The organism is Terriglobus roseus (assembly GCF_900102185.1).
GTDB classification, from domain to species: Bacteria; Acidobacteriota; Terriglobia; order Terriglobales; family Acidobacteriaceae; genus Terriglobus; species Terriglobus roseus_A.
The window spans coordinates 3,051,004-3,281,689 of record NZ_LT629690.1; the positions used below are offsets into that span (position 1 = coordinate 3,051,004).

Annotated in this window: 201 protein-coding genes and 2 tRNA genes (1 of these 203 cut by a window edge); 89 read left to right on the forward strand and 114 right to left on the reverse strand. The window is 56.7% G+C overall.

What is annotated here, in order from left to right; all coding sequences use genetic code 11:
• Positions 1–159 precede the first annotated feature (159 nt).
• A complete protein-coding gene (gene rpmE / locus BLT38_RS12725; protein WP_083345517.1) occupies positions 160–387 on the forward strand; it encodes a 50S ribosomal protein L31 in 228 nt (75 codons plus the stop codon).
• 64 nt (positions 388–451) lie between these two features.
• Positions 452–1,753 (forward strand): tRNA dihydrouridine synthase, encoded by a 1,302-nt coding sequence (locus BLT38_RS12730; protein WP_083345518.1) that lies wholly within the window; start codon positions 452–454, stop codon positions 1,751–1,753.
• A gap of 37 nt (positions 1,754–1,790) precedes the next feature.
• On the opposite strand, the gene BLT38_RS12735 is transcribed toward BLT38_RS12730, so the two are convergent.
• Both BLT38_RS12735 and BLT38_RS12740 read right to left on the reverse strand, forming a co-directional pair.
• Positions 1,791–2,546 carry a lysozyme inhibitor LprI family protein gene (locus tag BLT38_RS12735; protein WP_083345519.1) on the reverse strand — a complete coding sequence of 252 codons (756 nt, stop codon included), beginning with the start codon at positions 2,544–2,546 and terminating at the stop codon, positions 1,791–1,793.
• A 92-nt stretch (positions 2,547–2,638) separates the two neighbouring features.
• Positions 2,639–3,217, reverse strand: coding sequence for a YceI family protein (locus tag BLT38_RS12740; protein WP_172838268.1), 579 nt, complete (start codon positions 3,215–3,217; stop codon positions 2,639–2,641).
• A 176-nt stretch (positions 3,218–3,393) separates the two neighbouring features.
• Here BLT38_RS12740 and BLT38_RS12745 point away from each other — a divergent pair, with 176 nt between their 5' ends.
• The gene (locus tag BLT38_RS12745; RefSeq protein ID WP_083347080.1) at positions 3,394–4,854 is read left to right on the forward strand and encodes a protein adenylyltransferase SelO; all 1,461 of its coding nucleotides are present in this window, start codon (positions 3,394–3,396) and stop codon (positions 4,852–4,854) included.
• A gap of 7 nt (positions 4,855–4,861) precedes the next feature.
• Here BLT38_RS12745 and BLT38_RS12750 read toward each other — a convergent pair whose 3' ends face one another.
• The 6 genes from BLT38_RS12750 to nadC are packed head-to-tail and all read right to left on the reverse strand — an operon-like array spanning position 4,862 to position 12,117.
• Positions 4,862–7,651: a ComEC/Rec2 family competence protein gene (locus BLT38_RS12750; RefSeq protein WP_231966473.1), complete on the reverse strand. Its 2,790-nt coding sequence runs from the start codon at positions 7,649–7,651 to the stop codon at positions 4,862–4,864.
• Positions 7,648–8,853, reverse strand: a complete 1,206-nt coding sequence (gene rlmD, locus BLT38_RS12755) for a 23S rRNA (uracil(1939)-C(5))-methyltransferase RlmD (protein WP_083345522.1) — start codon at positions 8,851–8,853, stop codon at positions 7,648–7,650. The genes BLT38_RS12750 and rlmD overlap by 4 nt, the downstream gene beginning before the upstream one ends.
• 3 nt (positions 8,854–8,856) lie before the next feature.
• Positions 8,857–9,555, reverse strand: a complete 699-nt coding sequence (locus tag BLT38_RS12760; RefSeq protein WP_083345523.1) for a hypothetical protein — start codon at positions 9,553–9,555, stop codon at positions 8,857–8,859.
• A gap of 7 nt (positions 9,556–9,562) precedes the next feature.
• Positions 9,563–10,390: a type III pantothenate kinase gene (locus tag BLT38_RS12765; RefSeq protein ID WP_083345524.1), complete on the reverse strand. Its 828-nt coding sequence runs from the start codon at positions 10,388–10,390 to the stop codon at positions 9,563–9,565.
• Positions 10,391–10,420: 30 nt separating this feature from the next.
• Positions 10,421–11,215, reverse strand: a complete 795-nt coding sequence (locus tag BLT38_RS12770) for a biotin--[acetyl-CoA-carboxylase] ligase (protein ID WP_083345525.1) — start codon at positions 11,213–11,215, stop codon at positions 10,421–10,423.
• Between the two features lie 5 nt (positions 11,216–11,220).
• Positions 11,221–12,117, reverse strand: coding sequence for a carboxylating nicotinate-nucleotide diphosphorylase (gene nadC / locus BLT38_RS12775; protein ID WP_083345526.1), 897 nt, complete (start codon positions 12,115–12,117; stop codon positions 11,221–11,223).
• 79 nt (positions 12,118–12,196) lie between these two features.
• Between nadC and BLT38_RS12780 the strand changes: the two genes are divergently transcribed.
• Positions 12,197–12,601, forward strand: coding sequence for a hypothetical protein (locus BLT38_RS12780; RefSeq protein WP_083345527.1), 405 nt, complete (start codon positions 12,197–12,199; stop codon positions 12,599–12,601).
• A gap of 6 nt (positions 12,602–12,607) precedes the next feature.
• Here BLT38_RS12780 and BLT38_RS12785 read toward each other — a convergent pair whose 3' ends face one another.
• Entirely contained in the window at positions 12,608–13,900 is a 1,293-nt protein-coding gene (locus tag BLT38_RS12785) for a homoserine dehydrogenase (RefSeq protein ID WP_083345528.1), read from the reverse strand.
• A gap of 5 nt (positions 13,901–13,905) precedes the next feature.
• The gene (locus BLT38_RS12790) at positions 13,906–14,391 is read right to left on the reverse strand and encodes a nucleoside deaminase (protein ID WP_083345529.1); all 486 of its coding nucleotides are present in this window, start codon (positions 14,389–14,391) and stop codon (positions 13,906–13,908) included.
• Between the two features lie 96 nt (positions 14,392–14,487).
• On the opposite strand from BLT38_RS12790, the gene BLT38_RS20530 reads away from it, so the two are divergent.
• Both BLT38_RS20530 and BLT38_RS12795 read left to right on the forward strand, forming a co-directional pair.
• Positions 14,488–14,643, forward strand: a complete 156-nt coding sequence (locus BLT38_RS20530) for a hypothetical protein (protein WP_156785119.1) — start codon at positions 14,488–14,490, stop codon at positions 14,641–14,643.
• Positions 14,624–15,976, forward strand: a complete 1,353-nt coding sequence (locus BLT38_RS12795) for an aldehyde dehydrogenase family protein (RefSeq protein ID WP_083345530.1) — start codon at positions 14,624–14,626, stop codon at positions 15,974–15,976. Before BLT38_RS20530 ends, BLT38_RS12795 begins: the two co-directional genes overlap by 20 nt.
• Before the next feature lie 63 nt (positions 15,977–16,039).
• Here BLT38_RS12795 and BLT38_RS12800 read toward each other — a convergent pair whose 3' ends face one another.
• The 5 genes from BLT38_RS12800 to BLT38_RS12820 form a co-directional block, all read right to left on the reverse strand.
• A complete protein-coding gene (locus BLT38_RS12800; RefSeq protein ID WP_231966475.1) occupies positions 16,040–19,039 on the reverse strand; it encodes a carboxypeptidase-like regulatory domain-containing protein in 3,000 nt (999 codons plus the stop codon).
• 90 nt (positions 19,040–19,129) lie between these two features.
• On the reverse strand, positions 19,130–20,383 hold the full coding sequence (locus tag BLT38_RS12805; protein WP_231966477.1) for a DUF5666 domain-containing protein: 1,254 nt from the start codon (positions 20,381–20,383) through the stop codon (positions 19,130–19,132).
• Positions 20,384–20,530: 147 nt separating this feature from the next.
• Positions 20,531–22,294: a malto-oligosyltrehalose trehalohydrolase gene (gene treZ, locus BLT38_RS12810; RefSeq protein ID WP_083345532.1), complete on the reverse strand. Its 1,764-nt coding sequence runs from the start codon at positions 22,292–22,294 to the stop codon at positions 20,531–20,533.
• Between the two features lie 61 nt (positions 22,295–22,355).
• Positions 22,356–25,076, reverse strand: coding sequence for a malto-oligosyltrehalose synthase (gene treY, locus BLT38_RS12815; protein WP_083347082.1), 2,721 nt, complete (start codon positions 25,074–25,076; stop codon positions 22,356–22,358).
• 156 nt (positions 25,077–25,232) lie between these two features.
• Positions 25,233–27,095: a glycoside hydrolase family 15 protein gene (locus BLT38_RS12820; protein WP_083345533.1), complete on the reverse strand. Its 1,863-nt coding sequence runs from the start codon at positions 27,093–27,095 to the stop codon at positions 25,233–25,235.
• A gap of 164 nt (positions 27,096–27,259) precedes the next feature.
• Between BLT38_RS12820 and BLT38_RS12825 the strand changes: the two genes are divergently transcribed.
• Genes BLT38_RS12825 through BLT38_RS12840 form a run of 4 tightly spaced genes read left to right on the forward strand, consistent with a single transcriptional unit; the run spans position 27,260 to position 34,619 of the window.
• Positions 27,260–29,392 carry an alpha-1,4-glucan--maltose-1-phosphate maltosyltransferase gene (locus BLT38_RS12825; protein ID WP_083345534.1) on the forward strand — a complete coding sequence of 711 codons (2,133 nt, stop codon included), beginning with the start codon at positions 27,260–27,262 and terminating at the stop codon, positions 29,390–29,392.
• Positions 29,389–32,625 (forward strand): maltose alpha-D-glucosyltransferase, encoded by a 3,237-nt coding sequence (gene treS, locus BLT38_RS12830; protein WP_083345535.1) that lies wholly within the window; start codon positions 29,389–29,391, stop codon positions 32,623–32,625. Before BLT38_RS12825 ends, treS begins: the two co-directional genes overlap by 4 nt.
• Positions 32,622–33,863 carry a hypothetical protein gene (locus tag BLT38_RS12835; protein ID WP_083345536.1) on the forward strand — a complete coding sequence of 414 codons (1,242 nt, stop codon included), beginning with the start codon at positions 32,622–32,624 and terminating at the stop codon, positions 33,861–33,863. The genes treS and BLT38_RS12835 overlap by 4 nt, the downstream gene beginning before the upstream one ends.
• Before the next feature lie 30 nt (positions 33,864–33,893).
• The gene (locus BLT38_RS12840; RefSeq protein ID WP_083345537.1) at positions 33,894–34,619 is read left to right on the forward strand and encodes a hypothetical protein; all 726 of its coding nucleotides are present in this window, start codon (positions 33,894–33,896) and stop codon (positions 34,617–34,619) included.
• A 33-nt stretch (positions 34,620–34,652) separates the two neighbouring features.
• On the opposite strand, the gene BLT38_RS12845 is transcribed toward BLT38_RS12840, so the two are convergent.
• The 4 genes from BLT38_RS12845 to BLT38_RS12860 all read right to left on the reverse strand — a co-directional run bounded on the left by BLT38_RS12845 (position 34,653) and on the right by BLT38_RS12860 (position 37,571).
• A complete protein-coding gene (locus tag BLT38_RS12845) occupies positions 34,653–35,708 on the reverse strand; it encodes an alkene reductase (protein WP_083345538.1) in 1,056 nt (351 codons plus the stop codon).
• A gap of 70 nt (positions 35,709–35,778) precedes the next feature.
• The gene (locus BLT38_RS12850) at positions 35,779–36,336 is read right to left on the reverse strand and encodes a TIGR00730 family Rossman fold protein (protein ID WP_083345539.1); all 558 of its coding nucleotides are present in this window, start codon (positions 36,334–36,336) and stop codon (positions 35,779–35,781) included.
• A gap of 197 nt (positions 36,337–36,533) precedes the next feature.
• Positions 36,534–36,848, reverse strand: coding sequence for a hypothetical protein (locus BLT38_RS12855; RefSeq protein ID WP_083345540.1), 315 nt, complete (start codon positions 36,846–36,848; stop codon positions 36,534–36,536).
• A gap of 411 nt (positions 36,849–37,259) precedes the next feature.
• Complete coding sequence (locus BLT38_RS12860; protein WP_156785120.1) at positions 37,260–37,571, reverse strand: hypothetical protein; 312 nt, start codon at positions 37,569–37,571, stop codon at positions 37,260–37,262.
• A gap of 126 nt (positions 37,572–37,697) precedes the next feature.
• Between BLT38_RS12860 and BLT38_RS12865 the strand changes: the two genes are divergently transcribed.
• The 3 genes from BLT38_RS12865 to BLT38_RS20700 all read left to right on the forward strand — a co-directional run bounded on the left by BLT38_RS12865 (position 37,698) and on the right by BLT38_RS20700 (position 41,734).
• Positions 37,698–38,510, forward strand: a complete 813-nt coding sequence (locus BLT38_RS12865) for a ribonuclease T2 family protein (protein WP_231966481.1) — start codon at positions 37,698–37,700, stop codon at positions 38,508–38,510.
• Positions 38,511–38,570: 60 nt separating this feature from the next.
• Complete coding sequence (locus BLT38_RS12870; protein ID WP_156785121.1) at positions 38,571–41,501, forward strand: ATP-dependent helicase; 2,931 nt, start codon at positions 38,571–38,573, stop codon at positions 41,499–41,501.
• Between the two features lie 80 nt (positions 41,502–41,581).
• Entirely contained in the window at positions 41,582–41,734 is a 153-nt protein-coding gene (locus BLT38_RS20700) for a hypothetical protein (RefSeq protein ID WP_172838269.1), read from the forward strand.
• 70 nt (positions 41,735–41,804) lie between these two features.
• Here BLT38_RS20700 and BLT38_RS12875 read toward each other — a convergent pair whose 3' ends face one another.
• Entirely contained in the window at positions 41,805–42,911 is a 1,107-nt protein-coding gene (locus tag BLT38_RS12875; protein WP_083345543.1) for a glycoside hydrolase family 130 protein, read from the reverse strand.
• Between the two features lie 137 nt (positions 42,912–43,048).
• Here BLT38_RS12875 and BLT38_RS12880 point away from each other — a divergent pair, with 137 nt between their 5' ends.
• The 3 genes from BLT38_RS12880 to add are packed head-to-tail and all read left to right on the forward strand — an operon-like array spanning position 43,049 to position 46,740.
• Positions 43,049–44,560 carry an amino acid permease gene (locus BLT38_RS12880; protein WP_231966887.1) on the forward strand — a complete coding sequence of 504 codons (1,512 nt, stop codon included), beginning with the start codon at positions 43,049–43,051 and terminating at the stop codon, positions 44,558–44,560.
• Between the two features lie 2 nt (positions 44,561–44,562).
• A complete protein-coding gene (locus BLT38_RS12885; protein WP_172838270.1) occupies positions 44,563–45,711 on the forward strand; it encodes an acyltransferase family protein in 1,149 nt (382 codons plus the stop codon).
• Positions 45,712–45,723: 12 nt separating this feature from the next.
• Complete coding sequence (gene add, locus BLT38_RS12890; RefSeq protein ID WP_083345546.1) at positions 45,724–46,740, forward strand: adenosine deaminase; 1,017 nt, start codon at positions 45,724–45,726, stop codon at positions 46,738–46,740.
• On the opposite strand, the gene BLT38_RS12895 is transcribed toward add, so the two are convergent.
• The 3 genes from BLT38_RS12895 to BLT38_RS12905 are packed head-to-tail and all read right to left on the reverse strand — an operon-like array spanning position 46,737 to position 49,702.
• Complete coding sequence (locus tag BLT38_RS12895) at positions 46,737–47,702, reverse strand: KpsF/GutQ family sugar-phosphate isomerase (RefSeq protein ID WP_083345547.1); 966 nt, start codon at positions 47,700–47,702, stop codon at positions 46,737–46,739. The two genes, add and BLT38_RS12895, sit on opposite strands and share 4 nt — an antisense overlap.
• Positions 47,699–48,532 (reverse strand): 3-deoxy-8-phosphooctulonate synthase, encoded by an 834-nt coding sequence (gene kdsA, locus BLT38_RS12900; RefSeq protein WP_083345548.1) that lies wholly within the window; start codon positions 48,530–48,532, stop codon positions 47,699–47,701. The genes BLT38_RS12895 and kdsA overlap by 4 nt, the downstream gene beginning before the upstream one ends.
• Positions 48,533–48,565: 33 nt before the next feature.
• The gene (locus BLT38_RS12905) at positions 48,566–49,702 is read right to left on the reverse strand and encodes a DegT/DnrJ/EryC1/StrS family aminotransferase (protein WP_331711379.1); all 1,137 of its coding nucleotides are present in this window, start codon (positions 49,700–49,702) and stop codon (positions 48,566–48,568) included.
• Between the two features lie 346 nt (positions 49,703–50,048).
• On the opposite strand from BLT38_RS12905, the gene hfq reads away from it, so the two are divergent.
• The 5 genes from hfq (at position 50,049) to BLT38_RS12930 (ending at position 54,683) form a co-directional block, all read left to right on the forward strand.
• On the forward strand, positions 50,049–50,360 hold the full coding sequence (hfq, locus tag BLT38_RS12910) for an RNA chaperone Hfq (RefSeq protein ID WP_047489503.1): 312 nt from the start codon (positions 50,049–50,051) through the stop codon (positions 50,358–50,360).
• A 193-nt stretch (positions 50,361–50,553) separates the two neighbouring features.
• A complete protein-coding gene (gene hflX, locus BLT38_RS12915; RefSeq protein ID WP_231966888.1) occupies positions 50,554–51,912 on the forward strand; it encodes a GTPase HflX in 1,359 nt (452 codons plus the stop codon).
• Positions 51,913–52,259: 347 nt separating this feature from the next.
• Positions 52,260–52,658, forward strand: coding sequence for a VOC family protein (locus tag BLT38_RS12920; RefSeq protein ID WP_083345551.1), 399 nt, complete (start codon positions 52,260–52,262; stop codon positions 52,656–52,658).
• Positions 52,659–52,978: 320 nt separating this feature from the next.
• On the forward strand, positions 52,979–53,947 hold the full coding sequence (locus BLT38_RS12925; RefSeq protein WP_172838271.1) for a serine hydrolase domain-containing protein: 969 nt from the start codon (positions 52,979–52,981) through the stop codon (positions 53,945–53,947).
• 127 nt (positions 53,948–54,074) lie between these two features.
• Entirely contained in the window at positions 54,075–54,683 is a 609-nt protein-coding gene (locus BLT38_RS12930) for a class I SAM-dependent methyltransferase (RefSeq protein ID WP_083347084.1), read from the forward strand.
• 300 nt (positions 54,684–54,983) lie between these two features.
• On the opposite strand, the gene BLT38_RS12935 is transcribed toward BLT38_RS12930, so the two are convergent.
• On the reverse strand, positions 54,984–55,931 hold the full coding sequence (locus BLT38_RS12935; protein ID WP_083345553.1) for a GlxA family transcriptional regulator: 948 nt from the start codon (positions 55,929–55,931) through the stop codon (positions 54,984–54,986).
• Positions 55,932–56,027: 96 nt separating this feature from the next.
• On the opposite strand from BLT38_RS12935, the gene BLT38_RS12940 reads away from it, so the two are divergent.
• The 10 genes from BLT38_RS12940 (at position 56,028) to BLT38_RS12985 (ending at position 65,489) form a co-directional block, all read left to right on the forward strand.
• On the forward strand, positions 56,028–56,816 hold the full coding sequence (locus tag BLT38_RS12940; RefSeq protein ID WP_083345554.1) for an HD domain-containing protein: 789 nt from the start codon (positions 56,028–56,030) through the stop codon (positions 56,814–56,816).
• Between the two features lie 203 nt (positions 56,817–57,019).
• The gene (locus tag BLT38_RS12945; protein ID WP_231966483.1) at positions 57,020–58,129 is read left to right on the forward strand and encodes a N(4)-(beta-N-acetylglucosaminyl)-L-asparaginase; all 1,110 of its coding nucleotides are present in this window, start codon (positions 57,020–57,022) and stop codon (positions 58,127–58,129) included.
• A gap of 33 nt (positions 58,130–58,162) precedes the next feature.
• Entirely contained in the window at positions 58,163–58,678 is a 516-nt protein-coding gene (locus BLT38_RS12950; protein ID WP_083345556.1) for an asparaginase domain-containing protein, read from the forward strand.
• Positions 58,679–58,813: 135 nt separating this feature from the next.
• Positions 58,814–58,898 (forward strand) — tRNA-Leu (locus tag BLT38_RS12955).
• Between the two features lie 25 nt (positions 58,899–58,923).
• A complete protein-coding gene (locus BLT38_RS12960; RefSeq protein WP_083345557.1) occupies positions 58,924–59,223 on the forward strand; it encodes a DUF3467 domain-containing protein in 300 nt (99 codons plus the stop codon).
• A gap of 48 nt (positions 59,224–59,271) precedes the next feature.
• A complete protein-coding gene (locus BLT38_RS12965) occupies positions 59,272–60,954 on the forward strand; it encodes an ArnT family glycosyltransferase (RefSeq protein WP_083345558.1) in 1,683 nt (560 codons plus the stop codon).
• 8 nt (positions 60,955–60,962) lie between these two features.
• The gene (locus BLT38_RS12970; protein WP_083345559.1) at positions 60,963–62,537 is read left to right on the forward strand and encodes a tetratricopeptide repeat protein; all 1,575 of its coding nucleotides are present in this window, start codon (positions 60,963–60,965) and stop codon (positions 62,535–62,537) included.
• Complete coding sequence (locus BLT38_RS12975) at positions 62,534–63,880, forward strand: NfeD family protein (RefSeq protein WP_083345560.1); 1,347 nt, start codon at positions 62,534–62,536, stop codon at positions 63,878–63,880. The genes BLT38_RS12970 and BLT38_RS12975 overlap by 4 nt, the downstream gene beginning before the upstream one ends.
• Positions 63,881–63,992: 112 nt before the next feature.
• Positions 63,993–64,685: a hypothetical protein gene (locus BLT38_RS12980; protein ID WP_083345561.1), complete on the forward strand. Its 693-nt coding sequence runs from the start codon at positions 63,993–63,995 to the stop codon at positions 64,683–64,685.
• A 33-nt stretch (positions 64,686–64,718) separates the two neighbouring features.
• The gene (locus tag BLT38_RS12985) at positions 64,719–65,489 is read left to right on the forward strand and encodes an SPOR domain-containing protein (RefSeq protein ID WP_083345562.1); all 771 of its coding nucleotides are present in this window, start codon (positions 64,719–64,721) and stop codon (positions 65,487–65,489) included.
• Positions 65,490–65,586: 97 nt separating this feature from the next.
• Here the strand turns inward: BLT38_RS12985 and BLT38_RS12990 are convergent, their stop codons facing one another.
• The 8 genes from BLT38_RS12990 to BLT38_RS13025 form a co-directional block, all read right to left on the reverse strand.
• Positions 65,587–66,288 carry a lysophospholipid acyltransferase family protein gene (locus BLT38_RS12990; RefSeq protein ID WP_231966485.1) on the reverse strand — a complete coding sequence of 234 codons (702 nt, stop codon included), beginning with the start codon at positions 66,286–66,288 and terminating at the stop codon, positions 65,587–65,589.
• 21 nt (positions 66,289–66,309) lie between these two features.
• The gene (gene mpl / locus BLT38_RS12995; protein WP_083345564.1) at positions 66,310–67,728 is read right to left on the reverse strand and encodes a UDP-N-acetylmuramate:L-alanyl-gamma-D-glutamyl-meso-diaminopimelate ligase; all 1,419 of its coding nucleotides are present in this window, start codon (positions 67,726–67,728) and stop codon (positions 66,310–66,312) included.
• 4 nt (positions 67,729–67,732) lie between these two features.
• Complete coding sequence (locus BLT38_RS13000; RefSeq protein ID WP_083345565.1) at positions 67,733–68,677, reverse strand: S66 peptidase family protein; 945 nt, start codon at positions 68,675–68,677, stop codon at positions 67,733–67,735.
• On the reverse strand, positions 68,674–69,486 hold the full coding sequence (dapF, locus tag BLT38_RS13005) for a diaminopimelate epimerase (RefSeq protein ID WP_083345566.1): 813 nt from the start codon (positions 69,484–69,486) through the stop codon (positions 68,674–68,676). Before dapF ends, BLT38_RS13000 begins: the two co-directional genes overlap by 4 nt.
• The gene (locus tag BLT38_RS13010) at positions 69,483–71,240 is read right to left on the reverse strand and encodes a hypothetical protein (RefSeq protein ID WP_083345567.1); all 1,758 of its coding nucleotides are present in this window, start codon (positions 71,238–71,240) and stop codon (positions 69,483–69,485) included. Before BLT38_RS13010 ends, dapF begins: the two co-directional genes overlap by 4 nt.
• Positions 71,230–72,171 (reverse strand): PfkB family carbohydrate kinase, encoded by a 942-nt coding sequence (locus BLT38_RS13015; RefSeq protein ID WP_083345568.1) that lies wholly within the window; start codon positions 72,169–72,171, stop codon positions 71,230–71,232. The genes BLT38_RS13010 and BLT38_RS13015 overlap by 11 nt, the downstream gene beginning before the upstream one ends.
• A gap of 112 nt (positions 72,172–72,283) precedes the next feature.
• Positions 72,284–73,150: an S-methyl-5'-thioadenosine phosphorylase gene (gene mtnP / locus BLT38_RS13020; RefSeq protein WP_083345569.1), complete on the reverse strand. Its 867-nt coding sequence runs from the start codon at positions 73,148–73,150 to the stop codon at positions 72,284–72,286.
• Between the two features lie 33 nt (positions 73,151–73,183).
• Positions 73,184–74,752 carry a hypothetical protein gene (locus BLT38_RS13025; protein WP_197674888.1) on the reverse strand — a complete coding sequence of 523 codons (1,569 nt, stop codon included), beginning with the start codon at positions 74,750–74,752 and terminating at the stop codon, positions 73,184–73,186.
• A 123-nt stretch (positions 74,753–74,875) separates the two neighbouring features.
• Here BLT38_RS13025 and BLT38_RS13030 point away from each other — a divergent pair, with 123 nt between their 5' ends.
• From BLT38_RS13030 to ribF, 4 genes are all read left to right on the forward strand, one after another.
• The gene (locus BLT38_RS13030; RefSeq protein ID WP_231966487.1) at positions 74,876–75,856 is read left to right on the forward strand and encodes a YgfZ/GcvT domain-containing protein; all 981 of its coding nucleotides are present in this window, start codon (positions 74,876–74,878) and stop codon (positions 75,854–75,856) included.
• Between the two features lie 33 nt (positions 75,857–75,889).
• Positions 75,890–76,681: a DUF1844 domain-containing protein gene (locus BLT38_RS13035; RefSeq protein ID WP_083345570.1), complete on the forward strand. Its 792-nt coding sequence runs from the start codon at positions 75,890–75,892 to the stop codon at positions 76,679–76,681.
• Between the two features lie 206 nt (positions 76,682–76,887).
• Positions 76,888–77,586, forward strand: coding sequence for an MBL fold metallo-hydrolase (locus tag BLT38_RS13040; protein WP_331711380.1), 699 nt, complete (start codon positions 76,888–76,890; stop codon positions 77,584–77,586).
• Positions 77,583–78,551 carry a riboflavin biosynthesis protein RibF gene (gene ribF / locus BLT38_RS13045; RefSeq protein ID WP_083345572.1) on the forward strand — a complete coding sequence of 323 codons (969 nt, stop codon included), beginning with the start codon at positions 77,583–77,585 and terminating at the stop codon, positions 78,549–78,551. Before BLT38_RS13040 ends, ribF begins: the two co-directional genes overlap by 4 nt.
• On the opposite strand, the gene BLT38_RS13050 is transcribed toward ribF, so the two are convergent.
• From BLT38_RS13050 to mutL, 6 genes are all read right to left on the reverse strand, one after another.
• Entirely contained in the window at positions 78,548–79,429 is an 882-nt protein-coding gene (locus BLT38_RS13050; protein ID WP_083345573.1) for a sugar phosphate isomerase/epimerase family protein, read from the reverse strand. The genes ribF and BLT38_RS13050 overlap by 4 nt on opposite strands.
• A 104-nt stretch (positions 79,430–79,533) precedes the next feature.
• The gene (locus BLT38_RS13055) at positions 79,534–82,173 is read right to left on the reverse strand and encodes a penicillin-binding protein 1A (protein ID WP_083345574.1); all 2,640 of its coding nucleotides are present in this window, start codon (positions 82,171–82,173) and stop codon (positions 79,534–79,536) included.
• A gap of 159 nt (positions 82,174–82,332) precedes the next feature.
• Positions 82,333–83,607: a S41 family peptidase gene (locus BLT38_RS13060; RefSeq protein ID WP_083345575.1), complete on the reverse strand. Its 1,275-nt coding sequence runs from the start codon at positions 83,605–83,607 to the stop codon at positions 82,333–82,335.
• Between the two features lie 137 nt (positions 83,608–83,744).
• Positions 83,745–84,497, reverse strand: coding sequence for a TIGR03435 family protein (locus BLT38_RS13065; protein WP_172838272.1), 753 nt, complete (start codon positions 84,495–84,497; stop codon positions 83,745–83,747).
• Between the two features lie 203 nt (positions 84,498–84,700).
• Positions 84,701–87,490 carry a hypothetical protein gene (locus tag BLT38_RS13070; RefSeq protein WP_156785122.1) on the reverse strand — a complete coding sequence of 930 codons (2,790 nt, stop codon included), beginning with the start codon at positions 87,488–87,490 and terminating at the stop codon, positions 84,701–84,703.
• 246 nt (positions 87,491–87,736) lie between these two features.
• Positions 87,737–89,842 (reverse strand): DNA mismatch repair endonuclease MutL, encoded by a 2,106-nt coding sequence (mutL, locus tag BLT38_RS13075; protein WP_083345578.1) that lies wholly within the window; start codon positions 89,840–89,842, stop codon positions 87,737–87,739.
• Positions 89,843–89,951: 109 nt separating this feature from the next.
• On the opposite strand from mutL, the gene BLT38_RS20535 reads away from it, so the two are divergent.
• Both BLT38_RS20535 and BLT38_RS13085 read left to right on the forward strand, forming a co-directional pair.
• Positions 89,952–90,098, forward strand: a complete 147-nt coding sequence (locus tag BLT38_RS20535; protein WP_156785123.1) for a hypothetical protein — start codon at positions 89,952–89,954, stop codon at positions 90,096–90,098.
• 54 nt (positions 90,099–90,152) lie between these two features.
• On the forward strand, positions 90,153–91,148 hold the full coding sequence (locus BLT38_RS13085; protein ID WP_083347087.1) for an aldo/keto reductase: 996 nt from the start codon (positions 90,153–90,155) through the stop codon (positions 91,146–91,148).
• A 69-nt stretch (positions 91,149–91,217) separates the two neighbouring features.
• Here BLT38_RS13085 and BLT38_RS13090 read toward each other — a convergent pair whose 3' ends face one another.
• The 3 genes from BLT38_RS13090 to BLT38_RS13100 all read right to left on the reverse strand — a co-directional run bounded on the left by BLT38_RS13090 (position 91,218) and on the right by BLT38_RS13100 (position 96,328).
• A complete protein-coding gene (locus BLT38_RS13090; protein WP_083345580.1) occupies positions 91,218–92,819 on the reverse strand; it encodes an alpha/beta hydrolase-fold protein in 1,602 nt (533 codons plus the stop codon).
• A gap of 81 nt (positions 92,820–92,900) precedes the next feature.
• Entirely contained in the window at positions 92,901–93,575 is a 675-nt protein-coding gene (locus tag BLT38_RS13095) for a YceI family protein (RefSeq protein ID WP_083345581.1), read from the reverse strand.
• Between the two features lie 119 nt (positions 93,576–93,694).
• A complete protein-coding gene (locus BLT38_RS13100) occupies positions 93,695–96,328 on the reverse strand; it encodes a patatin-like phospholipase family protein (protein ID WP_083345582.1) in 2,634 nt (877 codons plus the stop codon).
• Positions 96,329–96,392: 64 nt separating this feature from the next.
• Between BLT38_RS13100 and BLT38_RS13105 the strand changes: the two genes are divergently transcribed.
• Positions 96,393–96,851 (forward strand): YraN family protein, encoded by a 459-nt coding sequence (locus tag BLT38_RS13105; RefSeq protein WP_083345583.1) that lies wholly within the window; start codon positions 96,393–96,395, stop codon positions 96,849–96,851.
• 90 nt (positions 96,852–96,941) lie between these two features.
• The gene (locus tag BLT38_RS13110; RefSeq protein WP_083345584.1) at positions 96,942–97,436 is read left to right on the forward strand and encodes a hypothetical protein; all 495 of its coding nucleotides are present in this window, start codon (positions 96,942–96,944) and stop codon (positions 97,434–97,436) included.
• A 12-nt stretch (positions 97,437–97,448) separates the two neighbouring features.
• Here the strand turns inward: BLT38_RS13110 and BLT38_RS13115 are convergent, their stop codons facing one another.
• The 5 genes from BLT38_RS13115 to BLT38_RS13135 all read right to left on the reverse strand — a co-directional run bounded on the left by BLT38_RS13115 (position 97,449) and on the right by BLT38_RS13135 (position 102,803).
• Positions 97,449–97,934, reverse strand: coding sequence for a hypothetical protein (locus BLT38_RS13115; RefSeq protein WP_083345585.1), 486 nt, complete (start codon positions 97,932–97,934; stop codon positions 97,449–97,451).
• Positions 97,935–97,986: 52 nt separating this feature from the next.
• Positions 97,987–101,862 carry an alpha-amylase family glycosyl hydrolase gene (locus tag BLT38_RS13120; RefSeq protein WP_083345586.1) on the reverse strand — a complete coding sequence of 1,292 codons (3,876 nt, stop codon included), beginning with the start codon at positions 101,860–101,862 and terminating at the stop codon, positions 97,987–97,989.
• Between the two features lie 193 nt (positions 101,863–102,055).
• Positions 102,056–102,131 (reverse strand) — tRNA-Ile (locus BLT38_RS13125).
• Positions 102,132–102,227: 96 nt separating this feature from the next.
• Positions 102,228–102,587: a hypothetical protein gene (locus BLT38_RS13130; protein WP_156785124.1), complete on the reverse strand. Its 360-nt coding sequence runs from the start codon at positions 102,585–102,587 to the stop codon at positions 102,228–102,230.
• A 27-nt stretch (positions 102,588–102,614) separates the two neighbouring features.
• The gene (locus BLT38_RS13135; RefSeq protein WP_083345588.1) at positions 102,615–102,803 is read right to left on the reverse strand and encodes a hypothetical protein; all 189 of its coding nucleotides are present in this window, start codon (positions 102,801–102,803) and stop codon (positions 102,615–102,617) included.
• Between the two features lie 153 nt (positions 102,804–102,956).
• On the opposite strand from BLT38_RS13135, the gene BLT38_RS13140 reads away from it, so the two are divergent.
• From BLT38_RS13140 to BLT38_RS13155, 4 genes are all read left to right on the forward strand, one after another.
• Positions 102,957–103,559 (forward strand): HAD family hydrolase, encoded by a 603-nt coding sequence (locus BLT38_RS13140; protein ID WP_331711425.1) that lies wholly within the window; start codon positions 102,957–102,959, stop codon positions 103,557–103,559.
• A 47-nt stretch (positions 103,560–103,606) separates the two neighbouring features.
• Entirely contained in the window at positions 103,607–104,356 is a 750-nt protein-coding gene (fabG, locus tag BLT38_RS13145; RefSeq protein WP_047489620.1) for a 3-oxoacyl-[acyl-carrier-protein] reductase, read from the forward strand.
• On the forward strand, positions 104,353–104,868 hold the full coding sequence (locus tag BLT38_RS13150; RefSeq protein WP_083345590.1) for a GNAT family N-acetyltransferase: 516 nt from the start codon (positions 104,353–104,355) through the stop codon (positions 104,866–104,868). The genes fabG and BLT38_RS13150 overlap by 4 nt, the downstream gene beginning before the upstream one ends.
• A gap of 236 nt (positions 104,869–105,104) precedes the next feature.
• On the forward strand, positions 105,105–105,485 hold the full coding sequence (locus tag BLT38_RS13155; RefSeq protein ID WP_231966489.1) for a helix-turn-helix domain-containing protein: 381 nt from the start codon (positions 105,105–105,107) through the stop codon (positions 105,483–105,485).
• Positions 105,486–105,555: 70 nt separating this feature from the next.
• Here BLT38_RS13155 and BLT38_RS13160 read toward each other — a convergent pair whose 3' ends face one another.
• The 4 genes from BLT38_RS13160 to BLT38_RS13175 all read right to left on the reverse strand — a co-directional run bounded on the left by BLT38_RS13160 (position 105,556) and on the right by BLT38_RS13175 (position 108,598).
• Entirely contained in the window at positions 105,556–106,434 is an 879-nt protein-coding gene (locus BLT38_RS13160; RefSeq protein ID WP_231966491.1) for a rhomboid family intramembrane serine protease, read from the reverse strand.
• A gap of 36 nt (positions 106,435–106,470) precedes the next feature.
• Positions 106,471–106,962 (reverse strand): hypothetical protein, encoded by a 492-nt coding sequence (locus BLT38_RS13165; RefSeq protein ID WP_047489628.1) that lies wholly within the window; start codon positions 106,960–106,962, stop codon positions 106,471–106,473.
• Positions 106,963–107,032: 70 nt separating this feature from the next.
• Complete coding sequence (locus BLT38_RS13170; protein WP_083345592.1) at positions 107,033–108,079, reverse strand: MBL fold metallo-hydrolase; 1,047 nt, start codon at positions 108,077–108,079, stop codon at positions 107,033–107,035.
• Positions 108,080–108,145: 66 nt separating this feature from the next.
• On the reverse strand, positions 108,146–108,598 hold the full coding sequence (locus BLT38_RS13175; protein WP_083345593.1) for a MaoC family dehydratase: 453 nt from the start codon (positions 108,596–108,598) through the stop codon (positions 108,146–108,148).
• Positions 108,599–108,764: 166 nt separating this feature from the next.
• Between BLT38_RS13175 and BLT38_RS13180 the strand changes: the two genes are divergently transcribed.
• Positions 108,765–109,616: a purine-nucleoside phosphorylase gene (locus BLT38_RS13180; RefSeq protein ID WP_083345594.1), complete on the forward strand. Its 852-nt coding sequence runs from the start codon at positions 108,765–108,767 to the stop codon at positions 109,614–109,616.
• A complete protein-coding gene (gene udk / locus BLT38_RS13185; protein ID WP_083345595.1) occupies positions 109,613–110,257 on the forward strand; it encodes a uridine kinase in 645 nt (214 codons plus the stop codon). The genes BLT38_RS13180 and udk overlap by 4 nt, the downstream gene beginning before the upstream one ends.
• On the opposite strand, the gene BLT38_RS13190 is transcribed toward udk, so the two are convergent.
• The gene (locus BLT38_RS13190) at positions 110,225–110,932 is read right to left on the reverse strand and encodes a lysophospholipid acyltransferase family protein (protein WP_156785125.1); all 708 of its coding nucleotides are present in this window, start codon (positions 110,930–110,932) and stop codon (positions 110,225–110,227) included. The two genes, udk and BLT38_RS13190, sit on opposite strands and share 33 nt — an antisense overlap.
• Before the next feature lie 56 nt (positions 110,933–110,988).
• On the reverse strand, positions 110,989–111,780 hold the full coding sequence (locus tag BLT38_RS13195; protein ID WP_083345597.1) for a GNAT family N-acetyltransferase: 792 nt from the start codon (positions 111,778–111,780) through the stop codon (positions 110,989–110,991).
• Between the two features lie 153 nt (positions 111,781–111,933).
• Between BLT38_RS13195 and BLT38_RS13200 the strand changes: the two genes are divergently transcribed.
• Positions 111,934–112,431, forward strand: a complete 498-nt coding sequence (locus BLT38_RS13200) for a DUF2062 domain-containing protein (RefSeq protein ID WP_083345598.1) — start codon at positions 111,934–111,936, stop codon at positions 112,429–112,431.
• Positions 112,432–112,437: 6 nt separating this feature from the next.
• On the opposite strand, the gene BLT38_RS13205 is transcribed toward BLT38_RS13200, so the two are convergent.
• Positions 112,438–113,823 carry a nicotinate phosphoribosyltransferase gene (locus tag BLT38_RS13205; protein WP_083345599.1) on the reverse strand — a complete coding sequence of 462 codons (1,386 nt, stop codon included), beginning with the start codon at positions 113,821–113,823 and terminating at the stop codon, positions 112,438–112,440.
• A 156-nt stretch (positions 113,824–113,979) separates the two neighbouring features.
• Between BLT38_RS13205 and BLT38_RS13210 the strand changes: the two genes are divergently transcribed.
• The 3 genes from BLT38_RS13210 to BLT38_RS13220 all read left to right on the forward strand — a co-directional run bounded on the left by BLT38_RS13210 (position 113,980) and on the right by BLT38_RS13220 (position 116,390).
• Positions 113,980–114,405, forward strand: a complete 426-nt coding sequence (locus BLT38_RS13210) for a hypothetical protein (RefSeq protein ID WP_083345600.1) — start codon at positions 113,980–113,982, stop codon at positions 114,403–114,405.
• A complete protein-coding gene (locus BLT38_RS13215; protein ID WP_083345601.1) occupies positions 114,398–114,589 on the forward strand; it encodes a helix-turn-helix transcriptional regulator in 192 nt (63 codons plus the stop codon). The genes BLT38_RS13210 and BLT38_RS13215 overlap by 8 nt, the downstream gene beginning before the upstream one ends.
• A gap of 343 nt (positions 114,590–114,932) precedes the next feature.
• Complete coding sequence (locus tag BLT38_RS13220; protein ID WP_083345602.1) at positions 114,933–116,390, forward strand: GH1 family beta-glucosidase; 1,458 nt, start codon at positions 114,933–114,935, stop codon at positions 116,388–116,390.
• 1 nt (position 116,391) lies between these two features.
• Here BLT38_RS13220 and BLT38_RS13225 read toward each other — a convergent pair whose 3' ends face one another.
• Positions 116,392–117,639 (reverse strand): DUF2264 domain-containing protein, encoded by a 1,248-nt coding sequence (locus BLT38_RS13225; protein WP_083345603.1) that lies wholly within the window; start codon positions 117,637–117,639, stop codon positions 116,392–116,394.
• A gap of 242 nt (positions 117,640–117,881) precedes the next feature.
• On the opposite strand from BLT38_RS13225, the gene BLT38_RS13230 reads away from it, so the two are divergent.
• The 7 genes from BLT38_RS13230 (at position 117,882) to BLT38_RS13260 (ending at position 122,992) form a co-directional block, all read left to right on the forward strand.
• Positions 117,882–118,943 (forward strand): 1,9-bis(guanidino)-5-aza-nonane synthase, encoded by a 1,062-nt coding sequence (locus BLT38_RS13230; protein ID WP_083345604.1) that lies wholly within the window; start codon positions 117,882–117,884, stop codon positions 118,941–118,943.
• Positions 118,944–119,099: 156 nt separating this feature from the next.
• On the forward strand, positions 119,100–119,483 hold the full coding sequence (locus tag BLT38_RS13235) for a response regulator (protein WP_083345605.1): 384 nt from the start codon (positions 119,100–119,102) through the stop codon (positions 119,481–119,483).
• 2 nt (positions 119,484–119,485) lie between these two features.
• Complete coding sequence (locus BLT38_RS13240; RefSeq protein ID WP_083345606.1) at positions 119,486–119,809, forward strand: Hpt domain-containing protein; 324 nt, start codon at positions 119,486–119,488, stop codon at positions 119,807–119,809.
• Positions 119,810–119,866: 57 nt separating this feature from the next.
• Positions 119,867–120,205 carry a phage holin family protein gene (locus BLT38_RS13245; RefSeq protein ID WP_083345607.1) on the forward strand — a complete coding sequence of 113 codons (339 nt, stop codon included), beginning with the start codon at positions 119,867–119,869 and terminating at the stop codon, positions 120,203–120,205.
• A 31-nt stretch (positions 120,206–120,236) separates the two neighbouring features.
• The gene (locus BLT38_RS13250; protein WP_083345608.1) at positions 120,237–121,271 is read left to right on the forward strand and encodes a zinc-binding alcohol dehydrogenase family protein; all 1,035 of its coding nucleotides are present in this window, start codon (positions 120,237–120,239) and stop codon (positions 121,269–121,271) included.
• Entirely contained in the window at positions 121,271–121,768 is a 498-nt protein-coding gene (locus BLT38_RS13255; protein ID WP_083345609.1) for a hypothetical protein, read from the forward strand. Before BLT38_RS13250 ends, BLT38_RS13255 begins: the two co-directional genes overlap by 1 nt.
• A 6-nt stretch (positions 121,769–121,774) precedes the next feature.
• Positions 121,775–122,992 (forward strand): cation:proton antiporter, encoded by a 1,218-nt coding sequence (locus BLT38_RS13260; protein WP_083345610.1) that lies wholly within the window; start codon positions 121,775–121,777, stop codon positions 122,990–122,992.
• Here BLT38_RS13260 and BLT38_RS13265 read toward each other — a convergent pair.
• From BLT38_RS13265 to BLT38_RS13280, 4 genes are all read right to left on the reverse strand, one after another.
• Positions 122,989–124,695, reverse strand: coding sequence for an MFS transporter (locus BLT38_RS13265; protein ID WP_083345611.1), 1,707 nt, complete (start codon positions 124,693–124,695; stop codon positions 122,989–122,991). The genes BLT38_RS13260 and BLT38_RS13265 overlap by 4 nt on opposite strands.
• 81 nt (positions 124,696–124,776) lie before the next feature.
• Positions 124,777–125,775 carry a hypothetical protein gene (locus BLT38_RS13270; RefSeq protein WP_083345612.1) on the reverse strand — a complete coding sequence of 333 codons (999 nt, stop codon included), beginning with the start codon at positions 125,773–125,775 and terminating at the stop codon, positions 124,777–124,779.
• An 88-nt stretch (positions 125,776–125,863) separates the two neighbouring features.
• Positions 125,864–128,389, reverse strand: coding sequence for a 2-oxoglutarate dehydrogenase E1 component (locus BLT38_RS13275; protein ID WP_083345613.1), 2,526 nt, complete (start codon positions 128,387–128,389; stop codon positions 125,864–125,866).
• 193 nt (positions 128,390–128,582) lie between these two features.
• Positions 128,583–129,500, reverse strand: a complete 918-nt coding sequence (locus tag BLT38_RS13280) for a metallophosphoesterase family protein (RefSeq protein ID WP_083345614.1) — start codon at positions 129,498–129,500, stop codon at positions 128,583–128,585.
• Positions 129,501–129,817: 317 nt separating this feature from the next.
• Between BLT38_RS13280 and BLT38_RS13285 the strand changes: the two genes are divergently transcribed.
• From BLT38_RS13285 to BLT38_RS13295, 3 genes are all read left to right on the forward strand, one after another.
• Positions 129,818–133,066: a TonB-dependent receptor gene (locus tag BLT38_RS13285; RefSeq protein WP_083345615.1), complete on the forward strand. Its 3,249-nt coding sequence runs from the start codon at positions 129,818–129,820 to the stop codon at positions 133,064–133,066.
• A 365-nt stretch (positions 133,067–133,431) separates the two neighbouring features.
• Positions 133,432–134,643, forward strand: a complete 1,212-nt coding sequence (locus tag BLT38_RS13290; RefSeq protein WP_172838273.1) for a GDSL-type esterase/lipase family protein — start codon at positions 133,432–133,434, stop codon at positions 134,641–134,643.
• Between the two features lie 187 nt (positions 134,644–134,830).
• Positions 134,831–136,099 (forward strand): GDSL-type esterase/lipase family protein, encoded by a 1,269-nt coding sequence (locus tag BLT38_RS13295; RefSeq protein ID WP_231966493.1) that lies wholly within the window; start codon positions 134,831–134,833, stop codon positions 136,097–136,099.
• Positions 136,100–136,149: 50 nt separating this feature from the next.
• Here BLT38_RS13295 and atpC read toward each other — a convergent pair whose 3' ends face one another.
• The 8 genes from atpC to BLT38_RS13335 form a co-directional block, all read right to left on the reverse strand.
• Positions 136,150–136,578, reverse strand: coding sequence for an ATP synthase F1 subunit epsilon (gene atpC, locus BLT38_RS13300; RefSeq protein ID WP_047489690.1), 429 nt, complete (start codon positions 136,576–136,578; stop codon positions 136,150–136,152).
• Between the two features lie 78 nt (positions 136,579–136,656).
• Positions 136,657–138,099 carry a F0F1 ATP synthase subunit beta gene (gene atpD / locus BLT38_RS13305; protein WP_083345618.1) on the reverse strand — a complete coding sequence of 481 codons (1,443 nt, stop codon included), beginning with the start codon at positions 138,097–138,099 and terminating at the stop codon, positions 136,657–136,659.
• A gap of 24 nt (positions 138,100–138,123) precedes the next feature.
• Positions 138,124–139,257, reverse strand: coding sequence for a F0F1 ATP synthase subunit gamma (locus BLT38_RS13310; RefSeq protein ID WP_083345619.1), 1,134 nt, complete (start codon positions 139,255–139,257; stop codon positions 138,124–138,126).
• Between the two features lie 4 nt (positions 139,258–139,261).
• Positions 139,262–139,501: a hypothetical protein gene (locus tag BLT38_RS13315; protein ID WP_083345620.1), complete on the reverse strand. Its 240-nt coding sequence runs from the start codon at positions 139,499–139,501 to the stop codon at positions 139,262–139,264.
• Positions 139,502–139,560: 59 nt separating this feature from the next.
• On the reverse strand, positions 139,561–141,108 hold the full coding sequence (gene atpA / locus BLT38_RS13320) for a F0F1 ATP synthase subunit alpha (RefSeq protein WP_083345621.1): 1,548 nt from the start codon (positions 141,106–141,108) through the stop codon (positions 139,561–139,563).
• A 79-nt stretch (positions 141,109–141,187) separates the two neighbouring features.
• The gene (atpH, locus tag BLT38_RS13325) at positions 141,188–141,727 is read right to left on the reverse strand and encodes an ATP synthase F1 subunit delta (protein WP_083345622.1); all 540 of its coding nucleotides are present in this window, start codon (positions 141,725–141,727) and stop codon (positions 141,188–141,190) included.
• Entirely contained in the window at positions 141,727–142,455 is a 729-nt protein-coding gene (locus tag BLT38_RS13330) for an ATP synthase F0 subunit B (protein ID WP_083345623.1), read from the reverse strand. The genes atpH and BLT38_RS13330 overlap by 1 nt, the downstream gene beginning before the upstream one ends.
• A gap of 11 nt (positions 142,456–142,466) precedes the next feature.
• Positions 142,467–142,925 (reverse strand): hypothetical protein, encoded by a 459-nt coding sequence (locus BLT38_RS13335; RefSeq protein WP_083345624.1) that lies wholly within the window; start codon positions 142,923–142,925, stop codon positions 142,467–142,469.
• Between the two features lie 173 nt (positions 142,926–143,098).
• Between BLT38_RS13335 and BLT38_RS13340 the strand changes: the two genes are divergently transcribed.
• The gene (locus BLT38_RS13340; RefSeq protein ID WP_083345625.1) at positions 143,099–144,427 is read left to right on the forward strand and encodes a glycosyltransferase; all 1,329 of its coding nucleotides are present in this window, start codon (positions 143,099–143,101) and stop codon (positions 144,425–144,427) included.
• Positions 144,428–144,488: 61 nt separating this feature from the next.
• On the opposite strand, the gene dnaJ is transcribed toward BLT38_RS13340, so the two are convergent.
• From dnaJ to BLT38_RS13405, 14 genes are all read right to left on the reverse strand, one after another.
• Positions 144,489–145,700: a molecular chaperone DnaJ gene (gene dnaJ / locus BLT38_RS13345; RefSeq protein WP_083345626.1), complete on the reverse strand. Its 1,212-nt coding sequence runs from the start codon at positions 145,698–145,700 to the stop codon at positions 144,489–144,491.
• Between the two features lie 75 nt (positions 145,701–145,775).
• A complete protein-coding gene (locus tag BLT38_RS13350) occupies positions 145,776–146,759 on the reverse strand; it encodes an Fpg/Nei family DNA glycosylase (protein ID WP_083345627.1) in 984 nt (327 codons plus the stop codon).
• A gap of 156 nt (positions 146,760–146,915) precedes the next feature.
• Positions 146,916–147,086 (reverse strand): hypothetical protein, encoded by a 171-nt coding sequence (locus BLT38_RS20705; RefSeq protein ID WP_172838274.1) that lies wholly within the window; start codon positions 147,084–147,086, stop codon positions 146,916–146,918.
• Positions 147,087–147,461: 375 nt separating this feature from the next.
• Positions 147,462–149,372 (reverse strand): molecular chaperone DnaK, encoded by a 1,911-nt coding sequence (gene dnaK / locus BLT38_RS13355; RefSeq protein WP_083345628.1) that lies wholly within the window; start codon positions 149,370–149,372, stop codon positions 147,462–147,464.
• Between the two features lie 267 nt (positions 149,373–149,639).
• The gene (locus tag BLT38_RS13360) at positions 149,640–150,626 is read right to left on the reverse strand and encodes a hypothetical protein (RefSeq protein WP_083345629.1); all 987 of its coding nucleotides are present in this window, start codon (positions 150,624–150,626) and stop codon (positions 149,640–149,642) included.
• Entirely contained in the window at positions 150,623–151,243 is a 621-nt protein-coding gene (locus BLT38_RS13365) for a hypothetical protein (protein WP_083345630.1), read from the reverse strand. The genes BLT38_RS13360 and BLT38_RS13365 overlap by 4 nt, the downstream gene beginning before the upstream one ends.
• Positions 151,240–151,881: a hypothetical protein gene (locus tag BLT38_RS13370; protein WP_083345631.1), complete on the reverse strand. Its 642-nt coding sequence runs from the start codon at positions 151,879–151,881 to the stop codon at positions 151,240–151,242. The genes BLT38_RS13365 and BLT38_RS13370 overlap by 4 nt, the downstream gene beginning before the upstream one ends.
• Positions 151,878–152,609, reverse strand: a complete 732-nt coding sequence (locus BLT38_RS13375; protein ID WP_083345632.1) for a fimbrial assembly protein — start codon at positions 152,607–152,609, stop codon at positions 151,878–151,880. Before BLT38_RS13375 ends, BLT38_RS13370 begins: the two co-directional genes overlap by 4 nt.
• Before the next feature lies 1 nt (position 152,610).
• A complete protein-coding gene (locus BLT38_RS13380) occupies positions 152,611–153,669 on the reverse strand; it encodes a hypothetical protein (RefSeq protein ID WP_083345633.1) in 1,059 nt (352 codons plus the stop codon).
• A 97-nt stretch (positions 153,670–153,766) separates the two neighbouring features.
• The gene (locus tag BLT38_RS13385) at positions 153,767–154,699 is read right to left on the reverse strand and encodes a VOC family protein (protein WP_172838275.1); all 933 of its coding nucleotides are present in this window, start codon (positions 154,697–154,699) and stop codon (positions 153,767–153,769) included.
• A gap of 82 nt (positions 154,700–154,781) precedes the next feature.
• Positions 154,782–156,413 (reverse strand): GspE/PulE family protein, encoded by a 1,632-nt coding sequence (locus tag BLT38_RS13390; RefSeq protein WP_083345635.1) that lies wholly within the window; start codon positions 156,411–156,413, stop codon positions 154,782–154,784.
• Between the two features lie 50 nt (positions 156,414–156,463).
• Complete coding sequence (locus BLT38_RS13395; protein WP_083345636.1) at positions 156,464–157,681, reverse strand: type II secretion system F family protein; 1,218 nt, start codon at positions 157,679–157,681, stop codon at positions 156,464–156,466.
• Positions 157,682–157,826: 145 nt separating this feature from the next.
• Positions 157,827–158,207: a HesB/IscA family protein gene (locus BLT38_RS13400; RefSeq protein WP_047489742.1), complete on the reverse strand. Its 381-nt coding sequence runs from the start codon at positions 158,205–158,207 to the stop codon at positions 157,827–157,829.
• A 191-nt stretch (positions 158,208–158,398) separates the two neighbouring features.
• Positions 158,399–161,926 (reverse strand): TonB-dependent receptor, encoded by a 3,528-nt coding sequence (locus tag BLT38_RS13405; RefSeq protein ID WP_083345637.1) that lies wholly within the window; start codon positions 161,924–161,926, stop codon positions 158,399–158,401.
• A 118-nt stretch (positions 161,927–162,044) separates the two neighbouring features.
• Between BLT38_RS13405 and BLT38_RS20540 the strand changes: the two genes are divergently transcribed.
• Positions 162,045–162,275, forward strand: coding sequence for a hypothetical protein (locus tag BLT38_RS20540; protein ID WP_156785126.1), 231 nt, complete (start codon positions 162,045–162,047; stop codon positions 162,273–162,275).
• A gap of 349 nt (positions 162,276–162,624) precedes the next feature.
• Here the strand turns inward: BLT38_RS20540 and BLT38_RS13410 are convergent, their stop codons facing one another.
• From BLT38_RS13410 to BLT38_RS13475, 14 genes are all read right to left on the reverse strand, one after another.
• Positions 162,625–163,113, reverse strand: a complete 489-nt coding sequence (locus BLT38_RS13410) for a Rid family hydrolase (protein ID WP_047489748.1) — start codon at positions 163,111–163,113, stop codon at positions 162,625–162,627.
• A 74-nt stretch (positions 163,114–163,187) separates the two neighbouring features.
• Positions 163,188–164,783, reverse strand: a complete 1,596-nt coding sequence (locus tag BLT38_RS13415; RefSeq protein ID WP_083345638.1) for a flavin monoamine oxidase family protein — start codon at positions 164,781–164,783, stop codon at positions 163,188–163,190.
• Positions 164,784–165,024: 241 nt separating this feature from the next.
• Positions 165,025–166,176, reverse strand: coding sequence for an acyltransferase family protein (locus BLT38_RS13420; RefSeq protein WP_083345639.1), 1,152 nt, complete (start codon positions 166,174–166,176; stop codon positions 165,025–165,027).
• Positions 166,176–166,880 carry a UMP kinase gene (pyrH, locus tag BLT38_RS13425; RefSeq protein ID WP_083345640.1) on the reverse strand — a complete coding sequence of 235 codons (705 nt, stop codon included), beginning with the start codon at positions 166,878–166,880 and terminating at the stop codon, positions 166,176–166,178. The genes BLT38_RS13420 and pyrH overlap by 1 nt, the downstream gene beginning before the upstream one ends.
• Before the next feature lie 128 nt (positions 166,881–167,008).
• Entirely contained in the window at positions 167,009–168,730 is a 1,722-nt protein-coding gene (locus BLT38_RS13430; RefSeq protein ID WP_083345641.1) for a RecQ family ATP-dependent DNA helicase, read from the reverse strand.
• A gap of 101 nt (positions 168,731–168,831) precedes the next feature.
• Entirely contained in the window at positions 168,832–170,031 is a 1,200-nt protein-coding gene (locus tag BLT38_RS13435; RefSeq protein ID WP_083345642.1) for an RtcB family protein, read from the reverse strand.
• A gap of 154 nt (positions 170,032–170,185) precedes the next feature.
• Positions 170,186–170,848, reverse strand: a complete 663-nt coding sequence (gene tsf, locus BLT38_RS13440) for a translation elongation factor Ts (RefSeq protein ID WP_083345643.1) — start codon at positions 170,846–170,848, stop codon at positions 170,186–170,188.
• A 102-nt stretch (positions 170,849–170,950) separates the two neighbouring features.
• On the reverse strand, positions 170,951–171,871 hold the full coding sequence (rpsB, locus tag BLT38_RS13445) for a 30S ribosomal protein S2 (RefSeq protein WP_083345644.1): 921 nt from the start codon (positions 171,869–171,871) through the stop codon (positions 170,951–170,953).
• A 147-nt stretch (positions 171,872–172,018) separates the two neighbouring features.
• Positions 172,019–172,414, reverse strand: coding sequence for a 30S ribosomal protein S9 (rpsI, locus tag BLT38_RS13450; protein WP_047489768.1), 396 nt, complete (start codon positions 172,412–172,414; stop codon positions 172,019–172,021).
• A gap of 27 nt (positions 172,415–172,441) precedes the next feature.
• Complete coding sequence (gene rplM, locus BLT38_RS13455; RefSeq protein WP_083345645.1) at positions 172,442–172,873, reverse strand: 50S ribosomal protein L13; 432 nt, start codon at positions 172,871–172,873, stop codon at positions 172,442–172,444.
• Between the two features lie 345 nt (positions 172,874–173,218).
• Positions 173,219–174,694, reverse strand: a complete 1,476-nt coding sequence (locus BLT38_RS13460) for a glycosyl transferase (protein ID WP_156785127.1) — start codon at positions 174,692–174,694, stop codon at positions 173,219–173,221.
• An 857-nt stretch (positions 174,695–175,551) separates the two neighbouring features.
• Positions 175,552–176,694 (reverse strand): acyltransferase family protein, encoded by a 1,143-nt coding sequence (locus BLT38_RS13465; protein ID WP_083345647.1) that lies wholly within the window; start codon positions 176,692–176,694, stop codon positions 175,552–175,554.
• A 93-nt stretch (positions 176,695–176,787) separates the two neighbouring features.
• Entirely contained in the window at positions 176,788–177,894 is a 1,107-nt protein-coding gene (locus tag BLT38_RS13470) for an ABC transporter permease (RefSeq protein ID WP_083345648.1), read from the reverse strand.
• A complete protein-coding gene (locus tag BLT38_RS13475; protein WP_172838276.1) occupies positions 177,891–179,393 on the reverse strand; it encodes a hypothetical protein in 1,503 nt (500 codons plus the stop codon). Before BLT38_RS13475 ends, BLT38_RS13470 begins: the two co-directional genes overlap by 4 nt.
• Before the next feature lie 265 nt (positions 179,394–179,658).
• On the opposite strand from BLT38_RS13475, the gene BLT38_RS13485 reads away from it, so the two are divergent.
• The 3 genes from BLT38_RS13485 (at position 179,659) to BLT38_RS13495 (ending at position 181,946) form a co-directional block, all read left to right on the forward strand.
• Positions 179,659–180,387, forward strand: coding sequence for a DUF4397 domain-containing protein (locus BLT38_RS13485; RefSeq protein WP_231966494.1), 729 nt, complete (start codon positions 179,659–179,661; stop codon positions 180,385–180,387).
• A gap of 147 nt (positions 180,388–180,534) precedes the next feature.
• A complete protein-coding gene (locus BLT38_RS13490) occupies positions 180,535–180,843 on the forward strand; it encodes a hypothetical protein (RefSeq protein WP_231966495.1) in 309 nt (102 codons plus the stop codon).
• A gap of 113 nt (positions 180,844–180,956) precedes the next feature.
• Positions 180,957–181,946, forward strand: a complete 990-nt coding sequence (locus BLT38_RS13495; protein WP_083345652.1) for a hypothetical protein — start codon at positions 180,957–180,959, stop codon at positions 181,944–181,946.
• An 11-nt stretch (positions 181,947–181,957) separates the two neighbouring features.
• Here BLT38_RS13495 and BLT38_RS13500 read toward each other — a convergent pair whose 3' ends face one another.
• Positions 181,958–183,010 carry a cytochrome P460 family protein gene (locus BLT38_RS13500; RefSeq protein WP_156785129.1) on the reverse strand — a complete coding sequence of 351 codons (1,053 nt, stop codon included), beginning with the start codon at positions 183,008–183,010 and terminating at the stop codon, positions 181,958–181,960.
• 172 nt (positions 183,011–183,182) lie between these two features.
• On the opposite strand from BLT38_RS13500, the gene BLT38_RS13505 reads away from it, so the two are divergent.
• The 4 genes from BLT38_RS13505 (at position 183,183) to BLT38_RS13520 (ending at position 186,810) form a co-directional block, all read left to right on the forward strand.
• Positions 183,183–183,593: an OsmC family protein gene (locus tag BLT38_RS13505; protein WP_083345653.1), complete on the forward strand. Its 411-nt coding sequence runs from the start codon at positions 183,183–183,185 to the stop codon at positions 183,591–183,593.
• Positions 183,594–183,678: 85 nt separating this feature from the next.
• Positions 183,679–184,959, forward strand: coding sequence for an amidohydrolase family protein (locus tag BLT38_RS13510; RefSeq protein ID WP_083345654.1), 1,281 nt, complete (start codon positions 183,679–183,681; stop codon positions 184,957–184,959).
• 127 nt (positions 184,960–185,086) lie between these two features.
• Entirely contained in the window at positions 185,087–185,968 is an 882-nt protein-coding gene (locus BLT38_RS13515; RefSeq protein WP_172838277.1) for an AraC family transcriptional regulator, read from the forward strand.
• Positions 185,969–186,111: 143 nt separating this feature from the next.
• Positions 186,112–186,810 carry an alpha/beta fold hydrolase gene (locus BLT38_RS13520; protein WP_231966496.1) on the forward strand — a complete coding sequence of 233 codons (699 nt, stop codon included), beginning with the start codon at positions 186,112–186,114 and terminating at the stop codon, positions 186,808–186,810.
• A 339-nt stretch (positions 186,811–187,149) separates the two neighbouring features.
• Here BLT38_RS13520 and BLT38_RS13525 read toward each other — a convergent pair whose 3' ends face one another.
• From BLT38_RS13525 to BLT38_RS13535, 3 genes are all read right to left on the reverse strand, one after another.
• Positions 187,150–188,223 carry a radical SAM protein gene (locus BLT38_RS13525; protein ID WP_083345656.1) on the reverse strand — a complete coding sequence of 358 codons (1,074 nt, stop codon included), beginning with the start codon at positions 188,221–188,223 and terminating at the stop codon, positions 187,150–187,152.
• Positions 188,224–188,333: 110 nt separating this feature from the next.
• Positions 188,334–189,575: an acyltransferase family protein gene (locus BLT38_RS13530; RefSeq protein ID WP_156785131.1), complete on the reverse strand. Its 1,242-nt coding sequence runs from the start codon at positions 189,573–189,575 to the stop codon at positions 188,334–188,336.
• 71 nt (positions 189,576–189,646) lie between these two features.
• Positions 189,647–191,338 carry an esterase gene (locus tag BLT38_RS13535; protein WP_083345658.1) on the reverse strand — a complete coding sequence of 564 codons (1,692 nt, stop codon included), beginning with the start codon at positions 191,336–191,338 and terminating at the stop codon, positions 189,647–189,649.
• 121 nt (positions 191,339–191,459) lie between these two features.
• Here BLT38_RS13535 and BLT38_RS13540 point away from each other — a divergent pair, with 121 nt between their 5' ends.
• The 4 genes from BLT38_RS13540 (at position 191,460) to BLT38_RS13555 (ending at position 196,072) form a co-directional block, all read left to right on the forward strand.
• Positions 191,460–192,239 carry a TIGR03435 family protein gene (locus BLT38_RS13540; RefSeq protein WP_172838278.1) on the forward strand — a complete coding sequence of 260 codons (780 nt, stop codon included), beginning with the start codon at positions 191,460–191,462 and terminating at the stop codon, positions 192,237–192,239.
• A 219-nt stretch (positions 192,240–192,458) separates the two neighbouring features.
• On the forward strand, positions 192,459–193,859 hold the full coding sequence (locus BLT38_RS13545) for an NADP-dependent isocitrate dehydrogenase (protein ID WP_083345660.1): 1,401 nt from the start codon (positions 192,459–192,461) through the stop codon (positions 193,857–193,859).
• Positions 193,860–194,058: 199 nt separating this feature from the next.
• On the forward strand, positions 194,059–195,459 hold the full coding sequence (locus BLT38_RS13550; protein ID WP_083345661.1) for an NADP-dependent isocitrate dehydrogenase: 1,401 nt from the start codon (positions 194,059–194,061) through the stop codon (positions 195,457–195,459).
• An 88-nt stretch (positions 195,460–195,547) separates the two neighbouring features.
• Positions 195,548–196,072: a DinB family protein gene (locus BLT38_RS13555; RefSeq protein WP_083345662.1), complete on the forward strand. Its 525-nt coding sequence runs from the start codon at positions 195,548–195,550 to the stop codon at positions 196,070–196,072.
• 68 nt (positions 196,073–196,140) lie between these two features.
• Here the strand turns inward: BLT38_RS13555 and BLT38_RS13560 are convergent, their stop codons facing one another.
• Together BLT38_RS13560 and BLT38_RS13565 are read right to left on the reverse strand one after the other, a co-directional pair.
• On the reverse strand, positions 196,141–196,677 hold the full coding sequence (locus BLT38_RS13560) for a carboxymuconolactone decarboxylase family protein (RefSeq protein WP_083345663.1): 537 nt from the start codon (positions 196,675–196,677) through the stop codon (positions 196,141–196,143).
• 102 nt (positions 196,678–196,779) lie between these two features.
• Entirely contained in the window at positions 196,780–197,316 is a 537-nt protein-coding gene (locus BLT38_RS13565; RefSeq protein WP_047489808.1) for a peroxiredoxin, read from the reverse strand.
• Positions 197,317–197,538: 222 nt separating this feature from the next.
• On the opposite strand from BLT38_RS13565, the gene BLT38_RS13570 reads away from it, so the two are divergent.
• The gene (locus BLT38_RS13570; protein WP_083345664.1) at positions 197,539–198,561 is read left to right on the forward strand and encodes a pectinesterase family protein; all 1,023 of its coding nucleotides are present in this window, start codon (positions 197,539–197,541) and stop codon (positions 198,559–198,561) included.
• Positions 198,562–198,609: 48 nt separating this feature from the next.
• On the opposite strand, the gene BLT38_RS13575 is transcribed toward BLT38_RS13570, so the two are convergent.
• Positions 198,610–199,470: an oxidoreductase gene (locus BLT38_RS13575; protein ID WP_083345665.1), complete on the reverse strand. Its 861-nt coding sequence runs from the start codon at positions 199,468–199,470 to the stop codon at positions 198,610–198,612.
• A gap of 71 nt (positions 199,471–199,541) precedes the next feature.
• On the opposite strand from BLT38_RS13575, the gene BLT38_RS13580 reads away from it, so the two are divergent.
• The 3 genes from BLT38_RS13580 (at position 199,542) to BLT38_RS13590 (ending at position 204,434) form a co-directional block, all read left to right on the forward strand.
• A complete protein-coding gene (locus BLT38_RS13580) occupies positions 199,542–200,171 on the forward strand; it encodes a TetR/AcrR family transcriptional regulator (RefSeq protein ID WP_083345666.1) in 630 nt (209 codons plus the stop codon).
• Between the two features lie 129 nt (positions 200,172–200,300).
• A complete protein-coding gene (locus BLT38_RS13585; protein WP_083345667.1) occupies positions 200,301–202,475 on the forward strand; it encodes a GH92 family glycosyl hydrolase in 2,175 nt (724 codons plus the stop codon).
• Between the two features lie 237 nt (positions 202,476–202,712).
• On the forward strand, positions 202,713–204,434 hold the full coding sequence (locus BLT38_RS13590) for an FAD-dependent thymidylate synthase (protein ID WP_083345668.1): 1,722 nt from the start codon (positions 202,713–202,715) through the stop codon (positions 204,432–204,434).
• Positions 204,435–204,508: 74 nt separating this feature from the next.
• Here BLT38_RS13590 and BLT38_RS13595 read toward each other — a convergent pair whose 3' ends face one another.
• Entirely contained in the window at positions 204,509–205,489 is a 981-nt protein-coding gene (locus BLT38_RS13595) for a c-type cytochrome (RefSeq protein ID WP_172838279.1), read from the reverse strand.
• 68 nt (positions 205,490–205,557) lie between these two features.
• Here BLT38_RS13595 and BLT38_RS13600 point away from each other — a divergent pair, with 68 nt between their 5' ends.
• Positions 205,558–206,037: a GAF domain-containing protein gene (locus tag BLT38_RS13600; protein WP_083345670.1), complete on the forward strand. Its 480-nt coding sequence runs from the start codon at positions 205,558–205,560 to the stop codon at positions 206,035–206,037.
• Here BLT38_RS13600 and BLT38_RS13605 read toward each other — a convergent pair.
• From BLT38_RS13605 to BLT38_RS13615, 3 genes are read right to left on the reverse strand one after another with little or no spacing between them, the layout of a single operon-like run.
• Positions 206,022–206,387 (reverse strand): CHY zinc finger protein, encoded by a 366-nt coding sequence (locus tag BLT38_RS13605; RefSeq protein WP_083345671.1) that lies wholly within the window; start codon positions 206,385–206,387, stop codon positions 206,022–206,024. The two genes, BLT38_RS13600 and BLT38_RS13605, sit on opposite strands and share 16 nt — an antisense overlap.
• 14 nt (positions 206,388–206,401) lie before the next feature.
• Positions 206,402–209,053 carry an ABC transporter permease gene (locus tag BLT38_RS13610; protein WP_083345672.1) on the reverse strand — a complete coding sequence of 884 codons (2,652 nt, stop codon included), beginning with the start codon at positions 209,051–209,053 and terminating at the stop codon, positions 206,402–206,404.
• The gene (locus BLT38_RS13615) at positions 209,050–209,403 is read right to left on the reverse strand and encodes a PadR family transcriptional regulator (protein ID WP_047489840.1); all 354 of its coding nucleotides are present in this window, start codon (positions 209,401–209,403) and stop codon (positions 209,050–209,052) included. Before BLT38_RS13615 ends, BLT38_RS13610 begins: the two co-directional genes overlap by 4 nt.
• 197 nt (positions 209,404–209,600) lie before the next feature.
• Here BLT38_RS13615 and BLT38_RS13620 point away from each other — a divergent pair, with 197 nt between their 5' ends.
• The 4 genes from BLT38_RS13620 (at position 209,601) to BLT38_RS13635 (ending at position 214,161) form a co-directional block, all read left to right on the forward strand.
• Entirely contained in the window at positions 209,601–211,247 is a 1,647-nt protein-coding gene (locus tag BLT38_RS13620; RefSeq protein WP_083345673.1) for a sensor histidine kinase, read from the forward strand.
• Positions 211,244–211,924, forward strand: a complete 681-nt coding sequence (locus tag BLT38_RS13625) for a response regulator transcription factor (protein WP_083345674.1) — start codon at positions 211,244–211,246, stop codon at positions 211,922–211,924. Before BLT38_RS13620 ends, BLT38_RS13625 begins: the two co-directional genes overlap by 4 nt.
• Before the next feature lie 72 nt (positions 211,925–211,996).
• Positions 211,997–212,833, forward strand: a complete 837-nt coding sequence (locus BLT38_RS13630; RefSeq protein ID WP_083345675.1) for a TIGR03435 family protein — start codon at positions 211,997–211,999, stop codon at positions 212,831–212,833.
• A 383-nt stretch (positions 212,834–213,216) separates the two neighbouring features.
• Entirely contained in the window at positions 213,217–214,161 is a 945-nt protein-coding gene (locus BLT38_RS13635; protein ID WP_083345676.1) for a VWA domain-containing protein, read from the forward strand.
• Between the two features lie 90 nt (positions 214,162–214,251).
• On the opposite strand, the gene BLT38_RS13640 is transcribed toward BLT38_RS13635, so the two are convergent.
• Positions 214,252–214,980 carry a hypothetical protein gene (locus BLT38_RS13640; RefSeq protein ID WP_083345677.1) on the reverse strand — a complete coding sequence of 243 codons (729 nt, stop codon included), beginning with the start codon at positions 214,978–214,980 and terminating at the stop codon, positions 214,252–214,254.
• A gap of 302 nt (positions 214,981–215,282) precedes the next feature.
• Here BLT38_RS13640 and BLT38_RS13645 point away from each other — a divergent pair, with 302 nt between their 5' ends.
• The 3 genes from BLT38_RS13645 (at position 215,283) to BLT38_RS13655 (ending at position 217,687) form a co-directional block, all read left to right on the forward strand.
• Positions 215,283–216,026 (forward strand): 3-oxoacyl-ACP reductase family protein, encoded by a 744-nt coding sequence (locus BLT38_RS13645; RefSeq protein ID WP_083345678.1) that lies wholly within the window; start codon positions 215,283–215,285, stop codon positions 216,024–216,026.
• Positions 216,027–216,093: 67 nt separating this feature from the next.
• Entirely contained in the window at positions 216,094–216,855 is a 762-nt protein-coding gene (locus BLT38_RS13650) for an SDR family NAD(P)-dependent oxidoreductase (protein ID WP_083345679.1), read from the forward strand.
• A gap of 91 nt (positions 216,856–216,946) precedes the next feature.
• Positions 216,947–217,687 (forward strand): 3-oxoacyl-ACP reductase family protein, encoded by a 741-nt coding sequence (locus BLT38_RS13655; RefSeq protein ID WP_083345680.1) that lies wholly within the window; start codon positions 216,947–216,949, stop codon positions 217,685–217,687.
• 57 nt (positions 217,688–217,744) lie between these two features.
• Here BLT38_RS13655 and BLT38_RS13660 read toward each other — a convergent pair whose 3' ends face one another.
• Positions 217,745–218,836, reverse strand: coding sequence for a hypothetical protein (locus BLT38_RS13660; protein WP_083347091.1), 1,092 nt, complete (start codon positions 218,834–218,836; stop codon positions 217,745–217,747).
• Positions 218,837–219,261: 425 nt separating this feature from the next.
• Between BLT38_RS13660 and BLT38_RS13665 the strand changes: the two genes are divergently transcribed.
• The gene (locus tag BLT38_RS13665; protein WP_231966497.1) at positions 219,262–220,599 is read left to right on the forward strand and encodes a glycoside hydrolase family 27 protein; all 1,338 of its coding nucleotides are present in this window, start codon (positions 219,262–219,264) and stop codon (positions 220,597–220,599) included.
• Positions 220,600–220,656: 57 nt separating this feature from the next.
• Here the strand turns inward: BLT38_RS13665 and BLT38_RS13670 are convergent, their stop codons facing one another.
• The 3 genes from BLT38_RS13670 to BLT38_RS13680 all read right to left on the reverse strand — a co-directional run bounded on the left by BLT38_RS13670 (position 220,657) and on the right by BLT38_RS13680 (position 222,560).
• Positions 220,657–220,938: a hypothetical protein gene (locus BLT38_RS13670; protein ID WP_083345681.1), complete on the reverse strand. Its 282-nt coding sequence runs from the start codon at positions 220,936–220,938 to the stop codon at positions 220,657–220,659.
• Between the two features lie 188 nt (positions 220,939–221,126).
• Positions 221,127–221,546: a DoxX family protein gene (locus tag BLT38_RS13675; protein ID WP_172838280.1), complete on the reverse strand. Its 420-nt coding sequence runs from the start codon at positions 221,544–221,546 to the stop codon at positions 221,127–221,129.
• A 141-nt stretch (positions 221,547–221,687) separates the two neighbouring features.
• Positions 221,688–222,560, reverse strand: a complete 873-nt coding sequence (locus tag BLT38_RS13680; protein ID WP_083345683.1) for an NmrA family NAD(P)-binding protein — start codon at positions 222,558–222,560, stop codon at positions 221,688–221,690.
• Positions 222,561–222,726: 166 nt separating this feature from the next.
• Here BLT38_RS13680 and BLT38_RS13685 point away from each other — a divergent pair, with 166 nt between their 5' ends.
• Complete coding sequence (locus tag BLT38_RS13685) at positions 222,727–223,407, forward strand: TetR/AcrR family transcriptional regulator (protein WP_269456819.1); 681 nt, start codon at positions 222,727–222,729, stop codon at positions 223,405–223,407.
• A gap of 518 nt (positions 223,408–223,925) precedes the next feature.
• On the opposite strand, the gene BLT38_RS13690 is transcribed toward BLT38_RS13685, so the two are convergent.
• From BLT38_RS13690 to recA, 4 genes are all read right to left on the reverse strand, one after another.
• Positions 223,926–225,071: a mannose-1-phosphate guanylyltransferase gene (locus BLT38_RS13690; protein ID WP_083345685.1), complete on the reverse strand. Its 1,146-nt coding sequence runs from the start codon at positions 225,069–225,071 to the stop codon at positions 223,926–223,928.
• Between the two features lie 4 nt (positions 225,072–225,075).
• A complete protein-coding gene (locus BLT38_RS13695; RefSeq protein WP_083345686.1) occupies positions 225,076–226,287 on the reverse strand; it encodes a pyridoxal phosphate-dependent aminotransferase in 1,212 nt (403 codons plus the stop codon).
• 50 nt (positions 226,288–226,337) lie between these two features.
• A complete protein-coding gene (gene coaD / locus BLT38_RS13700) occupies positions 226,338–226,865 on the reverse strand; it encodes a pantetheine-phosphate adenylyltransferase (RefSeq protein ID WP_083347093.1) in 528 nt (175 codons plus the stop codon).
• Positions 226,866–226,960: 95 nt separating this feature from the next.
• Complete coding sequence (recA, locus tag BLT38_RS13705) at positions 226,961–228,037, reverse strand: recombinase RecA (protein WP_331711382.1); 1,077 nt, start codon at positions 228,035–228,037, stop codon at positions 226,961–226,963.
• 127 nt (positions 228,038–228,164) lie between these two features.
• Between recA and BLT38_RS13710 the strand changes: the two genes are divergently transcribed.
• The 3 genes in view from BLT38_RS13710 to BLT38_RS13720 are tightly spaced (at most 1 nt apart) and all read left to right on the forward strand, a layout consistent with a single transcriptional unit that may run on beyond the window.
• Positions 228,165–229,616: a phosphoglucomutase/phosphomannomutase family protein gene (locus BLT38_RS13710; protein WP_083345688.1), complete on the forward strand. Its 1,452-nt coding sequence runs from the start codon at positions 228,165–228,167 to the stop codon at positions 229,614–229,616.
• Between the two features lies 1 nt (position 229,617).
• Positions 229,618–230,064, forward strand: coding sequence for a GyrI-like domain-containing protein (locus tag BLT38_RS13715; protein WP_172838281.1), 447 nt, complete (start codon positions 229,618–229,620; stop codon positions 230,062–230,064).
• On the forward strand, positions 230,061–230,686 hold the 5' portion of the coding sequence (locus BLT38_RS13720) for an HAD-IA family hydrolase (RefSeq protein WP_083345690.1). The gene runs 43 nt beyond the window's last position; the window shows 626 of its 669 coding nt (coding positions 1–626); it begins with the start codon at positions 230,061–230,063; its stop codon lies beyond the right edge, outside the window. Before BLT38_RS13715 ends, BLT38_RS13720 begins: the two co-directional genes overlap by 4 nt.

Genomic DNA, 230,686 nt, shown 5'->3' on the forward strand with positions numbered 1-230,686 from the left:
CGCTACACCCGGCCATTGCTCAAGTGCGGGAACCACGGTAAAATAGTCAAAGCGCCCGTTTTTAACAGGTCAGCGCATGGAACCTCGATGCCGCGTGAACACACCGCAGGCAAGCGAACCGCGACTGGGCGACCATCTTCAGAGAGTTGAGTATTCGCAATGCCGAAGCAGGGAATTCACCCGAACTACGTCGCGACCACCGTTAAGTGCGCCTGCGGCAACAGCTTTGAGACGAAGTCCACCCACAAGGGCGACATCTTCCTCGAAATCTGCAACGTCTGCCACCCGTTCTACACAGGCAAGAACAAGGTCATCGACACGGCCGGCCGTATCGAGCGCTTCAAGCGCAAGTTCGCCAAGAGCGACGCCGCTACCGCTGCCAAGTAAACCCGCAGTAAGCACCAACCTGGGGAGCCTCCGGTCCGCCGGAGGCTCTTTCCATGAGCACACGATGAAGAAGGACTGGTACAACTACGCCGCCGCTGTCGCCGATCATGCTCCGCGTGAAACGGGACTGCCTGTGCCTGCCGAATTCACCATCGGCAATGTGCGCATTGCGCCTGCGACTGTGCTCGCCCCCATGGCTGGTATCACTGATACCGTCTTCCGTCGCTTCATCAAGAACGCTTCTCTGTTTTCGTCTTCCAGCGACAGCACCAATGTCGATCAGGCTCTGAGCAATCAGCAGTCTGGTTGCGGCCTCATCATGACGGAGTTCACCTCCGCCGATGGCCTCTCGCGTATGCGCGAGGTCAAGCGCAAGCGCTACCTGACCTATTACGACGATGAACACCCCATCTCCGCGCAGATCTTCGGATCAAATCCAGAAACGCTCGCAGACTCCGCACGTATCTGCCAGGACGCCGGCTTTGACATTGTCGATCTGAACCTTGGCTGCCCTGCCAAACGCGTTGTTGCATGCAACGGCGGCAGTGGTTTGCTGCGCGATCTGCCTTTGATTGAAACCATCTTCAAGCGCGTGCGTAGTGCGGTGTCGATTCCCTTCACCGTCAAGTTCCGCATGGGCTGGAACGATCACCAGCTTGTCTGCGTGCCGCTGGCAAAGATGGCTGAGGACTGCGGTCTGAACGCCGTCGCACTCCACGCTCGCACACGCGAACAGGGTTATACGGGCAATGCGCGTTGGGAGTACATCGCTGCAGTGAAGGATGCTGTAAAGATTCCCGTTATCGGCAATGGTGACGTGCGCACTCCGGAAGACGCCGCAAACATGATTGCTGCGACTGGTTGCGATGCAGTAATGATCGGTCGCGCCGCGCCTGCAAATCCGTGGATCTTCCGCCAGATCGCACAATATACCGCGACCAAGGTGGCCACTGGCACGGGCACCTACACAGTGGCTACCGAGCAAGATCGCTATCGCATGATCCGCACCTACTTCACTATGCTCTTCGAAGAGTTGGAGCAGGAGCATCCGGAAATCGACTTCACACCTTTGCCCACGGAGAGCATGACACCGGCAGAGTTATCGGCTTACAACCACGAGCGCAACAAGGTTCGCGATCGCGAAAGCGCCCGCCGTGACGTCATCGGGAAGATGAAGCAATTCGCAAGCTGGTTTACCCACGGCGTTCCGGGCGGAGCCACGCTGCGCCGCAGTATCTTCGAGAGCAAACAGGCTGAACAGGTCATGGATGCAGTCGATCGCTTCTTCGCGATGGACCCGGCCCAGCGTTTGCAAAGCACCGCTGATCTGCAACCAGCCGCCTTCGCTGACTTCCAGGACAGCTAGTTCTCCGCCGACACCTACACTGATCGATCTGAAGAATTCATTCGGGATTGTCGCCATAGCCTCGCAGGATGCTCTTGTCATGCAGGCACGTGAGATAGACCTGTTTATTACCTGGCCCTTCTTCCGAACAACTGTCAATCAGCGAATAACGTACCTTTATTTCCTGCCGCAGACACTGCAACGCCTTCTGTGTGACTGGCGCAGATACATTACACACGCCGGGCAATTTTTGTAGCCATGCACGTTGATCTTCCAGCAAGATGGGCTGATAGTGGCTCGCCTTCAATGAAGCCATTGTGCGGCTGTAGATGCGAGACAAGATCACATCCTCTTCACCCAACTCAGCGTCAGAACAGATCGCACGCTCCAAAGGAGTAGAGGCTTTCTTGCAATCAAAGCTCGCCTGCAACTCCGGGGCAGAACGTCGTGCGGGATTCGTCGCATATGCTTTCGCAACATCCGCCGCGCAGAGCGCCGCGAAAGAAATGTACATCGTTCCCATCTGCAACTCTTCCGTCTTCCAGCAGATCTGCATCTCCTGCACATAGCGCCGCTTCGCCGATGTGGAAAGCTGCTTCAGAAACGTAGCTTCACACTTCTTCACAACGATGGAGGAGAACCCTGAATCCGCGCTAGATCCCCATGCACAATCCTTCATCATGACGGCGGCTTTCTCACAGGTCGGTGCAGCCTTAAGGTGCGCCTCTAACTGCTCAGCATCGCTACAAGATTCCTGCGCACGCATGCCCAGAGCGAACAGCAAAAGACCGGCCAGACAAACCAACCTCGTCATCGAAAGAACCTCTTCCGGATACTTCTATCACTCCGCGAAAGCAAACACGCAAAACGGTGGCCTCTAGGGCCGCCGTCTCAGCACACGTTCGCTTACTGCTTCGCGAGATCCAGATCGATTGTCAGCTTCACATCAGTACCAATAACCGAAGCCGGATAGCTCGGAGCCAGACCGAATGCAAGGCGATCGACCGTGGTCGTCGCCGAGAAACCGATGTGCTGCTTCTTATCCAGGCCGGTCACAGGACCGTTCGGACCGTCGACGGTGAGCACTACAGGCTTGGTGACGCCGTGTACCGTCAGGTTGCCATTGATGACGAGGCCGTCCTTACTCTTCTTGATGGACGTGCTCGTGAACTCGCCAGTGGGATACTTCGCAGTGTCGAAGAAATGGTCGCTCTTCAGGTCGTCATCACGCATGCTGTTCTGCGTATCAACAGACTTCACATCAATGGCGATGTTCACCCTCGACTTGGTGATGTCCTTCTCATCAAACGTCACCTCACCGCCAGAGACAGCGAAATGGCCGCGCACCTTGGAGATTGCGAGGTGCAGAATGGAAAAATCCACGCCACTATGAGCGGTATCAGGCTTCCAAGTGGAAGACTGCGCGGGCGCGAGCGGAGAAAGCAGCAAAGCTGCTGCGAGAGCGAGAGTTGTGCGACGGATCATTAGATCAAATTCCTCTTTCAGTTCAGTCCGTGGCGCAGTTTCGACCATCGCCACAATATCCTTCTATGTCGAAATAGATGGTTCATTCTTCATTCGGATTCATTCGATATAAAACTTTTATTTCTTCTGGTATTCGTCGCTGCTTCGTCCGCGCTTTGCGATCATCAAATGTGATGATGAGCCGTTCGAAAATTCCCTTCCAAAACACCTATGCGCGACTGCCTGAGAACTTCTACGGCCGGGCGAACCCAGCGCAGGTGGCGTCGCCGCGCCTGATCCGTTTTAACGAAGGGCTGGCAAAAGAGCTCAATATCGTCCCTGGTGACGACATTGCTGAAATCTTCTCTGGGAACCGCCTCGCTGATGGCTCAGAGCCGCTTGCGATGGCTTATGCCGGTCATCAGTTCGCCACCTTCGTTCCCTCGCTTGGTGATGGCCGCGCCAACCTTCTCGGCGAAGTCAATGGGAAGGACATCCACCTGAAGGGTTCAGGACGCACTCCGTTCTCGCGGCGTGGCGATGGCAAAGCGGCGCTGGGTCCTGTGTTGCGTGAATACATTCTTAGCGAAGCAATGTATGCGCTTGGTGTGCCCACTACTCGTGCACTTGCTGCCGTTATTACCGGCGAAAAGGTTATGCGTGAAGAGATTATGCCCGGCGCTGTGTTCACTCGCGTCGCGTCGAGTCATATTCGCGTGGGGACGTTTCAATATTTCGCTGCACGCCAAGACAATGATTCTGTTCGCATCCTTGCGGATTACGTGATTGATCGACACTATCCCGAAGCAAAAGAAACTTCGAAGAAGTACAAGTCGATGCTTCAAGGCATTGTGGATAGACAGGCAAAGCTCATTGCAAAGTGGATGGACTTTGGCTTCATTCACGGCGTGATTAACACGGATAATACTGCCATCAGCGGCGAAACCATCGACTACGGCCCGTGTGCCTTCATGGAGCAGTATCATCCCGCCACAGTGTTCTCTTCCATCGATCGCAATGGCCGCTACGCATATCAGAATCAGCCTGCGATTATGATATGGAATCTATCTCGATTGGCTGAATGCCTGTTGCCGTTGCTGCAGGAAGAGGAAGGCAGCGAACAAGGCGCATTGGACGCTGCCTATGAAGTACTGAATTCCTTTCAAACGACCTTTGAAAAAGCCCACGTCAACGGACTGCGGAATAAGTTAGGACTGGCAACTGAACATGCCGAAGACCTGGACCTTGCAGCCGACTTGCTGCTACGCATGGCAGCCAATCAGGCAGACTTCACGCTCACGTTTCGTCGTCTTGCAGATGTTCTGGAAAAGCACGAAGACTATCCTGCTGCCTCCTTGTTTCGCGATCCATCTGCTTTTACGGAATGGTCGCAGCGGTGGCAGACTCGCATCGCACAAGAGAATCGAACGATTGAAGATCGCATTGCATCCATGCGCGCTGCGAGTCCCATCTACATTCCGCGCAACCATCTTGTGCAGGAAGTGATTGACGCCGCGGTACAGCGCGATGACTTTACTCCATTTGAACGTCTTCTGGAAGTAACATCGCAGCCCTTTGAAGAGCGCGAGAGATTAGAGCATTACGCTGTACCAGCGAAACCGGAAGAGCGTGTGCTGCAGACCTTCTGCGGCACATAAGTTCTGCCTAACGTTCTGACATAAGTGCCGACATGCTGATGCTTCCATCCGTGTGAAGAAGATAGCGCACTGCGCCCATTGTGTCCGTTCGTGCGGTCTTCACATGCGCTGCCTGAAGCCGTTGCAACACAGGCATGCGCGGATGGCCGAATGGATTTCCCCTGCCGCACGAAATTACCGCGCACTGCGGCTGTACCTGCTCCAAAAGCTTTTCGCTGGTAGAGGTATTGCTACCGTGATGGCCCACTTTCAATAGCGTGGATGGCGGCAAGCCACGAGCTAACATTTCCTCTTCGGTGTCGCGCTCCGCGTCGCCTGCTATCAATATCGACGCTTTTCCATACCCTAAGCGAAGGACTAACGAATCATCATTCTGCGGTTCGTTCCCGTTCTTATATCCTGCGCGCGGACTCTCCGCAATAATACTCATGCTTCCAAGCTGTGCAACATCTCCTGCATGCATACGGCGAACGGCGATGTTATTCGCTTTTGCTTCTTCGATCAGGCCTCGCAGCAGAGGCGATGCCGCATCCACACTGATCCACAACTCTTGCGGATGAAAATTGCGGAGAATAGCCAATGCTCCTCCGATATGATCGCTATGCGCGTGCGTAATGACTAGTACGTCAATCCTGCGAATATTTTGTCGCCACAACATAGGCGATACGATCTCTTCACCGATATCAAAGTTGGACGATGCATTTTGTGTTCGGGAGCCCATCGGACCTCCTGCATCGATCACCATGATTTGACCTTCGGGCGTCGTCACGAACTCAGAATCTCCTTGCCCCACATCAATTGATGTGAAGGACAATGCGTCGTGCGCGAATACCGGGCGCGATGGAAATACGAGAATGACAGCCGCTGCAATGGCGAGAACACATCCGATCCATGCAGGCTTGCGTCGGTGCTCGTGCAACAGGAATATCGCGAGTAGCCATAGCAAACATGCTGCAGCAACGCATGCCGGAAGAGGCGACGGAACTCGCATATCCGCACCGTGAAATGCATTCAGCGTACGCACCACATAACCGATGCCATGCAGACTTAGCGCAGTCATCGCTGCTGGAATCAGCGCAAGCAGAGGATGCAGAAGGGACAGCACAAAAGTCCCAATGGCGCACCCCATAACAAATCCGATCAACGGGAGCGCAAGCAAATTTGCAGGGGCAGCGAATGGCGTCAGACGATGGAAATACACCATCATTGGCAACATCATCACCGACTCCGCCATAAGTATGCCCAGGATTGCCTCGAGAGCAAGCAGGCACATACGCAAAGTCCATGCAGGCGCACGTTGAACGATGGGCATGTCGTATCGCTTCGGTAGCCATCCCGTGAATAACCGACCAGATACACGGCAACTGACGCGAAGCTGAGCCAGGTACGGCGCGTAATGCACATCCAGGAGGATGCTCTCGATGTTTTTCAACGCATTGGCGCATGGACCGATCGTGCGCGATACAAGGGGCACGGCGATGCCGCCTACCGCAAACACAGAAAGCGCCGTCATCTGCAGGCTTGCTTCAAACAGTGAATCTGGATTGAGAAATAACATCCCGAGGATGGCGACGCCAAGAGCATTCATTACCTGCCGATCTCGATCGAGAACCATTGCGAGCAGATAAATGGCGGACATGAACAACGCGCGTCGCACTGGTTGCCCAAAGCCAGTCAGCACCGCGTATCCACTCACGAGAACAAGCGTAATGAGCGCTGCACCCCAAGGTACCATCCGAAGCCGTAGAAAGAACTGATATAGCACGGCCATCAGGATTGCGATGTGAACTCCAGCAACCACGAAAAGATGAAAGGAACCCGTTCGTTCAAACGCTATGCGAACATTGCGCTGCAGCGCAGTCCTGTCCCCGAAGAGCATGGCGCGTAGCATCGATGCATCCGTTGCATTCCACTGCATGACATGCGGGAGATATCTCATCCATGGGGAAACGGTTAGAGCACCAATGCGATTCGACGACCAATGCTGAGCGCGCTGGAACCAGCATGAAAGCGGTATAGAAGGCGCAGGCAGTATGCGTAGCTGCTTCACATCTGCAGTAGCCGCTATCGTAATACCTTCGTTCTGTAGCTGATCTGCATAATTCCACACGCCCGGATCACGATAACGATCCTGCGGACGCATGCGAAGCGTAAGTTCTACATGAGTGCCACACGGAAGGTAAGGCACCGCTTGCGTGACATCGCGTGATCCAAGCGTTGCCTGGATGCCGCCACTCACGGGACGCATCACAGCAATGTCGGGTGTGATCTCTTCGGCTCGTAAGGCCTTCAGCTGCAAAACTTCACGTACGTTTCCTTCAGCCTCTTCGTCTTCCCATTCGCTGTCATCCAGCTTCGATGCAGCCGTCGTGGAAAGCATACGGGAATCTGTAACCACCGCTTCCACTTTCCGCTGTAGCGCGTCAGCGTATGGAATCAAAGACGCATCCTGCGGAGACGGCCGTAATAGCGCCGTCGCCCATCCCAATGCGATAAAGGCGATAGCAGTTGCGGGCCATGCCATGCGCGGAGCCTTTGCTACAGTCCATATCGCAACGGCAAGAAGAAGAACACATGTGAGCACGACGTGCGCTGCTGGTTGCCACCAATGTTGGAAAAGAATGCCAAACGCAAAACATCCCGCAATCATCAGCGCGGGATTACTGTGAAGACGCAGTGGCTGCACATCGCTGAAATGCGCGGGGTGAGTATAGACCTCACCGAAAAGCATGTTGCGTGCACCTTTGACACGCTCCATTGCCGCACTGTGCATTGGTTTCGTGCCTTGGTCTGTCACTCGGTCTCGCGTCGAAACACGGCTATGGTTTCGGTGTGGAATGTCTGCGGGAACAGATCCAGAAGATGAAACTCCGAGAAAGCATAACCGCCTTCTAGCAACGTCTTTGCGTCGCGCGCGAATGTCTCTGCATCGCAGGAAACATACACAATTTCGTGTGGACGCATTCGCAGAAGCGAACGCAATGCGGGCATGGAAACACCGGCGCGTGGCGGATCCATTACAACAAGATCGGGTGTCACAGACGCACGCGCCAGGAAATCCTGGACCGTGGCATGCGCGACACGGTGCTGCGGATATGCCGCAAGATGCGAAGCCAAATCAGATACTGCTGGCTCACCAATCTCCACTGCGATTTCCTGCTCATAACGCATTGCCAGGGGGACCGAGAAGAGTCCCGCGCCAGCAAACAAATCCAGAACAAGATGACCGCTGCGATGATCCACCACGACCTTCACCATCTCGGAGGTGAGGAAACGATTTACCTGGAAGAAAGCGTTGCGTGTGATGCGATAGGTGTTCTCCGCAACGTGATAAGTCAGCTGCGACTCGCCCCAGCGGGCGATTTCAATGCGCTGTGTGGCCTGCACGCGTTTGGACCGTGTCTTGTCGGGTGCAGCCGCGGAGAGACCACCTCCAACGAGCTGAGGGAATTCATTGCGCACCGTATCGCAGAGAAGACGAAGTTGCGGAGGTGCGTTACGACTTACTTCCGTCACCATGGCATCGGTATGCATGGATAGTTGCACGATCTTCTCTTCACTGTCGGTGAAGAGCTCCATCGCAACCACGCCTTCCGGCCACTGAAGCTTTCCTTCACGGACAAGGTCCCGCATCCGCAACGCCATGCGGATCAAAAGAGGTGAAGCGATCGGACACTCATCAATCGCAAGGAAATCATTGCTACCGCGTCGGCTATAACCGATGTTGTCAGCGTAAACACGCAGTCGGATGCGATTGCGGTATTCCCATGGTTGGGCGCTATGTACTTCGACTGCGGGAACAGAAGGAATACCCGATGCATGCAGAACATCGATCAACATTGCCTGTTTGGCTATGAGCTGATGTTCGTACGGAACGTCCTGCAACTGGCATCCACCACACTGGCCAAAATGCGGACAGAGAGCCGCTACACGTTGCGGCATGGTTCCGGTGATGGAGAGCAGCTTCTGTTCTGGTGCGACCTGTGCTGCGTGTCTCATCGCTTATTCGACGCTCATGTAAAAGAGGCTGAGCCGCGGCACACCGCGCGCTTCCATCAAACGCTTGTGAACAAATTGTTCGGTCACCTGCTTCAACTGCACAGCCGACATCTTACCGCGATACGGAGCCAATTCGCGCGCGGCCTGTGCGCGTAGAGCCACAACTTCTTCTTCCGTTGCAGAAAGCATAAGCGCAGCAAACATGCGCTCTTCCAGAGCAGTCAGTGTTAACTCCAGATCCTCAGTGGATGGCGCCAACTCCGTCTCCACTTCATCTGCAAGAGCACGTAGCCGTTCCGCAAGCGAGAGGAAGGCGTCGTCTGGCTGCGAGGCCACGGCTGCTGCATTCTGCCGAAGGTAGGCTGCAATACGTTGTGGCTGAAACCCGCTTTCTTCTTCGCTTACAGCGGGCTTTGCCGCGCCAACGGCGGCATCACGCATGTCCTCTGTTGCAGCCATAACAGCCTGCGCACACCACGCCAGGCCGTTGACCTTGCGAACCCGGCCAGCGGTTTTCTGAGAACGCTGATCGTATTTATCAAAAGCGTCGTCTATCCCCTGCAGCACAGCTTCCAGAGGCACGCCAGCTTCTCTCCACATTTCAATCAGCGCCCAATCCAGTGTGCTGAGTAACAGTAGAGTTCCTCTGCGCTGCTGAAAGCGGGTTTCGATTTCCGTGAAGTAGTTAAAGTAATTCAGCAACGCGTACTTACTCCGAGCGCTGTGTTGCAGCCATAGCGCGGCGGCGAACGCGGTCCTGATTGCGTTCGTAAATCAGACGAACTCCATCCAGCGTCAGGTTCTCGTCTACATGACGAATCGTGCGCGAGGTTTCTGCCAGCATGCGGGCAAAGCCACCAGTGGCAATTACCTTCGTCTCAATGGCTAGATCAGCAATCATTCGCTCACAGATGCCATCCACGAGGCCAATGTAACCGTAATAGAGACCGATCTGAATGTGGTCAACGGTGTTGGTCCCGATCACCTTGCTCGGTTTGCGAATGTTGACACGCCCGAGTTTGGCCGCACGCTCAAACAACGCATCTGCGCTAATGCCAATCCCGGGCGCAATTGCACCGCCCAGGTATTCGCCTCGTTGCGAGATCACATCAAACGTTGTGGCCGTTCCAAGATCCACCACGATGGTCGGTCCGCCGTAGCGTTCAAAGGCTGCTACACAATTCACAATGCGGTCAGCTCCGACCTCGGCCGGATTGTCCACCAACACTGGAAGCCCTGTTTTCACGCCTGGCTCCACAAACAGTGGCTTCACGCCGAAGAGCTTTTCAATCACTTCGCGAAAAAGTGAATCGATCGGCGGAACGACGGACGAGACTGCAACGCCGGTAACTGCGGTTATGTCCACGCCGTCCATAATGAACAGACCGCGAAGTACCATGCGCAGTTCATCCAGTGTCCTTTGGACTGGAGTCGCAATTCGCCAGCAGTGCGTTTGCGCTGCGGGTGCTTCCGGGGTGGCCGGGCGGTACAGCCCTAGTACTGTGTTGGTATTGCCTACGTCGATCGCCAGCAGCATTCCTTCACTCCCTGCTTGTCGTCGGTTGATTCACAACTCTCGGACTCCGCCATGACGGACCACACGTTCCGTGCCGTCGTCGCAGTGGATGCGAAGAAGGCCCTCGGTCGTGAGTCCGGCGGTTTTGCCAGTATAGCCTTCCTCCTCCGCCACATGAACGCGCTTGCCCCGCACCCACGTGCTTTTCCTTTCCATGCGATCGAAGACCTCACTGCCGTTCTGGTCGAGTTGCCGAAATTCTTTATCCATCTGCGAAAGCAGGGCGATGGCAAGCTCTTCCCTGCTCACGCTAGCCCCCAGCTCACGCCGCAATGACGTCGCAACAGCGGCAAGTTCCTTGGGAAATTCCAACTGGTTCAGGTTGATCCCAATTCCGATGGCCGCATGCCGAAGTTCGCCGGATGGTGTGGAAACCGCCTCGGTCAGAATGCCACCCGCCTTGCGAGCAGGATTCGCACCTATCACCAGATCGTTTGGCCAGCGGATATCCGTAATGCGAGACGCCGTAACCTCAGCAATGGCCTCAACAGCAGCCAGCGCAGTGATCATGGAGAGCTTCAGCACGTCTGAGCTTTGCAGCGCCGGTCTTACCAGCATGGTCAGATACAAGCCGCGATCCGGCTCAGAATGCCACGTGTGACCGCCTCGCCCTCGCCCTGCAGTCTGTTCGTCTGCAATGTAAACCTGGCCTGATTGCGCGCCAGCCTGAGCGTCCGCGAGCGCCTGCACATTGGTGCTGCCGATGGTAGTGAAGTGCTGCACCTTGCCGTGGAAGATGGTTCCCTGGAGGGCGTCGTTTACAGCCTGTAGGTCAAAGCCGCTCATTAACCTCAGTAAACATCCGCCGTGATACGCATGCTCAGATCCACCGCGACCGACGACCGTGTAAGTGCACCGACGGACAGGAAGTCCACGCCGGTTTCGGCATACTCGTGCGCGTTTTCTAGGGAAATGTGTTCCGCGACTTCCAGAACCACCTTTGGCGCTTTTGCACGCATTGCTTCCACCACCTCGACTGTCTGCTTCGGGGACAGGCCTACCAGCAAAAGGGCATCCGCTCCCGCTGCAACCGCATCTTCCGCGTCCTGCAGACTGCGCACTTCAATTTCAATCTTCTGTCCGGGCTTTCGGGCGTTGGCCACCTTCTGCACCGCCTTCGTGATGCCTCCCGCAATGACCACATGGCTGGTCTTCAGCATGATGCCATCCTGCAGGTCCAGGCGATGGTTCGCACCGCCGCCGCAAGTCACGGCATACTTATCCAGCAACCGCAGACCGGGCACTGTCTTACGTGTATCCAGAATCTTCGCGCGCGTGCCTTGAGTCAGCTGCACAAATTCGTTGGTCAAAGTGGCAATGCCACTCATGCGTTGCATCAGGTTCAGGATGACGCGCTCGCAGGAGAAGATAGCCGCCGCAGAATGCCGGATGACGGCTACAGTTTGCCCCTTCCGCACACGCACGCCATCGAACATTTCTGAGTGGCTGATAACCTCATAGCGCCCGCTGCTCTTGTGTCCACTGCGTGTCTGCATAGCGGCAAACGCATCGAACACGGCGCAGATCACGCCCAGACCGCAGATGATGCAGTCCTGTCGTACAAGGATCGCCGCAGAAGCGCGCAAATCCGGGTCAATCGCCAGTGCTGTTGTGACATCGCTGGTGGCTTTGTCTTCCGCAAGTGCGGATTCGACGATTGATGCGATTTTTCTGCTTTTCCAGTCCATCCAATCACAATCCTAAAGGTGCACAGCGCATCCTACGGTAAAGATGCCATAACGGCAATGTGCGTCAACTACGAGAGAGATGATTCCGGAACTTCTACCCGAAACCCTGCCCCGTCAAGCTGCCATTCTACTTCTGTTGGCGATCCCTATCGCCTGCATGAGTTGGACGGTGACGCATGAAGAAGTCTTCCGGGAACCTCGCGAGTACTGCAAAGATCGCAGCCAGAGCGCCCGTTCCCTTACCCACAGAAAGTTTTTCTACCTTTTTACCTGCGAATACTGCTTCAGCCATTACGTTACCGCGCTGGTGCTGCTGGTTACCCGCTTCCAACTGTTGTACTCCGGTTGGCGAGGTTATGTGTTGGCTGAGTTCGCGCTGGTTTACGTCGCCAACGTCTATATGAGCCTCTACAATCGGTTGCGACTTGATATCAAACACGAAAACGTCAGCATCGCAGTGGAAGAAGCTCAGAAGCCGGAATAGGCCGGGCTAATCTTCAGCTCGGTCGTCGTCCACCAGCATCTGCAGGCACAACGGTGCCTCCAGCATCGTATTCATTTTGGAAATGGCCTTGACGGCGGCTTCCACTGTCGAGGTCAACGTGGGTTCCGTGGTAACAACGAAAGGCAACGCATCCTTGGGATATCCGGGACGTTGCAGGATGCTGTCGATGTTCGCACCCACCTTCGTCAGAGCGCCCGAGATAGCAGACACTATGCCGGGCTTGTCCCGCACGATGAAACGAAGATAATGCGGTGCCATGAACTCGCCGGTAACTGTCTTTTTCTTGACCGGCAACGCGACGGAGTTCGATCCGTGCACCACGGCCAGCAGGTCGCTGACGATGGCCACAGCCGTCGGATTACCGCCTGCACCATGTCCGCTAAACACGACATCGCCACCAAATTCACCAGACGTTACGACCATATTCTGCGTGCCGTGTGACCAGGCGATAGGCGAGCTCTTGGGCACCAGCATGGGCGCGACGCGTGCCCGCAGCACACCACCGCGAAGCTCGGCCCGTGCGATTTGCCGAACGGTGCAGCCAAGCTCTTTCGCGTATGCAAAGTCCACAGCGCTCACGTTTCGAATGGTCTGCGCAGGCACTTCATCGGGATTGATACCAATCTGCATGGCGGCGCGCACCAGAATGCAGAGCTTCGCGCGCGCGTCGTAGCCATCCACATCTGCAGTTGGATCAGCTTCGGCATAACCGGCTGCCTGTGCCTGCTTTAGCACGTCCGCATATTCCGCGCCCTGCTCCATGTGCGAGAGCATGAAATTGCAGGTGCCGTTCAGAATGCCGCTGAGGCGCGTAATGCGATCGCCCTGCAAGCCATGCAACGTTGCAGGAATAACCGGCACTCCACCAGCAACTGCGGCGTTGTAAACCAGCACTCGATTGTTCTCACGGGCCAGCTTGGCAAGGCCTGCGCCCTTGTAAGCGATTAGTTGCTTGTTCGCAGTGACGACGTGCTTGCCGCTGCTGAGAGCCTTGCGCAACCAGCCTTCAATGGGATCGATACCACCGATGGTCTCAATGACGACATCAACATCTGACTTCAGAATGTCCTGGATGTTTTCAGTCCACACGATGCCGCTGTTTAGCCCCTTCGCTGTTGCGCCGGTGCGTTTGCGCTCCACGCCGCGGTTATAGATGTGAGTCAGTTCGATGCCTGGGAACTTCTGGCCGCGCAATAACTGCGCCACCGACGATCCCACCGTGCCGAAGCCGAGGATTGCAACCTTTGTTGCCGCGTTTGCCGCAGTCTGCTTCGCCATAGTGTTTAGTAGTCGATCCTTTCATTGCTGTTCTGCCATGCCTGGAACGAGCGGATGGCTTCGTCCGGCAACATGCGTTGAAACGGAATGCGGCGCTGTTCCAGCGGCCGATTTACCTCGTCATACAAAAACTGATCATCGAACCCGATGGCCGCAGCATCTGCCTTGGTATTTCCATAGAAAACCGACCGGCAACGCGACCAGTAAAGTGCTGCCATGCACATGGGGCAAGGTTCGCATGAAGTGTAGATGTCACAGTCCTCAAGCTGAAAGGTTTTCAGCTTCGCACACGCCTCACGGATCGCATTGACCTCGGCATGTGCTGTGGGATCATTTGCGCTTGTCACCGTGTTGGCTGCTGATGCGATGACTTCTCCATTACGCACAATCACCGCTCCGAACGGCCCACCATTCCCCGTGACGACGTTGTCTGTGGCCAGTTCAATCGCCATGCGCATGAACTTCGGATCGGGAGAAACGGTATTGCTCATTCGGTATTGCCTCCCCTTAAGTATCGCAGGGCGCACTAAGAATGGCGAGTTGGAGCACCTGCACGGTCCGGCCCGTTACTATAAACCTTCATCCTCGTGGCGACCGCAGAAAGCCATCTGTGGACTGGGTTTGCTACCGTAGATGCGATGGAGACCGGAGCCACAGCCGGCACACAGGTATGCCGCACTGTTGTTGCTGGTATGCCGTCTGAGTTTGCAGCCGAGGAGTTTGATGCCACTGCAGTCCCTTAATCCGGCAACAGGAGACGTTCTCCGCACCTTTGAGATGTGGGACGAAGAGGCGTTGCGGACGCGCATCGCACAAGCCCATGAGGCAGCCACGCTCCAACACACACTGCCCCTGGAGCACCGCCTTCTATGCCTGCGAAAACTCGCCTCTCTTCTGGCAGAAGAAAGCGAAGAGTTAGCGCGCGCCATCACGCAGGAGACGGGGAAAACCATCGGCGCGTCCACAGCCGAAGTGGCCCGATGCGCGGACGCATGCCGCTACTATGCCGAACACGCCGTACGGATGCTGGCTCCTGAACTCTTGCCCGGTGAGGGCGAGGCTGCCTATGTGCAGTGGAGCCCCATGGGCGTGGTGTTGGCCGTCCTGCCGTGGGAGTCTCCGCTTTGGCATGCTTTCCGCTTTTGTGTTCCGGCACTGGTTGCGGGCAACACTGTGTTGTTGAAACACGCGACAAGCGTTCCGCAATGTTCGCTTCGTATTGAAGCGCTGGTACGCCGCGCTGGATTTCCCCGAGGCGCTGTCACAGCCTTGCTGATAGAAGACAGACTGGTAGAGACCGCACTGGCAGACGACCATGTTGCCGCGGTATCCGTGTGCGGAACGGAGGCCACAGGCCGCGCCCTGGCAGCCAAGGCCGGATGGCAACTGAAGAAGAGTGTGCTCCATCTGCCCGGCAATGATCCGATGATCGTAATGCCTTCGGCAGATCAAGACGCCGCCATTGCGGCAGTGATTGAAGCCATCTGCAAGGGTGACAGTATCCGTCGCGTGATCCTGCATTCGGAGATATATACAGCTGTAATGGGACGGCTCATCGCAGCTGTGGAATCGCTGTCCGTGGGAGATCCGCTGCGTGAAGAAACGCGTGTGGGACCGGTGGGAACGCCTGATGCATTGAAGCTCCTGGAAGAGCAGGTGACGGTCGCGGTAACCGCCGGTGGCCGCGTTCTTACAGGTGGAACTCGCATGGTGGGTCGCGGAAATTTCTTTGAGCCGACGGTGCTGGCCGATGTCCCTCGAAATTCGGCTGTAGCACGTGATGCATTTTCAGGCCCGGTGTGCCTGTTGTTTCGAGCACATGATCTGCAGGATGCCATCGCAATAGCGAATGACAGCCCGATGGGACGCGCTGCTTCCGTCTGGACCAAGGAGCCCGCAGAGCAGCAACAACTCATCCATGGCGTTGATGCTGGTCTTGTAGCTCTGAATGCACTTCCCGCCGATGATCCCAGACTACCGGTGGGGGGCGCAAAACGATCCGGCTATGGGCGTGAGCTTGGCTCTCAAGGGATGCGCGAATTTATGGTCGCCAAGACGGTTTCGCTCGGCAAATAGTTCGCGTTGGCAACAAGAAAGAGGCGCACCCCGCAGGGTGCGCCTCTTTCGTTTGTTTGCAGATTAGAAGTTGAAGCTCATCTGCAGGGTCACGGTACGAACTGCGGCGGAGCTTCCGCCCGGTCCCATGCTGGACAACGAGGTGGACTTGCCGAAGAGGTTCTTCGACGGATCCGGGCTGTACGAGCTCAATGAACCGCTAGGAGTGGAGTACGGCACGTAGTTGAACAGGTTCTGAATCTGTGCGCCTACGCTGAGCGTGTACTTGTGTCCCGAGGAAGCACCGCCACCGAAGCCGCCGGGACCACCGGGTCCACGACCGCCGCCACCACCACCACCGCGAGGACCACCACCGCCCGGAGGCATTCCACCGCCAGGACCGTTCTGGCCGTTTTGGCCATTCTGTCCATTGCGGCCACCACGAGCTGCCGCACCAGTCTTAGCGCCGAAGCCGAAGACCTTCACGATGCGCAGGTTGCCCTGTACATTCGATGGTCCGGTGCAATAGCCCTGCGGAACGCGGTTTGCTGAAGTAATACCGGTAGAGATGAAGTCCGTAGCCGTTTTGCAGTTTCCGGAAACACCATTCGCAAAACCAGCGCGGTCATTGATAACGGTATCGCCATTCACGTCCGTTCCGGTCGTGATGTTGTACGGGCTACCGGAGTTCACGCTGAAGAACGGGCTCAGGTTGATTCCATACGGAGCATTCCAGTTACCGAAAAGGAACACACGGTTCGTGGCGTTGAACAACGCACGGCCGTAGTCGGTTCTCGGATTCAAGCTGTCCGTCGGAAAGGCATCCGGGCCATTCGTATTCGCCTTCGCGTTGCTGTAGGTGTAGAAGCCGAACATCGAGAAGCGCGGGCTGAGCTGCGTGCGCACGTTCACGATGATCTGGTTCTGGCGATACACGCCACCAGACTGGTACTGATACACGTAGTTACCGGCGGCTGTCGGAATCGAACGCGACATGTACATGTGATCGCCGATGGTGTTCAGGTAGTTGAACGAAACCGTGGATCGCTTGCCTACCTGCTGATCGACACCCAGGGCCGTCTGCATGTTGTAAGAAGAACGTAGATTTGCACCGAGCTGATAGATCGTCTGCGAACCAAGTGTTCCGGTGCCGCAAGCGGTCGTATTGGTGGGGCCGCATCCAGTCGTGATTGCAGCCACACTGCCATCGGCGTTGCGGGACGCACCGTAGATATTTGTTACCTGGTTGATGCCATTCTGGCGCTGTGTCTGGATGACGTCGCTCAGATCGAAGCGGTCATAGAAGATGCCCCAACCAGCACGGATCACCGTACCGGGATTTCCCTTTTTCGATGGAACACCATAGGAAAGAGCAACACGCGGAGCGATATCAGCCTTGCTGTTGATCGCGCTCTGCGATTCCAAACGCGCGCCATAGCTCAGCGTCATGTTCGGCTTGATCTTCCAGTCGTCTTCCGCATAGAAGCCCACATCCGCCAACGACTGTTCCGCACGTGGATTGTTGATTGTGGTTACGCGGTACTGGAACGGCTGACCATGGACGTAGTTGTAATCCGAGGTCAACGCCGTGCAGGGTGCAGTTGTGCAGTTGTAGGTAGGTCCGTAAGTAAACGTTCCGTTCGAACCTGCGTTGGAGAACAGCGCTTCGCGGTAAACACGCAACCGTACGCCCGCGCGGATGAAGTTCTTCTGGAGCGCGATCGACGTGTAGTTCTGCAGTTCCAGATGGTCGTTCGTGCTGTTCTGCGTTCCTGCGCTGGAACCACCACCGGTGAAATAACCGGTCACCGTCAGCGTGGGCGTTGTGTTCAGAGGTGACTGCGAGGTGATCTGGCGAACCAACTGCAAACGAGTTTCGTTAATCAGTTTGCTGCTGATGATCTGCGTATCGCTGATGGTGAGCTGATGCTCGTGAACTCCGCTGTTGTATGCCGTGGTGTTCAACGATGTAGCACCCAGGCCGGCATTGGTCTGGTCGTTATGCTCAAACTGATAGCGGATGGTCAGCGTGTTCTTCTCGCCCAGAGCCACGTCATAACGTGGCGTCAGATCCCAGCGCTTCTGCGGATGGAACGTGGCGCGGGATGCATCCGGGTACACATTCAAGGTGCAGGTAAGATCGCCCGGCTGGCACAGAACGCTAGAGCTCGGGCTCGACGTAACAGCGTAGCCAGCGAAGATGCTGTTGTCTTCAATATCGCGATAGCTTCCTGCGATGGAGTATGAGCTGGTCTTCGTCGCCGGTCCGGTCAGCGATCCGATGAAGAAGATGCGGTGATAATCCGGCTGCTGATTCGTGGAGCCGAGGAACGGGCTGGACGTGTTGAACGCCTTGTCATTGCCCTGAATGCTGAAGTTACCGTGATACTTGTCCGTACCTGGCTTCGTGAATACTTCCACACGACCAAAGCCCTGCTTATCGAACTGCGCCGAGAACGGATTCTGGTTCACACGGATTTCGCGGATGGAGGATTTCGGCGGAAGCGTGCCGCCCGTGAAACCGTCCACGTAAATCTGTCCGCCGTTCGGACCAGCCGAAGGACCAGCCAAGGCTGACAGTTCGCTGGAAAGCTCATCCGGGTCATCCGACAGCGCTTCCAGGTCCTTGTCCTTGATGACAACCGAGCTGCCGTTGGAATCGGGATCGGTGGACACCTGCGTGTTCTGGGTGGTCACGTTGATTTCCGTGGACTCCGCCTGAACCGTCATGGCCGTGTTGAGATTGACAGTTGCCGTTCCCACTCGCACACCCTGCCGAACAAACGAGGCAAAGCCCTGCATTGTGACGGTCACCGAATATGTTCCAGCCGGAACGTTGCGGAAGGTATACGCACCGTCAGAACCCGAGGTGGTCACCAGCGCTTGGCCCTTGGCGGGCGTCAGCGTCACAGTAGCGCCGGGGATCGCAGCCTGATCCGGGTCCAGCACAAATCCGGTAACCGTGGCGGCGGAAGCCGTCTGGGCATATGCCATCGGTGCGCAAAGAGTTGCGCTACCTGCCAGGCTTACCGAAAGAATCGCAATCGACAGTCGTCGAGAGCTTGAAAGGCAAAAGTTCATCATGACCCTCAAAGAAGGTGAAGTGTGAATGCTTCGGAGTTTCCGCCGCAGCACGGGAGTTGTTGATCTATCACGCGGTTGAGAGACGGAACGCTACTGCGGTCCGCCGCCACCACCCTCGCCGCCGCCAGAGCCGAGGCTCCACGGCGAAATTGTCATCTCGCTGGCCGCAGGTCCGGTCAGCAGGGGTTCCACGCCGCTTAGAAGCGTGATTGCCGTAAACGGACCGGCATTGCCATTGCCTGAGGCCACAATCATCAGGGCCTCGCCCGGCTTTAGTGCAGCCAGGGTCGTCTTGGGAAGACGCGGAATCATGGTAGCTAAATCAGCAGCACGTCCGCCACCTGGGCGTCCGCCGAAACCGCCTTGCCCACCAGGACCGCCTGAAGGGGGGCCACCAGAGGGGGGACCGCCTGCCGGGGGACCAGCGGGACGTTCTGCGCCAGCCTGTCCGCCGCCGGCCGGGACACCTTCACCCCCACCAGCACGCCGAGCACCCGCCGCGCCGCCACTTCCAAATCGTGCCGCCATCTCAGGCGGCATCGCGTGAAGGTCGCTGCCATCGCTGACGATGACAGTCTCGTTCTTCTTAGTGGCCAAATCCTTGATCACAAGGCTGTTTGCCGACGCATTGATGGAAACGATGGTGCCGGAAAGATTCTTGAAAGTACCCGAAACGATCTCATCCGCCGTGATGTTTGCTCCATCCGGAGACTTATCGCCACGCACGCGGAGTTGGTCGCCGGACTGGATCGCAGCTAACGTGCTGGGCTGCGCTTCTTCAAACTTGACCGATCCCGGGGCATAGCGACGATAGATGGTGCTGCCGGTAGTCGTAACCGTGACATCCTTTTTGCCGGAGCTAATAGCGATAGTGTTTGCGCCAGCATCTACAGATTTCACGATGCCACCTGAGCCGCGCTTCGCCCAGTCAGCCTGCGAAGCTGCATTGCGCTGCGCAATGGCCGCAGACTTAATCATGATGAGGCGGGTTGCCGTCAGCGCACCGCCGTCGCCCGGTGTTCCCGTCGCCAGGACACGATCACCCACGGCAAGCTGGTCCAGCGTCGCAGCGGAAACGGTCTTCATGTCTGCGCTCTGCTGAATGCGTGCACCGTCCCCAACCGTAACGGTTGTCGGAGCGGCACCGCCGTCCGGAGCCACTGTTAGAGTGTTGCCGGAGATGGTCTTTACCGTGCCCAGCACACGCCCTGCAGCGGGTGCAGCCTGCGCAATCGCCACCGAAGTCAACGCCAAAGGTGCGATTGCAGCCCCCATCACGGCGGCTAGAGCCAGTTTCCGTGAAATCGTTTGTAGCGTTCCCGACTGCGTCCGGCGATGGTTCAACGTCCTGCTCCAGTGATGAAAGGGTCTTCCAGGAATGCGGAAATCCTGTACTCACTTAGAAATACGGACGTGTCCTGTGAAAGTTTCGTTAGAAAAAGCTATTTCCGGCAAAAAACGGCGCAACCTGTCATTGCAACCGCCCGACCGCTATTCCGGTGGATCCTGATCCAGCGGCTGGGGCGGCCAGTGATAAACCGCCATGCTCAGCGGCGGAAGCTGGACACAGTCCTCCTTCCGGTCTGGAACAACATCGCTGCACAGCAGTAGTTCCGATCCCGGTTCCACCGCGAAGCTGGTCGCTGTCTCGGCAAAGTTGATCATTGTCCGCACGTTGCCGCGATCGGTATAGATCCATTGCTGTTCTTCATTGCAGTGGACCACCATGCGGCCAAAATCGCCTAAATTCAGGGCCAGCATTCTGCGACGAAGATGGATCAGGTCGCGGTACCAGCGATACATCTCAGCATGTTTCGGTTCCTGCAACTCGTCCCATTTCAAAATGGAAGCTCCAAACGTCTTGGGGTCCTCGGGAGCCGGCACATCTTCCGCCCATCCGAAAGCCTGAAAATCTTTCTTCCTGCCTTCGCGAACCGCCTTGCGCAGCTCTTCGTCCTGAAAGTCAGCGAAATACAACCATGGTGTAGAGGCTGCCCACTCCTCTCCCATGAACACCATGGGCAGGAACGGGGCTGTCATAACAACTCCGGCAGCCAGCTTCGCCTTTCGCATACCAACCAGTTGCTCCAACCGTTCACCGTGCGCGCGATTGCCGATCTGGTCATGGTTCTGGATGTAGCCAAGGAAGCGATGGAAGCTGATCTTGTGAATCTGTCGTCCGTGATTGTGCTGGCGAAAGCGAGAGTAGCGACCGTCATACAGGAACACCTGCTGGAGTGTGGTCGCCAGATTTTCAATTGTGCCGAAATCTTCGAAGTAGCCATGCGGCTCATGGCGAAGAAGCGTGAACAACGCGTGGTGAAAGTCGTCGCTCCACTGCGCGTCCAAGCCAAAACCATTTGCCTCACGCGGCGTTACAAAACGCGGATCATTCAGATCCGTTTCGCCAATTAGAAAGAGGCAACGGCCCAGCGACGCCGATAGGTCTTCCACCTCGCGGGAAAGCTGTTCCAGAAAGTGCATTGCGGAACGGTCAATCAGCTCATGCACCGCATCCAGCCGCAGGCCGTCAAAGTGATAATCCCTCAGCCACATGATGGCGTTGTCGATAAAGAAACGGCGCACCTGGTCGCTCCCGCCTGCTTCCAGATTGATCGCGGCACCCCACGGTGTGTGATGACGATCCGTGTAATACGGCCCAAACATCTGGGTGTAATTGCCAGCTGGCCCGAAGTGGTTCATGACCACATCCAGAATCACGCCAAGCCCCTTCGCATGGCACGCGTTCACAAACCGCTTCACGCCATCTGGACCACCGTACGTCTCGTCAGGAGCATAAGGCGACACACCGTCATACCCCCACGAAAACCTTCCTTCAAACGACGAGATAGGAAGTAGCTCGATATGGGTGATGCCAAGCTCAAAGAGATAGTCGAGCTTTCCAATCGCTGCATCAAACGTTCCTTCCTTCGTGAATGTGCCTACGTGCATTTCGTAGATCACAGCAGAAGGAAGAGGAATAGGACGGAACTTCTCGTCGGTCCACGGAAAATGCGAGTGGTCTAATACGCGCGATTCGGAATGCACGTCCTTCGGCTGCCAGAAAGAACGGGGATCAGGATAGGGCCGCGGATCATCATCGAGAATGAAAGCGTAATTGCTGCCATGCTCTGCGGCACCTACATCAGCCTTCCAAAAGCCGCGCTGCGATGGCCCTTCCATCGGATAATCCGTACCATCCACGCGCACCGATACCTTGTTGCGCCGCGGCGCCCATACCGAAAAATGATGCATCCCGACTATCCTCCTGCGGCTCTTCTTGCACCGCTTCTCGTTCCTAAAATGTTGTCTTCTGTCAGGCAGCCAGATCGCGACCGGGTGTCTTTCTGGCGTCACGACCATCCGTCGCTTCGCTGTCGCGCACCAATAGCGCAACAGGAAAATCATCCAGCAGTGTACTGATACGAATCTGCGCCCCACCGGCGTGCACGCGCCCCGTCATACGATCCGTCCACTTACCTGGCGGCAGCGGAAGGACCGTGCCGCTCCAGTTGTTATCCAGCCGATGCGGAAAACGAGCCACAACCGTAATGACATCCCCCGAACGAACATAAGCAATCACATGATCCGCCTTAGAACCCGCTGGCAACAGCGGTTCGTACGTGGCCGATTGATCGAAAGATGCTGGACGCTCATAACGAAGTTGCAGTGCCTGCAGAATCACCCAAAGCTTGGGGTATCCCTGCTCAAAATGAGCCAACGCGAATCGGGCTGCGTCTTCGCGTGAGAACCCGCGAAGCTCTGCAAGCATGTTGCGACGCAGATCGTAATCGACCGGTCTGCGATTATCCGGATCGACCAATGAGTAATCCCATAACTCGGCACCTTGATACAGATCGGGAACACCCGGCGATGTGCATTTCAGCAACGTTTGCGCCAATGAGTTGACGCATCCATCGCGTCGAATACGCTGCACGAACGATTCCACTTCTGCAACGAATGCAGCGTCACTCAGAATCTGCTCGATAAAGCGGTTCAGTGCGTCTTCATAGGCTTGATTGTTTGCAAGCCACGACGTAATGCGCTTTGCCTCACGCATAGCCTTCTGCATGTATTGCTTCAAACGGTCTTCTGCGATGGGCCATGCACCAATCAGCGTCTGATAGAGGAAATACTCCGTGTTCGGATCAGGATAAGCGCCAGTACGATACTTCGCATTGACGCGCGACCATCGCTTCACTTTCGCAGCCCAACGTCCAGGCATCTCCGCCAACACCGCTATTCTCGCGCGCACATCGTCCGCCCGTTTGGTGTCATGAGTGGACAACGTCAGCATCGTTGTCGGAAAGGTCGCTTGCATGTGTGCGTTGTACGCGTGAAACTGCTCCACGCTATTGCCATCCAAGCCGGGATCACCACCCACTTCATTCAATGAGGTGAGCCGATTGAAGGTATAGAAAGCAGTATCTTCCACGCCCTTAGCCATGATGGGCGAAGTGAATTGCTGGAAACGTGCGACGAATTCGCCTTCCAGCTTTCCCGTCACCTTCAACGTCAGAATGTCACTCATGAAATCAAACAAACCGGCGTCGATATCTGGCTTCCGGCGCTTTGCTTCTTCGATGGCCTTACCAATGTGTTCGCGATCTTCTTCTGCAATTTCCTGGCGATCCGGTGTCCAGACTACGTAGGTTCGATAAATATCGAAACACGCCGCGACATTGCGAATCGCACGTCGAATCTGCGCACGCGTATAGTCGCGGCTGTCGCGGTTGTTTTCACAGATTGCAACAAAGATGTTCGCCAACCGATTCACATCGCTGGCCAATGTTTCTTGTGCGATCTTGGACTTCTTCTCGAACATGACATCGGCATAACTTTCATGCTCATTCGTGAAGTCGCGGTAAATAGCATCGATTCTTCGCAAGCCATCCGGTGCGACCAGCAGACCGTTGCAGAGGTTCATGAAGTCGTAACCACTTGTTCCCTGCACTGGCCAGTCCTGCCGCAGCCACTCGCCGGGCTCAAGAATCTTCTCCACCACAATCCATGCATGTGGGGAGCTCGAACGTAAACGCTCCAGATACTGCTTGGGGTCGCGCAGACCATCAGGATGGTCGATGCGCACACCATCCAGCACACCCTTGTCCAACCAATACAAAATCAGTTCATGCGTTTCTTCGAAGACATACTCACGCTCCATGCGCAGACCAATGAGTGAATTGACATCGAAGAAGCGGCGATATCCAAGCTCCTGATCGGAGGTGCGCCAATAGGCAAGACGGAAGTTCTGTGCGTTCAGGATTTCGTCCAGCGCATCAATATTTCCGTTCAGTTCTGCGAGCGCTTCATCAATCGAGCGGCAGATCGCTTCTTCTTCTCTGCACAGTCGTTGCAGCAATCCAAGCAAGACTTGCTTGTCGCGATGGCGTGCAAGCTGCACGCTGCGATCCGTGGAATCGGGCGCAGGTAAGCGTGCAAAGGAAACGGCAAGGAAGTTCAGCGTGTCAGAAGGTGCAAGCTCTGCAGCGCGCGCCAGAAGACCATACAAGGAACGCGGAGCAACAGGAAACTCCTGCTCGCCATAACGGACTCTGAACTGCACACCGTCACGATCAATGTGTATTTCGCGTCTCTCCAGCACCCGACCATACTGATCGCCAAGGACCGGCATCAGTACTTTATCGCGCAGTTTCTCTTCCGCAGAGTTCCAATCGATATCGAAGAAGGTGGCAAAACGGCTGGACGGTCCGTTCTCCAAGACGTCCCACCACATGCGATTCGTGCGGTCCACAGACATGTGATTTGGCACAATGTCCAGAACCTGGCCAAGACCAAGCTCTCCAAGTTTTCTCGAAAATGCTTCGTGTCCCTCTACTCCACCCAGTTCCGCGTTCACGCGATGATGGTCGACGACGTCATAACCATGCGTAGAGCCACTACCTGCCTGAAGGTAAGGGGAGCTATACACATGCGAAATTCCGAGGTCACAAAGATACTCCGCAGTTGCAATTGCCTGGGAAAATGTAAAACCGGCATGCAACTGCAGGCGATATGTAGATAGCGGTGTGCGCATCGTCTCCTGTGCAGGCTGCTCCGTGCCGCGCACCGCGGCAGCCTTTCTGTTTTGATCCCTTGGTTCTCTCCTTTAGGTGCTGCTCCTGTGCCGTGAGTTGTTTGGCAAGCTTAACGCGACGTCAGTCGACGGCAGTCACCGCCACTCTGCGCCGATTCAGCGGCGTTCGGCCGACTCAAGCCCTTCACTCCAGGGACCTTTTCCACCGCTCAGGATGGTGGCTGCATGCGCCATGGTCAGATGCGAGAACGCCTGTGGGAAATTTCCTACCTGCCGCATTTCTTGCATGTCATATTCTTCTGCGATTAAGCCAAGCGGATTGCGTAACTTCAACAATCGCTCAAACATGGCGCGGGCTTCCGCCTGCTGGCCACTGAGATACATCACACCCGTCATCCAAAACGAACAAGCCAAGAAGGCACCTTCGCCCGGCGGCAATCCATCATCACCGTCCGTGTTGTATCGCAGTACTAGGTCGCCTCTCTGCAACTCTTGTTGAACCGCCTTAAGAGTGCCCGCCACCCGCGGGTCGTTCGCAGGCAAGAATCCTACAAGTGGGATTCGTAAAAGAGCCGCGTCAAGGGCATGCGATCCATACGCCTGCACAAACGTATTTCGCTCCGCGTCGTATCCATTCACGCATACATCCCGATGAATGGCGTCTCTTACATGGCGCCAGCGCTCTACCGCTTCCTGCAGCTTTGCATCACCTTTATCGTCAGTCCGTTCGTATCCTTCGATGGCGCGCGAAAATGCGACCCATGCCATCACTTTGGAATGCACAAAGTGTTGTTGTGGGCCGCGCACCTCCCATATGCCGTTGTCCGGTAGCTGCCAGATATTTTCCAGATGCTCAAGCATATTGATCACCAGCGACCGCACCGCCGGCCTCCACACATCGTCTTTCACGGTGGGCGTGTGTGAGAGTGCCGCAATCACCTCTCCAAACACATCTAACTGCAACTGTTCCGCAGCTTTATTTCCGATATTTACTGGCTTGGAATTCTCATAGCCCGGCAACCAATCTGCCTGCCATTCAGTCAATTGCCTTTCGCCTCCAAGCCCATAAAGAGACTGGATTTGTTCTGCCGAACCAGCTATGGCGCGAAGCAGCCATCCACGCCATGCCTGCGCTTCTTCTGTGTAACCTTCGTGTAACAACACCAGCAATGTGAAGGCTGTGTCACGCAGCCAGCAGCATCGATAGTCCCAATTACGCACACCGCCGATTTGTTCAGGAAGCGACGTTGTGGGTGCGGCTACAAGACCACCGGTAGGCCGATACGTCAGAGCCTTTAAAGTGATGAGCGAACGCTCCACGCAATCTTCCCAGTCCGTATGTCCTTTTCGCTGCGAGGTCCATTCTGTCCAGAAGATTTCTGTGTCGCGATAAGCATCGTGAGGATCGAAACTGGCGGGGTCCTCTTGGAGCGATGATCCGTATGACAGAACAAAACACACCGATTCTCCTTCGCGGACTTCGAAATCGCTCACAGTCGTGAGGCCTTCGCCATGTAAGGGCGCCTCGGTACGAAGAACTACAAGTTCAGGACCTGCAATGGCACGCATGTGATGATCGACACGTTCCACCCACGGAATGGTTCTGCCATAGTCGAACCTCAACACAAGATCCATGCGCATCTTCACGGAACCGCGCAGTCCTTTCACAATCCTCACAACATCCGAATTGTTCCCACGCGGTGGCATAAAGTCGCTCACAAGCACCGCGCCCCGCTCCGTCTTCCACACTTTTTCTACGATCAGAGTGTGCGGTTTGTATCGCCATTCGTCTTCCGTCACGACCTCCTCGGCCGACGGACGAATCTGAAAATAACCATGGTCTGCTGTTCCGAGCAACGCCGCGAAGCATGCACCGGAGGCGAATGTCGGCCAACAGAGCCAGTCCAGTGATCCGTTGCGGCAGATAAGCGCTGCCGTTTCGCAATCCCCAATCAAGGCGTAGTCTTCAATCCGAGCCGCATGTAGAGGCTCTTCTGTTTCGTGCTCTTCCTTGGTCAAGGAATTTTCTCCCGGTGGATAAGGCGTATAAGCGCAATGCAGGCAAACGCCTGATTCATCTCCGGCATCCTTACCTGAAGACGTTTGCTGGGATGACTCAGCGTGATTGGATGCAGTCAACCGCCTTCACGGAATGTCTGCAAAGAACGGCAAGGAGGAATTGCTTGAAGCCGAAGGAAGGCCGGAGCCGCGTCATCATCGAAAACGTGCAACCGCAGGTGGACTGCGGACGCCACGCAGTCAAGCGCGTAGTAGGTGATCGCGTTGTTGTATCGGCGGCCATCTATTCGGACGGACACGATCACGTTGCAGCAAAGCTTTTTTATCGACGCGAATCAGAAGACACCTGGCGCACCGCCCCCTTTATGGAACGCGGAAACGATGTGTGGGAAGCGGAGTTCACGGCAGATGCCATAGGCCCGTGGCTTTATACAGTGCAGGCATGGGTCGATCATTTCGGCACATGGGTTCATGATCTGCATAAGCGAATCGACGCGCAGACGACAACGTCCCCCGCGGAAATGCCCGGCGGTCCTGAACAGAACGAAGGTGGTTCCGCGACAGATGAAAATACCGTTGCTCTGGAAGACCTGACGGCTACAAAAAAGTCATCCACAGGAGCCAGCACTCCGGCCCCCTCGAACGATATCGCGCTGGCCCTTAGAACTGGCGCCACTCTGCTTGACCAGGCCTCGGCACGTGCACGCACTGCAGACGCGCAGACACTCAAAGGAGCGGCAAGCTCACTTCGTTATCTCGCGGAAAAGAACGCTAATTTTTATGAATTCCCGCTCAGCAACGACCTGATCCTGCTGGCACTTCAATATCCGGATTTAAACTTCGCCACTACGTATTCCAAAGGTTTTCCGCTCTGGGTGGATCGCGAACGTGCGCGATTCTCCACGTGGTACGAATTCTTTCCGCGCTCCTGCGGCGCAAACGGTGCACACGGCACACTGCGCGATGCCATGGCTTTACTTCCAGAAGTAGCTGAAATGGGATTCGACGTTGTCTATTTCCCTCCGATCCATCCCATTGGCACAGCCTTCCGCAAAGGGCGAAACAATTCCATCTTCGCCGCTCCGGACGACGTGGGGAGTCCATGGGCCATTGGCAATCGTGACGGCGGCCACAAGGCCATCCTGCGTGAACTAGGAACCTTCGCTGATTTTGAACAACTCATCGGGACGGCGCAAAAATTGAAGATGGAAATCGCGCTCGACATTGCATTCCAGTGCGCGCCCGATCATCCATGGGTTCACGACCATCCAAATTGGTTCAAAATCCGTCCGGATGGAAGCATTCAATATGCGGAGAATCCCCCCAAGAAATATCAGGACATCTATCCGATCAATTTCGAATCGGATGACTGGCGCGCACTCTGGGAAGAGTTATGCAGCGTCTTTCTGTTCTGGATCGACAAGGGCGTGCGTATCTTCCGCGTCGATAATCCGCACACAAAGGCGATTCCCTTCTGGGAGTGGTGCATCGCCGAAATTCGGCAGACGCATCCTGAAGTGGTCTTTCTGGCAGAGGCATTCACACGTCCGCACGTGATGTATGGATTGGCAAAGATTGGTTACACGCAGAGCTACACGTATTTCTCATGGCGAACGGAGAAACACGAACTTACGCAGTATATGCAGGAGATCACGACACCTCCGGTCAGCGAATTCTTCCGACCGAACCTATGGCCGAACACACCTGACATTCTGGTCGAATTCCTGCAGGAAGGCGGACGTGCAGCCTTTCAACAACGTGCCATCCTCGCTGCAACATTGAGTGCCAGTTATGGCATTTATGGTCCCACCTACGAATTGTGCGAACACGTTCCAGCAAAGCCCAAAAGCGAAGAGTATCTGGACAGCGAAAAGTACCAGTTGCGCACATGGGATCGCGAGGATCCAATCTCCATTGCGCCGCTCGTCACTTTGCTGAATCGCCTGCGAAACGCACATCCCGCATTGCAGACGAACGATTCTCTTCACTTTCACGGCATCAGTAATGATTCACTCATTGCCTACAGCAAAAGGGCGGGAGACGATGTAGTTCTGACCATTGTGAACCTCGATCCGCACCAGACTCAGATTGGTTGGACGGACCTGCAACTGATGGAACTCGGTATGCCGCTGGCGGGTGAGTTTGAAGCGCACGACCTGCTCACAGGCGAGACATATCTGTGGCAAGGGTCATATAACTATGTGAGCCTAGACCCGGAAAAAATGCCGGCACACATCCTGTTACTGCATCCGAAGCATCTTTCCGAACACACGGCCGCGGAGAGTACCGAAGATTGAGCACAACCATCGTACGTCCGAAGAGGAAGAAGTCCGGCAGCGCCACTGATCCGCTCTGGTTCAAAGACGCAGTCATCTATGAACTACATGTGAAGGCGTTCGCCGATAGCAACAATGATGGCATCGGCGACTTTCCCGGCTTGATGGGAAAGCTGGATTATCTGCAGGAGCTGGGTGTCACTTGCATTTGGTTGCTGCCCTTTTTCCCTTCGCCGCAGCGTGACGATGGCTACGACATCTCTGACTACCTGAGCGTGAACCCGGCCTACGGCACGGTCAACGACTTTCAGTCTTTCCTTGCGGCTGCTCACGCTCGCGGCATGCAGGTGATGATTGAGCTCGTCATCAATCACACAAGCGATCAGCATCCATGGTTTCAGGCAGCACGCAATGCACCGGCTGGATCGCCCGAACGAAACATGTATGTGTGGAGCGATTCGGACAAGTTGTACGACGGTGTCCGCATCATCTTCACCGACACGGAAAAATCCAACTGGACATGGGACGCCGTTGCCGGGCAGTACTACTGGCACCGATTCTTCTCACATCAGCCAGATCTAAATTTTGACAATCCGGTGGTACGCGAAACAGTAGCCGATATCATGCGCTACTGGCTGGATATGGGTGTAGACGGCCTCCGCCTCGACGCAATTCCCTACCTGATCGAGCGAGATGGCACCTCCTGCGAGAACGTTCCGGAAACTCACCTGGTCATTAAAGAACTTCGCGCGGTCATGGAATCCGAATATGAAAACCGCATGATCCTGGCGGAAGCGAATATGTGGCCAGAAGATGTGCGGCCATACTTTGGCGACGGTGATGAATGCCACATGGCATTCCACTTCCCCCTGATGCCGCGCATTTACATGGCACTGCGACAGGAGGATCGCCTTCCCATCACCGAAATCATGGCGCGCACGCCTGACATTCCATCGAATTGCCAATGGGGCATTTTCCTACGCAATCATGATGAACTCACGCTGGAGATGGTCTCCGACGACGAGCGTGATTACATGTACCTGGCCTATTCGGCAGATCCGCGCATGCGTATCAACGTAGGTATTCGCCGTCGGCTTGCTCCGCTGCTGGACAATAACCGTCGCCGCATTGAGCTGCTGAATTCGCTCTTACTTTCTTTCCCCGGAACACCGATCCTCTATTACGGCGATGAGATCGGCATGGGCGACAACATTTATCTGGGTGACCGCAACGGTGTTCGTACCCCCATGCAGTGGAACAGCGATCGTAATGCGGGCTTCAGCCGCGCCGTTCCTGCAAAACTGTACTCGCCCGTGATCATGGACCCCATCTGGGGCTATGAAGCGATCAACGTGGAAGCGCAGGAGAGCGACACTTCGTCGCTGCTGCACTGGACACGCAACATGATTGCGTTGCGCAAACTGTTCCAGGTATTCGGCCGCGGCACGCAGGAGTTTCTGCGCCCGGAGAATCGCAAGGTACTCGCTTACCTACGCGAATACGAGTCAGAACGCGTAGTGTGCGTGGCGAATCTCTCCCGCTTTGCGCAGCCTGTAACGCTTGATCTATCGCGCTTCAAGGGAATGGTTCCTGTAGAGATGCTCGGGTACGTCTCATTTCCTAAGATCACAGATGAACCGTATCCAGTGACACTCGGGCCCTATGCTTTCCTATGGCTGGAACTTCAGCCTGCACCACAGGATGAATCAGAAACACCATCGACGCTGGACGCTCAAACAGCCGAACTTGTCCTACCCGCTGGCAACTTGCAAAGTGCCACCACCGGAGCCGGAGCAGAGCTGCTGCAGGAAACGTTCCTTCCTAAGTTTCTGCTGACGCAACGATGGTTCGGTGCAAAGTCGCGCACCATCAAGGCGGTTCACATTGTAGGAAGCGTTCCTCTTCAGCGATTTGACGCTGCGATTCTGATTCTTGGGATCGACTACATGGAAGGTAATAGCGATACCTATACGCTTCCCGTTGCTTATCTCTCAGGTGAGCGGGTGGACAGCCTTCGCGCCGAATCGCCGCAAAGTATCATCGCCTCGGCACAGATGGGTATTGCAGCAAATGGAGCGCTGGTTGACGGTCTTTTCATCGAAGAAGTTCGCCAGGAATTGCTTCGCATCATTGGAACCGAACAGACGCTGGTTACAGACGGCCAAGGAATTCTTACGGGCAAACGCAGTTCTGCATTTGCATCACTACGCGGACCCGATGAGAACATTCCCTCGCGCAGAACTTCAGCGGAACAAAGCAATTCGTCGTTGCTCTACGGTGCCGCGTTCATTCTGAAATTGTTTCGCAGACTGCAACCTGGGGAAAATCCCGACGCGGAGATCGGGCGTTTCCTTACGGAAACTGCACATTTCCAGCACATTGCCCCGTTCGCTGGAGAACTGCTTTACACCCCGGAGGATGGCGAGACGACGACGCTCGGTCTGCTGCAAGGTCTGGTTGCGAATGAAGGTGACGGGTGGGAGTGGACCCTGTCGCAGATCCGTCAATCGTCAAACGGTTCTTCATACACCGATGCCATTCGATTACTTGGGCAGCGAACCGGCGAAATGCATGGCGCGCTCGCAACGCCAACGGACAATCCCGCATTTGCAGTGGAGACGACAAACGCGGCCGCACTGGATCGCGATGCTGCGCGACTGGAATCGCAGATCACCATCGCGATCGACGCATTCAAAACAAGTTTCGCGAAACTTTCAGATGCGCTACTGCCAGCAGTCGCGACGCTCATCAGCCGGCGAGACGACATGCTGGCGCTTGCAGAGAGTCTTCGTCATATTCCTCCGGCAGAAGCGGGGATTCGAACACGCATCCATGGTGACTATCATCTTGGACAGGTGCTTCGCACGAAGGACGATTTCGTTCTGCTGGATTTTGAAGGGGAACCCGCTCGTTCGCTCGAAGAACGAAGGATGAAACAGTCGCCTCTTCGCGATGTGGCAGGCATGCTCCGTTCGTTCTCTTACGCCGCTGCAGCTGGCTTTGGAACGCCGCCTTCCGCCCAACGCGACGAATGGGAACACGCCGCGGCAGGTGCATTCCTGGAGGGTTACCGCCAAGGCACTGGCTCGTTGCCGCACCCCTCCACCGAAGTGGAGGCGATCCTGCTGCGTGCCTATCTGTTGGAAAAGGCGCTTTACGAGATCATTTATGAGGTGAATAACCGGCCCGACTGGATTGCAATTCCGCTCGCTGGCATACTTGGTCTGCTGGATATGACAGGAGGCAGGGCATGAGTACCACCGCAGCCATGGAGATGCGCATGGAGTCACAGGTGGCGAGCAATGCCGTGAGCACAGATACCGTCATCTGCCTCGGTCCCTGGTATGCAGATGCTCCAGTTGACCATCTGCAGCCCTTGTTGGATGTACTGCGTGAAGCCCTTGGAGATCGCGCTACGTCCACGCTGATTGCTTATCCCGTTTCTGATCCCGAAGCCGCTTCATGGCACCAGGATGGCCTATCGCTCCAACCGTATTCATCGATTGCGAGCATGCACACGCTGACTGTGCAGACAGCCGCCGCATACCTAAGCCTGTACGAAGTGATACGTGCCCACGACGCATCCTGTGGCATGTTATTGGGAGCGGAGGCACACTCACTTTCACCTGCTGCCATTCGCGGCTTGCTGGATGCGGTTCTTACGGAACAAGCAGATGTGGCCCTTCCTCGCTACAGCATTGGTCAGCATGATGGCCTGATTAACGCAGCCATTCTTCACCCACTCACACGAGCACTCTTCGGTGTGCGGAACGCCTTCCCCATGGCGCTGGACCTTGCTCTTTCCACACGCGCCGCCGAACGCATGGCCGCAGCGGCACAGCAACAAACCGCCGCGGGACAGCCGGACGGACTACTGTGGCCAACCGTTGAAGCAGCCGCCGCCGGGTTCTCCGTCGCCGATGTTTCCGCAGGCGTTCGCGAAATACCGCATCCATCCACAGCGGATCTTGCCACCATTCTGGGCACTCTGACGGCGTCACTCTTCGCGGAAATTGAAACCAAGGCGAGCTACTGGCAGCGCACACGTCCTCCTGCCGTTATGCATTCGATCAATAGCGTTCCCGATGTAAATCTTCCGGCACCGCCAGTATCGCCAGAGGAGACTTCCGAACTCATTGAGAGTTTCCGCATCGGCTACGGCAATCTGCATGAATTGTGGTCGCTTGTTTTGCCACCACAGACCCTTCTCGGCTTGAAACATCTATCGCGCCTGCCCGCAGAGAGCTTCACCATGCCAGACACGCTATGGGTGCGCATCGTGTATGACTTTGTACTGGCGCACCGCCTGCGCACGATCAATCGCGGTCATCTTTTGGGCGCACTCACGCCGTTGTATCTAGCCTGGGTTGCATCACACATACAAGCCAACTCCAACGCAGAAAATCCCCCCGAAGCAACCGCTCGCGCCTTCGAGGCAGACAAGCCTTATCTGGTTTCGCGTTGGCGGTGGCCCGACCGCTTCAACCCTTAGCACGTCAGGAACACACAGGAGATTTCCATCATGTTTTCGCAAGTCAAAGATGCTCTCATGGATTCCTTCAGCCGCGTGCTCACCAAGCTGGCTGTTTTCCTGCCTGGTGTATTGGCGTTGCTGCTAGCTGTGGTATTGCTGGCGTTGATCGGCGCCGCGCTGGCATGGGGCATTCGTGCCCTGCTCACTCGTTTCCGTTTTGACGAACGCGTGGGAGAGCGCAACTCCGCTGGTGTTTCTGACTGGGCACCATCGCACAGCCCTTCCCTGCTGATCAGTCGCGTCGTCTTCTGGATGTGCGTGGTGTTGGGTTTTGCTATCGGCGTATCCGCATATGACGCAGCAGGAACAAGCGATCTGGCGCCGTTCATCCTGCCTTATCTTGCACACTCGGTCGGCGCACTTATCATCCTGATTGCGGGTACGATTCTTGCGCGTTACCTTTCGCGCTCTGTACTCATTAGCGCTGTGAATGCGCGATTGAATTACGCGCGCGCGCTGTCTCTCGGCGTGAAGTGGCTCGTACTCATCTTCACTGCCGCGATGGTTCTCGATCATCTCGACGTCGGCGGACGGATCGTCGAGATTGGCTTCGGTATTCTCTTTGGAGGCATGGTGCTGGCGCTGGCCTTGGCCTTCGGGCTTGGTTCACGCGATGTCGTGGCGCGCTCCATGGAACGCACCGCGGAGAAGGCTACGCCGATAGACCGCGCCACCGAACGCACTGACACGCCCCGCAGCGTGCGCCACTTTTAACGCACGCTGCGACGATGACTGTCCTGCTTTCCGTTACGGAAGTGCAGGATAGTCGGTGTATCCCTCAGCCTCGTGCGAATAAAACGACGCGGGAATGGGCGTGTTCAACGGAGCACTCTCCTTCAAGCGTCGTGGCAGATCAGGATTGGCGATAAATTCCTTGCCAAATCCCACCGCGTCCGCATCGCCGCGCTCGATGATGGCATTCGCGCTTGCAAGGGTGAACCCTTCGTTCGCCACGTAAACGCCTCCAAACAACTTCTTCAGCAGCGGCCCACGACTGTCTGGGGCTTCATGTTCGCGCGCCATAAGAAACGCGATCTTCCGCTTACCCAACTCCGTTGCCACGTAGGAGAACGTCTCAGTGCCATTCGCATCACTGATGCCGTGAGAGTCGCTGCGCGGGGCCAGGTGCATGCCCACACGTCCCGCTCCGAATACCGAAATCACGGCATCTGTTACTTGCAACATTAGCCTGGCGCGATTCTCAATCGAGCCGCCATACTCATCGTCCCGCGTATTGCTGCCACTTTGCAGGAATTGATCCAGCAGATAGCCGTTGGCGCCATGAATCTCCACGCCATCGAACCCAGCCGCCTTTGCATTTTCCGCACCACGACGAAACTGTTCCACCACTTCGTGAATCTCGCCGATGCTCAGCGCACGTGGAGTTTCAAAAGCGGCCTTGGGTCGCACCAGGCTCACATGGCCATCTGCTGCAATCGCGCTGGGCGCCACTGGCGGCTCACCATCCAAGTACGAGGAATGTGAGATGCGTCCGACGTGCCATATTTGCGAAAAGATCCGACCACCCGCCTGATGGACCGCCTCCACAATAGGCTTCCAAGCCTCTACCTGCTCTGCGGACCAGATGCCCGGCACCTGAGGATATCCAACACCCTTCGGATCGACTGGCGTTCCTTCACTGATGATCAGTCCGGCCGAAGCGCGCTGGCGATAATACTCCGCCATCAACTCCGGACGTGGAACGTGGTTCACCGTGCCGCGCAAACGCGTTAAGGGTGCCATGAATATACGGTTGGGTAAATCAAGGTCGCCCACGCGAATGGGATCAAATAAAGTCGGCATCGATGGAACGCTCCTCGTCTTCCTGGCTGGAAGGTGCGTTTCTTTCGATGGCACTCATCATGCTTAGGATTCAGCCTGTTGCGAGTGCAGCCTCAATCTGCGACAACGCATCGTCCACCGTGGTAGCGACCATCAGATTCGCCCTCGCTGCCGGTTTCAGCACTCCCTCTTCCACGCAATGATCCAGAAACTGCAGCAGACGGTCGTAAAACCCTGCCGTGTTCAGGAGAACCGTGGGCTTAGCATGCAAACGCAGTGTCTGCCACGTCAACACTTCGAACAACTCTTCCATGGTTCCGTAACCGCCGGGCAGGATGAGAAACGCATCCGACTTCTCCCCCATCAGAGCCTTACGCGTGTGCATCGTATCCACTACGTGCAATTCCGTCAGGCCAATGTGTGACACTTCCTTGTCCACCAGGACGTGTGGAATCACACCGATGCAGCGGCCGCCGTTCTGCAACGTAGCGTTTGCCACCACTCCCATCAGGCCGACGCTAGCGCCACCATAGACAAGACCGATACCGCGACGCGCCAGTTCAATACCCAACGCCTCAGCATCCTGCTGATACTCCACTCGCGCTCCACTTGCTGAAGCACAAAAGACACATAACGTTTTCAATCGCATCTTGTTTGAGCATAGCGTCCCTCGCGACAAACCTGCGCAAAAAGAAAAGGACGTGGCGCGCGATTGCAGCGAGCGCCACGTCCATCCTTTGGTTAACATACTCCCGCAAACACAGTCTCTAATGGCTGGTCACGGGAACGCGGTGTACTGTACTCCGTGGACCTTCAGGAGCAGGCCCGTGCTCTTTCGCTTTCTTCTTACCGGAACGAAGCCGTTGCGTGATCGTATTCCTTCACGATCGTCAGCTTTACGGTTCCATCCGTCCCCAGAACCTGGGTACCTGCAGGCACATTGACCTTCATTTCGCCGTTTGCCGCCAGCGTCATCGGCTTACCCTGAACCATAAGGTCCTGGGAAACATCGCTGCGGTTCTTAAGCGTGACATGCACCATGGGGCCTTTGGCCTGTGCAATGTTCGCGTTGTTGTCTTCAGACTTCTTGTCGGCGGCGTTCGATGCCAAAGGTGCGATGATGCAGGCGGCAAGGACGAGAGCGGTGCTCAACTTCTTCATGTTGACTTCTCCAAGTACTGCTTGTGTTGCTGGCGAAGTCCCACTGCAATTGAAACATCGTCGCGCATGAATTTATACGCTTTTCGACTAAGAAAAGTTACCCGAGAAAGCTTGTTTTTATGGGGTATTCACGATTTTTTTGGAATTGCTTCCGAATATCGACTCTACTCGTATTCCGCGGCCTTTAATAACTTCCCGAAAGCTTGACAAGTGTTATTTCGCCGTGGATTTATTTACCGACTTTTTCATTAGTCAAACTAACCATTTCCGCTGAAGAAATATCCATGAAAGAAAAACGGACGTGAGGCAGGGATTCCTCACGTCCAGCTCACGACCGCGGCCTTTTCTAAGGGAGAGCAATTCGAGGGCGCCGCTGCCCTCGAACCGAGCCTTTTCAAACCGATTACCGAGTTAGCGGAAAGAGCAAACGGTACCTGCGAGATCACGTGTAACAGTGACCTTCACGGTCTTGTCAGCTCCATAGACCTTGGTTCCTTCGGGGGCGTTCAGTGCATATTCGCCGCCATTCGCAGCCAGCGTCACACTCTTGTCCTCAATAAACACTTCCATCGGTGCGGCGCTCTTATTCTTCAGCGTCAACTTCACCGTCTTTACCTTGGCCTGTGCAGTGTCGTTCTTGCCAAAGAGAGGAAATGCGTGGGATGCGATCGGTGCGAAGGTGCAAGCGGCGAGGACGATAGCGGAAACGGTATGACGGATCATGGTGACTTCTCCTGGTGTTTCGTTAAGGCTGGCGAAGTTCCCTTGCAAGTTGAACATCGTTCGCGCACTGACTGATACGTGGCACGATTGCTTCCGTTCCATACTTTTTTCAAAAAAGTTTCAAGGATGCTTCGATGTCTCATCATCAGCAACAACAACATTACGAAACACCGCTTCATTACTGGCGATTCGAAGATTTACAGAACAGACATACTCGCATACGTTTACTCTCAATTCACGGAGAAGCCGATGCGACCTTCCTACATACTGTCCGCTTTTGTAATTGCAGCGTCCGTTCTTGGACACATGACACCACGTGCTTCAGCACAAGAAATCAAATCGGCACCGGGCCAATTCGATTACTACGTGTTGAACCTCTCCTGGGCGCCTGCGTTCTGCGACAACATGAAGACACTGAGTCCTGCAGAGCGCAACAGTGCAGGTAAAGACACGGAGTGTTCTGCACCGCATGCATTCGTGTTGCATGGATTGTGGCCGCAGAACTTCAACGGCTCGTATCCTTCGTCGTGCGCACAACGCCCAGGTCCACGAAACCCCGAACGCAACCTGGACATGACACCAAACATTGCATTGCTCAAGCATGAGTGGAATAAGCATGGGACCTGCACCACGCTGTCGCCGGAAGGCTTTTTTGCCACGGCACGGCAGGCTTATACGTCAGTAACCATCCCTGAGTTTTTTCAGTCACTGGATCACGAAGCTCAAATGTCACCGGCGCAGATCCTCACGCTGTTCTACAAAGCGAACCCAACATTCCCACAAGGCAGCTTCAACCTTTCTTGTGGCAACAACCAGCTCACGGCCATCGAAGCATGCTTTGACAAGGACATCCACGCCATTGCCTGCCAGAGCCTGCGTGCCTGCCACGCAAACAGCGTAAAAATCATTCCGCAGAACGATCGCGGCATCGTCCAGTAGCGCGCGCCATCCACAACAGGAGACACGATAAAATGAAGAGGCCTGGAGTCCCCTCGTATCGTGTCGCGTTTCCTGGAAAAGATGAATCCGCAGCAGCAGGAAGGCGTGCTGACGGTAGACGGCCCTGTCCTTCTGCTTGCTGGTGCTGGCTCCGGTAAAACGCGCGTCATCACGCATCGTATTGCGCACCTGATCGAAGACAAGGGTGTACCTGCGGATTCCATCCTTGCCGTCACCTTTACGAACAAGGCTGCTAAGGAGATGGCTGAACGCGTGGACGGCCTCATCGGCCACTCCTCTCTGGCGAAGCCCCTGATCTCCACCTTCCACTCGCTTTGCGTGCGCACACTGCGTCGCGATATCGAAGCGCTCCGCGTTAACGGTGTAGGGCTCACAAAGAGCTTTGCTATTTACGACGAAAGCGACCAGCAGGCGATCGTAAAGCAGGCGCTGAAGCGCCTTGGCGTGGATGACAAGCAGTTGAAGCCACGTGTCGCACTTGGCCGCATTTCGTGGGCTAAGAATCACATGATCGATCCGCAGGAATATTTCCTGGCATCGACCAATCCGCTCGAAGAGCGCATCGCCCACATCTTCAAGATCTACAAAGAAGAGCTGAACAAGAACAACGCGATGGATTTCGACGATCTCCTGCTGGAGACCGTGCGTCTGCTGAAGACCAGCCAGGAAGTTCGCGAGCGTTATCAGCGCAAATACCGCTACCTGCTCATTGACGAGTATCAGGACACCAATCGCCCGCAATACGAACTGATGCGCTTGCTCAGCGGCAAACATGGCAATGTCTGCGTCGTGGGTGATGAAGATCAGTCCATCTATAGCTGGCGTGGTGCGGACATCAAGAACATCCTCGACTTCGAAAAAGACTTCGAGAATACGAAGATCATTCGCCTGGAACAGAACTATCGTTCCACGCAGATCATTCTTGAAGGCGCAGGAGCGGTCGTCCGCAACAACACGCAGCGCAAAGGGAAAGAGCTTTACACCACGCGCGAGGGCGGCTCGCTCATCGGCTATTACGAAGCGCCCGATGGCGAGAATGAAGCGCTGTTCATTGCGGATCGCATCGCTACTTACATCCGCGAAACCACGCAGGCGGGTGACACACCCAAGTGCGCAGTGCTGTACCGCACCAACTCGCAGTCGCGACTGGTTGAAGAGTCGCTTCGCCGTTACAACATCCAGTACCACATGGTCGGAGGCTTCAGCTTCTACGACCGTGCGGAAGTGAAGGACCTGCTCAGCTATCTGAAACTGGTGCAGAATCCTAACGACTCAATCGCGTTGAACCGCGTCGTAAATTCTCCGCCGCGCGGCATCGGCAAAACAACGATGGAGACGCTGGAACGCATTGCGCTGACCACGGGCATGAGCACATGGGAAGCTATTGACCGCGCCCACGAACAACAGCTCCTTCCTGGCCGCGCTCTGACAGCGTTGAAGAATTTTCAACAACTCATCAAAGATGCGCGCGCCATGCTTGGCCCAGGCTTTGATGAAGCTCTCGCCATCGATGCAGGTCTGGCGGCCGCTCCTGAGTTTATTGGTGAAGAAGAAAACGTATCCACCGAAAGCGATGCGAATGAAGACACATCGTTCGACACCAGCTTCAATTTCGGCTTTGATTTTGGCCCCACCGAAGAACGCAGCACCATTGCTCCGGAAAACGCTCACATCGAAGAAGCGAGCTTCGACTTTGGATACACAGAAGAAGAGCCACTTGCACTAGCAGCCAGTGCCGACGGTGATAGCGATAACACCAGCTTCGATTTCAGCTTCAACGGCAATGAAGCTGGCACGCCATCGCTCTTTGCGGCGCCACAACAGACCGTTTCGTTCAATCCCTTCGAGGCGAGCAAACAGCAGGCTGCAAAAAAGGGTAAACGAGATAACCGTGACATCTTTGAGGAGCTCCGCGAGAAGGCTGCGCCTATCGTGGAATCGCAAACGGCTCCCATTGAAACCAGCACACGCATTGATGGCTTCCGAGCGCCTGGCGATCCCGCCACATTGCCAGAGTTGATTAAGTTCCTGAACGATCGCAGCGGCTACATCAAACAACTTGAAAACGAAGGCACACCGGAAGCCTTCAGCCGCATTGAAAACCTAAAGGAACTTGCCAACGCCGCACAGGATGCGCAAGAGCGCGGCGAAACGTTGGCCGACTTTCTCGATCACGCTGCCCTTGTCAGCGATGCTGACAGTATCAACATGGACGCGCGTGTCACGCTGATGACGCTGCATGCGTCCAAGGGGTTGGAGTTCCCGCTGGTCTTCCTCTGCGGCATGGAGGAAGGGCTATTTCCTTCCTCGCGCACATTGCAGGATCCCAATGGTCTGGAAGAAGAACGGCGCCTTTGTTATGTAGGCATGACGCGTGCCATGGACACGTTGGTTCTCACCCGCGCACGCTATCGCCGCCGCTACGGCTCAGACATGCCGGATGCCAGTGTAGGTTCGCGGTTTCTGGAAGAGATTCCTTCGCGTTTGGTGGAAGACCTCGGTTCCCCAGAAGATCGCCCCGCGTTCCGCAATGAATACGGTGGAAATCGGTATGGGGGCGGCAATCGCTGGGGCAAGAAGCGCGGCGATGACGAGTTTGGCGAGCGTCACTACAGCTACGAGGACGAGGATCAGAGCGGGGCCACTCCACCGCAGAAGCAAAAAAGCAACTTCGGCCTGCAGTTTGGTGCACACAAGAAGCCCACAAATCCGAACAGCATCGACAACATTGCCAGTTTCTTTGGTGGATCAACCCAATTCGGTGGCCACAAACGGCCGAAGATGGACATTCCGGAAGCCACAGGATCTACCGAATTAAGTCGCGGCGCGGGGGTTCGGCACCCGAAATATGGTGAAGGAAGGGTTGTATCTCGTGAAGGTTCGGGCTCAGACGCCAAGATTACGGTAGAATTTCGACAGCACGGCGTGAAGAAGCTGGTTGAGAAGTTCGCCCAGCTTGAAAAGCTCTGAAATGGGCTTGGAAACGAAAGCGCCCACGCAGGCGCATCGCCGGCGAATTTTTTAAATAGTCAGGAAGAAGTCAAAAAGCAATGGCAAACACCAAGGCACTGTCCCACGAAGAGCGCAAAACCGCAAAGCGCACCGCCCGCAAGAACGCAGCCCCCAAGGCCGCCCGCACTGAACCCCGCGGCAGCAACAAGAAGAAGGTCAAGTCGCTCAGCAAGGGCCAGTCCAAGCGCTAGTCTTACAAATCCCGTAACAGAAAGCCCCGCAGCGATGCGGGGCTTTTCGTTGTCGCTCAGTGCATGGCGGCTATGGATTACTCGGCGCTGTGGCTACCCCCACAAACGAATCCGCACAGCCGTAGTACATCCACCATTTGCCTTTAAAAAACACCAACCCTTCAGAAAACGTGGTTCCCGCAGCATACTGTCCACTCTGCTCAAACGGCAGTTGGGGTTGAAAGACGGGTGTATCCGTTCGCGCCAGAATCTTCTCTGGATTCTCTGCAGAAAGAACTGCTTGCAGCACCGCATAAGTTCCGGCCTTCAGCTTCGGGTCCCGGCCTTCTCCATCTTTATTCTTGCCGTTGTAGAGCATCACTATGCCCTTTTTCGTCAGTACTGGCGGCGGTCCGGCTTCAGGGAAATCGCTGTCCGGTCGCCCCGACCTTGACTTCAGGACAACCTTCACTTGGCCTGGAGACGACTCCATCGGCGTCCAGTGAATCAAGTCATCGGATGTCGCCAGTCGGATCCCTAGATCACCCCAGAACATCCAGTACTTGCCATTTACTTTGGCGGCAATCAATTTGTCGCCCTTGCGCTCGGTCAGAATCGCCGCCGACTTGTACTTGAACGCGTCGTAGCGACCATTGAGAACCCCCTGAAACGCTGGCCCCTGCTTCTGCCAGTGCGTCAGATCACGCGAAGTGGCAATACCAACCGAATATCGGTCGAGTTTCCGCGACCACTGCGTGTAGGTGAGCACATACGTCCCGTCGGACGATTCCACAATGCGAGGGTCTTCAACGCCGCCAGGCGACTCCCGATCTTCCTGCTCATCTTTCGCTGGGTACAGCACTGGTTCCGGCATTTGTTGGAAATGAATGCCGTCGTCACTCACAGCCAGACCAAGTCGTGACACGTGGCCACCAATCGTCATGGAACCCGAGTCATCTTCCGCGCGGTAAAGCACATACACCTTGCCATCGCGGACAATCGCGGCCGGATTGAAAGTGTGCAGCGCCTGCCAATGCACTGTTTGCCCGAAGATGGGGTCGGCAAACGTGGTGTCTCTGACCGGACGAATTACCGGCTGATCCACTGGTCTCGTCCACGTTCCGAACGGAGACTGCGCTATTGCAACTGCTCCCACTCCTAAAAACACCGCTACACCCGCTACCAGCCCCAAACGCACACAACCTCCCACAGCGGATTCCCATTGCGAATCTCCGCCAGCAACACGCTAAACTACACCTGCGACCACCGTAAATTCAGCCGAGAGACACCACCCTGCCCCGACAAATCTTTGCCACGAAGTCCATCGATAAACTCATCGACGAATCGGAGCGTCCGGAAACAGCGCTGAAAAAGTCGCTCGGGCCTGTTTCACTCACAGCGCTGGGTATTGGCGCTGTCATCGGCAGCGGTATCTTTACGGTCATCGGCACGGCCATTGCCGGCAATCCTGCCACCACGGCCACCTTCTGGGATTCTCCCGTCATCGACTTCCTATTGCATCACGGCGCAGTTGCTGGGCGCCCCGGTGCCGGCCCTGCGCTGGCCATCTCAATGATCCTGGTGGCCATCGTCTGCGCGTTCACCGGGCTTTGTTATGCCGAACTTTCCAGCATGATTCCGATTGCGGGATCGGCCTATACCTACACTTACGCAACCTTGGGCGAATTGATCGCGTGGATCATCGGCTGGGATCTGATCCTGGAATACGCCTTCTCCAATATGAGCGTCAGCGTAGGCTTCGCGGCACACGTCGTCGATCTTCTGGATTGGATGGGCTTTCACTTCCACCCGAAGTGGCTTTCGCCCGCGTACCTTCCGCTGGGCCTGCAGGACCTGCAGGGACACGACATCTATAAGGCGGGCTGGCACTTTGGCTTCAATATCCCTGCCTTCCTCATCGTCATCATCCTCACGATGATCCTGGTACGCGGCATCCGCGAATCGGCCAAGACGAACAACATCATGGTGCTGGTGAAGATCGCCGCGATCCTCATCTTCATCTTCGCGGGCATCAGCTTCATCCATCCCGGCAACTACCATCCGTTCTCCCCCAACGGCTGGCCTGGTGTGCTCGCCGGTGGTTCGATCATCTTCTTCACCTACATCGGTTTTGATTCCGTCTCCACCGCCAGCGAAGAATGCAAACAACCGCAGCGCGATGTTCCTATCGGCATCATCGCCACGCTGATCGTCTGCACCATCCTGTACATCGGCGTTGCGCTGGTGCTGACCGGCATGGTGCCGTGGTTCTCTGTCGCTGGCGATGCTGCACCGGTCGTAAACGCCCTGAAGCGTCTGAGCACGGACACACACTCCACCAAGCTGCATATCGTGCGACTGATCGTGCTGTTGGGTGCTCTGGTCGGCATGATCTCGTCGATCCTGGTCTTCCAGTTGGGCCAAGCACGTGTATGGTTCGCCATGAGCCGTGACCGCCTGCTCCCAGACATCTTCTCCAAGGTGCATCCGCGCTACCGCACACCGGCTTTTGCAACATGGGTGGCAGGCATCCTCGTTGCTATTCCTGCCGGTCTGTTTGACGTAGGAACACTTGCGGAACTTTCGAACATCGGCACGCTCTTCGCCTTCGTCTTGGTCAGCATTGGAGTAGTGGTTCTGCGGCGTCGCCAGCCGGAGCGGTATCGCGGATTCCGTGTTCCTGGCGGTCCAGTAATCCCGATTCTGAGCGTGCTCTTCTGTGTTCTGCTGATGACCGGACTCCCCATCCGCACATGGGAACGCTTCTTCGTCTGGCTTGTTATCGGTCTATTCGTCTACTTCTTCTACAGTCGCAAGCGAAGCGAATTCGCGGACCTGCAAGGATAAACATGACGCACAATCCAGTTGCGCCGGAAGAATCGGTTTCCACGCGCCCGGAAGCCAAGCCCCAACGGCGAGAAATCGAACTGGATTTCATTCGCGGAATCGCCATCCTCATGGTGGTGGACTTTCATTCGTCCGCCACTCTCTTGTGGCCTTTCCTGCGGTTGGGATGGACCCATTTTGGCGCTTCAGGCGTCGATATTTTTTTTGTGCTGAGCGGATTTCTTGTTGGTGGACTATTGCTCAAAGAGTGGAAGGTCCGCGGAAGCATCAATATCAAACGATTCCTCATCCGCCGCGGTCTGAAAATCTGGCCGCAGTACTATATCTTCCTAATCGCTAGCCTTGTAACCGGTCGTCACACCATTCGGTTTCTCTGGGGCAACTTCCTCAATATTCAGAACTACACGGGCGGCATCGCGCACACATGGACACTTGCTGTTGAAGAGCACGCTTACCTTTTATTGATGGTGCTGCTCTTCTGCGCCGCGTCTTTCAAGCTATCGTGGCGCACCGCCTTCTGGATGCTTACCGCATTAGCTGTATTTTCCATAGGCCGTAGTTTTTGGATTTCCTATCTCTACCATGTGAACGGCTATACATTTACGTTCACCCGCCTGCACGGCATTCTTTTCGGCGTCCTCCTTGCGATGCTTTTTCACTTTGCACCGGAGACCTTCCAACGCGTGCAGAACATGCGTTCGCTTTGGTTTGCAGTCATCGTGGGTACGCTTATCTATCTTCGTTTTCCTGGCCATCTCGAATGGGCTCCTCCAACAGCAGTTCTTCTCGCTGACTTAAGCGGTGTAGCGCTCTTTCTCCTCCTCTATCGAAATAGTCCCAACCATTCCTGGCTTTATCGCGGGGTCGCCTGGATTGGTGTGTACTCCTACGGCATTTATCTCTGGCATGTCTCCGCAGCAGCATCTGTATTCTCATTGACACATCGTTTGTGGCCAACACATGAAGCCACAACAAACCGTATCCTTTCTCCCATTGCGGGCATACTGCTTGGAATATTCATGACTCGCCTGATTGAATTCCCCACTCTGGCCCTGCGAGACAAGCTCTTCCCACGCCCGGTGGATTCTGCCGCGGGCATACCTGCTATCAAAGAGCCTCAGTTAGCCGTCGCCACGCCCTCTCCAGAATGAAATACTGAGTGGATGGCACTTCTCTCTCAACGCGAATGGCTAAGCGGCCTCCCCAAGTGCGAACTGCATCTGCACCTGGAAGGCACGATTGTGCCCGAAACTCTGGTGCGTTTATCCCAGCGCAATGATGCTGCCCCTCTAACGCTTCGAGACGCGGAAAAGCTGTACGTCTACGAAGATTTCATCGGCTTTCTGATAGCTTTCAAAGCCGTAAGCGAGCGTATCCAGACACCCGCTGATTACGAACTGATCACATACGAGATGATCCATCGCCTCTCACAACAAGGCGTGAGGCATGCCGAGGTTTATATCTCCGTGGGTATTCTTCTCAGATTCAAACAGCAGATCACCGTGGAAGACATGATGGCGGCCGTGGAACGCGGGCGCAAACTCGCCGAACAGGATTTCGGCACAACGGTCTTCTGGATCTTCGACGCAGTCCGCCACTTCGGTGTCGATGAAGCTGCAGTAGTGTTTACTAAAGCAGCAGAATTGAAGCAGCAGTATCCGAGCATTGTTGGTATTGGTATTGGCGGCGACGAGGCACGGGGCCCTGCTGTAGAATTCAAAGAACTTTATGCAGAAGCAAAAGCTACCGGCCTGCATCTGACCGTGCATGCGGGTGAGAGTGTTCCGGCAACTAGCATCTGGAGCGCGATCAACATTGGGGCTGAGCGAATCGGGCATGCATTGTCAGCTGTCGATGATCCCGAACTGCTCGCCGTTCTTGCGGAGAAACAGATTCCTCTGGAGCTGAATGTCACCAGCAATCTGCGCACCGGCTGTTGCAAGTCCATCGACACACATCCCGTCCGCCACTACTTCGAGCGTGGTCTGATGATCACCCTTAACTCCGACGATCCGCCGATGTTCGGCGCAAACCTGCTCGATGAGTATGAAACCGTGCAGCGCGAATTTGAATTCACCAACGAACAGATGCGCGAGCTCGCGGCGAATTCGGTAGAAGCAAGTTTCCTTCCACCGGCACGCAAGATCTCTCTACTGGCTGAAGTAGAGCGTTATCGCTAAACCAGCCCGGCACGCAGCAGGTCATGGATGTGGAGGATACCAATCACCTTGGCATCCTTCACCACAAACAGGCTGGTAATCGAATCCGCGTTCATGCGGGCCAACGCACGATGTGCGAACTCATCCGCCGTTGTGATGCGTGGAGCCTTCCCCATCACATCTTTAGCGGGACGATCATGAAAACCCTGCGAGAAAGCACGACGAAGATCGCCGTCCGTGATCGAGCCCACAAGCTTGCTTTCGCCATTCACCACTCCGGTGATGCCGAAACGGCCACTGGTCATGCGCACAATTGCTTCTGACAGCGTGGCGTCTTCATTCAGAAGAGGAATTTCTTCACCTGTATGCATTAGTGCGCGAACACGCAACAGACGCGCTCCTAATCGGCCGCCGGGATGTAACGCGTGGAAGTCTTCCCCGGAAAAGTTCGTTTTATTCACTAACGATGCAGCCAGCGCATCACCCAACGCCAATTGCATCGTAGTACTCGTTGTTGGAGCCATCAAATCAGCACACGCTTCTTCGCATTGCGGCAGAACCAACACCACATCCGCCGCTTTCGCCAACGTGCTCTCTGCATTGCCCGTACTCACGATCAGCGGCACATTGAATCGACGCGAATGCGCCACAATGTCAGACAGTTCTGACGACTCACCGGACCACGACAACGCGAACACTACATCGTTCTCGCGAATCATACCCAGGTCACCATGGCTTGCGTCCGAAGGATGAACAAAGTGTGCAGGCTTCCCAGTAGAGGCAAGCGTCGCAGCAATCTTTCGGGCGATGTGTCCGCTTTTACCGACTCCGGTAACAATCACACGTCCTGGCGCATCAGCAATCACATCCACCGCGCTCGCAAACGCATCACCCAGCGGCCCTTCAAACGCTTCACGCAACGACTCAAGCCCACTCAGTTCGCAGGCAATCGTCTCTATCGCAACTTGCGGCGAACTCTTCATCCCTGAAATGCTCGCTTCTTTGCAAGCTGATCAAACGCCATCAGGTCTTCTATCAGCTGGGGCAGATTCTTCAGTGCAATCATGTTTGGCCCATCGCTGGGTGCATGATCGGGGTCTGGATGCGTTTCAATGAATACACCAGCAACTCCAACAGCAACCGCAGCACGCGCCAGAACCGGAACAAACTCGCGCTGACCACCACTGGCTCCGTTCAATCCACCCGGCTGCTGCACGGAGTGAGTTGCATCAAAGATCACAGGAGCGTTGGTTTGCGCCAATACCGGCAACGAACGCATATCCGTCACCAATGTGTTGTAACCGAACGAGGTACCCCGCTCCGTCACCAGTACTCCACCCTTTGCATCTGCCAACTTCTTCACCACATGCGTCATTTCCTGCGGTGAAAGAAACTGCCCCTTCTTCACATTGACCGTTCTGCCGGTAGCAGCGGCAGCTAACAACAAGTCCGTCTGTCTGCAAAGGAACGCAGGGATCTGCAACACATCGACTGCCTGAGCCACTTCCGCGCATTGCCATGATTCGTGAACATCTGTCAGCGTTGGCAATCCAAGGCTCTCGCGAATCTCTGCAAAAATCGGCAGCGATGCTTCCAGCCCAATGCCGCGCGCAGCATTTGCACTTGTGCGATTCGCCTTGTCAAAACTGGATTTGTACACCAACCCAATGCCTAGACGTGTCGCCATCTCTTTGAGTGCAGAAGCAACTTCGAGTGCGTGAGAGCGGCTTTCCATTTGACACGGCCCGGCGATCAACGCGAAGGGTAAAGCGTTGGAAAACTCGACGTCTCGTACTGTAACTGTGTTCAACATGTCTCTACGAGGATAGAGCACTGGCTCTGCGCTCTATGCAAAGAAACTCTGCACTGCCGCCGCCACACGCTCCTGCTCATCTGCACGAAGCTCGGGATACATGGGCAACGCAAGCACTTCACGTGCTGCCTTCTCGCTCTCAGGGAACTGGCCTTCGCGATATCCCAAATGCTTCAAAGCATCCTGCATGTGCAATGGGACGGGATAGTAGACTTCGCTCCCAATCCCCTGCTCCGAAAGATAAGTACGCAGTTCATCACGACGCGGCGTACGAATCACATACTGATGCCACACATGCGTTCCTCGCGCATCCGCCACAGGCAGAACGATGCCGCCGTCCTCCACTGCTCCTAGCAAGCTCGTCGCATGAAATAGATCGTGATAGCGCGCTGCCACCTGTCTGCGATCTTCGTTCCACTGCGCAATGTACTTCATCTTTATCAACAGAACCGCGGCCTGGATCGTATCCAGACGCGAATTCCATCCCACCTCATCGTGGTAGTAACGACGGCGCATCCCATGTGCTCGTAGCGCCTTAGCACGTTCTGCAATAGTCGATGAACGGAACGTCGTCAGCCCCGCATCGCCCCAAGCGCTGAGGTTCTTAGTTGGATAGAACGAAAACGCCGCCGCATGTCCCAATGCACCGGCAGGAGTTCCATTCCAATCAGCGCCAAAGGCTTGCGCTGCATCTTCGATCAACAGCAGATCATTCTCCGCCGCCATGCGATCAAAGCTCTCCCAATCAGCGCACTGTCCATAGAGGTGGACTGGCATCACAGCGCGCACGTCCTCGTGTTGTGCAATCGCATCCGCCACAGCCGCCGGACTCAGGTTGAAAGTCACCGGGTCAATGTCCGCCAGAATGGGTCGCGCTTCCACACGCAGGATGCTGCTGACTGTTGCGAAAAAGGAGAAGGGGGTGGTTACTACTGCATCTCCTCGTCCGATTCCCAATGCGGCCATGGCCAACCACAGGGCGTCTGTACCGCTGGCACATCCAACCGCCTCGGTGGCTGTTGTTGTGTCGGCAATCTGACGTTCCAACTCGGCTACTTCTTTCCCTAGAACAAAGCGTCCCGCAGAGCACACATCTGCGATGGCTGCGCCGATTTCGGCCCCTACGGCTGCGTATTGACGGCTGAGGTCAAGGATTGGAACGGGAGGCAAGATAGGCTGCGACATCATTTTCCATGTTAGGCCAAGCGGCAGCGTCATGCGTTCGTGGCGAAAATCGAACAGCCTTAGGAACAAATCCGCCTGTTCGTGCGTCCTAATGCGAGGGAGTTCTCGACGGCTACGCCGGGATGCTCTACGGTCTAAAATGACCGTCGAAACGGCTGCAGGTGATCCCGTGTGCTTTTTCCTTGCCACGACCATGGGTTCACCCGTATTGTTTTTTGTCTTAGGGGCTAAGGCCCCTCGTACTCACCCGAAAACGCACTTGCGTTAGCGGGTTTTGTTTGAGGCAGTTCCATAACAGCGCTGCTCGGAAGCGCAAGAGGAGATCGGCAGCATGGATTCCAAGCCGGCACAGAATATTCAGGACACCTTCCTGAACACGGTTCGTAAAGACAAGAGCGCGGTGACCATTTATCTGGTTAGCGGCGTGAAGCTAACGGGCAAGATCCGCTCTTTCGATAAGTATTCGGTTCTGCTCGAGAACAACGCGCAGGAACAGTTAATTTTTAAGCATGCGATTTCTACCGTGGTATCGACACGGGGTGGTGGGGTCCACACGGATCGTCCCCATGGAACGCATGCTCCCGTGTCAAGGGAGCATGGCACGGAAGGCGCATCCGCAGTAGGCGGAACGGTAGGCTCCTAAGGAGCCAGGGCGGCACGGACTGACCGAAACACCTACCAAGAGGACCAACACCCGAGGTCGCACGCGGCTGGAAGAGGCTGCTGCGGCCCAGGTGCGTCCACAGGATGGCCACCTGACGGAGACTCCTCGGGAGCGGGCTGTGCTGGTGGCCGTGGAGATTACCGGCGACCGGCGGAAGCTGAGTAGCACCGCCATGCTGGCCCGACAGGCAGCAAGTCTCCACGACGGCGAGGAGGACTCTCCTTTGGAGTCCGTTGCGGAGATGGACTTCGACGCCGCTCTGGCGGAGTTCCAGGAGCTGGCGGCTTCGGCTGGGGCGGAGATTGCCGCCACCGTGATCCAACGGCGCGGCAAGCCTGATCCGGCTACGCTGATTGGGCCGGGTAAGGTGGAGGAGCTGGAGGCCGTAGTGGCCAGTTCCGGCGCCAACCTGGTGCTGTTCGACCATGACCTGACACCATCCCAGCTCCGTAACCTGGATCGCGCGCTTCCCTGCCGCGTGATCGACCGGACACAGCTCATCCTGGATATCTTCGCCCGCCATGCGCGCACCCGCGAGGGTCATCTGCAGGTGGAGTTGGCGCAGTTGGAGTACCAGTTGCCGCGGTTGGCGGGACGTGGCAAGGCCATGAGCCAGCTTGGCGGCGGTATTGGCACTCGTGGACCGGGTGAAACCAAGCTGGAGACGGACCGTCGGCGCATTCGTGCGCGTGTGGATCGCCTGAAGGAGCAGTTGGAGAATGTCCGGCGTAATCGCAGGCAGCAGCGGCAGCGCCGTGAGGCGGTTCCTGTTCCCACGGTCGCGCTGGTCGGCTATACGAATGCTGGCAAGAGCACGCTGTTCAACCGGCTGACTGAGGCGGGTGTTCTGGAGTCGTCGCGGATGTTCGCCACGCTGGACCCAAAGCTGCGGCAGTTGAACCTGCCTTCGCGGCGGAAGGTACTGCTGAGCGATACGGTTGGATTCATCCGCAACCTGCCACATGCGCTGGTGACCAGTTTCCGCGCCACGCTGGAAGAGGTGGAACGCGCCGAGTTGCTGCTGCACGTTCGCGATGCTGCGTCGCCCAATCTGGATGAGCAGAAGATGCAGGTGGAGAAGGTGCTGGCGGAGCTTGAGGTATCGCGCACGCCGACGATCCAGGTACTGAACAAGATCGACCTTCTGCCTGCAGATGAACGGTTTGACCTGCAGCGGTTTCCCGCGCCGGATACGATTGCCGTCTCCGCGCATTCGGGCGAAGGTATTGAGACGCTGATTGCGGCTATTGAGGAGCGGATTGGCGGTGCAGAAGCGGCTGGTCCGACTGCGACGGCGACATTCCGCATTCCGCAGCGTGAAGGCCGAATATTGGCAGCGCTGGAAGCTGGCTGCTTCATTGAGCGGAAGAAGTACGAGGGCAACCTGGTGACGTTTACCGCGAGCGGACCTTCATCGCTGCTGCAACGTTATCGGCGCTACATTGTGCAGGAACATGGTGAATTGCCGGAGAGCGAACCTGCCGAGGCGAGACCAAGGATTCGGACGCGCGCGAAAAGCTCGCCTCGATAAGGCACTTCGGCACTTCGTGCTCTCCTCGACGCCTTCGGCGTGTTGGCAGGTCTCACAGGGTTATGGGTACCCCCTGTTTTTCTAAAATTGTCTTTTCATTGGGTTTAACTTCGTGGGTGGCGCTAAAATCGTCTGCCCATTGGGGTTAGAGGCAAAATCGTCTTTCTAAATGGTTTAACTGAAGACGTTTCTCATTGCTGCCGTTGTTTGCCGCCCTTGTTTTCCATTCTAGTGAGTTGGAAGAAATAACATGCCAACTCTATTTCTTTTTGTTTGTTAGGTTTGAGCGCCTTAGGGCTTGACAGGAAATTTGCAGGGTTCCATTCTCCGGATGGGAGACAAAGCGCATGTCTGAAATGCCGAGCGTTGGTGCGTTTGCCATTGTTCCGAGCAATGATCTGAAAGCCGCGATTCCGTTCTGGGAGCGAATGGGCTTTGCTCGCACCGGTGGCGACGCCAATTACGTGATCATGACGGGTTGGGGGTGCGAGGTGCATCTGACGCAGGCGGGTACTGGGCCATGGCGCGTGCCTGCTGAGCACAATCCATTTGGTGTGTTTATTCGTACGCCCGATGTGGAGGCGGTGGCCGCTCGAGTGGATGACCTGATCATCCGTCCGGGTGGTGTCCTGCGGCATCGTGAGTGGGGACTGTATGAGGTTGGGATCAATGGGCCGGATGGATTGCTGGTTCGGGTTGGGTGGCCTTCGCGGTACTTCGTACCGTTCTCGACGCCTTCGACGTGAGTGCCAGCCATGTGTTTATGAGAACGCGTGGGACGTTACATCACACTTGTGCATGCAGCATTGGCCTCGGGTTTGTTTGGCGAGGCTGGAGCAAGACTGCGGCGAATATGGAATTCCGAAGATAACGGCGTTTCTCGTCACCAACTGATAAGCCTCAATATCACCTAAGCTGATTGAAGGCCGTGCGATGGCCCGGTCAGGGGCAATAGATGAAGCTTAGTTTGCTAACACTCGTGAGCTTAGCGATAGCTCTTGCGTGTGCCAGTTCGACCTTCTCACAAACCACAACCCGTTTGGGAGCGACACCTACAGAGATGCGTATGGATCAGATTGTCAGATCCTACACAGCCGCGAACGCATTTATGGGTGTTGTGTCTGTTTCAGAAGGTGATCATGTGCTGCTCGATAAGGGCTATGGATCGGCGGATCTAGAGTGGAATATTCCCAACGCCCCCGACGTTAAATTCCGTTTAGGTTCATTGACCAAGCAGTTCACCGTGGCGCTGATATTGCTGTTGCAGGAAGATGGAAAGCTCGATATCAGGAACCCTGTTAGCAAATACCTTCTGGATGCGCCTCAGACGTGGCAAAAGGTCACTTTGGCAGATCTGATGGGGAATACATCAGGTATTCCCGACTTCACCAATTTCAAAGAATTCAAGGCATGGGGAATGAGCCCGCACACTGTTGAGGAGGAGCTTGAGTTTTTCAAGAACAAACCGCTGGACTTTGAACCTGGCAGCAAGTGGGCTTACAGCAGTTCGAATTTTGAGATCCTTGGAGCAGTCATCGAAAAAGTAACCGGCAGAACTTACGGCGACCAGCTCCAGGAACGGATCTTCGGTCCATTGGAAATGAAGAACACGGGGTTGGATATGGACGGCCTTATTCTGGCGAAGCGTGCTCAAGGCTATCGACCTGGAAAGTCGGGATTGATTTCGGTACGTTCTCTATCTATGTCTGTTCCTTGGGCGGCGGGCTCAATGTATTCGACGACAGAGGATCTTCTCAAATGGGAGCACGCTCTCTTTAGCGGGAAACTGCTCAATAAGGATTCTTTGAAGTTGATGTTGACGCCGGGTAAAGGAAGCTACGGACTGGGCGTCTATGTGTTCGCTAAAAAGTCCGGCATCACTATCGTGACCCATGCAGGAGCCATCGCGGGCTTCAAAACCAGCCTGACCTATGTACCAGATGAGCGTATAGCGATAGCCGTCTTAAGCAATGTGGAGGGTGAAGCCACGAACAGCATTACTGACCAATTACTTACAGAGGCGCTAAAACAGTGAGAACGTGAAATCCATGTTGCTGCCAACTCGGGTGTCGACGCGATGATTGGTATCGACAAGTCGGCTTGTCGGGAGTACCCAATTCAATCAGTCCAAGGCAATGACCAGCGGCTGCGATGATGAATGCATGGCATTGAGTATTCAAGAGCAGTTTGGGCATATTGACATTTATGTTTTCGATCAGATTCTTCGCGGAAATATTGCACCTGGAATGCGTGTCCTTGATGCTGGATGCGGATATGGGCGCAACCTGGTGCATCTACTGCGTGAAGGCTGCGAGATATTTGCAGTCGACCTGGACCGCGATGGTGTGGAGCACGTAAGACGACTTTCTGCTTCGCTGGGAACCGGACTCCCCGCAGAGAATTTTCAAGTTGCTCCCATTGAACAGATCCCTTTCCCAGATGCCTTTGCCGATGTTGTGATCTGTAACTCGGTGCTTCACTTCGCCAAGGATGAAGAGCATTTCAGGGCGATGCTGGCGGAGTTATGGCGCGTTGTAAGACCGGGAGGAATGCTGTTCTGCCGCCTGGGCTCGAGGATTGGCATGGACTTCGAGCGAGTGCGGGGTGGTCGGTTCTTGATGGCAGACGGTGCGGAGTGGTTCCTGGCAGACGAAGAAATGCTGATGGAACTGACGGAGGAGATGGACAGCGTACTTGTGGACCCATTGAAGACCACAATCGTGCAGGACTACCGCTGCATGACGACATGGGTTCAAAGGAAACAGCGCTAGACGCCTCTGCTTCTACCACACGGGTCACCATGGAGAGGCTATAGCTCGACAACGAGCAGCAGTCAGGATCGCGTGGTGTGCGGTACCAGGTCAGCTTCGCAAACCTGGTACACCCGGTTGGGTTTCTATCGGTGCGTTCACGAGCATGATCGTTAGCTCTGGGCCTTCGGGGTACATTCCAAATTGGAGACTGTGGTGCGAGTGGTATCCGAAGCGCTTACCTGTCCGGGGCATCTTCAGAAAGAACCTCGCAAGCTGGTCGAAAGGGAGCTTAATTTATTGGTGGACGAGCCCATGCGGCTAAGCCATCGTGCTTTTGAAGCGGTCTGCGTATTCGCCTGCTGTGACTCCTAGTACGCGCAGGAAGGTTCGGCGCATTGCGTCTGCTGAGCTGAAGCCGCATGCGTCTGCGATTTCCTTTAGTCCCATGGCGGAGCTGTCGATCATTTGTTGTGCTGCTTCGACGCGCATGCGATCGACGAACTGACCGGGGTTCATCTTTGTTTCGCGTAGGCAGACGCGTGTGAAATGCCGTGGGCTCATGCCGATTCGTTCTGCGAGTTTTTCCACGGTGAGATCTTCGCGCAGGTTTTCTAACGCCCACACCTGCAGTTCTCGCAGAGGTTTAAATGTGATGGCCTGATGCGAGAGCATGTGGCTGAACTGCGCTTGTCCGCCCGGGCGAACGAGGAACATGACGAGGAATCGTGCGACCTTCAGTGCCTCTTCATGACCAAGATCTTCTTCCACTAATGCCAGAGAAAGATCAATGCCTGCGGTGATGCCCGCGGAGGTATAGATGGCACCGTCTTTCAGATAAATGGGATCGGACTGAACGCAAGCGAGAGGAAACTTTTGCGCGAGTTCGTCACAGAACTTCCAGTGCGTTACGACGTTCTTATGATCGATGAGGCCGGCTGCGCCGAGAAGGAAGGCTCCGGTACAGATGGATGCTACGCGACGGGAGCGTGTGCTGGCATCGGCGATCCATGCGACGAAGTCTTGATCGTAAGAACCTGTTTCAGAGCCCGGGCCACCTGCGATCACCAGAGTATCGATTGGACCAGTGATTTCGTGGATGGGAAGGGCTCCGGCTAACGCGATTCCCCTATTGGTTTGCAGGCTGGTGTCAGTGCCGGGATTGCCGAGTTGCACGGTGTATCCGGGTGCGCTTGAAAACACTTCCAGCGGACCGCTGACATCAAGGATTTGTACCGGTGGAAGCCCGACGATGACGACCCTTCGCATACGGGGATTCTACGGCTGCGATGTCCTAATTTGCTGTATTCGCGTCGTGGCGACGGCGATTGCCCGGGGCTAGGTTTAGGGACAGGGGAGAACGATATGACATCGAAGAGTCACAACATTCTGAAGAACGCGGCCACACTGACGGATCCTGCGCTGGAAGGTCTTGCTCACGGCGGGTCAGAGGCGTTGACTACGTTTCGTCGTCCGAAGGTGATCATTCCTGTGCCGACGCCTGCCGCTGAATTTCAACGAGTGCAGCCGGGTGTGCCGGACAGCAAGTTGACGCGCGAAGCGACGGGATTGCTGCGGGAGTTCAGCACGCCGCTGTTGTTCAATCATTCGCACCGCGTTTTCTTTTGGGCGAATGAACAGGGCAAGCAGGCGGGAGAGAAGTTTGATGCAGAGTTGCTTTTCATCTGCGCTGCTTTTCATGACCTTGGCCTGTTGAAGAAGTTCAGCAGCGAGGCGGATCGTTTTGAGGTGGATGGTGCGAATGCTGTGCGGCAATTTCTGGAGCATCATGGAGTGCCGAATGCTCGCATTCAAACAGCGTGGGATGCGATTGCGTTGCATACGACGCCGGGCATTGTGGCTTACAAGCCGATTGAAGTTGAGTTGCTTTATAACGGCGTTGGACTGGATGTGCTGGGTATTGGATATGAGGATTTCCCGAAAGACATCCGCGAAAAGGTTGTGGCGGAGTATCCCCGTGTCGACTTCAAACAAGGTATTGCCAAAGCTTTTCTTGGCGGCTTTGAACACAAGACTGTGACGGCAGAAGGCACGTGCAACGAAGACATCTGCTCGCACTTTCTTCGTAACTACAAGCGCAGCAATTTCTATGAGCAGATTCAGAATTCGCCGTTTCAGAACTCAGAGGTTTAGTGGTTTATTAAGGACTTTTACTCCGTACGCATTTCTGAGCCATGCTCAGGTGCGTACGGTGGGGTTTGTCCACTACACTTTTCACACTTATGCCGACACGTCGTTCTGTTCTTCGTTCTGGGGCTCTTTCTGTTTTCGCGGGTCCGATGCTTGCGGGAGCCACTGCTAATGCGGAGCCTACGTTTAGTGCGCCGAAGAAGCCTGTGCTGATTACGCGCGAGACGGGTGACCACTCAGTGGAAGAGGCTTACCAGATGCTGCTGCAGGGCGAGGACACGCTTACCGCTGCGCTGCATGTTTGTGCTGCGCGGGAGGATGATCCTGCGGATCACTCGGTGGGGTATGGCGGGTTGCCGAATGAGGCGGGTGTGGTGGAGCTGGATGCTTCGGTGATGCATGGGCCGACGCGTCGTTGTGGTGCGGTGGGCGCGGTGCCGGGGATTCGTCATGTTGGGCAGCTTGCGCGGACGGTGATGGAGCGCACGGCGCATGTGATGTTGGCGGGACAGGGTGCGCATGACTTTGCGGTGGCTGAGGGTTTTGTTGCGGAGAATCTGCTGACGGAACCTGCGCGCAAGATCTGGCTGCTGTGGAAGGAGCATGGTCGCGGGTTCTGGGGGCCGGGATTGGATTCGCCGGATTTCAAGCTGCCGCCCGATGCGCAGCGCGCGACTCCTCCGGGAGCGATTTCGCAACTACCGCGTCATCCTGCTCCTGAAGACATGCCTCTGGTGAAGCAGCAGATTGAACGAGGTCTTGCGCTTGCGAAGGAGGCTGGGATTCCTGAGTCGTTGCATCGTACGGCGGTTCGTGAGTTGTTGTGGCCTACTACGGGGACGATCAATGTTTCTGCGCTGAATCCGAAGGGCGAGATCAGCAGCGCTACTACGACGTCGGGGATGGCGTTCAAGATTCCGGGGCGGCTTGGTGATTCTCCGATTGTGGGTGCGGGATGTTTTGTTGATCCTGAGGTTGGTTCCGCGGGCGCGACGGGCAATGGTGAAGAGAACATCAAGGTGGTGGGCGCGCACACGATTGTGGAGTTGATGCGGCAGGGACGGAGTCCGAAGGAAGCGGGGATGGAAGCGCTTCGTCGCATTGCGAAGAACTACAACAACGACATGAGTCGGCTGCGGTATCTGGACATGATTTATTACATCCTTCGCAAGGATGGTGCGTATGCGGGTGTGAGCCTGTGGAGCACGCGCGGTATTGAATCGCGGAAGAAGTTTGTGGTGCATGATGGAACGCAGCGGACCGAGCCTTGCGAATATCTGTTTGAAGGAACCACGTTAAGCATCCATCCGTTTTGATTCGGTGCGCTGCAGCAGCCTTATGATGTGGTCATGCATCGCGTTCACCTGATTACGACTGGCGGGACTATTGAAAAGCGGTATGTGGAGCAGGCAGGCTCCATGGAGAATACGGAGCCGCAGATTCGCCGTTGCCTCTCATTGCTGCGGTTGCCGGATATTGAGATCACGGTGGAAGAGTTGATGAACAAGGACTCTTTGTTCATGACAGATGAGGATCGCAAGCTGATTGCCGAGCGAGCTTTGTCGAAGGCGATTGAAGGTATTCCGGTGCTGGTGACGCATGGTACGGACACTGTTGTGGAAACCGGCAAGGTGGTAGCCGACGCCCTGGCGCACAACTGCGGATCAGGGAATGTGCCGGTGGTGTTTACCGGGGCGATGACGCCGTTTGGGATTGAGGGTTCAGACGCGATCCAGAACCTGACGGAGAGCCTGTTGGCGACCCGGCTGTTGAATGGTGGGGTGTTTCTGGTCTTTCATGGCGATGTATTCCCCATTGGGCATGTGGCTAAAGATCGTGAAAACAGCCGCTTCCGGCATATCTAGGCACTTCGTGCGGTTCTCGACGCTTCGCGTGGGACAGGTTTTTGGCGTGGCGGAATGTTTCTGCACTATTCACGATTTCCGCGTGGTTCCGGGTCGGTGTCGGTGGCAAAAGGCATTTAGACTGGATGCACGGCCGCGGGAGTGGCGAAATTGGCAGACGCACTAGACTTAGGATCTAGCGGAGCGATCCGTAGGGGTTCAAGTCCCCTCTCCCGCACCACGAATCCCGTTTCACCAGAGAGATCATGAGCGACAACACACAGATTGAACCCACCCTTCGCGTGACCCAGAGCGACGACTACAACGACGTGTACGCCAACAGCGTACAGATCCGCATGAGCGTGTGGGACTTCCAGCTTGTCTTCGGCACCATGCAGTCCAGCTCCCCCGAAGAGGTCACCTTCCTCACGAAGCAGGGCATCTTCCTGTCGCCCCAGCAGGCGAAGGCTCTGTTCAACATCCTGGGCCAGAACCTGGCACAGTACGAAGGCACCTTCGGCGAAATCAAGCTTGAGCCGCAGGCACAGGGCGGACCGGTTCAGTAAGCCGTTTCCTCCTCTCAATTTCAGCAAGACCCACGGAGCGAAGAGCAAGTGACACGCAGGATCGACGCACAGGAACGCGCGCCGATCTCTGTCACGTGGCTCTTCGCTCCTGTGTTTGCAGCGGTTACTCTGCTGCACCTTACGCTGCTGCGCCTTCCTTACTTCTGGGATGAAGGCGGCTATTACATTCCTGCGGCATGGGACTTCTTCCGTTTAGGAACGGTCATTCCGGTAACAACCGTACGCAATGCGCATCCGCCGCTACCGAGCGTTGTGATGGCGGCGTGGTGGAAGATTTTCGGCTTTCACATTCTTTCGACACGTTTGTTGATGTGCGTGGTCACAACATTCGCACTGCTGGCCGTGTTCAAGCTGGCGCGGATGTTTGTGGGACAGGCTGCGGCGTTTGCCGTGTTGGTGCTCACAGCGATTTATCCCGTCTGGTTTGCGCAGAGCACGCTGGCACATGCGGATATGTTTGCTGCGGCGTTTACGCTGTGGGCGCTTTGTTTTTATGCGGACCGACCGGGATGGACCTTATCTCGTTCGCATAATTCTGTTGGTCGTAATGCGGTGTGGGTTGCGACGTTGTTTTCGCTGGCTTGTATGGCGAAGGAAACAGCGATTGTTATACCCGCTGCGTTGTTTTGTTTTGAGGTGATGCTGCTGGCGGATCGTCGGCCTGCGGTGATGGCTCGCATTCATGGCGATGCTTTGCCGGAAGATGCTGAGCGGCCTCATCGTTTGGATTGGCGGTGGTTGCTGACGCTGGTTGTGCCTGCTTTGGTGCTGGTGCTTTGGTACGTGTATCACCACTGGAAGACTGGCTTCACGTTCGGCAATCCTGAGTATTTGCGCTACAACGCTACGGCGAATATGTCGATTAAGCGCGTGCTTTCGTCGTTGCGGCATCGGCTGGTTCATCTGACGACGCACATGAATCTTTTCCTGCCAGTGATAGCAACTGTTGTGATTTTTCTGCTGCCTTCGCGGACGGGGAAACCGATGCTTCCAAGACCCGCGTTGCGCATGATTGCGGTGTTGCTGGTGGTGCAGTGGGTTGCGTTTTCAGTGCTTGGCGGCGCGCTGCTTACGCGTTATGTGCTGCCTGCTTACCCGCTGTTGTTGATGGTATGTGTGGCTGCCTGGCAGAGCCGAACGCAGCGTTGGCCGTTGATTGCAGGGCTATCGCTCGCGGCGTTTGCGATTGGGTGCGAGGTGAATCCACCGTACCCTTTTGCGCCGGAAGATAACCTGGCGTATCGCGACATGATTGTGGTGCATGAGCACGCGATCAATTTTGTGACGAGACGGTATCCGCAGGCGACCGTGCTGACAGCATGGCCAGTGCTGGCCGATTTGCAACGACCTGAGTTGGGTTATCTCAAGACGCCGATGAAGACTGCGGCTGTCGAGAACTTCTCGCGTGAGGAGTTGCGCAAGGCAACGGTGGACCCCGGTGCGTATGACGTGGTGATTGTGTTTTCCACAAAGTATGACCCGCCGGTAGGTGGATTGAACCTGGCCGGGCATAGCCGAGATGATGACAAGCGCTTCTACGACTGGCATGCCGATCTTCTGCCTGCGGAGGCCGCTGCCCTGCTGCATGGGCAGGTGGTGTGGGAGGAAGATCGCAAGGGTGAGTGGGCCGCGGTGATTACGTTTCCGCGTGGCTATGATGTGCGCTTACGACTTCCGTTTCGCGGCATGGCAGGGGGCCGCCAACTATAATCCTGCCTATGCGTCTGACCTCATTCAGCCGGATTGCTGTTGTGGCTGTTGCCACCGTTGTTCCGGCCTTTTCGGCGCAAGCCCAGGAAGAAGCCGGTGGGCGCGTGGTACTGGTGCTGCCGTTTGATAACCGCTCCGGACAGGCGAACCTGGATTGGATTGGCGAGTCGTTTGCCAACACGCTGAATGCACGATTGCAGTCGGCTGGCTTTCTGACAATCACTCGCGATGATCGCGTGTATGCGCTGGATCATCTTGGATTGCCGGAAGGATTTCGGCCTTCACGCGCTACAACCATTCGCATTGCACAGACGCTGGATGCGCAGTTTGTGGTGGTGGGTAACTTCACCGTTGCCGACGGAACCGTTACTGCCAACGCGCAGGTACTAGCAGTGAACAAGCTAAACATGACGGCTCCGCTTGAGCAGAGTGCCGGATTGCCGCGACTGCTGGATGTTGAGAACAACCTGGCGTGGCTAGTGGCACGCACCATGGACCCGAAGTTGAATGTGTCGCAAACGACGTTTGAGGCGGCATCGGCGGGATTGAAGCTGGATGCGTATGAGAGCTACATCCGCGGGCTTACAGCTCCTACCGCGGATGAACGTTTAAACCGCCTGAAGACTGCAGTGCAGCTTGCGCCGAACAACACCGAAGCACTGCTGGCACTAGGCAAAATGCAATACACGCGCGGCGATTATGAAGCGGCTGCTGCGACGCTGGGCAAGATTCCGACGAGTGATCCGCTGGCGTTGGAGGCTGGGTTTTATCGTGGGCTGGCGCTGTTCAACAATGCGAAGTATGCCGAGGCCGAGGGTGCGTTTGCTACGGTGAGTACGAAGCTGCCGCTGCCGGAAGTGGTGAATAACCAGGGTGTGGCGATGGCTCGCCAACATAAAGACGGCATCGGACAACTGACTCGGGCTTCGCAAGCTGACCCACAGGATGCGGACTACCACTTCAATCTTGCGGTCAGCTATCGCCGCAAGGGCGATAACGTTCACGCCAAGGAACAGATTGATCAGGCGGTGAAGATTCGTCCGAATGAAGCTGAAGCGAAGCAGCTTCAGGCGGTGCTTGGCGGGACGCAGCAGGCACCCGCAGGGTTTGATCCGCAGGAGCGCATTCGTCGCACCTATTCTGAAGCGGCATTCCGTCAGGCGGCGTTTCAGTTGGACCTGATTCGCGCAGCGCATCTTGCTTCGTTGCCGGCAGATCAGCAGGCGGCTGCTTATACGCAGGCGGGACAGGATTATCTGAACCAGGGATTGGTGCTGGAGGCGGAACGCGAGTTCCAGTCGGCATTGCAGGCCGATCCGAAATCGTCGGAGGCGCATGTGGGGTTGGCGATGGTTCGTGAGCGTTCTGGCAATGCCGATGATGCGCGTAAGGAAGCGCAGGCAAGTTTGAATGCCAAGCCGAATGCTGCCGCTTACCTGGTGATGGCGCGGCTGGACATTAGCGCGAACAACAACGTTGCCGCTGCGTCAGACGTGGGCAATGCGTTGCGATTGGAGCCGCAGAACGGTTCGGCGTTGGCGATGAAAAATCTGCTGGCGGGACGTGGAGTATCGCTCCCATGAAGCGACTTCTTCTGCTGCTTTTGGTGTTGTGGGGTTCGGCCTCTCTCTTGCACGTTGAAGCTGTCCAACCGGCTAAGCCCGCGCCGCAACCGCGTGTCATCGTGATTGAGTTTCATGACACGCTGCAACCGGAGCGCGCGGATGTATTCGTGAATTCCCTGCGACGCGCGAATAAGCTGCGCGCTGCGGCGATTGTGGTGAATCTGAGTTCGCCGGGCGGCATGAGTGAATCCGCAGATCGCATGGTGGCGGCGATGCGGGGTTCGAAGACGCCGATCATTGTGTGGCTGGGTAGCGGAAACAGCCGCGTAAGTGGAGAGGCGCTGCGCCTGGTGGCAGAGGCCGATGTGGCCTTGATGGATAAGACCAGTTACCTGACTCCACTGTGGACAGATACGCCCCGCAAACTGCGTCCACAGGAGCGTTCCGCAGGAAGCAAGAGGCTAACCCTTGAGCTGGCGGATGCACAGCGTCGGCATGGACGGCGACTGGATGGTGTGGATGAACTGAGCAGCGGCATTCACTGGTTCAACGCGGCCGATGCGCTGCAAATGGGTTTAATCGACGGCGCAGCAGAGAAACAGCCGGATGTGTTTCGCTATCTCAGGGACACGGGGTATCGCAAGAACGGTACCGTCACAACGGTGGACCTGACTCACGCTCGCGTGGAATATGACTGGCCGTCGCCGCAAACGGATCTTTTGCTGGCGCTGATGAATCCGAATCTTTGTGTTCTGCTGCTGACGCTGGGATTGCTGCTGATCTATCTGGAAATTCATACTCCGGGTGTCGTTGTGCCTGGGGCAGCAGGGGTTCTGCTGATTCTGCTGGCGGTGTATTCGCTAAACCGGCTGCCGGTGACCGGCCTCGGAGTGTCGCTGTGCCTTTTTGCGATGGCCTTGATGGCGCTGGAAGCGAAGAGCACCCGGCACGGAATGTTTGCGTCGGTAGGCGTCGTCTGCATGGTGCTGGGGCTGGGCTGGCTGGTGAAGGGGCCGCTTCCGGCGCTGCAAGTGAGCTGGGCAACCGCAATTGGAGCCGGAGTTGGCTTTGGTGGCGTTACCGCCACGCTGATGGTGATGGGCTTTGAGGCTCGCCGCTCCAAGGTTCGGACCGGTTCCGATGCGATGCTTGGATGGCTGGCGATTGCGCAGACGCCGCTGTCACCGGAGGGCCATATTTTGGTCCGCGGGGAGCTGTGGAAGGCTCGCCTGACCTCAAAGGATGGCGCCGTGGCAGCAGGCGGACACGTAAAAGTACTGCGCGCCGATGGCATGTTGCTGGAGGTGACGGCTGTTCCCCTTGCCTCAGGCGTGGAGCAACAAGGGGTTGGAAGCGTCTAACCGATATCGGGCACCACTGACTTCCGTCCACGGAACCGGACCACTCACGGCTGGCTTCGCGTAAACTGAAAGCATCCGGTGAACATACGCCCGGCCGAGGTTTTGCTGTCTGATGCCAAAGCGGTTTGCAACTCTACTAATTGCTCTTCTGTCCCTTTCTCCCGCGTTTTCGCATGCGCAGGACACCCAGCCCACAGCCACTCGCGCGAGCAAGTTCTTCTCGCATTTTGATCTTGGCATCTCCGGCACGACGTTTTTCACGAAGGATGTCAGCGGCACGGTTACGAGCAATGCGCCCAATGTGCCCTACAACCTGACACAGAGTGCAAGCTCTGCCGCCGGTGTTCTGGCGACGATCCGCGCGCAGAAGTCGCCGTATAAGGGTTTGGAGTTTAACTACAGCTACGGCCGTGTGACGCAGAGCTATACCTGCTGCAACCTGAACGCCAGCACCGGTGCAAACAATGGCCCGTTTGCTTCGCAGACGACCGCCAGCGAATACACGTTTGGCTACCTGGTTCGGCCTCCGCACCCTATTTTCGGGATGCAGCCGTTCATCAGCGGCGGCGCCGGTGTCTATGCGTTTTCGCCGACGAAGTTTGGCGGCCAGAGCCTACAGCCGCAGGCCCGCATGGCGTACTACTACCACGTAGGTGGCGAGAAGATGTTCTCCCAGAGCTTCGGTTTCCGTTTCGGCGTTCGCCAGCTCTTCTACAAAGCCCCGGACTTCGACCAGAATTATCTGCGCATCAAGAAGACCACCTTCACCACGGAACCTGAAGTGGGAATTTTCGTACACTTCTAACGCGGTAGAGTTTCTTGCGAGAGGCAATCGGCGATGAGTTCCCTGTTCGATACGGATGACGATCTTTCTCTCCGCACCCGTCGTGGTGCGGAGGATCGCAGCCGTGAGCGCGCCGTCGAGATGGCCGACTCACCTGCAGATCGCGAAGTGACATTGAACACGGGAACCGTGCTGGCGCTGTTCTTTGCGCTGGCACTGATCTGCGCCGTCTTCTTCGGCTTTGGTTACTCCATGGGCCGAAAGTCCACACAAGCTCCGGTGACTGCAGCAAGCTCTTCGACGACCGACAGTTCTGCCGACGATACGGCTTCGCATAACACCGCGTCAGACAAGCCTGCTCCTGGTTCGCCTGCGATTCAACCTGTACCCGGATATATGTCGCAGCAGGAAGCGAACGACGCGAATAGCAAGTCGACGCAGAGTGTTGCGACAGCTCCTGCTCGTCCGGCTGCCGTGGCACCTGCTGCTCCGGCTCCTGCACACACGGCTGTTGCCACGACGACTCCTGCACCTGTCGTGCGGACGGCACCACCTCCTGCAGTTCCCACTCCGGCTGCGGCTCCTGTAACGAGTGCACCCGCTGCGCCTGGCTCAGTGTTTGTTCAGATTGCTGCAGTGTCACACCAGGAAGATGCTGATGTGCTGAAGAGTGCGCTGGGACGTCGTGGATACAAGGTGGTGGAACGCAGCGATGCGAACGATCGCCTGATCCATGTGCAGATTGGTCCATTCACGGATCGCAAGGCCGCAGAAGCCACACGTCAGAAGCTACTGTCAGACGGCTACAACGCATTCCTTAAATAGGCACTTCGTGCTGTTCTCGACGCGCTTCCGCGCGTGTTCTTGGCTGGGATGAATGCTTTGGTTTCCTGCCGAGTTAATGGATCAATCTGCTTGTCACTTATTCGGCTTCCAATGGCTTCATGGAGTCTGGCAGCGCGCTGATGATGCGCCGCCTTACCTCTGCCACCATTTCCGCGCGATTGGGATAATCCGCTGGATACACCGGCGGCAGGAAGGTAACTTTCGCCACGCCGGGATAAACCCTGGAGCTTCCCTTCTGCATCATGGCTTCGGTTCCGGCGATCGCTACCGGGACGATGGGGGCTCCGGTGGATTGTGCGAAGTGAAATGGGCCTGCCTTGAATGCTTGCAGGCGGCCGGTTTTCGAGCGTGTGCCCTCCGCGAAGATGAGCATCGATAGTCCACCGCGAATGACCTCAGCCGCGTAACGCGCTGTGCGCACTGCGGCTTCACGACCACCTTCGCGATAGACCGGAACAAACTTCGCCATCTCCCATGCTTTGCCTAGCACGGGGATTTTGAGAAGTTCTGCCTTCAACATGATGCTGGGTGTGCCGGGGATGAGCGGCACCATGATCGGTGGATCAAGGTTGGAGATATGGTTGGGTACGAAGATGGCCGCGCCTTCCGGGATGTTTTCGCGTCCGTGCTGCTCCACCTTGATTCCCGCTGCGCGGATGCCTGCCGCGGAGATCCATTTGCCCACGCGATACATGGGCTGGATTTTCTTGGTGAGGAACGTCCATGGGATAAGGACGAGGCCCGCCGGAATGCCGAGTCCGGCGAACGTGATGACCATTTTGAATGCGGCCCACATAACTTAACGAGACCTCAGGGCTGCGGGCAACTTGTTGTAAATGTCGCCGAAACCACCGTTAGAAAGGATAGCTACGACATCGCCACTTTGCAGCGAAGATGCGAGCTCCGTGGTGATGGCATCTGCATCCGCCAACAATGTGGCGGGTATGCCTGCGATATTCAATGCACCGACGACGGCTGCAGGATGAAGGCGTTCCTCCGCAGGAATGTTTGCGGACTGATAGACCTCGGCGAGCACGACGCGATCGGCGATGGCCAGGCTTTCGATCAACTCGCGTTCGAAGACGTTGCGGCGCAGTGTGTTGGAACGCGGCTCGAGTACAGCGACCAGGCGACGACCGGGATACGATCCGCGCAGGGCTCGCAGCGTTTCGCGAATGGCCGTGGGGTGGTGTGCGAAGTCGTCAATGATGGTGATGCCATCGATCTCGGCGCGCACTTCCAGGCGGCGCTTTACGCTGCGGAACGTCTTCAGTGCTTCGATGATCGCATTAGCAGGAACGCCCTGCCCTGCTGCGAGTGCAGCGGCAGCGGACGCGTTCAACGCATTGTGTTCGCCTGCCATGGGGAGTTCGAGATCTGCGAAGTGTTCGCCCTGACGTAGCAGTGTCCAGCGCGAGATGGCTCCGGCCTGGAAGTTGGTTAGTTTCCAGAACGAACCTTCTTTGAATCCGTAACGCTCTACCGGGCAGAAGGCTTTGGCGATGCACTCGGTTACGTTTTCGCTGCCGTCAAACGCGATCAAACGGCCACTGCGGGGAATGAGATTTACGAGTCGCTTGAACGCTGTTTTCACTGCAGCCAGATCAGCATAGATGTCAGCGTGATCGAACTCGACGTGCGTGAGGATGGCTGCGGATGGGAAGTAGTGCAGGAACTTGGGGCCTTTGTCGAAAAAGGCTGTGTCGTACTCATCGCCTTCGAGGATGAAGGGTGATGACTCGCGCACGGCGAAGCTGGTGCCAAAGTTTTCTGCGACTCCACCGATCAGGAACGATGGGGTGAACTTCGTATCGAGCTTCGATGCAGTTTCATAAATCCACGCGAGCATGCTGGTGGTGGTTGTTTTGCCGTGGGTGCCGCTAACGACAAGAGGCTCGCGATTGCGCAGGAACTCATCGTGGATGAGTGCGGCCATGCTGGTGAATGGCAGGCGGCGATCGAGTACCGCTTCAAGTTCAACATTGCCGCGCGAGATGGCGTTGCCGATGACGACGAGGTCGGGTGTGGGATCGAGATGCGCTTCGTGATACGGCTGCAGGGGTGTGATTCCCATAGCTAGCAACTGGTCGCTCATGGGCGGATAGGCTGCTGCATCTGAGCCTGTGATGCGGTGACCCTGCGCCTGCAACATGCCTGCGAGTGATGCCATAGCCGTGCCGCAGATACCGATGAGATGGATGTGTTTCGTTCCTTGCATTTCCTTACTCCACCGCTGATTCCAATATCTGCAACTTTGCCGCGTCGGCGCATGTGAGGCGTACCTTCACGCCCAGCGGTAACGTCACGTTGGGCGCATTCACATGGCCGCATTGCAGACCGATAGCGATTGGGCCGTTCCAGTTGCGAAGATTGTGCAGCAATGCTTTTTCAATCAGAGCGGCTTCTTCTGCATCGGCTGCGCATTGTGACATGTCGCCAAAGACGATGCCCTTCACGCGATCAAGCAGGCCAGCGTATTGCAGATGCAACATCATGCGATCCCACTGATAAGGGTGCGTGCCGACTTCTTCTACGAAGAGGATGATGTCACCTTCGGGCATTTGCATGGCCCATGGTGTTCCGAGAGATTCAGTCAGCAGTGCGAGGCATCCACCGTAGAGCGTGCCTTCCACTGCGTCACCACTGCGCAAGACACGCATGCCTTCGCGCTCGGTCAGCGACCAGGGTTGTGTCTGCTCGAGTGCATGACGCCATGAGTGCAGATCGACGCCGTCTGCGAGGACGTCGCCGCGTGCGAAGTCTGGCGAGATCATGGGCCCGTAGAACGTGTGCAGGCCGCAGGTCTGTGCGAACCATAAGTGCAGCGTGGTGTGGTCGCTGAAGCCGATGAAGGGCTTCGGGTTTGCTTTGACCAAGTCTGCGTCGAGATGCGGCAGAAGCTCTGCCGTCCCCCAACCGCCGCGTGTGCAGATGATGGCCTCGATTGAGGGATCACTGAAAGCGTCGTGGAGGTCTTTCACGCGGGAGGCGACATCGCCTGCGTAATAGAGCGGACCGGAGGCGAGTGCAGATGGGAACAGCACCGGCTCATAACGAAGCGATGCGAAACGCTCCATGCCGAGTCGCACCAGTGGTTCTTTTGGTGTGCTGGCAGGCGACACGATGGCAACGCGAGCGCCGGGCTTCAATCGTGCAGGACGAATCACGCTTCTATCCCCTGCAGGCTGACCTCGCCTTTGCAGACAATCTGTGCCGGGCCAGTGAGCATTAACTGTTCGCCTTCGTTCCATACGACTCGCTGGGCACCACCGAGTGACGACGCATCGAGTGTGCGGTTGCATCCGCGCAGAACGATGCTGGCTGCAGACGATGCTGATGTGCCCGTTCCGGACGATTGCGTTGGGCCAACGCCGCGTTCGAAGATGCGGAATGCGATTTCGTTCGGCGCGATCACTCGCACAAACTCTACGTTGGTTCCTTTGGGGAAGTCCTTGTGCGTGCAGATGCGTGCGCCGAGGTCTTCCCAGGTGAGGCCGTGCGAGGCGAAGGTTCCGTCGTTGGTGAAGATGACGAAGTGAGGATTGCCTACGTCGACCACTGCGCCCGCTATGTCGCCAACGCCTTCCACGTGAACGACGCGCTCTTCCACTTTGGGAATCCCCATGGACGTTTCAATGAGGAAGTGTTCTTCGTTGCACTCGATGACGCGGCAGATTTTTTCGCCGCCCGGTGTGCCCATCTTTGTTTCACGAAGACCTTCGCTGAAGCCGAGCCATGCAGCCACACAACGTGTGCCGTTGCCGGAGAGTTCTGCTTCCGAGCCGTCTGCATTGAAGAGACGCAGGAAGAAAGAGCCATCAGACCTGCGTTCGAGGAACTCCACACCGTCCGCGCCGACGCTGTAATTGCGCGAGCACAGCAGGCGCGCCATCTGCGCATGTTTGCCATTGGCAAGCGTCTCTTCGACGACTAAGAAATCATTGCCGCACGCATGCGCCTTTACAAACGGAATCACTGAACTCCTCCCTGATACACATCGCTGCGGTAGAAACGTGCGCAGCCCTGGCCACTGTTGCAGACCACTTCAATTTCGGTGAGACCTTCGGGGTGCGCTGCGACTGCTTTTGCTACTGGATCACCATCGATGGCGACGATGATCTTGGCGTACTTTGCAGGTGCTTCCGCTGCCTTGTTGAAGGTCTCGGAATCCAGTGGACTGATGAGACGCTTGAGCGGGATGCCTGCGTCCTGAATCGCGCCGATGTGGTCGTTGGTGTTGAACATGATAGTGTCGCCCGGACCGATATGCAGCATCTCCTGCGCAAGCGTTTTCTCAAACGAAATGCGCGTGGATGCATTGACCACGCCTTCCTGAAAGACCAGCGGCGGCGCGCTGAGCCACTTGGGAATCTTCGCGTCTTCGCCGCGGACCTTCTGCAGCAAGTTACCGAAGCTGCCCATCATGGCGATCATGTTTAAGAGGATGGCGACGAGCACGAGGAAGAAGAAGATGTCGGCCTTCTTCTTGCTTTGTGTGCGGAGTTTGCGCTCCACTGCAGCGCATGCGATTGCAGTGAAGATGGCGAAAACGGGCAGAAGCTCCATGCCGTAACGCGAGTTGTAATACGAACCCGGATACAGCTGCGGCACGAAAAGAGGCACGCTGCCCCATGCGATGGAGTAGATGTAAAACGGCAGCGGTACCCACAGCAGAAGCACCACGCGAGAGAGGCGCTGCTTCCACGCGAGGTACGAACCGATGATGGCTGTGGCGAGAACACCGAAGCCGAGTTCGTATGCGACCGCATCCACCTGCGCAGCGCGGGTGAAGTAAATGAAAGCCCAGCCGGGGTTGTACATGCCGCGACGCGGCTTCGATCCGGGTGGCGTGGTCTTTGCTTCGATGGCCTTTGCGGAATATGGTCCGCGCATGAAGTCGAGCCAGTCGCCCTGATACTTGGCGTTGTACCAGAACCAGAGGATGGGACCAGCGACGGTGATGAGCGTCATCACGATGAAGGAAGTCTGCGTGGCCTTGTGTGTGGCTTCGCTGGAGCGCCACCATGCGATGGCGAGCACGAGCCAGATGGCTGCGCCGAGGATCCATCCGTCGTAGCGCGTCATGACCATGGCGAAAGTGAGGATGCCGCTGATGATGAAACGCCACTTCACACTACGAATCTTTGCGGCGTGAAGTGCTTCAACCGCTTCATACGCGACGACGATGGACCACACCATGAGCGCGAGGAATAGCGGCTCTGTCATGGCAGTAGTGGCCAGGTACATCAGGTTCGGATTGAGCGCGAAGAAAGCCGTTGCAGCGAATGCCCACGGCGGAGGAACCAGCTTGCGTGCGAGCGCGTAACAGCCAGTGTTCGCAAAGGCGTAAGCGGCAAGCGAAGGCCATGCGCCGGCGACGCCGTTCTGCCACCAGTCCATGCGTTGTACAAACGGCAGCATGAGCAGATGCGGCAGTGGCAGCCACACACCGCCGAGTTGCGCGATGCCGGGATAATGCGCGTCGAGGATGCGGCGTGCGATACCGAGATGCGCTACGGCATCGCCGTAGAGCAGCATCCATCCGCGCGAGGCAACGACCATCAATGCGAGGAAGCCGAGCACAACCGAAGCCAGCGCGATGGGTCGTAACTCATCGCGCGTGGCCGGGTAGACAGCATTTGGATCGTATGGGCGATGCGGCACAACGCTCTTACGCACAATGGTACGAGGCGAACGCAACGGCTGGCCCGGAATGGATTTACGCGGCATCGAGATCCAGGTGCGAGATTTCGCGGAACAGTTTAAAGCGTGCTTCGATCTCTTCGCGCATGAGTTCCTGCACGCGTTCGGACCCAAACTTTTCTACAGCGAATGAACCCATCACGCCGCCGTAGAACAATGCGGTGCGGAAGACGCGAGGTGTGAGTTCCGGCTGCGATGCGATGTAACCGAAGAATCCGCCGGCGAACATGTCGCCTGCGCCTGTGGGGTCTACCACTTCTTCAATGGGCAGTGCGGGTGCGCGGAAGGGCACGGTGTTCATCGCGCCTGGGAAAGAGCGGTCGCAGAAAAAGGCCGTTGCGCCGTATTCACCATGCTTGATGACGAGCGACTTGGGGCCCATCTCCATCACCTTCTTTGCGGCGGTGACGAGGTTGTGTTCGCCCGTGAGCAGGCGGGCTTCGCCGTCGTTGATGACGAGCACGTCAAGCTCTGCGATGGTCTTGAGCAGGTTGGCCTTGTGGTCGGCGATCCAGTAGTTCATGGTGTCGCCTGCGACGAGCTTTGCGTTCGGGAACTGCTGGCGCACGCGGAGTTGCAGCGTGGGTTCGATGTTGGCGAGAAAGAGATAGTCGGAGGACTTGTAGCTCTCGGGGACCTTGGGATCGAAGCTGCCGAAGACATTCAGCTCTGTGTTGAGCGTGATGGCTTCGCTCATGGCGCCTTTGTATTCTCCGGTCCAGTGGAAGGAGAGGCCGTCTGCGTGCTCGATGCCGGTGGTGTCGATGCCGCGCTTAGTGAGAGTTGCTTCATGCTCTGCGGTGAAGTCGTTGCCTACGACTCCGATGACCTTCACGTCAGTGAAGAAACGAGCACTCTGAGCAAAATGGTAAGCTGCCCCGCCTTGAATACGAGCACGATGCTCTTTGGGCGTGGTCAGCGTGTCGAAAGCAACGGAACCGACAACAACAATGGACATGAATACCTTTCATTCAAGGCAGAAAGCTACAGGTGGCTTACTGCTGCGAGAGTTCGTTGGGATTCTTCGCTTCGCTCAGAATGACCGCGAAGCGAAGAATCGATGATGCAGATTAGCCTTCGTACTTATCCAGGAAGATGGCCAGCTTCTCGCGTGTGGCTGCGGGGATGGTCTTCTTGTCGGTCATGATGGCGAACTTCAGTGCCGAGGCTACGGGAGTGTTGCTGTTGTCTTTGGGCAGCGCTTTGACCGCGCCCTTCAGCACTTCCTGCGCGTTCTTGGTGTTGGCGTGGATGACCTGAACGATCTGATCGACGGTGACGTCGTCGTGGCTTTCGTGCCAGCAGTCGTAGTCCGTGACCATGGCGAGTGTGGCGTAGCTGATCTCAGCTTCGCGGGCCAGCTTGGCTTCCTGCAGGTTGGTCATGCCGATGACGTCTGCGCCCCACGAGCGATAGAGGTTTGACTCTGCGCGCGTGCTGAACTGCGGGCCTTCCATGTTGATGTACGTGCCCCCGAGTTTGCCGACGACGCCTGCTTCCTTGCAGCCCTGCTCAAAGGCTTTGGCTGCGACGGAGCAGATGGGATCGCCGAACGCTACGTGGCCTACGATTCCGTCGCCGAAGAAGGTGGCGTTGCGTGCGAAGGTACGGTCAATGAACTGGTCGGGGATGACGAAATCAGTGGGCTTGTGCTCTTCCTTGAGCGAACCCACCGCAGAGATGGAGAGGATGAAGCTGACGCCGAGTTTCTTCATGGCGTAGATGTTTGCGCGGAAGTTCAGCTCCGTGGGGAGGATGCGATGACCGCGACCGTGGCGCGCGAGGAACGCAACATTACGACCTTCCAACGTGCCCAGCACGATGGTTTCCGATGGGTCGCCGAAGGGCGTCTCAACCTTGATTTCCTGGGTGTCCGTCAATCCCGGCATGTTGTATAAACCGCTGCCGCCGATGATGCCGATTTCTGCCTGTGCCAATGTGTTCTCCAGATGGTTAGGTAACAAAATCAATTAATGCGATGCCGTGCGCATTCCGTAATCGAGTGCTGCTTTGGGGATGCCGGGCATCAAGTTGCGCAAACCTAAGGTGAGTTCGTGCATGGGTTGCTCCGATGCCTGTTGCAACGGGCCGTGTCCCTGCACTTCGCGATAGAGCGTTTCCAGCTTCTTCGCGGTGTCGCGGTCAAAGCCTTCGCTGAGGAAGACACCGCCGCCTGCATCCAGCGAGAGCCAAACGTCGCCCTCTTCCGTGCTGAAGAGGAGATGATCGTCGTCGCCGTTGGGGATTTCCACCTGCTTCAACGAACGATATTTGCGTGGAAGCTGGCTGGCGTAAATCTTCAGGAACGAACGCGCAGAATCCTGATTCTTCCACTGCGAGTAATACACGATGCCGATGGAGGAAGGCGATGCCTTATCTGCACCCGTCTTCTTCTGCGCTGCGTAGTAGATGCCGCCGTTCCATGCGACTGCGAGCGGGTCAGCCATGGCGCGGCCACCGAAGAGTTCGGTGATGATGCGAACGTCGAGTTCGCCCATGACGCCTACGTCATACGGGTCCCAATCCTTGTCGAGCAACGTATGCACGTTGGGCATGGTGAGCACCGGGACTGGCGTCTTTGCCATGTAGACCTCAGGGTGCATGACCTCATGCGACGACGTTGGCGGACGATCGAGCGTGCCGGCGAAGGCTGCGTCTACTCCCTTTGCCTGGAGGATGGCCTGCTCAAACGCGAGGCCTTGTCCGTATGGGAACAGTAGCGACTCCTGCAATAGCAATGGAGCGCGGGAGAGGACGGGTGAGCCACTGGTGTCTGACGACATTTCGCGCACGCGTTCGCCGAATTCTGGCGCGTCTTTCAGCGTTTTGCCCATGGGCTGCAGTTCGTAATCGACGAAGACGGCCATGGCCTGGCCTTCCGTGACGGACTCGCGCGCGGTGGAGGCTTCATCAAGCTGGATGTGTTCGTTGTCTTCGCGCATGTTTTTGGCAATGGCGGTGGGAGCAGGGCTGCCCCACTTTTCCAGCTTTACGCGGTCGTCCTGCACAGCGTGTGTGAGTTCATGCGCCAGAACCGGCTTCTGCTCATCGGGCTTGACCCAGTCGAGCATGTTAACGGTGCGCGTCTTGGGGTCGTAAAAGGCCGCGACCTGTTCCGTGAGCAGGCTTAACAGGAAGGGCTGCAGATGAAAGTCGCGCTCGATGAAGCCGAACTTTTTTAGCACCAGTTCGCTACGCTGAAGGCGTTTGGCGCCTTCGTCTTCCTTCATGCGGTCCATCAGCTCTTTGTTGACTTCAGGGCGCGTGAGCAGGCGGCGCTTTACCGGGCGGGTTGCCTTCAGGTGCGAATCGGACGCAACGAAACCTATGACCTCGTCGACGCTCTTGAAGAGGTCGGCGGCCTGCGACTTGGTCATGTGCGTGTCGGCGTCGGTCTGCGGTTTGGCGGTTTGCGTGGGGGGCGGTTCGGGCGTCGGCGGCTGCACCTGTTGGGCATACAACAGGGCCGGGGAAAGAACCACGGCGATCACGGCGAGCTTCGTCCAGGGGGCACTGCAGGCAGGCTTCAAGTCAGTCACAACTCCGCGCGTCCGCTGGCGCTCAGGCAGCTTCGCCGTCGCGGAACCTATAATCCAGTGTACGGGCAAGTGGGCCAGTTTGGCCGCATCGAACCGCTTGCCGAAGTGTGCCTTATGCAGGAAATGACGACTCTTAGCGCAGTTGACCAACTCCAGGCCTTTCGCACCGGCGCAGGCGTGGCTTCGCTTGCCGCCGGATGGATTGCCGTAACCGGCAGCGACCGCGTGCGGTGGCTGAATGGCATGGTGACGAACTCCGTGCAGGCGCTGACGCCCGGCGAAGGTGCGTACAGCTTTTTGCTGAGCGCGCAGGGCCGTATTCAGGGAGACCTGATGATATGGGCCAAGCCTGATCTTCTGTTGCTGGAGACCGGCCCCGAGCAGGTGGAAAACATTACGGCGCTGCTGGACCGCTTCATCATCATGGACGACGTGGAACTGAGCGATGAAACCGCGCGTTGGCACGGCATGCTGGTGGCGGGACCGCAGGCGGCGGAAAAGCTGACCGCAGCCGGTGTTGCCGTGCGTGCGACCAAGCTGTTGAAGAAGTTGACGGTTCCCTATGCCGGGACGGAGGTGCAGGTTTTATGCACCTACAGCCCGCTGGTGCCGCGTTTTGAGATCTGGTCGCGGGATGCGGCTGTGCTGGAGCAGTTGCGTGCGGCGCTGGTGCAGGATGGCGCTGTACCATGCGATGCGGAAGGGCTAGAGTTGCTGCGGATTGCCGAAGGCACGCCGCGCTACGGCAGCGATATCCGCGACCGCGATCTGCCTCAGGAGACGAACCAGACGCGTGCCCTGCACTTTAACAAGGGCTGCTACCTGGGGCAGGAGATTGTGGAACGCATCCGTTCGCGCGGCAATGTTCACCGCACGTTTACCAGTTTTGCTTTGACTGGTGACGTACCTGCGCCGGGAACGCCGCTGGAGGCGGAAGGAAAGCCGGTGGGTGAACTGACTTCAGTGGCCAGCTCTGAGATCGACGGCCGACGATTAGCCCTTGGATTTATTCGCCGCGAAGCATTGGATCGCGGCCTTGCGATAACCTACGCCGGCGGAGTTGCGGTGCAGGCAAACGCGTTGGAAACTGCCACAACACCTTAAAGATTTTTACGATCCCCGAAAGAGACACGACCCATGTCTGAGAACGAACAAAATAAGCCTTTCGTGATTAATGACCGTCGCAAATTTCGCATGGACGGCGAACCCGTAGAGCCTCGCCCGGAAGAGCCTGTTGCAGAGACCACAGCGCCAGAAGCTGAGGCCGCGACACCGGAACCTACTCCTGCAGTCAACAAGGAGCCCATTCCCTTTCCCGTGCGCGATTCTGCCGCTGCATCGAACTCGGCACACACGGTAACGCCAGTGCCGGAGCCTGCAGAAGAAGAAGTTGCCGCGGACGCCGCGGCTGGTGAAGAAGAGGTCAAGCTGCCTCCGCCGACCGCCGAAGAGATGGAGCAGGTACGCGCAGCGTATGAAGCCACGGCGGAACGCATTGAGACGATGATGCGGTCGCAGAATCTGGGCGCGGAGCATCTGCCTCCCATGGACTTCTCGCAACTGGTGCAATCCATTTACATGTCAGCCATGATTCAGCTTGGTGCGGGGACGCAGCAGGGTCAGCAGGCGCGTGTGGATCTGCTGGGTGCGAAGCAGAGCGTGGACATGCTGTCAGTGATTGAAGAGAAGACTGCCGGCAACCTGACGGAGCAGGAAAAGAATCTGCTGAACTCCGCTCTGTTTGAGCTGCGGATGGGATTCCTGGAGATTACGCAGTTGCTGGCGCGCCAAGCGCAGTCGCGGCAGACCACACCTCCTCCACCGGGAACGCCGTCGGGAGGCGGGTTTAACGGTGGTGGTGGATTCAGTGGTGGCGGCGGATTTGGTGGTGGTGGTTTCAGCGGCGGCGGACCCAAGATCGTTCGCTAGGGCTGCAACATCCTATCTGCATTGATCTTTGTTAGCTGAGAAGGAACGGAACGATCGCCGAGCAAGAGTCAAACGTAATAGCACCCGACGCCGAGTTGCTTTTTCTTGGCACAGGCACGTCAATGGGCGTGCCTACTTTGGGGTGTCCGTGTGACGTATGTGCGTCGACCGATCCGCGCAACAATCGAACGCGGTCGTCGATTGTATTGCGCTATGACGATCCGGAAGGTACGCAGCGGACTGTTCTTGTCGATACCGGGCAGGAGTTCCGCATGCAGGCGCTGCGTTTTGGTGTGAACCACGTAGATGCTGTGCTGTACACGCATGGCCATGCGGATCACGTTCTCGGCTTTGACGATCTTCGTCCGCTGACCTTTGGCAAAGCTGCAAACATGCCGTTGTATGCGGACGATTCCACTGCGGATGTGATCGAACGCATCTTCGATTACACCTTTCGCAAGAAGGATCGTTATCCCACGAGCGCCCGTGTGGACCTGCACCGGTTAAGTGATGAGCCTGGCACGACGATTGACCTGTTTGGTGCAACGATCGAGCGGATTCCAGTGCTGCATGGGCGGCATGAGATTGCGGGATATCGTTTTGGTTCGCTTGCTTATCTGACGGACATGAGCGATCTGCCAGAACAATCGTATGAGCGTCTGCAGGGGCTGGACGTGGTGATTCTGGATGCGCTGCGACGCGAGCCGCATCCGAGCCACTCGCACCTGGAGAAATCCATTGCGATTGCGCAACGCATTGGGGCGAAACAGACGTACTTCACGCACATTTCGCATGACCTGGATCATGGGCCAACCGAAGATGAATTGCCTAAGGGCATTCACCTGGCTTATGACGGGTTGCGGCTTCCCTTCCGCATTCATAACAGCAATGAGGCGGCTCAGTGAACATCTATCGCAGCCTTGCGGAAGTGCCCGCTGACCTTGGGCCAACGGTTGTAACCATTGGCAATTTTGATGGTGTTCATTGCGGCCATCAGACGGTGATTCGCGAAGTAATTGCGCGGGCACGCGCGTTGAACGCGAAGGCCGTGCTGGTGACACTTGATCCTCACCCCACGCGCGTACTGCGACCCGAACGCAAGCTGCAACTGATTACGCCTACTGACGTGAAGCTGGAGTTGCTGGAAAAGACGGGGTTGGACGCTGTGTTGCTGCTGCCCTTTACGCGCGAATTTGCTGCGACCAGTGCGAAGGATTTCTGCACCGCGGTACTGCACGATACGCTGCATGCCGTGGAAGTGCACGAAGGCGAGAACTTTCGCTTTGGCTCAGGCGCGGCGGGAGATACACATTCGCTGGAAGCGTTGGGCCAGACGCTGGGCTTCACGGCAAAGACATTTGCGGCGATTGAGTCAGGCCGCACTAGCATCTCTTCCAGCCGCATTCGTCATGCTGTTGCAGAGGGCGATATGGCTGCGACGCGACACATGTTGGGTCGTGAATTCTTTGTGGATTCGACGCCTGCGCGTGGTCGAGGCTATGGCACGAAGTATGCCGTGCCGACGATTAACCTTGCCGCGTATGACGATCTGTTGCCTGCGCATGGTGTGTACATCACCGATCTGCGGATTGGTTCCGGCGACGATGCCATCACGTTTGAGGGTGTAACGAACATTGGCAATCGGCCTACGTTTGGTGCGGATTCGTTTGCTGTGGAGACGTATCTTCTGCGCTTTCATCCAGTCGATCTGACGGAAGAGACGCCGCTGCGCATGGCGTTTCATAAGCGACTTCGCAGTGAGCAGAAGTTTGCCGATCCTAATGCGCTGAAAACGCAAATCTTCAAGGATGTGGCGCGCGCAGAGCGATGGTTTGCCCTGCGGCGCGCTTTATCCAACAGAGCAAACTAGAAGATGTTTCGCAAGTATTTGTAATCAATCGCAGCTGCTTCGAGTGGCGTGTGGCCCGTCATGGGTGGGTCTTGCTCGACGAAGAAATGCTGTACTCCTGCAGTGCGCGCTGCAGCGATCACAGGTTTGTAATCGATGTGGCCTTCGCCGAGTTGCGTGGGATGGGGCATGCCAGGGCCGCCCATTACAGTGGTGACCTTGGTCGATGCCGGGAAGTCCTTCACGTGGATGACGCGATACCGCTTGGGAAAGCGACGGAAGTAGTCGACCGGGTTAGCACCCGCTGTGATCATCCATCCGCAATCAAGTTCGAACTGCACCAGCGCTGGATCCGTTTCGGCTAACAGGATCTCGTAACCCGTCTTGCCGCCGCCCAGATCGCGGAATTCATGTGCGTGGTTGTGATACGCGAACTGAACGCCAGCTTTTTTCGACTGCTCGCCAATGTGGTTGGCAAGTTCTGCGATCTTCTTGAAGTCGTCTGCGGTGAGCTTGTTCAACTTGTCCAGAACACCGGCCATGCCTGCGGTGGGCGCCTCCGGCAACAGGATGGAGCTTGCGGCGTAAGGTACGCGGAGATCGTTTGCCTGTTGCAGAATTTTGGCGGTGTCTTCAAAGCCGAACTGCAGATGCGCCGCGGGGCACATCAGGCCAGTGTCGTCGATCAGCGCGCGCAGTGCCTTGGGAGTGAGTTTCGCAAAGCCGGAGACCTCAACCTCATCGTAGCCAATGGCCTTCACCTGCTTTAACGTGCCAACGGGATCCTGCGTCAGTGCCGCACCAACGGTGTAGAGTTCCAGCCCGATGGGTTTGCTCTCTGCGGCCCACGCGGTGTTGGACCGTGTTGCGGAAAGCACAGCCACCGATGCAGCCTGCATCAAGAATGTTCTACGGGAATGTTGGAGCGTCACGTTGTAGTCCCCCTCAATTGCGCACCCAATCGTACACGCGGATAGAGAGGAGATGTTCGCTGCCGCATCCGTTATCGCGGCGGTGGAGAGCTTCCTTGTGTTGCTGCCGGGCCCTTTTGCAGGAGTGGGCCGCTATAAGGTTTGTACGGACCCACTGGTGAGGGGACGTAGCCCTTTGCTGGAGCCGATGGCTTTGCAGGTGTCTTTGTTGCAGGCGCATCATCCGGCATCACGTCGTTTGAGTTGTCCGGTGGCGTTGTCTGACGAACGACTGGTGCTGGCTTTGCGGCGGGTTTTGCGTTGTCGCCGGAGTCATCCGAGTCATCGTCGGAGTCATCGTTGGGAGCGACGGGCTTCTTCACAACTGGCGCAGTTTCTTCCGTTGCGTTGGACGTGGTGGACTCCACGGCCAGCGTCTTCTTCGCGGCGGTTGGGAACTCTTCGTTGGGCGAGCGTGCGATGGCGACTTTCATGAAGTCGATCCACATGGGCAGCGCGGCTCTTGCACCGGTTTCTTTCTCGCCGAGTGTGCGATGCGGATCGTCAAAGCCGATCCATGTGCCGCAGGTGACCGATGGCGAGAAGCCAAGGAACCATGCGTCGGTATAGCTGTTGGTTGTTCCCGTCTTTCCGCCAAGAGGATGTTTCAATATCGCGCCTGCCTGCGCTGCTGTACCGTACTGCGGCACCGCTTTCAGCAGCGTCATCATGGTGCGTGCTGTCTCAACGCTGATGACTTCCTTTACTTGCGGCGACACCTGCTTCAGAGGTAATCCATCTGCCTGAACAATGCGGCGGATGACGTGCGGCTTGATGAGAATGCCATCGTTGGGGAAGACAGAGTAGGCGCCAACCTGCTCCGATAACTTGATGCCTGCGGAACCGATGGCCACCGGCAAGAACGCGGGGATGTTCGATGTGACGCCGAAGCGGTGCGCCACTTCAATGACCTTCCTGATGCCAACCTGATTCGCGAGTTTGAGTGCGGGAATGTTTCGCGACTCAGCGAAGGCATTGAGGATGGTCATGGGGCCGGCGTAGTTGGGCTCGTAGTTATGCGGCGTGTACGGGCCGTTGGGTGTGTAGAAGCTGGTGGGCGCGTCGACGATGATGTCTGTTGGTTTGGTGTGAAGCTGCTCAACCGCCGTGGTGTACACGTAAGGCTTGAAGCTGGAGCCGGTCTGACGTTCCGACTGCGTAGCGCGATTGAACTGCGACAGATTGAAATCGCGTCCGCCAACCATGGCGAGTACGTCGCCGTTGGAGTTGTCCATGGCCATCATCGAAGCCTGCGCGCCGGAGTCCTGCTGCAGCGAGGCGTGCATGGTGGCGGTGCCGCTGGTGGCGTCTTCAATGCGGACGTAGGCGATGTCGCCCTTCTGCAGAAGCTTGTCGCCGTTACCCATGGTGGTCCAGGCCCAGTCGTTCGCGGTCATCTCTGCATAGCGTTTGCCGATGCGAACGATGACGCGGCGGGGTGTGGCCTCAATGACCAGCGCGTGGAAGTACGCACCGTTCTCAATGGTGTCAGACCAGTCGGGGTGCTGATAGCTCTGAAGGTCGCCGCCGCCCTCCAGGATGTTGGTCAGCTTGCCCTTCCATCCATGGCGGCGTTCGTAGGCGGCGACGTTGTCGAGCACGGCCTTGTTTGCGACTTGCTGTAAGTCGAGGTCCATGGTGGTGTAGACCTTCAGACCTGAACCGTGGACGGCGTCGGCACCGTACTCCTGTTCGAGCTGGCGTCGTACCTCTTCGACGAAGTAAGGTGCGATGGTGTTTGCGGGCGGCTCAATGTTGAGGCCGAGTGGTGCGGACTTTGCTTCCTGAAACTGCTGTTCGGTGATGAAGCCGTCGCCGAGCATTTCGCTGAGCACTAGGTTGCGGCGCTTTAGAGCACGATCCGGATGGCGCACCGGCGAGTAGCTGCTGGGCCCCTTGGGGAGTGCTGCGAGCAACGCAGCCTCAGGCAGCGTGAGTTCCCTTGCCTTCTTGGAGAAATAGTATTCGCTGCCTGCTTCAAACCCGTAGACGCCGCTGCCTAGGTAGATCTGGTTGGCGTAGAGAGTGAAGATCTGTTCCTTCGTGAAGTGGCGCTCAATTTGAACGGAGAGCAGAATCTCCTGAATCTTGCGGCTCCATGTCTGATCGAGCGTCAGGAACAGGTTGCGCGCAAGCTGCATGGTGAGTGTGGATGCGCCCTGGCGGCGGCCCTTGGAACGAAGATCGACGTACGCAGCACCGATGACACGGAACGGATTGATGCCTGCGTTCTTATCGAAGCTCTTGTCTTCGATGGAGATAATCGCGTCATGCAGGACTTTGGGGAAGTCGTTGTAGGGGACGACAACGCGGCGCTCCAAAGCGAACGATCCGATGGTACGGCCGTGGATGTCGAGCAGTTCGGTCGTGGTCGCCGGGCGGTAATGTTCCAGGTCTTCCATCTGCGGCAAGTCGGCCGTGTTGACCAGCGTTAGGCCTACCAGCGAGCCGAAGACGGCCGAGCAGCCGAGGAGACTGTAAAAGATGGCGCGGCGTGCCTTCGCTCGCGTTGGGAAGTACTTGTACCACCAGGTGCGTGCGTAAGGGACGCGCTGAGGTGGCCTGCCACCAGGCTTGTTCTTGGGTTCGGGCGGACGCCACGGACCTTTGCCGTTGCCGGGGGCGGACTTTCGGCTCTCAGACGGGTTTTCGCGTGTGAACAGGCTGGGCACGGCAATCCTAACGGTAGCACGGAGCTGCGGGCTGAAATGGCACAAACAGCCACGGCGAAACCGGTCTGCAAACGACAAAACGCAGCGCTGCTGGGGACATTCCTGTCTGATGCAGAACGCTGCGTTTGCGTGTGTCTGACGTGCTGTGGAAAGCCGCTTTTAGGCGGCTTTGGCCTTCAGGATATCGAGTGCTTTGTTGAGCTGATCGTCGATGTTGGCTGCGGGCTTGGCGACCGTTGTAGCGGCGGCAGCAGGCTTGGAGGAGTTCACCGTGGCCGTGCTGGCTGCTTCGTTGTCGTCATCCTCGTCACCGTCGGCCATAGCCAGTTCCTGTGCGGTGGCAACGGTGGTGGTGGGCGTCAGGCCCTCGTCCTGATACTTCTTGCCGGAGGGCGTCTCAAACTTGGCCACGGAGAGGATGATGGCGCCCCCGTCGGCGAGCTCAAAGACACGCTGCTGGGCGCCGTCGCCATAGGTCTTTTCACCGACGAGTTCGCTGCGCTTGGAATCGAGCAGTGCGCCAGCAACGATCTCTGCCGGGCCTGCGGTTCCACGGTTCACCAGAGTGACCATGGGGGCCTTCTCGTTCACCGTCTTGCCGGGTTCAGCAGTAAAGGTCTGCTTGGCTACCTTCTGGCCCTCGAGCATGGCGATGGTGCCGGACTTGAGGAAGAGGTTTGCCATACGGATGGCTTCGGCATCGTCACCCGAGGAGACATCGCGAAGGTCGAGCAGGATCTTCTTGGAGTTGGTGCGACCCATGGCCTTCAGCTTCTGCTCCACCTGCTGGACGTGATCTTTGTCGATGATGCCGGGCTTGATGTAGAGGATGGAGCCGCTCTCGTAGAAGACTTCGCCGGTTGCCGGCAACGAGGTGTCAGCGCGGGTGATGGTGAGCTTTTCTGGGGCGTTCTTCATGGGGCGGATCATGGAAAGCACGACCGGCGTTCCCTTCTCGCCACCCAGCGCCATCTGCACTTCGGCCAGAGACATTTCCATGGTGCTACGGTCGCCGATGGATTCAATACGGTCGCCGCTGTGGAGGCCAGCCTTGTCTGCCGGGCCGCCTGCAACGACGGAGATAACGGTGGCGATGCCGTAACGCTTGCCTACGTCAGCACCGATGCCTGCCTGCGGCTTGCCAGCGTGTTCCTTGTACAGCTTGTACTCAGTCGGGGACAGGTAGCTGGACTCGGCGTCGAGCGATTCCAGCAGACCGCGCATGGAGGCATCAGTCACCTTCGGCATGTTGGGGTCGACCACGTAGTCAGACTGAATGTGGCGAAGGACTTCGCTATAGACCTGCATCTGGCGATAGGCACCGTCCTGCGCCTGCCCGGACGCATGCACCCGACGCAGATTTGCGCCCAAAAACATGGTGAGCAACAGAACCGCGGAGAGAGCCAGCATGGAAATCTTGAGCGACTTCGGCATCAGGTAACGAACCCCTTACAAACAATGACCTACACCGGTTGGACGCATCCCCGGTTCGGATAGCATACGCCTTCTGTTCAGGAAGCACAGGAACAGGCTGGGAGCGGCTCATTGCGGCATGCGTCCCGGTTCGGCTGTCAGTTCTCGCCGGGAAGCTCGAGTGCGTCCACGACGAGCACCTGCACCGGCCCATTGATTGGCTTAAGTTCAAGCCCAAGAGTCTCTTTGACAGCCGTGAAGATGGAAGGCGCATCCTCGGCGGCTGAAGCGGAGGGCATTTCCGGTTTGTCGGCAGACCATTTGAGATGAAAGTCGTACTGCCCCGTCAATCCGGTACGGTTTTCGACGGGGCGCCTGAGAGTTCCTGACAGCCCCTTCGCCAGATCGTCTGTGGTGACACTTTCGGCAGACCAATCGTATAGATTTCGGCCGCTGGACGGCCTTGTGTACGTGGTCGGTGTGAGCTTGCTGCCGCCCTTTGCCACGACCAACGCGTACTCCGGCGCGGTGCGTGTGACCCAGTGGGTCTTCAGGCCGAAGCGCTCCTGCAGCACCCGGATCACCATGGCTCTCCTCTGTTCGATGGTGAGGGCATCGAGGGCCCGCGGTGTGGCGTCGAGGATCTTGCCTTGAACGTCGAAGTGAAGCTTTTTGCCCCAGTCGGGAACGCCATCAATCAGGTACTCCTGCTGATCGAAGGCGTAGAACAAGACAACCTCAAGCGTGACGTTCTCCAGCTTCAGCATGTCACCACTGTGGAACATGAGGGCCATCGAGGAGGAGCCAGTCTTGTTCGGCTTCACTGTCACCGCGTCGAACCTGAGGGGCGATTCGACAGCCGGGTGAACCTGCTGAGCCATAAGCCCATGGACGGGTGCATTCAGGCTCAAGAGAACGAGAATCCACTGAAAACTGTGCCTGGTCATCTGCAAGCCTTGACGCTCCACTTTGCTGAGAATGACTTGATCGCTGCGCGGCCAGTATAGATTCCCACCCCCGACAGGTCTTCCGGTGGGACGTGCTTTGCCTACCAAAAGAAAGCCCCGCCCATGACGATGTCACGGACGGGGCAGTTATGTTCAGAGTTGGTTGGTTATTCGGGGCGGCGCTTGGGTGCTCCGCCGCGGCCTGGGCCTGCGCCGGGTCCCTTGCGCGAGGGCTTGAAGCCGGGCTTGCCGAAGCTGCCGGGGCCACCCTTGCGGTCGCGTCCGAAGCCGGAGCCACCGAACTTGGCTCCGCCGGGGCCTGCCGAGTGGCCGCCGCTACGGAAGGCCGGACGACCTTCGCCGGGTTCGCCGGAGAAGCGAGCGCGCTCACCACGACCCTCAAAGCTGCCGCCACGGTCTGCGCCGAAGGGCTTGCGTGGGCCACCAAAGGGCTTACGGTCGCCGAAAGGCTTGCGATCACCAAAGCTGGGGCGGTCGCCACGCGGTGTGAACGGCCGATCTCCACGAGGAGTAAACGGGCGGCGGTCGCCACCTTCACGTGGTGTGAAGGGTTTGCGGTCACCGAAGCTGGGACGATCGCCACGAGGTGTGAACGGACGGCCTTCGCCGCCTTCACGCGGAGTGAAGGGCTTGCGGTCACCAAAGCTCTTGCGTTCGCCGAAAGGCTTACGATCGCCGTACGAAGGACGGTCACCGCGCGGCGTGAACGGACGGTCACCGCGCGGCGTGAACGGACGGTCACCACCCTCACGAGGAGTGAAGGGACGACGATCGCCACCTTCGCGGTCGCCGAAGCTCTTGCGCTCACCGAACGGCTTGCGATCACCAAAGGGCTTACGGTCGCCGTACGAAGGACGATCTCCACGCGGAGTAAAGGGACGATCACCGCGGGGAGTGAAAGGACGGCCTTCGCCACCTTCACGCGGGGTAAAGGGCTTGCGGTCGCCAAAGCTCTTGCGCTCACCGAAAGGCTTGCGGTCGCCGTACGAAGGACGATCGCCACGCGGGGTAAACGGACGGTCGCCGCGAGGCGTGAACGGACGATCTCCACCTTCACGTGGTGTGAACGGACGACGCTCGCTGCCTTCGCGGTCGCCAAAGCTCTTGCGTTCGCCAAATGGCTTGCGATCACCGAAGGGCTTACGGTCGCCGTACGAAGGACGATCACCACGCGGGGTAAAGGGACGGTCTCCACGTGGCGTGAACGGACGATCACCGTGGGGAGTGAAAGGACGGCCTTCGCCGCCTTCACGCGGGGTGAAGGGCTTGCGGTCACCAAAGCTCTTACGCTCGCCGAACGGCTTGCGGTCGCCGAAGGAGGGGCGGTCACCACGAGGCGTAAACGGACGACGCTCGCCACCTTCGCGCGGGGTGAAGGGCTTGCGCTCGCCGCGATCCTCGTCCCAGGGACGTGCAAATTCGTTACGCGGACGGTCGGTTGCACCGCCTTCGTCGCGGCGGGTGAAGGGACGACGCTCGCGGTCGGGGCGGGGGGTAAAGCCTTCGCGATTGCCACGAAAGCTACCGGAGCGGCGCTGTGGAGTGAATCCGCCTTCACGACGGGGTGCAAAACCACCCTCGCGACGCGGTGCGAAGCCTTCACGGCGGGGACGGAAACCGCCTTCTTCGCCATCGCGGCGGAAGGGCTTGCGCTCTTCCGGCGTGCCACCTTCAGCGGCAAAGCGGGCGTTGCGGGCTTCGATCATGGCACGGCGGTCATCGTCTTCGTAACGCGAACGCTGCTGGACAAAGGGCTCCGTGGAGGGTTCAGTCGTATCTTCCGGCAGGCTATCCAGCGCACCGGGGAGGAAGTGGGCCGTCTTGCCGTCCAGCACGATGGAGTCAAGCTGGCGCGATGCCGAAAGCCCATTGACCACTTCGCGGACGCGTGAACGTGCCGCGAGGGGCGAAAGGAAGACTTCCATCTCGTCGCTGGTGGCGGCAACGGTCTGCGACAGGTACAGCGACAGCAGTGCCGAGAGAGCCGTGGGCTGGCCCGCATTAGCGCCTGCCTTGATGTGGCGCAGGTAACGACCGCTGGCGACTTCCCAGGTGGAGGGTTCGCCGTCTGCCTGCGGAATGGGGACGACGCGCAGGATGGACCACAGTTCGCTGAGAGCACGCAGAACAGCCGAATCCACGATGCCCTGACCGAGTTCCGTGGTGAGTTCGTGCGGCGCCATGGCGCCCTTTTCCTTCAGCAGCGTGTAGACCTTGGCAGCCAGGGGCGAAACGCGCATGGCACCGGTCTGGGCGGGTTCGTTCTTGAAATTCTTGTCGCCGCGGAGGGTGTAGATGAACGAAAACGCCTGTGCGGAGCAGACAAAGTCCGGTTCGCCGAGCGAGTTACCGAGGAGGTTCAGAGGCACTGCGGTGCCATCCTCAACAAGGCGTGCGAGCATGCGGCGGACTTCTTCACGCTCTTCCAGTGAGAAGCCATTGATGGCAACGGGAGCTTCAGCAGCTTCTTCTGCTTCCGCTTCAATCTTGTCTTCTTCGGCGATCTCGTCGCCTTCGTCTTCCGCGAACTCGTCGTCGTTGGAGATCATTACTTCGTCATCGGAAGCTTCATCGCCAGCGAACTCAACTGCATCGGCAGGCTCATCGTCATCTTCGTCGATGTCTTCTACTTCTTCTGCAGGTTCTTCATCTTCGACTTCGACCGCGTAGGATTCGTCCTCACTGGGACCGTCGGTCTCTTCGGTTTCAGCCTGCGGAATCCAGTTCTTTTCGGGGCGTCCGAGAACAGCTTCTGAGAAGCTGGGCTGCGGTGCAGCAGCGAACTGGGCGTGTGGCGTGTACGCGACGATGCCGGCTTCATCAAGCCATGTGCGGAGATCGTCAAGCGTTTGGAGGGCGTTGCCATCCTGATGCCAAAGGGCCACGCGGGCAAGTTTTAATTGATTTTGGGTAGGGGTTACTGGCGAAGTTGCCATGAGCGGAGTTCTCTTTCCGGCGCCTGTTCTTATGTGTGGCGCGTACGCATATGCACAGCACAACATGTCGCGGAGACGACCCGCGTTGCTGCCTGTGCTTCTGTATTCGATGTATGGGGAGCATGGAATGGCTACGTGCCATTTTCTGATGCCGCCCGGCGGGGTGTCGTCTTCCCGCTGTCCAGAGGAACCTGCATGGTTCGTGGAAGATCGCTTCAGGCCGGGGCGATGCTGAGAAGCGCAAATCTAAATGCGCTGGAACGCCCGCTGGATCTCTTTATGAGAATAACGCAAAGCGATGGGTCTGCCATGCGGACATGCCATTGGATTCTCAGTTTTTCCCAATTCGTCGAGCAGCCACTGCATTTTGCTCTGTTCCAGGGGCATATTGATCTTCACGGCGGCGTGGCAGGCAATGGAAGCAGCAATGCGGCGGCGGCGCTCCTCCATGTTGTCGGCCTGCGGAGCGTCATCGTCCGTTTGCAGGAGTTCTGCGAGAGCTAGTTCGAGTTCCTTGCCCTCAAGACCGACTGGCGCGGCTTTTACTGCCAGGGTGCGTGGGCCGAAAGGCTCTGCTTCGAAGCCGTTACGGGCAAGTTCGTCGGCCATTTGAGCGAAGTTGGCCATCTGCGCCGGAACAAGGTCAATGAGCAGCGGCATGAGCAGGCGTTGGCGCTGGACCTTCTCCACCTGACGATCGCGCAGGACTTTTTCGAACAAGATGCGTTCGTGGGCCACGTGCTGATCGATGATCCAGAGGCCCTGCTCGTTGACGGCGAGGATGAAGGAGTTCTGGAGCTGGCCGAGCGGTCGCAGGCCACCAAGGCCGTCGAGACGGGCGGTGTCTTCAATGCGTTCGGCTGCTGGTGCTCGGTTTGGAGTGCCGATGGGCAGGTGGGTTGCGGCGTGGGGGTCCGTGCCTCCCGAAGGGGCTGATGATGCGTAAGAAACAGGATCGAGCGGTGCCGCTGTGCTTTGCCCAGGATGCTGTTCCTCGAAGGAATCGAGCGGGAAAGTGAAGCGTCCTGCGACTGGCACGGTGGGCTTTGCCGTCAGCGAGAAGCCTTCTGCATCCTGTGCGTCGATGCGATCGCTGACGCGTTCCAGTTCGCGTTGCCGATCCTGCGCTTCTGCTTCGGAGATCTGGTGTTCGCTCCACGGTGCATCACTTCCGGGGCCGGGGCCGCTCACTACGGGATCGAGATCAAAGCCCTCCGTTGCATTCAGGAAGTTGTCACCCACGCGCGGCGTAATGGGCGGCGCAACGGCAGCAAGGAAGCTAGCTGCGGGACGAGCTTTCAGTACAGAGTTGCGCACCGCGTCGCGCACGAAGTCATGCACGAAGCTGGATTGCCGGAAGCGCACCTCAGTCTTTGCGGGATGCACATTCACATCCACTTCAGAGGCTGGCATTTCCAGAAAGAGCAGCACCACCGGGAACGATGTGGGCGGGAGGATGTTCTTATATGCCTCCGTCAGCGCATGAAGGATGAGCCGGTCGCGCACCTGCCGGCCATTGACGAAGACATAGATCGAGCCGCGGTTGAGCTTCTGCAGTTCCGGCTTGGAGACGAAGCCGCTGACGCGCAGGAAGCCTGGCGCGGGTGGAACGTAATCCTCTTCACGCCGCCAGGGTGGCGGTTCGGGCAGGCCAGCGCGGGTGAAGTCGATTTCCGCCGCAACCGGAATCATGTCGCGGGAAACATCGCCGCCGAGGATCTGGAAGACGCGCTCGCTGGCGTCACGAACAGCGGGCGCGACGAGCAATGCGTTCGTAGCAGTGTGAAGTTCGAAGTGTTTGTTCGGGTGCGCGAGGGCGTAATGCGTGACGAGCGCGGCTACGTGCGACAGTTCCGTGGGCTCGGATTTGAGGAATTTCTTGCGTGCTGGAACGTTGAAAAAGAGGTCACGGATGGCAATAGTGGTACCGGTAGGTGCGCCTACATCCTCCACCTTCGTCATACTGCCGCCCACGATTTCAATGCGCGTGCCCACGGCATCTTCTTCGCTGCGTGTGTCCATTTCGACACGCGCGACGGAGGCGATGGACGGCAGCGCCTCACCCCGGAAGCCGAGCGTGGCGATATGGTTCAGGTCTTCGGCGTTGCGCAGCTTGCTGGTGGCGTGGCGCTCAAAGGCAAGCATGGCGTCGTCGCGAACCATGCCGTGGCCGTTATCGACGATGCGGATGAGTTTGCGTCCGCCGCCCTCAATCTCGATGCGGATGCGCGTGGCACCCGCGTCCATGGCGTTTTCCAGCAGTTCTTTGACGACGGAGGCGGGGCGTTCGACGACCTCGCCTGCGGCAATCTGGTTCGCCACCTGGTCGGAAAGTACGCGGATACGGCCCATGAAGTGATTTTACGGAGTTCCGGGGGTGGAAAAAGAGGTACGGAATGTCGCATGGCAGGCAAAGAACCAGGCAACCCAGGCGTCTTACTTTGTAGCGGAGTGGAACGTTATGGCAGACGAGCAAGGAAACGCGCGCCAAAGGAACTTCGACGGAATTTACTTCTGGGGCATGATCATCGCGATGTTTGTTTCGCTCGCGATCTTCATCATCCTCGCCTTCACAAGCCAGGTTCAAATCGGACACGGGCAGGGTTAGAGGCCGTATCGCGCCACCAGAATCGTGAAGGCTACGTCGCACATCCAACTGCGCATGAGTTTCGAGCAAATCAAACTGGGATCACAGGGTGCCGTGGTCAGCCGTGAAGGTCTGGGCTGCATGGGCATGAGCGAGTTTTACGGCGAACGCAACGATGCGGAGAGCGCCGCTACCATCCTGCGCGCGCTGGATCTTGGCATTACCTTTCTGGACACCGCCGATGTTTACGGGCGCGGCGATAACGAGGTTCTGGTTGGTAAGACCATCGCTGCGCGTCGTGATGAAGTTTTTCTTGCCACCAAGTTTGCGAATCTGCGCGATGCTCAGGGGAACTTCACTGGAGTTAGCGGCAAGCCCGAGTATGTAAAAGAAGCCTGTGATGCTTCGTTGAAGCGGCTGGGTGTGGATGTGATCGATCTGTACTACCAGCATCGTGTTGATCCAGACACGCCGATTGAAGAGACCGTGGGCGCGATGGCGGAACTGGTGAAAGAAGGCAAGGTGAAGTACCTGGGCCTGAGCGAAGCCAGTGCCGAGACGATTCGTCGTGCGCACAAGGTGCATCCCATTACCGCGCTGCAGAGCGAGTATTCGCTGTGGACGCGCGATGTGGAAGCAGAGATTCTGCCGACGCTACGCGAGCTTGGTGTTGGCTTTGTGCCGTATTCCCCGCTGGGTCGTGGCTTCCTGACTGGCGCGCTGACCAAGGACGTCCTGAACGATGGCAAGGATGCTCGTATTTCGCGGTATCCACGCTTTCAGGGCGAGAACCTGGATAAGAACCAGTTGATTGTGAATCGCATCTCGGAGATTGCAGAGCGTCGGGGAGTAAAGCCTGGGCAATTGGCTTTGGCTTGGGTCTTTGCCAAGGGCGCCGATCTTGCGCCGATTCCGGGAACGAAGCGCGTGAAGTATCTGGAAGAGAATGCTGCTGCGGCTTCTATCAAGTTGAGTGCGGAAGAAGTGGCGGAGCTTGAGGCTGCCGTGCCTATCGATGCTGTTGCAGGGGATCGTTATAACGAGGGTGGCATGAAGGCCATCGGTCGGTAACACTGCACGCTTGAAGTAACGAACAAACGCAGCGCTCACTTGAAGTTAGTGGGCGCTGCGTTTTTGTTTCTACAGCGGTGGTTGTGGCGGCTTCTCGGGTTTGTCGACGGGGACTGCGTGCGTCTTCATCTTGCGGCGGAAGAGTTTGCCATCGGATGTGACGTAGAGCCAGTCGTGGTCGGGGCCACCGAATGCAATGTTATCCACCGGCTTGTCTGGAATGGGACTGTTGAGGATCATCGCGATGCGGCCGTTGGCTTCTGCGATCTGAACGCCGATCTTCGTCGCGAAGTAAACCTGGCCGATGCTGTCGAAAGCTGCTCCTGTTGCGCCTGTTTCGTCGTCGAGGACTTCGAGGCGGTAGAAGGGTTCAGGGTTGATGGGCTTACCCTCTTTGTCTAATTGCATGGACCATTGGTGGCGATGTTCGCGGTCGGTAGCTACGAGCATTGCCTGATCGGCCGAGAGCGCAAGCCCTCCTATTGCATTGGTTGGTGCTTGAATATGACCTTGTTGCACATCACGTGTGCCCCAAGAAATCGTGTTCTCTGCCCCGAGGTAAATAACATTCTTCTGCGTAATAGCAGAACCATCCAATGTCATCAGCATCATGGTTTTTTCTTGATGCATGTAACGTTCATTCAAACTTTCCCAATTGTTTACAGCGTCTACGGTGGACCAGATGCTGCCGCGTTTATCGAAGCCTGCCGTGCTTTGTGCGGCGGGCGGATGGACTTCGATCTTGCCGATTCCCTTCTCTGGGGAGTAGTCGCGCCAGAGCCAGCGGAGGGCATCGGGGAGTTCAGCGGAGCCTTGCTTGGTGTCGTGGCCGCCGGTGCCGATGGTTAGTTTTGCGTCATAACCGCTGAACTGTAGAGCATCGAAGAGGAGCTGGTTGGCGCGTGGCCATGTACCTGCGTAGAAGGTGCCGTAGGGTTCGTCGGGGGTGATGTGGTCGTTGGCTCCGTCCTGCATCCAGATACGGATGGGTTTTGGTTCGGTCTTACGGACCAGTTCAGGTAACGTGTCTGCACCCTTCATCGCAACGTATGTACCGATAAGCGAGAGGACGCGATGGAACTGGTCGGGGCGATGCCATGCTGCGACGAACGCGCAGACTGCGCCGGTGCTGGTGCCGCCGATGGCGTGCGCGTTGGGGTCTTTCGATAATGCGTGGCGCTTCTCAACGAAGGGGATGACTTCCTGCATGAGGAAGTTCACGTAGCGATTCGAAAGTGAGTCGTACTCGAAGACGCGTTCATAGCGGTTCTGCGCGTCGGGACGGATGGCTGGCAGCACGCCGGGGTCAATGAAGATGCCGACCATGGGTGGAAGCTGATGCTTGGCGATGAGGTTGTCGAAGACAGTGGCAGCGCGCATGCGTCCGCCGAGATAGCCGCTGCCATCGAGGAAGACCATGTACGGCAATGGCTCTGCGCCTGCGTTGGGTGGCAGGTAGATGCTGACCGTGTGCGGTGTGCCGGGATAGAACTGGCCCGGTGGCAGCGTGGTCTTTTCCACCGTGCCGTGCGGGACGTCCTGCACTTCTGAATCGGGCGTGAGCGGATAGGGTTCCTGCGCTTTCGCGGTCAGGGACAGTAACAGGCAGCAGGTAAGAAGGGCGGCGCGCATGTGGGCCGAAGTATAGGAGACGAGAAAGACAAAGTGCACGAAGTTTGCTCAGAGTTCACAGATGATTCTTGTGAACTTCGTGAGGGCTTCGCGCACTTTGGGTTCTAAGCTGTGTCGTGTTTAGCTGCGCTTGAACTTGTAGACCAGTTCCAGCGTGATCTTGTCGTCCACGCTCATCAGGCGCGCGAGCGTTGGCTTGGTGAGATTGAAGTCTGCGAAGGTGAACGTGGTCAACGCGCGACCGGCCACCGTGGACGAACGCGGATCAAGTGTGGCGATGCCCTTGAAGGTCACCGGCTTGGTGACGCCGTGGATGGTGAGGTTGCCGGTGAGGGCGACGCCTACCTGTCCGGTGGAGGGCACCATCTTCGGCACGCCTGTGATGGATGTGGGTACGAAGACTGCATCCGGAAACTTATCCGTTTCCAGCGTGCGGTTGCGGATATAGCCATCACGCATGCCCTGATCACTGGTGAGTCCCTTCAGATCGACGACGAGCTTGGAGTTGGGCGCGAGGGAGCCGTCCGGCATGAGCTGGAGCATGCCTGTAACGCCCGTGGTCGTGCCGACGGCTTCATTGGGGAAGTCGATACCGGCAAGCTGCTCGGTGACGCGATAGCTGGCGGACGAGCCTTCAATGATGTCGAGCTTTGCGCCAGCGGTAGGCGGCGGTGGCGGCTGCTGTGGTCCACCGGGGCCTCCGGGACCACGCTGGCCGCCTCCGGGAGCCTGGGCTACGGCTAACGACGTGCTGAGGACAAGAAGGGCGGCGGGCAGGATGCGCCGAAGGGACATGGTTGGTCTCCAGAAGAATTTCGGATATCTGATGCTGTGCAGAATAGACGATTGCCAACAGAAAAGGCCGCAGAAAAATCTGCAGCCTTTTGGTAAAGCTAAGTTTCCATTCCCAATAGCTAGAAGAACCGTCCCAGGGTGAAGACGAATTTGCGGTGGTCATGATCGCCGATGGCCGGCCCGAAGGTGAGCGCGCCGATGGGGGTTTCTGCAGCGAGCCCGAAGAAAACGTCCTGCCGCATCAGCGTGTCGCGGTCCGGTGAGTACATGCGACCAAGTTCATAGGTGCCGATGATGTAAATACTTTGTCCCAGGGGCATGGGCAGTTGGGCAATGCGCCTGAAGTAAGCAGGACGAATCAGCATGTAGTCTGTGCCGCGGTATTCATCGTATGCGGATGCTGTCAGACGGAGCGGCCCACCCAGCGTGAAGCGGAAAGGATCGGCAACCTGACGATTGGCCATGGTGCCGCCTTCAAGACTGAAAGACACAGTGTTGTTGTGCCCAAGGTCATAGAAGTATGCGCCAGAAGCCTGGAGAACCGGTGCGTTCACACTGTTCACGGTATTGAACAGATATCCACCGGACACGTCAGCACGCAGACCATGACGCGGCACCATGGCACGGTCCTGCCCGTTAAAGCTGTACTGCAGACGCACCTGTTGAGAGTTGCCATGGATATCAGGTTGACCATCGCTACCAGTGCTGAGGTTCCAGAGCTGATGGGTCATCTGATAGCCCAGACGCCACTCGGTAAAGTGGCTCTGGCTGTAACCAAAATCCACGCCACCACCGGCTGTCTGCGTAAGACGGTCTGAGACTTTGTGCTGGTCTACCCATATGGGCTCCAGCGTGCGATAGAGCTGGAGACGTGGCGCGATAAAGAAATTGTGATCGTTCGGACGCCAGTAGTATTCCGGCACAAACTGTGTCACACGACCAATGCGCATCAACAGACGACCTTCGCTCTTGTAAGTGCCAAGATCCTGCTGCGTGAGGATGGCATCGAGAGTGGCACGGTTGGTGCCACCGGATTGAGAAATGATGTTTGCTCCAAGCAGGAGATACGGTGGACCACCAGGACGGTCGCGAACGACCATGTTCAGGTCAACATCATTCGGTCCGGGAACGTAGCCGGGCTTTTCTGCAATGGCGATCGCGACCTTGCCAGAACTGCTGGGAGCAACCGTCTCAAAGACCGGCTTCGCCTCCTTCTTCTTTGAGCCTTTGTCGGATTTTCCAGGAGGGATCGTATTGTTCGGAGTCTCAGACGCTGCGGGGGGTTGCGACGCGGTCTCCACCATCTCCGGGAGCGTGTCGTCGCCGGGGCCGCGTTTTTCGTCAGGATGCAGCAGTTCCCTGCCTTCTACATGACGGCCTACGTTCGCCGGTCCAGTCACTTCCGTATCCAGCTTCTGGCCTGGAGTCGTCAGGAAGTAATCCGTGTTGTAGCGACCATCGCTGCGAACCTCATTCAGTTTCGCCTCTACCTCGTCAGTGTTCAGCTTCTTGCCGGGTAGGTCATCCACCGTGTCGCGGACACCGATGGCACTGTGATTGTTGGGGGCGATGACTTTCACTGAAGCGATGTTTTGCGGCGTACGCGCTTCGCGATGCTGGCGATGGGCCATGTACGTCTCCCACTCCTCATCGGAGACGCGATACTTCAGCAGTTGTGGCGCCATCTTCTGTGCCGCAACGTAGCCTGCCTGCGCCAGATCGCCTGCCTTTGCGTAGTCTGAGGTTCCCGCGCCGGCGGGTGTTACGGGTTCAATCAGAACATCCGCAAGCTGGCGTGACCGAACTTCGTTGCTCCATGACGCGACGGAAAAACTGCGGCCCAGGATGCCGAGGAGCGAGTTGGTATCGCCCGTTCCCGGCGGTGTAAGCGGCAGCGAAACTGCGAGCACGACGTCGGCATGCAATTCACGTTTCACGATGTCTGTTGGGAGGTTTTCAGTCAGCGCGCCGTCCACATAGATGTGGCCACCGTCTTCCAGCGGCGGAAACACACCGGGGATAGAGATAGACGCGCGTACCGCCTCTGCAAGCGGGCCGTGGGTAAATACGGCTTCGCGGCCCACGAGAATATCCGTGGCTACACAGCGGAATGGCAGCGGCAGATTGTTAAATGAGAAATCTGCGCCGTAAGGCAGGAACTGCGCGTTCAGAAATTGATTGAGCCCGTAATCCAGCAGAACACCGTTGCGAATGGAAGGCCCGTGCTTCAAACCAAGACTGAATCCGCCGGGAAGAAAACGCTGGTCTTCACGGCGACGGAAGTTCAACTCGCGAAAATCAGTGTCGAGACGAAAGACCTTTGAGAACACCTTGTCGCTGGTGAGTGCTGTGATCTGGTCGGGAGTGTGTCCCGTTGCATAGAGTGCACCAAGGAGCGACCCCATGCTGGTCCCAGCAATGACATCCACTGGAATGTGATTCTCTTCCATCCACCGGAGTACGCCAATCTCGCTGAGTGCAAGCGCGCCACCACCACCCAGCGCAATACCGATGCGTTTGCGACCGAGATCCGGGAAGGGGTCACCATGAGCACCGCTACCGGATGGCGGAGGGGCCAGCGCACCCTGAGGCGGGCCCTGCTGAGGCGTCAATTGTTGGTTGGAACCACCACCGGAAGCAGGAGCCATAACTCCGCCGTTTGCCTGTGCAGACAGTTCGGGCAGGAGAAGCACTGCCACTAGCGAGCAGGCCAACAAGCGGCGGCTGTACGTTCCGGAAAACATCATCCTCATGATTTAGCAGGTTGGATGCAGAAACGCTCGGTGACGACTGTCAGATTTGACATACTGGACACGAATGCCTCGACCACGCCCGTTACTTGCGCTGATGGAATACCTTACAGCGATCTCCACCCCACGGCATGACCAGCGACGAGGTGTGGATGCCGCCACGATGCGAGGTCACATGGGCGAAGATGCAGCGTACTTTTATCTGCGTCGACTGGGGTTCAAAGTGGTGGCGCAACGCTGGGAAAGCGACTTTGCTCCGGGCGAAGTGGATGTTGTGGCCTGGGAGGGCGAGACGCTGTGTTTCATTGAGGTAAAAACACGCAGGCAGCACTCCCCCGTTGCCGCGGAAGCCGCAATCGATGGTGACAAGCAACAAGCGATGGAGCGCCAGGCCGACGCCTATGTGCGTGAACTGCCATGGCCCGAGGGTCGCAGGCCGAAGATTGCGATTCGCTTTGACGCTGTGCTGGTACATCTGCGCGAACAGGGCAGGCCGGATGTGCAGCTGATCCGTAATGTCTTCTGAAACTTCAAGACACGCGTTGACCAAAATCCGTTGTCGCGGTGTCTAATGCTTCAGAGGCGGCAAAGACTGCCCAAGAGAAGAGGAACGACCATGACGCTGATGAATGCACCTGTCTACGACGCCGGAAAAGCCAAACGTACGCGTTACGCCCTGGTCGGCGTAGGGGTCCTGGTGGCCGTGCTGGTGGTGGCGACGTTTGCGGGCTTCATCTCAGGACATGGATGGCTTTTCAGTAACGTGTACACGGAACACCGGGTAAACAAGTTTCTGACGGCGATTGAGCAGAAGGACTTCGCCACAGCCTATGGCATTTATCAGAACGATAGTGACTGGCAGCAGCATCCGGACAAGTACAGCGGCTATTCATTGCAGCGATTCACGGAAGACTGGACGAAGTACTCACCAGTGGGAGAAATTCATTCACACCACGTGGATAAGAGCGTGAGCGATGGTTCCGGCACGTTTGGAACCACGCTGCTGGTGGCAGCCACGATCAACGGCGACCCGGATAAGCGTCTCTTCATCGCAGTTCAGCGCAGCGACGGCACGTTCACCTATCCGGCGCCACACATCTTTGCGTACTAAACAGAGCCACGCTTAGTGGACTGGCACAAAGCCGTTGGGCGGAACGTAGCAGGCATCCGTTCCACCACGGTGCCAGCTGCTGCCGTCGGCGTAGGTAACGGAAACAAGGCTGAACCATTCCACAGCCGTCAGCTTTTTCGTGACAATCGTGGCATCGCCAGATCCGGTGAGAGTGAATGTTTCCACCACATCCGCGTTGGATGTGGCCTGTGTCAGTGCGGCGGCATCACGAAGACGTAGCCCGCTTGGGCCGACGACATCCAGTACCACCTGCTGGATAGTATGGTCTCCGTGCGGACGAAACGAGATCACAAACGACGGATGGAAGGAACGGGCTGTATCGGTCAGCAGATAGGCACCATGCGCCTGCTGGTGCACATCGACACCAATCGGACAATTGCCCTGCGGCATCGCCATTGCAGTCGCTGGCATGCTGCTAGTTTGGGCGGCGGCTGTGGCAGCAAACGCCAGCAGAAGAGCGATTCCGGGACCACGCATAGCGAAACCTCCGTCTCTCAGCGAGAGACTACACCCGGTAATACGCGTTCGGTTAGAGCGCCGGCGGCGATTTCTTTCCAGGAACTTTCTTTGGCGTCGTCTTCTTCGCTACTGTTTTTCCCGCAGGTGACTTATCAGGAATGCTGGCTGTATCGGCTGTCAGATGACCGTCCGCTGCATGCGCCTTCAACGTGTCGCCATTTTGCGTAGTGACGGCGTTCGTCTCCAACGTCTTGGCAGAAGACGTTGCTGTCGATGGCTTCGTCGGCGCTTCTTTAAATGCCGCCGGTTTCTTCGGAGATTCCTTCGCCTCGGTCTTCTCTGACACTGTCGTTATCTCTTCGATAACAACATCTATGATCTCTTCGATAACAACATCCTTGACTTGTGCAGGCTGCTTCACTGAGGACTTTTCGGCTTTCGTTGCAGACGACTTATCAGTAAGCAACTTCACCAACTCGTCGTAGCGATAGTCAGCGGACTCAGCTGCAGCAAGAATTTCAGCGAGCGGGACTTTCTTTTGCGCCTCACCGGCGGGTTGCAAAGCTGCCGTCAGAGTGAGCCATTGCAGAAGCTGTTCCAGCGCCTCATGATTCACATAACGCTCGCCTTTGTGTTCGTTCACAGCCGCCAGCCACAGCACATCGCCTTCGTTCCAGAATGCGACATCGTCGAACTTTGGCTGCATGAGCGCGAGCCTGACACGCGCCGCGGCACGCCATGAATCTTCCCCGAGAACACCGACCTCAGAAAAGATCTCCGCGAGAGCGGAACGCAGGCCGAGATGATCCACAATGTCCTTCGACTCCGACGGCAGAGCACGCAGTACCGCAACGGTGAGCAAAGGCGTCCACAGGGCTTCTGGATGTACTTCCATGGCCATCCGCGGCGGTAGAGCGTGAGCCGTCTTTGCCAAGGCCACTGCCTGAATCGCGCTCGCCCCGAGTGCTGTCGCGGTGGAGACATAACGATCATCCGTGGCCAGTGGCGATGACGGCGTTTCCAGCTCTGACCAACGATGGAAGATATCCCTTGTGTGCTCTCCCCACTTACGCGCTGCTTCTGTCTCAGCGTAAGGATGCTCGCCTTTGGGTGCTATCAGACGTACCGCATCATGACTTACGGCGTGGCGCAACGCTTCGCTGAACGGACGAAGACGGAGATGCGTGAGTGCTTCATCGAGATTGTGAACGCCCGCGCCATGCAGACCATCACATAGTTGATCCCATGGCTGCTCTGCTGAAGCACGCAACTCCCGCCAATGCAGCAGAACGACGTATTGATAACCACGAAGCTCTACGGAAAGACCGCCGTGTACTACATCGTTCGAGCGGCGAATGTATTCCAGCCCCGAAGCGACATCGCGCCATGCAACGAAGAATTCATCCCCACGCGGAAGTGCAAGCGCATCCGCAATGGAACGCTGCCACAACTGGCCCGTCCACTTGTTCATGGAAGCGGCGGAGATGTGAACCGTGCCGCGCGTTGATGCATACGCATTGTTGTAAACGATGAGCGCGCGTTCATTGCCGCGGCGATTGGAGTACGCGAACACGTTCTCATCGACGGAGCCGTGTTCTGTCCAGAAGTCGAAGAAGACAAAGTTCTCACTCTCCGCGAACAGCGCACGATTCGCGAGCAACGGAGCAATCTCGCGCATGTGGCGCGCCACCAGTTCGTCATTCGGCCACTCGTTATACTTGGCCGTCTTGTACTCCATGCCGTACTTCTCGGTGTAGCCCTCGATCTGACCATGCGCGAACATGGGCAAGCCGGGAATCGTTGCCATCATGGTGGCTACGCCAAAGTACTTGTCGCCGGTGCCGAATTGCTCGATGGCTGTCTTCTCATCCGGGTTCGACATGAAGTTGACGTAACGCTTCATGATGTCCGGATCGAACTCGACGGTCTTCTTCAGGTAGCTGCGATACTTTGCGTTCTCTTCATCGCGCAGCATGACCATGAACGCGGAGTTGTATACGCGGTGCATGCCCAACGTACGAACGAAGTAGCCTTCGAGAAGCCAGAAAGCCTCCGCCAGCAGCAGAGTTCCGGGAACTTCCTGTTGAACACGGTCCACTACTTCGCGCCAGAATTCATGCGGCATGAGCGCATCAAACTGTTCCTGTGTGAGCGCGTTTTCTGCGCGCGATGGAATCGATCCACCAACGCCCGGCAGTGGGAACCACAGGCGCTGCACGTGACGTTTCGCAAGCACCATCGCCGCGTCGAAACGGATGATTGGAAATCTGCGAGCCACTTCGAGAATGACTTGGATCACATGCTCGCGCACGGCATGCTGCGAGTAATCCAATTGCGCCGTATCGTTCCAGGCAAAGGTGGTGCCATCGTTGCCGTGATAGATGAACTCAGTGCGGTTGGAGTCGTCACGCCAGCGCATGCGATACACCACAGCAGCATCCGTCTGGTCGTAGTAATGGTCTTCGATCTTGATCTCAACGCGAGAATCCGTGGAAAGATCGGGGCCTTCAAAACGGTAGTTGGGATACGGACTTTCACTGCGACGCAGGAACCATTCCGGATGTTCGATGACCCAGTTGGAATCCAATCCCATGTGATTGGGCACCATGTCACTGGCCAAGCGAAGGCCAACAGTGGCTCCAAGATCACGAAGCTTTTGATACGCTTCGTCACCACCGAGGTCTTCCGCAATGTGGTAATCCATCAACGAATACGCGGACGCCACAGCATCTGCCTGACCGCGCAAACGCTTGATGGTCTGCGATGCCCTGGAACGTTCCCACAGACCGATGAGCCAAAGTGCGGTAAGTCCGCGATCACGCAGCAGCTTCAGTTCTTCTACCGGAATCTGGTCCAACCGATAGATGTGGCGCTGGTATTTCTTCGACAACTGCTCCAGCCACACGTATGTGCTCTTCGCCATGAGCACCACGTTGGGCATCCATGCATCATCGACGGAGAATGCTTCGTACTCATGCAGCGGCGCTTGATAGTCAGAAGCGTAGCGCGTGCCGGTGCGTCTGCGACGCGTGATGCTGCCATCGTCGTTGCGAACGTCTTCCCAGTAGTCGTCGAACCCTATGTATTCATCGCCGACGAAACCTTCCTTTCCGCCATACTCAACAGGCCCATGGTGGCGCACGTTGTGGCCTGCAGGATGGAACTGCATCCAGATGGCGACTTCTTCCTCACGCAACGTATCAATCGCGAGCAGCGTTCGCGTAAGCGCCGGCCCCAACACATCAGGCCAATGCTGCCGAATGAAATCGAGCTGGCCGCTCAAAGAATCGGGTGATGCTTCAAAGGGCGCGCGCAACGCCTTCAGCAGCGTCTTCGCATCCGCGGAAAACTGAGGCCGCGTTTCGAAATAGGCATCCGCGTCCTTCTGCATCTCGCGATAGGCGGGCAGTGTGTTGCGCAGAGTCGTATCGTCGAACAGCATGCGAAACGGCTTATAGGCAGGGTTCTGATTTGCCAGCCACAACAGCAACAGCTCTTCCAACGCGGCTTCGCGATGCGGCATGCCATCGGTCGATCCTGCGAGCCATTGCTTCGCAGTCAGCTTGCCGTTGTAGATCGCAACGTTCGGGAAACGTTCCGTGAAAGAGAGCAGCAAGGCATCGACGTTCTCGGCACCTACGCGTTCACCGAACCAGCGCAGTGCATCCTTCAGCACATCCAGATCCTGCTGTTTGCGATAACGTTCGACGACGGCGTGGCTCAACTCGTCGATGAGACCCATGGCAAACAACTGGCCCGCATGGATCACAGCAGAGGGATCTTCCTGCGCTGTGGGGCCGCCCATGGCCACGCGCGCGTCGTTCATCTGCTGCGCAAGATGGCGGCTGGCCGCTACGTTCGCAAAGATGACATTACCCGTGTAAGAGAACAGCAGATCGCGCAACTGAAATCGGTCGCGAAAGACACGGGCAATATGGAACTCCATGAACACCTCAGAACTTCAAGAATCAGGCAGCAAACGGGACGGGCATAAAGGCCCACGGCATGAGCTTACTCTCTGTGCGTAGATGGTATTGCGAATATGCGACAGAGAAGTCTTTCTAATCTGAGATGCACGGTCGCGGCATTGCTTTGCTTTGGAAGCCCTGCGCCAGAAGCGTGAATGAATTTTGGGGGGATGGTGGGCCCACCAGGATTCGAACCTGGAACCAAGGGATTATGAGTCCCCTGCTCTGACCGTTGAGCTATAGGCCCCGTAACGTTAATTTTAACGGGTTACCGCCTTCGCGGCAGTTGGATGGAAATACTTTCGGCTGCTTTGCACGAAGTCATCGTGCAGAAGCGCATTCGCTATGGAACATCAAAACTGATTTCGCGGACGATGCCGTCGCCCGTGGTGCTCCAGATTTCGCGTGTCTGAATGGGTTGTCCGTTTGGGCGCGCGATAAGCAGGTGGCCCTGCCTTGCCGGACAACTCACGCCGGACATCGTCCCGGATTCTCCAACACGGATGATGCTGTCCTGGTCCTGCTCAACTTCACCGCAGATGATCTCCACATGCCCGTGGAATCCCGCAGGCACTTCCACGTGTACTTCACGTGTGCATCCGATGGACACAGACACGCAAAGAATCAGCGACGTCAGAAGTGGGCGGGTCAGCTTGGGCATGGGTAAATGAAGAACAGTACCGCCCAATTCTAACCCGGCCATCCGTGCGTTGCTTTGTGCAACGATCGCTTACTGAGCGTTTGTACCGGGCGTGGTCCCCGTATCTCCAGGTGCAGAAGGATTAATCTTTCCCGCACTGTTCTCCGGTGTGGAGGAACGGACACCTGTGTTGCCGGGACCGGCCGTGGCCGGATTGTCGCCGCGTGGGCCGCTGGGTTCAGCGTGTGTGGGTTGGTTGGCCGTATGCGTGTCTGCCATGGCGTTACTCCTTCCCGGCTTAGGACTGCTGCGACGCTTTCGAGGATGCCTGACGCAGCGACGCCGCTTTCCCCACAGTCCTGCGAATTAATGGGACGATAGAAGACAAGGACTTATATTTCGACCGGCGACGCCCTGTTCACGGGAACGCAGATAAACGACAACCAGCGCACGGCGAAGACCGTGGAGAGATCGAGGATGAAGACTTTGCGACCCGCATTGTTTCTGGATCGCGATGGCGTGATCAACGAAGAGGTTCATTACCTGTGGAAGCCCGAGGATTGCCGACTGGTTCCGGGAATCATTCCGTTGTTACAAACCGCGCAGGCGTTGGGTTATGTCACCGTCGTCATCACGAATCAGGCCGGCATTGGGCGCGGCATGTACAGCGAAGCCGATTTCCACGTCCTTATGGACCACATCCAGGCCGAACTGGCTCCGCATAATGTGCGTCTGGATGCCATCTACTTTTCGCCGTTCCATCCTGAACATGGCGTGGGTGAATACAAGATCGACACCGACTGCCGCAAGCCTGCGCCGGGCATGATTCTGCGCGCTGCAGAAGAACACGGATTGGACATCAGCCGCTCTGTTCTCGTAGGTGATCGGTGTACCGACATTGGAGCCGGTACCGCTGCGGGGATTCCGCATCTGTTTCTCTTCGGCAACACGGAGGCAGCGCCATGCGAAGGTTCATATCGGAAGATCGACTCGCTGGCTGAAGTGGAGAGTACGCTGCGCACGTTGTCCGCGTAAGCAACTTCGTATAATCGCACCTGAAAGTTGAGGTTGGAAGAACGAGCATGGCAGCAAGTCTGGAAGGGCGCGTCGCGCTGGTAACGGGAGCATCGCAGGGCATTGGCAAGGCCATCGCACTGGAACTGGCAAAGGCTGGAGCCACGGTGGCCCTGGCTGCTCGCAATGAAGCCAAGCTGGCCGAAGTGAAGGCTGAGATTGAAGCCGCTGGTGGCAAGGCTGAAAGTTTTGCACTCGACGTGAACAACGAAGAAGCCATCAAGGCCACCGCGAAGGACATAGTCGCGAAGCTCGGCGCAGTGCACATCCTGGTGAACAATGCCGGTGTGACGCGCGACACGTTGATGCTGCGCATGAAGACCAGCGACTGGGACGACGTGCTGGACACCAACCTGAAGGGCGCCTTCCTGCTCACGCAGGCCCTGCTGCAGCCCATGATGAAGGCTCGCTGGGGCCGCGTCATCAACATCTCCAGCGTCAACGGCGAGCTGGGCGCACCGGGACAGGCGAACTACTCCGCATCGAAGGCTGGCTTGATTGGCCTGACAAAGTCCATGGCGCGCGAGTTCGCCAGCCGCAACATCACGGTCAACGCCGTTGCTCCGGGATTCATTGAGACGGATATGACGCACGTGCTGACGGAAGACCAGAAGAACGCCATGCTGGGCGCAGTTCCGCTGGGCCGCGCGGGTACGGTAGCCGACATCGCCGCAGCGGTGCGTTTCCTTGCGAGCGACGATGCTGCCTACATCACCGGACACACGCTGGACGTGAACGGTGGCCTGTACATGGGATGAGCGTCGCCGACGCAAACCCGATCACCATACGCGCCGCGCGCTGGCCACAGGACCTGCCCGCGGCGCAATTGCTTTTGCGGCATTATGCGGAGTTCCTGGTGCACAATCCCGCTGGGCCGGTCAACATCTGCCTGACGGATTACGAAAAAGAACTTGCTACCCTGCCAGAGCGCTATCTGGAACCGGAAGCTGTATTGCTTCTCGCATTCCGCGAGGACGAAGCGGTGGGCTGCGTTGCGATAAAGCAGCGAAGGGACAGACCAGGAAGCTGCGAGATGAAACGACTCTGGACGGAACCGTCCACCCGCGGCGCAGGGCTAGGGCGGAAGCTTATCCAGGCGGCCATGGACTGGTCGCGAGCCCAGGGCGCCACGGAGCTACTTCTGGACACGGTTGCAGAAGCCATGCCGGATGCGGTCCTGCTCTATCGCCGGATGGGATTTGTAGAAACCGAACGCCACAACACGAATCCAATCCCTGGGCTGCTCTTCATGAAGGTGGATTTGCTGTAACCTGTGTGCAAGCCGACCGTTGGTTGTGGCTTTTTGCAATATGCGAATACCGATTCGCAAATTTGCTTTCACCATGTCTTTGCACCATTTACGGGGCATTTGACGCTGGTCTCTCCCTTGTCACGAATCCGCGGTGGTTCCAAACCACCGAACCACGAACTTTGTTCTTGTCAGCGGTATCGGGCCTCTTTACCTTTTGGTCAATGGCTGACATGCACATCATGATGCCGATACCAATGCCTCCGGCAAAAGAGGCGGCCCCCGCGGCGATGAACATCGGGACGACGATTCGCGGCTACCGCCTGCAGAAGGGCATGTCGCAAGGCGATATTGAAAAACGGACAGGGCTTTTGCGCTGTTACCTTTCGCGCGTGGAAAACGGCCACACCGTACCGTCTCTCGAGACGCTGCAGAAGATTGCTGGGGCGCTGGACGTACCACTGAGCCAGTTCTTCGCAGACGACGCGGTCAGCCGCGACGTAGCGGCCATCGCGCTATCGGAAGACGAGATTCGCTTCCTCACACAGATCCAACGCTACAGCGCGCACCTTACTGACGCTGATCGCAAGCTGTTGCTGGCGATGGTGCGGAAGTTCGCCCAGACGGCGTTGACCTAGGACCAAACTCCTCCAAGAGCGAGAAGGGGACGGCGAACTGCCGTCCCCTTCTTGTTAGCTTGTGAGTGAGTTACTGCAAGTTCGACAGGAAGTAGCCGTAGAGCGCCAGCGCGAGCAGTGCCCCGGCAAACGTGACCTTCTGCCGGCTTAGATACGCCTGGCGACCGCTGGTCATGCGCGGCACGAGCGGAAGCCCCAGCAGCAGCCCGAAGAGCAATCCTCCGATGTGCGCGAAGTTATCAATACGCAGACCATCCAAATGGACGCTGTGCATCAACGCTCCGGACATGGACCCAACACCGATCAACAGATTCAACGCGGCAAAAGAGATTACGGAGCGGCGGATGGCATAGAGATCCTGCAAGGGAATGCCATGAAAACCAGGACGCGGCTCCGCCAGCTTCTTATTTGAAAACAGCACGATCAGAATGCCCGCCACGCCAAAGACCGCTCCCGACGCGCCAGCACCCACCACTCCTCCCTGCCCGTTGAAGGTAAGCGAAAGCAGATTGCCGGAGATACCGGTCAGCAAATAGACCGAGCAGACACCAAAGAAGCCAAGCAGAGGCTCACCAATAACGCCCAGATTCCACAGACACCACATGTTCGTGGCCAGATGCAGCAAACCCACATGCACAAACATGGCCGAGACCACACGGAACCATTGGCCTTCCAGGAAAATTTTAGGTGCATCCGTGGCGCCGAAACGAACCAAAGCATCCGGGTCAGGCGAGATGGGATTGACCCCGTGAAGGATCATCCAGAGATAGACGGCGATGTTGATGCCGAGCAGGAGATATGTCGCTGGGGCCTGTCGAAGACGCGGCAGGCGGCTGCCCACAGAACGACGAGCTGCGGCACTTTGCAGTGCTGCATCTTCCCGCTGCACGTCGTCCGCCGGAGTACCGTAGCGGGGGGCGTCAAATTCCGGAGAAGATTCGAGAGACATCGCAGCGTTCGCGGTGCGGCGTTGGGGGAATAAGGTTTAGAGCACGCGTTCGCGACGGCGCTGTTGAACAGAGTGCGAAATCACACCGGGTGCGGGTGTCGCGATAGCAACCAGAATCCACATCAGTACGGACAGCAGCAGTCCCGCAACGGCAATGGTCTGCGTGGTGAGCGCGAGCGAAAGGTGGCGCATGTGGAGTTCAGCAAAGGTCACCTGAGCCCAGGGGCCGCGATGAATGACCATGGTCGCCAGCAGAAACGCGAAAGCTGAGAGCGTAAAGACAGAGAGCAAAACGACATCGATCGTGCGATGAAGACGCTGACGAGCGCGGCAGTGCCAGCACTGGTGCAGGTGGTCTTCGTAAACACCACGAACCTCAGGCGAAACCGACGAAAGGTCGTACCGCCATCCGGAGAGGATGTCCCCGACAACCTGATCTTCGCAGCCGTCTTCGCTGCCCAGCATGGACGCAGCGAATCCGCGTGTGCGAAGGTCTTGCACGTAGGATTTCGGTTCGGTATTCATCATTGGTTCATATCCATTCTAGTTGTTCAGACGCAAGGAAATCCAGTAGTGATTCATTACTTTGTCTTACGCTTCACATAACCAGAGGTTCCATCGGCGCAGCCTGATCTGCAAGTAAAATTCGGTTCCCCAGGAGGCTTGGGTGATTCCCCAATGCCTGCTCTGCGGCGAGACGGGCCAATTCCGGCATATTGTTGCTTTCGGAAAGGTGCGCCAGGATGATTGCGTGGGCTCCGCCGTCGTAATCACGCGTGAGAAATTCGGCTGCCGCGGCATTCGACAGATGCCCCACTCGGGACAAGACTCTCTGTTTGACGCTCCAGGGGTAGGGTCCGTCGCGCAGCATCTCCAGGTCGTGGTTCGATTCCAGCAAAAGGACGTCGCACTTCTTCAGGGCAAGCTTCACATTCTGCGGTACATAGCCAAGATCGGTCGCGAACCCGAAACGTAAACCCTCGCCTTCAAAGACAAATCCACAGGGGTCAGCCGCATCGTGTGGAATGGTGAACGGCATGACGTCGATATCACCGATGCAAAGGCGCTTCCCCGCCTCAAAGTACTCCACCGCAGGGAGATAGGACGGATTGTCACGAACGCTGGATTTGGTTTCCGCTGGCAGATCTTCGCACAGATCGTCTGCCGCGGCAGCCTGTAAAGCCGCTTCGGGGTCCGTAGTGGCGTCAATGGCGTCCACGTCAATATCGGTAGCGAAAAAGTGATCGTCTGGACGATCTTCCTGCGAAGAAGTGGCAATCTGGTGCGCTAAAGCCTGTGCTTCCAGCCGCGCTTCCTTCTCCGCCCGCGTCTTCTCCAGCCACTGCTTGTAGCCCATGGTCGTTCGCGGAGTCATCTGACGCACCCAGGCGCGGTGCGTAGCTTCTGTGAAGTACACGGGAATGTTCAACTTACGTGCCAGAACCGACAAGCCAGCCACGTGATCTGCATGCTCGTGGGTGATGATGACGGCGTTCAGAGCGTAGGGGTCTTCTCCGACCAACTTCATCCGGCGCATCAGCTCGCGGCAGGAAAAGCCAGCGTCCACCAGGATGCGCGTGCGCGATGACGCAATCACGGCGCTATTGCCTTTAGACCCCGAGGCGAGAACCGTCATACGCATCATGAAAGCTAGTTTACTGGTTCGTAACGTGGATTACGAGGTAGTAACTACCTGGATTCAGGGAATCCGTTACGCCTCGCGACGCGGCGCCAGGAACTTCACGGTGCTCTTCATCACGATCTCGCCACGTTGGTTGAAGGCGTTGGTGTAAATCGTCACCAGACCCAACTCCGGCCGCTTTTTGGACGCGCGCAAGCCGATGACTTCCGTCTCGGTATGCAATGAATCGCCGGGACGCACCGGCTCTGTCCAGCGAATCTCTTCCACGCCTGCACCGATCATGCCGCCGTGGACTTTGATTGTGTCCACCCGCATGCGCATAACGACAGCGGCAGTAAGCCATCCAGAGGCAGCCTGCCCTTTGAAGAAGGTGCTCTTTCCGGCGGCCTCGTCCAGATGGAACGGCTGGGGATCGTACTTTTCAGCGAACTCTGTAATCTCGCGCGCCGTGATCTTCACGCTGCCCTTGGATTCAAACTTCTGGCCTAGCTGAAAATCTTCAAAGTAGAGTTCGTCTGCCATGGTGGAACTGTCTCCCCTCGGGTGTCGCGAAATTCTGTCTTCCCTTTATAAGAGCCGCAGTCTATCAAAGGCGATGCTTATAACGGTTTCACGGGCGGTATCCGGTCATCCGCCGACTTCTGCGCTTGTTGTGATTCACTGGTGAAGGCAGATTTGCCCGTTTCCTATGAGTGACCTCTACACGCACGCACGTTCCGCCGCCGACCATCTTCTGGCACAGACAAAGCACCGTCCGAAACTTGGCATCATCCTGGGCTCTGGCCTGGGTGATTTCGCCAACAGCGTAGAAGACGCCGTTGCTGTTCCCTACTCGGAGATACCGCATTTTCCGCAATCGACCGTGGAAGGCCACTCGGGACGCATGGTGCTGGGAACGATTGCTGGTGTGCCCGTGGCTGTGATGCAGGGCCGTGTGCATGCGTACGAAGGCTATCGGATGGATGAGGTGACCTTTCCTGCGCGCGTCCTTGGCCTGATGGGTGTGCAGACGCTGATTGTGACCAATGCCGCTGGCGGCATCCGCGCAGACTTTGCACCGGGATCGATCGTGGGTATCTCCGATCACATCAACCTGACCGGTACAAATGCGGCACTGGGACGCAATGAACCACGCTTTGCCGTGACCCAGGGCAGCGGCCTACGTTTTTTCGACATGACCACGGCATACACGCCACGACTGCTGCAACTGGCGCAGGAGACAGCGCAGCAACACGGATGGTCTATGCAGACCGGCGTATACATTGCCGTTCTGGGACCGAGCTATGAAACACCCGCAGAGATTCGCGCGTTCCGCACGCTGGGTGCAGACCTTGTTGGCATGAGCACCGTACATGAGGTGATTGTGGCGCGACACATGGGCATGGAAGTTCTTGGGCTGTCGCTCGTGACCAATGCTGCAGCTGGCGTTACAAGCGAATCCATTGATCACAGCGAAGTGATGGAGCATGGCAAGCATGCAGCGGAACGCTTCTCCGCCCTGCTGACGGCGATCATTCCCAAGGCGGTCACAGAAGCATGAACCATTCTTCCGGCAGCACGATAAAGCCGGTGGTGCTGGGCGTGGGTGGATGCTCTGGCAGCGGCAAGACGACATTGGCACGCGAACTGGCAGCGCAGCTTGATGCTGTGTTGTTTCCACTTGATTTTTACTATCGCGATCTGGCCCATCTATCGCGTGAAGAGCGCGATCATTACAACTTCGATCATCCGGAGTCGCTGGAGCACGACCTGATCGTGCAGCATGTGGAGCAGCTTCGTCAGAACAAGTCCATTGATCGTCCCAACTACGACTTCAATACGCATTCGCGCGTGAAAGATGTGACGGACCATCTGGAGCCACAGCGATTCATCATCGTGGAAGGCATCCTGGCGTTGCACTACGTCAATCTGACGCCGCTCTATGACCTGACCGTATACGTGGATGCGCCACACGATGTCTGCCTGACGCGACGCATCTATCGCGATACGCGGGAACGTGGGCGTACAGAAGAGAGCGTTCGCGAGCAGTTCGAAACGTATGCGCGTCCCATGGCCGATGAGTACGTGCTTCCCAGCCGTGATCACGCCGACCTGAAGGTTAACGGCACAGAAGCTCTCGACTGGTCGATTGAAGCAGTGCTGGCAGAGCTACGCCGCCGCAATCTCCTGACGTTGGCCTGACGCGTTTTCCATCATCTGCTCCCACACCACGCGGCACATCTCCGAGGCTTGCGTACGATGTCGTGCAGGGATGCCAGTGGTGCGGAACTGCACTGATACGTCGTCGATAGAACGCAGACGCATGAGTTGCAGCAGGTGCGGCATGAGGGTCATGTCGCCCCAGTAGGCAATGCGTTCACGCTGCGTGGCATCGCCATAAGCGATCCATGTGGGAATGATCGGCTCACTGCAGTCCAGCGCTGACTGAAACAGTGCAGCGTACATCGGCAGTATGGTCTCTCCGGGCGATGTTGTCCCTTCAGGAAAGACAACCACGGACTGGCCGCTGCGCAACACGTCTGCGATGGTTCGGTTTGCCGCGACGGCCGCGCGCATGGAAGTGCGGTCAAGGAACAGAACACCTGCACGTTCGCACAGGATGCCAATCAGAGGCCAACGTCGCACATCGGACTTCGCCACAAAGATGGTCGGCGTCAGCGCGGCAAGCACCAGCACGTCCATGTAGCTGATGTGATTTGCAGTGATGAAACCACGCGCCGGCAACACGCCACGCGTCTGCACAGGACAGCGAAGAAAACGCAGGATGCGACGAGCCCATTTCTGCGACCAGCAAGCGCGTTCGTGCATGGTGTGCAGAGGGTGAACTGTACTTTCAATCAACATGCCAAACAACATGGCAAACAAGCCTGTAAGCCGGATGCATGCTATCGGAATGGAGTAAAGCGGTTTTCTCACAGATAGCGTCGTGCGATGCGTGGGTGCATCGTCTCCAAGTCCAGAAGTGTAAGGAAGTCGATGGTGCCGAAGCTGCAATCAATCGCAGGGGTAGAGCAGATGCGAGCACCTACGGCGAGATACGCACGCAGCAAGCGCGGGGGTTCCTGCATGGTCTCTACACCTTCGCGCATCGCCATAGCAAATGCTTTGGTGGGAACAGTCATCAACGATGACTCAATCAGGTACGGTTCCAGTGCGCGAAACACTGCCGTGCCTTCTTCTGCACACTGCGAAGTTAAAGAGCAGCAGCCCATGAGGTAACGCAGGCCGCGCGACTTCGCGTAGCGCATGATGCCCTTCCACAGCAGGTTCAACACCTCAGGAGAGCGATGATCACGATGCACGCAGGCGCGGCCTAGTTCCAGCACGCTGGAACGCATCTCTTCATAAGGTGAAAAGTCGAATTCCTGTTCAGAGTAATAGCCGAAATATTGCCCTGCGACATCGCCACTTTGCAGGCGATATGTACCGATGACTTCGCCAGTTCCTGCATGCTCAACGATCAGGTGGTCGCACACATCGTCATACTGGTCCGTGTCATAGCCTGTGGCATACGACGACGCGAGACCTTCATTCAACTCCACGTTAAACACGAGGAAGCGAAGGCGATACGCAGCAAGACGATCGTCCATGGTGGCTGCGAGACGCGCACGATAGGAACCAAACTCTGCAATGACTGGAGATGAAGTTTCGACCGCAGAAAACGGGTACGCGGAGACAGGGGATACAAGGACACTGGTCGACATAGCGGCTCCGGCGGTGCAGCGTTCTTTGCCTACTGCAATGGAGTTTGGCGCGACTGTGAGAACAGCTTGAAAACAGAATGTGAAAGTACGGGGACACCTGTGTGAGCCAACGATGAATCACGCCCCGCATTCATTTCCTGTAGTCTGACGCAGGTGATTACAGTTGCTCAGGATGTGCGGCACTCATGGCTTCGGCGAACCATCATCTCGCCCGTGGTGCGGCTGCTTCGTCGGGGAGCTTCACCAAAACGACTGGCATGGAGCCTGACGATTGGCTTCATCATCGGCATCAACCCTGTGATCGGTTCCACGACTGTGCTGACGATTGCCGTCTCACACCTGTTCCGCCTGAATCATCCGGCATCGCAGCTTGGCACACACAGCGCTTATCCATTTCAGATTCTGCTGCTGTTGCCTTTTCTTCAGGCAGGCTCGCTGGTCTTCGGCATGGGACCGTTGCCGTTGCAACCATCTGAAATATTGCAGATGGTGAAAACGCATCCGCTGGACCTGCTGCGCACACTGTGGACATGGGAGTGGCATGCGCTGGTGCTGTGGGCCGTCATGGCCGCAGTCTTAACGCCAGCACTGGCGACATTGCTGACACGAATCCTGGAACGCGCCGCGCGCAGGCCACGCGCGGCGGCCTAACTATAGCTACACCACAATCGGAATGCGGCTGATCCCGGCAAGACCGAAGACCTCACGATAATGTTCGACCAGTTCCGTTGGACCGCTTGCCTTTTCGTAATTGTCGGAAAGCTTCACGGATGGGTATCCATTGGCCGCAGTCAGTTTGCAGACCAGCGAGATGGGTTCCAGCGCACCTTCACTGCGGGGATGGCAATCGCGGAAATCATTGGTTAACAAAGTTCCCCAACCTGCAGAGAAGCGAATGCGCCGATCCAAATGCCACTTGCGGGTATCGAGGAAATCCGATGCGCTGCGGAAGTCGCGCACGCTGACACCGGGTGCCACGGTTCCAGAGAAGTACGCATGAAGACTCAGGATGGTCTGCACATCCAAACCATCGCTTGCAATCAGTAGCTTCGTCCTTGGATCTTTCCCGCGCGATGCAAGCCAATTGATGTACTCATCGCCTGCGATAAACGGGTCCTTCGAATCGACACGCTGACCTGTCCAGTCCGCAACCCAGTCCGGTGCATGTTGCAGGAACTGTGTGGTGCCGTAGGTGTCCGGCAACATCACGCGCAGTGCTCCGTGATACGTCTGCTGCCACAGTTCCAGAATGCGATACTGCGACGCCTTCAGTTCCTCATCGTTCGTTGCCATTGCTGCAAGCGCCATGGGCAGTTCATGCGCGTTGGTGCCGATGGCTTCCATGTCGTGCTTGTATGCGAGGAACGTATTGCTTGTGCCAGTGAATGCTGCACCAAGTTCCGAGTGCATCGCCTCCACCACAAATTCCTGCCACAGAAACGAATGACGACGACGCGTGCCGAAGTCTGCAACAGCAAGGCCCGGTACATCGCGCAGTTGTTCGATCTTGCCCCAGAGTCGCGTCTTTGCGCGCGCATAAAGAATGTCGAGTTCAAACTCGCTCATGCCCTTTAATGCTGCGCGTGTCTTCAACTCGTTGAGGATGGAGAGTGCGTAGATCTCCCACATGGTCACGCTGATCCACGAACCTTCAAAGGTCAGTTCAAATTGACCGTCGCGTTCCGCCAAGTGATAGTCGCAGAGCGCAAAGTCGTTCTCAAGCCATTCAAGGAATGCAGGCTCAAAGATGCCGCGTGTTCCGTAAAACGTATTACCCGCGAGCCAGATCATTTCGCTCTTGCGATAACGCAGTTTCTTCACATGATCCAACTGCGCGATGACAGCTTCGCGTGGAATCATCTCCGCCAAACGGAACTTGTGGTTGCGATTGTTCAAGCTGAACGTAACGCGCGTATCGCGAAAGTGCTTCCAGATGAACTGGAGCATGAGCAGCTTGTAAAAGTCCGTATCGAGCAACGAACGCACGATGGGGTCAAGGTCCCAGTTATGGTTATGCGCGCGTTCAGAGAAGTTGATGATCATGGCTGTCCTTATGAGGGTAGCAAGCGCCATATGGTCGCAAAAACGCTTAAAAATAAATTGACAAGCACGCTTGACATGACAAGGACGCTTTACGTAAAGTTTACTTGTCATCAGAGAACGGCCGCTTTGGTGCATCGAGTGAAGGAGAAATCACACATGCTCTTCTGTTCTGGAAATACGAGCCCTGCGAAGCGCCGCTATCTGCAAGGGACCTTCGGGGTCATGATGTCGTATGTCGGCCTGGTTATGTCGTCGCGCATCATGGTGAACCACTGGCATCCCAAGGGCTGGCATTTGTTCGTTGCGGCTGCCCTGCCCACCATTCCCATCCTCTGCCTCGCGTACATTGTGGCGCGCTATCTGAAGGAAGAGCGGGATGAATATCAACGCGACCTGATTGTGCGCAGTATGTTGTGGGCAACAGGAGTAGCGCTTTCACTCTCTGTCTTCTCCGGATTTCTGCGCAGCTACGGTGTGGACACGCAACTGCCAGCGTTCACAGAATTCATTGCCTTCTGGATTACGGTAGGCCTGGTTCAGGCTATCCATTCCATGATGAATCGTGGAGCTGAAGATGAATAACCATCTACGCGATCTTCGAGCGGAACGTGGATGGTCACAGGCGTATCTGGCCGAACAGCTTGAGGTCTCGCGGCAGAGCGTGAACGCCATTGAAACCGGAAAGTATGACCCGTCGTTGCCGCTGGCATTCCGCATTGCGAAGCTCTTCAGCTTGCCCATCGAAAAAATCTTCAGCGCCGACTAATTTCAACAAACACTCTCCAAGCATTGTTCCTGCGGCAGTTCATAACTGCGCGCTCGTCCCCTCTTGTCTTCAAAAACGCATTTTTCTGAAAGGACAACGCCATGAACTTCAATTTCTGCTTTCGTGATTACGCTCTTCCGCTCGCACTGATTCTTGCTGCACTCATGCTGCTCACTTGGCCATCACATGACACTCCGCATCAGCATGCGCATAGCGTTTGCACGATGGACCTGGGTTCGCCACTACCGCTTTAAATACGCCACAGAAGTAAGCGGCGCACGGTACGGCATACGCGGGTCTACTATCGACACCAGGAAGTTTTATCGAAAGGGGTCCCTCTCCCATGCCGTACCGTATCTCCCGCCGTGGCTTTGGAAAACTTGCAGGCATCTTTGCCGCCGCGTCCGCCTCACCCTTGCGCCTCTTTGCTGAAATGGGACACTCACAGTCCACAGCACGTGCCGCAGGGTTGCACTTTCCCAAAGGATTTCTGTGGGGATCGGCAACCGCTTCCTATCAAGTCGAAGGCGCAGTCAATGAAGACGGGCGCGGTCCCAGCATCTGGGACACCTTCAGCCATACTGCAGGTAAAACACACAACGGTGATACGGGCGATGTATCAACGGACAGCTACCATCGTTACGCCGAAGACATTGCGCTGATGAAAGACCTTGGTCTGAAGACGTGCCGGTTCTCGGTTGCATGGTCACGTATCTTCCCCACCGGCAGCGGTCAGGTGAATCAGAAAGGCATCGATCACTATCGCAAGTTCTGCGAAGCTCTTCGTGCCGCAGGCATTGAACCGTATTGCACGCTCTATCACTGGGATCTTCCGCAGGCGCTGGAAGACAAAGGTGGATGGCGCAACCATGACACCGCAAAGATCTTCGCTGATTACGCTGGCTACACTGCAGGCAAACTCAGCGATCTCTGCTCAAATTTCATGACCATGAACGAGATCTGGACGTTCGTGGAACTTGGGTATGGAAACGGTGTCCATGCGCCCGGATTGAAGTTGTCGCGAGGTGAACTCGCGCAGGTTCGGCATCACGCTGTGCTGGGTCATGGATTGTCTGTTGGTGCCGTGCGCGCGGCTGCACCGAAGGCAAAGGTAGGCCAGGCAGAGAACCTGAGCGCAATTGTGCCTGTATATGACTCGCCGGAACAGGTTGCAGCAGCACGCCAAGCGATGGTGGAGCAGAACGCCGGATACCTGACCGTGATGCGCACCGGCAAGTACACCGATCATTACTTGAAGACACTGGGTGCCGACGCGCCAAAGTTCACTCCCGAAGAGATGAAGGCGATTGGTTCACCGCTCGACTTTCAGGGATTGAATATCTACACGGCCACCTATGCACGCGCCGTGAACAACGAGGTTGGATATGACATCGTTGGCGCTCCAGCATCGTATCCACACATGGAAAGCCCTTGGTTAACGATTGGCCCTGATGCTTTGTATTGGGCTCCAAAGCTGGTCCATGAAGCGTTCGGCGTGAACGAAATCTACATTACGGAAAACGGTTGTTCATCTGCCGACGTGCTCGCAGGCGACGGACACATTTATGACACGGACCGCGTGATGTATCTGCGCAATTACCTGATGCATCTGCAACGCGCAGTAAGCGAAGGCATTCCGGTAAAGGGTTACTTCCTGTGGAGCCTGCTCGATAACTACGAGTGGGCCGACGGTTATGACAAACGTTTCGGCATTACTTACGTTGACTTCAAGACGCAGAAGCGCACGCCGAAATTAAGCAGCGATTTCTACAAGAACGTGATCGCGAAGAACTCTCTGTAAGTTATCCAGTAATGGCATGGTCGGCGGGCAGATCTTCGCCCGCCCATACCTTCTTCTGCGTCCACGCTGCGTCCGCGTCGGACCAGAATGGGTGAGAGTGTGCCAAACCCAGCGGAAGCCAAGCCGCGCTGCAAAGATAAAGGCTGCCAGTGGAGATGTACGTTTCCCCCAGCGATGGCTGGTGACCTGCGAGACCAATCTGCAACCAACCCTTGCTGTCGAACGTTCCGGGTGCATTCAACGTGCGCCGCTGCACAGCAGTTAGTGCTCCTCGCACCTGGGAAGGTTTCACATGCTGATCCAGCAGCCCGCGCAACGAGACATCAGCAAGTAATTGGAATGCTCCAGCTCGATAAGTAATGGAACGACCAAGCACAGGAAAGGTTCCATCAGGACCGATCATGCGTTCTTGAATCGAAGCATAGCGCGTAGCGTGCTTCGCAATCTCTTCACGCATGGATTTCCACACTGCAGCTTCATCCCCCAATACCTGCATCAACATCAGCAGATACGGCTGCATTACGTAACTGTTGTAGTTATCTGCATGGAAATCCGGGCCGTCCCCATAAAGTCCGTCGCCCTTGTACCAGCTATGTAATGAGTTGAGCGCATAGGCAACGCGCATCTTGTCGTAATCCGTGCCCAGGCGGAAGAGCAATGCCTCATCCATCGCGGAAAACAGAACCCAGTTATTGAGTCCTGTGAGTACCTTGCGTTCCGCAATCATTGCAGCGATGAGTTGCTGCTTCGTATTCGGAGATAACGTATCGATCAACTGCTTTGGCGCACGCAACATCGCAAGCGCAAGAAACGATGCGTCCACCACCGTCTGCGAGGAATCACCAAAGCGCATGTAATCCGGCGACGCAGGATCGACTGCGGAAGCGATCGCTTCTTTCGCCATCGTGCGATACCGTTCGCGCAGTTTTGTCTCTCGTGCGCTCTCACCTGAGGAAGCATCAAGTTCCAACCACGGCGCGAGCCCCATCATCAATCGTCCGAGCGCTTCGAGATGTGTGCCAATGGCGCGTTCTGCTTCGTGGCCCTTCACGGCTTCGACTGGCATGGTCTTACGAAGTTCACGTTTCGAGAGCGAAGAGAGGACTGGCTCAGAAACCTTCTCAACCCAGTTAAGCCACGTGGAACGATCGTCGGCGTGTCCAACACCGGCATCATGGGTCTGTGCATTACCGAATGCTGGCGCGATGGCGGCAAGTGCAGCGCTTCCGAGAAAGTTACGGCGATTCATCTTGGGTTGTTGTCCTCGTGTGCAGCATCCTATCGCGTGCGTTTGTGAGCTTGCACTCTGCACATTCGAACGTACCTATCGCAGCTGAAGACATGGCTTTGCGACTTGTTCACGCTTTCCGCCGCTGAAATCGATGTTTTTACAGCGAATATAAGGTGAAGAAAGGCAACTGTTTTCTGCTCACGAAATCTTCATAAAACCCGCGTCCCGACTGGCGAAAACGCGATACACTGGTAGACGTTATGTCAACGAAACAGGAACTCCTCCAGAACCCGATCCAGCACATCGACATCAAGCAGCACAACGTTGTCGCACTGGTTGATGCCATGAACCACATGGCGTACTCTTCCCGCGACCTTGCACGCGCTGCCACGATTTACGACATGATGCTGCGCGATACCGAGTGCGGCGTCATCCTTTGCCTCGCCGGATCGCTGATCTCGGCGGGCCTGAAGCAGGTCATCATCGACCTGCTGCGCAACAACATGGTGGACGCCATCGTCTCCACCGGCGCAAATATCGTTGACCAGGACTTCTTTGAAGCCCTCGGCTTCAAGCACTACGTGGCCGGCGAAGAGTACAAGTACGGCGCGGGCGATGCTGAGCTGCGCGAAATGATGATCGACCGCATCTATGACACGTTCATCGACGAGGAAGAGCTGCGCATCTGCGACGAAACGACCGAGAAGATCATCAACGGCATGAAGCCGGGTGCGTACTCCTCGCGTGAGTTCATCAAGGAAATGGGCAAGTACCTGGCTGAGAACGGCCGCACGCCCAAGAACGGCAACGAAGACTCGATCGTTCTGGCTGCCTATGAGCTGAACATCCCCATCTTCTGCCCCGCATTCTCTGACTGCTCGTTCGGCTTCGGCATTGTGGCTCACCAGCACGCTCGCCAGGGCAAGCCGATGTGCTCCATTGACAGCGGTAAGGACTTCTACGAACTGACCCAGCTGAAGATTCAGAACCCGACCACTGGCTTGCTGATGATCGGCGGCGGCGTTCCGAAGAACTTCGCGCAGGACATCGTGGTGGCTGCGGACATCCTTGGCGTGGAAGCTTCCATGCACAAGTACGCCATCCAGATCACGGTTGCTGACGCTCGCGACGGCGCTCTTTCCGGCTCGACCCTGAAGGAAGCTTCTTCGTGGGGCAAGGTCGACCTTACCTGGGAGCAGATGGTGTACAGCGAGGCGACCATCGCCCTGCCGCTCATCGCCGGTTATGCGTACCACAAGAAGGCGTACGCGGCTCGCACAGCCAAGGCCTTCGCTCAGGTGCTGGAGCCGGTCACGGCGTAAGCATCCCTCCGCAAAAGGAAAATCGAACGGCGGTCCATCGGGGCCGCCGTTTTCTTGCTCCATTCCCGGATTGCAACTCAACCACACGCAGCATCCGATATCCCACAGAAGCTGCATGACGTATGCCTTCCTGCAGCCGTAAGATTGTCTTCGACAATGCACCACATTCTGCTGATCGACGACGAAGATGATATTCGCGAGGTTGCCTCACTTACGCTGGAGGTAACAGCCGGCTGGCGCGTGATCACTGCGGATTCCGGCACTGCTGGCATCCGCGCGGCACTCGCTGAAAAGCCTGAGGCTATCCTGATGGACGTGATGATGCCCGAGATGGACGGCCCCACCACCTTTCGCGAGATGCAAAAGCTCCCTGAGCTGGCAAACATTCCCGTCATCCTTCTAACGGCCAAGGTGCAGGGCGTGGACCAGCGGCGGTTTTCCGATCTGGGTGTGGCTGCGGTCCTATTCAAGCCCTTTGACCCCATGACACTGGCTCAGCAAATCGCTGATGTGCTGCACTGGGATAGTGTGGCCGTCTAGCCATGGCAGACGTTCCCATGGAGGCGGCGCTGGCCGCCATCTGGAAGAAAAACCTGCAGCAGACACGCGACCGCTTGACCCTACTAAAGCGTGCAGCTGACCATCTCAGCACGACTCGTACGCTTGAAGAAGATCTGCGAGCCAACGCCGTTTCCACGGCCCATAAGATGGCCGGTTCGCTTGGCATGTTTGGATTGCACAGCGCCACGGAAGCTGCGCGTGCCATCGAGCAATCTTTGGATCACGAAGGTCTACCGCAGCCAGAACGTTTGCAGGAACAGGTGGACGCGTTGGCGACAATCCTCACCCCGCACCTGTGCGATTGAACAGGGATCACAAAATATTGCGTCGGCCGATAGCGTTTTCGTGCTAATCCTACTGGCATGATTCTTCATGCTTTGTTGGTATGGCTCCTGAGTGCGCTTGCGCTGGTTGTTGCAGCGTACCTCCTTCCTTCGGTGGAGATCGATTCATTCGGCACAGCGATGATTGCCGCCGTGCTGATCGGCCTGCTGAACGCAACGTTGGGCTTTCTCATCCGCCTGGTGGCATTTCCCATCACCTGGCTGCTCCCCGGCTTGATGTACCTGATCTGTGACGCCATCATGATTTACATCGTGTCGCGTTTTGTACGAGGGTTTTCTGTGAAGAACTTTACGGCGGCGTTTCTCTGCGCGCTGATCGTTGCTGTGGTGAACGTTCTTCTGTCCTACGTCGTGTAATCACGGGCGGGAGCACGGTAGACTCGGTTCTATGAAGGCTGTTGGCTACCATACTCCCCTCCCCATCGACGACCCGGACGCATTGCTGGACATTGAACTGGAGATGCCCACGGCGCGCGACCGTGACCTGTTGGTAGAGGTCCGTGCGATCTCGGTGAACCCTGTCGACATCAAGCAGCGCAAAAGCGCCAAGCCCGACTCCGGCAAAGAGTACAAGGTGCTGGGTTGGGATTGCGCTGGTGTGGTTGTGGGCACCGGCAAGCTGACATCCATGTTTAAGAAGGGTGATGAGGTCTTTTACTCCGGATGCATCGCCCGGCAGGGTGCCAACGCGCAGTTTCATTCTGTGGATGAACGCATTGTTGCCATCAAGCCAAAGAGGCTGAGCTTTGCACAAGCTGCCGCGCTTCCGCTAACTTCGCTCACAGCCTGGGAGATTCTGTTCGATCGCTTTGGCGTGGAGCAGCGTCGCATTGGCTATGGAGCGCCGCGAAAAGGCTCCATTCTCATCATTGGTGCAGCGGGCGGTGTGGGCTCCATGCTAATGCAGATTGCATCGCACATGACACCGCTGACCGTTGTCGCAACCGCGTCGCGCCCTGAGACTGCGGAATGGTGCCGCCAGATGGGTGCGGATTATGTCATTGACCACCATCGCGACATCCGCACACAGATGCAGGAGCTGGGGTTGGGCGAAGTGGAATATATTGCGTTGCTTTCCGCTACGGATACGCACTATCCCGGCATTGCAGAACTGCTTGCCCCACAGGGAAAGATTGCCATCATTGACGATCCGCAAAAGCCCGTCGATGCACGTCCGCTGAAGCGCAAGAGTGCGTCCATCTGTTGGGAGTTCATGTTCACGCGTAGCTACTACGAAACGCCAGACATTCTTCGCCAGCATGATTCGCTCACGGAGGTCAGCAAGCTGATGGACCTGGGCACACTGAAGACCACCATGACGAAGAGCTACGGCACGATCAATGCGCAGAACCTGAAGATGGCGCACGCATGGATTGAGAGCGGACGCTCCATCGGCAAGATCGTGCTGGAAGGCTGGGAGTAATGACGAGCAGACGTGTGCTGCTGTTTGATCCAGCGGCACAGCCATCGTCATGGAATCAGCGGATCGGTGCGAGTGACTTTGCTGTGCACTATTCCAGCTTCCCGGACGGCTATGTTGGCGCACCTTACTGCGATGTATTGGCCTCTGCAGCGGAAGCCGAAGCGTATGCGCAAAACTATGTGACTGAGCATCCGCAGGTTCGCTGCCGCGTGTATGACGCACACGGCCTGGTGGGCGCACCGCTATTTGAAGTTGCGGGTAAGTCTTACAAAGGCGAAAGCAATCTAAGCCAATTCCGTCGCTGGGGTGGCAGTGTTCTGTTTGTGGTGGGATCCATCCTGTTCTCCATTGATGTCTTTCAGGACTATCGATTGCTGTGGCCTTCCACCATTGGCTCACGCCTCGCAATTCCCGGAGCTCTGTTGCTGGTAACGGAAGGACTGGTAGTTCTTACGGCGCGACACAACGCGAAGAAGAAAGCCGCGGCAACATCGTAAGAACGCATGAATCCTCTTCTCGTTTCCATGTTGGTGGTGCTGTCCACAACCCTCCTCTGCGGATGGATTGCGCGCAGGCTGGGGCAGGCCAGCGTGATTGGCGAAATGACTGGTGGCATTCTGTTGGGGCCAACATTGCTCGGACGTCTCGTGCCGTCCACTTGGCATGCTCTCTTCACTCCAACAACGCTTAGCGCGTTTGATGTGCTCAGCACGCTCGGCCTAGTGCTGTACCTGTTTCTGATTGGCAGTTCACTGGACTACAGCCATATGCATCAGCAAAAGAGGACGGCTGCTGCCGCAGGGCTTGCCAGTCTGCTGTTGCCGTTTGTATTGGGTGTCATGGTGGCGAAGCCAACGATGGCCCGTTTCCCCACATCAGCAGCACTTCTTCCGTTCACATTGTTCCTCGGCATCTCGCTCAGCATTACAGCATTCCCCGTACTCGCAAGAATCCTCGAAGAACGCGGCCTTACATCCACTCCGTTAGGCGTAACGGCGCTGCTATGCGCTGCAGCCGATGACGTGTGTGCGTGGATGTTGCTCGCTGTAGCGATGTCCATCATGCCGCACAACGGCAGCGCACTCTCCATGCCAATGCGAATGATGCTGTTCGCTGCATATCTGCTGGTAATGTTCGTGGTGACGCGGCTCGCACGCACCATCGCAAACCGTTATCGTGAACGATCGCTCCCTGCATCGATCGTTGCTGGTTCAGTCCTGGTGGCATTGCTCTCCGCTGCAACCACGGATGCGCTTGGACTTCATCCTTTGTTTGGAGCATTCGTAGCAGGACTTGCGTTCCCACGTATTCCAAAATGGCAGAAGACACTGAACGACTCGCTCCAGGTTCCAGTGACCTCGCTATTGCTGCCATTCTTCTTCGCGCTTACAGGGCTTCGCACGCGTCTGGATCTACTACAAGGCAGCGGAGTGCTCTCATGGACACTGTTACTCTTGCTTCTCGCTGTTGTGGGCAAGATCGGCGGCGGTGTCATTGCAGCGAGGCCGCTGGGGGAATCATGGCGCAATGCATTTGCGCTTGGCGCCATGCTGAACACACGCGGACTTGTTGAGTTGATCGTGTTGAACATCGCTTACACACAAGGTGTGTTCGGCCCCACGTTGTTTGCAGCGTTGGTTGTCGTGGCGCTGGTGACCACGATCATGACTTCGCCGCTGTTGACGTTGCTGAGCATCGACCACAACAGCATCGCCGCCTAGCTGTGGTGCGTCATCTCTTTTGCGTACACCTGATGCGTTACACGGGGTAGTTCTTCACCCTTGTGCAGGTCGCGCACGCATTGCAACACTGCAAAGTCCTCCGTCGTCATGCGTTCGCGACTACGAAGATAGTCCAGCCAGCTTTCCATGACAAAGCTCTCTTCCAACCGCTCCGCATCATTGCCATCACGAAACACGGCCCATCGGATCGCTCCTGTGCGAAGACGCACCTCGCGCAGCTTGTGAATGCGACCAACGAACTCGTTGTAATTCTCGACGTCCACAATGTAGTCCACAAGAATGCGGACCGGACCATCTTCCGGAGCGGGCTCCAATTCCAGATGTGGCACGGGACGTTTGAACTGATAGGGCGTAAGGTCAGGCAAGCTGCCGCGCAAAACATGCAGTCGTAACGTGACAGGCATGGCAATTGCAATGAGTACAGCAGCGCTGGTCATTGAAGCGGTGACACTGCTGTGTTCCGCAACATAACCCCAGACAAACGAGCCCAGCGCCAGTCCTCCTTGAAAAATCATCTGGTACATGCCTAGTGCACGCGCCTGCACCCATCCCGGCGAAGACAATTGCACACCGGTATTCAGCGTGGCCATAGTACAAGTCCACGCGAAGCCACCACCGATGAGAAACAAAATATCCAGTGTGACAGAGTGAATGAATGCAAGCACCAGCAACGTTGCCAGGAACTGCACGCTGGCCACTGCAAGCACACGGTCCGCAGTAAACTTCGCACGGATGCGCGGCAGCGCAACAGCCGCCAGAACAGCACCCAGTCCCATCGAGCCATTCAACACACCATAGCCGGTCGCGCCAGAGATGTAATGGCTGTGCGTGAATTCACGCCTCGCAATCAGTGACAGCAGCGACCAAACCGCAGCGGCAGAAAACGTAAACAGAAACGCACGTAAAAAGATTGCCTGCAACACAGGCGCATAACGCAAGTACCGCAACCCCGTTCCAACCGAACCGAAGATGCGTTCCGCAGGCAGAGCGCTCTTGAACAGTGGTTTGCGCTTCCACTTGTAGAGCACCCAGATCACCGCTGCGAATGATCCTGCATTCAGCGCAAACACCCATCCCGCGCCTGTGCTCGCTTTGACGAACAACGCCACCATGAGTCCGCCCATGGCAGGGCCGACAGCGCGCGCAAGATTGTTGCTAGCTGAAGCAAGCGAAACAGCATTCGGCAACTCTTCACGTGGCACCAGTTCGGGCACAATCGCCTGCCATGCTGGGCTGTTCATTGCAGAGCCTACGTTCATCAGGAACGTCAGTGACAACAGCGCCATGGGCCCGATCACACCAAGCAGCGCCAGCACCGCCATCAGAAACACGGCAACCATCTGCCATGCCTGCCAGAAGATCAGCAACCTGCGACGCTCAAAGATATCCGCCGTGGCACCTGCAAATAATCCAAGCATCAACACCGGCAAGCTGGCTGCGGTCTGCATGGATGCAATCAACAACGGCGACCCCGTCAACGCCGTCATCAACCACGTAGCCGCGGTGTCCTGCATCCACGTCCCCACATTGGACACGGTGGAAGCGATCCAACGATCACGGAACAGCGGTATCTTCAGTGGACCAAACCCGTTACTCTGTGCCACTCGCGGTGCTGCGGCAGCACCAGCTACGGCTGGTACGGGCGATTCTTCAACGGTGTCCTGGCTTGCTTCTGGATTCATGCTCTCTCTTTGCTAGATGCAGAATGATCGCTCAAGTGATGCAAGGCATGGTCTCCGCAAAAAACCACCAGTGTTCCATCATCAAGGGAAACGTGTGCAAAATCCACCAGACACACCGCCATCCATTGTCTGAGTGCCCACAGTCACTTGAGGTGTGGGCCCCTTGACGGGATTCACGATGACATAACGCGGCAGATTCTCGCCATCCGCGGGAATTGCCACGAAGCCTTTGCCTTGCTGTACATAAATCACGTCACGATGAGCAGGCATCGGCAATCGCACTTCAGCTTCGGGCGCGTGATCAAGTAGCACACGTACATGTACAAGCGGTCCCTGAGGCCGAGTCAGCAACATCGAATCACCGCCACCGCTGCCACCGCCGTACAGCAGAGTACCTGATACTCCAAGCTTCTTAAGAGCCGCAAGCTCGTCTGACGTGAATGGCTGCTCAGGCGGATCACCAACGATCAGCCCCGGAAGCCTGCCAAGAGAAATGCCCTGACCGCCGTGCACCACCTTGTAGCAAGTGACAGAGATCGGCTCCACATCAAATCCCTGCGTCCGCGCCAACGCATGCAATCGAATTGCATCCGCTTCGGTGTATGAGGTCGCATGACCATTCGCATACATGCGTGTAATTAACTGAGCCAACACCTCGCTTGCCTCACCGGAACCTGCTGCACTCGCCTTCTCTAGCCATTGCGCGGCATCTTCATACGAACGCACAATACCGAGCGGATTCGGCGACTGCGCTGCGGAGGCAGTGTCACGGCCACAGTCCGGTACATCGTGATTCGGCTCAAAGGTACATTGTCTAGGGATGAACTGTTCCCCCAGCATCAGCTGCGCTCCAAGGTTGCCAGCATCTGCCTGCTGCAGAATCACGCTGCGGAAGGTTGCGCTGTCGCCTGTGCGGGCATAGGTCATCAATGCGCTGGAAAGCGTCGCATCATGCTCCATCAGTTGGGTCAGTGAGAGTGCCGGCGGCTGGTATTCCTTCTCATGCGTGACCTGCTGCGCGTAAGCAAGCGTAGATAGAAGAAGAGTGAATGGAAGCAAGCGGAAGTATCGCGGCCTCATATCCAGCAATCGTACCTTCTTCGCAATAGACAAGTGAACAAAGCAAAAGGCCAGGCATTTGCCCGGCCTTTTGCAAATTGAGAACACGTTACTTCTTAGCCTTGCCCAGCGCCAATTCAATCAGCGCCTTCTCTTCCAGATCATGAGCCTTGGCCGAACCCGTAGCAGGTGTGGCCGCAGCCGAACGCGACACACGCAGCACACGACGATTACCCGCCGTACGCTTTAGCAGCGGATACGCATACGTCAGCGGTCCCATGTTTGCAGGCTCTTCCTGCACCCATACAACCTCCTCCGCACTGAGATACATCTCCAGCGCCTTGGCCAGCGCCTCTTCCGGCCAGGGATAAAGCTGTTCCACAAACACAATGGCAGTGGAGTAATCGCCCCGCTTGGCGCGCTCCACACGCAGGTTGTGGCCAATCTTGCCAGAGCAGACCAGGATGCGACGCGGATCCTTTGCCTCAGTATCCGCAAGCACCGTCTGGAACTTCTCTGCACCGAAATCCGCAATGGGCGACACCGCATCCGGATGACGCAACATCGACTTCGGCGTGAACACAATCAACGGCTTGCGATACTCGCTCATCGCCTGACGACGCAGCAGATGGAAGTACTGCGCAGCATTCGACGGCTGCGTCACATACATGTTGTCCGTTGCGCAAAGCTGCAGATAACGCTCAATGCGTGCCGACGAATGTTCCGGACCCTGGCCTTCATAGCCATGCGGCAAGAGCAGAACCACACCGCTCAGCAGGCCCCACTTCGCTTCGCCTGCAGCAATGAACTGGTCCATGATGATCTGCGCACCGTTGGCGAAATCGCCAAACTGCGCTTCCCACAGTACCAGTGCTTCGGGATAATCGCGTGCATAACCATACTCAAAACCAAGCACACCAGCTTCACTCAGCATTGAGTTGTACGCTTCAAACTGCCCTTGCTTGTCCGAGATGTGTTGCAGCGGCGACCATCGCTTCTCCGTCTCGGTATCGGTGAAGAAGCTATGGCGCTGGTTGAACGTGCCGCGCTGCGAATCCTGTCCGGAGAGACGCACAGGCGTTCCCTTCTCCAGCAGCGATGCATACGCCACAAGCTCTGCCGTGCCGTAATCAAACGGCTTGGCTCCATTGCCCATCTCTTCGCGCTGCTTCAGCAGAGCCTTGATCTTCGGATGGATGTTGAAGCCTTCTGGTGTCTTCAACAGAAGCTGAGTCAGCCGCGTGATTTCCTCCGCAAGCAGGCCCGTCTTCGTGGGCTCATCCGCAGGCAGATAACCACCCTTGTAGTTATCCCAATACTTCGGCAGCGACGACAGATGCGGCACATGCTGTGCCTGCTTGCCCTCTGCCTGGTCAGCAAGAAACTTTTCGCTGATCTGCTTGATCTCTGCCGTTGCATCCACGCCAATGCGCTCTGCATAGCTCTTGTAGAGCACCGGCGTTTCCTTGATCTTGGCGTAGCGACGCGGCTGCGTCACGGTAGGATCATCCACTTCAGAATGGCCGTGGCGACGATAGCCGATGAGATCGACAACAACATCGGAAGCAAACGTGGAACGATACTCTGCTGCAATCGCAGCCACACGCACCACAGCATCCGGATCTTCCGCATTCACATGGAAGATGGGAATTGGCAAACGCTTCGCCATATCAGTAGCAAACCGAGACGAGTTCGACTCCTGCGGCTCCGCAGTAAATCCAAGCAGATTGTTCACAACAATCTGAATCGTGCCGCCCACGGTGTAACCAGTGATCGTGGCAAGATCCAGCGTCTCTGCCCAGATGCCTTGTCCTGCAAACGCCGCATCACCGTGAATGATGATGGGCAGAACCTTCTTTACGCCGTCATCACCAATGCGAACTTCACGAGCACGCGCGCGGCCCATGATCACTGGATCAACCGCCTCAAGATGCGATGGGTTCGACGCCAGATGCAAGTCAATCGTCTTGCCCGTCGGCGAAGTGTATGTACCCGTTGCGCCCTGGTGATACTTCACATCACCGCCGCCCAGATGGCTGCGCGGATCAACATCTTCAAACTTGGTAAAGATATCGGCAGCGCTGCGGCCGACCGTGTTCACCATCACGTTCAAACGACCGCGATGATTCATCGCAAACAGACACAGATCAACACCAAGCTCAGACGACACCTCAAAGGTGCGATCGAGATACGGAATCAGCGCAGTCAGACCTTCCAGCGAAAATCGCTTCGTGCCCAGATAACGCTGCTGAATCGTCTGTTCGAAGAGGTCAGCCTTGATGAGCTGCGTCAGCGTCTTTGCCTGTTGCTGAGGCGTCTCAACGTACTTCTGCTCCATCTTCTTCTGGAGCCACTCGCGCTTCTCCGGTGATGCAATGTGCGAGAACTCAAGCGCGATGTTGCCGCAGTAATAACGGCGCGCCTCTTCTGCAATCGCGTCAGAGCCTTCCGGCAGATCAATCGGGAATGGTTCCTGGGGAAGATACTGCTTCAGGGGATCCAGTGTCGCCTGCAGATAGCCCCACCGACGGAAAATTTCAAATACTTCCGTCCTCAACTGCGGATTGCTGCTGTCCTGTTCCGGTGTTGCTACCCCTGCTGCCTGCTTACCGCTCGCCTTCGCCCTGGTTGCCATGCATCCTCGATTTCGTGCCTATAAGGATAGACCTTTCAAATGGCCGATGGGGAGGTGCCACTGTGCGGTTTACGGTATTAATGTTCGATATTCGCACGATAAAGTGGCGATCTGGGTTCCACGAAATTGGGGTGTGGGTCGATTCGTTGAATCAGCCCAGACACCCCAAAAACAATGTATTTACAGCCGTTATCTAGACGGAATCAGCGTGAAAACCATAGGTTTCGTACCGCGTGGTCAGCTTTCCATCTTTCACGGTGCAGACCGTAAAGCCTTCCGGCGTGCCCTCGTGAATACCCTTCCACCAGTTGCCAGAGACAGCGCCACCGGTGATGTAGGTAATGCCATTGAACTCAACACATTCATTCACGTGTGTATGCCCCTGCAACACGCCAATCACGTTGTGCTTTGCCAGCAGCGGCAGAATCTCATACGTGTTGGAAACAGACAGACTGTTGTGTGTGGGTGGCGTGGCAGGAGGAGCGGAGTACTGCGCATATGCCGTGATCAGCGGGATATGCGACACGATGATGACCGGTGTCGTTGCCGACACCTTTGCCAGATCAGTACGCAGCCACTGCAACTGAGCTTCATCAAGAAAGCCAAAGTAGGTCCGTTCCGGCGTGAAGCCGATGGAATCCAGAATGATGAAGTGAACGCCCTTGTGATCAAAGCTCTGATGGCGTGGGCCGATCTTGTCTTCAAAGTAGCTCTTGCCGTAGTTCGAATCCGTCAAGTCCAGACCACTCTTCGGAAAGAGTCCAATCACATCATGGTTGCCCATCGTGTGATAGACCTTCAGTCCTAACTGCTGTTCCGTCTCGCCATACAGATGAAACAACTCCTGCGAACGGGAGAGCGGTACAGCAAGTCCGTCGAAGATGTGATCGCCGCCCTGAATTGCAAAATCCGCATGTAGAGTGCGCGCCTTCTTGAACGCCATCGAGCAGCCTTCCGTCGCATGCAGTTCCGGCTGGATGTGCGTGTCCGTCACAAACAGAAAACTGAATTCCTCTGTTGCAGCAGGCGACATGGCAAACGAAGGCAAGGACGATGCGGCAACACCAGCCGCAGTAAGTGATAGAAAACGGCGACGATCAAGAATCGGCATGCACGGAGTTTATCCACTGCATATGAACTTCTTGAAAAGAAGGAACTCTTCGAGAGCTAAGTCGCTTCGCGTTTCGCCCTATGTCGATTCGCGCCGTGCCGTGCCAGCCAAGCCAACGGCATAATCCGGCGCGTCTCGCTTCGGGATTTTTGTCCATCTCACTCGTTATGCTTTTGCCTAGAATTTATTGGCATTTTTGCCGTTTGTTTACGGTATTTCCCCCCTTCCTTCCCTGCCCAAACTACACAACAGGCAACGAACAAAAAATCACAGATATTGCGCTGCCTGCGATTCCCCCTTTTGAGGCTTAAGTCTTAATGCGATCTCATCCGTTTTTTCGGAGCCCCGTTCTTTACGCTTCTCTTGTTCCTCTTTTTTCAATTGCAGCGCTCGCTCAAGGTGGCAGTGCAGTCCTGAGCGGCACAGTCACCGATGCAAGTGGTGCAGCCGTTCCTAACGCACATGTAACCGCCACCAACGTGGACACCAATCTGGTGTTGAACACTGATTCCAACAACTCTGGTCTCTATCGCTTCCCCACCATTCCTCCGGGACGTTACGTCATCTCTTCGAACGTGAAGGGCTTCCAGAAATTCCAGCAGACAGGCGTTGTGCTGACCGTCAGCCAACAAGCCACGATCGACATTGGTCTACATGTAGGCAGCGAATCAGAGACCGTGAATGTAACAGCTGGCGCGCCGCTGATGAACACCACCAACGCTGAAGTCAGCAACACAGTTGGTGAACATGCTATCCGCGAACTACCATTGAATGGCCGCGATCCTTCAAGCCTTGTATTGCTGTCACCCGGTACAGTGAACGTGTTGAACACAGGCGCAGGCACGCTGCAAGGTGAGACCACATTCCCGAATGAAAGCGGTGCATCCGCAGGCGGCGGTCGCCAGGGCAGCACGCTCTATCTTCTCGATGGTGTTCCGAACATGGACACCTACATGTCGCTCTCTGCACCTACGCCGAATGCCGATGCCACCAGTGAGTTTCGCGTCATCTCCAACAACTTCGACGCGCACTATGGCTTTTCTCCGGGCGCTGTCGTTTCGATCGACACGAAGAGTGGCACCAATGCACTCCATGGCGGCGCTTTCGAGTTCCTGCGTAACAACGCGTTGAACTCCGCGGACTACTTCTCAAAGCAGGTTGACTCGCTGAAGCGTAATCAGTTCGGCGGTTTCCTCGGCGGTCCTGTCATCAAGGATCGTCTCTTCTTCTTTGGCAACTACCAAGGCACACGCCAGTCCACAACATCAACCGCGAACAGCACGAACACTCCCACAGCGGCGATGTTGAATGGCGACTTCTCCGCGTATCCCAAAGCGCTGACCGGCGGCTTCGTTAACAACCGCATTGATCCTTCCCTGTTCAATCCTGCGGCAGTGCAGATCGCGAAGACCGCACTGCCATTGGGCCAGGATGCGGCCAGTGGTCTGGTGTACTACACCGTGCCCAAGACTATTGAGACATACAACGAAGGCACAGGCCGCATTGACTACACGCCGAACGACAAGCATCGCCTGACGCTACGTAGCTTCATTCAGTACTACAACCGCAGCGAAGCCGCTACGCCCGGTAACATCCTTGCACTGAACACGGGCAAGCAAGGTAAGTTCTTCAACGAAGTGTTGAACCACACATGGACAGTCAGCCCGAGCCTCATCAACGCATTGTCGTTGTTCTGGAACCAGGAGCATGTTTACAACGTGGGTCAACCGCTCAACAGCAGTGGTTCTCCGTTCTGCTTGTCGCGCTACATCAACGTGAGTGAACCCGCAGGCACCTGCTATAGCGAAGGCCTGAACGCCAGCGGCGGCTTCAGCTTGCAGTACTCCGAGTACACAGGCGAGATGCGTCGTTCATGGGGCTTCTCTGACTTCATCACAAAGATCGTTGGCAATCACACCATAACCGCAGGCGTGGATCTGTGGCATCAGCGTGCACGCGAGCTGACGTACTATCCCGCTGCACCGATTATCAGTTTCAATGGCTATTCCACTGGCTTCGGCCTTGCGGACTTCCTGTTAGGTCGCGTCAGCACATACACGCAGGGTGCGGGCGAAATTGCCGATGTCAGTGGCAACCTGCTCGGAGCTTACGCTCAGGATCAGTTCAAGCTGCGCTCTAACATCACCGTCACTGCAGGTCTTCGTTGGGATCCAAATCTTGCTCCGCAATCAAAGGATGGGCGCGGCGCGGTGTGGAATCCCGGACAACAAAGCACCGTCTTCCCGAACGCCCCTAAGGGCCTCGTCTTCCCCGGCGACAACGGCGTAAGCGCTGGACTGGCACCGAACACCTACGGCTACTTTGAACCACGCCTCGCCGTAGCGTGGCAGGTGCATCCCAAGACCACCTTCCGTGCAGGCTTTGGTCTGTTCACTGCACCGCTGCCGTACTCTTCGTACAACCACGTTGCAGACGTCACTCCGTTCAGCCCCACGTACACGCTGAATGAAACTGCATCCACACCCATCAATTTCTCCAACCCATGGGCGAACTTCGCAGGCACAGGCGGCGTAAGTCCCTTCCCACCGTTTGTATATTCGGGCGGCACACCTCCCAGTAACTCCACCTTCGCTTCACCAACGTCTGTACCGGCCGCATTCACGCCCAAGTTCAAACTTGGCATGACGCAAAGCTGGAACGCATCGGTGGAACAGCAATTGGGCAACGACGTAGTGCTGCACCTTGCTTACGTTGGCAGTCAGAGCTATCACCAGTCGTTGATTCTGGATGAGAACCCCGGCCAAACCGCAGCTGCAGTGCGTGGCGTTCGCGCCATGTCTGACTTCGGCCAGATCCTCACAATCCAGTCGATTGGCACGGCCAGCTATAACTCGTTGCAGGTGCAGATTGAAAAGCGGTTTTCGCATAACTTCCAGGCGCAGTCCAGCTTCACCTGGTCCCGTAACCTCGACATTGCATCCAGCGGCAATGCATCGTTTACCAGCAGCATTGCGAACCCGTATAACGTCCGCTACAACCGCGGTATCTCTGACCTGAACGTGCCGCTTGTGTCCGTCACGAATCTTGTCTACACAACACCCGCGTTGAATGGCTGGAACAGCATCGCACGTGGCGTACTTGGCGAGTGGGAAATCAGCGCCATCTACACCATGCAGTCGGGTAGCCCTTTCGGCATCTCCGGCGGAAGCGGAAACAACTCAGGTGCAAATGAGAATGGCGACCGCGCAGACAGCGTGTTCGGCATTCCCGTCCAGACGCATCAGGGTAGCAAGGAACAGTGGCTGAATCAGTACTTCACTACGGCAGCCTTCACCACAAACGCTCCGGGCACATTCGGTAACACCGGCCGCAACATCCTCAAGGGACCCGGCGTGAACTACAGCGATGCAGCTCTCATGAAGAACTGGACTGCACGCGACCGCTACCATCTGCAATTCCGCTGGGAGCTGTTCAACGCCTTCAACCACACCAACTTCGCAACCCCCAACAACAATCCCACCAGCGGAACTTATGGGCAGATCACCGCAACCAGTTCCGGAGTACGTCCGCGTGTGATGCAAGCCGGACTGAAACTCACCTTCTAACCAACACGACAACTCAGGGCCGCCGCCAATAAAGCGGCGGCCTTTTTCTGTAGAAGCCTCGGAAGCCGACATACAGAGACACTTCATTGCAGAAATTTGAGATTCAAGCAATGATTCTGCGGAACAAATCGGAAAAGAGGAAGAGCCGGATCGATATAACAGTTTCGAATCGAATGCGTGTTGATTAGATTAGGAACATGCAGGCTTTCCGGTACCTCGGCAGGGTAGTAGCGGCAACAGTCATCTTGTTTTGCACTGCGCTGACACAGAGCTGCGGGTCGGGCATAGTGCAGCGGACAAGCACCGGAAATGGCTCTACGACAGTGACCACAAGTCCAATGTGGGTCGGTGCGTGGGGGGCATCAATGACCAATGCTGCCGCAGTATCAGACAATTCTGGCAACGAGCGCAGCTACCGGTTTCTTGTGACATCCACCATTGACGGCACACAGGCACGCGTGAAGTTTTCCAACGTGTATGGACTGACGCCGGTAACACTAGGCGCGGTGCGGCTTTCGTGGGGTAAAGACGGTTCACCTACGATCGACCCGATGCATGATGTGGGGCTGACGTTCAATGGAAACAAGAGCGTAGTGTTGGCTCCAGGATCAACGGTGACCTCTGACTCAGCAGACTTCTCATTCGGCCTGGGCCAAGTGCTAGCTGTTTCGGTCTACTTGAAGGGTAATTTCGACAGGGTTAGCCGACACGATTCCTACTTCGTAACGAATTATTCAACCGCGGATGGCGCGGGTGATACAACCTCTGATGCAGCGGGATCGGCCTTTAGCACTCCCGTTCCAGACTGGCTCCTGGTGAACGAGATTGACGTGTATGGCCAATACCAAGGCACCCTGGCCATGTTCGGAAGTTCTACGACGGATGGTCTTAAGAGCGACTACAGTTCAGACAAGGTATACCCGATTCCCAATTCGCCGATTAGTACACAACACGCGGACCGTGTCTCTGACTGGATGGCGCGTCGGCTAGCCGCAGCCGGTTACCGCATTGGCGTGCTGAACGCGGGAATTCCAGGTGATCCCATCACTGACGTAGGGTCCGTACCAACGCCCAATCAACGGTTTGCACAAGACATCCTTACGCTTCCAAATCTTCTAGGAATTGTGAGCTATTTTGGATCGATTGATCTACGTTCCGCCTCCTGCACGAACGCAGCGGACATGGAAGCAGCGACACAGCAACTCGTTGCCAAGTCCGCAATGGCGAAGCTACCTATTGTGCTGACAACACTGCCGCCAACTGGGTTGTGCTCCAACCCGGCATCACCGAATTACGGGCCTTTACCCAGCCCAAGTGATCCATATGCCGGTGGCCTGAGTCCCGGACCAGCGAATGGTTCCGAAGTCCAAAGGGCAGCATTCAATCAATGGTTGCGAACGACGGGAGCAACTTTACCCGGTGTTGTAAGCATTGCGGATTACGATCTGGCTCTGCGTGATCCACAACACATCAGCTTTATGATGCCCCAGTACAACAGTGGCGATAACTTCCACATGAACGGCACTGGGTACGGAGCTGAGGCAAACAGTATCTCGCTTGGATTCCTTCCACGTTAGCCCTCTAATCAAAACAGGATGGCGCTAAATATCACACCCCTCGAAGTGAAACCTTTAAAGAATCCTGCCGGTCTCCCGTTACATGCGAGTCCTCGGTTTAGCCTCACGTCATCCATGGATACGACGCGTTTGCTGCATCTTACTGTTCCCTCTCCCATTGCTCGGGTTAAATGGTTGCACTAATGTTGTGACGGTGATCCCTCAGGTTGTTTCTGCGGGACCGACACCACAGACCATGTGGGTAGCGGTCTGGACCGCCAACGCGCAAAATGCCACCTCCAGTTCGCAGGACCCTGGTGGTTCAGAGCAAAGCTTTCGTTTCATCGTGTTGCCAACTACCGATGCAACGCAGGAAAGAGTGCACTTTTCTAATAGGCTGGGGACAACATCAGTAACAATTGGCGCGGCCCGCCTTGCAGTTGCGGTAGATGTTGGTCCCGCCATCGACCCGAAGCGCGATGCGGCTCTTACATTTTCCGGTGCAACATCCATCACACTAGCACCAGGACAAGAGATCGTCTCTGACCCAGTCAATGTTTCTTACAACTTCGGCGAGAAATTGGCTGTCAGCATGTATATGAAAGGCTCATTCCCATCGCTAACAGAACATGCATCGGATGTGCAGTTCAACTTCCAGAATGCTTCCGGTGCAGGCAATGCGACATCCGATACAAGCGGTGCTTCCATGGGTACTGTAATGACAGACTGGCTGCTACTGAGTGGCATCGACGCATACGGTTCCTACCAAGGATCGGTAGCCATCTTCGGTAGTTCTTCCGTGGATGGACACGCATCGAACTATGGCAACAGCAATAGCTATCCGACAGCAAACGTTGCCATCACTTCGCAGGACAATGATCGCCCTTCTGACTGGCTTGCCCGGCAGATGCGTGCTGCAGGCTATCGCGTAGGTGTCTCCAATGCGGGTTTACTTGGTAATGCCGCAGCCGGCACTGGAGGCGGCGTTGATCGCATGCAGCACGATGTGCTTGGCGTAATCAATCTCAAAACGGTGATCATTTACTTTGGAGGTATCGATCTGCGTGGAAATTGCGTGCAGGCTACGGATGTCGAAAGTTCCCTGAGCAACATGGTTCAACAAGCGAATGCAGCTGGCATTAGAGTGATTCTGGCGACGATCCCTCCCTCAGAGTATTGCACTACGACTCCCGGACTTGTACCGACAACTGAGCAACCCTATCTTGGTGATCTCATTCCTGGGCCTGAAAATCCCGGATCAACACAGCGTAGAGCGGTAAACGACTGGATTCGAAGCACTGCGGTAAGCTTGCCAGGAGTCGTTGGCGTCGCGGACTTCGACAAGGCATTGGCCGATCCGAATCATCCAGATTTCATGATCCCCAACCTGAATTCTGGGGATAACTTCCACCCGAACGGAGTTGGGTATGGCGTGCAGTCTTCGTCCATCCCGCTTGACAAGATACTCGGGCAGTAAATGAAAGGCCGGGCATGAAGCCCGGCCTTTTAATAGCTTATTGAGACTGCTTAGCGATCCTTCGAAGCTGCGATCTTCTCTTCTGCCACGCGAATCTCTGCACGGGCGTAATCGTATTTCGCGGCATCGTCGCCTGCCTGCGCCCAATCCTTCTCTGCATCAGCCAGTTCCTGCTGCGCCTTGGCTCCATCGATCTCTTCCGGCTTCAGCGCCGTCTCTGCGAGAACGGTCACGCGCTCCGGAAGCACTTCAACAAAACCCCAGGCCACGAAGAACTTTGCATTGCCGGAGTTGCCGCCGTGCAACTTCACTTCGCCCGCGCCCAGTTCTGCGAGCAGCGGTGCAGCGCCATACAGCGCTTCAATGTAGCCCGACAGAGCCGGAAGCTCAATCGCGTCAGCCGTAGTGTCAATCAGAACGCGGTCCGGCGTAACGATGCGGACTGCGAGCTGGCCGGAATGTGTGGTTGCGTCTGCCATGTGTTCCTGTTCGTTCTCAGTTGTCAGCGATCAGTTGCCAGTCCTTCTCAGAACTGGCAACTGTTACCGAAACTTCTCTTACGCGTTTGCCTTCATCTTGGCTGCTGCTTCCAGCACTTCCTCGATGCCGCCCTTCATGTAGAAGGCCTGTTCCGGCACGCTGTCATGCTTGCCTTCGATGATCTCCTTGAAGGAGCGCACCGTGTCAGCGACCTTGACGTACTTACCAGGGTTGCCGGTGAACACTTCCGCAACGTGGAACGGCTGCGACAGGAACTTCTGCACCTTACGTGCACGGGCAACGGTGATCTTGTCGTCTTCCGAAAGTTCGTCGATACCCAGGATGGCGATGATGTCCTGCAGATCCTTGTAACGCTGCAGAATTCCCTTCACCTGCTGAGCCACTGCGTAGTGCTCTTCACCCACAACACGCGGGGTGAGAATACGCGATGTGGAAGCCAGCGGATCGACGGCCGGATAGATACCGATTTCCGTCAGCGCACGGTTCAACACGGTGGTCGCATCCAAGTGGGCAAAGGTCGTCGCCGGAGCGGGATCGGTCAAATCGTCAGCGGGCACATAGATAGCCTGCACGGACGTAACAGAACCCTTCTTCGTGGACGTGATGCGCTCCTGAAGCTGACCCATCTCGCTGGCCAGGTTCGGCTGGTAACCCACAGCAGAAGGCATACGGCCCAACAACGTGGAAACCTCAGAACCCGCCTGCGTGAAGCGGAAGATGTTGTCGATGAACAACAGCACGTCCGAGCCTTCTTCATCACGGAAGTGTTCCGCAATGGTCAGACCGGTCAGCGCCACGCGCAGACGCGCACCCGGCGGCTCGGTCATCTGGCCGTAGATCAACGCGGCCTTGCTCTTGCGCCAGTCGGTAGGGTCGATAACGCCGGACTCTTGGAATTCCATCCACAGATCGTTGCCTTCGCGTGTACGCTCACCCACGCCAGCAAACACGGAGAAACCACCGTGCTGCATCGCAACGTTGTTGATCAGCTCCTGAATCAGAACCGTCTTGCCCACACCAGCGCCGCCGAAGAGACCGATCTTACCGCCCTTCAAGAACGGCTGGATCAGGTCGACGACCTTGATGCCCGTCTCGAACATCTCTTCGCCCGTTGCCTGCTCATCAAACGCAGGTGCCTGGCGGTGAATGGGCTTGCGAACCTCTGTCTGCACGGGGCCAAGCTGATCCACGGGCTCGCCGATCACGTTGAGCACGCGGCCCAGCGTCTCGCGGCCCACAGGCACCATGATGGGTGCACCGGTGTCCACAGCCTTCATGCCGCGGACCATGCCTTCGGTCGCTTCCATAGCAACCGTACGCACACGGCCCTCGCCCAAGTGCTGCTGCACTTCCACGATCACCGAAAGCGGCGTGGGGATATCAAAGCCTTCCGACGTGATGCGCAGCGCCTGATAGATAGGCGGCATGTGCTTCTCGTCGAACTGGATATCAACGGCCGGGCCGCTGATCTGGATTACTCTGCCGATGTTCTCTGCCATAAGTCTCTCTTTTAGAGGCGCAGCCTAAATGGCCGACGCTCCTGAAACGATCTCGATAATTTCCTTGGTGATAGCTGCCTGACGTACGCGGTTCATGGTCAGTGTCAGCGAATCAATCATGTCGCTGGCGTTGCTGCTTGCAGCGTCCATGGCCGTCATACGTGCGGCATGTTCGCTGGCGCTGGATTCCAGCAGCGCATGGTAAATCTGCGTGGTCACGTAGCGCGGCAGCAAGTGCTTGAACAACTTTGCCGGCTCCTGGTCGTAGATGTAATCCACGTCTGCCGTGCCAAACTTCTTTGCCTCGCGGTCAAGCTCCGTCTCTTCCGGCTCGTTGATAGAAACGCCCGAGGAAGAAGCTGCGCGAGCAGATGCTTCCTTCAACTCCTCCGACATCTCTTCCGCGGCGGTGATTTCCGGCGAACCCAGCTTACGAATCGGGAGTAGCTTCTCAACAACCACGCGCTGTGCGATAACGCTCTTGAACTCGTTGTAGACGATGTAGACCGAATCGATCTCGCCGCGCTCGTAACGATCAATGATCGAGTGGGCAGCCTTGTCCACTTCCGTAAAGTTCAGCTTCGCCAGCAGGAAGCCAAGATCCTTGGTGATCTCAACCGGCACCTTGCGTTCGCGAATATCTTCAATGTGGTGCGAGATGCCGATGGGCTCATCATGCTCTTCATCGACGTGCTTCCACACGGCTTCCGGATACTTACGCTTGAACAGATCGCGCGACTTGCGACCGACCGTCTCAATGTCGATGTTCTGCTCACCCGGACGCGGATCGTCTTCCGTCACCTGCTTCGGTTCACGGCGATAGTCGATGAACTTCTGCGCGGCCTTGCCGATGTTGGAGTTGAATGCGCCTGCGAAGCCCTTGTCGCCTGCGACAACCAGCAGCAGCACATTCTTCTCTTCACGCTCGACCAGCAGCGGATGCATCACATCGCCGTTGCCTTCGTCACCGTAAAGAGCAGCGCGGCGCACCAGCGATTGCAGTACGTTAGCCAGCATCTGCGCATAAGGACGCGCCTGCAGTGCACGCTCCTGCGCACGACGCAGCTTCGCCGCCGAGACCATCTTCATGGCCTTGGTGATCTGCCGCGTGTTTTTCACGGAGCGAATGCGCCGCTTTAGATCCAGTACGTTTGCCATTCGTTTAGTACTTTTCCGAAACCTTGCGAATCTCTTCCTGCCAGCGGCGTTCCTGCTCACCCACGGAAACGCGTGCCTCGATTTCCTGCTGCTCCGCCTGCACCCGGCCCAGATCGTGCGAATGAATATCAAGCCGGTTGTGCATCTGTTTCATCCGGCGTGTCTGCATCCAGTGGGACCATGTCAGAAACGCCACATTAAGAACTGCGAAAACAACTACGAGAACTACGACCGAGGTCGTCATGGGAATAACCTTTGGCTGGGCCGGGCAGAGAGCGTCAGCTCCCCGTCCGGCGATTCCTGTTATGCCGTCGCCAGGGCGGCCTTGTTGTCCTTATGAGCGGCCTTGAACGTGGCCTTGTAATCATTGATCGCGTTGGTCAGATTCTTGGTGATCTCGTCATCCAGAGCCTTCTTGCTCATGATGGCGTCCAGAATCGACTGGCCGGTGGTCTTCATGTACTCGTGGAAGCCTGCTTCGAACGCCTGAACCTGCTTCACTTCGATATCGTCCAGCAAGCCCTTGGTGCCTGCGAACACGATCGAAACCTGCTGTGCAGCGGTCAACGGCTGGAACTGGGGCTGCTTCAGAATCTCAACCAGGCGCGAACCACGGTTCAGCTGCTTCTGCGTTGCAGGATCCAGGTCCGAACCGAACTGCGCGAACGCAGCAAGCTCACGGTACTGAGCCAGATCCAGCTTCAGCGTAGCGCCAACCTGCTTGGTGGCCTTCATGGCGGCAGCAAAACCTACACGCGATACCGACAGACCTACGTTCACAGCCGGACGAATACCAGAGTTGAACAGATCGGTTTCTACGAAGATCTGACCGTCGGTGATCGAAATCACGTTGGTCGGAATGTACGCGGATACGTCGCCAGCCTGCGTTTCGATGATCGGCAGAGCCGTCAACGAACCGCCGCCCAGTTTGTCCGAAACCTTCGACGAACGCTCGAGCAGACGCGAGTGGAGATAGAACACGTCGCCCGGGTATGCTTCGCGGCCCGGCGGACGGCGCAGCAGCAGCGAGATTTCGCGGTATGCCGCAGCGTGCTTCGACAAATCGTCGTAAATGATCAGAGCGTGCTTGCCGTTGTCGCGAAAGTACTCGCCCATCGCGGTCGCAGCATAGGGAGCCAGGTACGACATCGGTGCGGGCTCAGAAGCCGTCGCAGCAACAACAATCGTGTACGCCATGGCGCCGTACTGTTCCAGGGTCTGAACGACCTGTGCCACCGACGAACGCTTCTGACCCACTGCGCAATAGATGCAGATGAGGTCGTTCTTCGCGGAGTTCAGAATCGTGTCCAGAGCAATGGCAGTCTTGCCCGTCTGACGATCGCCGATAAGCAGCTCACGCTGGCCACGGCCGATCGGAATCATGGTGTCGATGGCCTTAATGCCGGTCGCCATCGGCTCGGTTACGGACTTACGGTCAATAACACCGGGAGCCAAACGCTCAACAGGCAGCGTATACGGCGTGTCGATGGGGCCCTTGTCGTCGATCGGCTGACCAAGCGCATTCACCACGCGGCCAATCATGGCATCGCCCACGGGCACGCTCATGATCTTGCCGGTGCGCTTGACCGTGTCGCCTTCCTTGATCTCCGTGAAGTCGCCGAGAAGCACAGCGCCAACCTGGTCTTCATCCAGGTTCATAGCCAGGCCACTAATGCCCTTGGGGAACTCAATGAGTTCGCCGGCCATAACCTTATCCAGGCCGTGGATGCGTGCGATACCGTCACCCAGCGAGATGATCGTGCCGACTTCATCGACTGCAATCTTCTGTTCGTAGTTCTCGATCTGCTGACGAAGCAGTTCTGTAATCTCGTCTGCCTTGAGCTGTGCCATGTGTCTCTTTCGTCTCCTGCGCCCGTGCAACTTTCGATTGCCCTGGCGCGATACAAACTTGTTTACTGCAAAACTTTTCTTAAGCGCCTGCCAGGTGCCGCTTCAACTGCTGCAACTGTCCGCGAACCGAGCCATCGTACACCTGCGAACCAAGCTTAATCACGGCTCCGCCCAGCAACGATGCGTCCTGTGTCCACGTGACGCGAACCCGGCTGCCTGCCAGCGCTCCCGCCTTGCTACCCAGCAACTGCTTCTCGTCTTCCGAGAGATGCTTTGCCGTAACAATCTCTGCTTCCGCAATGCCGTTTGCCTGATCAGCCAACGTGCTGAATTCAGCAGCGATGTCCTTCAACGATTCCAGACGACCGTGATCCATCAGGACAGCAACAAAGTTCCGAACAGTCTTATCCAGACCCACGCGGTTTGAAACCGCATCCAGAACCTTGACCTTGTCCTTGTGATCCAGAGCCGGATTCAGCAGGAATTCGCGAAGTTCGCGGCTGCCGTCCAGCGTAGCGGCAAAGTCAGCAACCTGCTGACGGACGCTATCAATGTTCAGATTCTGCGCAGCAGCAACCTGCTGAAATGCACGTGCGTAACGAAGTTCGAAGGCGGCCATTAGTTGCGGCTCCCTTCTGCGCCCGGCTTAACCGAGGACAGCTTTCCTGCGAACGATTCGATCAGGATGCGGTCATCTTCCGGCGTAATGTTCAACTGCGAAGCGGCACGGTCCACAGCAATCTCTGCGGCATAGGCGCGCAGGTCGCGGGTAGCAGCAGCCGAAGCAGCAGCAATTTCCTGTTCTGCGGCTTCCAGAATGCGCTTCTTCTCTTCTTCAGCCTGCGCGTGAATGCGAACTTCTTCTTCCGCTGCGGCCTTTTCGTTCTCACTGCGGAGCGCCGCGATCTCGCTATCCAGCTTCGACAAACGACCCTCGACAGCAGACAGGCGAGCCTTCGCCTCTTCCGTGGCTACGCGGGCTTCCACAATGTTCTTCTGGATGCCTTCGGTACGCGCACGGAATGCCTTCGGCAGAGCCTTCACCAGGCCAAAACCTACAGCGGCCAGCAGAATGATGGCGTTGAACCACTCAAATACCGCGGAAGCCGTTCCCGGCTCCATGCCCAGCATATGGCCCAACTTGATGACGGACGGAGACTTACGGAAAGCCTCTTCGCCACCCTCAGCTTCTTTACGCTCCGGGTTGTTCTTCTCAGGAACGGCCTCGGGCTCCAGCTTCTGGCCAGAAGCCAGCGAAGGAGATGCAGGTGCAGGCGCAGGTTCCTGAGCGTGAACAGCAGGCGCAGCCAGCGTGACCGCCAGCAGAGCTGCAAATACGAATTTCATACGGAAAATCTTCAACGGGCCACTCCCGCGCGATGCGGCAGGATAGCTGCCATCACGCTCTGCGACAGGGCGGCTGCCTGCGTCTCAATCTGTGCCTTTGCTTCGGCTCCGGAACGCTCCACAGCCTCACGCGCAACACCGATGCGATGCTGTGCCGCAGTGCGAGCCTCTGCCAGCGCCTTATCGCGCGCATCGGAAGCTGCCTTCTGGCGAGCGGCGCGGGCATTGAAGATTTCGCTGCGGGCATCGCGAAGACGGGTTTCGTACTCCGTCGTCTTTGCTTCCGCTGCGGCAATCGCTGCCTTTGCGTCATCCATGGCCCCGCCGGTACGGCCATGGCGATCCGCCAGCACCTTTTCCATGGGCTTGCGGACAAGCACCTGGTAGGCAGCCAGTAGGATCAGGAAGAAGATGGCGGTCGGCACGGAGCCGAGCACAAGATCGCCAAGTTGGTTCAGAATCTCTTGCATGAAGGACCGTGGGCCGTGTCCTAAAGGGAGCTCCCGACTCTCGTTCAAGCGCCCGGAGAGGGCACCTTGGCGGAGCAAAGGGGACAACGGCAACCCCTTTGTTATACCAATCCCGGACCGTTTCGGTCAATGAATCGGGGCGGTATGCGGACCTTCGGCGAAGGGGTTTTCCTGTGGATTTCACGGCACTTTCACTTCAGCCGAACGCTTACGGTAGCCTGAATGATGGCATGACTGAAACTCCTGGAAAACGTATTGTCATCGCGTCATTTGGATCGCTGGGCGATCTTCACCCATTTCTGGCGCTGGCACAGGAGCTTCGCAGTCGCGGGCACCATCCCGTCATAGCCACGGCTCCCTTCTACAGCGAGCGCATTCAAGCCCTCGGATTTGAGTTTGAGCCGCTGGGGCCTCCGGTCTCCCCTCAAGACCCCCAACTGATACACCGCCTCATGCGCACCGTGCGCGGCCCGGAATATCTCTTCCGAAAAATGTTCTTGCCGCATGTTCCAGAGATGTATGCGGAACTCGAACGCATCTGTTCCGGAGCGGACCTTCTCATCGCAGGTGAAATGGTCCTCCCCGCCCCCATCCTCGCGGAGAAGACCGGCATACCGTTTGTTTCCGTTCTGCTCTCCCCCATCAGCTTTCTCTCTCCATACGATCCCTCTGTGTTGCCAGCACTCCCGTTCCTCACTCTCACCCATGGTTGGCCATTGGTGTTTCAGAAAGCTCTCGTGAAGATGCCGGCGCTCGCATTCCGTCGCTGGAGTACTCCGCTACGAAATTTTCGTAAGAGCCTTGGACTGCCGGATGATCCAGAAGCCCTGCGCACCGGCAAGCTGAAAGCAAACCTGGTGCTGGCCATGTTCTCGCCGCAGTTTGCGAAGCCACAGCCAGATTGGCCTGCGCACACAGTGCAAACCGGATTCGCGCATTACGAACAGGAATCACAACCGGAACACGATGGAGTGCAGGAACGCATTGATGACTTCCTGAACGCAGGCACACCGCCCATCGTCTTCACACTCGGTTCTGCGGCAGTACACGCGCCCGGTGACTTCTTCTGGATGAGCGCTCGCGCTGCGCATCGTCTCAAGATGCGTGCCATCCTCGTCGGCGACCCACGCGGGTTGAGCTCGCCAAACATCCTCACGGTGCCTTACGCGGACTACAGCAAGCTGTTCCCGCGCGCCGCCATCATCGTGCATCAGGGCGGCATCGGCACCACCGCAGAAGCCCTGCGATCCGGACGACCACAGGTCGTGGTGCCCTTCAACTTCGATCAGCCCGACAACGCCGCACGCGTCGTGCGATTAGGCGTGGGCCTCAAGCATGATCGCAGAATGTGGAAAGACCGGCAGGCGCATTACTCGCTGATACGCCTGATACGCGACAACAGCTTCGCAGAACGCGCCGCACAGATAGGTGAATTGATTCGCAAGGAAGACGGCACAACCACAGCTGTGAATGCAGTAGAGCATTTGCTGGCAGCGCGCTAAACATTCAGTCCTCCTGCTCAAGAAGAACAGGAGGACTGAATCGACAAGTTAGTTAATGTAACTAAACCTTCGCGAACATCTCTTCACGAGGATCTTCCGGATTCAGCTTGGCAAGCTCACGAAGAATCTCCTTCGACCGCTCATCCTGAATCTTCGGCACAACGATCTGCACTTCCACAATCTGATCGCCACGCACACCATCCTGCGAAGCCGATGGCACACCCTTCTCACGCAGACGCAGCTTCTGCCCTGTCTGCGTTCCCGGTGGAATCTTCAACTGCGTGCGGCCGTCAATCGTGGGTACATCAATCTTCGTGCCCAGAGCCGCTTCAAACGCCATCACAGGCACTGTCATGCGGATGTCATCGCCAGCGCGTGTGAATACCGGATGCGGCCCGGATTTGATGATGAGATACAAATCACCAGCAGGCGCGCCTTCCGTTCCCGCATTGCCCTTGCCTGCAAGACGAATACGCTGACCATCGCGTGTGCCTGGCTTGATGCGGAACTCCAGCGTCTGACGCTTTGTGATCGTGCCTGCACCATGGCATGTGCCGCAGTCCGCTTGTAGGCGGCCCGTACCGTCGCAACGTGGGCATGCCACGTTGAACTTCATACGGCCCTGCATCTGCGTAATCTGACCGCTGCCGTTGCACTGCGGACACGTCTGCGGAGCACCAATGGTGCCGGTTCCCTTGCACGTGCCGCACTGCTCCTGCCGCGAGATTTCGATCTTCGTAGTGCCGCCACGAATGGCCGTCCAGAAGTCCACTTCTACCTGGTACTCCAGATCCGTTCCCGGACGCGGACCACGCGCAGCTTGTGTCTGTTGACGTCCGCCACCACCATTGAACATGCTGCCAAAGATATCGCGGAACGAACCACCAAACCCGCCACTGGAGCTCTGCTGCGCTGGGCCGCCTGAGAAGTCGAATCCACCAAAATCAAACGGCACGCCGCCACCTGCGTGACCTCCGGCATGCGGATGTCCGCCAGTATAGCCACCGCGCGCTGCTGCCTCTGCCGCCGCCGGATCAATGTTGTCAGAGTAGAAGCCAAGCTGATCGTAGATCTTGCGCTTCTTCTCGTCGCTCAGGACGTCATTCGCTTCTGAGATTTCCTTGAACTTCTCTTCGGACTTCTTGTCGCCGGGGTTGACGTCAGGGTGATACTTACGCGCGAGTTTGCGGAAGGCCTTACGGATCTCATCCGTAGTGGCCGTCTTCTTCACGCCGAGTGCGCCGTAATAGTCCTTGCTCTGAGTGGGTGCCATTTGTCTTCTTGCTACCAGATTAGATGAGTGAAAGTCACTCAGCGGCGTTGCCGTGTCTTATACAGCAACAAAAAATCATTTCACACGTTGCGAACGCAGGCTTACTCCCGGCTTCAGAGCCGATGCTGTCTGCTCTTTCGTGGTGTGCTGATCCTTCGGACACCAATACAGCGTACGACCTGCCACGTCCTTACGCAGAATGGTCTCGCCACACACAAAACATGGCTTACCGTGCCGACGATAAACGTAATGCTCCTCGCCACGCAGCGCAGGCTCCTGCTTCGATGGCCGATCGCTCTTCTTCGTACACACGATACGCCGATCCACCATGCCCGCCTTCATCAGGACAGCGGCATCTTTCCAGATGGCCTTCAGCGTCTTCGTATCCATCGCATCACCCGGCGTGAACGGGTTCACACGATGCCGAAAGAGCAGTTCCGCGCGATAGATATTTCCAATGCCGGAGATCATCTCCTGATCCATCAGAAGCTCGGCAATGCTCGTCTTCTTGGCGAGGATCGCATCGATAGCGCGTGACGGCTCATCATGCCCACCGGGCTCATGCGCCAACGGATCAGGACCCAGTCGATTGAGCAACGCCTGCCACTTATCAGAGTCGTAGATGGAACAATCTGTAGGTCCACGCAACTCCCACCAGTCGACATCTTCCGCAGGAAACGGCTGCGTTCCATCATCCTTAGACGGCGGCCCGTTATACGGCCCTGTGAGCGCATGTGCATTGCCCTTCACACTACGCGACACCTTGCCCGAACCAGCACGCTGCATCACCGCACGCAGTGTTCCCTTCGGCTCTACCAAAGGACCAAGGCCTTCTGTGAAATCACCAAAGCGACCAAGATGGATGTGCAGATAAAGCCCGTTGGCAAACTCATAGCCCAGATGCTTGCCCACCGCATGCACCTGCACCATCTTCTTGCCGTCCACCAGGTGAGCATCCCTGAAGCGATGATTCGGCCCCGGCAACACATTTACCTTGCGCCCAGCAAAGGCCGCATTATGCCGAGCAGCCCAGCGATGTATCTCATTGCCTTCTGGCATAGGTCACGCTCTCCAGTGTCATGGATGCAGAACAGGCAGACGACGGTCCAGTCCCATCATGCGAACACAACCGATGCTAGCAGCGGATGGGTTTTCGCAAAAAAGGATGCCGATGGCTTGAGCCACCGGCATCCTAGCTCCTAGACTTGGTCTTACTTAGTTCCACACATGCTGGATCGGCATTGGTTCAATGCGCAGGATCGTATCCGGGCGAACATCATAGAGCTTGCGAGCAAAGTCCCTTGCCTGCTCTTCGTTCTCAAAAATGGTCTTCTCGTGGAGCTTGCCTGCGACGTACTGCTCGCACTTCCAGATCACTGTATTCATGGCCTTCTCCCCTTTCCCGGGATAGTCTGCGCTTATATACACGGAGGGCGCTCGATGCGCTGATTGGCTTTCGAGCGCCCTCTTCGTGTTTCGATTCGCATCGCCGTGCTGTGCGCGGCGGTGTTCGTCACTTGGCTTCCGATACGGTGATTGCAGCACCCCATCTTCTGCCGGAACCACGCTGATTGCAGCAGCGCGACTCACATTTATTTAGACACACGAAACTACGTTTCGACTCGTGTCTTTGTTCCTATTTCTACTGAAATCTGTAGAAATTTTCGGAGGAGGCCAGGGAGACGAATCTCCCCGGCTTCCAGCCTGTTTGCCATTCTCTGCATTCACGCGCAAAACGCGTCGAGAACAGCACGAAGTGCCTTATTTGTTGTCGACATCCACGTACTCGGCATCGATCACGCCCTCTTCGTGCTTGGGCGCTTCGGAGGTGGTTCCCGCAGCGGCAGCAGCGCCGTCGGTGGGAGCCTCACCAGCCTTGTACATGGCTTCAGCAAGCTTGTGGCTGGCCGCGGTCAGCTTCTCGTTCGCAGCCTTCAACTCAGCCGCAGAAGGCGTTCCCGCCAGCGTGCTCTTCGCGTCGGCAAGTGCAGTTTCCACATCGCCACGCTCTGCGCCGCTGATCTTGTCGCCGTTCTCGCGGAAGGTCTTCTCCACGTTGTAGACCATGCTGTCGAGCTGGTTCCGCGCTTCGATTTCGTCGCGCTTCTCCTTGTCCTCGCTGGCATGTGCTTCGGCTTCCTTGGCCATACGCTCCACCTCTTCCTTGCTCAAACCCGAGCTGGAAGTGATGGTGATCTTCTGGTCCTTGCCCGTAGCGTGGTCCTTCGCCGTCACGTTCAGGATGCCGTTCGCGTCGATGTCGAACGTCACCTCAATCTGCGGCACGCCACGCGGTGCGGGAGGAATACCCGACAGCTTGAACTTGCCCAGCGTACGGTTCTGGTTCGCCAGCGGACGCTCGCCCTGCAGAACGTGAACTTCCACTTCCGTCTGGTTATCCGCAGCCGTCGAGAAGGTCTCGCTCTTCTTCGTCGGGATGGTCGTGTTGCGCGGGATCATCGGCGTCGCAACCGAACCCATCGTCTCGATGGCCAGGGTCAGCGGCGTCACGTCCAGCAGCAGCAGGTCCTTCACTTCGCCGCCCAGAACGCCACCCTGAATCGCAGCACCAATCGCTACGACTTCATCCGGGTTCACGCCCTTGTGCGGTTCCTTACCAAACAGATCCTTCACAAGCTGCTGAATGCGGGGCATACGCGTCTGTCCACCGACGAGAACCACCTCATCCACCTTGCTTGCATCGATGCCAGCATCAGCCATCGCCTGCTTGCAGGGGCCAACCGACTTCTGCAGAAGGTCCTCAACCAGGCTTTCGAACTTCGCTCGTGTCAGTTTCTCCACGAGATGCTTCGGTCCGGTCGCGTCTGCCGTGATGAACGGCAGGTTGATCTCCGTCTCCATGGTTGTGGAGAGCTCAATCTTCGCGCGCTCGGCCGCGTCCTTCAGGCGCTGCAGGGCCATTTCGTTGCCCTTGCCACGAAGGTCCAGGCCTTCCTTCTTGCGGAACTCATCAATCAGCCAATCCACAAGACGCTGATCGAGGTTGTCACCACCAAGATGCGTGTCGCCGTTGGTGGCCTTCACTTCAATGACGCCTTCGCCAACTTCAAGCACTGATACGTCGAACGTACCGCCACCGAAGTCATATACAACGATGGTCTCGTCCTTCTTCTTGTCCAGGCCATACGCCAGCGCAGCCGCAGTCGGCTCGTTGACGATACGCTTCACATCCAGGCCGGCAATCTTGCCTGCGTCCTTGGTGGCCTGACGCTGTGCGTCGTTGAAGTACGCGGGAACAGTGATGACGGCTTCCGTCACGCTCTGTCCCAAGTAATCTTCAGCAGCCTTCTTCAGCTTCTGCAGAATCATCGCGCTGATTTCCGGCGCGGTATATTCCTTGCCCTGCGCATCCACCACAACGTTGTCGCCCTTTGCGACTACCTTGTAGGGAACCATCTTCATCTCTTCATTCACTTCATTCGGGCGACGGCCCATGAAGCGCTTGATGGAGTAAATGGTGTTCTCGGGGTTGGTGATGGCCTGGCGCTTTGCCACCTGACCAACGAGGCGTTCGCCACTCTTCGTGAACGCAACGATAGACGGCGTGGTGCGACCGCCTTCTTCATTCGGAATCACCTTCGGCTCGCCGCCTTCCATCACGGCAACGCAGCTGTTAGTGGTTCCAAGGTCAATTCCAATGATCTTACCCATGGGTCTCTTGCTCCTCCGGCGGCCTTACCGTCAGGTGTTGGCCGCAATTTTCCTGCTCAAACTTATATGACGCCGTCTAGCTCAGGCACGTTCAGAATCACATGTGAGTGACTTGCTGTCAATGTATATGATGTAGCAAATCACCTTTTGGTCGCATTTTCCCTCCTCAACCCCAAAATCAGGGTGAAATCGGTACGAACACAGGTCCAGAAGGCAGAAAAGCCGGCATCGCTGCCGACTTTCAAATTTGTTCGATGTCTAAGGGGTTTACTGGGGTGTGGTGCCGGAGGTTCCGGTCGTCGGAGTCGAAGTAGACGGCGTTCCGCTCGACGAGTTGGGATCGGTCCCGGGTGAGCTACCCGGAGTTGTCGTTCCCGGAGTGGTCCCAACTCCATTTCCGAAGCTGCCAAACGATCCATTCCCGTTCGCGGCCGGTGTCCCACCAAAGATACTCACTCGGGCCTTCAGCTGCTCCACACGAGGATCGTAGAGAAACTCCCAATCCTCGATATTCTCCGAGCCGTTCCACTCAACCAGGCCATGGCCCTTGCCATTGCTGCCCACACCGACGATGGCTCCCTTGCTGCCCTGAAAGGAGGAAGCATTGTTGCCGCCAAGCGTGGAAGTGACATCCGTCTGCGAACCAGTTCCGGTCCCCGTCGTCGATCCCGTTGACGTACCGGTGCTGCCCGTCGTGCTTCCCGTAGTACCAGTCGTGCCGGTCGGCGAAGTCGATGTTCCCAGCCCGCCTGTTGCCGTGGGGCTACCCGGCGTTGTTCCAGTTCCAGAATTTCCGCCCAGGTTTGAGACCATACCGGCAGCGCTACCCAGATTGCCCGCAGGCATTCCCTGCAGCGGCTCGCCAAAGAAGCCTTTGACCTCGGTTTTAGCCTCGCCGAAATGAATCAGGCGATACTCCCCACCGGTAATGGGGTCTTTGTATTCCTGCCGCAAATAATGCGCGTTTGTGGATGTGCCACCCAGGCTCATGCCACCGCCCGGCCCCTTGCCCAGGAGCTCGTCCATGGAAGTGGGGTAGCGGCTGTTCTTCTTGTAGAAGAGTTGAATAGCCCGTACGTATTCCTGGGCGCGGTGTTCCGATTCCACCTCGCGGTCGCGCTCCAGCTCCTTGGCGACACGCGGCGCAGCCACACCCAACACCAGCAGCAGTAGAAAACACACCACCACCAGCCCCAACAGGAGATACCCTTCCTCCCCTTCCGAGTGCTTACGGACTGGCTTCAGCGTGGTCATTGCATGATCAATGGAAGGTGCTGCGTGTTGTTGTTGGTCAGGTCCGTCACCTCAATATCGTGAGCGGTCACTTCGCCAATCTTGTATCGGCGGCTGACGATGTCGCCCTTGCCCGCGATGAAGACATCCTCACCCTGCAGCAGGAAGGCCTGTCGCACGCCATCCTTCCGCGTCGCATTGCCAAAATACCGCAGGTTGATGGGCGGCGGAGGAGGCGGGCCGGTATTGACCGGAGCCTGCGGAACAAAGCGCGGCGTGGCAATCGGCTTCGGAATCGACGCCATCTTCGTTTCAGCAGACGGTGTTCCCGGAGGCGCGAAGATATTGCGTCCCTTTCCGCCATAGACCAGTGATTCCGTCAGCAACATTCCCTCGGGATGCAGCGTGGGATCCAGCTTGGACGGTGTAACGCGTGCCGTAGCTTGCGCAGCAGGACTTACAGCATTTGTCGATACAGGAGGAGCCGTCTGCACCACAGTCGGAGGTGGCGCCGAGGGCGCATCGCTGCTGCTGCCACCGATGAAGGTGTATCCCAGGTATCCCAGGGCAAACACCCCGAAAATCCCTGCGGCAATCAGCTTCTTCTTATCCTCGGTACCCACCTTCATGGCGCTCATGGCTGCGCTCCTGCGGCGGTCTGCGCCGTGGCATACGCGGGCATGGGTTCGCGGATATACGTTCCAATACGAAGCTGCAAGTTCACCAAACCACCCTGCGCTCCCGTGAGCGCCAGGTTCTCAATCAGGAAGAAGCTCTTGCTGCGCTCCATGGCGTTGATGAAGTGCGCCACAGAAACATAATCCCCAGTCACCGCGCCATCGATACGCAGTTCCGTTACGCCATTGGTAGGCGCGGTCTGCACGTACGACGCGCGGCTCCAGCGAACGTTCGAATCCTTAGCCAGCGTGCCAATCGCCGCAGCCACATCGGAGTACGCATACGGCAGACGATCCGTATAAAACTTCTGAGCCTCGGTGTCCGATGCCTGCAGCTTCGAATCCACACCGCGCAGTTTTTCTGCAGCAAGATTCGCCGCGGCGACACGCGATTGCTCCACCACGATGGCTTGATCGCCCTGTGTTCCGGTATTGCCGCTGACCATGTACAGCCGCACGCCCAGATAAAGGCAGAGCAGCATCAGAACACCAGCCACGACAAGATGCGCATTCACCGGCGTAGCAATCTTGCGCATGCGTTCACGCTGCACATCATTCAGGTTCACGCCCGGCACGGTAATTCCCGAAGGTAGCCTCATGGCTTCTTCACCTCCGGCTTGGTCTTCACTTCTGCCGTCTCGTCACCCTTATCTTCAGACTTCTCTGCGCTCTTTTCACGAACGCGCGGCTGCAGCGGGTTATAGCCGGACACAATCTCAAACTCCACACCGGAGATTGCAGGCAGGCCATTCACTCCGGTCACAACCGCAGCAGGCTGCGGCAATCCATTTGCGCCCATCGTCGACGCATTCCGTTGTGCGGTCTGCTGTGCTTCACCTGCCAGACGCGGTGCGATAAAGCGATGCGACTTCTCCAGGTTGCGCACCAGTTGCACCGTGTTCTCACGCTGACCCAGGACACGCATGCGGATCGTGACCTCACCCGACGACGTCAGGACCGGCTCAATGGAAGACACCTGCACGCCTTCCGGCAGCACGTCCTCCAGATCCATCAACACCGCAGTCCACGAGAAACTCTTGCGCTGAAATAGCGTATTCAGAAACTGATTGCGACTCAGCGTGGAGGCATTCCCCGGCTGCCGGAGACGAGCCTCATTCGTGTTGCGCTCGACCAACAGCTTCTGCTCCTGCGTCCGCAGCGCATTCAATTCTTTCTGCTGCTGCCGCGCCTTTGCCGACTGAAAATACAGCCAAACGCCCAAAGCAAGCGCCAGTACGGCCAGCGCAGCAATGGCAATGCGAAGCTGCTTCAGCAGCCGATCCAGCTCTACATAAGGCCGGGTTGCGAGATTAATCGAGACGCGCACGTTAGCCTTTCAACGCTCCTCGTAGCCCCGCCAGCAGTCCGTGTGCAACCGGCGTAGCTGACAGCAAATCTGCCGACGTCAGCACCTCTACCGCGCGCAAACCGGTCTCAGCCAACATCGCTTCCAGCGCCGCAGGCGATAGCGTTCCAGCCGTCAACACAGTCTCTGGCGCAACATTCAACGAATCTTCAAAATAAGCCGCCGCCACACTCACTGCTTGCAGCAATTCCAACTCCACACGCGACGGATCGTCGGTATTTGCCAGCACACTTGCCTGCACAATCTCTGCCACGGCCACTTCACTGGCCTCGCCACCCTGCGTCTGCATCAGTTCCGCATCAATCGCTGCATTCGCCGGCTCCTGCGCCACAATTGCCGCAGCTTCGGCCATGGCGTCTGTCTTCAACTCCAGCGTGCGGTGCAGCAGTAGTTCTCCGCGACGCATAATCGCTGTCGTCACGGCGTACTCGCTGCCATTCACCAACAGCGACGCGGTCTGCGCAGCGTCGTCAATCGCCGCCGAAACAGCCAAGGTACTGGGCAGCACTGCGCCCGGCTCAAACCCCGCCTCGCGCACCACTGACTCATATTCCGCCAGCACCTCGTTCGGAATCGCCACCACCAGAACCTGCAGCACCATCGAATGGCGGCTCATCACCTGCCAGCTCACCTGTGCCAGCTCTGGATTGAACGGAAGCAGCTTGGCCAGACGGAAGCGCATCACTGCCAGCGCCTCCTCTGCCTTCGAAGGCAACTCGTCGAAATCCAGCAGCAGGACGCGCACGGCAGTATCCGGCACAATCACCGTTACATCACGCCCCTTGCCCACCTGCACGGCATTCAACACTCTGCGTAACGCGGCAATCACGGCAATGCGGTCCACCACATTACCCACCCTCAGTGAGGGCACCACAGCACCCACTGGCAGCGTGGACGAAGCCACCTGCGCCAGCATTCCGGCTGTATCCGGCGATGAAGCCGCGTACACGCCCTCAGGGCGCACCTCTACGGCTATGCGCGGACGCACCTGCATCGTCGATTTCGGAAGGACAGAAGGCATACTTCGGAGCTAATCCAGACTACATGCTTGAGACGGGATTTGCCGCCGTCCGATAGCACGGACACAACCTAAGCAGTCCCATGATGGGAGATTTCAATCACTTGGGCGGCCAGGGTGCCGTCGAAGGCGGCGTGACTGTCCCGTCAATCGTCGTCGGCTCCATCAGTTCCGTCCGCGTCCCATCAGGATCAAACAGGTTCGACTGCCGCTTGCGATTCTTACCCACGTGATCATCTTCCAGCGGATGCTTGTACGTCGCCGTATAGGGCCTCGTCTTCAGCTTCGCCACCGCCTCGGGCACACTTGGCACCACCAGGCAGATGTGATGCGCACCTCCGCGCTTTGTAGGTTCAGGCGCTTCCTTGTACAGCATGAATTCCACATAATCCGTGCTGTCCGGCATCTTCAGGTTGATCCATGAAAGCACCTTGCCGTCCGACGATCCACGCCACGTCTCCGTAAACCCGAGCACCTGCGTATAAAAGCGATATTCAGGTTCAAGGTCCGTCACGATAAGTCCGGTATGCGTCATATGCGTCGAAATACGATCCGGCCCAAGATGCTTGCCGAAGTCCTGCACCGTCTTGCCCTGCGGCATGTACTGCACAAACTCCACCTGATGCCCCGCAGGATCAGTGATCTTGAACGCCACGTTGCCAATGCGTCCCTGCGTCACTTCCTTGGGCACTGCCACACCCTTCGCCGCAAGATAACGACGCATCGCTTCCGCATCATTCGTCTCAAACGAAACATCGCCAAAGCGATCGGTGCCGGCTTCCTTTTCAGGAGTCAGTTCCACAAACTGGCGATCATTGATCTTGAAGAATGTGAACGCGAGCTTGCCTTCGTTCATCCACGTATTCACCTCTTCAAGCCCAAGCCAGTCGCGATAAAACGCCCGCGAAGCCTCGATGTCATGCGAGGCATACGCCACATGCGCAATGCCCATGATCTTTGGCCGTTGCTGCGCCTGCGCAACTACAACTCCAACCGTTAGAAGAGAAACAAGAATTCGCAACCCAAGCCGCATCGTTCGCCCTCGTACGCTGCGCAGAAACATCACGCAGCGAAGCGGCACCAGCATAGTACGAATTGGTCAAACGATGCGCGGCCTAGCGGCCGCTTTCGATGAACGTCACCTTATTGATCTCATGCAGCGTGGTCACACCGGCGCGCACGCGTTCCAGTGCGGAATCGCGCAGGAAGTGCATGCCCTTCGCCGCAGCCTTGCGACGAATCTCGCTACCGGGCTTCTTCTCCAGCAGCATCTCGCGCACTTCATCGTCCAGTTCCAGCAACTCATGAATCGCCGAACGTCCGCGATATCCCGTGCCGCCGCACTCAATGCAACCGGAGCCTTCGCGGAACTGAAACCCGCGCCACTCCTCAGGATTCAGACCGTTCTCCAATAGCTCTTCGTCGCTGTACGTGCGATGCGTCGCGCAAAAATCGCAAATCTGTCGCACCAGTCGCTGCGCCAAGATACAGTTCAGTGCCGAGACAAAGTTGTAAGGCTCAACGCCCATGTTCAGGAATCGACCCAGCACGTCGACAACGTTGTTCGCGTGAACCGTCGTGAACACAAGATGGCCCGTCAGAGCAGAGTTGATAGCGATCTGCGCGGTCTCAGCATCACGAATCTCACCCACCAGAATCTTGTCCGGGTCATGACGCAGAATCGAACGCAGACCACGCGCAAACGTCAGGCCCTTCTTCTCATTCACCGGAATCTGCGTGATACCGCGAATTTGGTATTCGACAGGATCTTCAATCGTGATGATCTTGTCTTCTTCACTCTTGATCTCGTTCAACGCAGCGTACAACGTTGTCGTCTTACCAGAACCCGTCGGCCCAGTGACGAGCACCATGCCGTAAGGCTCTTTGATGTAACGACGGAAACGCTCCAGATCATGCGCGCCAAAGCCGACAACATCCAGCGAGAGCTTCTTGAACTTCTCGCTCATCGACTCTTTATCCAGCACACGCAGCACAGCATTTTCGCCATGCACCGTGGGCATAATCGAAACACGGAAATCGATCAGGCGTCCCTTGTAACGCACACGGAAACGACCGTCCTGCGGCACACGGCGCTCTGCGATATCGAGCTCGCTCATAACCTTGATACGCGAAAGAATCGTCTGATGATGTTCACGCGCAATGGGCGCCATCGCTTGCTGCAACACGCCGTCAATGCGGTACTTCACCAGCAGTGAATCGTCGTATGTTTCAAGATGGATATCCGATGCACGCCGTTCCAGCGCGGAGAAGATCGTCGTATCCACCAGTCGAATGATCGGTGAGATATCGTCTTCACTAGTCAGTCGTTCAATGGAAATGTTCTCGTCTGGATTATCTTCCGCAGACAGAACGTCAAACGTAAGGCCTTCCGTAGCCTCTTCCAGAACGCGCTGCGACTGCTCCGTCTTCTTCAGCAGATCGGTAATCTGCGACAGCGTAGCGACGCGCGTCAGCAACCGCTGACCAAGCAGTCCAGAAATCTCATCCAGCACCATCAGGCGCGAAGGATCACTGACAGCGATAACGAGTCGATCCTGCAACTGTTCCAGTGGAATGAAGTTGTAGCGGAACATCAGTTCCACCGGTACCGACTTCACCAGTTCATGCTGAATCTTGAAGTCGCGCAGATCAACGAACTCGCAGTGATAGCGCCGCGCCATCAACTGCGCGCGCTCTGTCTCGTTCAGTTCCGGATTCGCAATGGGGATTGCTAGAGGCGATGCCATAAGTTCGTTTGAACTCCTAAATCTTTAGGTGAATATCACTGCGGGGCAGATCATTGCCCAGTTGGGCTGCCGTTAATTCCACCCGCGCCCAGCTGCAGGATTGGCAGGTAAAGCGACAACAGGATGCCTGCGACCACCACGCCCATCACGATCATCAACAGCGGTTCAATCAAACTCAGCAGGGCCGCCATCGATGTGTCCACGTCTTCCTCGAAGAATCCGCCCACGGAGTTCAGCATCGCCGGCAGAGCACCCGTTGATTCGCCCACTTCAATCATCTCAATCGCAAGCTCTGGAAACACATTGGTTGATTCCAACGACCGGCTCAGGCCCTGGCCTTCACGCACCTGCGTGACAGAAGCAAACACCGCATTCGAAACCTGCCGCGACGAGATGGATCGGGCTGCAGTTTCAAGCGAGGGCACCAGCGGCAGACCGCCAGTCAGCAACGTGGACAGCGTGCGGGCAAACAGCCCTACCTGGTACTTCAACCAGATGTTGCCCATAACAGGCAGCATCAACCGGAAGCGGTCCACAGCGTTCGCGCCCGAATCCGTCTTCGTCCAGCGATAACCGGCGTACCCGGCGATAAGCAGCACCGGCAACACGTATAGTCCATACGCTTGCGCACCATTTCCCAGAGCCAGCAGCATCATGGTGATCTTTGGCAGTGGCGCATTCAACTGCTCATACAGCTGCGCAAAGCGCGGCACAACAAACGTGATCAGAAATACAAACACGCCCAGCACCATCGCAATCAGCAGCGACGGATACACCAGCGCACTCTTCAACTTCTTGGTCACCGTCAGCGACACGCGCTGAAAGTCCACATACCGCTGCAGCACTTCGGCAAGGTTGCCGGAACGTTCACCGGCAAGCAGTGTGGTCGTAAAGATCAGCGGAAACCCACCCTGCGCATCGAACGCACCGGAAAGCGACTCGCCCGTCTTGATGCGCGCAGCAACATCCACCAACTGCGCCTTGAAATTCTCATCGCGCTGCCGACGCGCCAACAGTTCCAGCGATCCCGGAATGGGCAAGCCCGCTTTGATCAGCGTCACAAACTGCTGGTTGAACACCAGAAACGGTTGCAGCTTCACCTTTTTCTGTGTCGATCCACCGGCAAGGACATTCTTCGGCTTTACGGAATAGACAAGATAACCGGCCTGCAAAAAGCGGGCACGCAACTCTTCCGCGCTGGCGGCAGGATGCGTCTGCTCCTGTACGCGACCGCGTTCGTCGGCGAGTTTAACTACAAATTCCGTCATCAGATGGTCTGCACAATTTTAGACGGCTACTGCGACCAAACGTGGATGGCGCACAATTTCTTCAACATAGCCAACAGAAAGGCCCGCTTACGCGGGCCTTTTTGGAACTGGTGCTGCAGGTTCGCAGCATAACTTTTCAGCGGATTTAAACCGAGAACGATGATCCGCAACCGCAGGTGCTCTTCACCTGGGGGTTCTCGAACTTAAAGCCAGCAGCCTCAAGCGTCTCCACGTAATCCACGGTGCAGCCGTTCAGGTACATGGCGCTGGTCGCGTCCACGAAAACCTTCAGGTCTTCAAAACGGACAACCTTGTCCATCATGCCCTGCTGGTTCTCAAAGCTCATGGAGTACTGGAAGCCGGAGCATCCGCCACCGACCACACCAATGCGCAGACCAGCCGGAAGCGGATCCTGGGTGGCCATAATCTCCTTCACCTTGGCGATGGCAGAGGGCGTCAGCGCAACGGGCTGGGTCGTCGGGGCCGGGCCGGTGACTACTTCGGGTGTGGGAGCGGCAGTTGCCATGGTGGTTGTCTCCTTCAAAACTTCAATCTCTAGTGTAAGCCCCCGGCAATCTCCGATCAAGCCGGTCGCTGTTCACTTCTATCTAGATGCTTCAGAACGCTTCAAGTTGCGGTCCTGTTCAAACCAAATCCAAAAAGGAGGGCCGCAGCGTAATGCTACGGCCCCGAGGCAGTTACACCCTGTTTCGGCCGCTAGAAGGAAATTCTGCCGCCAAGCGAGATGAGGCGCGGGAAGTTGATGGCCGACGTGTTCACCGAGCCAAAGGATGCGTTCCCGTACTTCAGACCGTTCGTGTTCAGTGCAAACAGCGGGGTGTTTGTCAGGTTGAGAGCTTCCGCCTGGAAGCGGAAGTGTACCCGCTCCGTCTGAAAGTCTTTGAACACAGACATATCCACGTTGCGAGAGCCCGGTGCACGGCATGCGCTGCTGGTACGGGACAGGTTGCCGAACTGGCCGTTACCTGGCTGCGTGGTGGCGAATGCCGCAGGGTTAAAGAACGTTGTCAGGCGCGATTGCGTTGATCCGGACGTGCACAGCGGAACCCCGTACAGAACATTCGGACGCTGTGTTGCCGTTCCCAGGATGGAAGAGTTGAGGTTCGTGTTGTTCTGGATCGGCACCGGACCACCCGATTGACCGACGAAGGTTGCGTTCGCACTCCATCCGCCTACGATCAGGTCGAGCCAGCGATTGTTGTTCAGGAACGCACGTCCCTTGCCGAAGGGCAGTTCGCCCGTGCCGCCGAAGGTAAAGCGGTGCGGGATGTCGTTGATGGCCAGCGAGTACTCGCCGCCAGGGCCGTTGATGTTGTAGAAGTTCTGCGGTCCGTTAGCACCCACGTTCAGGTTGCTGCCCTGTGCGAACACGCTGTCCATGTTCTTTGACCACGTGTATCCAGCCGTAAGCGAGAAGCCGTGAGAGAACCGCTTGCGAGTATTCATGATCAGCGACTCATAGTTGGACTTCGAGACGCTGGGCTGAATGTTCACTGCGCTGAACTGCGCGAATGGACGGCAGAGCTGATTGTTAGCAATCTTTGCTGCCGCAATCACACCCGTGCCACCCTTACCGGAATAAGGATTGGTGCTGCTATCCGTGAGGAATGTGCTGCTGCCCGTGTTGGCTGGGCATGCACCCTGTCCGTATGGAATTGCACCCGGATTGATCTGATCAATGTTGTAGGTGCCACCATTGCTGGGCAACAGATTGCGACCATGCGATGCAACGTAGCCCAGTTCTCCGGACATACCGAACGCAAACTCACGCTGCACATCCAGTGACCATTGCTGGATCAACGGCATGCGGCGATCCTGATCAATCGTCGTAAGGCTGGTACCGATGCCTTGAGAGAGACCAAGGCTGTTACCAGAAGGCTGCGTCAAACCGCCCGGAAACGGATTGCTCAGGGAGTTGGCAGGTGTACGATTGCTATCGTTCGATGCAACATAGGTTGACGTTGCAGCGTAGCCAGGAGCAAGGCTGGCGCTGGTCGAGTAGAAGAGCGGCGCGTAGAAGACACCGAAGCCACCGCGTACCACGGTCTTCTCATCCAGCGCATAGGCTGCACCAATACGAGGTGAGAGATTGATGGAGTGATTGCTGCAGCAGTGATCGCTGTATCCGGCTTGTCCGGCGTATTCAATCGCACCCTTCGTCGTAACTCCTGCGGTCGTCTGCAGTGGGCTGGTAATGTTGCGATCGAAGCCAACGGCATAGTGATTGCTGCGTTCGCGAATGCCAGGCTCCAGCTCATAGCGCATACCCGCATTGATGGTGAGCTTGTTCGTTAAGCGGATATCGTCCTGGAAATACACGGCGTTGTATTTCACGTTGAGCGCAAGCGGTGTTACCACCTGCACCGAACCACTTGTGGGATAACCAAGCAACAGGTCCGCAACGTCTGCACCACCGGAGCGTGTGCCCGCCAATGGATTTTGCGAGGTAAATGTGTTCTGGAAGGTATAGCTTCCGTTTCCGGTACTTACATTGGTGAAGTCCACGGAAATAGTACGGAAGTTATAACCAGCTTTGATGGAGTGACGTCCCAAGCTCTTTGCAACAGCCACTACGATGTTGCGTGAGTAAAACACTGCAGGCCCGGAGTTATTCGTTCCAAAGGATGCTGCAGACTGCATCGTGATGGCAGGGAATGCCTTCTTCTGCAGGCTGTTCGCATAGCTGGATGGGAATCCTAGCTGCGTCTGGTCATAGTTAGAAGTCAGATCAAGCGTGTTATTCGGGAAGCGATTCTGTCCATACGACACAGTCAAAATCGTCGTGGGATTCAGCGTAATCACGTTGTTCTGATTGAACGCATCCACCTTACGATAGAGCAGGTATGCAGTGGTACCGCCTGCAAACGATCCCAGCGGGTTACCGCCTGGCTCCTTCGATCCATAGTGAAGATAGGACGCATTGGCCAACCACCACTTAGTCACCTGGTGATCAACCTTTGCAATAAATTCATCTGCGCGATCTCCGAGAAGATCGGTCGGCTGAAAGTTTGTTGCACCGAAAGCAACCGACGGATTACAACCCGCAGCGCATGTGGGCAATCCTGTCAGAATGTTCTTACCCACGTTGTTGATACGGTTCGCAGGAATAACATTCCCTGCGAAGGCAGTACGGATACCGGTAGTAGGATCCGTCGTCAGCGGATCATAGATACAAAGGCCGCTGGTACAAACACCGTTGGAGACAGTACCGCGTGCAGAGAAATCACCGGCCTTTTCCGCGGCAGTTGGAAGATAGTAGTTAGCGCCGAGAGGTGAACGCTGACGATAACCTTCTTCCGTGACCCAGAAGAATGTCTTGTCTTTCCAGATAGGACCGCCGAGCGAACCTTCGTAGCTGTACTGGGCAATGTTAGGCCGCGCCGCGCCTGTACGATTGTTGATCCATGTATTCGCTGACCAGTTCGTCTGTCGCGTGGATCCATACAGGTTGCCATGCAATGTGTTGGTGCCGGATTTCAGAAGAGTATTGAATACGCCGCCACCAGTGCGTCCTGCTTCAGCGTCGTATGTGTTTGTCTGCGTCTTCATTTCCTGCACAGATTCCACAGACGGAATGATCACCGCACGATTCGAGAAATCAGTTACCGGAACACCGTCGATCAGGTAGTTGTTCATGTTGACCGGTCCACCGGCGATCGAAATCGCGGATGATCCTGACTGATCCTGAAAACGATTGAAGCGTGGATCGCCGACTGCGGTCACATTGTTGTTGAGCTTGGTAAGAAGAAATGGATTACGACCTAGGTTCGGCAGATCAACCAACTTCTGCGTATCAAATACCTGGCCGTTCTGCGCGGTTGCCGTATCAATGGTCGGCGCCGCACTGGTGACTTCAACCACTACACCAGAGCTGCCCACTGTGAGCGGAACATCCAGGGCTAAGGTCTGCTGTGTGGCAACCACCACGCCTTTCTGCGTGTAGGTTGTAAAGCCGTTTGCGGAAACAGAGAGATCAAATGTTCCAGGATCTACCGCGTTAAAAACATATTCGCCCGCGCCCGTCGTCACAGTCTTACGTGTGATCTTGGTTCCGGTGTCTGTCAGCGTAATTTCAGCATTTGGAATTGCTGCTCCGCTGGGATCTTTCACCAGGCCTTTCAATGTGCCGTAGTACGACTGTGCGTGTCCTGGTACGGCCGCAGCCAACAGCACTACGGGGGTAAGCGCGAATGATCGGGAGAAACGACTATATCTGGACAACATAAGACCTCCTACAAAGGTGCGGCAATTGGGTACAGATGTTCGTTGCCCGCGGCGCTCGGTATCGCCGGGACAGATCTGGAGTTGCAACGATGCGTTCGCGGCGCGAACATCGCGACGCGTGACAAACGATGAAATTAGTGACTCGGTGCTGCTGGTACAGCTCGTCACCCCGAAGGCGTTTGCGTTCGGCGTGCCTGCGATGCAATATCCGGAGATTGATCCGGGGTTGCGGTCGTTGTTGCAGGTACTCGGTGTTACTTCAGGTGAAGCAAAGCGGGCGGTACATTGTGCAAAAGGTGCTGCGGGACTGCGAAGGTTCCACCCTTATCAGGGGTGCGTCTTCAAGTAGTTCAGCTAGCTGTGCATCAAGTCCTCACTTAGGACAAGTGAGAAGAAGAAGCACGTTGGATGTGATTGGTTGAACTGATATTACGGAGAGGTCAATAACGTGTCAACGAAGAAATGATGGTTGAGAAGGAAAACTAACTATTTTTCTTCCCGTCAACACGTTGTGTGCACCACTCATGCAGCAGCGACTGCACTACAAAATCCAAAAACACAAAGAGCGTAAAGCCCTTTGCAGAGGCAGCAAAAGAAGGACTTTCTTTGCTTACCTTGCGGAGACTTTACGCTCTTTACCTGCTGCTTTCGTATATCACCAGCCTGATATTCAAGGCCGACAATTACGGTTAGTTTTCTTACTTACCTTTTACCGCAATCACTTCAATCTCCAGCAAGTATCCCGGCGCAACCAGATTGGCTACCTGGAAAGCAGAACGAGCAGGCTTGTTGGGCTGCTCCTTCGTCCCGAAGAACTGCGTGAAGCTTGCCTGCAGACCGGGGAAATCGATCTTGCCAAGCTTGGGATCGGCAGCAAGAAACACAGTTGCCTTCACAACATCCTTCATGTCCAGGCCCTGCTCCTGCAGGATCTTCTGGATCTTCGTCAGGATGTCGAAGGTCTGCTGCTTGGTGTCGCCAAAGACTGCGGGTGTTCCCTTTGCTGCATCAGCAGGTGTGATGGGCGTTGCAAGCTGACCGCTAACATACAGCGTGTCACCCGCCCACACAGCAGTCGCAATGGGCGACTTCTCTGTCTGGATGTGCTTCACCGTTACCTGTGCGTGGCTGGAAACAACGGCGGCGGTAGCCAGTACACCGGCCAAAATCGTGCTCTTCAACTTCATGGAAATGCTCCTTCTGTGATCGTTGCAAAAGACAAAGGGGGAAGGCTCATCGCCTTCCCCCGAATGTTATCGGTTTACGCTTCCACGGGGGCGTAGTGACCAGCCATCCGTGCAGACTTAACGCGCTCGCTCACCATCTCTGCTGCGCGACGGCCAGACTGCGATGCGCCTTCCTGCCAGCCCACAACGTGCGTTGTGTGATCGCCCGCAAAGAAGATCGGACCATCCGGCTGAATCAGCGTGTTGTAACCCGCATCGCCACCGCCGTAGCTACGAATCCACGAACCTTCGTTATAAGGAATGTGGCGCCACATGCAGATGATGGGCTTGGTCAGCTCCTGGCTATGGCCAGGATGAACCTTCTCAAGCTGCTTCTTCGCCGTGGCAAACTTCTCCTCCAGCGTCAGCTTCTCCCATCCCCAGTTCAACTCGTCCTCATAACCCGTGCACAGGATACCCTTGTCTGCCATCAGGTTCGCTGACGGATACCAGATCACGGTCGTTGGTCCAGGCGCACGGAAGGTCAGGCCACCGTAGATGTTGTATTCCTTCTCCCAGAAGCGGTTCGATTCCCATGCCAGCTTGTAGCTGTTCGCATAAGTCGCACCGTCAATCGCAGCCTTGTACGGCGCAGAGAGATCGTTCTTCATCTTCTTGATGATCGGCAGCGGCATGGCGTTCACCATGTAGTCGGCCTTGATCACCTGCTCCTTGCCGTTCTGCATGTACGTGACTTCCACACCCTTGTTCGCGCCCGTGCGCTTGAACGATGTCACAGGTGCGTTGTAGATGATGGTCTTCGTCTTATCCAACTCACGCGCAAAGGCATAAGGAATACGATCCATGCCGCCCACCGGCTGCATCATCGTTGCCTGCCAGTCCCATGCTTCTTCATACAAAATGCCCGACCAGAAGTTCGCATCCAGCAGCGAGTGCATGTCCAACGGCTCTTCAATCTGCATGGTCTGCGAGCCTGCGCCGGGATACTGCTTAATGCCAGCGCGATCAGAACCGTGATACTTACCGTCAAAGCCCAGCGGACCGTAAGTGCGCAGGAAGCTCAACATACGATCCTTGTCTTCCTTGGTCAGATCCGTATCAAGAGCACCGCCCTTGATCGACTTCGCAAGCAACTCGCTCACGTGGCCACGTGCATCGTTCAAAGCCTTGCGCTGTACGACAGGCTTGCCGCCATAGACGGCGTCGTTCTGCAGAAGGCTGGAGCGCGACGTGTTGATTTCTACTTCGAGTGGCACATTCAGTTCGCGGCAATAGCCCAGGATGGTGGTGTGAACCGAAGGCAGTCGGCCGGGACCGAGGTTCTGATAATGCCCCGGCTCCCACGTACACTGCTGCTTCGTTCCATCAATAAATTCAACGGTGGTGCCATTGCGCGCGCTCCAGTTACGTCCACCGGGACGGCTGCGTGCTTCCAGCAAAGTAACCTTATAGCCCAGCTTGCGAAGCTCATACGCAGTCACCAGTCCGGCGACACCGCCACCCGCAACCACTACGCTGACACCCTTGCCAACGCCAGCCTGAGCCTCAATCGGCTTCACCACCTGAGCCTTCATCGGCATAATGCCGAGAGCCTGCATGGTGGCAAACGTTGCGGAATAACCGCCGGCCTGGCCGACGCGCATAAGGAAGTTACGACGGGTCATCGACATCGAAGAAATGGCTCCTTCTTCTGCTGTGCCGGAAAATTCCGGCGGTTACAAACAGCGACAGGAAATCAAAACGCGGATGTGCGTTACGAGCACGCGCACCACACGCGGTCTCCTGAATGAATTGTGAAAGGATTGCAACTTCAGTATGCCAGACAATCTCCGCAGGCGAAATGGAAAACCTGCGGAAGACGCAAATGGCAGAAAGCCGCCGCGCCACGGGCGAGACGATTAGGATGCCGAACTAACCGAGCGGAGTGCCAACCTCTACCGGCGGCTTCGGCTCGCGATACACCCATCGGCTCAGCAGGTACTTCTGCGCCGGATGCTCCACCAGCTTGAACGCCGTGTACGCAAAGCAAAGAATGAACGCGTAGCTGATCCACGGGTCATACTTCGCCACACCCATCCGCTCCGGCAAATGGTGGTCATGGATGAACAGAAATGTATTGAAATGCAACAGATACAGGCACAGACTCGCGCGCCCAAACGCCGCAATCGGTCCCCATCCCAGAATCCGCGAAACCCAGTGGTTGCCAGTTAGCCCCCACACCAGCAGCGCAAATACCGGGGTCAGCATACCGCCATGCAGCATGACGTAGGGCAAGCGCGGAACCAAAAGATAGAACGCTGCAAGAGCGGCGCCGCCCGAAAGCAGTGTCAGCCCCAGTTTCACGCGATCACTCAAATCCACCATCGCATGCAAGCGACCCAGCGTAATTCCCGCCAGGAAGATCGGCACAAACGGCAGTGGCGTGTACTTCAGCGCGCGAAGCCAATATCCCGAAGAGTAGCGGTCAATGTTGTACAAACCATCGGGATTCAGAACGGTGTAGATCGCTGGCAGCAGCAGTTCCCACAGCCAGAACACACCAAACAGCGCCAGCAGTTTCCCCGGCGTGCGCGGCCAGAACTTCATGCGGATGATGTGCGGAAATGCCAGGTAAAGCATGGCTTCGGTAGCCAGCGTCCACGCCACCGTGTTCCAGAACGTGGCCAGCGTCGGGCTCCAGCCCTGCAACAAGAGCGGCGTCAACACCACGCCGCGCACAAACTCGCTCAGCGGACGGATCTTCCATTCCGCATGCAACATCTCCAGCGAGATCACCAGTGATAGCAGATACACCGGATACAACCGCGAAAGCCGCGCGGCGTAAAACTTGCCCGGCTTCAGCGTGTCCGCGCGATGCACATAGTTGTACGCCAGCACAAATCCGCTGATCAGCAGAAAGAAGCTGATGTACGTAAACCCTGCATTGATCACGGGCTTCACAAACTCCGGCAGCGGAGGCGTGAAGTGAAAGAACATGATGCCGATGGCAAGAAACGTCCGGATGCCGGTCAATCCCGGTAATGGCGGTTTCTTCTGCGGAGCAACCGCGGTCACTTCCGCCATTACGACGTCACAAGCGTTCCGAGTTTTTCGCCCGATACAACACGCACAATGTTGCCCTCTTCACGCATGGAGAAGATCACCATCGGCATATTGTTGTCATTGCATAGCGACACCGCAGACGTGTCCATCACACGCAGGCCCATCTTGATGATGTCCATATACGTAATCGTCTGGAACATCGTCGCGTCAGGGTCCTTCTTCGGATCAGCGCTGAAGATGCCTTCTACAGAAGTAGCCTTCAGCAACACATCCGCACGAATCTCCATGGCGCGCAGCGCAGCCGCGGTATCCGTGGAGAAATACGGATTACCCGTACCCGCGCCAAAGATCACAACGCGTCCCTTTTCCAGGTGGCGGATCGCACGGCGGCGGATGTAAGGCTCGGCCACCTCGTGCATCTCAATTGCGCTCATCACGCGGCACTGGATGCCCAGCTTCTCAATCGCGTCCTGCATGGCAATCGCATTGATCACCGTGGACAACATGCCCATGTGGTCAGCCGCAACGCGGTCCATATGGATGGCCTGTTCCGCTACACCGCGGAAGAAATTGCCGCCACCCACCACCACAGCCACCTGGCTGCCATTGTTGGCAAGCTGCACAATCTCCGAAGCCACACGGCTTACGAAGATGGCGTCAATACCAAAGCCCCGGCCCGCAGCCAGTGCCTCACCTGAAATCTTGAGAAGAACGCGTTTATACATCACCGCTCCCCAGTATCGCACGGTCGTTACGGTTCATCGAAGAGCCCAGAAGGCCGAATACCCGCCATCAGCCTCGGATTACACCGGACCGAAAATAAGCTCGCCCGAACTCCTCCTGATGCCACCCTTCAGGCGTTCTTTAAGAACGAATCCTTCAGCCGCTTGCACCCACCATCCTCAAACTGCACCATCACCGTGTCGCCCACCACATCTCGCACACGTCCGCGGCCAAACCGCTTGTGCCGAACCACCACGCCCTCCTGAAACTTTGCAGGAATAGTCTGTGGCAAGGTCTCCGGAGCCGTCGTCAGAATCGGCCCATTCAACGTCTCAATCCGCGTCACACCCTCACCTTCACTGGCGCCATGCAGTGCCACCTCCGGCTCGTGCATCTCCCACGCGCGATTTACGCAGTTATCGCAGTTGCCACACAGCTCGCCCTCGGGCTCATTGAAGTAGCGACGGATCACCTGCATCCTGCAGCGCACCGTTTCCGCGTACAGCATCATCTCGTCCAGCCGCGAACGATCCGCCGAAGCCCGCTCCACATACTCATGCAGCAGCGTCTCCACATGCGCATCCGTGATCGGTTCTCCATGACGCAGCACATACCCACCACGCAGCCGTCGCACCACTTTCATCTCACGCAACAAATACAGGATCACTTCAGCCCGACGCTTCCCAATTCCAGCACGCTCCGGCAATGCCGCGGCATTCACCGCGTCCGTCGCAGAAAGCGTCTCAAGCACAGCCCGCAACTCCTCAGCACGTGGATACCGCCCCGCCGCAAAGAAACTCTGTATCCGCCGATCCTCCAGCCGATACAGCAACACTGCCTGCGCCTGCCCGCCATCGCGTCCCGCACGCCCGGCCTCCTGGTAATAGCTCTCCAGCGAATCCGGAAACTCGTAATGAAACACAAATCGGATGTTCGGCTTATCAATCCCCAGCCCAAACGCCTTCGTCGCCACCATCACGCGGCAGGTGTCGTTCATGAACTCAGCCTGCGCACGTTCGCGTTCTCGAGCCGTCATCTTGCCGTGATACTTCCCACTGGCAATCCCCGCTTCTTTGAATCGCTCATACAGTTCGTTAGCCGAACGAACTGACGCTGTGTACACAATGCCCGTGCCATCGGTGTTCCCCAACATCTGCATCAACCGCGCCAGCTTCGCATCGTTGTTCACCGTGGGATGCACCGCAAGAAACAGATTCGTGCGATCGCTTCCGGCATTGATCACCACAGCATTCTTCGCATTCAATTGCTCCAGAATTTCGTGGATCACATCGTCTGTCGCAGTGGCTGTCAAAGCCAACACAGGCGGATTGCCCAACGCCTCACGCGCATATCGCAACCCCAAATAAGCAGGCCGAAAATCATGTCCCCACTGCGCAATCGTGTGCGCCTCATCCACCACAAACAGCGACACACCTGCCTGCTTCAACTCCGCAAGAAACTCACGATTCTCCAATCGCTCCGGCGTCACATACAAAAGCTTCGGAATCCCCGCCGCCAATGCCTCGTCCGCTTCCTCACGCTGATGTTTTGTAAGCGTTGAATCGATCTTGCTAACTTCAATCGAAGCGCCTTCCGCCTTCAGCTTCTGATCCTGCATCAACGCAATCAAAGGCGAAACCACAACCACCGTGTGCGGCAACAACAAGGCAGGCAACTGATACGTCAGCGACTTCCCCGCCCCAGTCGGCATAATCGCGAGCACACTACGCCCACGCATCACAGCTTCCAGCGTCTCCCGCTGCGCGCTACGAAACTTCGCAATGCCAAAGCGAGCCTTAGCCTCCCGCTTCAACAAATCCCAGGGCACGGTTTCTTCAACAAGCTTCTTCATAGCCAGACGAAATTAGGATGCAATTCCTACCGCAACAGCCTGCTGTATATCCGATACCGAACGCAAGAAGAAAGGCCCGGCATTCACCGGGCCTTTCTTCATTAGTCCTTGTAAGGATCGAACTCGTTCGCTCCTGCCATCGCCACTCCAACAGGAGTCAGCGTGTGCAGAACGCGAACCGTCTCACCCTGCTCTGCCAATACCTCCGGCAGACGCTTGTAGCAGTGAGGCGACTCATCCAACCCACCGCCGCGCAGCACAACGTTGGACTGACGCAGCCAGTCGTTCATCATCTCCGGCTTCACCAGACCTTCGCGCTTGCACACGCCGGTCTTACGATCGTAGACGCCCGCTGCCTGCTTCCTTCCCATCACACGACCTGCGCCGTGGACGGTAGAAAACATCGCAGCACGCTGCGCTTCACGAGTCTCTGCATCCGTGGATTCAGTTCCCTCCAAAATCACAGAAACCTCACCCATCGTGCCGCCCACGAAACCACGCTGGCCAGGGAACGCAGGAGTAGCACCCTTGCGGCACACCCACAACATGCGGCCATCGTGCTCTTCGTTCCAGGCAAAGTTGTGATGGTTGTGCACCTCCTCCATCACCTCCGCACCCAACAGACGAGCCACACGGCTGCACACCCAGTCACGGCCTGCATACGCATACTCACCGCCCAACTGCATCGCGGCAATGTACTGCGCACCCAGATCGCTCTGCACATCCAGCCACACAGGATCGACCATCATGCCATCCTTCGCTCCCGCAGCCTTCAGGAACCACGTCGCAATACCGTGTCCCAAACCACGCGATCCGAAATGAACGCCAACCCACACGCGGTCCTGCTCATCCGTGAACAGATCCACATAGTGGTTGCCGGAACCGATGGTGCCCAACTGCGCTTCTGCCTTACGCTTCAACGGTGCAGCAGCTTCCGTATCCCATCCGGGATGCGCATTGCGGCCCAGCAGAGCATGTCCGTTGGCTTCGTTGTTCTTCCGTCCCACACCGAACGACAGCGTGTTCCAGATGTCGTCCATAATGCGGTGGATGTTTGCACGCAACTCGCCGCCCGGCATATCCAATCGCACAGCCTTGTTGCCGCAAGCAATATCAAAGCCCACAGCCGTAGGCGAAATTCGCGACTCCGCCGCGATCACTCCGCCAATGGGAACACCGTAGCCCAGGTGTCCGTCCGCCATCAGCGCAAAGCGTTCCGCGCTCTGTGCGCAAACCTTCGCCTGTTCCAGCGTGTTGTCTTCATGCACTCCCCATACAGGAATGTTGTCGATGTACTTCATCTTCCTCGTCTTTCCTTTCTAATCACGCTGCACGGCTGTTCCTCGCACATGCGCAATCGGGGTTGGGTTGCGTCCGCGGCGCTCCTCGCGTTGTACGCAAAAGAAAGAGCCCGGGCTGTCGCCCGGGCTCGTTGGTACCGATCTGGAGTGAGGCTTATGCCTGCGGCTCCTCGGAAACTACAACCTTTGCCTGAGCAAACGTTGCGTTCGGTTCGCCGATCTTGAATCGAGCGAAACGACGCACCGTGATGTTTTCGCCCATCTTGCCAACCTGTGTGGCAATGATCTGGGCAACAGTCTGCGACTGCTCCTTGATGAATGGCTGATCGAGCAAGCAAACTTCCTCGTAGAACTTGCCCATCTTGCCTTCGAGCATCTTCTCGATAATGTTTGCAGGCTTACCGCTTGCAGCAGCCTGTGCGCGGTAGATTTCCTTCTCGCGCTCGATGTCTGCCTCGGTCACTTCATCACGGCCGATGAAGCGCGGATCAACAGCAGCAATGTGCATTGCGATATCGCGCAGCAGGTCCTGGAAGCCGTCGGTGCGGGCAACGAAGTCGCTCTCGCAGGCCAGTTCCACCATCACGCCGATCTTTCCGCCAGCGTGAATGTAGGTACCCACAGCACCTTCGTTTGCAGCACGCGAAGCCTTCTTCGCAGCCGACGCCATGCCGCGCTTACGCAGCACAACGAATGCATTTTCCATATCGCCAGAGGCTTCCTGAAGTGCCTTCAGGCAATCGCCCATCGGTGCGCCGCTCTTCTCGCGGAGTTCCTTCACCAGCTTTGCATCAATCTTCACGGTCTCGGTAGCCATCGTGTTTGTATCCTTTACTGTTTTGAAACAATCGCTGCACACACAAAGAGCGTGGCGCCAACTACGGCAGCCACGCTCTCCGTGTAAATCATTCGGAGAAGCTTACGCGCCTGCTTCCGCTGCCACCGGCTCATCAGCGTCGGTGTCAGACGTCGGCTGCTTGCGGATACCGCCGCCCAGAGCTGCGTTCAGGTCAACCGTCTCTTCTTCGGCTTCCTCAGCAACAGTGGTTGCAATCGGGTTGGACTCCTGCGATTCCTCGTCCTCAAGTCCGACGAAGTGCGACTCGGTTGCAACCGGCGTCACATCGGCGTACTCGCTGGCGATCGACTTGTCGCCGATCATCTGCACACCCTCGTAGGCCGAATCGGCAATCTTCGTCGTGAACAGGCGGATCGCACGCAGAGCGTCGTCGTTACCCGGGATCACGTAGTCCACAACCGTCGGGTCGCAGTTCGTGTCCACAACAGCCACAACAGGGATGCCCAGCTTGCGAGCTTCCGAAACGGCAATCGCTTCGTTGTTGCTGTCGATCACGAAGATCGCGTCCGGCAGGCGGCGCATGTTCTTGATACCGGCCAGATTGGTGTGCAGAGCCTTACGCTCGCGCTCCAGGCGGATAACTTCCTTCTTCGTCATCAACTCAAAGCGGCCGTCCACTGCCATCTCGTCCAGCTCAGCAAGGCGCTTTACGCTCTTCTGGCAGGTAACCCAGTTGGTCAGCAGACCACCGAGCCAGCGACTGTTGATGTACGGCATGCCAGCGCGGTTCGCTTCTTCAGCAACCGCATCCTGTGCCTGGCGCTTGGTGCCGACGAACAGGATCACCTTACCGGTGGAGGTCAGGTCGGTGACGAACTTCGACGCTTCCTTGAACATCTTCAGCGTCTTCTGCAGGTCGATGATGTAAATGCCGTTACGCTCGCCGAAGATATATTCCTTCATCTTCGGGTTCCAACGCTTGGTCTGGTGGCCGAAGTGTACGCCGGCTTCCAGCAGTTCCTTCATTGTGATCGATGCCATTATCGGCTCCTTGTATGCGGCATCCCGACGGATCAGGCCGGGATTAATCCCGTTCGTCTGGGAGATTGAACTCCTGAGGGTTTTACTGCAAGGCGGCGGATGATCATACAAACCATCCGCCGCAGGACTTGAGCCAGACCCCAGCGACTAGCGCTTGGAGAACTGGAAGCGCTTGCGGGCGCCCTTCTGACCGTACTTCTTACGCTCCTTGATACGAGCGTCGCGGGTCAGCAGGCCGTCTGCCTTCAGCGTCTTGCGGAGTTCAATGTTGAACTCAAGCAGGGCGCGGGCAATGCCCATCTTCACAGCGTCAGACTGAGCGGTCACGCCGCCGCCCTTCACCGTGGTGATGACGTCAAACTGGCCTTCGACCTGAGCGGTCTTCAGCGTGCGAACTGCAGCAGCGCGCTGCTGTTCCGTCACAAAGTAAACCTTCAGTTCCTTGCCATTAACCGTGAAGCCACCGTTGCCGGGGCGGAGAAATACACGTGCAATCGCCGACTTGCGGCGGCCCGTTCCGTAGTACTGCACCAGATCTGCCATATCTCTTCTCTATCCTTCGCGAACGGGTTACGCCACTACCAGTGGCTGGGGCTGCTGAGCATCGTGCGGGTGCTTGTCACCCTTGTAGACCTTCAGCTTGGTCGCCATCTGGCGGCCCAGCTTGCTCTTCGGCAGCATGCCCTTGATGGCCTGCTCCACAATCGCTTCCGGCTTACGAGCCAGCAGCTTGGTGAACTCTTCTTCACGCAGACCGCCCGGGAAACCCGTGTAACGGCGATACAGCTTCTGCTGCGACTTAAGGCCCGTCAACACGATCTTCTCGGCGTTGATCACAATGACGTGATCGCCGGTATCAATGTACGGGGTGTACTGGGTGCTGTTCTTACCGCTCAGCACGCGTGCGGCACCGCTGGCCAGGCGGCCCAGGGTCTGGCCACTGGCATCCACCACAAACCACTTGCGGTTCAAATCCTTCGAACTGGGTACAAACGTCGACATCGAGTCTTCCTTCCGACTTCCAAAATCCAAACTTCTAATTACAACTCAACCAATGTCTCGTGCACACGCAAAGAACCCCTCTCGGGGCTATTTCCGCTGAATGCGAGTGGGTGCTGTGTCGGAACTGAAACTCTTCGCCCGCCGCAGCCCGAATTGCTCCAGGCCACCTGCTCCGAAGACCCCCAACGGCTCACCTAAGAGCCGACGTCCGCAGGATCCACCGCGTCACTGCCTCCGCATCCCCAAATGCCCAAAGGGCACAGGCATGCAGACGCAAGTCTGCGCGAGTTCATAGAATAGCCGGTATCCGAACGGGAGTCAACATAGATACTCCCTGAAATTGCGCTACCCCGGTGAAACCGGCAACGCCTTTGCCTTCTTATGTTTTCGCTGCGGCGTGACCCCGTCCTTGGCATCCAATCGATACACAATCATCACGTTCCTATCGGGATCATCCATTGCCGGAAACTCCGCCACGCGCGTCAGCCGGTAAAACTTGTTCAGCGCCTCCATCTTGTCGTCTTCAATGGAGTTCCAAGACACGAACCACCCCGGCTTGTACGCCGCAATGCGATCTTCCAGATCCATCGTGCCAAAGTCGTCGCAGATGCTCGGCACCCCAGTCATCAAAGACAGGTCACTCCCCGAGATCGACAGCACCGTATGACTATGCGTCGGATCAGATTCCACAATCCGCTCAATCCGGTTCGCCGCCGTCTGAAATGTGTACTCCGGGTGTCGCACGTAGCTCCACGTCACATGCGCCTCACGCCCAACCAGCAGCACCAGCAGCGAAGCAAACGCCAGTGAAGCCGACGGATGCCACGCAGCAATATGCAATGCCGCGCGAGCCATCAGCAGAATCAGCGGCACCGCAACTACCACGTAATACCTCGGCTGCATGTTCGCGTGATACGCCAGAAAGAATAGATACCCCGTCACCCACAGCAGCAACGACACAAACAGAGGATCGCGCCACGTCTTCTTATGGAAACCCGCCAGCACCACCAACGCAATCGCCAGCGGATACAGCAACTCCCCCATCCACACGCCATTCTTCAGCGTGTCGCCAACTGTCTCCCAGAACGGCAGCCCTGCAATGGTCGTATTGTTCGCCGCGAACAGATAACGGAAATCATTCCAATAGCCGCGATACAGCAGCCACGCAATGTAACTACCCCAAAGTATGGCGACAGTCCCGCCCGTCACAGCCGCAATGCGCAACACGCGTCGACGTTGCCACGCAGCGGCATCCGCCAACATGTACGCCACAGCAGGCAACAAAAACACCGCGGTCGTCTTGGTGCCAATCATCAACGACACCAACACACCCACAAGAACAGCAAACAAAACACGCTGTCGTTCCGTGGAAGCACTTCGTATCGCCTGCGCCGCCAGCAACGACAACAACGTCAACAACACCAGCAACGGCTCAAGAATCGCCATCCGCGTAAACACGTACAGGAACGAACTCGCCGCCATCAGCAACACAGCGGCAGCAGTAAAGATCCACCGCAGATATTTCGATTCGTCCTCCCGCGCCTCATGCTGCAGCACCACAAACGAACACACCAGCACTCCAGCAAACACAAACACGGTCAGCGCACGCGCCGCCACAATCCCCACGCCAGCAAATCGAAAGACGAATCCCTCTAACAAAGGCCATACAGGCAACGCCGCAGCAGGATTGAAGTCACCAGGCAATCGCCAAGTCCCGCGCAGATAATGCCGGATGGCCGCATCGCCATACCACCCCTCATCGGTGTACTTAGCCCAATCCACCCAAGGCGACCGATTCGGAAAATCCGCACGCAAATGCACCAGGTGCAAAGCCCAGAACGCCGCTGCAACCAAAAGAAAGATAGCTGGCAGTAGCCGTCGCGCAATGTTGCTTCCGTTGTCTGTCCCGAGTGCAGCTTTGTTCCCGTCGTGCTTGATCGTCTAGTCTCCTCAGACTACGTTTTCTCGTGCGGCACGCTTCCGCGCTGCTAGATCGGCTAAACGTGTCTGTCTTTCTTCTAGGCTATACTTGCCCAACATCCTAACGCTGCTGCAGGCAAAGGCCGCGGCCACACTTACGGGAGATTGCGTCACTTGCCACAAGCGCACGTCACTCATCCGCGACGCGGCATCCCCAGCCTGGATGGCTGGCGCGCACTCCGCATCCTCTCTTCCTTTATCTAGATCTGGCTGTCGTTTTCGCAGTCTCTTTCGTTCCGGGCTTTCGCCTACGTGGAATTGTGAAAAGCAGAGATCGCGCAACGCTAACGCTCAATTTCCCCCGACATACTGGAGCATCTTTCTTGGCGCCGCCTTCGAACTGAGCACATCGGCCTGTTAATCTCCGCACCCGCTTTCCGGCGCTGGACGGGCTGCGCGCTTAAGTTCCTCGTATGGTGCGGGCAGAAAACCCATTCATTCGCACTCGCCGGCGTTATCGCTTTGAGCGTAAACTTCGCCGTCACCTTCGTCGTATCCAAGATCAGCCACGACTATTTCGAGTCACGTTTCCTGCGCGGGAAGAAGCATTTCGAATACCACAAGGAACTCACGTCCCATCGTCACGCATTCGTCGTAGAGTAAACCTCCACAACGAATGCAAACTTGCTATTTGCGGGGAAGAGCCGCACTCGCTTTCCAACTTTGAGCGAGCTGTGGGCTCGTCATTTTGGCCTGTCCTAGACCCGACTCCGAACAACTTCAAAGCGCGACTTCAACACAAGGAAGGGCCGTTCTACAACGTAGTAAGCCATCACCGCAAACGCTACATTGACCAGAAACACTACTGGAAGTTCCAGCATCTTCGGGATTCTATTGCGGCAATAAATGAGAACAAGATAGGTCGCAAGAAGGTTGAACAGGTAAAGTCCATACGAGATCTTCCCTAGGAAGAGCATCCAGTTGGGGAAGCGTCTGGCAGAAACTCCAAGGAATGCCCGGAACAAAGCGATCACTCCGATGCTGCCAAGAACGAACATCACGTTATAGGAAAAGATTCCCACGGAGAACGAGGGGTATTTCGGATCAAAGCAGGAAGCTAGAAGCAGAGCTGCAAAACCGCCAATCGCCAACAGGAACCGCTTTGATCTGGACAACGCAGTGGGACGCCGTTCGCTCCACAATGCCAGCAGAGCGCCTAGTCCAAAGAACTGGACCTCTACGAATGTGTTGTAGAAGACACGCCCATGTTCCAGGTAAGGAATGGGCAAATGGGGCGTGACCATGAGCAGCAGGATGGCCGCCTGAGAAATCGCAATAGTCGCATAACCGATGTTCTTTACGACTCGGCGATTTCCGCTGCGCATCATCAGCGGCCAGCAAACATAAAACTGCTCTTCAATCGATAACGTCCACAACAGGGCAAGTGGTAGCCACACTCCATTGTGTGTGAGATACCAGTTCGCCACAAAGAACACTGCAGCTAACCAGAATCCGCTGGCAACGGGATACCCCTGCAAATGCGCTATGCCGTAGCACAACAATAGGAATGCGAAGTATAGCGGCCATATACGAAGGGAGCGACGAAAGTAAAACGCCTTCAAGTTCAACCGTCTGGTTGTGTCCACCTCAATCAACAACAGACGGGTAATGAGGTAGCTACTCAGGAGAAAGAACAACTCCACGCCAAATGCGCCCACACAGTGTAGGGCCCAAACGAGTGTCACGAGCCACGGCTTGGCCGTTTTCAGAAACTCTAATTGATAAGGATTCGATTTATGGTGCAGTAACACGCCCAGAAATGCGACGAAACGCAAAGCATCCAATTCCGGCTGATAAAACCGTCTTCCTTTGAATTCTTTAGCGGGGACAGTTTCTTGCATGTTCCCGAAAAGAGTAGCACGCCCATGGTGAATTTACTGTTCTCATAGGACAGACTTGAAACGCGGCCTCATCTATAGCGAAAAGCACTCACTCTATTCGTAAGCCAACGCGTCGATCGGGTCTTTCGCTGCTGCCTTCAAGGCAGGATACAGAGCACCAAGAGTTGCACCAACCAGAGCAATAATGACGGCAGTCAGAACCCATGACGGCGTCACAGCAAACTCAAGCTGCGGTGTCTTCACGTGCAGAAGCGCGCGCAAACCGTACGTTGCGGAGACACCGAGAATAATGCCGCAGACGGCCAGCAGTCCGGACTCACGCAGAACGATACTGACGATGTAAGTGCGCGATGCCCCCAACGACTTCAGAATGCCGATCTCACGTGTGCGTTCCATCACGGCGGTGTACATCGACTGGAAGATCACAAGAAAACCAATGACTACCGCGATCCCGATCACCGTCCGCAGGCCGATGTTGAACCCTGGATACTTTTCGGGCGTGAGCTGGCTTAAGAACTCTTCCAGTGTCTGCACGTCCCACTGCTGCAGGCCATCCGTAGACTGAATCTCCTGTTTTACCGCAGCCTGCCACTTCGGTGGATCGTCCGTCTTGAGATAGAACACGCTGCAGCGATTCTCTGTGCCGTTGATGGCGTTCATCGTCTCAAGCGGAACAAACTTACGGCCGCCCTTGCCGTGCTCCACAACACCGGACACTGTAAAGGTGTGTCCAAACAACTTCGTCTGGTCGCCCACATGCAGCCCCTTGCCACTGCTTGCTGCCACATCGTCAATGATGATGCTGTCTGGACCAGTGAATGGGCCGCCCTCCTTGAAGACGAACGGGCGAAGCGCGTTGAAGCTGTTGTATTCAACACCCCAGATATTTTCCAGCGTCCCACTGGCCGTTAGCTGGATATATACCGGAGCAGCAACCTGCACATGGGGCAGCTTCTCCAGCACGCCTTGCACCTTTGCCGATGCGGGAGCACCGCTGACACCGATCAGGTTGGACGTGGTTCCGGGCTTGGCGATCATGTCGCCACCGATACCGGTCGTGCGAACTTTCTGGCCATTCAGCATGCCCAGCATGATCGCCGCAATCGACAGAATCATGATGACTTCAATCGCAACCGCAAGCGCGGAAATCAAGGAACGCAGGGGGCGGTGGATAAGGTTGCCGACGACCAGTTTATTCATATCTTCTCTTCGATTGTACGTGGGCTCAAGCCCAGCGAGGGAGCAGGTCTCGGCACAGGATCTACCGACAGAGGCAGGATCGTTCTGCGGACAGGGATCAATAGGGCACCAATCATCGGCAGGATATGCGTCGTCACGAACGCCGCCAGAACGACAGAGAACGCAACTACGCTGACAGCGATAAATGGTGCATTCATCATGCCTTCGGCAGCGCCATGTGCGAGGAAAAGAAGATAGATAGCGGCCCAGAACGTCTGCTTCGTGCTTCCCGTCAACGAATCCATGACCCAGAACATCGCGAGGTAGCAAGGAAACATGATCAGCGTCACACCCCACCACTGTACACAGTGGTAGGCGTCGGCGAAGGGGCTGAAGGAAATTCCAGTGGTCGTGTCATTGTCGGCCAACATGCCGATCTCGTGCGCATAGCGATTACCCCAATGAAGCTCGGCTTTCTGGCCCACAAAGTAACGCGGAATCATATTGAGTACATAGCTTTCAATGGGGAGGATAGTTGCGGAATGCCCATCGTCGGTCAGGTGTATCAAAGCATCGTCAATCGGAAATACCGTCAGACGATCCAGCAATCCGTAGTTCTCATTGAACCAGTGGTAAGCGGTACTGATCTGCAATTGTTCAGCGACCAGCGCCTGGTACTCTTCCCGAGTACGCAATGGGTGGAACAGCATGTCCAGAGCCTTTTCCTGCGAATCTGGATCATCTTTGTAGACTCGTCCCAATTGCGAAAGCGGCGTGAGAAACGTTGCCATTGAAACGGCGAAAACGGTGACGAAGACCAATCGCCTCGTTGTCATCCAGTAGCCAGCGATCGTGGCAGCCAGTGCCCATGCAACAGAAGCTGTGAACATTCCCTGCTTAGAAAAAGAAAATATTCCCCAGAACAGCGTGAGCCACACGGAAATAATAAAAGCCAAAACACTGAAAGAACGCCATCCATCGGTCTTCTGTGTGGTCCCATAAACCGCCAACATAATCGAGAGTGGCAGAAAGTTATTGACCTGGTTAAACGTAGAAAGAACAGCAACCGGGACTAAGAGGCCGCCAAACTGTCCGATCAGAGCGGCCCCCATTGCCGCTTGCTGAAACCGATCATGAATCTGTAATGACTGCAGAAACGGCTTTTTCCTGCGGATGCGCGCATTAATCCTCGCCGCAGTCCAAAGGCTGCACGCACCCACCAGATAGACCATCATCGTTTTCTGCGCTGCGAGAACATTCGAATCCAATGGCTCGCCCAGCACTGTCTTTACTAGTCCACCCAGAATCATGGTCAAAAGCCCCATGAAAAAAATGGCTGCTCCGCTGGGATAGACTAGGCCTCCGCACGCATTGAAGGCGTCTGACATCACCACGATGAATGCGCAGTAGGCTAGGGAGGCATAGATACTCGTCCCCTCGAGCATCTGCAGCGCAAAAAGGACAGCCACCACCCGAAAAACGTACCGCATGGGTACGTGTGTCGGTAGAGTGACCTTCATTGCGAACTTCATCTGCGTCAGTCTAGCAAGATATGGCTACAACAACAGTGCTATACCTCCCTGCCTCGTGAAACCGGAATATGGAAGCTGCGGAAAACAAACTACATAGTCGGTGATATCACGTTGAAACCGTGTATCTTCCGCCTGTTTGGGATAAAGTGAAGACGTGCCTGCAGTTGCGGCGATCCCGACGAAATCCATACGGTCTTTCTGTTTCATGATTCTTTTTGCGGTTCAGTCCGAAACGAAGCCTTTTTTCGCCAGAATGGCGCAACTGTCCCTCGCAGTATTGGGCAGCGCCGCCTGCGTGCTGGGCCTCAGTGGATGCGGAGTCGTCTCCAGCGGCACCACCAACGTTTCGCAGCTCCGCATCATTGATGCCACACCCGACGCGGGCGGCATCGACATCTACGCCGGCAGCAACGTCCTCACCTACAACCTGGGATACGGCACCGTCACCTCGTACATCCCAATCAATCCAGGGACTTACACGCTTGCGGCGGACTCCTCCGGAACGAAGACGGCGCTTTCCTCCGTGCGAGCCACGCTCCTGAATGGCAAACAGTACACGCTCCTGTTCAGCAGCGCAGCCGCCTCGCTCCAGGCTCAGGTACTCACAGACCAGTCGCAGCCCGCGCCGTCCGGCCAGATCGCGCTTCGCTTCCTGGACGAAGCGATCTATCCCGGCGCACTTGATCTTTACCTTGTCCCCAACGGCTCCACTATCGACAAGGTGAATCCCCTGCTGACCAACGTCAACTTCGGCAACACACCCACGTACGTCAACGTGCCCACCGGCACGTACACGCTCTACATCGTCTCCGCTGGCACGGTCGTCTCCACCACCACGGTGCCCATGTACACGGGTGCCTCCACCACCTACCCCAGCGGCAGCGCCCGCACATTTGTCCTGCTCGATCAGCAGATCCTCACCACCTCATCTGTTCAGGTAGTGATGGCGAACGACTACGACTCCGCCACGGCGACCCAGTAATCGCGACCCGAAACAACCCTTTTCATCCCCAAAAGTTGCCTTAAATCAGAAAAATATACTTTTCTCAACGACAGCAACTCCCGTTGAAGAAGCCGTGTCCATCCCGAACGTAAGCGGTGTTCGCAATCCGCCGAAAGGGAGACACACATGATGAAGCTTGCTACTTTTGCACTCGTTTCCACCCTCACGCTCACGGCCGCAGCGCAACAAGACATCAACCAGCGCAAGGTCAATCAGCAGGACCGCATCGCCAATGGCGTTCGGTCGGGCGAGTTGACGCCGCATGAAACCTCGCATATCGAACATCAGGAAGCCGCGATCAATCATGAGGAACACGCCATGCGCCAGGCTGACAACGGACACCTTACCCACGCTGATCGCAGCGCCCTGAAGAGCCAGCAGAACGCGGAGAGCCGCCGCATCTATCGCGACAAGCACAACGCCCGCGTCCGCTAATCAGCTTTCTCTTACGACTGGATTTCGATCAACTGAAAGGACCTGCCACACCGCGGGTCCTTTCCATTTCCCGGCTGTTCTACATTCACTGCGGCGTTCTATACTCGCTTCCCATGCGCAACTTCCGGACGATCCTGCCGCTCTGTCTTGCTGTCACCTCCATCGCCACCGTATCGGCGCAGTCGCGTCTCCTGCTCACCTCGCAGCGCGACCACACCTTCCGCGTCTTCGATCCAATGACGATGGAACAGCTCAGCGCCACCGTGGAAAGCGACGACGCGGGCCACGAAGTCATGGCCACACCCGACGGCAAGACCGCCTTCGTGCCCATCTATGGCAACGCAGGCGTAGGCCGCGCCGGCACCGACGGCGACCATATCGACATCTACGACGTCGCCACCGGCAAGCTCACCGGCACCATCAAGTTCCCGCACGGCGTGCGTCCACACCGCCCCATCTGGAACGCCACCAACGGCACCTTCCTCGTCTCTGCCGAACTCGATAAAGCCGCAGCCATCATCGATCCCAAGACTGGCAAGATCATCGGCGAAGTCCCTACCGGCGCGGAACAGTCGCACATGATCACGCTGCTGCCCGGCGGCAAAAAGCTTTACTCCGCCAACGTCCATCCCGGCAGCGTGTCAGTAATGGACGTCCCCAATCGCAAACTCATCAAGGTCATCCCCATCTCTGACAACACGCAGCGCCTCTCCTGCTCCAACGACGGCGCCTACATCTTCACCGCCGACCAGACCACGCCCGACCTCGTCGTCATCGACACCAAGACCGACACCATCAAGAAGCGCGTGAAGCTCCCCGCCATCGGCTACGGCTCCACACCCACGCCCGACGGCAAATACGTTCTCGTCGCCATGGCAAATCAGGACAACGTCGCAGTCGTCGATCTGAAGACACTCGAAGTCACCAAGACCATCCCCAGCATCGCTGGCCTCAACGAGATCGTCGTCTCACCAGACAGCAAGTGGGCATGGGCATCCTCACCCAAGATGAACAGCCTCGCCAAGATCGACCTTGTAAAAGGCGAAACCGTGAAGACTGTTCCCGCGGGCAAATACCCTGACGGCATGTGGCTAACCAAGTAGCCACACACCACTCAGCGATGGCCGTACGACGTGAAGACATAGTCCTTGTTCTTCACGCTCGTATGGCACGCAACCCCGCACTTGGCATCATTGCCTTGCGGTGGTTTGTCACCTAAGTTGGCCAGCCGGAACGTTCCAGATGCGGCGTCGTACTCAAAGGCGCCGTAACCCCATCCACCACTATCCGCAAACCGCTTGCTGTCCTTCAGCATGAAGTCCACATCATGTTGCGGCCCCGGCACCGTCGGCGCACCCGGTTCCGTGGAATCCACCTTCGCAGTCCAATGCACCTTCGCCATCTTGGCTCCATCGGGAAAAGATTTTCCATTCCCCGGAATGCCTGCCTTGAAGGCGTCAATCATCTCAGGATTCCCAAGGATCGCCGCAAGCGCACCGCCGTTATGACTGATGGCAATCACCGACCATCCCTCGTATCCGCGGAACTCTGAAAACGCCAACCCATTCGGAATCTTCAACGAGTACTTATCCTGCGACGAAGTAGCTGTTTGAGCCTGTGTAGAACCAGCCATCGAAGCAGAAGCAGCACCAGCCTTAGGCAGACTGTGGATGTAACGCGTCAGCTTCCAAGTGTCATTCGCGGAGATAGTCGACTTCCACGCAGGCATACCCGTCAGTCGCACACCGTTCTGAATAATCCAGAACAACTCCGCATCGCTCCAATGCTGCACATGCGCTGAGGTAAGGTCCATCGCAGGCGGCGTCATGTTCCGCCCAACAGTGGTGTCTCCGCGAGCCTCTGCGCCATGGCATTGCACGCACTCCCCAAGAAACACTTCCTGCCCCTGGCTCACAATCTCATCCGACTCAGGCAGCGGGTTCTTCATCTTCCCCGCCTCTAACGGAATAGTGACATCCTTAGCCGCATTGGCCAGTCCTGTTTCCCCGGCGCCGGGCTGTGTAGCTGCAGAACAACCTACCAGGAACATCACCAGCAACACACCCACACCAAGCGTCAACGTGTGTTTCAACAACGCACTGTGATTGCGTTTGCTCGGACTGCCAACGCGCGGCAAACCCACGATATCTCTCATCAACTCAGGCATGGAGCTTTCCCCTCACAAGAAAGTTTCTGGTCCTATCCAGCTCGTACTACCCTTTTGAAAACGAAGATGTCCACAGAACTCAAAAGGATTTTTTTCTCCCGACAACACAGGGAGATAAAAATCCGATGGTTTCGAATCGCGTCGATGTTCAAAAACCGGGGGATGAAAACAAATGGTGATTGCAGCAACCGTCTTAAGCGAAAACGGACAACACAAAACCTCAGTTCGCACCGGCAATAACCAGCAAACCCTCAGCATCCCCGCCAAAACCGAAGGACAAGGCTCCGCCGTCAACGGTGGCGAACTTCTTTTCCTCGCGCTCGCCACCTGCTACTGCAACGACATCTATCGCGAAGCCAAAGACCTCAACATCCCCATCGACTCCGTTCAAGTCGAAGTCACCGGCAGCTTCGGCGGTCGCGGCGAACCTGCACAAGACATCGAGTACCACGCCACAATTCAATCCAGCGCCCCACGCGAACAGGTCCTCGCACTCATGCACCACACCGACACCGTAGCGGAAATCCACAACACACTGCGCCAGGCCAATCGAGTCACTCTGCAAGAGTGCACCGTTCTCTAACGCACATTTCTTTGCAGAGCTCCTAACCGCGGTTCTATCTCTCTGTCTAATTCAGCGCGATAGAACGGGTCATAGGTGCTCAAACATGCGGCGCAGTAAAACATTCCTACTGGGTTTCTTCCTCACAGTCTGTGTCCCTTCTTATGCAGGCTGCATTCACTTCATCAACGGCCATTGGTTCAACGGTCGTGCTTTCCCTCAGGATGACTTCTACAGCGACTCCGGTGTGTTGACCCATACGCCCTGCCATCAATCTCTTCAAATCGACCTGAAGGGTGGCTATGTCGTCCCCCCATACGGAGACGCCCACGAACACAACTTTGACAATCTCCAACGAGCGCAGGCGCAGGGAAAGCTCTATCTGCAGGATGGAGTCTTCTACGCACAAGGCATGACCGATGTCTCAACCGGCGCTGAAGCCGTCAAACAGGCAAAGCGTGTGAACACGCCATCCACCGTGGATGCCACCTATGCGCACGGCGGTCTCACCGGTTACAACGGCCATCCCAAAGAGGTGTATGAATCCATCCCTCTCGGCTTCTTCTATCCCGTCACTGCCGAGCAGAAAGACAAAGTAGTGCATGCGACCAGCCGTTCCGGCTTGGCCTATTGGGAGATGGAAACGCCAGCGGAGTTAGATCAACTTTGGCCACGCATACTCGCATCCCATCCTGATCTCATCAAGGTGTATCTCGTAAACAGCGAAGAGTGGAAAGCCGCATCTTCATCCGATACACGACTCGGACTCGGTTTGAATCCCGCTCTTGTCCCTCTCATCACAACCAAAGCTCACGCGGCCGGTTTGAAAGTAGCCGCTCACGTCGATACAGCCACGGACGCAGCCATCGCGATTCGTGGAGGCGTCGACGAACTAGGCCATCTCCCCGGATACGGCCTCTCAGCCAAAGGCAATCCCACCACGGTTCGACTGCCAGATGAACTCATTCAAGAAGCAGAACAACGACACGTAAAAGTGCAAGCCACCGCAGGTATCGACGTCGACGAACACACAAGTGCTGCGGATCTCAAAGCAAGACAAGCATCGCAAATTGATAACCTCACACGACTAAAGAAGGCACACGTGCCCATCCTGATTGGCTCGGATCACTACGGGCAGGATTCCGTACACGAAATGGATTACCTGCACAGCCTGGGAGTCTGGACAAACCTTGAGCTCTTAAAAATGGCCTGTGTAACCACACCGCAAGCAATCTTCCCCAAACGGAAACTCGGCGAATTGCGCCCCGGCTACGAAGCAAGCTTCCTCGTCCTCAGCAGCAACCCACTCACCGATTGGCAACACACACACGCCATCATCGACCGATGGAAGCAGGGCGAGCACATTGTGATCGAAGACCAGCCATAACGCTGTCACCATGAACCATTCTGTAATCGAGCTGCATCAGACGGTCGCCACAGGAATTACGGCTTTGCGTCTCTCCGACGCTGACTGAGAATCCTGAAAGGCACATCGAAGATCAGGGAGCGTGGACGTGGAAGGCTCAATTACAGTTCGGCAAGGCAGCGCAACCATTCCCATCGTGCCCAACGTGGTGCGAAGGCACGCACACCTTGCCACACGCGGCGTCCATGTAGAACACCACGTCGTTGAGCCAACGGAATTCCCTGAGCGGGAGCTTCTGCAACACAACATCTTTCTCTACACAGGACAAGCGGCTCAGGCAGAAATCAAAAGCCCTGAGTTCACAGGCCTCCGCTGGATTCGTCCCGGTGCATTGTGGATCATGCCAGAGGGTTGCAGACATGGAGTCCGTTTTGAAGGCAAGGTAGAAGGCATTGCATTAGCGTTTGACCCTTCTTACTTCGACGATCTGGTTGAGTCTCACGGCGGAAAACGAAACCTCCCCATCATGCAATCTCTGACAGACTGCCCTCCCAAGATCGAACACCTCATGCGCGCGCTGCTGCTTGAAAGCACTGAATCAACAGAAGAGGGCATGGGCCTTGAGTGCATCGCCACAGCCATCGCTCTTTCCATCTGCGACTACGCAGGAGCAACACGAACGCCAACAAAGACCGGACCAAAACTCACACCGCGACAGATGCGTGCTGTACAAACCTACGTGGAAGACCACCTGCACAAACAGATTGCATTGGCTGATCTTGCCATCGTTGCCAAGCTAAGCGTCTTCCACTTTCTGCGCAGCTTCAAAGAAAGCCTCGGCACAACGCCCGCGCGGTACGTTCTCGATCGCCGCTTGGAGAAGGCAAAAACATTGCTTGCGAACAGCCCTCTATCCGTAACGGAGATTGGTCTCAACGTGGGGTTTGAAGATGTCAGTCACTTCTCGCGTGCCTTCCGCCGCGAAGTAGGCATGACACCATCGCTCTTTCGAGGGGGCGCGCAACAATAACGCAAGCAAAGGCAACCGACAGCAAGATCTGGTAACGGCTGCTGTTCTTTCTCACTTCAGAATTGCCTCAGAGACGGTCATCAAAGCCTCCCATGGTGGGATGAGTTAAGCCGTGGCTGTCTCGGAATCTGGAGGGAAGACTCTTGTCTCAAGCCATGCTTTCAAAAAACATCGTCCTCGTCCACGGCGCATTTGCAGATGGATCAAGCTGGTCGAAGGTAGTTCCCCTGTTGCTTGCTAAGGGATACAAGGTGACCGCTGTTTCAAACCCGCTGACATCCTTCCAGGACGACGTCGCAGCGACGAAGCGCGCAATCGCCGCGCAGGATGGCCCCGTCACACTGGTGGGACATTCCTATGGTGGGGTGATCATCACGGAGGCAGGCAACGACCCCAAGGTGGCGAGCCTCGTCTATGTCGCAGCCTTCGCTCCAGACGCAGGACAATCCATCGTTGACATCAGCAAGCCGTTCCCTCCCCCGCCCGGCCCTCAGAAGGCTGCACCCATCGGTGATGGCTTCCTGCTGCTCTCTCCACAAGGTGTGGAAGAAGACTTCGCGCAGGATCTCAGCAAGGAAGAAAAGGCTCTCATGGTGGCAGGTCAGCCTCAGACCTCAGGCGCAATCTTTGTAGCCCAGCCAACCCAGGCCGCATGGCACACCAAGCCATCTTGGTACGTGGTCGCCACGAACGATCGCATGATCGCCCCAGAGCACGAGGCCAGCATGGCCAAACAGCTCAACGCCACCACCATCTCCCTGCCGTCGAGCCACGTCGTAATGCTGTCCCATCCAAAAGAAGTCGCTCAACTCATCGAGGATGCCGCATCGGGTAAGCGCTAGAAACACGAAACGCTGTCAAGTCCCCGAACCACTCAAACCAAACAAACGAAAAGAAATAGAGCTGGCATGGTATTTCCGCCAACTCACTACAATAGAAGTAGCAACAAGATGGGCCGCGCGATGCGCGGCCCTAACTCGTTTAGAAAGACGATTTTGCCTCTAACCCCAATAGAAAGACGATTTTGCAGACACCAAAACCGTAACCCCAATGGAAAGACGATTTTAGAAAAACAGGGGGAGGGGGTACCCCATACATCCACCGAAGCCCAAAGCAAAAGCCAGCGGGAAAACCCGCTGGCTCGCTGACACGCCAAAGGCGTCCAGAACGGCACGAAGTGCCTAGCTGATCTGCACCAGATCGCCATGGCCGCTGTGCGCGGTTGGCGGCGTAATCTGCGAGGTCTGCGGCGCGCGCCAGTGATCGATGTAGCTCACCTGGTGCACGCACGAGATGGTGCAGTTCGGCGCGCAGCCCTTCTCCGTCAGGAATTCCCGCTTTACGTCCTCAGTCGTGTAATCCGCCAGAGGAGTCGCCGGATAACCGCGCTGCTGGCTGCAGTAATGCACCAGCCCGTTCTCGCAGACGTAGAGGTAGCGTCCACCCGCACGGCAACGCCAGTCGTTCGGCATACCGTTCGCAATGGCTTCCTGGAAGTGGTTGAAGCGGCTGTAGCTGCGACGGGTAAGCTTGCGGACGCGCTCCCAGACCGTACGCTCCTCGCCACCCAGCGGCTTCAACTGCCCGCTGCCATCGTGAATGATACCGATGGTCGACGAGAACCCAAGTCCCAGCGCACGGCTGGACACCGTGAACGCATCCTGCGGATTGGCAACACCGCCACCCACCACGGAGTTGATGTTCACATGAAAATCCGCATATTCCGCCAGCCAGATCAGGCGCTGATCCAGAACCTTGAGCGACTTCTTCGACACGGCGTCAGGCATCACGTTGTCGATGGAGATCTGCATGTGATCAAGGCCAGCCTTGTTCAACCGCTCAATGCGTTCCTTGTTCAGGTAGTAGCCGTTGGTGATCATGCCGGCCAAAGCACCTGTCTTGCGGATGCGCTTGATGACCTCATCCAGATCCGGATGCATCAGCGGCTCACCACCGGAGATGGTGATCACCGTCGTGCCAAGCCGTCCCAGATGGTCAATGCGACGCAGCATCTCATCCAGCGGCGTGGGCGCGGAGTGGTCGTCGTACTCATTGCAGTAGGTGCAAGCCAGGTTACAGCGCCGCATCGGCACGATCTGCGCCATGTACGGATGACTGGTCGAGAGCAGTGCATGCCCAATGCCCAGTAGTTCGCGCATACGACGTGTAGCCGCCTTCCAGCGGCGACGAAGCGGCATGGGCCGGTGGCCGGGCTTGAGTTCCAGGGCCGGAGGTGTAGCAACTGCAGTCGACATACCCCTCCATTTTACCGGACCGCGCCACCGCGTGTGCTATTACCTTCTCTCCCCCCGGTTACGCCGCCAACATACACCCTGACAGGCAAGAGTCCCTCCCGCCCCGGGAACTAACGCGGCGTTGACACTGCTACCGCTCTCTCCGCGGTCGAGATCCGCTTTTCTGCTGTGGGAGATACGAAATAGCGCTTAAGCCGCAGGAAATGACGTTCGTACATCTCGTAAGACAGCCACGCGATTGCGACCAATGGAACAGCAACAAACGCACCACGTAGATACGCTACAACCGTATGTGATTTGATCAGCAACCGCACCGATGGCAGAACCCACCGATCGATTCCCTCTCCCACAAAGGGCTCCAACACATACATCCCGTAGCTGTACTTGCCAAAGAACCGAAGGACAGGATGCTCGAAGATTCTCTTTGCCGGCCCCGGCTGCAACGATACCCCAATCAACGCTGTCAGCATGATCGCAATCAGAGTGAATCCCAACGTGCTGCTAATGGGGCTCCAAAACATATACAAGCCGTGCATTGCTACGTACACGATTGCCAGAGGAATTCCCACACGCGCCAGCCACGTGCAGATCCACAACAGACGCCCACGCCAGTTCGATCGTATTCCGATAGCCAACGCCGCTCCGAACAACATGCCGTCCAGGCGAGCGGGCGTCCAGCAATAAAGAATTGTGGGATGCGCCTCTGTTAATCCGGAAAGCCCCATTCCAATCCGGAACAAGAGGCAGAAGGCTGCCAACCCCAGAGCAGCTTGCACAATCCGTCGCTGCGTCTTCATGGCAAACAGCAGCACGGGCCAGAACAGGTAAAACTGTTCCTCCACTGCCAACGACCAGAAATGCCGAATATATACCCATGACGCGTTCGTTACCGGAGATCCGCCCCAGTTCACCGCGTCAAAGTTATCCAAATAGGTGAACCATAGAATCAGGCGGGGAGACCAGTGGTATCCCGCCACCATTGTCCCGACAACAAGAACGATCAAAACACCGTAATACAACGGAAATGTTCGCAAGGCGCGGCGCGCATAAAAATTACGCAAAGCAGAAGGCTCGTTCTGCGTCTCAAACAGAATTCCAGTCAACAGAAATCCGGAAAGGGCGAAGAACAGGTCTACGCCCACCCATCCAGCTGCGGTGAGATGATTTAGCGTCCGCAGAAAGACTCCACCGTGGACAGTGAATACATCTCCCCATTCATGGCAAATCAACACCAGCAGAATCGCGGTGCCACGCAAACCATCCAGTGCAAGCACATGCTTGATTACCGGTGCCTCTTCGGCATGGCTCTGGTTTTCTTGTTGAACCACATCCATCTTGCGATTGTCGCTCAAAGTGGTTAAGTATCCTGCCGCGGCAGACGTCAAGATGGCTTCATCAGTCCTTGAGAACGTGTTGTCAGGTTTCAATACACCCAACTCTTCACATCCGCACCGGCGGGGGCTGTCTGCTTCATATGCTCCGTCATCAGCGGCAATAAGCGCTGAATCCAGTTCGCATTGTTCTGCTGCATGGAATATTCGCTTGGACCGCCGGTATAGCAATGCGGCATACCGGGTCCGTACTGAAACTCAGCATCGGAACGCGGATTTCGCGTCAGCTTCAACTGGTTATCCAGCAGATGCACTGCGTTGTTCAGGAAGTACGTATCTCCATCGCCTACAGCGATATGCATCTTCCCTTCCACCTTCGGTCCCAGCGTCGACCAGTCGCGCTTCAGAATAGCGTTGATGTCGTAGTGCTCACGCCAATACTTCACGACATCTTTGTTAATTTCGCCGGTGATCGGGTCCAGCACATCAACCGGATAACCATCCTTATCCTGCGGCGAAAACACAGCCTGCCAGATGCCCCATTGCTCTGTTGAGCGACCATGCGTTCCCAGCACATACTCGAACGCAAACTCATCACCGGTAGTAGCCAGAATGGATCCATCCGGCTTACGATCCGCCGGGACCGGCACACTGCCAAAGTCACCATGGCGAAAGAACGCGTTCGGATCGTCGTATAGATTGATGTTCTGATACGCGTGGAAATCCACTGGATCAGGGCAGGCACCCCACGTGCCGTTGTAGCCATCGGGATAGAAGACCTGCGTGGCAATCGCCTCCCAGCCGCCGGTCGAGCCACCCGCCGTAGCGCGCGCCCATCCTGCACCAATACCGCGATACTTCGCTTCCACCGCAGGAATCAACTCATCATTGATCGCAGAACCATAAGGCCCCACATTCGCGGAATCCACGTCATACGAATCGTCGTAGTACGGGTTTGCATTCTGCACATACAGCACAATCGCGTGTGGCAAACGCCCCGTAGTCCAATCCTGAAAGAAGCGATAGCCGCTATCGCCGCGACGTCCGCCACCACCCGCTACTGCAGTAAATGCAGGCTGCATACCCGCGCTGTAATGTCCCTGCCAAACCACCAGCGGATAGTGCGCATCCGGATGTTCGTCAAACCCTTCGGGGAGTAACACCCACGCGCCCAAATACATATCGCGGCCCCAGAACTTCGACAGCTTCTCTGACTTGAAGCGCATGTATTTCAGCCACTTGCTCGTCGCCGGATCCTGCGCAATCACTTCGGGATCCTGTTTCGTTCCCTTGATCTCGGGAATGGTCTGATCAAGATTCAGCTTGATCGTGGAGTTGGCCTTGCCATCAAAATGCACCTTCATCGGCTTCGAAAATGGATTGCCGGGCTTGCGATTCCACTTCTGCCCTTCGCCCTTATCTGGCGGCAACCACGGTGATTTCCCGTTCGCCAGATGAAACTGCTCATACACATTGAAGACACCCTGCACAAAGTAATCGCCTGCGGGAATATCCGTCAGCGACCGCAGAGGGTAACCAAACGTCTTCGCATCCACCGTGACGGTCTTAGCCGACGGAATGCCATCAATGCCCACATCCACGCCGAAACCCTGTGCCGACTGATACTGCTCATTCATCTGCATACGTGGTTCTGACTTGCCATCCTTCGCAAACACAACAATCAAATGCCCATGCTGTGCAGCAGCGGGCAGTGTGACTTCTACCTTCTGTGCAAAGGCAGATGTGGACAGGGCAAGCAGAGTGGTGAGGGCAATTTTCTTCATGAGCTTGCATTGAATGTACAAGACAGCCGAGACGGAAACGTCTGAATCCGAGGAACCAGAGGTCTTAAACCGCCGTATTGCTCTCTCAGAACAATTCCGTTTTCTTCCGGAGACACCGACAATGCTGCTGAAAACGCTCTTGCGCGCAACAGTCACCATCGCACTTTTCTGCACTGCGACCACACGCGCACAGCAGTCTATGCCACCCGATGCGAAACCCGGCTTTGAAGTAGTGACGGTAAAGCCTGCGCCTCCCGACGAAACCCACCAGGGCTTCGACCTGCAGGGACGTCATGTCCTGCTGAAGCGCGAATCCGTGCTGAACATCATCATTTTTGCCTACTCCCTTCACCCCAAACAGGTGGTCGATGCGCCCGAATGGGTGAGCACGGAGTTCTTCGACATAGACGGTGTTCCCGACGTGGAAGGCGAACCCAACCTCGTCCAGTATCAGTACCTGCTGCAACGCCTGTTGACGGATCGTTTCGGTCTGCACATGCACAATGCCAAACGTGACCTCCCTGACTACTCACTGCGCGTCATCCCCGGCGGAATCAAGTTCGCAAAGACCGCGTGGACCAAAGACAACCTGCCACATCAGGGAGGCCACAACGGTGCAGATGGCCAAACGATGACATTCACCAACAGCACCATGGCCGACTTCCTTCTGCTGGGAATACAGCACATCGTGGATCGTCCAGTGGTGGATGAAACCGGCCTGACGGGACGCTACGACTTCGCGCTCCACTGGCTGCCCGATCAAATCAAAGCGCCAGAAGGCAATGCCGCTCCCGGCCTTTTCACCGCCATGCGTGAGCAACTCGGTCTAGAACTCAAAGCCACAAAAGGCCCGGTGGACGTCCTCGTAGTCGACACAGTCCAGAAACCCGAAGCCGACTAGAACACGGCGACATTCGCCGTCACAGAAGGACGTGGGGCTTCGTAAGCTCCCACGCTGTCCCTGTGCTTACAGGAAATCATTCGATAACCGCCTAAAACTGCGCCAAACGAGCTCCCCGCGCTTCGCCCTTTCTCCTCTGAACCCGATACACTGAAAGGTGAACGTCCGCGGCGAAAATCGCCGTTTCGGAACATCCTCGCAACGGAGTGACATTCGCACGTGCAGACCAGCTATAACGGCATCGCCCTTCCTCTGAACGGAAAAGCAATCACCTACGAAAACGGCGCATACGTTGTGCCGGACACCCCCATCATCCCGTTCATTGAGGGCGACGGTGCGGGCCGCGACATCTGGAAGAACGCACGCCGCGTTCTCGATGCCGCCGTTGCCAAGAGCTATGAAGGCAAGCGCCGCGTGGAATGGTACGAAATCCTCGCCGGTGAAAAGGCTTATCGCCTGCACAACGACTGGCTGCCGCAGGACACCGTGCAGGCATGCCTCGACTTCCGCGTCTCCATCAAGGGACCGCTTACCACGCCCATCGGCGGCGGCATCCGCAGCCTGAACGTCACGCTGCGTCAGACCATGGATCTGTACCAGTGCGTGCGTCCCGTGAAGCACTACCCCGGCGTGCCCAGCCCCGTGAACAACGCCGATGACGTTGACGTGGTCATCTTCCGCGAAAACACCGAAGACATCTACGCGGGCATTGAGTTCAAAGCCGGCTCACTTGAAGTGCAAAAGCTGCGCGACTTCGTGAACAACGAACTCCTTGGCAACACCAAGAAGAAGCTGCGCGACGACGCAGGCATCGGCCTCAAGCCCATCAGCGAGCTCGGCTCCACGCGCCTTGTACGCGCGGCCATTCAATACGCCGTGGACCACGACCGCAAGGTCATGACCATCGTTCACAAGGGCAACATCCAGAAGTTCACCGAAGGTGCTTTCCGCGAATGGGGCTATGAAGTCGCCACCACCGAATTCCGCGACAAGATCGTCACCGAACGCGAATGCTGGATTCTCGCAGCGCTCGACAAAGACCCGAAGATCTCGCCAGAAGCCATCGCAAAGATCGTTGAGCCAGGCATCGACTTCGCACCTGCAGCTTTCGGCGAAAAGATCGTCGCTGAAGTGAAGGACGTCATCGCGAAGATCGGCGCAACCCACGGCAACGGCAAGTGGCGCGACCTCATCCTCGTCAACGACCGCATCTGCGACGCCATGTTCCAGGACCTGCTGATGAAGCCCGCGGAATACGACGTAATGGCCACCACCAACCTCAACGGCGACTATCTCTCTGACGCCGCTGCAGCGCAGGTCGGCGGACTCGGTATCGCTCCCGGCTCCAACATCGGCGACGGCTACGCTGTCTTTGAAGCAACGCACGGCACCGCGCCGCGCCTCGCCGATCAAGACGTCGTCAACCCCGGCTCGGTCATCCTCTCCGGCGCCATGCTGCTGCGCCTCATCGGTTGGAACGAAGCTGCAGACCGCGTCGAAAAGGCGATGGAAGAAACCATCCGTCAGAAGTACGTCACGGTCGACTTCGCCAAGAACATGCCCGGTTCCACGCAGGTGGGCACCACGGCATTCTCTGATCGCGTGATTGAAAACCTGTAGAACGTAAACCCACGGTTAAAAGAAGGCCCGGATTTCCGGGCCTTTTCTCATGTTTATCGCTAACTGCGCATATCCGCGCGTCATGCGGAGTAGCCGGTCGTTTGCCGCTCGGTCTATAGTGTCGTGCGTCTGCAGCGCCTCGCTTTTTCGCGTTGCCAGACAGCCATCTTGCAGGGCAATTCACGGAGCGATTCTCATCATGCAGACAAGCTACAACGGCATTGCTGTCCCGACCGAAGGCAAGGCAATCGAGTACACCAACGGCAAATTCACCGTCCCTGACAACCCGATCATCCCCTACATCGAGGGAGACGGAACCGGTCGCGACATCTGGAAGGCCTCGCAACGCGTCTTCGATGCGGCCGTCGAAAAAGCCTACGGCGGCAAGCGCAAAGTCAATTGGTTCGAAGTTCTCGCCGGTGAAAAAGCCTATCGTCAAACACAGAACTGGCTCCCCGATGACACCGTCAAAGCCACGGTTGATTTCCGCGTCTCCATCAAGGGACCACTCACCACGCCCGTAGGCGGCGGCATCCGTTCGCTCAACGTGGCACTGCGCCAACTGATGGACCTGTATCAATGCGTGCGCCCCGTGAAGTACTACCAAGGCGTTCCCAGCCCCGTGAAGCATCCCGAAAAACTCGACGTTGTTCTCTTCCGCGAGAACACAGAAGACATCTACGCAGGTATCGAGTTCCGCGAAGGCACACCGGAAGTAAAGCAGGTCATCGACTTCTTCAACGACACGATGTTGAAGGGCGGTAAGAAGAAGATTCGCACCGACTCCGGCATCGGCATCAAGCCCATCTCCATCACTGGCTCCAAGCGCCTCGTGCGCGCGGCAATTCAGTTTGCCATCGCTAACGGACGCAAGACAGTCACGCTCGTTCACAAGGGCAACATTCAGAAGTTCACGGAAGGTGCCTTCCGCGAATGGGGCTATGAAGTAGCCACAGAAGAGTTCCGCGATCAGGTTGTTACCGAACGTGAAAGCTGGATCCTCGGCAATCTTGAAAGCAATCCGAATCTCACACCGGAAGAAAACGCAGCACTCGTCGAACCCGGCATCGAATTCGCTCCTAAAGAATTCGGAGATTCTGTCATCGCAGAAATCAAAGACGTCATCGCCAAAGTTGGCGCAACGCACGGCAACGGCAAGTGGAAGTCGAAGATCATGGTCAACGACCGCATCGCCGACTCCATCTTCCAACAGATCATCATCCGCCCCAGCGACTACAGCGTACTTGCCACCACAAACCTCAACGGCGACTACATCTCCGACGCTGCGGCAGCACAGGTCGGCGGACTCGGCATCGCTCCCGGCGCCAACATCGGCGATGGTTTTGCATGCTTCGAAGCGACACATGGCACTGCTCCAAAGTACGCGGACCTCGACGTCATCAACCCCGGCAGCGTCATGCTGAGCGGCGTCATGATGTTCGACTTCCTCGGCTGGAGCGAAGCCGCACGCCTCATTGAAAACAGCATGGAAAAGACCATCCAGCAGAAGTTCGTCACCTATGACTTCGAACGCCAGATGCAAGGCGCAACCAAAGTCAAAACCAGCGAGTTCGCCAGCAAGATGATCGAAAACATGTAAACCACGCATCAGCCGCAACAAACGACACGCCGCGGTGAATCCGCGGCGTGTTTGTTTCATCTGAAAAACGAAAGAGCCATAAAAACTCATGAGCCAAGACCTGCTGACAACCATCCTGCCTCTTCTCGAACGCACACCTGCTGCTCTCGAAGCACAACTCCGCGGCCTGCCCGATGAATGGATCAACGCAACCGAGGGCGAAGGTAAGTGGAGCCCGCTCGTCGTTGTAGGACACATGATCCACGCAGAAGAAGAAGACTGGATGCCGCGGCTGCGACGCATTCTGCAGCATGGCACCAGCGTCCCGTTCGATCCTTTTGACCGCGAAGCGCAATTCACAAAGAGCGCAGGCAAAGGCATGGAGCAACTACTTCGCGAATTCCGGACAGCGCGTGAAGAGGGCCTGAAGGAATTACGCAAACTCAATCTGCAAGCTCACCATCTCAACCAATGCGGTCTACATCCCACACTCGGCGAAACAACAGCGCATCAACTGCTGGCCACATGGGCTGCGCATGATCAGTCGCACCTCGTACAAATTCATCGCACTCTCGCACGCCGCCTCAAACCCGAGATCGGCCCCTGGGCACAGTTCCTTTCAGTCATGCAATAGAAATAGCGAGACAAACAAGAAACGCCGCGGACAAACCCGCGGCGTTCTTCATGACACTCATAGAGCGATTAAGCAGCCGTAGCAGCCTTCTCTTCCAGCACCGGCCCAATCGCGTGAATCACAGAACACACACGGATCACCGCAGCAATCGTCTCTTCCGTTACGCCCTTCTGCCGCACCACATTCTCATGGCTGTCAACGCACTTGCCGCAACCATTGATTGCCGAAACCGCCAGCGACCACAGCTCAAAATCATTGTGGTCCACACCATGCGAACGCAACACATTCATGCGCAACTTCGCAGGCAGCGTGCTGTACTTCTCGTTCGACGACAGGTGATGAAAACGGTAGTAGATGTTGTTCATCCCCATGATGGCCGCAGCAGCCTTCGCTGCATCCAGTTCCATCGCCGAAAGATGATTCGCAGCCTCCGCCACAACAGCCGCAGTCAAAGCAGCATTACGCGTTGCAACAGCAGAAGCCACAACGGTTCCCCACAACTGCTGCTTGGTCAGTTCCGTATTGTTCCGTACCAGCGACGAGTAATTCAGACGAAGATCCTTCGCATAATCGGGAAGCGAGTCAATCAAAGCATCAAGAGACATACAAACATTCCTTTCCGCAGCCACATGAATACAAGCCGCTGGAAGAAGCGGGTCACAGAAACACTCTGCGACCCGCGAGTTTCATTGCGTTAGGTAACAGAACTAAGCGTTGATGGTCTCTTCGCCCTTCTGCCAGTTGCAGGGGCAAAGCTCATCGGTCTGCAGCGCATCCAGTACACGCAGAACCTCCTGCGGATTGCGGCCCACCGACAGGTCCGTCACATACACAAAGCGGATCACACCCTGCGGATCAACCAGGAACGTCGCACGCTGCGCAACGCCTTCCTTCTCATCCAGAATGCCAAGCTGGCCGCACAGGTCACGCTTGATGTCCGCCAGCATGGGGAACGGCAGGTCCTTCAGGTCGTCGTGGTTGTTGCGCCACGCCAGGTGCACAAACTCGCTATCGATCGACAGTCCCAGGATCTGACAATCACGGTCTGCAAACTCACGGTTCAGCTTGCCAAATGCAGCAATCTCCGTCGGGCACACGAAGGTGAAGTCCTTCGGCCACGCAAATACGCAGAGCCACTTGCCCTCGTAGGTCGTGTTGTCAACGGTCTGGAAGGCATTGTTCTTATCGCGGGAAACAACCGCGGTCACGCGGAAGTCGGGAAACTGTTCGCCGATAGCAAGCATGGTAGTGATCTCCTTGTTTCGAATGGCTTCTATTGCTCTGGAGGGTGTTGCAGTACTGCAAAATTTCCCAAAAGCACAAAACCCCACAAACCTATTGAACAAGAATTGTTATTGTCCAGCAATCTTTCGCATCCCCTTCTGTCCGAAGATCGCCCACCGCCCCCTATCCGGCTTTCCTGCAATCACTTGCTGACTCATCGACGACGCTGCTCTACTAGCCGCATGCGAAACGTTTTGAGCGCCATCCTCTTCGTCACCCTCGCAGCCCCATTCGCGTCCCACGCGCAGGACGTCACAGTCCTCGTCCAGCCTGGCGCAAAGCCCAACGGCCCGGACGTCTACCCCACCATCCAGAACGCCATCGACCACGCACCGGAACCCGGCGCCAACGGCCGCGTAACCATCCGCATCACACCCGGCACGTACCACGAGCGCCTCTGGATTCCGCGCAACCGCCCCAACCTCACGCTCGTTGGCCTCGGCAAACCAGAAGACACCGTCATCACCTCGGACCACTTCGCAAAGCAAAGCGGTGGCACCTTCTTCACGCAAACGGTCGAGGTCCTGGGCGACGGCTTCCGCGCCGCCAACATCACCTTTGAAAACTCCGCAGGCAATGTAGGACAAGCCGTCGCAGTCGCAGTCCTCGCAGACCGCGCCATCTTCAAACACTGCCGCTTCCTCGGCTATCAGGACACGCTCTTAGCCAACTGGGGCCGCCAGTTTTACACCGACGACTACATCGAAGGCGCAGTCGATTACGTCTTCGGCAACGCCACCGCCGTCTTCAGCAAGATTGAGTTTCACACCGTGGCCCCGGGCTACATCACCGCGCAAAGCCGCCTCAGCGAAACCGAACCCACCGGCTACGTCATCCGCGACAGCCACCTCACCTTCGCACCCGGCGCCGACGGCACAGCCATGACTGACAATGCCGCGCACAAGAGCGCCCACGGAGTCTTCTTCGGACGCCCTTGGCGCAACTACTCGCGCGTCATCTTTATCGACACGAACATCGACAAAGGACTGGAACCCGCAGGGTGGTCTGACTGGAACAACGGCGGCATCCTGAAAACCGCTTTCTACGCCGAACATAACTCCACCGGCCCCGGCGCCAGCCCCTCAACACGCACGCCCGACGCGCGCAAGCTCACCGCCGCAGACCTTAAACACTTCGAAACCCGCGAGTTCCTCAAAGGCAAAGACAACTGGAATCCTGAAGCCGAAGCAGCCCAACTGCCGTAACGAAAGAAGCCCACCAACCAAGGTGGGCTTCTTCTCATAGCGACGGTTTTAAGCAGCCTTCCCGATCCCATCCAGCCGAGCCACAACATCCGCGCTCAGTACCAGATCCGCTGCAGCGAGATTCTCGCGTAGATGTCCCACCGATGACGTTCCCGGAATCAGCAAAACGTTCGGCGACCGATGCAACAGCCAAGCCAACGCCACCTGCATCGGCGTCACCTTCAATTCCGCGGCAACATCGTTCAGCGCAGAAGATTGCAACGGCGTAAATCCACCCAACGGGAAGTACGGAACATACGCAATGCCCTCCTCTGCAAGGAAATCAATCAACGCATCATCCTCTCGATGCGCCACGTTATACAGGTTCTGCACACACACCACCGGTGCAATCGTCAGCGCCTCTTCCACCTGCACACGCGACGCATGGCTCAGTCCCAGATGCTTGATCTTGCCTTGTTCACGCAGCTTCGCCAACGCAGCAAACCGCTCCGCAATCGACTCTTCATTCACAACGTGACCATTCGCACCCCACAGGCGCAGATTCACCACATCCAGCGCATCCACCTTCAGATTGCGTAGATTGTCTTCCACAGCGCTCTGCAGCTCCGGCACACTCTGCGCCGGTATCCACGACTTATCTTCACCGCGGCGACCACCCACCTTCGTCACCACTGTCAAGCCCTCATACGGATGCAGCACTTCGCGCAGCAACGCATTCACCGTATGCGGACCATAGAAATCGCTGGTGTCAATGTGATTCACGCCACTCGCAACAGCCTCACGCAACACAGCTTCTGCCGCAGCGCGATCCTTCGGCGGACCCCACACACCTGGCCCTGCAAGCTGCATCGCACCATATCCCATGCGGTTTACTGCAACATCACCCAGAACATACGTTCCTGCACTCATCTCTCATCTCCACGCCACAAATCGCGGCACGTACACTTAGATGAAGAAACCTTCAGCTTTGGAGTTCGCATTTGCCAGCCACCGTCGCCATTGCATTTCAGCCAAGAAAGACGCCCGTTCAGTCGCGTTCGGAAGCCACCGTCGAGGCTATTCTGCAGGCAACGCTTCAGGTTCTGGTCAGCGTCGGCAAAGAAAAACTCACCACCACACTCGTCGCGCAACGCGCTGGAGTCTCCGTTGGCACGCTCTACCAATACTTCCCCAACAAGAGCGCGCTTCTGCAGGCAACGTTACGCCGCCACATGGACCACGTCATCGCCGCCGTGGAAGACACCTGCAAATCTGAGTGCAACCGCAGCATCTTCGATCAGGCCACGGCGCTCATCGACACCTATCTTGACGCCAAGCTTAACGACGTGAACAACAGCGCGAGCCTCTACGCCATTGCCACCGACGTAGACGGCATGCGCATCGCACGCAACGTTGGCAACCGCGCGCATCGCAGCACCACCGCACTCTTCAGCACAGCAACGGAACGCCTTACCTGCGAACCGGAACTCATCACCACCATGGTTCTTTGCTGCATCACCGGCGTCACGCGTCGCCTGCTGGAAGACAAACCCACACAAAAGCTCCTGCCTGCCATCCGCGAACAACTGCTCAACATGGTCCACGCCTACCTGAAAACCTGCACGCGCTAACCACAAACAAAACGCTTCAAAACATCTCCCCAGAGCGAAGGCAACACTTACAGCTTTGACCGCCTGTAAACCCGTCCTGTATCTCCTCTGCGATATCCTTCCATCGACCCTAAGCAGGAGCATTTTCCGTTGCGCAAACTCATCGCCATTGCAGCCCTTTTCGTAGCAGCCACCACCTCGTATGCGCAGCAGAAATCCCCCGTCGACGAAGTGGACACCACCATCGGCAACGTCGGCATCCTGCTTGTTCCCACGCGTCCCACGGCCTATCGCCCCAACAGCATGGTGCGTGTTTACCCTGTGCGCAAAGACGCGCTTGACGATCAGATCCAGTACTTCCCGCTGACCATCCTTTCGCATCGTCAGCCCGATCTCTTCGCAATCCTTCCCGGCGACGGCACACCACAGAGCTACGACAACGAACACGCAACGCCGTATTTCTACACCAGCCGTCTCGATCAATCGAAGATTGACATCCAGTTCGCACCGTCACATCAGTCCGGTATCTTTCGTTTTCATTACGACACCGATACGGCAACCGTAACGCTGCGTAATCTGCATCCCGGCTCGCTCAAGGTAGAAGGCAAAGACGCCATCTCTGGTGAAGAGAAAGCCATGGGCCTAACCGCCTACTTCTACGCCGAGACAAACCATCCCGTCACCGCAACACCCGGCGAAAAGAAGCTGACGCTGACCGCGCACACCTCTGATCTCGAACTCCGCTACGGCGTTTCCTTCATCTCCGCAGAGCAGGCAAAGAAGAACCTGCACCGCGAAATCAATCACTGGGACCTCACGCGCACCAGCGAAGAGGGCCGCGCGGAATGGAACAAGGCACTCGGCCAGATCGACATCGAGGGCGGCACACCGGAACAGCGCCGCGTCTTTTACACCTCGCTCTATCGCTGCATGGAGCGCATGATCCTCATCACAGAAGACGGCAAGTACTACAGCGCTTACGACCACAAAGTCCACACCGACGCGCGCCCCTTCTACGTGGACAACTGGCTGTGGGACACCTTCCGCGCCATGGAGCCGTTGCAGACCATCCTGAATCCTGACATGCAGGCCGACAAGATTCAGTCCTACGTCCGCATGTATCAGCAGGGCGGCATCATGCCCACCTTCGCTCTCGCATCCGGCCCCGGCGCCACCATGAACGGGTACCACGCCGCCCCATGGATCGCCGACGCATACAACAAGGGCGTCCGCAACTTCGACCTACCCACTGCCTACGAAGGCCTTCGCAAGCGCGCGCTCGACACCACAGTCCTCCCGTGGGAGCTCGGCCCCAGGACTTCACTCGACGACTTCTACAGCACTCACGGCTACATGCCTGCACTGCATCCTGGCGAAAAGGAAACCGTCGCAGGCGTCAACGACTTTGAGAAACGCCAGGCCGTTGCCGTCACTTACGAAATCAGCACAGACGACTGGTCCATCGCGCAACTCGCCACAGTGTTGAAGAAGCCGGAAGACCGCGAACTCTTCCTCAAGCGCAGCACCAACTACCGCAATCTCTTCCGCGCCGACAAGGGTCTCGCATGGCCCAAGGATGACAAGGGCAACTGGATCAACATCGATCCCAAGTTCGACGGTGGCATGGGTGGCCGCGACTATTACGACGAGAACAACGCCTACACCTACACCTGGGACGTCGTCCACGACTACGACGGTCTCTTCGACCTGATGGGCGGCAAGCAGAAAGCCATCGCCAATCTCGATCAACTCTTCCGCGAACCGCTGCCTGCGAACAAGTACACCTTCCAGGCCAAGTTCCCGGACAGCACATCCATGATGGGCGAATTCAGCATGGCCAACGAGCCCTCGCTTCCCATCCCATACGTCTACAACCGCCTCGGCCAGCCATGGAAAACGCAGAAGCGCATCCGCTCACTGATTGAGTCCTTCTTCCCCGCCACGCTGCAGGGCATCCCCGGCGACGAAGACGGCGGCGGCCTCACCGGCTTCGTAGTCTTCTCAATGATGGGCTTCTACCCCATCTCGCCAGGCGTCCCGGTCTATGACATCGGAAGCCCCATCTTCAGCAAGGTCACCATCCACCTGAAGAACGGCAAGGACTTCATCGTCAGCGCTCCCAACACCAGCCGCGACGCGAAGTACGTCCAGTCCGCCACATGGAACGGCCAACCGCTCAACCGCCTCTGGTTCACCCACAACACCCTCACCTCGGGCGGCACGCTCAACCTGAACATGAGCAACATCCCCAACACGACCCTCGGCACAGCAGACGCAGACCTGCCCCCGGCCAGCATCCACACCGACCCAACCAAGTTCCAGTAACAAAACACAACAAGCCAAATGCCCAGGTTCGCAACAGAACCTGGGCATTCCTGTCTGGAAGCGCCAACGAAGCTCACACGCCCCGAAAAAAGCGTCATCGCTGAACAAGCGGAGCTTATACGGCCAAAGGCCGTCATCCTGAGCGAAGCCGAAGGACCTGCATTCTTTCCCACACTACGATTCCCCTGGATGCCAATCGAACGACCCCACTGACTTGCTATCCTTTCCCTACCGCCAATGAGCCCTTTCCAGAACGAAACAGACGTCTACGCCATCCACGGGGCCGACCCCGAAGTCCTCGCCTACGCCATGGCCAAGTACTCCCGTTCCGCACTCACCCTGCGCGAATCGCTGGCGGAAATCTCCTCGCAGAAGGCTGAGCAGTTCCTCAACACCTTCTACTTCCAGTACGGCCACCGCTCCATCGCGGACCTCGCGCACGTCGCCTTCGCCATCGAGCGCCTCTCCCTCCTCGCCGCCATCGACCTCGTCGACGAACAGCGCTGGGACGGCCAGGAACGCAGCACGCGCTACCAGAACTTCCGCAAATCCGGCTACTACACGCCCACCTTCGACGACCCCGAACAGCAACCCGAATACAAAAAAGTCATCGACAGCCTCTTCGACGGCTACACCGAAATCGGTGAAGGCATGCTCACGGAGTTGAAGGCGCACGCACCGCGTCCTGAAGGCATGGACGAAGCCGCATACACGCGCACCCTCCGCGCCCGCGCTTACGACATGGCGCGCTATCTGCTGCCGCTGGCCACCAACACCTCGCTGGGCCAGATCACCAACGCCCGCACCCTCGAAGGCCAGGTAGCCCGCCTTCTCGGCAGCGACTACCCCGAGATCCGTGCGCTCGGTGAAAAGCTGCGCGACGCCGCTGCAGGCCCCGCCTGGCAGGTCAACGAAGCCGCCTGCAACGATCTTGTCGAAGCCATCCGCGCACTCGAGCCCGAAATCGCGCAAACCGCTGACGACCTCATGCTGCGCGAAGTCCGTGTAAGCCCCACGCTGGTCAAATACACCACGCCCAGCGAGTTCACGCGCGCCACCAAGCCTTTGCTCCAGCAGGCCGCAGCCGAACTCCTCGGTGGCGAATCCATCGTCCCGATGCCGCCGGACTCTCCCAACGTCGAACTCATCGCACCGCCCACAGGCGAAACACTCTCGCTTGAGATCGACCTCGCAACCTCGCTGCTCTACCCGCACACGCAGTACCGCTTCCGCCAGATCCGCAACGCCGTCGCCGCACTCAGCGAAAAGCGCATCAGCGAAATCATCGACCTCGGCCTGCAGCACCGCGGTCGCCACGACGAGCTGCCCCGCGCCTTCGCCGCCGCCAACGGCCTGCGCTTTGACATCCTCATGGACATCGGTGGCTTCCGCGACATGCACCGCCACCGCCGTTGCACGCAACTCCTGCAGCCCTGGACCACGGCGCACGGCTACGAACTGCCAGACTTCCCCTCGCAACCCGCGCTCTCCGCATCGCCTGTCTTCGCGCGCTATACAGAACTCATCCAGCAGGCATTCGCCTTCCACGCCAAGGCCACTGGCGTCCCAGCAAACGCAACAGCAGCAATCACTTCACCCAAGCTCGCGGCGCATTCAGCAGCCGCCGTGCCGTTGCCGCATTTCAACGGGCAAGGCATCCAGATGAAGTGGGCAGCGCCTTCCAGCGCAACCTCCGCCACAGACAACAAGCCGCACAAATGCAATCCGCACGCAGCCGACTACGTGCTGCCGCTGGCCACGCGCTGCCGCTCTCTCTTCACCATGGACTTCGCAGAAGCCGTCTACATCAGCGAACTCCGCAGCACCCCGGCAGGCCACTGGAGCTACCGCAACGTAGCGTGGCAGATGTACTCGGAAGTAGCGAAGCAATATCCATCGCTGGCAAAACACTTCCGCATCCGCGACCCGCACAAACCCATCGACCTTCTGGTCCGCTAACAACGAAATCGACAAAAACAAACTGCCCAGGTCTCGCACTGAGACGTGGGCAGTTGCACAAGCGAACGGATTCGTTAGGGCTTCAAAGAAGCCAGATAAGCCGACACATCCACAATGTCGCTATCCGAAAGCCCAGCCACCACGGGCTTCATCGCCGCAGCATTTTTGCCATCGCGCGAGCCACTCCGGAAATCAAACAACTGGCGCGCCATAGCCGTAGGCGAGTGCCCTGCGAGCGACGGGAACGCATCGCCCATCCCCTTCAAATCCGCACCATGACACATCGTGCAAGCCATCTTGCTCGCACCACCACTCTTTACCAGCGCCTCACCGCGAGCAATGCTGCCCACAGGAACGTAAGCAACAAAACCAGTGGAAGGATCGCGCAGCTTCGTGCGCTCCACATTCTCTGACACTTCCACAATGCGCGTACCAAGCGGCGCACGAGCACCCGATGGATCAGGCAGCTGAATCGTATGCGGCCCCGGATGCGTCACCGGCGCATCCGCAGACTCCACCACCCGGATATGTTCAACCGGCGGAACCGAATGGAAATACTCCGCTGCCTGCCGCGCCTCTTCCGGCGTCAACGCCTTCGCAATCGCAACCATACCAGTCAGGCTCGAAGGCACATATGCGGGATGACGACGATCATTCTTCATATCGTCCAACTGCTGCAGCAGGTAAGCCACCGGCAACCCTTGCAGATCACCCGTCTCAGGCTTGCCCACGCCATTCATCAGGTGACACGTGCCACACGCCTTGTACTTCTCCGTGCCCGTGATCACCGGGGCAGGAGGCGTCGGATGCGACTTCGGAAACCAGTCAATCGTCGCGTTCACACGGTTAATCTGCGTATCCGTAAACGCCTGCGACGTGCCCGGCAGGTGATACAGCTTGCCATCATCAGGTCCCGGCTCATCGTGAACGCCCTGCGGATACGCCCACGCAGGAACCTTCGGCGCATCAGCCGGATACGCATGAACAACGGACGAGCCAAGCGCAGCAACTGCCAGCGCGGCAAATAACGCAGTAAAAACCTTGTGTGAATTCACCCAGCCATCCTGCCGCATTCCACGCCCATCTGGCAACGTCACCGCGAGGAAAAGCGCACAATAATTGCATGAGCCTTTACAACGGCATCCTCGAAGAGATCACCACCTTCGCCGCCACCGCCCCATCCCTTGAATCCCTGCAGAACTTCGTCGTCGACATCATCCCGTCGCGCCTGCCGCATTACAACTGGACCGGCTTCTACATGCTCGACCCCAACGACGCAGAGATGCTCGTCCTCGGCCCCTTCAACGGCGCACCCACAGAGCACACGCGCATCCCCATCCATCAGGGCATCTGCGGAGCCGCCGTCGCGCAAAATCAAACCGTCATCGTCGACGACGTCCACTCCGACCCGCGCTATCTCGCCTGCTCCATCGAAACCAAATCCGAGATCGTTGTGCCCATCCACGCCCACGGCAAAGTCATCGGCGAAATCGACATCGACAGCCACGACGCCGCAGCCTTCACCGCCGCAGATCGTGACTTCCTCGAAGCATGCGCCACCATCATCGGCGGCTTCATCGAGCGCACTCAGACTTCAAAGTAAAAGTGATAGTGGTTCCGGCAACCGGGATTGAACGCAGCCTCACAACGCGGACACCGGTTGCCGCATTCCATGTACTCGTGGATCGTCAACTCATAACCGCATACGCCGCAAAGCACCGCACGAGTATCCCACTGCAAACGCGGCCACACCGCAATCGCATGGTCAGCCACTTCTTCATGGCAATCCTTGCAGGCGAAATACTCTCCACAACAAGCCATGCGAATCGCAATCACATCCAGCACTGAGCGATAGCGAGCGCAACGCGTCTGCGCATCCACTCCCACACCCCGCACCTGCAATCCGAAGACATCCACGCAATCTATCGCAACACATCCGCGAAAGATTTGCATGAAGCCTCTTGCGATCACTCCATTCGCAAAGCTCGCATCGGTTCAATGCGCGAAGCCCGCCAAGCAGGCACAAGGCAAGCACACATCGCCACCACCAGCAGCGTTCCAACCACACCGAACAACACTGCCGGATCAAGCGGCTTCGTTCCGAATAGCATCGATTGCAACACGCGCGTCACCGCAAAGCTCGCAACCATACCCAGCCCAAGCCCGAACAGCGCCGGCTTCATACCATCCACCAACATCTGTTGCAGCAACTGTTCGCGTTGCGCACCCAGCGCCATCCGAATACCAAGCTCCTGTGTCCGCTGCACGGCCAAGTAAGACAACACACCATACAAACCAACAGAAGCCAGCAACAACGACAACACAGCAAACGCCAGCACCAGCCCCGCACTCAAACTCTGATTGCCCAGCGACTCACCGACAACCTGATCCATCGTCCGCACATCTGCCACCGGCAATCCCGGATCAAGCGACGCAATCTGTTTCTGTACCGGCAACGCAAACTGCAGCGGATCATACTGCGTGCGCACTGCCAGCGTTGCACCGCTCATCGTTCCATCCAGCAGCGGGAAGTACATCATCGGCTTAGCTTCCTTACCCACCTGGTAGATCACATCGTCGACTACGCCCACAATCTCGTAATCCAATGCATCCGGCTTACCTTTCAGTGCATGAGCGGCAATATGCAGATGTCTGCTGATCGCATCCTCGCCCGGAAAGTAACGATCCGCCAGTTGCTTACTGATGATCACCTTGTCGGCACGGTCCAACTGATCCTGGATCGTGAAGAATCGCCCACGTATCAACGGAATTCCCAGCCCCGTGAAGTACCCAGGATCAGCCCATCGCTCCAATCCAACTTGTATGGGTGCCCCAGCCTGAAGAGGAGGATGCTCCTTCACCGTGAACACAAAATCTCCCCAGTAGCCAGCAGCAGGAACGGTATTGCCCAGCGCCACGGCCTTCACTCCTGGCAACACGCGCACGCGCTCCAGCAGCGATTGATGAAACGCATTGATCTTCTCCGGCGTGTCGTACTCTTTGCTCGGCAGGCTGTAACGAAGCGTCAGCACATCCTTCGTCACACAACCAACATCTGTTGCCCGCAGCTTCAAAAAGCTCTTGCCCAGCAACCCCGCCGCAACCAGCAACACCACCGTAATCGCAATCTCCGCCGTCAGCATCCACTTGCGCAACGCCGTACGCCCAAGGCTGCTGGCACCAGTGCGCGCAGAACTCTGCATCGCACTCAGCATCGTCTTGTCAGTAGACGACAACGCAGGAAGCAACCCTGCAACCAGTGCTGCCACACAAACCAACGCGCATGCGAAAGCAATCACTGTTCCATCCAGATGAATGCTCTGTACGCTGGGCAAATCCTTCCATGCATGCGCAAGGGTCTGCGTCGCCAGCACCGACAACGCAACGCCAAGCGTGCCACCAGCAATGCAGATCAGCACGCTCTCCGTCATCTGTTCGCGGATCAACGCACCACGCTGCGCACCCAAAGCACTGCGTATAGCCACCTCACGCTGCCGCGCTGCACCACGTGCCACCATCAGGTTCGACACATTCAAACAGCCAATCAACAACATGCACGCCACTGCGCCCAGCATCAATTGCAGAGGCTGTTTCACGTCACCCGTCACGTCCTCATGCATGGGCCGCACTTCCACCAGGTCATGCACCGGCTGCTCTGGATAGGCAAGGTGAAGCTGCATCTGCACCGCTTGCACCTGCGCCACCGCACTCGCCAGCGACACGCCATCCTTCATACGCGCAATCACCTGGCTCTGGTGGTAGTCATGGTGCTGCAGTGTCTCTCCCATATCGCCCTGATACGGCACCCACAACACAATCGACGCATCGGGATACCGAAACCACGACGGCAACACACCCACTACCGTATACGGCTTGTCATCCAGATGAATCTGGCGTCCCACAATCGACGCATCACCACCAAACCGCCGCTGATACACGCTCCACGTCAGCATCACTACGGTGCTGCCCGGCTTATCTTCTGCCTCTGTGAACCAGCGTCCCACCGCAGGCTGCACACCCAGCAGCCGCATCAGGTTCCACGACCCTGCAGCAGCAACCACCGACTCCGGCAATTCACCATGCTCGCCCGTTAGATTGAAGCCATCGCCACGCGTCACGGCCATGTCCTCAAAGCCATGCGTCTTCGATCGCCAATCGTAAAAGTCCGCAGGAGACACCGGGTTATACGACGGCTTTGCAGGAGGCACGCCATTCTTCGTCCGAGCCTCGTACAACATCACCAGCTTGTCCGGATCATGAAACGGCAACGGACGCAGCAACACCGAACGCGCAATCGTAAACAACGATGTCGCTGCACCAATGCACAACGCCACTACCAGCACTGCAAGAAACGAAAATCCCGGCGTACGTCGCAGCGTGCGACTCGCAAATTTCACATCGCGCGCAACACTCGCCAATGGCTGCAATGAGTTCTGCTCCCACAACGATTCGCGCACCTTCTCCCTGCTACCCAACTTCACATAAGCCTGCCGCCGCGCCTCTTCCTCTGACATCCCACGCGCAACATTGTCCGCCATCTCCTCATTCAGAAACGACGCCATCTCTTCCTGCAACTCGGCATCGGAACGCTTACGACGAAAGAACCGGAACCAGCTCATTGCGCACCTCCCTCTTCGCCCATCACCAACCCAATCGCGCGAGTCATCTGTCGCCACCGCGTTACTTCACGTGCTAATTGCTTACGCCCTTCCGCAGTCAGCTTGTAGAACTTCGCCTTGCGATTGTTCTCACTCACTCCCCAATACGAAGAAACCCAACGCCGATCCTCCAACCGATGCAGCGCCGGATAAAGCGATCCCTGTTCCACTTCCAGCACATCTTCTGATGTGTGCTCAATCACCTTGGCAATGGTGTGACCATGCGCGTCGCCACCCACCAGCGTCCGCAGAATCATCATGTCCAGCGTGCCTTTCAACATCTCGCTGTCCACCTGGTTCTTCTTCGCCATCACCACTCTCCCCTCGAATTCCTATGGGAGTGAATACTACACCACTCGAATTTCTATGGGAAACAGAAAAGCCGTCTGGAATTAGCGCTGTTCCCCCAAAACTCACTGTAGAAATCCTCAAATTCAGAAATACAAACCACTTACGCTGACGACACGCGCCTTGTATCTCATACCCTCGACCGCTACAATCCACGTCCATGCACCTGCGTTTCGGCTTTCGGACTCTCATCGCCATCTGCGTCACGCTCGCCGTCCTCCTCGGCGTCGTCGCATTTGTGCAATACCGATGGTCAAAACGTGTACTCACCGCCGATCTCCAACGCGAACGCGAACATCTCGATCTCTCCGCCTCACTCTTCGCATCACGCTTCAACCGCAACGTCGCAGATGCCGTCAGCTTCATTCAGAACGACGCGCAAACCGCATGGACCACAAACGCACCACTTCCGTCTCTTCCGACACTGATAAAAGAGCTCTACCTCGTCGACATCTCGAGCGCACAACCTCACGTCCTCCGCGCAAACAACGACGGCACATTCGCAGCAGTGGCAACTCCCAACTGGATGCATCCCGAAGAATGCGCCGCGACTATTTCCCAGCAACCACTCGCCGTCACGACGCCGATCTTTCAACCCCTTGTCCAAAAGACGAAACAAGGCCAAAGCCTCTTTCTCATCTCGCATGCTAATCACTGCTTCGTCGCATTGCTTGACGAAGACTTCATTAAGACCACACTCGTTCCGAATCTCCTTCAACAAAGCTTCGGAAAATCTTCCATGAGCGATTACGATTTCGCCATCGTCCCGCGCCACCGCGATGCACAGCAAATCTACGGCCCCAGGATCAAACCGGATTTCAGAAAGCCTTTCTTCTCCGTATCGTTGCGAAATCTGCCGCCCATACCAGGTCGCCCATCAACCGCACCAACTCCTCCCGGCAGAATCATCCAGCGCTATCAGATTCAAACCGAGAGCCACGGCCCTCCTTCACCACCAAACGACATCTGGGAACTGCAAGTCGCGCATCGTGGCTTGCCGCTGGCCGCTGCCTTCCGTCGTGAACGCAAACAAGAACTCCTGCTCGTAGTCGCGGCAGAATTTCTTCTCGGCGCATCCATCATCCTTCTGGTTCTAAGCGCTCATCGCATGCAACGCTCTGCCGAACAACGAATGCAATTCGTAGCAGCCGTCTCACATGAACTGCGCACGCCCGTATCCTCCATCTCCATGCTTTCGCGCAATCAGGCAGACGGCCTAGTAACCGGCGCAGACAAGGTCACGCAATACGGCGAACTCATCCACCAGCAATCACGACGCCTCAGCGAAATGATCGAGCAGACGCTTCAATACGCCGGCATCCACTCCAACCTCGGCACAAAAACACGCACGCCAGTCAACATCGCGAACATCATCTCCACCGCGCTATCTGCGCACTACGACGAACTAACCCGCGCACAATTTCAAGTCGAACAAAACATCCCCAACAACCTTCCGACAATTCAAGGCGACGTCAACTTACTCCGCATCGCCATCGACAACCTGCTGTCCAACGCAATCAAGTACGCAGCCAGTGGTCAATGGATCGACATCCGTGCCGAATACTCCACAAGCAATCGCGCCATCCTCGTACACATCTCCGACCACGGCCCGGGCATTGAATCCATCGATCGCGAACATCTGTTCGAGCCTTTTTATCGCGGCCACGCAGCAACAGAAACAAACATCCCCGGCTCCGGCATCGGCCTCAGCCTTGTACGCTCCGCAGCAGAAGCACACGACGGTTCGGTCACCGTCGAAAGCACACCGGGACAAGGCAGCACCTTTACACTGAGAATCCCCGCATGAAATGCATTCTCTTCATCGAAGACGAACACGCCTTCGCCATCGGCCTCATCGACCGCCTGCGTGCAGAGGACTATGAAGTGCAATGGGAGAGCAACGGAAACGCAGGCCAACAAGCCGCATCCGCCAACACGTTCGACCTCATCCTGCTCGATGTCTCACTCCCCGCCAAGAACGGCTTCGACATTTGCCGCGATCTCCGGCGCGACAACATCTCCACGCCGGTACTCATGCTCACCGCACGCGGCGAAGTCATCGACCGCGTCCTCGGCCTCAAACTCGGCGCAGACGATTACGTGCAAAAGAACTGCGAACCCATCGAACTCATGGCACGCATCGAGGCCTTACTACGCAGATCACAACCCTCTGCAACGTCACCCGACATCACAACCCTCGGCGACATCCGCATCGACTTCCGTCAACACGAAGTTTCACGTGCAGGCATTGCCGTAATCCTCACACCTATCGAGTTCCGATTGCTTAAGTACCTTAACCAACATCGCGGCAACATCATCACTCGCGAAGAGCTATTGGAAAACGTGTGGGCGGCAGACGGCAGCATGCTCAGCCGCACTGTCGACGTTCACGTTGCAGGCCTGCGCAAGAAGATCGAAGAAGACCCGCGCTATCCGCGCTTCCTCCTCACGATCAAAGGCGCCGGATACAAACTCGCTCTTTGATCCCGCCACACCTTTACATTCCTTACATACAATTTGCATGCCTGACCTGCACATCGCGACACAATCAGGCTCATGAAATTCCTCTCGGTTCTTCCGCTCGTACTCGTCGCATCTTTCGCGGTCGCAACAGCGCAACACCCACAAAGCAACCTGTCGTTCGAAGTTGCCTCCATCCGTCCCGGCGCCGACGCAGATGCGGAGATGATCGCAATCCGCATGAACGCGGAACGCTCCATGATCCATTACGTCAACGTTTCGCTGCGCGACATGATCCGCGTCGCTTACAACATCAAAGAGTTTCAAGTCACCGGCCCCGACTGGATCCGCAATCGCTTCAACATTGAAGCCAAATACCCCGCCGGAGCCACAGAAGATCAAGTGCCAGAGATGTTGCAGTCTCTCCTACGTGATCGCTTCAAACTCCAGTTCCACAACGAAACGAAAGACCATGCCGTATTCGCACTCGTCGTAGGCAAGAACGGACCAAAGCTCAAGCCATCCGAAGTCAAAGCAACGGACTATCCCGACAGCCCCAACCGCAAACCCGGCACGCCCGTACGAGGCGATCTCCAGATCATGGGCAGCCCCACCGGTATGCACTTAAAAGGCCCCGCCCTAACCCTCAGCCGCCTCTGCGAAACGCTATCCATGTTTGTCGATCAGCCCGTCGTAGACCGGACAGGCCTGCCGGAACGCTACGACATCGACCTCACCTTCATGCCAGAAAACATGCGCATGCGCGGAGGCCCCGGTGGCCCGGGACAAGGAGCCGACGGAGGCACAGAGGCACAACCACGCATCACCCTCTTCGAAGCAATACAGGACCTCGGTCTAAAACTCGAACCACGCAAAGCACCACTACAAATGCTCATCGTGGACCACATCGAAAAAGCACCCACAGAAAACTAAATGAGGAACGCGCTGCGATGAAACTCATACTCGCAACAACATTGCTGCTCTCATGGATTCCCCACCCCCACCATGCACCACGAATCATGCGACCAGCGAACAATGGCACACCTGCACTCAGACTGTCTTTTCAGTTAGCAATAAATACCAACTTAACCAGTCACCAAGAAGGTAATCCGATAGTGAGTGTGATCGTCGCGAACATCACGCTAAGAAGCCGACAGATACCGATCAACGTAACTCTAACCATCTAGTTACTTCATAATTGGTCCTCGACTATATACAAGACTGGCCCCACCCATACAAACCAATTGACCCTGCATCCTGTCACAGGTTAGCTTCGAGTCTGCTCTGACAGGAGAGATCGAACATTGACGAAATGCATGGCTGGTTCAACATGGACTATGCTCCTATCGCTTGCACTGGGCACTGCCGCAGCACAGTCCGCTTCTCCAGACGTCGCCACCTTGCACACAAGCGCCCACCTCGTTCCAATTGCCACCGTGGTAAAGGATAAAAATGGTCTTCCTATATCTGATCTAACGAAAGACGACTTCATTCTGAAGCAGGACGGCAAGGAAGAGAGCATCCGTTATTTCTCCGTTGCGGAGCAACTACCAATCACATTCGCAGTTCTCGTCGACGTGAGTGCCAGCCAAAGCACCATGGTAGAAGACGAAGTAAAGGCGAGCGACATCTTCTTTGAAACGATGTTACAGCGGCCGCAAGATCGAGCCATGCTGGTTCAGTTCGATACAACGATCCAACAGCTGAAAGCATTAACCAACCAATACGCTCTGCTTCATCTCGCTCTTGGCTATGTGAAGAGTGGAGCCGAAGCTAAGAACGGCACACGCGTGATGGATGCTGTAGCTGGCGTAACAGAGAAGGTATTAGCAAAAGAGAACGGCCGCAAGGCGATCATCTTGATCACCGACGGCGGCGACACCGATAGTCGCGTTACTCTCAAGTCCACCATCGAAGAAGCCCAGAAGGCAGATGTAGCCGTTTATTCCATCTGCTACAGAGCGACCGATGCTGGACTCTCAGGTGCTCCATCGCAGGTCATCAACTCCATGGTGGACCGCTCCAATGACATCCTCAGAAAACTCGCAGGTGAAACCGGTGGAGATACTTTTCGCGTAACTCGCCAAATGACCTTGCAGAAAATCTTGGCACAGATTGCCGACGGGCTAAACAAGCAATACGAAATTGGTTACATTCCGCCGCCGAATACATCCACCAACCGCTTCCACAAGCTGGAACTCAAAACGAAGGATCCTCACCTTAAAGTGCAAGCCCGCACCGAGTTTTTCGCCGCGCCATAAAGAACATCTGATGATGTTCATGCCAAGGTAATCCCATTCACGGCACTGCCTAATAACGTAGAAAACTATCGCAGAAACGATGCCAGGCCTCTACTGAGTTGAGACCTTCGTCGGTCGCTGAATCTCAACAGCCCGCAAACTAAAACTAGCAACCGCAGCAGGATTTGACTTCGGACGCATGTACAAAGTGCCCAACACTTCCCGCGCCTCGGGCGTCTGATCTCGCAATCGAAAGACAATCAACCCCGGCTCCACTTCCTTCGCCGACAACAAGCTGAAACCACCAGTCTGCCCGCGTAACTCCATCTGCGCCGCCGCCGTCGCAGCCACAGCATCATTGGGCAAAGCATCTTCCAGGTCCGAATAACTGTTCTGGTTAAACGCAGCCAACCACCGATACAACAGATGCCCCGCAGGACTATCTGGAATCAATCCCGACTGTTCTCCAAACCGAGGCAGATGCACGATCACCGTCGCATGCACATTGCTGATCCGCTGCCCCTTCTTCGCAGGCACAGGAGCATCTCCTGCATCGCCCAGCACAATCGTGTCCACCTGCGAAGGGTCGTCATCGTCATCGTCGTCCGCGTGCGAGCCACTTGAAGAAGAACCACCACCAGTGCGCGAAGCACTGCCACCTTCATCACTTCGAAAGTGCCGCGCACGGCCATGCCCCAATCCCATGGCAACCATCGACAGAGCGCCGCCAGCAATCATCACCGCCAACAGCACCGCAGAAGGCCGCATTGGCTGCCGAGCCATTACGGAGAAACTCGGCACACTCTGAGGACGCGACTCTGTAACCACCGGCGGCTGCATCAGTGAATCGGCTCCTCAGGGCGCGCCACTCCGCACATCGGCGCGAACCGTGGCCCCAGTGTAGCGCCCCATCAACTCACAGATCCCGCCGCGCGAAACCGACAGCTGACCGACTTATGCATCACGCAAAGTGCAATCCACCACCGCACCAGAAACATGCCCCATCGCAAAACAATCCTTTTGAGGCATGCGTGCATGCCAGTCCAGGTCAATACTGGATCCCGTACAACGGCGCTAACCAGGATTTACCTGGATCCGCCTTACTCAAACAGCATGATTTGTGAACAGAAAGGTGGAGCAACATGTCTCATCCTCTTGAGGGAAAGATCGCATTCGTAACAGGCGGATCACGCGGAATCGGCGCTGCGATTGCCAAACGTCTCGCATCTGATGGAGCCAGCGTAGCCATCACATACGCAAAGGACGCAACTGCCGCTTCGGCAGTAGTCAAGGCAATCCAGGACGCAGGTGGAAAAGCCATCGCGATTCAGGCGGACGCAGTCAGTGCAAAAGCAAGCGTCTCCGCAGTTGAGAAAGCCGTCAGTGAACTCGGCAAGCTTGACATCCTCGTCAACAACGCAGGCACGGCAATTCCAAAACCATTCGAAGAGGCCACTCTTGAAGAAATGGAACACGTCATCAATCTCAACATTCGCGGCGTGTTCGTCACCACGCAAGCAGCACTGAAACGCATGAACAACAACGGCCGCATCATCATGATCGGTTCATGTGTAGGTGAAAAAAATCTCACGCCCGGACTGGCCGCTTACTCGGCGACCAAGGGCGCCGTGAAGATGTTTACGCAAAGCCTATCCAGAGAAGTTGGCGACCGCGGCATTACGGTGAACAATGTTCAGCCTGGCCCTATCGACACCGACCTCAACCCCGCTGCGGGCGATTGGGCGACACCTCAGATAGCTGTCACTGCTCTGAAGCGATACGGACGCGCCGATGAGGTCGCAGCTCTCGTCGCATTCGTCGCCAGCCCGGAATCGTCATACATCACCGGCGCAAATCTAACTGTAGATGGCGGCACAAACGCATAGTGGGTAGCGGCCTCATCAGGACGATTCGTACCGGAGGCCGCTGCACTGCTTCAAAGGAGTCGCAATCATGTTGAAGAACAAAGTAGCTCTCGTAACCGGTGCTTCAAGAGGCATCGGACGCGCCACAGCCATCGCTCTCGCTGAGGCTGGCGCACGCGTTCTCGTTCACTACGGCCGCTCCGCACAGGAAGCCGAATCGCTCGTTGCCGCCATCCGAACAAACGGAGGACAAGCAGACGCTTTGTCATCTGATCTTGCAACGCCCAACGCAGCGATCGAGATCGCAACAAAAGTAAGCTCACTCACGAGCGGTCAACTAGACATCGTGGTGTTAAACGCGGGCATCAGCAAGGCCGCACGCATCGCCGACTACACTGCAGAGGATCTCGATACTCTCTTTGCAACCAACGTCCGCGGGCCATTTCTGCTTGTTCAGCAACTGCTTCCATTGCTTCGAGAGGGCGCAAGCATCATCGCCATCACTTCCGTTGTGGCTCGCGAAGTAGTCGGCAATCCCGCGCCTGACAAGCCATCCATCCTCGCCTACGCCTCCACCAAAGGAGCACTTGAAACCCTCGTGAAAAATTGGGCCGCAATGCTTGGCCCGCAGGGCATTCGCGTGAACGCAGTAGCACCCGGAGTGATCGACACCGACATGTCGAACTTCACCAAGACGGAAGCGGGAAGAGAGACAGCCCTGGCCATGCAGGCACTGAAACGCATCGGCAAACCAGAAGACGTAGCTGATGTCGTCGCCTTCTTAGCCTCCGACGCATCCCGATGGATCACAGGCGCCAGTATTCCAGTAGATGGCGGATCGAAGCTCTAATTCTTCTCGAAAACACGCTCCTTCAGATTTCAAGTGCCTTAGTGCGCAGCAAATGTTTCAATGGCACGCAAACAGTTTTAGGAGATTAGCGATGGCAAGTTTGACCGGCAAATCAGCTTTGGTAACAGGCGGCTCCCGTGGCATTGGCGCTGCCATTGTGCAACGACTCGCAAAAGAAGGCGCGCGCGTAGCGTTCACCTACAGTGCCTCCAGCGAACAGGCCAACCGTCTTGTTGAACAAATTGCAAAAGATGGCGGCGAAGCAATCGGCATCAAGGCAGACGCGGCCGATCAAGCAGCAGTACGCGAAGCAGTACAGCAGGCCGCAAATCATTTCGACAAGATCGACATCCTCGTAAACAACGCGGGCATCATCGTTCTCGGCCCCATCACCGACATCAAAGAAGAAGACTTCCAACGCATTCTCGCCATCAACGTGCACAGCGTTTTCACCGCGACACAGGAAGCAGTACGCCACATGCCCGATGGCGGACGCATCATTCACATCGGCTCGGTAAACAGTGACCGCATGCCTTTCGCAGGTGGCTCGGTCTACGCTCTCACCAAGGGAGCCATCTTCAGCTTCACCAAAGGCCTCGCGCGCGACCTCGGTCCCCGCAACATCACCGTCAACAACATCCAGCCAGGCCCCGTCGACACCGACGCCAATCCCGCCAACGGCCCATTCGCAGAAACAATGCTCGGCCTCATGGCCCTCAAGCGTTACGGCAAAGGCGAAGAGATCGCTGGACTAGTAACCTATCTCGCTGGCCCCGAAGCTGGATACATCACCGGAGCAGGCATCCTGATCGACGGCGGCTTCGACGCCTAAAGCCCGCAAGACGAAACGCAGAGAGGAACATTGCAACATGCAATTTCCTCCTGCGTCTTACTCTTTCTGACGGACGGCAGACCACTGACCATCAGCACGACCATCCACCTTCATGCGACCGCCAGCCTTGTCATCATCAATCCATCCAGCCAACGTAGCCACCATAGGAACTGCAGTAGACTTCGGATCATCCTGCCAGCCTCCTGCGAAACTAAGCTCCACATAGCCATCACGCCACGTCCCCGTGACTGCTAATTCTTTTCCGAACGCTCCGCTCCACGTGCCAGTGATCTTCTTGCCATCGCGATGCAGATTCATCACGCCCTCAAAGCGTCCGTAGTCGCTTGCGAACACAGCATTCCACTTTCCATCAACTTCACCACTGTTCTTAATCGGAAGTGGATTCGAAGGAGAGATGCGCAGATTCGAAAAATAAGACTCTTCGCCAGGATAGCTCCAAAGCCCAACACCGCCCCGCAGGTCCTCACCTTTGAGTCCATTAACAACAAGGCTGGGAGTATTGGAGTTATTCACAAATAACTGCGCAATCCGTCCATGGATTTCGATCTTCACATGTGTCCATGTTTCAGGTTTGAGATCAGCCCACGATTCATAAACCCAAGGCCACTGGCGACGAAGCGGATACCAGTCGTAGTCAGGCTTGGCCACATACTGGACCGAGTGGTTGCGCATCGCCTGGTCATCCGATTGAGCGTTCTTAGGCCGAAGATAAAACATGTCGTACTTCGAGCCGTCAGGACGCGAACGGAAGGTAACACCAGTAAAACCCGGCATCCGAACACCCGGAGGCGTGGTGATCTTCACCGCAACATCGACCTCGATGACACCGTCCTGAATGGAAGAACCATTCACGTAAGCAAAGATGACGTTATTGGCCTGTGTCGTCAGGCGGACAGCTTTCCGACCAAGATATTCAACAGCTTCTGCCTTGCCACCAGTAACAGAAAGTCCAACGGTATCAGCGAGTGCAAATTTCTGCTGAGCAAGCGAATTACCACCGGAGACATTCTGAGCACGGCAAGAACACGCTACGAACAGAGACAGCAGAAGTGAAAGAGCAGAAACAAATCTGCTCTCAAGCGAGCGCGAGAACACAGAACCAAAGAACACCACACGATGAGTTTTCATGTTTGCCTCGGAACCAACAGTCACTGGACGCAAACCAATGCATGCAGGCAAGATGCCATTCGAAGTAAGAGGCAAGTGGCTGAATAAAGCAAAATTGCCAACTCCAGAACGCAGATGAGAACGACATAAGTGTGCGATCTCGCACAGGACCTGTTCAAAATTGAACAGTAACGAAAACGATCGCAGGATTGGTCACTTATCTCACCATCACGCCTGATCCGCAGTAGTTGCTGCTATAGGAAACGCGCTACCTCGTTTTCCTAACGATAATTCCGTCAGGCCGACCGATCCATACAATCTGAGACAGTTTCCGAAACGCATTCAGCGGAACCACCAGGTCTGGTTTTGTTCTTCTAGCTCCATCGCTTGCCGTTCCCACACAAACAGCGATACGCTTCTCCCCATCTCACGACGAAGGATGTAGCGTGCACGCCAACTGGAAACGAATCGCGTTCTTCGCCACCGTTCTCGCCAGCTTCGCAACACCACTCACGCCCGCACAACACCTCGCTCCAACACCACCGATGGGTTGGAACAGTTGGGATTCCTATGGAACAACGGTCCGCGAATCAGAGGTCAAGGCAAATACAGATGCCATGGCCGGGCTGAAACGCTTCGGATGGGAATACATCGTCGTTGACATTCAATGGTATGAACCCAATGCAAAGGCTCATGGCTATCGCGCGGGCGCGCAGCTCGCCATGGACAGCAACGGTCGGCTCGTACCTGCAGCCAATCGCTTCCCATCCGCGAAGGATGGAGCCGGCTTCAAGCAGTTAGCGACATACGTTCACAGCAAGGGATTGAAATTCGGAATTCACATCATGCGCGGCATCCCGCGGCAAGCGGTGGCGCAGAACACGCCAATCAGGGGCACAGCACTTCACGCCGCAGACGTTGCAGATCGCAACAGTGTTTGCACCTGGAACACCGACATGTACGGTGTCGACATGACAAAGCCCGGCGCCCAGGCATACTACGATTCACTCGTTGCCATGTATGCAAGCTGGGGCGTCGATTTCATCAAAGCCGACGACATGCTCCGTCCCTATCACGATGCAGAAATCGAAGGTCTTCACAAAGCCATCGTGCATTCGCGCCGCCCCATCGTACTAAGCCTCTCGCCCGGCCCCGCCCCTGTTGATAAGGTCGCATCGCTCCGCGCAAACGCGCAGATGTGGCGAATCGAAGATGACCTATGGGACGACTGGAAGTCAGTCAGGAACATGGCTTCTCGAATGGAGAACTGGTGGCAACTCGTCGAGCCCGGCCATTGGCCCGACGCCGACATGCTCCCTCTTGGACACATCGGTATCCGCGCCGAACGGGGAGATGACCGCCAATCGCGGCTGACGCAGGACGAACAGAAAACGATGATGACTCTCTGGGGCGTCGCGCGTTCTCCGCTCATGTTCGGCGGCGACCTTGCCACGCTTGATCCATTCACGCGCAGCCTGCTTACAAATGTCGACGTGCTCGCAGTAAATCAACACGGCAACGGAAACAAACTGGCCTACAAAGAAAAAGACCTTCGCATATGGACTGCTCGAACAACAAAGGGTGGCGCGTCCGACTACATCGCGATGATCAACTTAGGAGATCAACCCATCGAGCTGGATCTGCCATGGGCGAGCATCGGAATCACAAACCCCAATAAGCCTTTGCGAGACACATGGACCGGCACAACATTACCGGCAAGCCCCACGCTGCACATCCGCCTCAATCCCCACGCATCCATGCTCCTCTCTAGCAAGAGCAAATGAAAACTCACGAACAGCTCAGATCTGAGCGCACAAAACCAAATCGCTTCAAGGTGATTTTCACGCCACGGTACGTTGCGGGTGCTTATCACCAGAAGCTCTCAGCCACGTCACAGAAGCAAATGCGCCCAGCCATGATCCTATGGCGGCGAAGACAACGTAGACCCAATGTCTCGTGTAGCTAATGACCGCGAACGCCGAGAGAAGATACCAAAGGCTGCTCCAGGTGGCTGCCCTCACTCGCATGCGCGAAGCGACAGCAGCGGTGAAGAGCACATAGACAGCATCCGTAGCAGCTGTAGACGCCACAACGGCGAGCGCAAGCATCGGTTGAACAACCATAAGCCGAGTCCCTCTTGCTAGGCAGTATGGGACAGCCCCTAAGGCTTGTCGTGACAAATCTCGGCACATGTCCCACTCATGGCACTGCCGAGTGCCACTTATGACGAGGCCCTATCGCAGTCAGGAATGGGGCGGCATTGCGCTAGATATCGGCGTTTCCGGTACGTCCTCGCATTTGAGATTGTCCTTCATATCGACCACTTGTTTGCGCGCATGCACCGTCTTAGTACATAGGAAGCAAAGACGAACGCCATGACGAGAATCGGATCAAATTTATCCCATGGACTCCCCCCACTATTCAGTTGTGAATAGAACGCGAGTAGGAGATCGATCGAGAGAGCAGCATAAATCCACTCAGTCAGTCGAGGCACATTGGGAATCAGAAGGCCCACGCCGCCAAGGATGTGGGTCACGCCAATCAGAGGGATGATATAGGCCGGGTATCCGAGTTGCTGATTGGCGATCCTCCATTCGTCGGGATCGTGGATCAGATATAACCTTCCGAAGTACACCCAGGTGAAGGCGGCGAGGCCGGTTATGACCATCGCGGCTATTTGAGTTGCTCGACCTGCCCGCGCGGGTTTATCGGTTGTGAGTTCGGCTTTCATATTTGACGTTCGCATCCTTCTTTTCTTGTTAAATGCTCGGCCATGGCCGAGCAAGGCAGGAACCGCCGGTCGAACACGAAGCCGCAGTGGTCGCGTCTGGCTGTTCCCGCCTCTAAGGCGCTGAAGCCGCCTGCCCCAGACTTATGACTTGACGGCGTTCTGTGCAGCCGCAAAGACATCGCGTGCGGATGTCGTACCTGCTACGAGCTCAGTACCCGGGACTCCGAGAGCCATCCATCCCTCGTTCACGGCATCGAACATTTCTTCGGCTGGTCCAGTGTGGCCCTTTGGGACGCCGAACTGTTCGAACGTTTCCGCCCAGCCTGCACGAGGGACGGCAAAGGCCTTTACGTCGAGTGTGAGGACTTCACCCAGTTGTGAGGCCACTTCATCCGCGCTTACCATCGAACCCAGTTCGATGACGCGATGCCCTGACCACGTCGGCCCGGTGAGAAGTGTTGCCACTTCTGCGCCGATGTCGTCTGATGCGACCATTGTCGATTTCTGGTTTGTAGGGTTGTAGAAGACCGGCAGTGTTCCGCCCCGGGCAACCTGTAAACCGTAAAGAAAATTTTCAAAAAAGCCGCCAGCGCGCACAAATGCGACCGGATAAGGCAAGCTGCGAAGCCCCTGCTCCAGGAGTGATAAGGCCGTGATCATCCCCATCCCGCTTGTTCTATTCGCGCCCATCGACGAGAGAGCTACCACCCGCGGAGGCACTACTCTGGTCAATGCCTCGACATAGTTCGCAATCACGCCCTTTGCCTCTTTGTAATCAGGCGAGGGCGCCCATACAGACGGCAACATAACAAAAGCGCCATCAACACCTTTAAGAGCGGTCGCTATGGCTGTCGCATCATTCCAATCTCCATCCACCAACTCCACGCCTTGATCTGCCCACTTCGCCGCTTTCTCGCGATCACGCACAAGCGCTCGCACCTGTTTGCCCTGCTTCACCAGATGCCGCGCAGTGGCGCCGCCAACTTTTCCCGTAATGCCCATGACTAGATACATGCTCGTTTCTCCTTTTGCCTCGTATTTGGCCGCCAATTCAATGAGCGACCTGACGATTAGAGGTGAATAGTAACCAATGGTTGCAAAATAATCGGTGGTTTTATAACCAACGGTTATAAAACCACATTTGGTCACATAAAGCGTGAAAACGGACTAAGCTATTGAAGTGACATCCACATCGCCAAGTCGACGGGTAGAGCGCAAGGAAAGGTTGCGGGGCGAGATTCTTGCGGCTGCCAGCAAAATGTTTGCCGATCGCGGCTACGAAGCTGTGACGCTTCGCGAGATCGCTAAAGAGATCGGCTATACCCATGCCGTGATTTATCAGCATTTCCCTGACAAATGGCACATTCTTGTTGAGTTGAGCCGCGAGACGATCGGGCTGATGGTTCAGAACTTCGACGAGATTGCCGCTAAACACCCTGCGCCGAAAGAGCGTCTTTTCGCGACTTCACGCGGCTTGATTCAATTCTGCATTGCCCATCCACAACAGTTCCGCAACGTCTTCTTCGGGCCTGAGAATCGCAACGGTGTCCGCGCCGGACAATATATCAACGACCTTGGCGCGCCGTTGTTCGGACGTTTCGTGCAGCTCTTTTTCGATGTTGCCAAGGAAGAAGGATTGCCAAACAGGGATGACATAGTGGTAGCTCACACCTGGTGGTTTTCGATCTTTGGCCTCGCCACGCTTTTCGTTATCCAAGGGGCTGTGCCAGACTTGCCTGACCAGACTCTGGTGGTAGAACAAACGATCGCAACGCTTTGGGCCGGCGTCCAGACTGTTCCGCGATTGCCCAAGAGCGCAATCCCGAAGCAATCCAGCCGCTCCCGTGCCTCAAAGCAATGATGTTCTCGTTTTGCGCGAAATCACTAATGCACCCATCGAGGCGGAATTCGTAATAGGAAGTCGGCTTATCGTCTTCAAAGGCCGATAACATGGGAGGTCGCATCGACAGGATGAAAACCGCTCCTCGCTCAGGTTTGAGAGGAAAGCATTCGGATTGAATTCGCCGCATGCCCCGTCGACTCATCGCCGACTTGGAACTTAGTAGCTGTCCCACGCGAAGGCGTCGAGAACCGCACGAAGTGTTGTCAAGCCCCTGTCCCACCCAACCCCAACAAACCAAAGAAATACAGTTGGCATGCTATTTTCACCAAACCTCTAGAATAGAAACAGAGAGAAAGGGCCGCGCAAAAGCGCGGCCCTAACTCGTTTAGAAAGACGATTTTGCCTCTAACTCCAATGGGCAGACGATTTTGCCTCTAACTCCAATGGGCAGACGATTTTACAGCCACCCAAAACGTAAACCCAATAGAAAGACGATTTTAGAAAAACAGGGGGAGGGGGTACCCCCAACTCCCGCCTTAGATCAAATCCAGACGTTGCCGCTTCGTAAGCTCACTTACAACACGCCCAACTTCCTGCGAATGCGCGCGCGTTGTAATCAGGATCGCGTCGTCGGTTTCCACCACAACCAGATCGCTCACACCCAGCAGCGCAACCGTCTTGCCCGGCGAATAGACGTAATTGCCAAACGCCTCCAGATGCAGCGCCTGGTCGCACTCCACAATGTTCCCGTGGCCACGACTTACGCCGCCCTTCGCCATGGCATGCTCGTGCAGAGCCGTCCATGAACCAAGATCGTTCCAGCCGAAATCTGCAGGCAGGCAATAGATGTTGCTGGCCGCACCCTTCGCGGAACGTGGCTCCAGCACTGCATAGTCGATGGAGATGTTCTCCACCTTCGGATACTCGGCGGCGAACACAGCCTCGAACTCCGGCGTTCCGTAAGCTGCGGCAATCGTCTCCAGCGGTCCAGCAACCGCAGGCCGATGCTCGCGGATGGCATTCGCCAGCGTCTTCGCCGACCACAGGAAGATGCCTGCATTCCAGGCATAATTCCCATCCGCCAGGAACTCGATAGCGCGGTCAATCTGCGGCTTCTCTGTGAACCGCTGCACGCAGCGCGCTGTCATGCCCAGATCGGCAAACTCGCCTGCGACCGTTCCCTGCTTGATGTAGCCGTAACCCGTCTCAGGGCGTGTCGGCGGCGCACCCAACACCACAATATTCTCGCCCGCGGCGGCAATCTGCATCGCTGCACGGATCACCTGCTGGAAACGCGCATCATCCGTCACCACATGGTCTGACGGGAAGACACCCAGAATCGTCTCCGGCGCGGTCCGCTCCACAATCATGGCCGCCAACGCACAAGCCGGAGCTGTATTCCGTGCCATCGGCTCACACAGGATGCGGCTGTGAGGAATCTCCGGCAACTGCTCCCGAATCGTCCCGACCAGCAACCCGTTGGTGATCACCAGGAAGTCATCCGCAGGAGCCAGCGGCAGCAGCCGCGCCACCGTCTCCTGGATCATGGTCTCCGTGCCGCCGGACAGCGCCAGCACCTGCTTCGCCCGCGACTTCCGCGAGCGAGGCCAGAACCGTGTACCACTACCACCGGCAAGCACCAGCGGCGTCAGCTTCAGGGACTTCGTGACGGAGTCGCTCATAGGTTTAGGCCAGCCCCGCGAAGAAGGTACGCATGCGTTCAATGCCCTTGTCGATCACGTCTGCCGATGTGGCATACGAGAACCGCAGATGATGCTCCGTACCAAACGCCTCACCCGGCACGCACACCACGTGGGCCTCGTTCAGCAGCCGCGATGCAACCTGTGATGCAGTCGCCGCGCCTTCGCGTCCCAGGAACGCCGAGATGTTCGGGTACGCGTAGAACGCGCCCTGCGGCACCGTGCAGGTCAGCCCCGGAATGGTGGCAAACCCGGCCAGCAGGCGGTCACGCAGCTTGATGTAGTCCACCTTCATGTCTTCGACGCACTGTTGCGAGGCGGTCAGTGCCGCCACCGAAGCATACTGCACCGGCGTGGACACATTGCTGGTGCTCTGCGACTGCAGCTTAGCGATAGCGGCCACAATGGCCTTCGGCCCGAGGGCGAATCCGGCACGCCAACCCGTCATGGCATAGGTCTTGGACAGCGTACCCAACACCACCACATGCTCCTTGCAGTCCGTGAACGACCCACCGCTTACCGGCTTCCCGATGAAGTTCAGGTAGGTGTAGCACTCATCCAGCAACATGTAGATGCCCTTGCGATGTGCCAGGCGGATGATCGCCTCCACATCCCCGGCACTCATCACCGCACCAGACGGGTTGGAGGGCGAGTTCAGGATGATGGCCTTCGTGCGGTCGGTGATGGCCGCCTCAATCATGGCCGGCGTCACACGGAAGTTGTCAGCCTCATTGGCCTGCACAAACACCGGCGTACCGCCAGCAAACTGGATGATGTCCTTGTACGACACCCAGTACGGCACCGGCACAATCACCTCATCGCCATGGTCCACCAGGCACTCGATGGCGTTGAACAGGGCCTGCTTGCCACCTGTGGCAAAGCAGCACTCCTCCGGCGTGTAGTTGGAACCGAAGTCCTCTGCATGACGGTCAACCACGGCGCGACGCACCTCGGGGATACCCGCCACCGCCGTGTATTTGGTGTAGCCCTTCTCAATCGCCTCAATTGCCGCGCGCTTAATGTGCTCCGGCGTTTGAAAATGCGGTTCACCCGCGCCAAAGTCGGCAAGATCAATGCCGCTCTGTTTCAGGCGAAGTGCCTCCGCCGTAATGGCCATGGTGGCCGAAACTTCAATGCGATTAATGCGATCGGAAAAGGTCTTCTTTCCGGCAAGGACTTCTGCGGCTGCTGCGCTCATGGCTCCGATTCTAACCGGAGCGGGTATGGCTTTGCCCGAACGAAGTGCTATTACACCTCCCCGGGAACCTCGCCACCGAGGGGAACCGTCTTCGCAGAACGCTTCTCCTGCAACCGCTGCAACACCAGCGGAGGCACCAGTTCACGGATGTCGCCATTGAGCTGATACACGCCTTTAATAAGTCGCGACGATACATACGTGTACTTCTCGGCTGGCATCATGAAGACCGTCTCTAACGACTTGTCCAGCTTGCGGTTCATCATGGCCATCTGGAACTCGTATTCGTAGTCCGAAATAGCACGGATACCACGCAGCACAGCACTGGCCTGCTTCATTCGGGCAAAGTCAACGAGGAGGCCGTCAAATGTCTCCACGGTGACATTTCCCAAGGGAGCCGTGACTTCCTGCAGCATCTCCGCACGTTCCTCTGTGGTGAACAGAGGAACACCCTTGCTGGTGTTGCGCAACACCGCAACCACCAACTCATCAAAGATCTTCGCCCCACGGCTGATCAGGTCCAGATGTCCGTTCGTCGGCGGATCGAAGGTGCCGGGGTAGATGGCGCGGATAATTCCCATGACAAAAGGAAGCATACGCGACCCGGTCGATAGTCGCTTTAAGGAATAAGAAAGGGCCGCAGTCTGCGGCCCTTTCCATGACTACTTTTGAGTGACTATTTCCGCGAAGGCCGCACGGCTTCCTGCGCCTTTTCCTCACCGTCCGCAGGCGCGGCTGGTATCGGAGCAACGGAAGACGCGCCAATCTTCAACTTGGCACGAAGTTCAACATCCATGCGCCCGAAGACTTCCGGATTGGACTTGAGGAAGTTACGCACATTCTCGCGCCCCTGGCCAATGCGTTCGCCCGCATAGCTGTACCAAGCGCCGCTCTTCTCCACAATATTGTTCGCTACCGCGAGGTCAAGTACATCACCTTCGCGCGAGATACCTTCGCCGTACAGGATGTCGAACTCGGCTTCGCGGAACGGTGCAGCAACCTTGTTCTTCACAATCTTGGTCTTGGTGCGAGAACCGACGACAACGTCGCCTTCCTTCACTGCACCAATGCGACGAATGTCTACACGAACCGACGAGTAGAACTTCAGCGCACGGCCACCGGTGGTGGTTTCGGGGTTGCCGAACATAACACCGATCTTTTCGCGGATCTGGTTGATGAAGATGAGGCAGGTGCGGCTCTTCGAGACGGTGCCAGTCAGTTTACGCAGTGCCTGCGACATCAGACGTGCCTGCAGACCCACGTGCGAATCGCCCATTTCGCCATCAAGTTCGGCCTTGGGAACCAAGGCAGCAACAGAGTCAACCACCAACACATCGATCGCGCCAGAGCGGACGAGTGCTTCCGTGATTTCCAGAGCCTGTTCGCCGTAATCCGGCTGCGAAATCAGCAAGTTATCCGTATCCACGCCCAGCTTGCGCGCATACACCGGATCAAGCGCATGTTCCGCGTCGACAAAGGCAGCCAGGCCGCCCTGCCGCTGCGCCTCAGCAATGATCTGGAGCGTAATTGTCGTTTTACCCGAGGATTCCGGGCCGTAAATCTCAACCACGCGACCACGTGGCACACCGCCGACACCCAGCGCGGCGTCGAAGGAAATGGATCCTGTCGAGATCACTGAGATCGGTACGATCGCATCGCGCGCGCCCAGGCGCATGATGGAACCCTTGCCAAATTGCTTCTCAATGCCCGCCAGGGCAAGTTCTACGGCTTTGCTGCGTTCGTCCACGGCCACGCTGATGATTCTCCTTCGTACAGTGAACCTCATCCTAGCATCCGTCGTCGCTGCATGGCAAAGAAAAAGCGAAGTAATTCCCTACACCCAAAATCACCGGGAGGGTCTATAAAATCATGGAACCTGTATGAGCGAAGCCACTTCCAACGCCACCTTCTCCAGCCCGGTTAAGTTCGGAACCGACGGCTGGCGCGGCATCATCGCCGATGACTTCACCTACGCCAACGTCCGCGTCGCCGTCCGCGCCATTGCCAATTACGTGCTGGCGCATGAAGACGCCTCGAAAGGCGTCTGCATTGGTTACGACACACGCTTCGGCTCGCCGCAGTTTGCGCGCGTTGCGGCACAGGTGTTGAGCGAGGCGGGTATCCCCGTGTTGCTGGCGAAGGACGTCACCGCCACGCCCGCACTCAGCTATGGCGTGGCACATCGGAAGGCTGCCGGCGGCATCATGATCACTTCGTCGCATAACCCGGCGCAGTGGAACGGCGTCAAGTACAAAGCCAGCTACGGCGGTTCCGGATCGCCGGGCATCATCAAGAGCATCGAGACCTACCTTGGCAAAGACGTTCCTGTCGCCAAAACTCCCGCTGCCATCACCGAAGCAGACTTCATGCCCGATTACATCGCGGCAGTCGAAGCATTTGCCGACCTGCCGTTGATCGCCAAGGCGAAGCAGCGCTTCCTTATCGACAGCATGTTTGGCGCAGGCGCAGGCGTGTTGAAGGGCATCTTCGAACGTGCTGGTGTGGATTGCGTGGAGATTCGCGCAGAACGCAACCCCCTCTTCCCCGGCATTAACCCCGAACCCATCTTGCCGCACATCGCGCTCACGCAGAAGAAGGTTGTGGAAGAGAAGTGCGCCGCTGGCCTAATCACTGACGGCGACGCTGATCGCATTGGTTCCGTCGACGAAAACGGCAACGTAGTTGACGCGCATAAGATCTTCTCCATCCTGTTGTGGTGGCTACTGGAAAAGAAGAAGTGGCCGGGCGAAATCACCCGTGCCTTCAACACCACCAAGATGCTTGATCGCATCGCCGCGAAATACGGTCGCAAACTTCATGAGCATGGCATCGGCTTCAAGTACGTCTGCGATCTGATGCTGACGGAAGACATCCTCATCGGCGGTGAGGAATCTGGCGGCGTCGGTATCAAGCGCCATTTGCCTGAGCGTGACGGTATTCTGAATGCACTGTTGCTTGCAAATGTGATGGCAGAAGAAGGCAAGACACTTGGCCAGCTCGTCGCCATGCTGCAGGCTGAGTTCGGCGAACACCAGTACGGACGTATCGACATGCACATCGATGATCGTCTGAAGAAGTCGGCCATCGATCGCGCATCCAGCGGACTCACGGAAATCGCAGGCTATCGCGTGTTGAAGACGGAAGACATGGATGGCATCAAGTTCTTCCTCGACAATCCCGAAGCAAAAACCAAGCCCAACGCTGCCGAAACATGGCTTCTGCTCCGCGCCTCAGGAACCGAGCCGCTACTGCGTGTGTACAGCGAATCCACTTCGCAGGAAGCCGTGCAGAAAATTCTTAAAGCAGCAGAGCAATTCGTACTGGAGGGCTAACTTGGCCTCCGATGGATTTGAAAAGATCACGCCTCGGCGCATCGCAGGTATTTCTGCGCGCTGCGTCAACAGCCAGCCCGAAACCATCCACGCACTGTGGGCGCAGTACACACAACAAGACATTCCCGCGCGGTTGCAAGGCAACGGTATGTACGCTGTGTACTTCGAGTACGAGAGTGACTTTTCAGGACCGTACACACTGTTGCTCGGACAGCATGTTGAAGACGATGCGCCACTGCCGGAAGGCATGCGTGATGTCTTTCTGGAGCCGGGGGACTATGCCGTGTTCGACGCCGTGGGACCATTTCCCCAAAGCATCGTGGATGCCTGGTCTCGCATTTGGAGCAGCAGTCTCCAACGAACGTACCGAACTGATTTTGAAATGTATCTGGGACCGGAGCGCGCAAGCATCTTCGTAGGCGTCTGGGAGAGTGAGAATTTGTTGTGAGTAAGATTCAGGTGCAGGCACAGGGCCTGCTTTTCGATATGGATGGCGTGCTCATCAGCTCCATCGCATCTGCCACCCGATGCTGGAAGCGGTGGGCCAAGCTGTACGAGGTGCCAAACGCAGATAACTTCGTTCTGCCACACGGCCGTCCCGCACGCGATATCGTCATCATGCTTCGCCCGGATATTGATCCGGACGAGGGCCTTCGCGTGATCGAAGACATGGAGATTGAAGACGTAGGCGACATTGAAGTACTGCCCGGCGTGCGTGAACTGCTCGCTAGCTTGCCGCCTGATCGCTGGACGGTGGTCACCTCCTGCACGCGTCGCCTGCTGGAAGCTCGATTGAGGGCTGCAGGACTGCCGGAGCCGCCAAAGCTCGTCTCTGCAGACGACATTTCTAAAGGCAAGCCCGATCCCGAACCCTACATCCGCGGCGCAGAAGCGCTGGGCTTAAAGCCCGAAGACTGCATCGTTGTGGAAGACGCCGTATCTGGCGTGCAGAGTGGCATTGCCGCTGGCTGCCGCGTTCTGGCCGTGCTCAGCTCCACGCCACGTGCAGAACTCAAGGCGGCAACATGGATCGCGCGATCACTTGCAGTGGTGAAGGTCACTTCCGATGC

What these genes read in the sequence shown, in the direction of transcription:
- atpH (WP_083345622.1), bottom strand. Translation starts at nt 141,727, where the DNA reads ATGGCCGCCTTCGAACTTCGTTACGCACGTGCATTTCAGCAGGTTGCT.
- BLT38_RS12835 (WP_083345536.1), top strand. Translation starts at nt 32,622, where the DNA reads ATGAGTACCACCGCAGCCATGGAGATGCGCATGGAGTCACAGGTGGCG.
- BLT38_RS13115 (WP_083345585.1), bottom strand. Translation starts at nt 97,934, where the DNA reads ATGCGTGGTCCCGGAATCGCTCTTCTGCTGGCGTTTGCTGCCACAGCC.
- rpsB (WP_083345644.1), bottom strand. Translation starts at nt 171,871, where the DNA reads ATGGCATCGATCACAATGAAGGAACTGCTGGAAGCCGGCGTACACTTC.
- BLT38_RS13050 (WP_083345573.1), bottom strand. Translation starts at nt 79,429, where the DNA reads ATGCAGGCTGCATCGGTGGCTGTGCTTTCCGCAACACGGTCCAACACC.
- BLT38_RS13410 (WP_047489748.1), bottom strand. Translation starts at nt 163,113, where the DNA reads ATGAAGTTGAAGAGCACGATTTTGGCCGGTGTACTGGCTACCGCCGCC.
- BLT38_RS13160 (WP_231966491.1), bottom strand. Translation starts at nt 106,434, where the DNA reads ATGTCTCTCGAATCTTCTCCGGAATTTGACGCCCCCCGCTACGGTACT.
- BLT38_RS13180 (WP_083345594.1), top strand. Translation starts at nt 108,765, where the DNA reads ATGAGTGACCTCTACACGCACGCACGTTCCGCCGCCGACCATCTTCTG.
- BLT38_RS13615 (WP_047489840.1), bottom strand. Translation starts at nt 209,403, where the DNA reads ATGGCGAAGAAGAACCAGGTGGACAGCGAGATGTTGAAAGGCACGCTG.
- BLT38_RS12960 (WP_083345557.1), top strand. Translation starts at nt 58,924, where the DNA reads ATGAGCGACAACACACAGATTGAACCCACCCTTCGCGTGACCCAGAGC.
- BLT38_RS12920 (WP_083345551.1), top strand. Translation starts at nt 52,260, where the DNA reads ATGTCTGAAATGCCGAGCGTTGGTGCGTTTGCCATTGTTCCGAGCAAT.
- BLT38_RS13250 (WP_083345608.1), top strand. Translation starts at nt 120,237, where the DNA reads ATGAAGGCTGTTGGCTACCATACTCCCCTCCCCATCGACGACCCGGAC.
- BLT38_RS13190 (WP_156785125.1), bottom strand. Translation starts at nt 110,932, where the DNA reads ATGTTGTTTGGCATGTTGATTGAAAGTACAGTTCACCCTCTGCACACC.
- BLT38_RS13575 (WP_083345665.1), bottom strand. Translation starts at nt 199,470, where the DNA reads ATGAGTGCAGGAACGTATGTTCTGGGTGATGTTGCAGTAAACCGCATG.
- BLT38_RS13085 (WP_083347087.1), top strand. Translation starts at nt 90,153, where the DNA reads ATGAGTTTCGAGCAAATCAAACTGGGATCACAGGGTGCCGTGGTCAGC.
- BLT38_RS13100 (WP_083345582.1), bottom strand. Translation starts at nt 96,328, where the DNA reads ATGAGGATGATGTTTTCCGGAACGTACAGCCGCCGCTTGTTGGCCTGC.
- BLT38_RS13365 (WP_083345630.1), bottom strand. Translation starts at nt 151,243, where the DNA reads ATGAGCGCCATGAAGGTGGGTACCGAGGATAAGAAGAAGCTGATTGCC.
- BLT38_RS12985 (WP_083345562.1), top strand. Translation starts at nt 64,719, where the DNA reads ATGAGTTCCCTGTTCGATACGGATGACGATCTTTCTCTCCGCACCCGT.
- BLT38_RS13655 (WP_083345680.1), top strand. Translation starts at nt 216,947, where the DNA reads ATGGCAAGTTTGACCGGCAAATCAGCTTTGGTAACAGGCGGCTCCCGT.
- BLT38_RS13500 (WP_156785129.1), bottom strand. Translation starts at nt 183,010, where the DNA reads ATGCCTGAGTTGATGAGAGATATCGTGGGTTTGCCGCGCGTTGGCAGT.
- BLT38_RS12865 (WP_231966481.1), top strand. Translation starts at nt 37,698, where the DNA reads ATGCTTCGATGTCTCATCATCAGCAACAACAACATTACGAAACACCGC.
- BLT38_RS13210 (WP_083345600.1), top strand. Translation starts at nt 113,980, where the DNA reads ATGCTCTTCTGTTCTGGAAATACGAGCCCTGCGAAGCGCCGCTATCTG.
- BLT38_RS13400 (WP_047489742.1), bottom strand. Translation starts at nt 158,207, where the DNA reads ATGGCAACTGCCGCTCCCACACCCGAAGTAGTCACCGGCCCGGCCCCG.
- BLT38_RS12980 (WP_083345561.1), top strand. Translation starts at nt 63,993, where the DNA reads ATGCCAAAGCGGTTTGCAACTCTACTAATTGCTCTTCTGTCCCTTTCT.
- BLT38_RS12770 (WP_083345525.1), bottom strand. Translation starts at nt 11,215, where the DNA reads ATGAGCGGCTTTGACCTACAGGCTGTAAACGACGCCCTCCAGGGAACC.
- BLT38_RS12840 (WP_083345537.1), top strand. Translation starts at nt 33,894, where the DNA reads ATGTTTTCGCAAGTCAAAGATGCTCTCATGGATTCCTTCAGCCGCGTG.
- BLT38_RS13370 (WP_083345631.1), bottom strand. Translation starts at nt 151,881, where the DNA reads ATGAGGCTACCTTCGGGAATTACCGTGCCGGGCGTGAACCTGAATGAT.
- BLT38_RS12740 (WP_172838268.1), bottom strand. Translation starts at nt 3,217, where the DNA reads ATGATCCGTCGCACAACTCTCGCTCTCGCAGCAGCTTTGCTGCTTTCT.
- BLT38_RS13620 (WP_083345673.1), top strand. Translation starts at nt 209,601, where the DNA reads ATGCACCTGCGTTTCGGCTTTCGGACTCTCATCGCCATCTGCGTCACG.
- hflX (WP_231966888.1), top strand. Translation starts at nt 50,554, where the DNA reads ATGCTGGCCCGACAGGCAGCAAGTCTCCACGACGGCGAGGAGGACTCT.
- BLT38_RS13130 (WP_156785124.1), bottom strand. Translation starts at nt 102,587, where the DNA reads ATGGCCGGGTTAGAATTGGGCGGTACTGTTCTTCATTTACCCATGCCC.
- BLT38_RS13105 (WP_083345583.1), top strand. Translation starts at nt 96,393, where the DNA reads ATGCCTCGACCACGCCCGTTACTTGCGCTGATGGAATACCTTACAGCG.
- BLT38_RS13390 (WP_083345635.1), bottom strand. Translation starts at nt 156,413, where the DNA reads ATGGCATCGCCTCTAGCAATCCCCATTGCGAATCCGGAACTGAACGAG.
- BLT38_RS13650 (WP_083345679.1), top strand. Translation starts at nt 216,094, where the DNA reads ATGTTGAAGAACAAAGTAGCTCTCGTAACCGGTGCTTCAAGAGGCATC.
- BLT38_RS12860 (WP_156785120.1), bottom strand. Translation starts at nt 37,571, where the DNA reads ATGATCCGTCATACCGTTTCCGCTATCGTCCTCGCCGCTTGCACCTTC.
- BLT38_RS13495 (WP_083345652.1), top strand. Translation starts at nt 180,957, where the DNA reads ATGCGCAACTTCCGGACGATCCTGCCGCTCTGTCTTGCTGTCACCTCC.
- tsf (WP_083345643.1), bottom strand. Translation starts at nt 170,848, where the DNA reads ATGGCTACCGAGACCGTGAAGATTGATGCAAAGCTGGTGAAGGAACTC.
- BLT38_RS13670 (WP_083345681.1), bottom strand. Translation starts at nt 220,938, where the DNA reads ATGGTTGTTCAACCGATGCTTGCGCTCGCCGTTGTGGCGTCTACAGCT.
- fabG (WP_047489620.1), top strand. Translation starts at nt 103,607, where the DNA reads ATGGCAGCAAGTCTGGAAGGGCGCGTCGCGCTGGTAACGGGAGCATCG.
- BLT38_RS12950 (WP_083345556.1), top strand. Translation starts at nt 58,163, where the DNA reads ATGCATCGCGTTCACCTGATTACGACTGGCGGGACTATTGAAAAGCGG.
- BLT38_RS13635 (WP_083345676.1), top strand. Translation starts at nt 213,217, where the DNA reads ATGGCTGGTTCAACATGGACTATGCTCCTATCGCTTGCACTGGGCACT.
- BLT38_RS13310 (WP_083345619.1), bottom strand. Translation starts at nt 139,257, where the DNA reads ATGGCAAACGTACTGGATCTAAAGCGGCGCATTCGCTCCGTGAAAAAC.
- BLT38_RS12785 (WP_083345528.1), bottom strand. Translation starts at nt 13,900, where the DNA reads ATGGCGAAGCAGACTGCGGCAAACGCGGCAACAAAGGTTGCAATCCTC.
- BLT38_RS12850 (WP_083345539.1), bottom strand. Translation starts at nt 36,336, where the DNA reads ATGCGATTGAAAACGTTATGTGTCTTTTGTGCTTCAGCAAGTGGAGCG.
- BLT38_RS13565 (WP_047489808.1), bottom strand. Translation starts at nt 197,316, where the DNA reads ATGCTTGCTATCGGCGAACAGTTTCCCGACTTCCGCGTGACCGCGGTT.
- atpD (WP_083345618.1), bottom strand. Translation starts at nt 138,099, where the DNA reads ATGGCAGAGAACATCGGCAGAGTAATCCAGATCAGCGGCCCGGCCGTT.
- BLT38_RS13220 (WP_083345602.1), top strand. Translation starts at nt 114,933, where the DNA reads ATGCCGTACCGTATCTCCCGCCGTGGCTTTGGAAAACTTGCAGGCATC.
- BLT38_RS13380 (WP_083345633.1), bottom strand. Translation starts at nt 153,669, where the DNA reads ATGCCTTCTGTCCTTCCGAAATCGACGATGCAGGTGCGTCCGCGCATA.
- BLT38_RS13165 (WP_047489628.1), bottom strand. Translation starts at nt 106,962, where the DNA reads ATGATGAATACCGAACCGAAATCCTACGTGCAAGACCTTCGCACACGC.
- BLT38_RS13255 (WP_083345609.1), top strand. Translation starts at nt 121,271, where the DNA reads ATGACGAGCAGACGTGTGCTGCTGTTTGATCCAGCGGCACAGCCATCG.
- BLT38_RS20705 (WP_172838274.1), bottom strand. Translation starts at nt 147,086, where the DNA reads ATGAATACAGTGATCTGGAAGTGCGAGCAGTACGTCGCAGGCAAGCTC.
- hfq (WP_047489503.1), top strand. Translation starts at nt 50,049, where the DNA reads ATGGATTCCAAGCCGGCACAGAATATTCAGGACACCTTCCTGAACACG.
- BLT38_RS13605 (WP_083345671.1), bottom strand. Translation starts at nt 206,387, where the DNA reads ATGCAAATCTTTCGCGGATGTGTTGCGATAGATTGCGTGGATGTCTTC.
- dnaK (WP_083345628.1), bottom strand. Translation starts at nt 149,372, where the DNA reads ATGGGTAAGATCATTGGAATTGACCTTGGAACCACTAACAGCTGCGTT.
- BLT38_RS13610 (WP_083345672.1), bottom strand. Translation starts at nt 209,053, where the DNA reads ATGAGCTGGTTCCGGTTCTTTCGTCGTAAGCGTTCCGATGCCGAGTTG.
- BLT38_RS13360 (WP_083345629.1), bottom strand. Translation starts at nt 150,626, where the DNA reads ATGACCACGCTGAAGCCAGTCCGTAAGCACTCGGAAGGGGAGGAAGGG.
- BLT38_RS13415 (WP_083345638.1), bottom strand. Translation starts at nt 164,783, where the DNA reads ATGTCGATGACCCGTCGTAACTTCCTTATGCGCGTCGGCCAGGCCGGC.
- BLT38_RS13680 (WP_083345683.1), bottom strand. Translation starts at nt 222,560, where the DNA reads ATGTATCTAGTCATGGGCATTACGGGAAAAGTTGGCGGCGCCACTGCG.
- BLT38_RS13695 (WP_083345686.1), bottom strand. Translation starts at nt 226,287, where the DNA reads ATGAGCGCAGCAGCCGCAGAAGTCCTTGCCGGAAAGAAGACCTTTTCC.
- BLT38_RS12800 (WP_231966475.1), bottom strand. Translation starts at nt 19,039, where the DNA reads ATGATGAACTTTTGCCTTTCAAGCTCTCGACGACTGTCGATTGCGATT.
- pyrH (WP_083345640.1), bottom strand. Translation starts at nt 166,880, where the DNA reads ATGTATAAACGCGTTCTTCTCAAGATTTCAGGTGAGGCACTGGCTGCG.
- BLT38_RS12940 (WP_083345554.1), top strand. Translation starts at nt 56,028, where the DNA reads ATGACATCGAAGAGTCACAACATTCTGAAGAACGCGGCCACACTGACG.
- BLT38_RS12730 (WP_083345518.1), top strand. Translation starts at nt 452, where the DNA reads ATGAAGAAGGACTGGTACAACTACGCCGCCGCTGTCGCCGATCATGCT.
- BLT38_RS13235 (WP_083345605.1), top strand. Translation starts at nt 119,100, where the DNA reads ATGCACCACATTCTGCTGATCGACGACGAAGATGATATTCGCGAGGTT.
- add (WP_083345546.1), top strand. Translation starts at nt 45,724, where the DNA reads ATGGCACTTCTCTCTCAACGCGAATGGCTAAGCGGCCTCCCCAAGTGC.
- BLT38_RS12765 (WP_083345524.1), bottom strand. Translation starts at nt 10,390, where the DNA reads ATGCTGCTGGCGATCGACGTAGGCAATACCAACACAGTACTAGGGCTG.
- BLT38_RS13280 (WP_083345614.1), bottom strand. Translation starts at nt 129,500, where the DNA reads ATGCCGATTCTTGATCGTCGCCGTTTTCTATCACTTACTGCGGCTGGT.
- BLT38_RS13405 (WP_083345637.1), bottom strand. Translation starts at nt 161,926, where the DNA reads ATGTTGTCCAGATATAGTCGTTTCTCCCGATCATTCGCGCTTACCCCC.
- rpsI (WP_047489768.1), bottom strand. Translation starts at nt 172,414, where the DNA reads ATGGCAGATCTGGTGCAGTACTACGGAACGGGCCGCCGCAAGTCGGCG.
- rlmD (WP_083345522.1), bottom strand. Translation starts at nt 8,853, where the DNA reads ATGAGACACGCAGCACAGGTCGCACCAGAACAGAAGCTGCTCTCCATC.
- BLT38_RS12935 (WP_083345553.1), bottom strand. Translation starts at nt 55,931, where the DNA reads ATGCGAAGGGTCGTCATCGTCGGGCTTCCACCGGTACAAATCCTTGAT.
- BLT38_RS13465 (WP_083345647.1), bottom strand. Translation starts at nt 176,694, where the DNA reads ATGCAAGAAACTGTCCCCGCTAAAGAATTCAAAGGAAGACGGTTTTAT.
- BLT38_RS12975 (WP_083345560.1), top strand. Translation starts at nt 62,534, where the DNA reads ATGAAGCGACTTCTTCTGCTGCTTTTGGTGTTGTGGGGTTCGGCCTCT.
- atpA (WP_083345621.1), bottom strand. Translation starts at nt 141,108, where the DNA reads ATGGCACAGCTCAAGGCAGACGAGATTACAGAACTGCTTCGTCAGCAG.
- BLT38_RS13630 (WP_083345675.1), top strand. Translation starts at nt 211,997, where the DNA reads ATGAAATTCCTCTCGGTTCTTCCGCTCGTACTCGTCGCATCTTTCGCG.
- BLT38_RS12790 (WP_083345529.1), bottom strand. Translation starts at nt 14,391, where the DNA reads ATGAGCAATACCGTTTCTCCCGATCCGAAGTTCATGCGCATGGCGATT.
- BLT38_RS13110 (WP_083345584.1), top strand. Translation starts at nt 96,942, where the DNA reads ATGACGCTGATGAATGCACCTGTCTACGACGCCGGAAAAGCCAAACGT.
- BLT38_RS13270 (WP_083345612.1), bottom strand. Translation starts at nt 125,775, where the DNA reads ATGAGGCCGCGATACTTCCGCTTGCTTCCATTCACTCTTCTTCTATCT.
- BLT38_RS13230 (WP_083345604.1), top strand. Translation starts at nt 117,882, where the DNA reads ATGTCAACGAAACAGGAACTCCTCCAGAACCCGATCCAGCACATCGAC.
- BLT38_RS13260 (WP_083345610.1), top strand. Translation starts at nt 121,775, where the DNA reads ATGAATCCTCTTCTCGTTTCCATGTTGGTGGTGCTGTCCACAACCCTC.
- mpl (WP_083345564.1), bottom strand. Translation starts at nt 67,728, where the DNA reads ATGCAAGGAACGAAACACATCCATCTCATCGGTATCTGCGGCACGGCT.
- mutL (WP_083345578.1), bottom strand. Translation starts at nt 89,842, where the DNA reads ATGGGCCGTATCCGCGTACTTTCCGACCAGGTGGCGAACCAGATTGCC.
- dnaJ (WP_083345626.1), bottom strand. Translation starts at nt 145,700, where the DNA reads ATGGCACCCACTCAGAGCAAGGACTATTACGGCGCACTCGGCGTGAAG.
- BLT38_RS13660 (WP_083347091.1), bottom strand. Translation starts at nt 218,836, where the DNA reads ATGAAAACTCATCGTGTGGTGTTCTTTGGTTCTGTGTTCTCGCGCTCG.
- BLT38_RS13150 (WP_083345590.1), top strand. Translation starts at nt 104,353, where the DNA reads ATGAGCGTCGCCGACGCAAACCCGATCACCATACGCGCCGCGCGCTGG.
- rplM (WP_083345645.1), bottom strand. Translation starts at nt 172,873, where the DNA reads ATGTCGACGTTTGTACCCAGTTCGAAGGATTTGAACCGCAAGTGGTTT.
- nadC (WP_083345526.1), bottom strand. Translation starts at nt 12,117, where the DNA reads ATGGACTGGAAAAGCAGAAAAATCGCATCAATCGTCGAATCCGCACTT.
- BLT38_RS13155 (WP_231966489.1), top strand. Translation starts at nt 105,105, where the DNA reads ATGCCTCCGGCAAAAGAGGCGGCCCCCGCGGCGATGAACATCGGGACG.
- BLT38_RS13330 (WP_083345623.1), bottom strand. Translation starts at nt 142,455, where the DNA reads ATGAAATTCGTATTTGCAGCTCTGCTGGCGGTCACGCTGGCTGCGCCT.
- BLT38_RS13060 (WP_083345575.1), bottom strand. Translation starts at nt 83,607, where the DNA reads ATGCCGAAGTCGCTCAAGATTTCCATGCTGGCTCTCTCCGCGGTTCTG.
- BLT38_RS12795 (WP_083345530.1), top strand. Translation starts at nt 14,624, where the DNA reads ATGCCACTGCAGTCCCTTAATCCGGCAACAGGAGACGTTCTCCGCACC.
- coaD (WP_083347093.1), bottom strand. Translation starts at nt 226,865, where the DNA reads ATGGGAATTATCCGCGCCATCTACCCCGGCACCTTCGATCCGCCGACG.
- BLT38_RS13285 (WP_083345615.1), top strand. Translation starts at nt 129,818, where the DNA reads ATGCGATCTCATCCGTTTTTTCGGAGCCCCGTTCTTTACGCTTCTCTT.
- kdsA (WP_083345548.1), bottom strand. Translation starts at nt 48,532, where the DNA reads ATGTTGAACACAGTTACAGTACGAGACGTCGAGTTTTCCAACGCTTTA.
- atpC (WP_047489690.1), bottom strand. Translation starts at nt 136,578, where the DNA reads ATGGCAGACGCAACCACACATTCCGGCCAGCTCGCAGTCCGCATCGTT.
- BLT38_RS13625 (WP_083345674.1), top strand. Translation starts at nt 211,244, where the DNA reads ATGAAATGCATTCTCTTCATCGAAGACGAACACGCCTTCGCCATCGGC.
- BLT38_RS12845 (WP_083345538.1), bottom strand. Translation starts at nt 35,708, where the DNA reads ATGCCGACTTTATTTGATCCCATTCGCGTGGGCGACCTTGATTTACCC.
- BLT38_RS13475 (WP_172838276.1), bottom strand. Translation starts at nt 179,393, where the DNA reads ATGAAGGTCACTCTACCGACACACGTACCCATGCGGTACGTTTTTCGG.
- rpmE (WP_083345517.1), top strand. Translation starts at nt 160, where the DNA reads ATGCCGAAGCAGGGAATTCACCCGAACTACGTCGCGACCACCGTTAAG.
- BLT38_RS13195 (WP_083345597.1), bottom strand. Translation starts at nt 111,780, where the DNA reads ATGTCGACCAGTGTCCTTGTATCCCCTGTCTCCGCGTACCCGTTTTCT.
- BLT38_RS13430 (WP_083345641.1), bottom strand. Translation starts at nt 168,730, where the DNA reads ATGAAGAAGCTTGTTGAAGAAACCGTGCCCTGGGATTTGTTGAAGCGG.
- BLT38_RS13640 (WP_083345677.1), bottom strand. Translation starts at nt 214,980, where the DNA reads ATGCAGCCGCCGGTGGTTACAGAGTCGCGTCCTCAGAGTGTGCCGAGT.
- BLT38_RS13275 (WP_083345613.1), bottom strand. Translation starts at nt 128,389, where the DNA reads ATGGCAACCAGGGCGAAGGCGAGCGGTAAGCAGGCAGCAGGGGTAGCA.
- BLT38_RS13510 (WP_083345654.1), top strand. Translation starts at nt 183,679, where the DNA reads ATGCGGCGCAGTAAAACATTCCTACTGGGTTTCTTCCTCACAGTCTGT.
- BLT38_RS13350 (WP_083345627.1), bottom strand. Translation starts at nt 146,759, where the DNA reads ATGCCAGAAGGCAATGAGATACATCGCTGGGCTGCTCGGCATAATGCG.
- BLT38_RS20535 (WP_156785123.1), top strand. Translation starts at nt 89,952, where the DNA reads ATGGCAGACGAGCAAGGAAACGCGCGCCAAAGGAACTTCGACGGAATT.
- BLT38_RS12780 (WP_083345527.1), top strand. Translation starts at nt 12,197, where the DNA reads ATGATTCCGGAACTTCTACCCGAAACCCTGCCCCGTCAAGCTGCCATT.
- BLT38_RS12895 (WP_083345547.1), bottom strand. Translation starts at nt 47,702, where the DNA reads ATGAAGAGTTCGCCGCAAGTTGCGATAGAGACGATTGCCTGCGAACTG.
- BLT38_RS12745 (WP_083347080.1), top strand. Translation starts at nt 3,394, where the DNA reads ATGAGCCGTTCGAAAATTCCCTTCCAAAACACCTATGCGCGACTGCCT.
- BLT38_RS13710 (WP_083345688.1), top strand. Translation starts at nt 228,165, where the DNA reads ATGAGCGAAGCCACTTCCAACGCCACCTTCTCCAGCCCGGTTAAGTTC.
- treY (WP_083347082.1), bottom strand. Translation starts at nt 25,076, where the DNA reads ATGCGCACACCGCTATCTACATATCGCCTGCAGTTGCATGCCGGTTTT.
- BLT38_RS13385 (WP_172838275.1), bottom strand. Translation starts at nt 154,699, where the DNA reads ATGCGGCTTGGGTTGCGAATTCTTGTTTCTCTTCTAACGGTTGGAGTT.
- BLT38_RS13175 (WP_083345593.1), bottom strand. Translation starts at nt 108,598, where the DNA reads ATGGCAGACGAACTCTACTTTGAAGATTTTCAGCTAGGCCAGAAGTTT.
- BLT38_RS13470 (WP_083345648.1), bottom strand. Translation starts at nt 177,894, where the DNA reads ATGAATAAACTGGTCGTCGGCAACCTTATCCACCGCCCCCTGCGTTCC.
- BLT38_RS13550 (WP_083345661.1), top strand. Translation starts at nt 194,059, where the DNA reads ATGCAGACAAGCTACAACGGCATTGCTGTCCCGACCGAAGGCAAGGCA.
- BLT38_RS13435 (WP_083345642.1), bottom strand. Translation starts at nt 170,031, where the DNA reads ATGAAGTACATCGACAACATTCCTGTATGGGGAGTGCATGAAGACAAC.
- BLT38_RS13070 (WP_156785122.1), bottom strand. Translation starts at nt 87,490, where the DNA reads ATGGCAACTTCGCCAGTAACCCCTACCCAAAATCAATTAAAACTTGCC.
- BLT38_RS13645 (WP_083345678.1), top strand. Translation starts at nt 215,283, where the DNA reads ATGTCTCATCCTCTTGAGGGAAAGATCGCATTCGTAACAGGCGGATCA.
- BLT38_RS13315 (WP_083345620.1), bottom strand. Translation starts at nt 139,501, where the DNA reads ATGACGACCTCGGTCGTAGTTCTCGTAGTTGTTTTCGCAGTTCTTAAT.
- BLT38_RS12735 (WP_083345519.1), bottom strand. Translation starts at nt 2,546, where the DNA reads ATGACGAGGTTGGTTTGTCTGGCCGGTCTTTTGCTGTTCGCTCTGGGC.
- BLT38_RS13240 (WP_083345606.1), top strand. Translation starts at nt 119,486, where the DNA reads ATGGCAGACGTTCCCATGGAGGCGGCGCTGGCCGCCATCTGGAAGAAA.
- BLT38_RS13170 (WP_083345592.1), bottom strand. Translation starts at nt 108,079, where the DNA reads ATGATGCGTATGACGGTTCTCGCCTCGGGGTCTAAAGGCAATAGCGCC.
- BLT38_RS13560 (WP_083345663.1), bottom strand. Translation starts at nt 196,677, where the DNA reads ATGTCTCTTGATGCTTTGATTGACTCGCTTCCCGATTATGCGAAGGAT.
- BLT38_RS13205 (WP_083345599.1), bottom strand. Translation starts at nt 113,823, where the DNA reads ATGATCATCAACTTCTCTGAACGCGCGCATAACCATAACTGGGACCTT.
- BLT38_RS13555 (WP_083345662.1), top strand. Translation starts at nt 195,548, where the DNA reads ATGAGCCAAGACCTGCTGACAACCATCCTGCCTCTTCTCGAACGCACA.
- BLT38_RS13120 (WP_083345586.1), bottom strand. Translation starts at nt 101,862, where the DNA reads ATGGAGTTCCATATTGCCCGTGTCTTTCGCGACCGATTTCAGTTGCGC.
- BLT38_RS13215 (WP_083345601.1), top strand. Translation starts at nt 114,398, where the DNA reads ATGAATAACCATCTACGCGATCTTCGAGCGGAACGTGGATGGTCACAG.
- BLT38_RS13015 (WP_083345568.1), bottom strand. Translation starts at nt 72,171, where the DNA reads ATGTCCATTGTTGTTGTCGGTTCCGTTGCTTTCGACACGCTGACCACG.
- BLT38_RS12990 (WP_231966485.1), bottom strand. Translation starts at nt 66,288, where the DNA reads ATGGTCATCACGTTCGCCGGACTCGGCATTCCGGCGGGCCTCGTCCTT.
- BLT38_RS13690 (WP_083345685.1), bottom strand. Translation starts at nt 225,071, where the DNA reads ATGAGCGACTCCGTCACGAAGTCCCTGAAGCTGACGCCGCTGGTGCTT.
- BLT38_RS13490 (WP_231966495.1), top strand. Translation starts at nt 180,535, where the DNA reads ATGATGAAGCTTGCTACTTTTGCACTCGTTTCCACCCTCACGCTCACG.
- BLT38_RS12855 (WP_083345540.1), bottom strand. Translation starts at nt 36,848, where the DNA reads ATGAAGAAGTTGAGCACCGCTCTCGTCCTTGCCGCCTGCATCATCGCA.
- udk (WP_083345595.1), top strand. Translation starts at nt 109,613, where the DNA reads ATGAACCATTCTTCCGGCAGCACGATAAAGCCGGTGGTGCTGGGCGTG.
- BLT38_RS13245 (WP_083345607.1), top strand. Translation starts at nt 119,867, where the DNA reads ATGATTCTTCATGCTTTGTTGGTATGGCTCCTGAGTGCGCTTGCGCTG.
- BLT38_RS13395 (WP_083345636.1), bottom strand. Translation starts at nt 157,681, where the DNA reads ATGACGGAATTTGTAGTTAAACTCGCCGACGAACGCGGTCGCGTACAG.
- BLT38_RS13570 (WP_083345664.1), top strand. Translation starts at nt 197,539, where the DNA reads ATGCGAAACGTTTTGAGCGCCATCCTCTTCGTCACCCTCGCAGCCCCA.
- treZ (WP_083345532.1), bottom strand. Translation starts at nt 22,294, where the DNA reads ATGCATCATTTTTCGGTATGGGCGCCGCGGCGCAACAAGGTATCGGTG.
- BLT38_RS12925 (WP_172838271.1), top strand. Translation starts at nt 52,979, where the DNA reads ATGGATCAGATTGTCAGATCCTACACAGCCGCGAACGCATTTATGGGT.
- BLT38_RS13095 (WP_083345581.1), bottom strand. Translation starts at nt 93,575, where the DNA reads ATGTCCCTTCGGCGCATCCTGCCCGCCGCCCTTCTTGTCCTCAGCACG.
- BLT38_RS13535 (WP_083345658.1), bottom strand. Translation starts at nt 191,338, where the DNA reads ATGAAGAAAATTGCCCTCACCACTCTGCTTGCCCTGTCCACATCTGCC.
- BLT38_RS20700 (WP_172838269.1), top strand. Translation starts at nt 41,582, where the DNA reads ATGGCAAACACCAAGGCACTGTCCCACGAAGAGCGCAAAACCGCAAAG.
- BLT38_RS13135 (WP_083345588.1), bottom strand. Translation starts at nt 102,803, where the DNA reads ATGGCAGACACGCATACGGCCAACCAACCCACACACGCTGAACCCAGC.
- BLT38_RS13225 (WP_083345603.1), bottom strand. Translation starts at nt 117,639, where the DNA reads ATGAATCGCCGTAACTTTCTCGGAAGCGCTGCACTTGCCGCCATCGCG.
- BLT38_RS13600 (WP_083345670.1), top strand. Translation starts at nt 205,558, where the DNA reads ATGAGCCTTTACAACGGCATCCTCGAAGAGATCACCACCTTCGCCGCC.
- BLT38_RS13675 (WP_172838280.1), bottom strand. Translation starts at nt 221,546, where the DNA reads ATGAAAGCCGAACTCACAACCGATAAACCCGCGCGGGCAGGTCGAGCA.
- BLT38_RS13485 (WP_231966494.1), top strand. Translation starts at nt 179,659, where the DNA reads ATGGCGCAACTGTCCCTCGCAGTATTGGGCAGCGCCGCCTGCGTGCTG.
- BLT38_RS13540 (WP_172838278.1), top strand. Translation starts at nt 191,460, where the DNA reads ATGCTGCTGAAAACGCTCTTGCGCGCAACAGTCACCATCGCACTTTTC.
- BLT38_RS13590 (WP_083345668.1), top strand. Translation starts at nt 202,713, where the DNA reads ATGAGCCCTTTCCAGAACGAAACAGACGTCTACGCCATCCACGGGGCC.
- BLT38_RS13420 (WP_083345639.1), bottom strand. Translation starts at nt 166,176, where the DNA reads ATGGCGGAAGTGACCGCGGTTGCTCCGCAGAAGAAACCGCCATTACCG.
- BLT38_RS12930 (WP_083347084.1), top strand. Translation starts at nt 54,075, where the DNA reads ATGGCATTGAGTATTCAAGAGCAGTTTGGGCATATTGACATTTATGTT.
- BLT38_RS13505 (WP_083345653.1), top strand. Translation starts at nt 183,183, where the DNA reads ATGGTGATTGCAGCAACCGTCTTAAGCGAAAACGGACAACACAAAACC.
- BLT38_RS13030 (WP_231966487.1), top strand. Translation starts at nt 74,876, where the DNA reads ATGACGACTCTTAGCGCAGTTGACCAACTCCAGGCCTTTCGCACCGGC.
- BLT38_RS13290 (WP_172838273.1), top strand. Translation starts at nt 133,432, where the DNA reads ATGACCAATGCTGCCGCAGTATCAGACAATTCTGGCAACGAGCGCAGC.
- BLT38_RS13335 (WP_083345624.1), bottom strand. Translation starts at nt 142,925, where the DNA reads ATGCAAGAGATTCTGAACCAACTTGGCGATCTTGTGCTCGGCTCCGTG.
- BLT38_RS13035 (WP_083345570.1), top strand. Translation starts at nt 75,890, where the DNA reads ATGTCTGAGAACGAACAAAATAAGCCTTTCGTGATTAATGACCGTCGC.
- BLT38_RS12885 (WP_172838270.1), top strand. Translation starts at nt 44,563, where the DNA reads ATGACGCACAATCCAGTTGCGCCGGAAGAATCGGTTTCCACGCGCCCG.
- BLT38_RS13525 (WP_083345656.1), bottom strand. Translation starts at nt 188,223, where the DNA reads ATGTCGACTGCAGTTGCTACACCTCCGGCCCTGGAACTCAAGCCCGGC.
- BLT38_RS13265 (WP_083345611.1), bottom strand. Translation starts at nt 124,695, where the DNA reads ATGAATCCAGAAGCAAGCCAGGACACCGTTGAAGAATCGCCCGTACCA.
- BLT38_RS13010 (WP_083345567.1), bottom strand. Translation starts at nt 71,240, where the DNA reads ATGCCGCGTAAATCCATTCCGGGCCAGCCGTTGCGTTCGCCTCGTACC.
- BLT38_RS12970 (WP_083345559.1), top strand. Translation starts at nt 60,963, where the DNA reads ATGCGTCTGACCTCATTCAGCCGGATTGCTGTTGTGGCTGTTGCCACC.